General features: G+C 41.0%; 219 protein-coding genes, 1 tRNA gene, 5 pseudogenes, 1 riboswitch and 4 other annotated features (2 of these 230 cut by a window edge). Of the genes and pseudogenes, 52 read left to right on the top strand and 173 right to left on the bottom strand.

Going from position 1 to position 230,686, the window contains the following annotated elements:
* Positions 1 to 782 carry the beginning of a SpaA isopeptide-forming pilin-related protein gene (locus tag EFB00_RS08355; protein WP_122646378.1) on the bottom strand. Its footprint begins 2,671 nt before the window's first position, so 782 of the gene's 3,453 nt are visible here — the first part of the coding sequence; the start codon lies at positions 780 to 782; the stop codon falls past the left edge of the window.
* Positions 783 to 1,136: 354 nt separating this feature from the next.
* Here EFB00_RS08355 and EFB00_RS08350 point away from each other — a divergent pair, with 354 nt between their 5' ends.
* Positions 1,137 to 2,633, top strand: coding sequence for a helix-turn-helix domain-containing protein (locus tag EFB00_RS08350; RefSeq protein ID WP_122646377.1), 1,497 nt, complete (start codon positions 1,137 to 1,139; stop codon positions 2,631 to 2,633).
* Between the two features lie 609 nt (positions 2,634 to 3,242).
* On the opposite strand, the gene EFB00_RS08345 is transcribed toward EFB00_RS08350, so the two are convergent.
* The 3 genes from EFB00_RS08345 to EFB00_RS08335 form a co-directional block, all read right to left on the bottom strand.
* The gene (locus tag EFB00_RS08345) at positions 3,243 to 3,551 is read right to left on the bottom strand and encodes a hypothetical protein (protein ID WP_002314578.1); all 309 of its coding nucleotides are present in this window, start codon (positions 3,549 to 3,551) and stop codon (positions 3,243 to 3,245) included.
* Positions 3,552 to 4,311: 760 nt separating this feature from the next.
* Entirely contained in the window at positions 4,312 to 4,590 is a 279-nt protein-coding gene (locus EFB00_RS08340; protein WP_002314576.1) for a hypothetical protein, read from the bottom strand.
* Between the two features lie 75 nt (positions 4,591 to 4,665).
* Positions 4,666 to 4,911 (bottom strand): helix-turn-helix domain-containing protein, encoded by a 246-nt coding sequence (locus tag EFB00_RS08335; RefSeq protein WP_002313380.1) that lies wholly within the window; start codon positions 4,909 to 4,911, stop codon positions 4,666 to 4,668.
* A gap of 104 nt (positions 4,912 to 5,015) precedes the next feature.
* On the opposite strand from EFB00_RS08335, the gene EFB00_RS08330 reads away from it, so the two are divergent.
* Positions 5,016 to 5,789, top strand: a complete 774-nt coding sequence (locus EFB00_RS08330) for a hypothetical protein (protein ID WP_122646376.1) — start codon at positions 5,016 to 5,018, stop codon at positions 5,787 to 5,789.
* 52 nt (positions 5,790 to 5,841) lie between these two features.
* Here the strand turns inward: EFB00_RS08330 and EFB00_RS08325 are convergent, their stop codons facing one another.
* From EFB00_RS08325 to EFB00_RS08280, 6 genes and pseudogenes are all read right to left on the bottom strand, one after another.
* Entirely contained in the window at positions 5,842 to 6,156 is a 315-nt protein-coding gene (locus EFB00_RS08325; RefSeq protein ID WP_002313378.1) for a hypothetical protein, read from the bottom strand.
* Positions 6,157 to 7,749: 1,593 nt separating this feature from the next.
* Positions 7,750 to 7,938, bottom strand: a complete 189-nt coding sequence (locus tag EFB00_RS08300) for a hypothetical protein (protein WP_010733556.1) — start codon at positions 7,936 to 7,938, stop codon at positions 7,750 to 7,752.
* Between the two features lie 13 nt (positions 7,939 to 7,951).
* Positions 7,952 to 10,521 (bottom strand): annotated as a pseudogene (locus tag EFB00_RS08295) (pLS20_p028 family conjugation system transmembrane protein).
* Positions 10,508 to 10,726, bottom strand: a pseudogene (locus EFB00_RS13630) (hypothetical protein). Before EFB00_RS13630 ends, EFB00_RS08295 begins: the two co-directional pseudogenes overlap by 14 nt.
* Positions 10,723 to 11,520 carry a helix-turn-helix domain-containing protein gene (locus tag EFB00_RS08285; RefSeq protein WP_122646375.1) on the bottom strand — a complete coding sequence of 266 codons (798 nt, stop codon included), beginning with the start codon at positions 11,518 to 11,520 and terminating at the stop codon, positions 10,723 to 10,725. The pseudogene EFB00_RS13630 and the gene EFB00_RS08285 overlap by 4 nt, the downstream one beginning before the upstream one ends.
* A 156-nt stretch (positions 11,521 to 11,676) precedes the next feature.
* Complete coding sequence (locus tag EFB00_RS08280; protein ID WP_002313373.1) at positions 11,677 to 11,979, bottom strand: helix-turn-helix domain-containing protein; 303 nt, start codon at positions 11,977 to 11,979, stop codon at positions 11,677 to 11,679.
* 195 nt (positions 11,980 to 12,174) lie between these two features.
* Here EFB00_RS08280 and EFB00_RS08275 point away from each other — a divergent pair, with 195 nt between their 5' ends.
* Complete coding sequence (locus EFB00_RS08275; RefSeq protein WP_101699692.1) at positions 12,175 to 12,972, top strand: helix-turn-helix domain-containing protein; 798 nt, start codon at positions 12,175 to 12,177, stop codon at positions 12,970 to 12,972.
* A 50-nt stretch (positions 12,973 to 13,022) separates the two neighbouring features.
* Positions 13,023 to 14,165 (top strand): tyrosine-type recombinase/integrase, encoded by a 1,143-nt coding sequence (locus EFB00_RS08270; protein ID WP_122646374.1) that lies wholly within the window; start codon positions 13,023 to 13,025, stop codon positions 14,163 to 14,165.
* Between the two features lie 97 nt (positions 14,166 to 14,262).
* Here the strand turns inward: EFB00_RS08270 and sufB are convergent, their stop codons facing one another.
* The 12 genes from sufB to EFB00_RS08210 form a co-directional block, all read right to left on the bottom strand.
* Positions 14,263 to 15,654 (bottom strand): Fe-S cluster assembly protein SufB, encoded by a 1,392-nt coding sequence (sufB, locus tag EFB00_RS08265; RefSeq protein WP_122646373.1) that lies wholly within the window; start codon positions 15,652 to 15,654, stop codon positions 14,263 to 14,265.
* Positions 15,655 to 15,658: 4 nt separating this feature from the next.
* Positions 15,659 to 16,132 carry a Fe-S cluster assembly sulfur transfer protein SufU gene (sufU, locus tag EFB00_RS08260; protein WP_122646372.1) on the bottom strand — a complete coding sequence of 158 codons (474 nt, stop codon included), beginning with the start codon at positions 16,130 to 16,132 and terminating at the stop codon, positions 15,659 to 15,661.
* Positions 16,119 to 17,354 carry a cysteine desulfurase gene (locus EFB00_RS08255; protein ID WP_122646371.1) on the bottom strand — a complete coding sequence of 412 codons (1,236 nt, stop codon included), beginning with the start codon at positions 17,352 to 17,354 and terminating at the stop codon, positions 16,119 to 16,121. The genes sufU and EFB00_RS08255 overlap by 14 nt, the downstream gene beginning before the upstream one ends.
* A complete protein-coding gene (sufD, locus tag EFB00_RS08250; protein WP_122646370.1) occupies positions 17,351 to 18,631 on the bottom strand; it encodes a Fe-S cluster assembly protein SufD in 1,281 nt (426 codons plus the stop codon). The genes EFB00_RS08255 and sufD overlap by 4 nt, the downstream gene beginning before the upstream one ends.
* A gap of 15 nt (positions 18,632 to 18,646) precedes the next feature.
* Positions 18,647 to 19,417, bottom strand: a complete 771-nt coding sequence (sufC, locus tag EFB00_RS08245) for a Fe-S cluster assembly ATPase SufC (RefSeq protein ID WP_122646369.1) — start codon at positions 19,415 to 19,417, stop codon at positions 18,647 to 18,649.
* Between the two features lie 218 nt (positions 19,418 to 19,635).
* Positions 19,636 to 20,478 carry a MetQ/NlpA family ABC transporter substrate-binding protein gene (locus EFB00_RS08240; RefSeq protein WP_122646368.1) on the bottom strand — a complete coding sequence of 281 codons (843 nt, stop codon included), beginning with the start codon at positions 20,476 to 20,478 and terminating at the stop codon, positions 19,636 to 19,638.
* Between the two features lie 21 nt (positions 20,479 to 20,499).
* Entirely contained in the window at positions 20,500 to 21,186 is a 687-nt protein-coding gene (locus EFB00_RS08235; protein WP_122646367.1) for a methionine ABC transporter permease, read from the bottom strand.
* The gene (locus EFB00_RS08230; RefSeq protein ID WP_122646366.1) at positions 21,179 to 22,213 is read right to left on the bottom strand and encodes a methionine ABC transporter ATP-binding protein; all 1,035 of its coding nucleotides are present in this window, start codon (positions 22,211 to 22,213) and stop codon (positions 21,179 to 21,181) included. Before EFB00_RS08230 ends, EFB00_RS08235 begins: the two co-directional genes overlap by 8 nt.
* Positions 22,214 to 22,277: 64 nt before the next feature.
* Positions 22,278 to 22,529 (bottom strand) — a binding site (T-box leader).
* A 60-nt stretch (positions 22,530 to 22,589) separates the two neighbouring features.
* A complete protein-coding gene (locus tag EFB00_RS08225; protein ID WP_122646365.1) occupies positions 22,590 to 22,928 on the bottom strand; it encodes a glycine cleavage system H family protein in 339 nt (112 codons plus the stop codon).
* Positions 22,925 to 23,287, bottom strand: a complete 363-nt coding sequence (locus EFB00_RS08220; protein WP_122646364.1) for an arsenate reductase family protein — start codon at positions 23,285 to 23,287, stop codon at positions 22,925 to 22,927. The genes EFB00_RS08225 and EFB00_RS08220 overlap by 4 nt, the downstream gene beginning before the upstream one ends.
* 4 nt (positions 23,288 to 23,291) lie before the next feature.
* Positions 23,292 to 24,473 (bottom strand): FtsW/RodA/SpoVE family cell cycle protein, encoded by a 1,182-nt coding sequence (locus EFB00_RS08215; protein ID WP_122646363.1) that lies wholly within the window; start codon positions 24,471 to 24,473, stop codon positions 23,292 to 23,294.
* A gap of 176 nt (positions 24,474 to 24,649) precedes the next feature.
* Positions 24,650 to 24,722: transfer RNA gene (locus tag EFB00_RS08210), tRNA-Thr, on the bottom strand.
* Between the two features lie 136 nt (positions 24,723 to 24,858).
* Here EFB00_RS08210 and EFB00_RS08205 point away from each other — a divergent pair.
* On the top strand, positions 24,859 to 25,095 hold the full coding sequence (locus tag EFB00_RS08205) for a hypothetical protein (protein ID WP_122646362.1): 237 nt from the start codon (positions 24,859 to 24,861) through the stop codon (positions 25,093 to 25,095).
* Between the two features lie 131 nt (positions 25,096 to 25,226).
* On the opposite strand, the gene upp is transcribed toward EFB00_RS08205, so the two are convergent.
* The 3 genes from upp to EFB00_RS08190 all read right to left on the bottom strand — a co-directional run bounded on the left by upp (position 25,227) and on the right by EFB00_RS08190 (position 28,368).
* Positions 25,227 to 25,856, bottom strand: a complete 630-nt coding sequence (gene upp, locus EFB00_RS08200) for a uracil phosphoribosyltransferase (RefSeq protein WP_122646361.1) — start codon at positions 25,854 to 25,856, stop codon at positions 25,227 to 25,229.
* A 143-nt stretch (positions 25,857 to 25,999) separates the two neighbouring features.
* The gene (gene glyA / locus EFB00_RS08195) at positions 26,000 to 27,238 is read right to left on the bottom strand and encodes a serine hydroxymethyltransferase (RefSeq protein ID WP_122646360.1); all 1,239 of its coding nucleotides are present in this window, start codon (positions 27,236 to 27,238) and stop codon (positions 26,000 to 26,002) included.
* A gap of 116 nt (positions 27,239 to 27,354) precedes the next feature.
* On the bottom strand, positions 27,355 to 28,368 hold the full coding sequence (locus EFB00_RS08190) for a lipoate--protein ligase (RefSeq protein WP_122646359.1): 1,014 nt from the start codon (positions 28,366 to 28,368) through the stop codon (positions 27,355 to 27,357).
* 224 nt (positions 28,369 to 28,592) lie between these two features.
* Here EFB00_RS08190 and EFB00_RS08185 point away from each other — a divergent pair, with 224 nt between their 5' ends.
* On the top strand, positions 28,593 to 28,988 hold the full coding sequence (locus EFB00_RS08185) for a GNAT family N-acetyltransferase (protein ID WP_122646358.1): 396 nt from the start codon (positions 28,593 to 28,595) through the stop codon (positions 28,986 to 28,988).
* A 294-nt stretch (positions 28,989 to 29,282) separates the two neighbouring features.
* A complete protein-coding gene (locus EFB00_RS08180) occupies positions 29,283 to 30,011 on the top strand; it encodes a DUF554 domain-containing protein (RefSeq protein WP_122646357.1) in 729 nt (242 codons plus the stop codon).
* Between the two features lie 48 nt (positions 30,012 to 30,059).
* On the opposite strand, the gene EFB00_RS08175 is transcribed toward EFB00_RS08180, so the two are convergent.
* The 11 genes from EFB00_RS08175 to pepA form a co-directional block, all read right to left on the bottom strand.
* Positions 30,060 to 31,715 (bottom strand): peptide ABC transporter substrate-binding protein, encoded by a 1,656-nt coding sequence (locus EFB00_RS08175; RefSeq protein WP_164709450.1) that lies wholly within the window; start codon positions 31,713 to 31,715, stop codon positions 30,060 to 30,062.
* Position 31,716: 1 nt separating this feature from the next.
* Entirely contained in the window at positions 31,717 to 32,319 is a 603-nt protein-coding gene (locus EFB00_RS08170) for an NAD(P)H-dependent oxidoreductase (RefSeq protein ID WP_122646355.1), read from the bottom strand.
* 146 nt (positions 32,320 to 32,465) lie between these two features.
* Positions 32,466 to 33,464: an L-glyceraldehyde 3-phosphate reductase gene (gene mgrA, locus EFB00_RS08165; protein WP_122646354.1), complete on the bottom strand. Its 999-nt coding sequence runs from the start codon at positions 33,462 to 33,464 to the stop codon at positions 32,466 to 32,468.
* A 75-nt stretch (positions 33,465 to 33,539) separates the two neighbouring features.
* A complete protein-coding gene (locus EFB00_RS08160; protein ID WP_122646353.1) occupies positions 33,540 to 34,865 on the bottom strand; it encodes a DUF438 domain-containing protein in 1,326 nt (441 codons plus the stop codon).
* Positions 34,865 to 35,095, bottom strand: coding sequence for a DUF1858 domain-containing protein (locus EFB00_RS08155; RefSeq protein ID WP_122646352.1), 231 nt, complete (start codon positions 35,093 to 35,095; stop codon positions 34,865 to 34,867). The genes EFB00_RS08160 and EFB00_RS08155 overlap by 1 nt, the downstream gene beginning before the upstream one ends.
* A 149-nt stretch (positions 35,096 to 35,244) precedes the next feature.
* Positions 35,245 to 36,198: an oxygen-dependent tRNA uridine(34) hydroxylase TrhO gene (trhO, locus tag EFB00_RS08150; RefSeq protein WP_122646351.1), complete on the bottom strand. Its 954-nt coding sequence runs from the start codon at positions 36,196 to 36,198 to the stop codon at positions 35,245 to 35,247.
* Between the two features lie 165 nt (positions 36,199 to 36,363).
* Positions 36,364 to 38,082, bottom strand: coding sequence for a putative basic amino acid antiporter YfcC (gene yfcC, locus EFB00_RS08145; protein WP_122646350.1), 1,719 nt, complete (start codon positions 38,080 to 38,082; stop codon positions 36,364 to 36,366).
* 105 nt (positions 38,083 to 38,187) lie between these two features.
* A complete protein-coding gene (locus EFB00_RS08140; protein WP_122646349.1) occupies positions 38,188 to 39,648 on the bottom strand; it encodes an APC family permease in 1,461 nt (486 codons plus the stop codon).
* Positions 39,649 to 40,046: 398 nt separating this feature from the next.
* Complete coding sequence (locus EFB00_RS08135) at positions 40,047 to 40,988, bottom strand: NADP-dependent oxidoreductase (RefSeq protein WP_122646348.1); 942 nt, start codon at positions 40,986 to 40,988, stop codon at positions 40,047 to 40,049.
* Positions 40,989 to 41,257: 269 nt separating this feature from the next.
* Entirely contained in the window at positions 41,258 to 41,506 is a 249-nt protein-coding gene (locus tag EFB00_RS08130; RefSeq protein ID WP_122646347.1) for a GlsB/YeaQ/YmgE family stress response membrane protein, read from the bottom strand.
* A gap of 176 nt (positions 41,507 to 41,682) precedes the next feature.
* Positions 41,683 to 42,759: a glutamyl aminopeptidase gene (gene pepA / locus EFB00_RS08125; RefSeq protein WP_122646346.1), complete on the bottom strand. Its 1,077-nt coding sequence runs from the start codon at positions 42,757 to 42,759 to the stop codon at positions 41,683 to 41,685.
* Positions 42,760 to 42,962: 203 nt separating this feature from the next.
* On the opposite strand from pepA, the gene EFB00_RS08120 reads away from it, so the two are divergent.
* Entirely contained in the window at positions 42,963 to 43,304 is a 342-nt protein-coding gene (locus EFB00_RS08120) for a hypothetical protein (RefSeq protein WP_122646345.1), read from the top strand.
* Between the two features lie 119 nt (positions 43,305 to 43,423).
* Positions 43,424 to 43,765: an iron-sulfur cluster biosynthesis family protein gene (locus EFB00_RS08115; protein ID WP_122646344.1), complete on the top strand. Its 342-nt coding sequence runs from the start codon at positions 43,424 to 43,426 to the stop codon at positions 43,763 to 43,765.
* Positions 43,766 to 43,871: 106 nt separating this feature from the next.
* On the opposite strand, the pseudogene EFB00_RS08110 reads toward EFB00_RS08115, so the two are convergent.
* The 10 genes and pseudogenes from EFB00_RS08110 to EFB00_RS08065 form a co-directional block, all read right to left on the bottom strand.
* Positions 43,872 to 45,811 (bottom strand): annotated as a pseudogene (locus EFB00_RS08110) (glycoside hydrolase family 127 protein).
* Between the two features lie 218 nt (positions 45,812 to 46,029).
* Positions 46,030 to 47,214, bottom strand: coding sequence for an arabinan endo-1,5-alpha-L-arabinosidase (locus tag EFB00_RS08105; RefSeq protein ID WP_122646343.1), 1,185 nt, complete (start codon positions 47,212 to 47,214; stop codon positions 46,030 to 46,032).
* 170 nt (positions 47,215 to 47,384) lie between these two features.
* Entirely contained in the window at positions 47,385 to 47,657 is a 273-nt protein-coding gene (locus EFB00_RS08100; RefSeq protein WP_122646342.1) for a DUF6171 family protein, read from the bottom strand.
* A 2-nt stretch (positions 47,658 to 47,659) separates the two neighbouring features.
* Entirely contained in the window at positions 47,660 to 49,105 is a 1,446-nt protein-coding gene (locus EFB00_RS08095; protein WP_122646341.1) for an alpha-N-arabinofuranosidase, read from the bottom strand.
* A 14-nt stretch (positions 49,106 to 49,119) separates the two neighbouring features.
* The gene (locus EFB00_RS08090) at positions 49,120 to 50,688 is read right to left on the bottom strand and encodes a glycoside hydrolase family 43 protein (protein ID WP_241153420.1); all 1,569 of its coding nucleotides are present in this window, start codon (positions 50,686 to 50,688) and stop codon (positions 49,120 to 49,122) included.
* Positions 50,689 to 50,769: 81 nt separating this feature from the next.
* Entirely contained in the window at positions 50,770 to 51,741 is a 972-nt protein-coding gene (locus EFB00_RS08085) for a glycoside hydrolase family 43 protein (protein ID WP_122646339.1), read from the bottom strand.
* Between the two features lie 15 nt (positions 51,742 to 51,756).
* Positions 51,757 to 52,173 (bottom strand): hypothetical protein, encoded by a 417-nt coding sequence (locus EFB00_RS08080; RefSeq protein ID WP_122647073.1) that lies wholly within the window; start codon positions 52,171 to 52,173, stop codon positions 51,757 to 51,759.
* 8 nt (positions 52,174 to 52,181) lie between these two features.
* Positions 52,182 to 53,033, bottom strand: coding sequence for a carbohydrate ABC transporter permease (locus EFB00_RS08075; RefSeq protein ID WP_122647072.1), 852 nt, complete (start codon positions 53,031 to 53,033; stop codon positions 52,182 to 52,184).
* Positions 53,034 to 53,123: 90 nt separating this feature from the next.
* Complete coding sequence (locus EFB00_RS08070; RefSeq protein ID WP_122646338.1) at positions 53,124 to 54,014, bottom strand: carbohydrate ABC transporter permease; 891 nt, start codon at positions 54,012 to 54,014, stop codon at positions 53,124 to 53,126.
* 47 nt (positions 54,015 to 54,061) lie between these two features.
* Positions 54,062 to 55,312 carry an extracellular solute-binding protein gene (locus EFB00_RS08065; RefSeq protein ID WP_122646337.1) on the bottom strand — a complete coding sequence of 417 codons (1,251 nt, stop codon included), beginning with the start codon at positions 55,310 to 55,312 and terminating at the stop codon, positions 54,062 to 54,064.
* A gap of 338 nt (positions 55,313 to 55,650) precedes the next feature.
* Between EFB00_RS08065 and EFB00_RS08060 the strand changes: the two genes are divergently transcribed.
* Positions 55,651 to 56,541: an ArsR/SmtB family transcription factor gene (locus tag EFB00_RS08060; protein WP_122646336.1), complete on the top strand. Its 891-nt coding sequence runs from the start codon at positions 55,651 to 55,653 to the stop codon at positions 56,539 to 56,541.
* 192 nt (positions 56,542 to 56,733) lie between these two features.
* Here the strand turns inward: EFB00_RS08060 and pepV are convergent, their stop codons facing one another.
* Positions 56,734 to 58,152, bottom strand: coding sequence for a dipeptidase PepV (gene pepV, locus EFB00_RS08055; protein WP_122646335.1), 1,419 nt, complete (start codon positions 58,150 to 58,152; stop codon positions 56,734 to 56,736).
* Positions 58,153 to 58,294: 142 nt separating this feature from the next.
* Between pepV and EFB00_RS08050 the strand changes: the two genes are divergently transcribed.
* Positions 58,295 to 59,125 carry an NAD(P)H-hydrate dehydratase gene (locus tag EFB00_RS08050; protein WP_122647071.1) on the top strand — a complete coding sequence of 277 codons (831 nt, stop codon included), beginning with the start codon at positions 58,295 to 58,297 and terminating at the stop codon, positions 59,123 to 59,125.
* A gap of 103 nt (positions 59,126 to 59,228) precedes the next feature.
* Here the strand turns inward: EFB00_RS08050 and EFB00_RS08045 are convergent, their stop codons facing one another.
* From EFB00_RS08045 to EFB00_RS13735, 5 genes are all read right to left on the bottom strand, one after another.
* Complete coding sequence (locus EFB00_RS08045; protein WP_122646334.1) at positions 59,229 to 61,100, bottom strand: acyltransferase family protein; 1,872 nt, start codon at positions 61,098 to 61,100, stop codon at positions 59,229 to 59,231.
* Positions 61,101 to 61,301: 201 nt separating this feature from the next.
* A complete protein-coding gene (locus EFB00_RS08040; protein ID WP_122646333.1) occupies positions 61,302 to 62,177 on the bottom strand; it encodes a YitT family protein in 876 nt (291 codons plus the stop codon).
* Between the two features lie 100 nt (positions 62,178 to 62,277).
* Positions 62,278 to 64,050, bottom strand: a complete 1,773-nt coding sequence (gene aspS, locus EFB00_RS08035) for an aspartate--tRNA ligase (RefSeq protein WP_122646332.1) — start codon at positions 64,048 to 64,050, stop codon at positions 62,278 to 62,280.
* A 12-nt stretch (positions 64,051 to 64,062) separates the two neighbouring features.
* A complete protein-coding gene (gene hisS / locus EFB00_RS08030; RefSeq protein WP_122646331.1) occupies positions 64,063 to 65,358 on the bottom strand; it encodes a histidine--tRNA ligase in 1,296 nt (431 codons plus the stop codon).
* 11 nt (positions 65,359 to 65,369) lie between these two features.
* Positions 65,370 to 65,495: a hypothetical protein gene (locus tag EFB00_RS13735; protein WP_277424025.1), complete on the bottom strand. Its 126-nt coding sequence runs from the start codon at positions 65,493 to 65,495 to the stop codon at positions 65,370 to 65,372.
* Positions 65,474 to 65,682 (bottom strand) — a binding site (T-box leader). Its footprint overlaps the gene before it by 22 nt.
* Positions 65,683 to 65,832: 150 nt before the next feature.
* Between EFB00_RS13735 and EFB00_RS08025 the strand changes: the two genes are divergently transcribed.
* From EFB00_RS08025 to EFB00_RS13445, 3 genes are all read left to right on the top strand, one after another.
* Positions 65,833 to 66,768, top strand: coding sequence for an aldo/keto reductase (locus EFB00_RS08025; RefSeq protein WP_122646330.1), 936 nt, complete (start codon positions 65,833 to 65,835; stop codon positions 66,766 to 66,768).
* 71 nt (positions 66,769 to 66,839) lie between these two features.
* Positions 66,840 to 67,274 (top strand): acyl-CoA thioesterase, encoded by a 435-nt coding sequence (locus EFB00_RS08020; protein ID WP_122646329.1) that lies wholly within the window; start codon positions 66,840 to 66,842, stop codon positions 67,272 to 67,274.
* A gap of 84 nt (positions 67,275 to 67,358) precedes the next feature.
* Positions 67,359 to 67,529, top strand: a complete 171-nt coding sequence (locus EFB00_RS13445; RefSeq protein WP_164709449.1) for a hypothetical protein — start codon at positions 67,359 to 67,361, stop codon at positions 67,527 to 67,529.
* Positions 67,530 to 67,618: 89 nt separating this feature from the next.
* Here EFB00_RS13445 and EFB00_RS08015 read toward each other — a convergent pair whose 3' ends face one another.
* Complete coding sequence (locus EFB00_RS08015) at positions 67,619 to 68,227, bottom strand: TetR/AcrR family transcriptional regulator (protein ID WP_122646328.1); 609 nt, start codon at positions 68,225 to 68,227, stop codon at positions 67,619 to 67,621.
* 301 nt (positions 68,228 to 68,528) lie between these two features.
* On the opposite strand from EFB00_RS08015, the gene EFB00_RS08010 reads away from it, so the two are divergent.
* Both EFB00_RS08010 and EFB00_RS08005 read left to right on the top strand, forming a co-directional pair.
* Positions 68,529 to 69,410 (top strand): ABC transporter ATP-binding protein, encoded by an 882-nt coding sequence (locus EFB00_RS08010; protein WP_122646327.1) that lies wholly within the window; start codon positions 68,529 to 68,531, stop codon positions 69,408 to 69,410.
* A gap of 22 nt (positions 69,411 to 69,432) precedes the next feature.
* Positions 69,433 to 71,046 carry an ABC transporter permease gene (locus tag EFB00_RS08005; RefSeq protein ID WP_122646326.1) on the top strand — a complete coding sequence of 538 codons (1,614 nt, stop codon included), beginning with the start codon at positions 69,433 to 69,435 and terminating at the stop codon, positions 71,044 to 71,046.
* A gap of 133 nt (positions 71,047 to 71,179) precedes the next feature.
* On the opposite strand, the gene EFB00_RS08000 is transcribed toward EFB00_RS08005, so the two are convergent.
* A complete protein-coding gene (locus EFB00_RS08000) occupies positions 71,180 to 71,737 on the bottom strand; it encodes a TMEM175 family protein (protein WP_122646325.1) in 558 nt (185 codons plus the stop codon).
* 162 nt (positions 71,738 to 71,899) lie between these two features.
* On the opposite strand from EFB00_RS08000, the gene EFB00_RS07995 reads away from it, so the two are divergent.
* The 4 genes from EFB00_RS07995 (at position 71,900) to EFB00_RS07980 (ending at position 75,630) form a co-directional block, all read left to right on the top strand.
* Complete coding sequence (locus EFB00_RS07995) at positions 71,900 to 72,601, top strand: phosphatase PAP2 family protein (RefSeq protein WP_122646324.1); 702 nt, start codon at positions 71,900 to 71,902, stop codon at positions 72,599 to 72,601.
* Positions 72,602 to 72,684: 83 nt separating this feature from the next.
* A complete protein-coding gene (locus EFB00_RS07990) occupies positions 72,685 to 72,999 on the top strand; it encodes a PadR family transcriptional regulator (protein ID WP_122646323.1) in 315 nt (104 codons plus the stop codon).
* A gap of 10 nt (positions 73,000 to 73,009) precedes the next feature.
* Positions 73,010 to 73,627 (top strand): hypothetical protein, encoded by a 618-nt coding sequence (locus EFB00_RS07985; protein WP_122646322.1) that lies wholly within the window; start codon positions 73,010 to 73,012, stop codon positions 73,625 to 73,627.
* Between the two features lie 539 nt (positions 73,628 to 74,166).
* The gene (locus EFB00_RS07980) at positions 74,167 to 75,630 is read left to right on the top strand and encodes a polysaccharide deacetylase family protein (RefSeq protein ID WP_122646321.1); all 1,464 of its coding nucleotides are present in this window, start codon (positions 74,167 to 74,169) and stop codon (positions 75,628 to 75,630) included.
* Between the two features lie 137 nt (positions 75,631 to 75,767).
* Here EFB00_RS07980 and EFB00_RS07975 read toward each other — a convergent pair whose 3' ends face one another.
* The 5 genes from EFB00_RS07975 to dhaM all read right to left on the bottom strand — a co-directional run bounded on the left by EFB00_RS07975 (position 75,768) and on the right by dhaM (position 81,975).
* Positions 75,768 to 77,690, bottom strand: coding sequence for a BglG family transcription antiterminator (locus tag EFB00_RS07975; protein WP_122646320.1), 1,923 nt, complete (start codon positions 77,688 to 77,690; stop codon positions 75,768 to 75,770).
* An 84-nt stretch (positions 77,691 to 77,774) separates the two neighbouring features.
* Positions 77,775 to 79,715, bottom strand: coding sequence for a PTS fructose transporter subunit IIABC (locus tag EFB00_RS07970; protein WP_122646319.1), 1,941 nt, complete (start codon positions 79,713 to 79,715; stop codon positions 77,775 to 77,777).
* A gap of 260 nt (positions 79,716 to 79,975) precedes the next feature.
* Positions 79,976 to 80,578: a dihydroxyacetone kinase subunit DhaL gene (dhaL, locus tag EFB00_RS07965; protein ID WP_122646318.1), complete on the bottom strand. Its 603-nt coding sequence runs from the start codon at positions 80,576 to 80,578 to the stop codon at positions 79,976 to 79,978.
* A gap of 15 nt (positions 80,579 to 80,593) precedes the next feature.
* Positions 80,594 to 81,577 (bottom strand): dihydroxyacetone kinase subunit DhaK, encoded by a 984-nt coding sequence (gene dhaK, locus EFB00_RS07960; protein ID WP_122646317.1) that lies wholly within the window; start codon positions 81,575 to 81,577, stop codon positions 80,594 to 80,596.
* The gene (gene dhaM / locus EFB00_RS07955) at positions 81,574 to 81,975 is read right to left on the bottom strand and encodes a dihydroxyacetone kinase phosphoryl donor subunit DhaM (protein WP_122646316.1); all 402 of its coding nucleotides are present in this window, start codon (positions 81,973 to 81,975) and stop codon (positions 81,574 to 81,576) included. The genes dhaK and dhaM overlap by 4 nt, the downstream gene beginning before the upstream one ends.
* Positions 81,976 to 82,624: 649 nt before the next feature.
* On the opposite strand from dhaM, the gene EFB00_RS07950 reads away from it, so the two are divergent.
* On the top strand, positions 82,625 to 83,104 hold the full coding sequence (locus EFB00_RS07950) for a CPBP family intramembrane glutamic endopeptidase (RefSeq protein ID WP_164709448.1): 480 nt from the start codon (positions 82,625 to 82,627) through the stop codon (positions 83,102 to 83,104).
* Positions 83,105 to 83,238: 134 nt separating this feature from the next.
* On the opposite strand, the gene EFB00_RS07945 is transcribed toward EFB00_RS07950, so the two are convergent.
* From EFB00_RS07945 to nox, 12 genes are all read right to left on the bottom strand, one after another.
* A complete protein-coding gene (locus tag EFB00_RS07945) occupies positions 83,239 to 84,435 on the bottom strand; it encodes a class C sortase (RefSeq protein ID WP_241153419.1) in 1,197 nt (398 codons plus the stop codon).
* Between the two features lie 79 nt (positions 84,436 to 84,514).
* A complete protein-coding gene (locus EFB00_RS07940) occupies positions 84,515 to 85,996 on the bottom strand; it encodes a pilin N-terminal domain-containing protein (RefSeq protein WP_122646314.1) in 1,482 nt (493 codons plus the stop codon).
* A gap of 12 nt (positions 85,997 to 86,008) precedes the next feature.
* Complete coding sequence (locus EFB00_RS07935) at positions 86,009 to 87,520, bottom strand: SpaH/EbpB family LPXTG-anchored major pilin (RefSeq protein ID WP_122646313.1); 1,512 nt, start codon at positions 87,518 to 87,520, stop codon at positions 86,009 to 86,011.
* Positions 87,521 to 90,871: a vWA domain-containing protein gene (locus tag EFB00_RS07930; RefSeq protein ID WP_122646312.1), complete on the bottom strand. Its 3,351-nt coding sequence runs from the start codon at positions 90,869 to 90,871 to the stop codon at positions 87,521 to 87,523.
* 597 nt (positions 90,872 to 91,468) lie between these two features.
* Complete coding sequence (locus EFB00_RS07925; protein ID WP_122646311.1) at positions 91,469 to 92,302, bottom strand: energy-coupling factor transporter transmembrane component T family protein; 834 nt, start codon at positions 92,300 to 92,302, stop codon at positions 91,469 to 91,471.
* Positions 92,292 to 94,001 (bottom strand): ABC transporter ATP-binding protein, encoded by a 1,710-nt coding sequence (locus EFB00_RS07920; RefSeq protein ID WP_164709447.1) that lies wholly within the window; start codon positions 93,999 to 94,001, stop codon positions 92,292 to 92,294. The genes EFB00_RS07925 and EFB00_RS07920 overlap by 11 nt, the downstream gene beginning before the upstream one ends.
* A gap of 13 nt (positions 94,002 to 94,014) precedes the next feature.
* Entirely contained in the window at positions 94,015 to 94,566 is a 552-nt protein-coding gene (locus EFB00_RS07915; RefSeq protein ID WP_122646310.1) for an ECF-type riboflavin transporter substrate-binding protein, read from the bottom strand.
* Positions 94,563 to 95,411 (bottom strand): SAM hydrolase/SAM-dependent halogenase family protein, encoded by an 849-nt coding sequence (locus EFB00_RS07910; protein ID WP_122646309.1) that lies wholly within the window; start codon positions 95,409 to 95,411, stop codon positions 94,563 to 94,565. The genes EFB00_RS07915 and EFB00_RS07910 overlap by 4 nt, the downstream gene beginning before the upstream one ends.
* A 47-nt stretch (positions 95,412 to 95,458) precedes the next feature.
* Positions 95,459 to 95,696: a binding site (T-box leader), on the bottom strand.
* A 209-nt stretch (positions 95,697 to 95,905) separates the two neighbouring features.
* Complete coding sequence (gene rplT, locus EFB00_RS07905) at positions 95,906 to 96,265, bottom strand: 50S ribosomal protein L20 (RefSeq protein ID WP_016623661.1); 360 nt, start codon at positions 96,263 to 96,265, stop codon at positions 95,906 to 95,908.
* A 73-nt stretch (positions 96,266 to 96,338) separates the two neighbouring features.
* Positions 96,339 to 96,539 carry a 50S ribosomal protein L35 gene (rpmI, locus tag EFB00_RS07900; RefSeq protein ID WP_122646308.1) on the bottom strand — a complete coding sequence of 67 codons (201 nt, stop codon included), beginning with the start codon at positions 96,537 to 96,539 and terminating at the stop codon, positions 96,339 to 96,341.
* A gap of 105 nt (positions 96,540 to 96,644) precedes the next feature.
* Positions 96,645 to 97,166 (bottom strand): translation initiation factor IF-3, encoded by a 522-nt coding sequence (gene infC, locus EFB00_RS07895; protein WP_122646307.1) that lies wholly within the window; start codon positions 97,164 to 97,166, stop codon positions 96,645 to 96,647.
* Positions 97,167 to 97,221: 55 nt separating this feature from the next.
* Positions 97,222 to 97,343: a sequence feature (ribosomal protein L20 leader region), on the bottom strand.
* Positions 97,344 to 97,467: 124 nt separating this feature from the next.
* The gene (gene nox / locus EFB00_RS07890; protein WP_122646306.1) at positions 97,468 to 98,799 is read right to left on the bottom strand and encodes a H2O-forming NADH oxidase; all 1,332 of its coding nucleotides are present in this window, start codon (positions 98,797 to 98,799) and stop codon (positions 97,468 to 97,470) included.
* Between the two features lie 265 nt (positions 98,800 to 99,064).
* Here nox and EFB00_RS07885 point away from each other — a divergent pair, with 265 nt between their 5' ends.
* The gene (locus EFB00_RS07885; RefSeq protein ID WP_122646305.1) at positions 99,065 to 99,694 is read left to right on the top strand and encodes a pentapeptide repeat-containing protein; all 630 of its coding nucleotides are present in this window, start codon (positions 99,065 to 99,067) and stop codon (positions 99,692 to 99,694) included.
* 135 nt (positions 99,695 to 99,829) lie between these two features.
* Here EFB00_RS07885 and EFB00_RS07880 read toward each other — a convergent pair whose 3' ends face one another.
* Positions 99,830 to 100,489, bottom strand: a complete 660-nt coding sequence (locus EFB00_RS07880; RefSeq protein ID WP_122646304.1) for a deoxynucleoside kinase — start codon at positions 100,487 to 100,489, stop codon at positions 99,830 to 99,832.
* 266 nt (positions 100,490 to 100,755) lie between these two features.
* Here EFB00_RS07880 and mvk point away from each other — a divergent pair, with 266 nt between their 5' ends.
* Genes mvk through fni form a run of 4 tightly spaced genes read left to right on the top strand, consistent with a single transcriptional unit; the run spans position 100,756 to position 104,791 of the window.
* Positions 100,756 to 101,691, top strand: a complete 936-nt coding sequence (mvk, locus tag EFB00_RS07875; RefSeq protein WP_122646303.1) for a mevalonate kinase — start codon at positions 100,756 to 100,758, stop codon at positions 101,689 to 101,691.
* The gene (mvaD, locus tag EFB00_RS07870) at positions 101,684 to 102,673 is read left to right on the top strand and encodes a diphosphomevalonate decarboxylase (protein ID WP_122646302.1); all 990 of its coding nucleotides are present in this window, start codon (positions 101,684 to 101,686) and stop codon (positions 102,671 to 102,673) included. The genes mvk and mvaD overlap by 8 nt, the downstream gene beginning before the upstream one ends.
* A complete protein-coding gene (locus EFB00_RS07865; RefSeq protein WP_122646301.1) occupies positions 102,670 to 103,764 on the top strand; it encodes a phosphomevalonate kinase in 1,095 nt (364 codons plus the stop codon). Before mvaD ends, EFB00_RS07865 begins: the two co-directional genes overlap by 4 nt.
* Positions 103,748 to 104,791 carry a type 2 isopentenyl-diphosphate Delta-isomerase gene (fni, locus tag EFB00_RS07860; RefSeq protein ID WP_122646300.1) on the top strand — a complete coding sequence of 348 codons (1,044 nt, stop codon included), beginning with the start codon at positions 103,748 to 103,750 and terminating at the stop codon, positions 104,789 to 104,791. The genes EFB00_RS07865 and fni overlap by 17 nt, the downstream gene beginning before the upstream one ends.
* Positions 104,792 to 104,849: 58 nt before the next feature.
* On the opposite strand, the pseudogene EFB00_RS07855 reads toward fni, so the two are convergent.
* From EFB00_RS07855 to queA, 7 genes and pseudogenes are all read right to left on the bottom strand, one after another.
* A pseudogene (locus EFB00_RS07855) lies at positions 104,850 to 105,074 on the bottom strand (SDR family oxidoreductase); the annotation flags it as partial.
* Between the two features lie 21 nt (positions 105,075 to 105,095).
* The gene (locus tag EFB00_RS07850) at positions 105,096 to 105,581 is read right to left on the bottom strand and encodes a hypothetical protein (RefSeq protein ID WP_122646299.1); all 486 of its coding nucleotides are present in this window, start codon (positions 105,579 to 105,581) and stop codon (positions 105,096 to 105,098) included.
* A 220-nt stretch (positions 105,582 to 105,801) separates the two neighbouring features.
* Positions 105,802 to 108,396, bottom strand: a complete 2,595-nt coding sequence (adhE, locus tag EFB00_RS07845) for a bifunctional acetaldehyde-CoA/alcohol dehydrogenase (RefSeq protein ID WP_122646298.1) — start codon at positions 108,394 to 108,396, stop codon at positions 105,802 to 105,804.
* A gap of 221 nt (positions 108,397 to 108,617) precedes the next feature.
* On the bottom strand, positions 108,618 to 108,890 hold the full coding sequence (locus EFB00_RS07840; protein WP_164709446.1) for a post-transcriptional regulator: 273 nt from the start codon (positions 108,888 to 108,890) through the stop codon (positions 108,618 to 108,620).
* A gap of 37 nt (positions 108,891 to 108,927) precedes the next feature.
* On the bottom strand, positions 108,928 to 109,281 hold the full coding sequence (gene yajC / locus EFB00_RS07835) for a preprotein translocase subunit YajC (protein WP_122646296.1): 354 nt from the start codon (positions 109,279 to 109,281) through the stop codon (positions 108,928 to 108,930).
* 81 nt (positions 109,282 to 109,362) lie between these two features.
* Positions 109,363 to 110,505 carry a tRNA guanosine(34) transglycosylase Tgt gene (tgt, locus tag EFB00_RS07830; RefSeq protein WP_122646295.1) on the bottom strand — a complete coding sequence of 381 codons (1,143 nt, stop codon included), beginning with the start codon at positions 110,503 to 110,505 and terminating at the stop codon, positions 109,363 to 109,365.
* A gap of 578 nt (positions 110,506 to 111,083) precedes the next feature.
* Positions 111,084 to 112,115 (bottom strand): tRNA preQ1(34) S-adenosylmethionine ribosyltransferase-isomerase QueA, encoded by a 1,032-nt coding sequence (gene queA / locus EFB00_RS07825; RefSeq protein WP_122646294.1) that lies wholly within the window; start codon positions 112,113 to 112,115, stop codon positions 111,084 to 111,086.
* A gap of 147 nt (positions 112,116 to 112,262) precedes the next feature.
* Here queA and EFB00_RS07820 point away from each other — a divergent pair, with 147 nt between their 5' ends.
* From EFB00_RS07820 to EFB00_RS07800, 5 genes are all read left to right on the top strand, one after another.
* Complete coding sequence (locus EFB00_RS07820) at positions 112,263 to 113,150, top strand: VOC family protein (RefSeq protein ID WP_122646293.1); 888 nt, start codon at positions 112,263 to 112,265, stop codon at positions 113,148 to 113,150.
* Positions 113,151 to 113,388: 238 nt separating this feature from the next.
* A complete protein-coding gene (locus tag EFB00_RS07815) occupies positions 113,389 to 114,558 on the top strand; it encodes a betaine/proline/choline family ABC transporter ATP-binding protein (RefSeq protein WP_164709445.1) in 1,170 nt (389 codons plus the stop codon).
* 5 nt (positions 114,559 to 114,563) lie between these two features.
* On the top strand, positions 114,564 to 115,202 hold the full coding sequence (locus EFB00_RS07810; protein WP_122646291.1) for an ABC transporter permease: 639 nt from the start codon (positions 114,564 to 114,566) through the stop codon (positions 115,200 to 115,202).
* On the top strand, positions 115,199 to 116,119 hold the full coding sequence (locus EFB00_RS07805) for an osmoprotectant ABC transporter substrate-binding protein (RefSeq protein WP_122646290.1): 921 nt from the start codon (positions 115,199 to 115,201) through the stop codon (positions 116,117 to 116,119). Before EFB00_RS07810 ends, EFB00_RS07805 begins: the two co-directional genes overlap by 4 nt.
* Before the next feature lie 4 nt (positions 116,120 to 116,123).
* Positions 116,124 to 116,789, top strand: a complete 666-nt coding sequence (locus tag EFB00_RS07800) for an ABC transporter permease (RefSeq protein WP_122646289.1) — start codon at positions 116,124 to 116,126, stop codon at positions 116,787 to 116,789.
* 104 nt (positions 116,790 to 116,893) lie between these two features.
* Here the strand turns inward: EFB00_RS07800 and EFB00_RS07795 are convergent, their stop codons facing one another.
* The 16 genes from EFB00_RS07795 to EFB00_RS07720 all read right to left on the bottom strand — a co-directional run bounded on the left by EFB00_RS07795 (position 116,894) and on the right by EFB00_RS07720 (position 135,550).
* Positions 116,894 to 117,280 carry an OsmC family protein gene (locus EFB00_RS07795; RefSeq protein ID WP_122646288.1) on the bottom strand — a complete coding sequence of 129 codons (387 nt, stop codon included), beginning with the start codon at positions 117,278 to 117,280 and terminating at the stop codon, positions 116,894 to 116,896.
* The gene (locus EFB00_RS07790) at positions 117,280 to 118,170 is read right to left on the bottom strand and encodes an ATP-binding cassette domain-containing protein (RefSeq protein WP_122646287.1); all 891 of its coding nucleotides are present in this window, start codon (positions 118,168 to 118,170) and stop codon (positions 117,280 to 117,282) included. The genes EFB00_RS07795 and EFB00_RS07790 overlap by 1 nt, the downstream gene beginning before the upstream one ends.
* The gene (locus EFB00_RS07785) at positions 118,163 to 119,050 is read right to left on the bottom strand and encodes an ABC transporter ATP-binding protein (protein WP_122646286.1); all 888 of its coding nucleotides are present in this window, start codon (positions 119,048 to 119,050) and stop codon (positions 118,163 to 118,165) included. Before EFB00_RS07785 ends, EFB00_RS07790 begins: the two co-directional genes overlap by 8 nt.
* Complete coding sequence (locus EFB00_RS07780) at positions 119,043 to 119,885, bottom strand: ABC transporter permease (RefSeq protein WP_206423496.1); 843 nt, start codon at positions 119,883 to 119,885, stop codon at positions 119,043 to 119,045. The genes EFB00_RS07785 and EFB00_RS07780 overlap by 8 nt, the downstream gene beginning before the upstream one ends.
* Positions 119,882 to 120,841, bottom strand: a complete 960-nt coding sequence (locus EFB00_RS07775; RefSeq protein WP_122646284.1) for an ABC transporter permease — start codon at positions 120,839 to 120,841, stop codon at positions 119,882 to 119,884. Before EFB00_RS07775 ends, EFB00_RS07780 begins: the two co-directional genes overlap by 4 nt.
* A 79-nt stretch (positions 120,842 to 120,920) precedes the next feature.
* On the bottom strand, positions 120,921 to 122,480 hold the full coding sequence (locus EFB00_RS07770) for an ABC transporter substrate-binding protein (protein ID WP_122646283.1): 1,560 nt from the start codon (positions 122,478 to 122,480) through the stop codon (positions 120,921 to 120,923).
* A gap of 257 nt (positions 122,481 to 122,737) precedes the next feature.
* The gene (locus EFB00_RS07765; RefSeq protein WP_122646282.1) at positions 122,738 to 124,561 is read right to left on the bottom strand and encodes an amino acid permease; all 1,824 of its coding nucleotides are present in this window, start codon (positions 124,559 to 124,561) and stop codon (positions 122,738 to 122,740) included.
* 163 nt (positions 124,562 to 124,724) lie between these two features.
* Entirely contained in the window at positions 124,725 to 125,549 is an 825-nt protein-coding gene (locus EFB00_RS07760; protein ID WP_122646281.1) for a Cof-type HAD-IIB family hydrolase, read from the bottom strand.
* 141 nt (positions 125,550 to 125,690) lie between these two features.
* A complete protein-coding gene (locus tag EFB00_RS07755) occupies positions 125,691 to 128,396 on the bottom strand; it encodes a YhgE/Pip domain-containing protein (RefSeq protein ID WP_122647068.1) in 2,706 nt (901 codons plus the stop codon).
* Positions 128,397 to 128,683: 287 nt separating this feature from the next.
* The gene (locus EFB00_RS07750; RefSeq protein WP_122646280.1) at positions 128,684 to 128,974 is read right to left on the bottom strand and encodes a hypothetical protein; all 291 of its coding nucleotides are present in this window, start codon (positions 128,972 to 128,974) and stop codon (positions 128,684 to 128,686) included.
* 61 nt (positions 128,975 to 129,035) lie between these two features.
* Positions 129,036 to 129,410 carry a type II toxin-antitoxin system PemK/MazF family toxin gene (locus EFB00_RS07745; RefSeq protein ID WP_122646279.1) on the bottom strand — a complete coding sequence of 125 codons (375 nt, stop codon included), beginning with the start codon at positions 129,408 to 129,410 and terminating at the stop codon, positions 129,036 to 129,038.
* Between the two features lie 27 nt (positions 129,411 to 129,437).
* On the bottom strand, positions 129,438 to 130,559 hold the full coding sequence (gene alr / locus EFB00_RS07740) for an alanine racemase (RefSeq protein WP_122646278.1): 1,122 nt from the start codon (positions 130,557 to 130,559) through the stop codon (positions 129,438 to 129,440).
* 15 nt (positions 130,560 to 130,574) lie between these two features.
* Positions 130,575 to 130,925 (bottom strand): holo-ACP synthase, encoded by a 351-nt coding sequence (gene acpS / locus EFB00_RS07735; protein ID WP_122646277.1) that lies wholly within the window; start codon positions 130,923 to 130,925, stop codon positions 130,575 to 130,577.
* Between the two features lie 118 nt (positions 130,926 to 131,043).
* Positions 131,044 to 132,543 (bottom strand): degradosome RNA helicase CshA, encoded by a 1,500-nt coding sequence (gene cshA, locus EFB00_RS07730; RefSeq protein ID WP_122646276.1) that lies wholly within the window; start codon positions 132,541 to 132,543, stop codon positions 131,044 to 131,046.
* Between the two features lie 276 nt (positions 132,544 to 132,819).
* Positions 132,820 to 134,172 carry a UDP-N-acetylmuramoyl-tripeptide--D-alanyl-D-alanine ligase gene (locus EFB00_RS07725; protein WP_122646275.1) on the bottom strand — a complete coding sequence of 451 codons (1,353 nt, stop codon included), beginning with the start codon at positions 134,170 to 134,172 and terminating at the stop codon, positions 132,820 to 132,822.
* 298 nt (positions 134,173 to 134,470) lie between these two features.
* Positions 134,471 to 135,550, bottom strand: a complete 1,080-nt coding sequence (locus EFB00_RS07720) for a D-alanine--D-alanine ligase (protein ID WP_122646274.1) — start codon at positions 135,548 to 135,550, stop codon at positions 134,471 to 134,473.
* Between the two features lie 186 nt (positions 135,551 to 135,736).
* Between EFB00_RS07720 and EFB00_RS07715 the strand changes: the two genes are divergently transcribed.
* Complete coding sequence (locus EFB00_RS07715; protein ID WP_122646273.1) at positions 135,737 to 137,476, top strand: ABC1 kinase family protein; 1,740 nt, start codon at positions 135,737 to 135,739, stop codon at positions 137,474 to 137,476.
* Between the two features lie 20 nt (positions 137,477 to 137,496).
* On the opposite strand, the gene EFB00_RS07710 is transcribed toward EFB00_RS07715, so the two are convergent.
* From EFB00_RS07710 to EFB00_RS07700, 3 genes are all read right to left on the bottom strand, one after another.
* Positions 137,497 to 137,955 carry a YaiI/YqxD family protein gene (locus tag EFB00_RS07710; RefSeq protein WP_122646272.1) on the bottom strand — a complete coding sequence of 153 codons (459 nt, stop codon included), beginning with the start codon at positions 137,953 to 137,955 and terminating at the stop codon, positions 137,497 to 137,499.
* Positions 137,956 to 138,053: 98 nt separating this feature from the next.
* Positions 138,054 to 138,716 carry an ABC transporter ATP-binding protein gene (locus EFB00_RS07705; RefSeq protein ID WP_122646271.1) on the bottom strand — a complete coding sequence of 221 codons (663 nt, stop codon included), beginning with the start codon at positions 138,714 to 138,716 and terminating at the stop codon, positions 138,054 to 138,056.
* Positions 138,717 to 138,727: 11 nt separating this feature from the next.
* Positions 138,728 to 140,212 carry an ABC transporter permease gene (locus EFB00_RS07700; RefSeq protein WP_122646270.1) on the bottom strand — a complete coding sequence of 495 codons (1,485 nt, stop codon included), beginning with the start codon at positions 140,210 to 140,212 and terminating at the stop codon, positions 138,728 to 138,730.
* A gap of 133 nt (positions 140,213 to 140,345) precedes the next feature.
* On the opposite strand from EFB00_RS07700, the gene EFB00_RS07695 reads away from it, so the two are divergent.
* Together EFB00_RS07695 and EFB00_RS07690 are read left to right on the top strand one after the other, a co-directional pair.
* On the top strand, positions 140,346 to 141,029 hold the full coding sequence (locus EFB00_RS07695; RefSeq protein ID WP_122646269.1) for a response regulator transcription factor: 684 nt from the start codon (positions 140,346 to 140,348) through the stop codon (positions 141,027 to 141,029).
* On the top strand, positions 141,026 to 142,342 hold the full coding sequence (locus EFB00_RS07690; RefSeq protein ID WP_122646268.1) for a sensor histidine kinase: 1,317 nt from the start codon (positions 141,026 to 141,028) through the stop codon (positions 142,340 to 142,342). The genes EFB00_RS07695 and EFB00_RS07690 overlap by 4 nt, the downstream gene beginning before the upstream one ends.
* Before the next feature lie 88 nt (positions 142,343 to 142,430).
* Here EFB00_RS07690 and EFB00_RS07685 read toward each other — a convergent pair whose 3' ends face one another.
* The 19 genes from EFB00_RS07685 to EFB00_RS07595 all read right to left on the bottom strand — a co-directional run bounded on the left by EFB00_RS07685 (position 142,431) and on the right by EFB00_RS07595 (position 159,354).
* Positions 142,431 to 143,441 (bottom strand): sugar kinase, encoded by a 1,011-nt coding sequence (locus EFB00_RS07685; protein ID WP_122646267.1) that lies wholly within the window; start codon positions 143,439 to 143,441, stop codon positions 142,431 to 142,433.
* Between the two features lie 12 nt (positions 143,442 to 143,453).
* Positions 143,454 to 144,194 (bottom strand): 2-dehydro-3-deoxy-phosphogluconate aldolase, encoded by a 741-nt coding sequence (gene dagF / locus EFB00_RS07680; RefSeq protein ID WP_122646266.1) that lies wholly within the window; start codon positions 144,192 to 144,194, stop codon positions 143,454 to 143,456.
* A 13-nt stretch (positions 144,195 to 144,207) separates the two neighbouring features.
* Positions 144,208 to 145,299, bottom strand: coding sequence for a DgaE family pyridoxal phosphate-dependent ammonia lyase (locus tag EFB00_RS07675; protein ID WP_122646265.1), 1,092 nt, complete (start codon positions 145,297 to 145,299; stop codon positions 144,208 to 144,210).
* Complete coding sequence (locus EFB00_RS07670) at positions 145,289 to 146,395, bottom strand: amidohydrolase/deacetylase family metallohydrolase (RefSeq protein WP_122647067.1); 1,107 nt, start codon at positions 146,393 to 146,395, stop codon at positions 145,289 to 145,291. Before EFB00_RS07670 ends, EFB00_RS07675 begins: the two co-directional genes overlap by 11 nt.
* 8 nt (positions 146,396 to 146,403) lie before the next feature.
* Positions 146,404 to 147,492 (bottom strand): DUF871 domain-containing protein, encoded by a 1,089-nt coding sequence (locus EFB00_RS07665; RefSeq protein WP_122646264.1) that lies wholly within the window; start codon positions 147,490 to 147,492, stop codon positions 146,404 to 146,406.
* Positions 147,489 to 147,752, bottom strand: coding sequence for a hypothetical protein (locus EFB00_RS07660; RefSeq protein WP_122646263.1), 264 nt, complete (start codon positions 147,750 to 147,752; stop codon positions 147,489 to 147,491). The genes EFB00_RS07665 and EFB00_RS07660 overlap by 4 nt, the downstream gene beginning before the upstream one ends.
* 47 nt (positions 147,753 to 147,799) lie before the next feature.
* On the bottom strand, positions 147,800 to 149,137 hold the full coding sequence (locus tag EFB00_RS07655) for a PTS sugar transporter subunit IIC (RefSeq protein WP_122646262.1): 1,338 nt from the start codon (positions 149,135 to 149,137) through the stop codon (positions 147,800 to 147,802).
* Between the two features lie 110 nt (positions 149,138 to 149,247).
* Entirely contained in the window at positions 149,248 to 149,949 is a 702-nt protein-coding gene (locus tag EFB00_RS07650; RefSeq protein WP_122647066.1) for a GntR family transcriptional regulator, read from the bottom strand.
* A gap of 465 nt (positions 149,950 to 150,414) precedes the next feature.
* A complete protein-coding gene (locus tag EFB00_RS07645; RefSeq protein WP_122646261.1) occupies positions 150,415 to 150,810 on the bottom strand; it encodes an OsmC family protein in 396 nt (131 codons plus the stop codon).
* An 80-nt stretch (positions 150,811 to 150,890) separates the two neighbouring features.
* A complete protein-coding gene (locus EFB00_RS07640) occupies positions 150,891 to 151,490 on the bottom strand; it encodes a TVP38/TMEM64 family protein (protein ID WP_122646260.1) in 600 nt (199 codons plus the stop codon).
* A 90-nt stretch (positions 151,491 to 151,580) separates the two neighbouring features.
* Positions 151,581 to 152,096: a GrdB-related putative oxidoreductase gene (locus EFB00_RS07635; RefSeq protein ID WP_122646259.1), complete on the bottom strand. Its 516-nt coding sequence runs from the start codon at positions 152,094 to 152,096 to the stop codon at positions 151,581 to 151,583.
* Between the two features lie 10 nt (positions 152,097 to 152,106).
* The gene (celB, locus tag EFB00_RS07630) at positions 152,107 to 153,462 is read right to left on the bottom strand and encodes a PTS cellobiose transporter subunit IIC (RefSeq protein ID WP_122646258.1); all 1,356 of its coding nucleotides are present in this window, start codon (positions 153,460 to 153,462) and stop codon (positions 152,107 to 152,109) included.
* Positions 153,463 to 153,479: 17 nt separating this feature from the next.
* Positions 153,480 to 153,806, bottom strand: coding sequence for a PTS sugar transporter subunit IIB (locus EFB00_RS07625; protein WP_122646257.1), 327 nt, complete (start codon positions 153,804 to 153,806; stop codon positions 153,480 to 153,482).
* Between the two features lie 21 nt (positions 153,807 to 153,827).
* Complete coding sequence (locus tag EFB00_RS07620) at positions 153,828 to 154,775, bottom strand: glycosylasparaginase (protein WP_122646256.1); 948 nt, start codon at positions 154,773 to 154,775, stop codon at positions 153,828 to 153,830.
* A gap of 114 nt (positions 154,776 to 154,889) precedes the next feature.
* Entirely contained in the window at positions 154,890 to 156,188 is a 1,299-nt protein-coding gene (locus tag EFB00_RS07615; RefSeq protein WP_122646255.1) for a Sapep family Mn(2+)-dependent dipeptidase, read from the bottom strand.
* A 12-nt stretch (positions 156,189 to 156,200) separates the two neighbouring features.
* Positions 156,201 to 156,920: a GntR family transcriptional regulator, LSA1692 subfamily gene (locus EFB00_RS07610; protein WP_122646254.1), complete on the bottom strand. Its 720-nt coding sequence runs from the start codon at positions 156,918 to 156,920 to the stop codon at positions 156,201 to 156,203.
* A gap of 317 nt (positions 156,921 to 157,237) precedes the next feature.
* Entirely contained in the window at positions 157,238 to 157,861 is a 624-nt protein-coding gene (gene udk, locus EFB00_RS07605) for a uridine kinase (RefSeq protein ID WP_122646253.1), read from the bottom strand.
* 81 nt (positions 157,862 to 157,942) lie between these two features.
* Positions 157,943 to 158,626 (bottom strand): YjjG family noncanonical pyrimidine nucleotidase, encoded by a 684-nt coding sequence (locus tag EFB00_RS07600; protein WP_122646252.1) that lies wholly within the window; start codon positions 158,624 to 158,626, stop codon positions 157,943 to 157,945.
* Between the two features lie 11 nt (positions 158,627 to 158,637).
* Positions 158,638 to 159,354 (bottom strand): 16S rRNA pseudouridine(516) synthase, encoded by a 717-nt coding sequence (locus EFB00_RS07595; protein WP_122646251.1) that lies wholly within the window; start codon positions 159,352 to 159,354, stop codon positions 158,638 to 158,640.
* Between the two features lie 292 nt (positions 159,355 to 159,646).
* Between EFB00_RS07595 and EFB00_RS07590 the strand changes: the two genes are divergently transcribed.
* Together EFB00_RS07590 and EFB00_RS07585 are read left to right on the top strand one after the other, a co-directional pair.
* On the top strand, positions 159,647 to 160,264 hold the full coding sequence (locus EFB00_RS07590) for a 50S ribosomal protein L25/general stress protein Ctc (protein WP_122646250.1): 618 nt from the start codon (positions 159,647 to 159,649) through the stop codon (positions 160,262 to 160,264).
* A gap of 191 nt (positions 160,265 to 160,455) precedes the next feature.
* Complete coding sequence (locus tag EFB00_RS07585) at positions 160,456 to 160,773, top strand: DUF960 domain-containing protein (protein ID WP_122646249.1); 318 nt, start codon at positions 160,456 to 160,458, stop codon at positions 160,771 to 160,773.
* A gap of 190 nt (positions 160,774 to 160,963) precedes the next feature.
* On the opposite strand, the gene EFB00_RS07580 is transcribed toward EFB00_RS07585, so the two are convergent.
* The 11 genes from EFB00_RS07580 to EFB00_RS07530 all read right to left on the bottom strand — a co-directional run bounded on the left by EFB00_RS07580 (position 160,964) and on the right by EFB00_RS07530 (position 173,710).
* Positions 160,964 to 162,013, bottom strand: a complete 1,050-nt coding sequence (locus EFB00_RS07580; RefSeq protein ID WP_122646248.1) for a helix-turn-helix domain-containing protein — start codon at positions 162,011 to 162,013, stop codon at positions 160,964 to 160,966.
* A 180-nt stretch (positions 162,014 to 162,193) separates the two neighbouring features.
* Entirely contained in the window at positions 162,194 to 163,327 is a 1,134-nt protein-coding gene (anmK, locus tag EFB00_RS07575; RefSeq protein ID WP_122646247.1) for an anhydro-N-acetylmuramic acid kinase AnmK, read from the bottom strand.
* Positions 163,324 to 164,199 (bottom strand): N-acetylglucosamine kinase, encoded by an 876-nt coding sequence (locus EFB00_RS07570; RefSeq protein WP_122646246.1) that lies wholly within the window; start codon positions 164,197 to 164,199, stop codon positions 163,324 to 163,326. Before EFB00_RS07570 ends, anmK begins: the two co-directional genes overlap by 4 nt.
* Before the next feature lie 90 nt (positions 164,200 to 164,289).
* Positions 164,290 to 164,556 (bottom strand): diacylglycerol kinase, encoded by a 267-nt coding sequence (locus EFB00_RS07565; RefSeq protein WP_122646245.1) that lies wholly within the window; start codon positions 164,554 to 164,556, stop codon positions 164,290 to 164,292.
* A 19-nt stretch (positions 164,557 to 164,575) separates the two neighbouring features.
* The gene (locus tag EFB00_RS07560) at positions 164,576 to 165,883 is read right to left on the bottom strand and encodes a PTS sugar transporter subunit IIC (RefSeq protein ID WP_122646244.1); all 1,308 of its coding nucleotides are present in this window, start codon (positions 165,881 to 165,883) and stop codon (positions 164,576 to 164,578) included.
* A 212-nt stretch (positions 165,884 to 166,095) separates the two neighbouring features.
* Positions 166,096 to 168,216 (bottom strand): polyribonucleotide nucleotidyltransferase, encoded by a 2,121-nt coding sequence (gene pnp / locus EFB00_RS07555; RefSeq protein WP_122646243.1) that lies wholly within the window; start codon positions 168,214 to 168,216, stop codon positions 166,096 to 166,098.
* A gap of 219 nt (positions 168,217 to 168,435) precedes the next feature.
* Positions 168,436 to 168,705, bottom strand: coding sequence for a 30S ribosomal protein S15 (gene rpsO / locus EFB00_RS07550; RefSeq protein WP_122646242.1), 270 nt, complete (start codon positions 168,703 to 168,705; stop codon positions 168,436 to 168,438).
* 161 nt (positions 168,706 to 168,866) lie between these two features.
* Entirely contained in the window at positions 168,867 to 169,718 is an 852-nt protein-coding gene (locus EFB00_RS07545) for a MurR/RpiR family transcriptional regulator (protein ID WP_122646241.1), read from the bottom strand.
* Positions 169,719 to 169,792: 74 nt separating this feature from the next.
* The gene (locus EFB00_RS07540) at positions 169,793 to 171,742 is read right to left on the bottom strand and encodes a glucose PTS transporter subunit IIA (protein WP_122646240.1); all 1,950 of its coding nucleotides are present in this window, start codon (positions 171,740 to 171,742) and stop codon (positions 169,793 to 169,795) included.
* 2 nt (positions 171,743 to 171,744) lie between these two features.
* Positions 171,745 to 172,650 (bottom strand): N-acetylmuramic acid 6-phosphate etherase, encoded by a 906-nt coding sequence (murQ, locus tag EFB00_RS07535; protein WP_122646239.1) that lies wholly within the window; start codon positions 172,648 to 172,650, stop codon positions 171,745 to 171,747.
* On the bottom strand, positions 172,628 to 173,710 hold the full coding sequence (locus EFB00_RS07530; RefSeq protein WP_122646238.1) for a DUF871 domain-containing protein: 1,083 nt from the start codon (positions 173,708 to 173,710) through the stop codon (positions 172,628 to 172,630). Before EFB00_RS07530 ends, murQ begins: the two co-directional genes overlap by 23 nt.
* A 220-nt stretch (positions 173,711 to 173,930) precedes the next feature.
* On the opposite strand from EFB00_RS07530, the gene def reads away from it, so the two are divergent.
* The gene (gene def / locus EFB00_RS07525; RefSeq protein WP_122646237.1) at positions 173,931 to 174,494 is read left to right on the top strand and encodes a peptide deformylase; all 564 of its coding nucleotides are present in this window, start codon (positions 173,931 to 173,933) and stop codon (positions 174,492 to 174,494) included.
* Between the two features lie 45 nt (positions 174,495 to 174,539).
* Here def and EFB00_RS07520 read toward each other — a convergent pair whose 3' ends face one another.
* The 5 genes from EFB00_RS07520 to EFB00_RS07500 all read right to left on the bottom strand — a co-directional run bounded on the left by EFB00_RS07520 (position 174,540) and on the right by EFB00_RS07500 (position 178,166).
* On the bottom strand, positions 174,540 to 175,043 hold the full coding sequence (locus EFB00_RS07520) for a cysteine hydrolase family protein (protein ID WP_206423468.1): 504 nt from the start codon (positions 175,041 to 175,043) through the stop codon (positions 174,540 to 174,542).
* 11 nt (positions 175,044 to 175,054) lie between these two features.
* Positions 175,055 to 175,573 carry a transcription repressor NadR gene (locus tag EFB00_RS07515; protein ID WP_122646235.1) on the bottom strand — a complete coding sequence of 173 codons (519 nt, stop codon included), beginning with the start codon at positions 175,571 to 175,573 and terminating at the stop codon, positions 175,055 to 175,057.
* A 1-nt stretch (position 175,574) separates the two neighbouring features.
* Positions 175,575 to 176,417 (bottom strand): chorismate mutase, encoded by an 843-nt coding sequence (locus EFB00_RS07510; protein WP_122646234.1) that lies wholly within the window; start codon positions 176,415 to 176,417, stop codon positions 175,575 to 175,577.
* Positions 176,418 to 176,431: 14 nt separating this feature from the next.
* The gene (locus EFB00_RS07505; protein ID WP_122646233.1) at positions 176,432 to 177,133 is read right to left on the bottom strand and encodes an NAD-dependent protein deacylase; all 702 of its coding nucleotides are present in this window, start codon (positions 177,131 to 177,133) and stop codon (positions 176,432 to 176,434) included.
* A gap of 121 nt (positions 177,134 to 177,254) precedes the next feature.
* Positions 177,255 to 178,166, bottom strand: coding sequence for an EamA family transporter (locus EFB00_RS07500; protein ID WP_122646232.1), 912 nt, complete (start codon positions 178,164 to 178,166; stop codon positions 177,255 to 177,257).
* A 161-nt stretch (positions 178,167 to 178,327) separates the two neighbouring features.
* On the opposite strand from EFB00_RS07500, the gene EFB00_RS07495 reads away from it, so the two are divergent.
* The 7 genes from EFB00_RS07495 (at position 178,328) to ypfJ (ending at position 186,997) form a co-directional block, all read left to right on the top strand.
* On the top strand, positions 178,328 to 178,624 hold the full coding sequence (locus EFB00_RS07495; RefSeq protein WP_122646231.1) for a hypothetical protein: 297 nt from the start codon (positions 178,328 to 178,330) through the stop codon (positions 178,622 to 178,624).
* Between the two features lie 239 nt (positions 178,625 to 178,863).
* Positions 178,864 to 179,034: riboswitch (Lysine riboswitch) on the top strand.
* A gap of 129 nt (positions 179,035 to 179,163) precedes the next feature.
* Positions 179,164 to 180,765 (top strand): ABC transporter permease subunit, encoded by a 1,602-nt coding sequence (locus tag EFB00_RS07490; protein ID WP_420889754.1) that lies wholly within the window; start codon positions 179,164 to 179,166, stop codon positions 180,763 to 180,765.
* A gap of 12 nt (positions 180,766 to 180,777) precedes the next feature.
* Complete coding sequence (locus tag EFB00_RS07485; RefSeq protein ID WP_122646229.1) at positions 180,778 to 181,512, top strand: amino acid ABC transporter ATP-binding protein; 735 nt, start codon at positions 180,778 to 180,780, stop codon at positions 181,510 to 181,512.
* A gap of 140 nt (positions 181,513 to 181,652) precedes the next feature.
* Entirely contained in the window at positions 181,653 to 182,999 is a 1,347-nt protein-coding gene (locus EFB00_RS07480; RefSeq protein ID WP_122646228.1) for an amino acid permease, read from the top strand.
* A gap of 138 nt (positions 183,000 to 183,137) precedes the next feature.
* Positions 183,138 to 184,484 (top strand): branched-chain amino acid transport system II carrier protein, encoded by a 1,347-nt coding sequence (brnQ, locus tag EFB00_RS07475; protein WP_122646227.1) that lies wholly within the window; start codon positions 183,138 to 183,140, stop codon positions 184,482 to 184,484.
* A 104-nt stretch (positions 184,485 to 184,588) separates the two neighbouring features.
* Positions 184,589 to 186,082, top strand: a complete 1,494-nt coding sequence (locus EFB00_RS07470) for a helix-turn-helix domain-containing protein (RefSeq protein WP_122646226.1) — start codon at positions 184,589 to 184,591, stop codon at positions 186,080 to 186,082.
* A 12-nt stretch (positions 186,083 to 186,094) separates the two neighbouring features.
* Entirely contained in the window at positions 186,095 to 186,997 is a 903-nt protein-coding gene (ypfJ, locus tag EFB00_RS07465) for a KPN_02809 family neutral zinc metallopeptidase (protein WP_122646225.1), read from the top strand.
* 323 nt (positions 186,998 to 187,320) lie between these two features.
* On the opposite strand, the gene EFB00_RS07460 is transcribed toward ypfJ, so the two are convergent.
* The 13 genes from EFB00_RS07460 to EFB00_RS07400 form a co-directional block, all read right to left on the bottom strand.
* Positions 187,321 to 188,346: a D-alanine--D-alanine ligase family protein gene (locus EFB00_RS07460; RefSeq protein ID WP_122646224.1), complete on the bottom strand. Its 1,026-nt coding sequence runs from the start codon at positions 188,344 to 188,346 to the stop codon at positions 187,321 to 187,323.
* A 200-nt stretch (positions 188,347 to 188,546) separates the two neighbouring features.
* Entirely contained in the window at positions 188,547 to 188,915 is a 369-nt protein-coding gene (locus tag EFB00_RS07455) for a hypothetical protein (protein WP_122646223.1), read from the bottom strand.
* 101 nt (positions 188,916 to 189,016) lie between these two features.
* The gene (locus EFB00_RS07450; protein ID WP_122646222.1) at positions 189,017 to 189,475 is read right to left on the bottom strand and encodes a low molecular weight protein-tyrosine-phosphatase; all 459 of its coding nucleotides are present in this window, start codon (positions 189,473 to 189,475) and stop codon (positions 189,017 to 189,019) included.
* A gap of 12 nt (positions 189,476 to 189,487) precedes the next feature.
* Entirely contained in the window at positions 189,488 to 190,054 is a 567-nt protein-coding gene (locus EFB00_RS07445) for a TetR/AcrR family transcriptional regulator (RefSeq protein ID WP_122646221.1), read from the bottom strand.
* 15 nt (positions 190,055 to 190,069) lie between these two features.
* Positions 190,070 to 191,077, bottom strand: coding sequence for a Holliday junction branch migration DNA helicase RuvB (gene ruvB, locus EFB00_RS07440; protein WP_122646220.1), 1,008 nt, complete (start codon positions 191,075 to 191,077; stop codon positions 190,070 to 190,072).
* A gap of 13 nt (positions 191,078 to 191,090) precedes the next feature.
* Positions 191,091 to 191,681: a Holliday junction branch migration protein RuvA gene (gene ruvA, locus EFB00_RS07435; protein ID WP_122646219.1), complete on the bottom strand. Its 591-nt coding sequence runs from the start codon at positions 191,679 to 191,681 to the stop codon at positions 191,091 to 191,093.
* 187 nt (positions 191,682 to 191,868) lie between these two features.
* Positions 191,869 to 192,654, bottom strand: a complete 786-nt coding sequence (locus EFB00_RS07430; protein WP_122646218.1) for an L-threonylcarbamoyladenylate synthase — start codon at positions 192,652 to 192,654, stop codon at positions 191,869 to 191,871.
* Positions 192,655 to 193,046: 392 nt separating this feature from the next.
* Complete coding sequence (gene msrB / locus EFB00_RS07425) at positions 193,047 to 193,484, bottom strand: peptide-methionine (R)-S-oxide reductase MsrB (RefSeq protein WP_122646217.1); 438 nt, start codon at positions 193,482 to 193,484, stop codon at positions 193,047 to 193,049.
* Between the two features lie 25 nt (positions 193,485 to 193,509).
* The gene (locus EFB00_RS07420; protein ID WP_122646216.1) at positions 193,510 to 194,076 is read right to left on the bottom strand and encodes a Maf family protein; all 567 of its coding nucleotides are present in this window, start codon (positions 194,074 to 194,076) and stop codon (positions 193,510 to 193,512) included.
* Complete coding sequence (gene mutL, locus EFB00_RS07415) at positions 194,076 to 196,109, bottom strand: DNA mismatch repair endonuclease MutL (RefSeq protein ID WP_122646215.1); 2,034 nt, start codon at positions 196,107 to 196,109, stop codon at positions 194,076 to 194,078. The genes EFB00_RS07420 and mutL overlap by 1 nt, the downstream gene beginning before the upstream one ends.
* 15 nt (positions 196,110 to 196,124) lie before the next feature.
* Complete coding sequence (mutS, locus tag EFB00_RS07410; RefSeq protein WP_122646214.1) at positions 196,125 to 198,680, bottom strand: DNA mismatch repair protein MutS; 2,556 nt, start codon at positions 198,678 to 198,680, stop codon at positions 196,125 to 196,127.
* Positions 198,664 to 199,083, bottom strand: a complete 420-nt coding sequence (locus EFB00_RS07405) for a YlbF/YmcA family competence regulator (protein WP_206423495.1) — start codon at positions 199,081 to 199,083, stop codon at positions 198,664 to 198,666. Before EFB00_RS07405 ends, mutS begins: the two co-directional genes overlap by 17 nt.
* On the bottom strand, positions 199,061 to 199,858 hold the full coding sequence (locus tag EFB00_RS07400) for a TIGR00282 family metallophosphoesterase (protein WP_122646212.1): 798 nt from the start codon (positions 199,856 to 199,858) through the stop codon (positions 199,061 to 199,063). Before EFB00_RS07400 ends, EFB00_RS07405 begins: the two co-directional genes overlap by 23 nt.
* A 153-nt stretch (positions 199,859 to 200,011) precedes the next feature.
* On the opposite strand from EFB00_RS07400, the gene lepB reads away from it, so the two are divergent.
* Together lepB and EFB00_RS13440 are read left to right on the top strand one after the other, a co-directional pair.
* The gene (gene lepB, locus EFB00_RS07395) at positions 200,012 to 200,530 is read left to right on the top strand and encodes a signal peptidase I (RefSeq protein WP_122646211.1); all 519 of its coding nucleotides are present in this window, start codon (positions 200,012 to 200,014) and stop codon (positions 200,528 to 200,530) included.
* 115 nt (positions 200,531 to 200,645) lie between these two features.
* Positions 200,646 to 200,804, top strand: a complete 159-nt coding sequence (locus EFB00_RS13440) for a hypothetical protein (RefSeq protein ID WP_164709444.1) — start codon at positions 200,646 to 200,648, stop codon at positions 200,802 to 200,804.
* A gap of 126 nt (positions 200,805 to 200,930) precedes the next feature.
* Here the strand turns inward: EFB00_RS13440 and mgsA are convergent, their stop codons facing one another.
* The 3 genes from mgsA to EFB00_RS07380 all read right to left on the bottom strand — a co-directional run bounded on the left by mgsA (position 200,931) and on the right by EFB00_RS07380 (position 202,950).
* Entirely contained in the window at positions 200,931 to 201,353 is a 423-nt protein-coding gene (gene mgsA, locus EFB00_RS07390) for a methylglyoxal synthase (RefSeq protein WP_122646210.1), read from the bottom strand.
* 158 nt (positions 201,354 to 201,511) lie between these two features.
* Positions 201,512 to 202,288 (bottom strand): Cof-type HAD-IIB family hydrolase, encoded by a 777-nt coding sequence (locus tag EFB00_RS07385; protein ID WP_122646209.1) that lies wholly within the window; start codon positions 202,286 to 202,288, stop codon positions 201,512 to 201,514.
* A 14-nt stretch (positions 202,289 to 202,302) separates the two neighbouring features.
* Positions 202,303 to 202,950 carry a DNA alkylation repair protein gene (locus EFB00_RS07380; protein WP_122646208.1) on the bottom strand — a complete coding sequence of 216 codons (648 nt, stop codon included), beginning with the start codon at positions 202,948 to 202,950 and terminating at the stop codon, positions 202,303 to 202,305.
* Between the two features lie 265 nt (positions 202,951 to 203,215).
* Between EFB00_RS07380 and rpsD the strand changes: the two genes are divergently transcribed.
* Together rpsD and EFB00_RS07370 are read left to right on the top strand one after the other, a co-directional pair.
* Positions 203,216 to 203,821, top strand: coding sequence for a 30S ribosomal protein S4 (gene rpsD / locus EFB00_RS07375; RefSeq protein ID WP_122647065.1), 606 nt, complete (start codon positions 203,216 to 203,218; stop codon positions 203,819 to 203,821).
* 157 nt (positions 203,822 to 203,978) lie between these two features.
* Positions 203,979 to 204,422 carry a DUF2798 domain-containing protein gene (locus EFB00_RS07370; protein WP_122646207.1) on the top strand — a complete coding sequence of 148 codons (444 nt, stop codon included), beginning with the start codon at positions 203,979 to 203,981 and terminating at the stop codon, positions 204,420 to 204,422.
* Between the two features lie 68 nt (positions 204,423 to 204,490).
* Here EFB00_RS07370 and EFB00_RS07365 read toward each other — a convergent pair whose 3' ends face one another.
* Entirely contained in the window at positions 204,491 to 204,871 is a 381-nt protein-coding gene (locus EFB00_RS07365; protein WP_122646206.1) for a hypothetical protein, read from the bottom strand.
* 180 nt (positions 204,872 to 205,051) lie between these two features.
* Here EFB00_RS07365 and EFB00_RS07360 point away from each other — a divergent pair, with 180 nt between their 5' ends.
* Positions 205,052 to 205,594, top strand: coding sequence for a biotin transporter BioY (locus EFB00_RS07360; protein ID WP_122646205.1), 543 nt, complete (start codon positions 205,052 to 205,054; stop codon positions 205,592 to 205,594).
* A gap of 69 nt (positions 205,595 to 205,663) precedes the next feature.
* Here the strand turns inward: EFB00_RS07360 and EFB00_RS07355 are convergent, their stop codons facing one another.
* The 6 genes and pseudogenes from EFB00_RS07355 to EFB00_RS07325 form a co-directional block, all read right to left on the bottom strand.
* Positions 205,664 to 205,936 carry an HU family DNA-binding protein gene (locus EFB00_RS07355; protein WP_122646204.1) on the bottom strand — a complete coding sequence of 91 codons (273 nt, stop codon included), beginning with the start codon at positions 205,934 to 205,936 and terminating at the stop codon, positions 205,664 to 205,666.
* Positions 205,937 to 206,031: 95 nt separating this feature from the next.
* Positions 206,032 to 206,643 carry a DUF1054 domain-containing protein gene (locus tag EFB00_RS07350; protein ID WP_122646203.1) on the bottom strand — a complete coding sequence of 204 codons (612 nt, stop codon included), beginning with the start codon at positions 206,641 to 206,643 and terminating at the stop codon, positions 206,032 to 206,034.
* A 110-nt stretch (positions 206,644 to 206,753) separates the two neighbouring features.
* Positions 206,754 to 207,266, bottom strand: a complete 513-nt coding sequence (locus EFB00_RS07345; RefSeq protein ID WP_122646202.1) for a QueT transporter family protein — start codon at positions 207,264 to 207,266, stop codon at positions 206,754 to 206,756.
* A 119-nt stretch (positions 207,267 to 207,385) separates the two neighbouring features.
* Positions 207,386 to 207,894 (bottom strand): annotated as a pseudogene (locus EFB00_RS13625) (nucleotidyltransferase family protein).
* Between the two features lie 57 nt (positions 207,895 to 207,951).
* Positions 207,952 to 208,701: a 3-oxoacyl-ACP reductase gene (locus EFB00_RS07330; protein ID WP_122646199.1), complete on the bottom strand. Its 750-nt coding sequence runs from the start codon at positions 208,699 to 208,701 to the stop codon at positions 207,952 to 207,954.
* Entirely contained in the window at positions 208,698 to 208,922 is a 225-nt protein-coding gene (locus tag EFB00_RS07325; RefSeq protein ID WP_122646198.1) for a DUF2829 domain-containing protein, read from the bottom strand. Before EFB00_RS07325 ends, EFB00_RS07330 begins: the two co-directional genes overlap by 4 nt.
* Positions 208,923 to 209,168: 246 nt before the next feature.
* On the opposite strand from EFB00_RS07325, the gene EFB00_RS07320 reads away from it, so the two are divergent.
* On the top strand, positions 209,169 to 209,900 hold the full coding sequence (locus tag EFB00_RS07320) for an MIP/aquaporin family protein (protein ID WP_122646197.1): 732 nt from the start codon (positions 209,169 to 209,171) through the stop codon (positions 209,898 to 209,900).
* Positions 209,901 to 209,944: 44 nt separating this feature from the next.
* On the opposite strand, the gene EFB00_RS07315 is transcribed toward EFB00_RS07320, so the two are convergent.
* From EFB00_RS07315 to EFB00_RS07300, 4 genes are read right to left on the bottom strand one after another with little or no spacing between them, the layout of a single operon-like run.
* Entirely contained in the window at positions 209,945 to 210,844 is a 900-nt protein-coding gene (locus EFB00_RS07315; protein ID WP_122646196.1) for a metallophosphoesterase, read from the bottom strand.
* The gene (locus EFB00_RS07310; RefSeq protein WP_122646195.1) at positions 210,832 to 211,224 is read right to left on the bottom strand and encodes an iron-sulfur cluster biosynthesis family protein; all 393 of its coding nucleotides are present in this window, start codon (positions 211,222 to 211,224) and stop codon (positions 210,832 to 210,834) included. The genes EFB00_RS07315 and EFB00_RS07310 overlap by 13 nt, the downstream gene beginning before the upstream one ends.
* A gap of 59 nt (positions 211,225 to 211,283) precedes the next feature.
* Positions 211,284 to 211,859, bottom strand: coding sequence for a GNAT family N-acetyltransferase (locus tag EFB00_RS07305; protein WP_122646194.1), 576 nt, complete (start codon positions 211,857 to 211,859; stop codon positions 211,284 to 211,286).
* A 13-nt stretch (positions 211,860 to 211,872) separates the two neighbouring features.
* Positions 211,873 to 213,429 carry an amidohydrolase gene (locus EFB00_RS07300; RefSeq protein WP_122646193.1) on the bottom strand — a complete coding sequence of 519 codons (1,557 nt, stop codon included), beginning with the start codon at positions 213,427 to 213,429 and terminating at the stop codon, positions 211,873 to 211,875.
* A gap of 134 nt (positions 213,430 to 213,563) precedes the next feature.
* Here EFB00_RS07300 and EFB00_RS07295 point away from each other — a divergent pair, with 134 nt between their 5' ends.
* Both EFB00_RS07295 and EFB00_RS07290 read left to right on the top strand, forming a co-directional pair.
* Positions 213,564 to 214,010 carry a YueI family protein gene (locus tag EFB00_RS07295; RefSeq protein ID WP_122646192.1) on the top strand — a complete coding sequence of 149 codons (447 nt, stop codon included), beginning with the start codon at positions 213,564 to 213,566 and terminating at the stop codon, positions 214,008 to 214,010.
* 17 nt (positions 214,011 to 214,027) lie between these two features.
* On the top strand, positions 214,028 to 214,435 hold the full coding sequence (locus tag EFB00_RS07290) for a hypothetical protein (RefSeq protein WP_122646191.1): 408 nt from the start codon (positions 214,028 to 214,030) through the stop codon (positions 214,433 to 214,435).
* A gap of 54 nt (positions 214,436 to 214,489) precedes the next feature.
* Here the strand turns inward: EFB00_RS07290 and gshAB are convergent, their stop codons facing one another.
* From gshAB to recG, 13 genes are all read right to left on the bottom strand, one after another.
* On the bottom strand, positions 214,490 to 216,745 hold the full coding sequence (gene gshAB / locus EFB00_RS07285) for a bifunctional glutamate--cysteine ligase GshA/glutathione synthetase GshB (RefSeq protein ID WP_122646190.1): 2,256 nt from the start codon (positions 216,743 to 216,745) through the stop codon (positions 214,490 to 214,492).
* Between the two features lie 260 nt (positions 216,746 to 217,005).
* On the bottom strand, positions 217,006 to 218,016 hold the full coding sequence (gene ftsY / locus EFB00_RS07280) for a signal recognition particle-docking protein FtsY (RefSeq protein WP_122646189.1): 1,011 nt from the start codon (positions 218,014 to 218,016) through the stop codon (positions 217,006 to 217,008).
* On the bottom strand, positions 218,016 to 218,837 hold the full coding sequence (locus tag EFB00_RS07275) for a Cof-type HAD-IIB family hydrolase (protein WP_122646188.1): 822 nt from the start codon (positions 218,835 to 218,837) through the stop codon (positions 218,016 to 218,018). The genes ftsY and EFB00_RS07275 overlap by 1 nt, the downstream gene beginning before the upstream one ends.
* Entirely contained in the window at positions 218,838 to 222,425 is a 3,588-nt protein-coding gene (gene smc / locus EFB00_RS07270; protein WP_122646187.1) for a chromosome segregation protein SMC, read from the bottom strand.
* Between the two features lie 21 nt (positions 222,426 to 222,446).
* The gene (gene rnc / locus EFB00_RS07265; RefSeq protein ID WP_122646186.1) at positions 222,447 to 223,136 is read right to left on the bottom strand and encodes a ribonuclease III; all 690 of its coding nucleotides are present in this window, start codon (positions 223,134 to 223,136) and stop codon (positions 222,447 to 222,449) included.
* Between the two features lie 188 nt (positions 223,137 to 223,324).
* Positions 223,325 to 225,103: an oligopeptide ABC transporter substrate-binding protein gene (locus EFB00_RS07260; protein ID WP_122646185.1), complete on the bottom strand. Its 1,779-nt coding sequence runs from the start codon at positions 225,101 to 225,103 to the stop codon at positions 223,325 to 223,327.
* A 22-nt stretch (positions 225,104 to 225,125) separates the two neighbouring features.
* A complete protein-coding gene (locus tag EFB00_RS07255) occupies positions 225,126 to 226,043 on the bottom strand; it encodes an ABC transporter permease (RefSeq protein WP_122646184.1) in 918 nt (305 codons plus the stop codon).
* Between the two features lie 15 nt (positions 226,044 to 226,058).
* A complete protein-coding gene (gene opp4B, locus EFB00_RS07250) occupies positions 226,059 to 227,015 on the bottom strand; it encodes an oligopeptide ABC transporter permease (protein ID WP_122646183.1) in 957 nt (318 codons plus the stop codon).
* 1 nt (position 227,016) lies between these two features.
* Positions 227,017 to 227,961 carry an ABC transporter ATP-binding protein gene (locus EFB00_RS07245; RefSeq protein WP_122646182.1) on the bottom strand — a complete coding sequence of 315 codons (945 nt, stop codon included), beginning with the start codon at positions 227,959 to 227,961 and terminating at the stop codon, positions 227,017 to 227,019.
* Positions 227,962 to 228,966: an ABC transporter ATP-binding protein gene (locus tag EFB00_RS07240; protein ID WP_122646181.1), complete on the bottom strand. Its 1,005-nt coding sequence runs from the start codon at positions 228,964 to 228,966 to the stop codon at positions 227,962 to 227,964.
* Positions 228,967 to 229,228: 262 nt separating this feature from the next.
* On the bottom strand, positions 229,229 to 229,471 hold the full coding sequence (gene acpP / locus EFB00_RS07235; protein WP_122647064.1) for an acyl carrier protein: 243 nt from the start codon (positions 229,469 to 229,471) through the stop codon (positions 229,229 to 229,231).
* 135 nt (positions 229,472 to 229,606) lie between these two features.
* Entirely contained in the window at positions 229,607 to 230,605 is a 999-nt protein-coding gene (gene plsX / locus EFB00_RS07230) for a phosphate acyltransferase PlsX (RefSeq protein ID WP_122647063.1), read from the bottom strand.
* A 53-nt stretch (positions 230,606 to 230,658) separates the two neighbouring features.
* Positions 230,659 to 230,686, bottom strand: partial view of an ATP-dependent DNA helicase RecG gene (recG, locus tag EFB00_RS07225; protein WP_122646180.1) — the final stretch only. It continues 2,003 nt past the right edge of the window; only the last 28 of its 2,031 coding nucleotides appear in the window; the start codon falls outside the window, past its right edge; it ends in the stop codon at positions 230,659 to 230,661.

Below are 230,686 nucleotides of genomic sequence, written 5' to 3'. Positions count from 1 at the left end.
GGATTGCCATCCCACCCATTCAGCCCGTCCCATTGCTGTTGTCCTTGGCGATTGCCCTGATGATTACGCACATATTGACTATTATCCGGTTGCCACATTGCCTTAGGGTATGTTCCTTGCTCATCTGTGGTATATTCTGGTTCAATCGTAGCTAACCCCTTAGGTTTCAACTGTGCATTAAATAATTGTGGTTGTTCAAACGGACGATATTCGTCTTTATCTAACGATGAATCATCCGATATCTCATGATTTTCATAAGAAGTTGATGTTTCAGACGTTTTTTCATTTGTTTGTGCAGTTTCCTGATTCTTATTATCTATAGAAAATGAAAAGGAAACAGGTTCGGATAAAAGTAACTGACCCGTTTTTTCTTCTATCTGAATATTGAGTTGAAATTCTTTGCTCGTACTCGGCAACTCAATGGTCCATTCTTTTTCTTCAATAGTTTGAGAAAAATAACCTGCTAGCCATTTTCGTTGTTGTTCATCTGTGTATTCTTGATATTCCTGAGAAACATAAGAGGAAAGCAGATTCGTTTCAGGTGCATCTTTTGAATGTAGCTGGAATAAAAATCGGGTTTCTTGCGTTTGCGCATTTAATCGATACAAGATCGTTAGCTGATGATCTATTTTCCTAATACTTACTTTGCCGTATTCATTATTTAATACTTCTATGGTTGATTCTTCATTGGCTGCCACAGTCTCCCCTTTTTGGAAATGGAAATAGGTGACGAAAAATAGAGAAAATAGACAGAAAACGATAAAATAATTTCGCTTCTTCATTTATGGATACCTCCTTAGAAAAAATTTAATATTCAATTAGATAATATAAAAAAAAGAAAAAATTCACTAATCTTTCTAGTTCTCTTCTCTTTTGGCTCTAACTATTCAATCAGAGTTATTTTAAAGGAAATTAAACTTGAGATAGATTAATAAATATATCTAATAATTAGTTATTGAAAATAGGTTATTTATTCTTTTCTCTCAAAAAATATACTCATTAAGTGGTAATTTTGAGATAAATTAAAAAAAAATATTTCTAAATCCTGTATAGTTTTTTTAGAAAATCGAGACAAGTATTTACAAGAAAAAATAAATACGGTATTAATAATAAAAACATAAAAAGAAGGTGAAGAATTGATTGAAAAAATTTTTTTAGATGACCATGCGAGAATGAAATTAAGCGTGTATGGAAAGGTGATGACCTTACGGCCGGGGGAATATAGTTTAGATCATGTACGAGAAAACTTAGATTTCTATTTCAGTGCGACTCGTTTCAAAAAAATCCTATGTGATATACAAGATGATTTAGAACAATTTACTGATATTAAACTGTTACATAATAAAAATAAGTTATCCATTCCTGAACAACTTGTTCAATATATCCAATACCAAAATTACCTATCAACAGAAAGTGTTCCTTATAAATTATTGATCAGTCTTCTGACCGAACAAGATGAAAATCTTGCAGCTTTTTGCAATCGCCAATTTATCAGCCGCTCAACGTGTTTTCGGCAAACAAAAAAATTGGCTGAATATTTGAAGGAATACAATATCAACTTGAATTTATCGAATCTTACCTTATCTGGTTCTGAAATGCTGATTCGCATCATCTTTTTCAATTTCTTTTGGTTTGTTTCATTAGGGGAAAGCCTGGATAGCATTCCTTACAGCCAAGAAGTTCGTGCATTGATTTATAAGCACGAAGGATCGCAACACAAGAATAAGTTTGATTTAGGAAAAAAACAAGCCAGCCTCCATTGCCTGATTTGTTTGCTGAGGATCGAAAATAATCATTTTACGGATATCTATAGATTATCAAGAGATTCCTTTATTCCAAGCGAAACAAACATTGACTTTTTTTACGACTTCTTCAAAATTGCGAATCTTCGTTTAGATATCTTAGAGGTAAACTCTTTGTTTTACTTATTCTATTACTGGCCGCTTCTTACCTCTAATCAAGACATTCGTGTGCCGATCGTTCATCATTCGTATGAACAACCGAGCAATGAGGTCAAAGATATCTTAGAGGAATTTCAGAAGCATTGTCAGACATTTATTGGTACACTCCAGTTTGAAAAAGAGCCAGCTTTGCTTTTGAATCTCTATCTATCAATTGGTAATTTTAGCATGTTCAAGCAAAAAATTCCTTTGACCACACTATTTATCTCTTCTTATATTAAAGATAAATACCCACTTTTACGTATCTTGACAATCAAAATCGAAGGTTTTTGGAAAAAAATCGCACAACGAAAAAACTATACATGGCTGAAATCATGCGTAAGTGAATTAGCCTTTCTACAAACCAGTTTACTTTATCCGTATTATTCAGAAATCGATGAAAACTATAAATTGAAAGTTGGGTTTGTTAACGTATCTGAACATCTGATTTCCGAAGAAATCTTGAATTTAGGAAAGAAAATCCCCTTTGTAGATATCGAGCTACTCACACTTCCCATCACTGAAGAATATGACTTTTTCATCTTTGGTTCACCTCTACTGATTCCTGCTGGTCTTGATTCTTCTAAGTATACAGTCCTTGATTTTTGTCATTACAGCGATTTTGAAACTGATCTGTATCAACGTCTTTTAGAAGTTCATCATCTCAAATTACAAAATTTGTTCTCTAATTAGCTGATTTATGTAAAAAAGTGGCTATGACATAAGTTCCTAAAAAGAGCTGAACCCTTATCTATCAAGGGTTCAGCCATCGTTTCTTTATTCAGATTTTTCTTCAGCTATGAAGTTAAGTTCATTGACGATAATTGAAGCTAGGTGCTTTTTGAATAGGATTAATCACTTTGCTAATAATAAATTTTAATGATTAGTTTTCAATCGTATTCAAGTTACGTGGTGTGCTTTTGGTAAAAAGCTACTTATCAATTAGTTTCAAAGGTTCTACATTAGCAAAATTATCAATTTTTGTAATTTAACTAGTAAAACGATATTCCCAAGCTTTTTCTTTACGCTTATTATTAACAGAATATCTAAGCATATACTTATATTTTTAGCGAAATTCTTTGTAAATCTCAATAAATTTCATCTGGATTGTCATAAGTAATAATCCCTAATGCTATGCTTATCTTTATCAATAAATTCAAATAAAGATTTTTTTACATTGATTAAAATATGGAGGCTCAAAAAAATGAACATTTTCTCTTTTGGATAATTAAATGAAATACCATCTGTATAAGATTCAACATCCATATTAGTTAATTGAATCTTTTAGTAAAGAAATATCCCTTATTTTTTTATTAAAGATTGCTTATTAAAGCAACAACCTACCTTGTACTTACTTTCTTGTTTTGTCCCCTCTATCTGTCCACCGCTAGTAATACCACTTACGTTCGTTATATTTAGGAAGAAGGTCGCAAACCCTTCCTCTAGAGAAAAAGGATGATTAAACTCTTTTTTACAAATTTCTTTCTGTCTTGGCCATTCTTCAATGTTTACAATGGTTTTGTTAATCAGATTGATAAATTTGTTGGGATAATTTAATATTGAATACCATAAAGAACGCATAGATTTATCTAAATTATTAATTGCAGTCATTTTCACATTCTTTTGAATTAATAGCTGAATGGGCCACCCCGGCTCCCTCTGCAAAATGCTCGATATCTCGATATAAATTTCATATTCTCCAATACTCTTGTCTATTGTTTTTTTCAAATTTATACAATTGACTTTTTCCTGCCAGATACCTCAAAAGGGAGTTGGTTGTTGGCAAAAAATACACCTCCTGAAATATTTATTTTTTGCAGTATTAAATCTTCATCAACTTTTTGTCCTTACATACATATCTGCATATATATCCAGCTTTAATCTGTCATCACTTGAATTTTACCAAAAGTATTCGTTAAATAGTTTATTTATAGTTTTTAATATCTCTTTGGATAAAAACTTTTTTAATCATCGTTGGAGAGTATTGGGTCATTATCACCTGAATACCCTAGTCTTAAAAAAATTGGGTTAAGACATAAAAAAATTCAATTTGTGCAGCTGGAAAAAGACCTGCGTCTACTTCATCAATTAGCAAGATTCCTCCTTCAATTTCTTAAACGATAACAAGACTCTTACAATTGTCCAACATTATCTTCACCTACAGATATTGATTGAAAGTTATATTCAGAAGTATGTGGTTGCTAAAGAGTTTACCGCCCCACTAATAGTATCAATTGCTGCGACAAATTATATCCAGTAAGCTCTAACTTCAAGCCTTTATTTTCTTCAACATATACATCAGTAGCAAAATCATAATCACGAGAAACAATTAGAGTTAAGCAATTTACATTAAGATAAATTATCATTGGATTCATTGCATTTCTAGCTCTCTTAACACTGGACTATTTTTGCTATAATCTTTTGATAAATTTAACTTTAGATTTTTCTTTTCTACTCCATCATATAGTTCAATACCAACATCCAGTGAACTAGGTAAATCATAGTTTTCTAAGAATCTAAAGTGTTCTGAAAATACAAATTCATATGCTTTATCCAACAACGTTTTGTATACTTTCAAATGATTTCGTTTAATTGGATTCTCAGTATAACCTGTTGAGAATATAGTATACCCTATCGTTACATATCCCATTCATTATTATACCAGTATTTCTTTGTGATACATAAGGGTGTAAAAATAGCTTCTTATACTAAAGACTACAAGTAGTTATTGAAGCAAGTCTTCATAAGACACCTGTAGAACATCCCTAATAGCTCTCAATTGATCCAACTTAATGTGTTGGCGGCCGCTTTCAATCTTAACCAATGTTTCCCTAGTTATAGCGATTTTTCTAAGCTGTAGGTCTCTAACTAGCTCGGTTTGACCGATTCCTTTTTCTACTCGGAATCGTCTAATATTGCTACCGATTACATTTTCTCTATCAATAATTTTTTCCTCTTTCAAGAATAGCACACCTTTTGGACTAAAATTAGTCCTTTTTCTTATTAATGTTAAAGATTTGGTATGCTACAATGGGACTAGTATTAGTCCATATTCAATTTTAAGGAGGAATTTCTTTGAAAAAATTTGCAATCATTCTAACCTGCGCTTTACTCATCGGAACTATAAGCGGGTGTACCACTTCTGACACAAATTCTACAAGTACGGAAACTAGTACAACAACCTCAGAAAAGAATTACCCTATACATTTTTTTCCGGTTCCAGATGGATTTGAAGCTTATTATCATGATAAAAAACTAGATGTCCCTTTATCAGAAACTGAACCTACTGAAAAGATTTTGCCAATTGAAATTGAAAGAAATCAAGAGGATATAAAACTCAAGGCCGATCTTCCCATACTGAACAGCACAGAAATTGATTGGCACGAGAACATTAAAGTAACTATTGAAAAAGGAGCATTAGCACAACTTTATACTGAAAAAGTTGAACAATTTTTTGAGGCTGGTGCCAATAAAGACTTTTTAAAAATAAGCGATTATTCGGATAACTTTTTTAATGAAACCCAAGATGAAATCATGAACTCAACTTTTATGGCTGAAGATATGTACAATATGACGTTAAAAAAAATTAAAGCTTACGACCATCCGTTAAATCTGACACTAAATAATGGATTGCTCTCTTTTGTATTAGCAGGTTACGTTGACTATGAATATTCACCAGCTTATTTGGAGAAACCTCTTCAACACGAGAACAATGATATTAATTTTAGATTTGTCTACAATTCAAAAAGGAAAACATGGTTAGTTGATCAACTAAGCACTATAAACACAAGCTTCCATGAATTACCTAAACCTGAAATTGAAGCTGATATGGTCATTAAAACATTCTAAAAAAGAAACGTTGAAGGAATAATCATTCTTTCAACGTTTCTTTTATTGTTTTTCAGTTTACAGTCTTACCTGAGCGAATAATCTGATTTCTAAACTCTCGAAAAACTTCTTGTGGTTGATAATAGTCTGTATCTATTTCAAATATTTCCGAAAACAATTCAAGGAACTTTTCTACTGAAATGATAATGTTACCATCTTCCTCTTGGCTGTTTTCTATTATTTCTGCTTCTAATTCAAATAAATCTAGTGACGAACTAAAATCATAAATCCTGTCATATTGAACAAAAAAATCAAGAAAAAGTTGCTCAAACTCTTCCTTATTTATCACTAGTGTTTCAAGCGGAACAACTTTATTTTCATCAGACATTCTCCCAATTTCCTCACTTTCATTTTCAATCGTTCATTGTTGCGGACGTATCAGATTTTCTCTATCATTTTTCAGTGCATAGATTACTTGTAATACACGACCATGCTTTGTAAACTTTTTTAGTTAGTCGAATATTTTTTAAATGTGCGTTTCATACTATACGCTTGATAGATTTTCTCCTATTTTTTAATCTTTTATCACAACTTTTATCGTTTTTTCTTCTGAAAAAAATCTTGCTTACATCGTTACATAGTTTCCAAAAAGATACATTACTAGTAGAAACAACAAGATTCCTTTATTTCCCGCTGAAATGGGAAGTATATTTTAAACATTTTTTCTCCTTCAACTTACACTATAAAGTATCTTAATCACGCGATATGCTGGCCACTAAATTCATTATATTTGATTCCTTTTTTAAGATAATGTAGCATCTTTTTATCCAATAACGCAATTGTTTTCAAGGATAAATTTCTTAAGATGGTACATTTCAAAATGGTATTTGACATATAAAACAAAAAAGAAAGAAAAGAGCATAAGGGAAAACTGATAGCACCTTCCTACAGGAAGGTGGCTAAGTTGGCTGTGCCAACTGGTTTTCTTTCAAAATCACTTCATATTTTTTTGATATCACAAAAAAATCCATTTTGGACCTATTTTCGGTCATAATATAGTACCTACTTTTGGTCATAGTTTCGTCCGTAATTTTGGTCATAGTGACTAAGGCTTTTACACACAAAAAAAGAGTGGCAAGATAAAGCTTGCCACTCTCTTTTCTATTCACAAAATTGGTTTAAATTTGTTTTCTTTAACACTTCATTTATATCATAGCAATTATAATGTTTACACTACATCATTCCTAATTTTAACGGTTGTTCCTCTTTATATTTTTTAAGTTCTACATTTTTTTGAGTTTAATTGCTTTTCTCTTTTCTTTATATTCCGCTCCAACTTTCTCTTTAATAGTGACAATAGAATTACATATTTTTGCTAAACTTCCTTAAAAAAAATGGATCTCGATTACTCAAATTTGCTTGCAGACTTCTCTAAGTGCTTTGTTTTTTTTCATAATTACTTGATTTCATTTCCATTTTCTTCTATTGAAAATTTATTATTTTTATTAGTCGTACGCATAGAACTGATTTCATTTTTTTATCTATTTGATTATCTAGCGTTTGAAATTCTAAATTTTGATTGGCTTCATCAATATCTTTTTATACTACTTTATTTTATTTACAATATTTATTTTCTTGTTTACTTTGGTCACAGTTTCATTCGTCACTTCGGTGATATTTTTTCAATTTACAAATAAAAAGAGTTGAACCTAGTGTATATCGGTTCAACTCTTTTGCAAGTTTCATGGGGCATACTATCACTTTTAATCTGACAGATGTAAACCTCTCTTTATTTTTTTGTTACTCCAATTTTAAACAATAGCTCCTTTATATGTTGTCAATATTGCTCTACATATTCTAACTCTTTTACCCATTCTTTCACTGAAGTGGAAGAGAATAACAGCTTAATCCCCAATAATTCTTTATCATAAATCCATGTCAAATACAATTTTCAAAAAACATTTAATTCATGGATTTTCTCTTAACTTTTTTCTAGATAACAATATTTCAGGTTGTTTTTTATCTCATGTTTTATCTTCAATTCTTCTTGAATCATCAGTTCAATATAATTAGTGACCGTGATTTTTTCATTTGTTGCGTTCTTTACTGATTCACATAATTCGTCAAGCTCTAAGAAATCATGCGTACTAATCTGCAGAATTAATTGCATGACAATCACCTCTTTATTTTTTTAATAGACTATCGAAAAGTGGATTAGGATCATTAAATGTATCTCTGAACAACTCGTTATCTTCATAAGTGAATCTTCGTCTTGGTTTTGATCCCTTATCATTTTCACGGATTTCACTATCAATAATCACTGTTTCATGATTTGAATCAAATTTTTTCGCTGACTTTCTTTCTTCAACGATATTGATTTTTTGTGTTTTTTCTTTCATTTCTCCACTATCTTTTTGAACGTTCTCCCGAACATCTACTGTTTTGAACCCTTGACTACTTGTAGAACTTTGTACATTTTCTCGGACATCTACTGTTTTTGGTTGACTTGTACTGCTACTTTGCAGATTTTCTCGAACATCAATTGTCTTAGTACCTTGACCATTTGAAGAACTTTGTAAATTCTCTCTTACATCAACATTCCGTCCGACATGACCATTCAATGAACCTTGAATATTTTCTCGAACATCTACTGATCGGCCACCTTGACTACTTGTAGAATTTTGTAGATTTTCTTTGACTAATTTTTCTAATCCTGTATTTGAATTTTTAGCTTCTTGGATTATTTCTTTGGTCAACGCTTCTTTTTCGTCCATATTAGCGCCTGTACGCCCTTCTACACGTTTCCTTAACATTTCCTCACGATTCATTGCTTCAGGCGTGTATTTCGCTTCCTGACGCTTCTGATTAATTAATTCTTCAGCAGACTTAGCTTGACCGTGCATAGCATTTTTACGTTCTTCAATATCTTGTTGGACTTTTTGCTGAATCGCACTTACAGGATTATTATTCGATTCAGCATTATTTTTCATTGCTTCACGCATACGTTCAGAACTAGACATAATTCTATCGGCATTTTCAACCTTAGCACCATCTTTTCTATCCGAAAGACGTGTTGGCATGGAATCAGCATATTTTCCAGTTTCATCTTCTTTGTTTTTAGCTAACATAGGTTTGCTATTTTTATTAATAGCGGACACGGTACCATCATCTAAACCTTCTTTGAACTTATTCTTGGTATCATTAGCCATATTACGCATACTCTTAAATGGTTTTGTTGCTCTTTCACTAGCCATTGTAGCTCCATCTGAAGCTAAAGCTGATATTCCACGTTCATGGGCATATCCCAAAAATCTTCCAGTTTTGCCAGCTTTTTTGATAAACTTTCGCCGAAATTCTTTTCAGGTTTTCGATCTTCTCCTTCCCTGCTGTATGATCCATTTCCGTTTCCACTTCCTTTCGCTCGATTAAATCCATTTGATCCTTTTCTAAACAGCATAGCGCCCATGCCAAATGCTGAAGCAAGCTGGCCATAGCCTTCTTTTAAACCAATATCCACGCCAAAGTAACGCATGACTGTTCCACTACCCTTTATTAGAACGAACACGGCACAGATATAAGCAATTGTTTTTATAAAAATATTTGTTGAGATACCTTGTCCTGAGTTCAGAAAATTGATAAACATAGCAAACATGGATAGTCCAAATCCTTGAAATCCAACAGTTAAGTAACATTGTAGAATATCTGATAGAACAACTTTTGAACGCTGTCCTGTCTCAATATCTGTTGCAAAAACAAGAACACCTAACACACGTTTAAATGCAAGTTCTAGTATTGCTGTAATAATGACAAACGCGCTAAACACGTATGCGATTGCCAACGCTGTCAACCCAATCGAAATTCCCCAAAGATTTGCTTGATAGCGATAATAGCCTGATTTCAAGCTATCAGAAAATGTTGATAAAAAGTTATCAGAAAACTTTGTGGCAACAAATTCATTATTAGAATTTTCAATTAATTCATAGCGAAGATTATCCGCAGCTGGATTTTCTTTTTCCAATTTATCAATCACTTTATCCGTCAACACTTGTGTGAGATCCGTCTGTTGAAAATTTTTTCGTGTTAACTTATTCCGATCCTCCGTTTTATCAATGCTTGAGTACTGATCTGTTTTATTAATATATGCCAAATCTGTTACTCCTTGTTTTATCAATGACCAAGCGACTCCGTCATCTGAATTTGTAATCGTAGTAGCATCATTGTAAAATATTTTGGAAAATTGAATACCGCTAGAAATCATCGTTGGCATTAAAAGAATTAATGCTACAGACATCACTATATTCATTGCAACAGATTTTAAATCTATTGTTCCTTTTCCAGTAATCATCTTGTAGCCAACAAACATCAATGAAAGGATCATTAATCCAACGACAATTGTATTCATGACTGATTGATAAACGTTATTTAGCCCTGTACTTTCAATAAAATTGAACAAATCTAGCACATCTGGAATCATATTTTGAATCGAATCAGTCACAGTAAACATACCTTTTACCACAGCCCATCCAAGCCAAAACCCAAACTGACTAAGGAAATCTCCATTGTGTTTTTTCAGGTAAGGTCTATAAAGAGAATTATTCAAAAACTCTGTTTGACTTTTTGTGTCATCAAACCAATTGAAAATGCTAGCTTCAACAATATTACTTGTAAAAACAACGCTAATCATTAAAACAAGTACACTGAGTGCTAACCAGTTTATTTTTCTACTAACGATTTTTTCTTTAATTGCTTTCATAGTTTTTCCCCTTCAGCCCATTTTCTAAGACTCTCAGAGAGCTGCTGATCTATTTTTTGATTAATTATGACATGAGTACACAATTGTCATTTTCAGCTCTTAAATCGAGAACTACTGTGTTGAAGCAGATACTCTCGATTAGTTCGAGAGTATCAGTGTTTTGATCAAGACACCAAATCTGATCTATTAGACGATTTTTAATCATGTTTTTTCTCCTTCTAACCAATTATGCATAGGGATTTTAGGTAACTCTTTAATTCCGAATGCTTTATTGAATTGATCTGTAGTCTCTATATTTTCTAAAAGCTGATTTTTATATCTAATTTGAAGTCCATTTAGAAAAAATTTTGCGTAATCGAATAGTCCTTCGTCTGTTTTCGCTTGAAAAACACATGCTTTATGTTGTGTTATAATGCATTGAGCGTTAAGATACTGAGTATTTTCATATAAAAATTCAATGATTTTTCTGATATCATCTATATATACATTAGCGTTTTTCAAATAGTGATACACTTGTAATAATTTTCGACCATCGTCATTATTTTCTTCATAAAGAACACTAACCTTAGTGTAAATTTCTTTTATATTAATATCCTCTTCTTCATTAATTGTATTATTAGATGTATTATTCTCTGTTAACTTTTCTTTGCTAGGGGTGTTAACTTTTGTTAGCGGGGTAGCTAACTTTTCTTTGTCAGGGGTGTTAACAATTCTTATAACTCTTTTATCTACCTCCTTCGAATTGTCTTTATATATAACTTCTCTCGAAATGTAGCCATTTGCTTCTAAAGATTTAAGCCATTTTTGAATAGATACCCTACTAACGCCGTATAAATCTTGAAAATACTGTGTTTTCGCCCAGCAAAATCCTTTTTCATTGCATAAAGCAGTGATTTCACCATACAAAAGCTTTGAACTTGTAATTAAGTCTCGGTCATATCTAACATTAGCGGGGATGATAGCATAGTAATTTCTTTGAATCTTTTGTTCATCACTCATATACTTTCTCCCTATCTTTAAAGTATGTTAAAATGTAGTCAAATAAAGTTTTCTTAGAACTTTATTCATTATCGAGTGTTCTCCTTCGTCTGCAAACTATCGGGAGCACTCTTTTTTATATATTTTTCAATTCTTTTCAATACTAAATTTGTTATTTCATCTTCTCTCAAAACTTTCACCTCTCTTCATTCGAGCAAACATAAACTCATTAACTGCCTTTTTCGAATAAAATTTTCTTGCCCCCAATTCAACCACAGGTAATCCCTCATTTCTTACAGCATTTTTTAAAAAGTTTTCGCTCACATTTAAGTATTCTGCCATTTCTTTTTGATTGAGATATTCCCTTGTCATACCAGCATTTTCTTGAGCCTTTTCAATAGCTTTTGTAGCAATTTGATAAAACTGCTTCAGAAACATTTCCTCCTGCTCTTCTGAGATCATTAATTTTATTGCTTCCACAAAAACCTCTCCTTTTTGATTGTTCTATAACTTCTCTACCTAAATAGTAATTTTTAGTAATGAGCAACAAAAAATAATTACTAAAAATTACTATTTTATAATATCTTATAGAAATTCCATTGTCAACATTTTTAATAAATTTTAGTAAACGATAGCAATATATGTTACAATAAATCAGAAAAAGGAGGCTTAGTTATGAAACCTAATCTATCATTAACTAGTGAACGTATTAGAAAAATTATCGAATCCAAAGGTCTGACATTAGAACGATTCGGTGATTTAATTGGAGACACACCAATAAGTTCCGTTAATAATTGGCTTAGAGGTGTGTCTTTACCCAATAAAAATAGGCTTTTAACAATTGCAAATATTGGAAACACTAGTGCAGACTGGATTAAATGGGGAACTTTGGAAGAATACATAGCTTCATACCTTATAGATTCAGGGTATGAGCTATATATTAAGGACTTCCCAGAGATACCTCACAAAGTCTTTAATGATATTCAAGAAAGATATAGTGATACGTTTTCGCTAGATAAAGACTATGAGTTATTGAATCCTATAATAAAAAATATATTTTCAAAATATTACTCAAAAGATTTTGAAATTTATCTAAATGAGATACTTGCTAATGATATCAATCCTCTTATCGAAGAGTATGCTAGTCAAAAACACTCTATCTCTAAAGAGCTATTTTTCAAAAGAGCCAACAGTAGACTTCAAGATAAGATAAGAAATGGGGATTTCAAATACGGTGAAAAAGAAATACTGATTGATTCTTCAAAACAGCTATTAAACGAAATGGACTTAGCCTATCAAGATATTTCACAGTATTCATCTGTCGAGGATTTCTTTTATAAAATTACTAAAAACCAATTTGAAACAGAAAAATTTATTTCTGATCTTAGCAAAAAATACAATTTCCCATATGAGAAAAATAGTATAATCGCAAAATTTCTAACTAATAATCACGATAAATTTAAAAGCAATTGATTCTTCAAATAACTTCTCTACCTGCAATCATGAAGTAAGGAGAGAATCAAATGGCCACATTTTTTAGTTATAAATTACAAAATGGCGAAAAATATTGGGGATTTGAAACTTATTTAGGAAAAGATCCCAAGACTGGAAAAGATATACGTACAAAGCGTAGAAGATTCAAATCAAAAGCTGAGGCACAAATAGCACTTAATAGACTACTTGTAGACTTTAAAGAAAAACAAGAGTTTAAAATCAATGTTACAACTTTTCAAGAGTTATATGAATTATGGATTGATAACTACAGAACGAGAGTAAAACCATCTTCCGTTGCCGTTGCTCAACGTTTTTGCAATAACCATATATTACCTGCTTTTGGGGAATTACGATTGGATAAAATAAGTGTTAGTTATTGTCAAAAACAGGTTAATGAATGGCACAAAACATTAAAACAATATGGTTTCTTGAGAAAAACAACTGCTCAAATATTTAAATTTGGAGTAGCAATGGAAGTCTGTAAAGATAATCCTATGTCTAAAACATTGCTTCCAAGAAAAATTGAAGAAGAACAACCCTTGAAGTTTTATACGAAAGATCAATTACAACTATTTTTACAGAATACTAAAGAAAATAATTCAGTTAAACTGTACACTTTTTTCCGTTTATTAGCTTATACAGGAATGCGTAAAAGCGAGACATTGGCGCTTCAATGGGAAGATATAGACTATTTCAATAAAACAATAACAATTGGTAAAACTATCGCTCAAGACGAGTTTAATCAAGTAGTTCTACAAGTACCTAAAACTAAAAATTCATCAAGAACGATTCAGCTTGATGATTTTACACTTAAACAACTGCGTATTTGGCAACAAGAACAAATGAAAATAATGATCTTATATGGCTATAACACGAATTCACCAAAGCAGTTTCTTTTCACTACAAACACAAACAAGCTGTACTACCCCCAAGTAGTAAACGATTGGTTAGACTGGATTTACAAAAAGACACCGATGGAGCCTCAAATTACTCCACATGGATTTAGGCATACCCACTGTAGCTTATTGTTTGAAAGTGGTGCTTCGATAAAAGAAGTACAAGAACGATTAGGTCACAAAGATATTAAAACTACCATGAATATCTATGCTCATGTCACACCACAATCTATTAAGAAAACAGGTGACCGATTTTCAAAATTTATGGGCGAATAATTCCAAACGTAGCCAAAAACGTAGCCAACTATTAAAATGCAAATAAAAAAATGCTCGAAACGCTTTAATATAAACGTTTCGAGCAATGAATTAGTTGTTATCCAACAGACCCTTCCATCTCATAACTGATCAATCGGTTCAGTTCTACCGCATATTCCATCGGCAGTTCTTTGGTGAATGGTTCAACAAATCCCATAACGATCATTTCAGTAGCTTCGGCTTCAGAAAGACCGCGGCTCATGAGATAAAACAGTTGTTCTTCGGAGATTTTTGAAACTTTCGCTTCGTGCTCCAATGAAACTTGGCTGTTGTGGATCTCGTTGAATGGAATGGTATCGGATTTTGATAATTCATCCATGATGATCGTATCGCACTCGATGTGAGAGATCGATCCGGTACTTTTCTTGCCAAAAGTGACTTGACCGCGGTAGTTTACTTCGCCGCCGTCTTTAGAAATCGATTTGGAAACGATCGAGCTGGAAGTGTTTGGCGCGTTGTGGATCATTTTAGCACCGGTATCTTGGATTTGGTTGGCTCCGGCAAATGCGATAGAAAGCATCGTTCCGCGAGCACCTTTTCCGTCCAGATAGACACTTGGATATTTCATGGTCGTTTTAGCTCCAAGGTTGCCGTCGATCCATTCGACTGTAGCACCTTCATAGGCTTTTGCCCGTTTTGTTACCAAGTTGTAGACATTGTCCGACCAGTTTTGGATCGTTGTATAGCGGCAATAAGCGTCCTTGCGTGTAAAGATCTCTACGATCGCCGCATGAAGATTATTGCTGGAATACGTTGGCGCGGTACAGCCTTCCACGTAATGGACGCTAGCACCTTCGTCTACAATGATCAATGTCCGTTCGAATTGTCCGGTGTTTTCCGCGTTGATCCGGAAATACGTCTGCATCGGCACATCAACTTTGACCCCTTTTGGTACATAGATGAAGGTCCCGCCAGACCAAACAGCAGAATTTAGTGCCGCCAATTTGTTGTCAGTCGGCGGAACCAATTTAGAGAAGTATTCTTTAAACAGTTCAGGATATTCTTTTAACGCAGAATCTGTGTCGGTAAAAACGATCCCTAATTTTGTGAATTCTTCTTTCATATTGTGATAAACAACTTCTGATTCATATTGGGCAGAAGCACCGGCTAAGTAAGCTCGTTCTGCTTCTGGGATACCGATTCTTTCAAACGTTTCTTTGATTTTATCTGGTACATCTTCCCAATCCCGCGCTGGTTTATCACTTGGTTTTTGATAATATTTGATGGCATCAAAATCGATGTCGGATAAATCCGGACCCCAGCTTTGCATCGGCATTTTGTTATAGACTGCCAATGATTTCAAGCGGAATTCCAGCATCCATTCAGGTTCGCCTTTGACCCGCGAGATTTCGCGAACTACGTCTTCTGTCAATCCTTTACCAGTACTATAGACTGGTTCGACATCATCATGAAAGCCAAATCTATATTCTTCTAATTCAGGAACTCCCATGTTTTCACTCCTCTGATTGATGGAGATGACCGGCTTCGGCTACTCCATTTGATTCGTTGATTGCTCGGCTCAATGCTTTCCAAGCAAGTGTCGCGCATTTGATTCGAGCTGGGAATTTCGCAACGCCGCTAAGCATCGCCGCGTCACCTAATTCCTCGTCCTTGTCGCTCTCGTTTCCTTGGACCAGCTTTGAAAATACGTCGACTAATTCTTGTGCTTCTTCAACACTTTTCCCTACGACGGCATCTGTCATCATGGATGCGCTGGCAGTACTGATGGAACAGCCGCTGCCGGAAAAAGCGATATCGTTGATCTTGCCATCTTTGACAGCCAACTCTAAATGGATCACGTCCCCGCAAGTCGGATTGTTCAATTCCACTGCTTGATCCGCTTGATTCAGTGTTCCATGATGGTGAGGATGGCTAGAATGATCTAAAATCACTTGTCGATACAAATTATCTAATTTAGAAAGCGCCATTTTGGAAAAACTCCTTTGTTGCGTGAATTGCTTCGATCAATCGATCTGCGTCAGCTTTTGTATTGTAAAAATAAAAGCTTGCTCTGGCTGTCGCAGGTACATCCAAATGTTTCAATAACGGTTGCGCGCAGTGATGGCCGGCTCTGACTGCCACGCCTTCCATATCCAAAGCAGTAGCTACATCATGAGGATGCAGTCCATCGATATTGAAGGCAAGGACTCCAGTATGCTTTTCGCAGGCTTGCGGTCCATACACGGTGACTCCTTCGATTGCTTGCAGTTTTGGCAAAACGTATGCGACAAGTTCTGTCTCGTACGCATGGATCTCATCCATCCCGATGGCTGAAAGATAATCGACTGCCGCACCCAATGCGATTCCGCCGGCGATATTCGGCGTGCCGGCTTCGAATTTCCACGGCAATTCCTTCCAGCTGCTGTCATACAGATCGACAAAATCGATCATCTCACCGCCGAATTCCACCGGTTCCATCGCATCCAGCCATTTACGTTTTCCATATAAAACACCAATACCGGTTGGGCCGCACATCTTGTGTCCGCTAAAAGCATAAAAATCGGCGTCCAATGCTTGGACATCCACAGGCATATGAGGAACTGCCTGCGCCCCATCGACTACCATGACTGCGCCATGTTGATGAGCTAATTCTGCTAATTTCCCAACAGGATTGATGCCTCCTAGGACATTAGAAACATGTCCAATGGAGACGATTTTTGTTTTGTCAGTTATTTTGCGCTGAGCATCTTCCATATCCAAAAATCCGTCTGGCGTGATTTCAATGTAAGCCAGCTTTGCTTTTTTGCGCTTTGCCAGTTGTTGCCACGGAATGATGTTGGAGTGATGCTCCATATAAGAAATGACGATCTCGTCGCCTTCTTCAACAAATTTTTCACCAAAGCTTCGCGCTACCCAGTTTAAACTGGTAGTGGTGCCGCGGGTGAACAACACTTCCGCGGTCTCTTTGGCATTGATGAAACGGCGGACCTTTTCCCGTGCGCCTTCATAAGCATGCGTTGCCCGTTCTGCTAAAGTGTGTACTCCCCGATGGACATTGGCATTTTCATGATGATAATAATTGGTCAATGTTTCTAGAACAGGCTCCGGTTTTTGAGTGGTGGCCGCATTATCCAAATATACAAGGGGTTCATCGTTCACCACCTGTTGCAAGATGGGAAAATCTTGACGCAGTTTTTGTGGATCGATCATGCGTTCAGCTTCCTTTCGATAACTTCCACCAATTCATTGCGTACTTCTTTGACAGGGATCGCTGTGATCACTGATCCTAGGAATCCGCGGATCACTAAACGTTCCGCATCTTCTTTACGCAAACCGCGACTCATCAAATAATACATTTCTTCTGGATCTAATCGTCCGACACTGGCTGCATGTCCGGCAGTCACTTCGTTTTCATCGATCAATAAGATTGGGTTGGCATCGCCGCGAGCTTGGTCAGAAAGCATCATGACCCGGCTTTCTTGTTGGGCATCCGCGCCTTTCGCGCCTTTTATGATGTGGCCGATCCCGTTGAAGGTCAGCGTCCCTCTTTCTCGGATCACTCCATGTTGAAGAATGTGTCCGATAGAATGAGGTGCTTTGTTCGTTACCCGGGTATCGATCCCTTGAGTTTGTCTGCCGGCAGAGATCGCTACGGCTTTTACTTCTGAATGGGCACCGTCGCCCACTAGATCAGAATCAAAATCCGCAATGACATCCCCGTCATTCATCACACCGATCGCCCAGTCTACCATCGCGTCTCGCAAGATATGACCACGACGATTGATATAGGCCGTTACATTTTCACCTAATTGATCGATTGCGGCATATTTGATCTTCGCACCGGCTTTGGCGATCACTTCGATCACGATATTGGCAGAAACTGCTTCTTCACTGCCTTGTGAAATAAAGCGTTCCAAGTAACTGAACTCGCTGTGTTCATCAGCCACGATCAATACGTGTTTGAAAAAGTGTGCGCGGCTGCTTGTTTGGTAAAACATCGCTTCGATAGGTTCTTCGATCACGACATTTTTAGGGACATATAAAAAAGCGCCGCTGTTCATAAATGCCGCATGAGCCGCTGTCAGTTTGTCTTCTGAAAACGGTACGGCTTTTGTCATATAATATTCCTTTACTAACTCCGGATGCTCTTGCATCGCGGTGAACAAATCAGTAAAGATGACTCCTTGATCTGCTAATTCTTGAGGCAGTTGTTCAAAGGAGGATTGTTCGTCGACTTGGACCAAAAGCGGGTTGTCTTTCATCTCATCAAATACCGGAACAGAACCGGAAAATTCTGGTTCGTTAAAAGCGTCCTCTTTGATATCCAGTAATGGCCAGCGTTGGAATTTCACTCGGTCGATCACTGGCAATGCCAATTCATCGACTTGTTCCAAAGCTTTTTGTCTAAGTTCCAACATCCATGACGGTTCTTCTTTTGTTGCGGAAAAAACGTTGACGTTATCAAGATAATTCGCTAAGTTTTTCATTTATCTTGACCTCCTCTACGCTTCTTCTTGGTATTCGATACCTAATTCGTTGCTGATGCCAGCGTAACCTTCTGCTTCCAGACGTTTAGCAAGGTCAGCGTTTCCTGTCAATACTACTCGTCCGTCCATCATGATGTGCACTACATCAGGTGTGATGTAGTTCAACAGACGTTGGTAGTGAGTGATGATCAATGCGCCGAAGTTTTCGCCCCGCATTTCATTGACCCCTTTGGCAACGACTTTCAATGCATCGATGTCCAAACCAGAATCGATTTCATCTAAAATAGCGAAAGAAGGTTCCAACATCAATAATTGCAGGATCTCGTTGCGTTTCTTTTCACCACCGGAAAAGCCTTCATTTAAGTAACGTTCCGCCATTTCTTCCGGCATGTTCAATAATGACATTTTTTTATCTAGTTTTTTCAAGAATTCCATGACTGACATTTTATTGTCTTCTTCGCGTTTGGCATTGATGGCTGCCCGCATGAATTCTGCATTGGTGATCCCAGGAATCTCGCTAGGATATTGCATCGCCAAGAACAAGCCTAACCGAGCTCGTTCGTCAACTTCCAAGTCTAAAATATTTTTGCCGTCAAACAGGACTTCCCCTTGTGTCACTTCATAATTAGGATTACCCATGATAGCTGCTGACAAAGTAGATTTCCCCGTTCCGTTTGGTCCCATGATGGCATGGATCTCACCGGTTTTTAAGGTTAAATTGACTCCTTTGAGTATTTCTTTATCTTCAATTGATACGTGTAGATTTTTGATTTCTAAGACAGACATTCCCTTACCTCCATTTATCTTTCATTCTCACTCATTTTAGACTAATTGAGAATGAAGTTCAATCATCCATCTGAAAGTTATTGAATTTTCTTATAATTTTATGGAATACCGCATTTCTTTATAAGAATATTTCTAAAAAGCGCAATGATTTAAAAATGATTTCTTAAATAATGACAAAAAGAGATCCTCCACTAAAGAAGACCTCTTTTTACTAAATATTATTTTGCGTCAGCATCGACGATTTTTACGGAACCTTCCCATTTTTCGTCAACAAATTTCTTCACTTCATCGCTGTGCAATGCTTCGATCAATTTCTTGATGGTTTCTTTGTTTTCGTCGCCTTTGCGAACCGCGATCACGTTTACGTATGGAGAATTGTCGTTTTCCACTAATAGTGCGTCTTTTTTCGGATTTAAGCCAATACCATATGCAAAGTTGGCATTGATAGCTACAAGATCCACATCTTCATTTTGATAAGTCGTAGCTAAAAGCTCTGGATTGATATCATGTTTGAACTTCAAGTTCTTTGGATTTTCTGCGATATCGTCAAATGTTGCTGTTTCAGGATCAACGCCATCTTTCAGTTTGATCAGATCAGCGTCTTGTAAGATCGTCAAGATGCGGCCCCAGTCAGATTCAGAGTTTGATGTGATGACTGTCGCGCCGTCTTTCAAATCACTGATATTTTTCAATGTTTTTGAATACAAGCCCATTGGTTCAATGTGGACTGCGCCGGCATTGACGAAGTCATAACCGTTGTCTTTGATTTCTTTATTCAAATAAGGAATGTGTTGGAAATAATTCGCGTCAATATCTTTGTTTTCCAAAGCTTTGTTTGGCAAGATATAGTCATCGAATTTTTTCACTTCTAATTTGATGCCTTCTTTTTCCAAAATCGGTGCGGCTTTTTCTAAAATCTCCGCATGAGGCGTTGGTGACGCTCCTACTGTCAATGTTGTTTCTTTGCTTGAAGAGCCGTCAGTACTATTATTACCGCCTCCGCATGCTGCCAATCCTACTGTCGCCAATGCGACTACTGCTAATCCCAAAAATTTCTTCATATCCTGTTTCCTCCCTTTTTTTTAACGCTTATCGGTTTTCTTCGTCAAGAAATCACCAATTCCTTGGACAATGAACACAATAATCAAAATAATAATCGTCGCTACCATTGTTACTGAATAGTTGCCACGTTGAAACCCTTCTTGCCAAGCTAACGCACCTAAACCACCGGCGCCGATCGCTCCCGCCATCGCGGTATAGCCGATCATAGAGATCGTTGTCACAGTGATACCTGAGATCAAGGCAGGCACACTTTCTGGAATCAATACTTTCCGGATTACTTGCCAATAATTGGCACCCATTGCTTCAGCCGCTTCTAACACACCAGGGCTGACTTCACGAAAAGCGATCTCCACTAATCGTGCGTAAAACGGTGCTGCGGATAATACCAGCGCCGGGATCGCCGCTTTGGCTCCCAGCATCGATCCTACAAGCAAGATCGTAAATGGAATGATCAAGACCATCAAGATCATGAACGGTGTGGAACGGAAAATATTACTGATGATCGACACGATATTGTAAAGGATCTGAGCGGAAGCCTGTTTTTTACGTCCTAACGAATAGAGCGCCAACCCCAGCAACAATCCGATGATCACTACAAGAAGTGTGGAAACAGCTGTCATAAACAACGTATCATACAATGCTTGTCTCATTGTGTTCCAATCGATCATATCCATATTAAAATACGTTTCGACAAATCCTTTATCCATGATGGATCACCTCCACGCTGACTTGTTGTTCAGTAAAGAAATGAATCGCTTGATCGATCGCTTGGTCATCGCCGGTGATCAGAACCGTCAACGAACCGAAAGAGCCTTCTTTGGCTTGCCGGACATTTCCGTAGACGACATTGATATCTACATCGAATTGACGGATCGCTTGCGAGATCACTGGTTCGTTGACATTGTCTTCTTTAAATGTCAATGTCACCAAACGGCCTTCCGGATTTTCTGCGATAAACTCTGACAAGACTTCTTCCGGATTTTCCCGTGGTTGGAAATCTTGTTGGACAAAACGTTTCGTCACTGCTTGTTGAGGATTGCGGAAGACATCTACCACCAATCCTTCTTCAACCACGTTTCCTGATTCCATCACCGCTACACGATTACAGATTTTGCGGATAACATTCATTTCATGAGTGATCAAGACGATCGTCAATCCTAATTTTTGATTGATGTCTTGCAATAGATCCAAGACTTCTTCAGTCGTTTGCGGGTCCAGAGCACTAGTGGCCTCATCACACAACAAGATCTTAGGATCATTCGCTAATGCCCGAGCGATCCCTACCCGTTGTTTCTGCCCACCGGAAAGTTGTGAAGGATAGGCACTGCCTCGTCCGTCCAGCCCCACCAGTTTCAACAATTCTTCTGCTTTTTGTTTGCGGGCGGCTTTAGCAACCCCCGCCAATTCCAAAGGCAGCTCGATATTTTCGAGAACGGTGCGGGACCATAAAAGATTGAAATGTTGAAAGATCATCCCGATCCCTTGTCGAAAATCACGTAATTCTTTGTTTTTCAATGCAGTGATCGATTGTCCATTCACAGTCACTTCACCGTCTGTCGGCAATTCCAGACCATTCAGCAAACGGACCAGCGTACTTTTGCCGGCACCTGAATAGCCGACAATGCCATAAATATCTCCCTGCTCAATCGACAAAGTGACATCATTGACTGCATCGATCCGGCCGTTTTTGCCTTCAAATGTTTTTTTGACATGTGTCAATTGAATCAACGCCATGGTTTTCTCCTCTTTTAACTTATTTTTTGGAAACAAAAAAACTTTCGTCCTTGTACACATCTATACAAAGGACGAAAGTTGTCGACTTTCGTGTTACCACCTTACTTCGCTATTGTCTCGCAACAATAACCTTGACCGGTACTTGGTTCAACCGCATACCGTTGTGCGTTAACGGGCACTCCCGTATCAAGCTCGTCTTTCGACTCACTTCATCTGCTCAAAGACCATCTTCCATTTCATTTCCGTTACCCGTTTCCAGCAATCCGGGCTCTCTGTAAACATCGGTGACATGTACTCTTCTTTTCAAAGCTTTCGATTATTGATGAAATTATAGCAACGTCTCTTTCAGGTGTCAATCGATTTATGCAAATAAATATTAAAGTTTGTCAAATTCGTCAGCATCGACGTCTTTAAATGACAGTATCCAAGCGTTCAATTCGTCTTCATCATTCAAGACATCGACATTGTCAGCGATTTTTTCATTAACGGAAGAAACCACACCTGACAAAGGACTAGAAAATTCATTTACCGCTTTTTCTGCTTCTACTTCTAAAAGTCCATCTCCTTGTTTCAAGGATTTGCCTTCTTTTGGTAAAGAAGCAAATGTGATCTTGCCAAGTTCACCTTGCGCTTCTTTTGTTAGACCGACACAATATTCGCTACCGTTGAACAACACCCATAAATTATCTTTTTTCTTCAAAACTGTTTTTTTCATAATTCGTTTATTGCTCCTTCAAAGTCATTTTCTTTAAATCCAATCGCTTGGATCTTTCCGTTTTTTTCTAAGATTGGCCGTTTGATCAGCATACCATCAGTTGCCAGCAATCTGCTCGCTTCTTGGAAAGTAAAATCAGCGACTTGATCCTTTAGTCCTAATTCACGATATCTCATTCCGCTGGTGTTAAAAAAGCGGCGGATCGGCAGATCACTTTCTGTCATCCAGTTTTCCAATGTTTCCGCAGCAGGCGGATGCTGGATCATATCCACCAACTCATAAGAAACTTCTCGTGCGTCCAGCCAAGCTTTCGCTTTCTTACAAGTACTGCATTTAGGATACCAATAAAAAGTCAGCAATTTGTCACTTCCCGTCTCGTTGCGCTTCCGCTTGATAACGCATCGACAAGATCAATCCGATACCGATCATATTCCCTAAGATCGATGATCCCCCTTGACTGATGAACGGCAAAGGAATCCCCGTCAACGGCAGCAAACCGATATTCGCACCGATATTTTCAAATACGTGGAACAAGATCATCATGATGATCCCGCTGGCGATATAGGCGTAGAATTCATTGTTTGTATCAAAACACACGCGGATCATCCGATAGATCAAAATGAAATAAAGCAAGATCACAAAAGCACCGCCGATAAAACCAAAATTTTCGCCGATAACGGTAAAGATCATATCTGATTCTCGAACAGGCACGTAGACATCACTGATATTGAATCCCTTACCGAACATTCCGCCTGAGCCGATCGCCAGCAAACCTTGCGCCGGCTGATAACTCATACCAGACGTATCATGGAACGGATTGAGCCATGAATCGATCCGAGCAAATTGATAAGATTTAAATCCGATATTATATAGTAATTGTCGGCCGGTTTCGGTCGTAACCAAATAGATGGTCCCGCCGCCGACAACTATGAACAACGCCACTACCGGGATGATGATTCGCCATGAGATCCCAGACATCAAGAAAACACCGCCAAGGATCGCTAGAAACACCAGCATCGTACCAAAGTCTTTTTGCAGCATCACCAAGACGAAGACTGGTAATGAGACAGCCGCCATTTTCGCGATCAAAAAGCCGTCAGTCGATAAATTCCGATTACGGTATTTGACATTGTGAGAGGTAACGACTAACGCCAACATCAAAATAAAGGCGATCTTCATCAACTCAGCTGGTTGAAAGGTAAATGAGCCGAATTTAAACCAGTTTTTGGACCCTGTGCTGGCAGCGAGGCCTTTATCGTAAAATTCTAATAGAGCCAGCATCACAGCGAGTCCGGCACCATAAATAAATGGCGTCAATTTCCAAATCCATTTGGACTTGAGATGCATGATAATAATAATTGCTAAACCGCCAATGACATACCAGACGCTTTGCATGACCATCCGCTGCAATACAGGCGGATGATTGGGATCATGGCTGAGAGCCACATATAAAGAAGCCAATCCCACTAAACATAATAGGAAGACCGGCAAAATCACACCGTAATCAATACGGTTGTCGGTCGAAACAGATCGTTTTTTTTCCATGGTTCCTCTCTTTTCTCTCAAAGATACACCTTATCATTATAGAGGTCTTCTGTAAGAAAAGAAAGCCATCCTTTTCTTCATTCATAAAAAATTTAAATTTAGCCGTCTCCCATTCCCAAAATGACAAAAAGCATCAGCCGACAGCATAAACTGTGTGACCGATGCTTTTTCAATGATGCCAACTATAGGGATCGAACCTACGACCTACGCGTTACGAGTGCGTTGCTCTACCAACTGAGCTAAGTTGGCGTAATACCAAAGAGAATTATAAGAAAAAAAAGCTGTTTTGTAAAGAGAAAACAGCCAGATTTTTCTGATTCGGCAAGATTTCAGCAAATTTTCACAATTTGTGCTATAATAGAGGTATATAAGGGAGGTTTTGTGAATGGCTACGTTTGGCAAGTTCGATACATCAATCACTCCTTCAGAAGAAGGACAGGTATTTCAAGTAGACACTCATGTGAAATTTACGATCTACGGCAAATCGCAGACCGGTACCGTTACAAAGCAGCTGAAAAATTCTGCAGTAATTGAATTAGATGAAACCCCTGATAATCAACAACTGATTACTCAAAGCAATGGTGTTTTGATCATCAATTACAAACATATGAAAAAAATTTAATTCCTGAGATCACAGTGTGAGACAATGCCAGTTCGACTAAGTCTTGCTGGATAGATCATGCTCCGATCCCATTTTTTTCTGTAAAAAAAGACGCTCAAGATTCTTCTTGAACGTCTTTTTTGTGTTTTTGATTATTTAGTACCAAATAAACGATCCCCTGCATCTCCCAGACCTGGAACGATGTAGCCATGTTCATTCAAATGATCGTCTAATGCTGCTGTGTAGATATCGATATCTGGATGTGCATCTTGCAGTGCTTTGACACCTTCTGGAGCCGCTACTAAACAAACGAATTTGATGTTTGAACCGCCGCGTTTTTTCAGCGCGTCGATAGCCATGATCGCTGAACCGCCTGTTGCCAACATTGGGTCGACAACGAATAATTGACGAGAATCAATATCTTCAGGCAATTTTGCGAAGTATTCATGTGGTTCCAATGTTTCTTCGTCACGATACAAGCCGATATGTCCCACTTTTGCTGCTGGAATCAACTCTAAGATCCCGTCTACCATGCCGATACCGGCACGCAAAATCGGTACGATGGCTACTTTTTTACCAGTCAGTGTTTTTTGTGTCGTTTCGATGATCGGTGTTTCGATCACGGTATCTTCTAACGGCATATCCCGTGAAACTTCATACGCCATCAACATAGCGATTTCGTTGACTACTTCTCGGAAAACTTTCGTACCGCAGTTTTTGTCGCGGATGATAGTTAATTTGTGTTGAATTAATGGATGGTCGATTACTTGAAATTTGCCCATTGATGATTCTCCTTTGGTTTTTATTTTATTCTAAAGCAAATAATGGCAAGAAACAACAATTCTCCTGAGAAATGCTGTAAATCCCCACAAAAAAGGTGAGAAACGCTGTAAGACAACGAGAAACTCACCTTTTATTTTTCTGCTTATTGATAAATCGGGTGTTTGTCAGTCAGACTTTTTACTTCTGCTTTGATCTGTTGTAATGCTGCGGCATCATCTTTTGCTTTCAATGCACGAATCACTAATTTCGCCACTTCCACAGAATCTTCTTCAGTGAAACCGCGGCTAGTGATAGCAGGTGTACCGATCCGGATTCCGCTGGTTTGGAATGGACTTAAAGATTCGAAAGGAATCGAATTTTTATTGACAGTAATATTTACACCGTCCAAGACAGCTTCTGCTTCTTTACCAGTCATTTCAAATCCTTTGACTTCGATCAGCAGCAAATGATTATCCGTAGCGCCGGAAACCAACCGGGCTTCTGGTGCTTGATTGAAAACTTTTGCCATTGCTTGCGCGTTATCGATCACTTGTTGTGAATAGTCTTTGAATTCAGGTGCCAATGCTTCTTTGAAAGCAACAGCTTTACCAGCAATCACATGCTCTAATGGTCCGCCTTGGATCCCTGGGAAAACAGCACTATTGATTTTTTTAGCCAATGCTTCATCATTGGTCAAGATCATGCCTCCGCGAGGTCCCCGCAATGTTTTGTGGGTGGTCGTGGTGGTGATGTCAGCGTAAGGTACTGGTGATGGATGCAGACCAGCTGCTACTAATCCAGCGATGTGCGCCATGTCTACCATCAATTTCGCACCGACTTCATCTGCGATCTCACGGAATTTAGCGAAGTCGATCGTCCGAGAATAGGCACTGGCACCGGCTACGATCAGTTTCGGCTGATGTTTGCGAGCCAAGATCCGCACTACATTGTAATCGATGACTTCAGTTGTCGGATCAACTCCATAGCTGACGAAATGATAGGTTTTTCCGCTGAAATTGACTGGTGAACCATGAGTCAAGTGTCCGCCGGCAGACAAATCCATTCCCATGATGGTATCGCCGGGTTCAACTAAGGCCATGTAAGCCGCTGTGTTGGCTTGCGAACCGGAATGAGGTTGAACATTCACAAATTTCGCACCAAATAATTCTTTTGCGCGATCGATCGCTAAGTTTTCTACCACATCAATATATTCACAACCGCCATAATAACGTTTGCCTGGATAACCTTCTGCGTATTTATTAGTCAAGACACTGCCTTGCGCAGCCAACACGCCTTCTGAAACGATATTTTCAGAAGCGACCAGTTCCAAATTATTTTGTTGTCGCGTAAATTCATTTTCAACGGCTTGCCATAATTCAGGATCAAACTCTTTATAGTCCATTAAAAACAACACCCCTTTTACCTTATTAGTTCGAATTGTACCATAAATTTATTTCTTGTGAAGAAGCAGAACGAAAATGGCGCAAGCTTTTCTAAGAACGTTCGTCTTTTTATCGATCAGTCTACTAAAAGATCCAGTAATTCTTCATTAGACAAATGGGTGAAATAATCATCGGCTTGGATCGTGTCCAACACTTTTTGGAGAGGCTGCCGCTGATAATCAATGCCCAGCAGTTTTTCCGCTAATTCCTGCGAATCTTTTTGTCCAAAATAATCCCCGTAAAAAGTCAGCGCATCGATCTTGCCTTTGACGACTTTCAAGCGGGCGTCGATGATCCCGACTGACGGATAGCGGCGGCGCCGTTGCAGCGTATAAGGCGGTGCTTCGCCATAGATCCATTCATCATTTGCATAAATCGTCGCCACTAAATCATCGATCGCTTCCTCCTCTTCTTTTTTCAACACCAACTGTTTTTCGGTGATTTGTTCCAGATCGTCTACGTCAAACAAACGTTTCAACAGCTCATCACGAAATTCTTCGGTTGTCAGGTTTTGGTATGCCGGTGCTAAATAAGGGCGCAAATTGGTCACATGGCTGCGGACGGATTTCGTTCCTTTGGATTCGATCTTGTCTTTTGCTACATGGAGTGCTTGCGGCAAAACGTCCAAGTCTACATCCAGCATCAGTGTTCCATGAGAGAAAAGTTTCCCTCTTTTCTTGTACATGGCGTTACCGGAAAATTTTTTACCGTCGATCATCAGATCGTTACGGCCGCTGACAGTCGCATCCGTCGCCCCCAACTCGTGGATTGCTTGCAAGATAGGTTGAGTGAAGGCTTTGAAATTCCCGAAATCCTCTCTTCCGGCTTTGGTCACGAAACTGAAGCTGACATTTCCCAGATCATCATAGACAGCCCCGCCTCCTGATAATCGGCGGGTCAGCGTGATATTATTTTCCCGCACAAACCGCTGATCGATCTCTTCCAGCGCATTCTGATTGCGTCCGATGATGATACAAGGCTCCTGAATATAAAACAAAACCAGAGGCTCATCAAAATCCTGATCCAATAAATATTGTTCTGTCGCTAAATTACGACGAATATCTCGTGAAGGCATCAAATAATATAGCATGCAAAAAGCTCCTTTCTCCTACTATTCAATCAGTCTGCCTTTTTATACTGTACTATTTTTAAAAAGCCAAATCTGTTTATATTATATATCAAAAACCAATCTAATACGTATATCAGCTGTTTTTGTTTTGTATCAACTACGCATTGAAAAGTACATTTATTTTTCAACGTCAGTTTTCATTAATTCAGCAAACATGCTATACTCAAAAATTAGGAGGTGAGAAAATGACCTATACTTTAGCATTAAATGGAGCAATAGCTGATTCCGAAGTGCCTGCATTAAGAAAAAGCATCGGCTGGGGCGGTCGTCAACAAGATTATCCGCAACTGTTCGAATTATGCAATTTCTACGCTGGTATTCGTGAAGATGTTACCGGTCAATTGGTTGCTTTTGGCTACGTGTGCGGGATGGGATTGGAACATGGATACATTGAAGATATCATTGTCCATCCTGAACATCAGAAAAAAGGATTAGGAAAGAAATTGATCCAAGCGCTCATCAAAGAAAGTCGTCGACAAAAGATCGGTATTTTGACATTGTCCACTGATGAAGATACCGCAGCATTTTATCAGGCATGCGGCTTTGATTTAGAGGTCTCCGGCGTCATGTTCTTAGACTGATCGCTATTGTTCAAAATTACGATCGATCTCGTGATTCTTTTTCACCGATCGATCTTTTCACTGATACATTTCTCGTCTTTTCTTTCATCTGCATACATACTAAAAACCCCCTTAGATTTGCTTCACAGTCGAAAGAGCCAATGGAAAGAATGAAGGGTTCCTTCGATCACTTATCTTTCTTTTCGGCAAGACCTTCAAATTTTCTATCAGCTGAAGAAATCCGAAGAAATCCAATGAACAAATCATTCATATTTCAAATTTATTCACAGTATAAAAGCAGAAAGGGGCAAAAATATGCCAACAGGTATCATTATCAATTCGCTGTCCATCCTATTAGGAGGAGCAGCCGGAGGTCTTTTAGGACATAAATTGACCGAAAAATTCAAAACGGAAATCACGATGGTCTTTGCTATCTGTTCAATGGGCATGGGCATTACCGCCATTGCTCCTATGAAATATATGCCGGCAGTGGTTTTTGCTTTAGTGTTGGGTACAGGGATCGGGTTAGCAGTCCATTTGGGGGATTACATCAATAAAGGCGCAATGCTGATGCAAAAACCCATCGCGAAACTTTTCCCTCACGAAAATCTCAAATTATCCCACGAAGAATTTATCAACACATTAGTCACGGTAATCATTCTATTTTGTGCTAGCGGTACTGGAATCTATGGCAGTTTGGATTCTGGAATGACCGGCGATAATACCATCCTGATCTCAAAATCGATCCTTGATTTCTTTACTGCCGCGATTTTTGCCTGCAATTTAGGCTATGTGGTATCTGTGATCGCCATTCCGCAATTCATTATTTTCTATATCCTTTTTCTGATCGCTAATTTCATTTTTCCGCTGACAACACCGGACATGATCAGTGATTTCAAAGCTTGCGGCGGTTTCTTGATGCTGGCTTCTGGGTTTCGCATGATCAATTTGAAAATGTTTCCTGTCGCCGACATGATCCCTGCGATGATTTTGATCATGCCTTTAAGCTGGGCTTGGGTCAATTGGATCCTTCCTTTGTTGTAACAAAAAAACATGAGCTGGCAAATCTGCAGCTCATGTTTTTTTATCATTTTATTTCAGCATGATCTTACCGTAAAAATTAGGCGGTCCAAACAAATGATGGATCATCCCGGTGATATTTTCCCGCAAAAGCGCGGTATTAGCGGACTGATAAATCGGGATCACTGCCGCGTCTTCCAATAAGACATGTTCGGCATCGATCAATGTCTGCCAACGTTTTTCAAGCTGTGTCGATTCCTGCTGCGCTTGTGTCAGCAATTTATCGTATGCCGGATTGCTGTAAACAGAAGGATTGTTGAAGGCCTCGGACTGATACGTATTCAAAAATGTCGTCGGATCTTGAAAATCTGGTCCTTGCCGAGTCAGCATGAGATCAAAATCATGAGTCTGTTTTTTATCCAGCAGATTTTTTTCCGGCAACAAAGTGATCTCGACAGTCAATCCTGGCAGATTTTCTTGCAATGTATATTGCAGGTACTCTGTGATCGCTTTGTTTTCATCTTGATCAGATGCCGCCAATTGTAGAGTCACTTCTTTTTTTCCTAATGATTCCAAGCCTTTTTTCCATAACGTTTTCGCCTGCTTGGTATCAAAACTTTGGATATTGCCGCTTTCCTTACGAAAGTCTTCTTTTGTTTCAGGGTTTTTGACAAATTCAGCAGGGATCAAACCGTAAGCGGCACGAGAATCATTGTCCAATAATTCATTAACGATATGTTCCCGATCGATCGCCAGACCGATTGCTTGTCGTATCTCTTTATTCGCAAAAATCGTTTCCTGATCATTGCGCTTTTGGTTCAATTCCAGTGTATGGACCCAAGAATCTAATTGAGTCGTGTAATTAGGATCGTTTTTATACTGCTTGGCAAACTCTCCTGACAAAACAGCGCGATCCAGCTGTCCGTCTTTGAAAAGATTCATCCCTAAGTTGGTATCTTTGACGACTTGGATGTTGACAGCTTCTACGTTGCTTTGCTCTTTGTTCCAATAGCGGTCATTTTTTTGATAGACCCATTTTTGGTTGCCGTGCTTCCATTCCGCTAAGCGATAAGGCCCGTTGTAAATCATGTGCTCGCTGTCCAGTGCATAGTTTTTTCCTTGTTTTTCCACGTATTTTTGATTTTGTGGGAACAGTGTCGGAAAAGTCATCACTGAGGTAAAGTAAGCCACAGGATGTTCTAATGTCACTTCCAATGTATAATCATCTTTGGCCTTTACCCCCAATGAATCAGGTTTTGCTTCGCCAGCTAAGATTTTATTGGCGTTTTTGATATCAGCAAGTAAAAAGGAACTAGGTGAACCGAATTCCGGCGTCACTACTCGTTGCCATGCATAAACGAAATCATGGGCAGTCACAGGATCACCATTGGACCACACCGCATTTTTCCGCAAAGGAACGGTGTAAGTCAATCCGTCTTCACTGATAGTCGGCAATTTTTCAGCCACACCAGGAATGATATTATCTTTTTCATCAAGATTGTAAAGTCCTTCAAATACTTGCGTGATAGCGATAAAACTGCCGCCGTCCAGAGCATTGCCGGAATCCATCGAAGAAATCTCATTGATCTCCATCATGTTGATGATTTTTTCTTGGTTGTCCGAATCCGCCTTGACCGTTTCTTTTTTGGTATTGGCAGAACAAGCAGCTAACGTCATCAGCAATAAAAATGAAGCTGCAATTAACGAAAATGTTCTTCTAATGGTCATTTTACAGCTCCTCGATCCTTCTTTGAGCATCCGCTAAATATTCTCCTAGCTCTTCCCGCGTTTTATAAGGAACGCGTCCGTAAAAGACATGATCTAAAACCTCTGTTCCGTTGCTGTTGAACATCCATTCCGAAGTAACGGTCTTGATGGCGCGATCGATAGGCGAATCCGTACCGTCTTCATTTTGAGGTTGTCCAGTTGGTGTGAAAAATAGTGCTTTCTTCCCAGAAAACCGTTTTTTCGGTTCATCTGATTCAAAACTGTAGGCAAATCCATGTTGAAATACGCGATCGACATAGCCCTTCATGATCGCCGGCATCCCATTCCACCAGCTTGGGAAAATATAGATCAATAGATCGCTTTCCTCGATATATTTCTGTTCGATTTTCACATCGTCCGGGAAAATCTCGTTTTCTCGGACAAAATGTCCATCTTCAATATGGATCGCATCTTCTCCAGCCAAAACCGGATTGAAATTCATTTGGTAAAGATCGCGAACCACCACTTCGTCACCCTTTTTTTCCAGTGTTTGTTGGATCCGTTCCAACAACGCATAAGAAAAGCTTTCTTTTCTAGGATGAGCATACACAATCAACGCCTTCACTACTGACTCCTTCTTTCATTAAAATATGATAATACCATGCCTATTATACAATATATTGAGTGGTTCTTCACAAACATTTTGGTGTTTTTTCAAAATAAAAAAAACAGGCGTTTCGCAGTCTTACACCACAGAAACACCTATCTTTATTACGCCTTCATTTCTTTCAGAACTTCTTCGATAGCGTTCAATTCATCTGCTGAAAAATCCAAGTTGTCCAAAGCCTTCACATTATCCTGAAGCTGGCTCAAACGTGAAGCCCCTACTAATACGCTGGTAACAGTTTTTTGCTGTAAGATCCAAGCAATCGCCATTTCCGCTAACGTTTGACCGCGGTTTTCCGCGATAGTGTTCAGTCTTTTGACTACTGAAATTGTTCCTTCCACTTTGTCTTCTGTCAAAAACGGACTGTCTGAGCGGTGGGCTCTGGAATCTTCCGGGATACCATGCAAGTAACGATCCGTCAACAAACCTTGCGCTAAAGGACTAAAAACGATCGCGCCGATCTGTTCTTCTTCCAACACCGTCGTCAATCCGTCTTCGATCCAACGATCAAACATGTTGTATCTTGGCTGATGGATGATAAACGGAGTGCCTTGATGTTTTAAAATCTGCGACATCTTTTTCGTTTGTTCCGCTGTATAGTTGGAAATCCCTACGTACAGAGCTTTTCCTTGACGAACCAACAGATCCAGCGCATGCGCTGTTTCTTCCATCGGTGTATCTGGATCTGGACGATGGTGATAAAAGATATCGACATAATCCAATCCTAAGCGTTGCAGGCTTTGATCACAGCTGGCGATCAGATTTTTCTTTGAGCCCCACTCGCCATAGGGTCCCGGCCACATATAGTAACCGGCTTTGGATGAAATGATCATTTCATCACGATAGTGTTTCATGTCTTGCCGCAGGATCTTTCCAAAATTCTCTTCTGCTGAACCGGCAGGCGGACCATAATTATTCGCCAGATCAAAGTGGGTGATCCCCATATCAAAGGCTCCGAAAATCGTTTCCCGCTGTTTTGCCAACGGATCGGTATCGCCAAAATTGTGCCACAAGCCCAGAGAGATCGCCGGCAACTTCAGTCCTGAATTTCCTACACGATTATAGATCATTTTTTCATAACGTTCTGGTTTTGCTGAATACATAATTGCAACCCCTTTCTTACTATTAAGGGTAAGCTTTTAAAGAAGTCCTGTCAATCTTAAAAATAATCAACTTATTTATTGATCCAGCAACCGGCTTTGACCTTCCAATTTTTGAATGTCGGTGATATCTTGCGTCACTTCCAAACAGCCTAGATAATCTCCCGCTTCATCATGGAGTGCAAAATAACGGATATAGATCTTTTTGCCCCGCATATCGATCCAAAAATCAGCATGGTCGCGAGCGCCGGAACGAAAATCGTCTAAGATCTTTTGAACGATATGCATGCTTTTCGGTGGATGACAGTTGACGACTTCACGACCAATTACAGAAGTCGTCCGTGGAAAGACGCGGCTTTTTCCTTCTGAATAAAAACGGACACGGTCATCTTGATCGACATACGTCAGATCTACCGGCAGCACTTGGAAGATCGCCGCAAGTTGTTGGAATTTCAAAACACCGGTTGGTAAAACCACCGTATCAGCAGAAGATTGATTTTCCCAATCATAGTGAGTTTCTAATGGTTCAGCTTTTACCGTGTTTTCTGCCAGACCAGCCGCGATGCCGTCTGTCGTTTCTTTTGCTTGTTTGATCGCCAATTGTCGCGCCGGTTCCCGTTCGCTTTCTTTTTCCAATGCTTCTGCACTGGCTTTCCATGGCAACGGTTCAGGGATAAAAGCAAAACCGATATCAAAACTATCCGCAGCGATCTTCTCCCAATCTTTCAGAGAAAAGACATCTAGTGTCATTGGGATCATGATCTCCTCTTCTTTGAAGATCATTTCTTCGATCTCATTTTTGACTGCTTCCCATTTTTCCGACAGGGGATTATAAGCTGTCTTTTCCGAATGGATCATCTGGATCAATTCTTTGACCATATCCCGAATATCATCATCTACACCCCACATTACTTTAGGCGGTGCAGTAATCCCGTATTTTTCCATATAGGAGAAGATCAGGGTTTCTTTGCGGGCGTAATGCTTGTCGATCTGCAATAGATCTGTCAGCGCCGCTAAAAGACGTTCTTTTTGTTCCCAGTCGCCTTTTTTGATTTTCGCTAGGACACCATCGATCTCGTCAGTTAACAAGGACTGCAGAACTTGGTTTTCCAATTTCAATGTATGGACAGGATGTCCCGGCTGTTCGTGCTCATAATTGGAACGGTGGATCTCATTGATAGAACCTTTGAAAACGGCCGCGTGGATATTGCACAATCGTTGGATCTCACTAGGATTCAATCCTCCTTGGATCAATGCTTTTTCTGCCGCGGTGATCTCAGTGACATCCACGCCATCAAATTCTTCATTAAATAATCGTTTGGCTTCTTCAAAAGAACCGCCTTCGTGCAATAAAGATAAGATCTCTACGATCCGTGTTTGTCGTTGTTTTGCTGTATCGTCCATTAGTTTGCTCCTTTTATTTCAAATCCACGGGCTTCAAATGCCGCGATGACGGTGGAAAGAGGTATTTTTTTCATCTGGGCACCTTTAGGGATCGTCATATAACGTCCCGCTGTTTGCAGCATGCCCGGTTTTGCGATGGCTTCAAAGCCCAATGAGTACATGATTTCTTTGATTTCTGGATAAGTGGTGACTAACTCATATAATGTTTTGGATAAATCGATGGTTTTCATTTACGGCTCCTTTCAGGAAATGAGAATGCTTCTCAACTAGAGGTATTATAGTACGAAATGGGAAAGAATTCACTAAGTTTTAGAAATTTCATCAGAGCCCACAAAAAAAGTTTCAGGGATAGGATCTATCCGCTGAAACTTTCTCTCTTTTATGCGTATGAAGCCGGTGCAATGGCTCTTAGACGTCGATTCCGTTCCTCTTCTGTAAGGCTGTGAGTCAACGCATACCGATTTTTCTCATGACAGGCACATTCATAAGAACAAGCCCCCAGATATTTTTCTTCATTGGCCTCTGATACTAGGATCTGACGATTGCATTCCGGGTTGCTGCAATTGATGTAGCGCTCGCAAGGCGTGCCGTCAAACCATTCCTTCCCTACGATCTGTTTGTCTACTTGATTGATCTCCACACTGATCCGTTCGTCGAACACATACATTTTGCCATCCCAAAGCTCTCCTTGTGTCCGAGGATCTTTTCCGTAAGCCGCGATGCCGCCATGCAGTTGCGCGACATCCTCGAATCCTTCTCTTAACAGCCAGCCGGAAAATTTCTCACAGCGGATACCGCCCGTACAGTAAGTGACGATTTTCTTGTCCATGAACTGTTCTTTATTTTCTCGGATCCATGCAGGCAATTCTCGGAAATTACGGATCTCTGGACGGATCGCACCACGAAAATGTCCCAGATCATATTCATAATCATTTCTGGCATCGATGACTACGGTATCTTCTGCCAATAATGCTTCTTTGAATTCTGCTGGTTCAAGATAGTTCCCTGTTAATTGCCGAGGATCGATATCTTCTTCCAGGTGCAGTGCCACCAATTCTTTTCGCGGACGAACGAATAATTTTTTAAAGGCATGTCCTTCGCTGTCGTCCATTTTAAAGTACGTATCGGCAAAACGCGGATCTGCCTTCATCTGTTCCATATATTGATCAGTCGCGGCGATCGTACCGGATAATGTGCCATTGATCCCTTCTTCCGCCACTAAAATGCGGCCTTTGATCCCTAATGTTTCGCAAAATTTTCGATGTTCTTCAGCAAATGCCGCTGGATCAGCAATATGGGTATAGTTATAAAACAGCAGTACACGATAATTCATTTCTTGTCCTCCTCTATTTTTCAGTAATTAAGTATATAAGAGCAACCAAGAAAGCGCATGATTTCTGCTTGTTCGAAATCATACAAGAGAAAAAAGCACGACTCAAGCCGTTGCCAGTCAAAGTTCCTTCAACCAGCAGACTCAGGTCATGCTTTCTTTTATTGATTATTGTAAGCCGATCATAATGGCGATCATGATAAAAATCGTACCCAGCACGAAGAAGAAACCTTGCATCTTGATTTGGAATTTCGCCCATTTGATCCATTCGATACGTGCTACACCTAAAACACCAATCAAACTTGCGGAAACCGGCGTAAAGGCGTCCACAAAGCCCGCACCTAATTGATAAGCCAAGACAGCGATTTGACGCGGTACTTGGATCAAATCTGCTAATGGTGCCATGATCGGCATCGTTAATGCTGCTTGTCCTGAATTAGATGTCACTACCAGATTGAACAGGCTTTGGAAGATATACATCACCCAAGCACCGATCATTGAAGGAACACCTGATAACAGTCCGCTGATACTGTGTAAGATCGTGTTCAGCGCAGACGCGACATTAGGTTCTGATCCACCCAATACCAAAAGGATCCCTTTTGCCATCCCTACAACGATAGCTGTTCCGGCTAGATCAGCCGCGCCGTTTTGGAAACTTTTCGCAATATCGTTCCAGCCCATGTCCAGTTTAAATAAAACAGCGGTGATCCCGGCTGCTAATCCCATGACAAAGAATTGTGATGCGATTTCTGGAATGTAATAGCCTTTTTGGGTCACGCCCCAAATGATCCAGATCAATACCGCCAACATTTCTACTAAGATCAACTTATGACCAAGTAAGAATGGTTTGTTTTCATTGGCGGTTTTTTCTAAATGATTACGGAAATATTCATCTGATTCATATACTTCTGAGCGCAGTGGATTTTTTCGGATTCGTTCTGCGTAGATCATCAAATAACCGGCTGATAAAGCTGTTATGGTCACCCACATGATCAATCGGAACGTTGCACCGGAAAGAACCGGGATACCAGCGATCCCTTGCGCTACTGCCACACTAAATGGACTCATCCAAGAAGTCGCGTTTCCGACTTGCGAGGCCACATAAGTCACTGTGACCGCAACGATGGAATCATATCCCAACGCGATCACAAAAGGCACCATCACCATTGAAAAAGGAATCACTTCTTCTGCCATACCAAATGTCGCGCCCCCTAAAGAAAACGCGAAAAACAACAGCGGGATAGCAAATTTTTCTAGACCGCGGGTTTTAGAAATAAAGGCATAAATAGCAGCGTCGATGGCGCCAGTTCGCATGATGATCCCAAATGCTCCCCCAACGACTAGAATCAGCGCGGCGATCCCGACAGCTGAGCCGTATTTGTCACCGGAAACCAATCCTTCAAAAACAAAGTTAAGGAAGCCGAAGCCGCCAAAATCATCCGTCCCCCAAACTTTGGCAGTTTTGTGGAGCTTGTGAGATTTATCGTAGATTTTATCCCCGTATAAGTCGTACAGCGTATCATCTTTCAGGGAGATCGCGTCAAGTTTTTCTTGATCGAGATTCTTCTCGCCTTCCTTCAGCACTGTTTGTACATCTTTTTCCGTTACATTCAACTTAGCTAATTCTTGAGGATCTTGAGCGATCTCTTCTAATTTGTCATAGACGAACGCTTTGTCCATTGGATAATCATAACGAAATGTCGACTGTTTCAAAACGGTCCGTGTCGATGTTTCGCCATTTGCATCTTTGTATTGGACATCCGTTGTGCTGAATTTTCCGGCAGGCACGGCAAAAGTCAATAGCCAAGCCGCCACCACAACGATAAAAATGATGACGTACGTATGAGGCGTCTTCATTTTCGTCAGATCTCGTTTCTGTTTTACCATTTTTCCATCCCTTTCTTATCGTTCTTTTCAATCTCTTTTTGTAACAGCTGTTTCCTCAAATTTTTAGAAAAACAGCAGCGGCAGGAAAACGCCGCTGCTGTTTTGTTATACCTTACCTAATTGGTTGACAGGAACCGATTTATTTTTGTCACGGCGTGCGATAGCTGGCAAGATCATTCCTAATAGGATCAACACGATCGGTGTCAAGATATTAGAAATCATTTGGAACCACCAAGCTTTTGGATCAGCAGCATAATCTATTTTAGGAACCATCCCTAAAATACAAGCAAAGGCAGTGAAAGCAAAGCACCAAGCTCCCGCAAGAAAACCAAGTTTTGGATTTTTCAAGAATTTATACTCAGATTGGAAATTCTTCCAAGCTTTGTTCAACATCATGTAGGCAAAGAATACCCACAAGTAACGCAACGGCATTACAACAGAATTAAGGTTAGTCATCCATTTGACCAACTCGTCCATATTGCCGATACCTAAGATCGGCAATAAGATGATCGCACCAACTAAGATACCTGTCAATAGATACCCATTGCGCAATGTCCCTTTTGCTGTGCGTTTCCGCAGCCATTCCGGCACAAACATCGGATCAGCATCCGCCAATAAGATCCGTAACGGTGCATCGATCGAAAATGCCAATGCGGAAATTTGTCCTACTGTATTCGTCAACGCATAGATGATCATCAACGTATTGCCGATGCCATAGTAATTACCCAACTGTTGAAAGGCACTGTATGCGCCATTAGTCATCAAGTCTTCTGGAATATTATTGCTGGCAAACAGCATACCCATCGCAATAGAACCTAAGATCGCGCTGACGCCGACCATAGCTGCCAAAAAGATCATCCCACGAGGAAATTCTTTTGCAGGATTTTTTGTTTGATTGACATAAGGGGAGATTTTTTCAGCTCCACCTACAGCAAATACTAACATTGAGATCGTTGTAAAATAAGAAAAATTGAATTTAGGAATATACGTACTCAAACTTCCCATGTCAGGTGTTGCTAATTTCATACCAGAGTTTACTGCTGGCGCACCGACTGCCAACAAGATAAATAAAATCGACATAACGAACATTGCGGTCCCGGCTAATCCACCTATCACCTTCAATGTTGATAGTCCTTTGGTAGAAAGATATAAAAATAATAAGAAAATCAACAAACTAATAATTGCCACTAATTTGATCGGCATGGCAGAAACCATCGTTCCGTCACCTTTGACTGCCCAACCGAGTGCGATCAAGATCGTTTGCGGTTTTTGCGCCAAATACGGAATGTGAACGACCCAATATGTCCATGCGGCATAATAGGCCAACCGTTTCGTGGAAGTATTTTCCACCCAAGAGCTGACGCCCCCCTTGCTTTCTTTGAATGTCGAGCCTAATTGTCCCACGATCAACGCGTAAGGGATAAAGTATAGTGCTAAAATCAGTAACCAGGAAGTAACAACCGAAATTCCTTGTTGCGCGTAGTTATTAACGACATTTCCCAGTCCCCAGACCATACTAAAAGCAATCAGCCCTACCGATGACCAGCGAAGTTGCTTTTGATTCATATGATTCCTCCTTAAATGTTTAAATAATTATAATTATTAAATTACACTCCCCACATCTTATTCTGAATTTAAACAACGTGCAATATCTTGCTATTTATTTTTAGGATAAATTCATTATGAAACCATTCAAATCTCATGTTTTTCCTAATAAAATCTAGTATAAAGTTTTCTTCCTAAAAATATTATTTGTTATTTTTAACTTGTATCGGATGCCAGATAAGAAAAAATAAAAAAGATCGACACACAAGTCCAGCAGACTAATAAATACTCGAACGACGGGCGTTTTACCATACCATGTACTAACGGATTATGACTATATGGTATTGGTAAAATTTTGTTCCGTTCGGATAATTTTGATCAGTCTTGACTTATGTTCCGATCTCTTCTTTCATTTGCCGCTAATCGTTCAATAAAACGATTTTTCCTTTTGCATGATGTGTTTCGCTTAGTTCATGCGCTTTACGGACGCCTTCTGCAGTCAGCGGGAAGGATTCCCCAACGATACTGCAGACTTTGCCTTGCGCCAATAAATCAGCGACTTCTTGCAATTGCTTGCCGTCAGGCTTCAGCCAGATGCTTTTGGCTTCGATACCTTTATCTTTTCCTAATGTTTCGTCTGCCAGACCAACGATCGAGATCAAGCGTCCATGTTCTTTCAACACATCGAAGCTTTTCACTTGCACTTCGCCGCCCATCGTATCGATCACTAGATCAATATCTGTTAAAATCTCAGAAAAATCATCTGTTCGGTAATCGATGACTTCATCTGCACCCAATTCTTTTAAAAGGGCATGATTTTTTTGACTGGCAGTGGTGATCACATAAGCCCCCGCATTTTTTGCGAATTGGATCGCAAATAGTCCGACTCCGCCTGCACCGGCATGGATCAAGACTTTTTCGCCTTCTTTTAATTTTCCGTGCATAAACAGAGCTTGATAAGCTGTCAAACCAGCTAATGGTACGGCGGCCGCTTCAGCAAATGAGATTTCTTCTGGTTTTTTCGCCAAAAGGTCTTCATCTACGATCGTATATTCCGCATAGGTACCAAACCGAGTCGTTTCTGGACGAGCAAAAACAAGGTCTCCTACTTGCCAATCTGTTACTTGATCGCCGATTGCTGTGATCTCCCCGGCTACATCCCAGCCTAAAATGATCGGGAATTGCCACGGAAACATTTTTGCCAGATAGCCTTCTCGTAATTTCCAATCGATGGGATTGACGGAAGACGCTTTGACTTTTACCAGCACCTGTTTTTCTTTTAATTCCGGTAATTCTACCGTTGCATCTGTTAATTGATCAACGTGCCCATAGTGGTTGATGACAACTGCTTTTGTTTCCATTCTCATTCCTCCAATTTCTACCTGAACAATTATACAGACAAAAAAATGATTTTGGAACTATTCTGCTTTGCAAATAGTGCATACAAAAAAAAGAGGCTGTACCGTAAATACTCTAAGCTATCCTTCTACCCGAACTATATCGCTCCTGTTTTGCAGCAATCCTTCGTCAAAAAAGTATAACGAAAGATCCATATAGTTCGGATATTTTGAATAACTTTGAATTTACGTTACAGTCTCTTTGTTGTTACAGCAATAATCATTTTTCAGTCCTAACCTTTTGAACGGCCTAAGAAAAATGCCACAATTGCTACAACGATCACAGCGCCGATGATTGACGGTATAATAGCCATTCCAGCAACCTGAGGACCCCATGTGCCCAACAATGCTTGGCCTACTGCAGATCCAACTAAACCAGCAACAATATTTGCAATCCAGCCCATTGATCCGCCCTTATTTGTAATAGCTCCTGCAATCAATCCAATAATAGCACCTACAATCAATACCCATAACCAATGCATAAGTGTTCCCTCCTTTTTATTTCTCTGTTACACCTATTATGTTACGCTTGTTTTCCATTTACAGCAAAAATTATGCTTAAAAACAAAAAAACTTTTTATTTAATGAACAAAAAAAGAATACCGCAAAGTCCCTCAACATAGGAGCTTCACGGTATTCTTTTTAAACAGAACTGAGTTTATCCCCGGACGATCGTATCGACTGTGGATTTATCCAATCCTTTTAATGTTTGGATCAGCATTTCTCGAGCAGCATCGAAATCTGCAATGCTGAACATTGTTTGATGAGTATGGATGTAGCGGCCGACTACACCAATAACTGTACTTGGGATCCCTTCGTTAGACAGGTGTGCGGCTCCGGCATCTGTTCCGCCTTTAGAAACAAAGTATTGATAAGGAATATTGTTGCTTTCCGCTGTATCCAAAAGATATTCCCGCAAACGAGGCAGCATGATCAAACCTGGATCGTAGATGCGCATCAATGTCCCTTCTCCTAAATGACCGTATGTGCCATTTTTTGTGGTGATGTCATCTGCTGCTGAACAATCCACGGCAAAAAACAGATCTGGTTTGAATTTTGTGGTAGAAACTTTAGAGCCCCGCAAGCCGACTTCTTCTTGAACATTGGCACCGGCAATCAGTGTATGTCCCAATTTTTCTTCTTTCAATGCTTCCAGAGCTTCTAACACAACGGTACAACCATAGCGATTGTCCCAAGCTTTAGAAATGATATTTTTCCCATTAGCGGTTTTTACGGTTTCAGTTTGAGGAACGATCGTATCACCAGGTTTTACCCCGAAACTTTCTGCTTCTTCTCTTGATTCGAAGCCAGCATCAAATAACACATCAGTTACTTCCAATGATTTTTGACCAGCTGTTCCTCGTAACAAATGCGGCGGGATCGATGCAGAAATACATGGATAGTTTTTACCGCCGGCTGTTTTTAACGTAAAGCGTTGTGCGGAAACAACGTATGGATTCCAACCGCCTAATGGTACTACTTTGAATAACCCGCGATCAGTGATCTGTGTCAGCATAAATCCGACTTCGTCCATGTGGGCAGCTACCATTACCCGCGGTGCATCAGCATCCTCGTGATGACGAATGCCAAAAAGACCGCCCAAACCGTCTTGTTGGACTTCATCTACTAACGGAGTGATTTTTTCCCGCATATATTCTCTGACATCATGTTCAAAACCGCTTGTTCCTTGCAGTTCTGTCAATTCTTTGATTCGTTGAAACGTTCTTTCTTCCATTAATAGCTCGCCTGAAAGAAAATCAGGCAATTCCTCCCTTATTAAAATTACTTAATCGTATAAAAAACACCTTCATTATAACGTAAAAAAAGAAAAACAAGAGCCTTCCTCTCAACATTTTTTATTTTTATGGTAAAATATTAATGAATCGATCAGTCAACATCATCACTGATTTGCCGGTTTCGACATAAGGAGGAACACCTATGAATAATGACAATCAATTAAACTATTTTAAAGGCGGCTTAGCATTAGGAATGGGCATGGGTCTATTAGGTGGCGCGGCTTCTGCCTTATGGTTCAAGAAAAAACAACTGCTCTCACCAGACGATGTGCTGTTAAACGTCAAAGAAGCATTTTTACGAGAAGGACCGATAGAAGGTTCATGGATTAATTTTGAAAAACAGCCATTACGCAAGTTTGCCGTCCATTCTCAAGGGTATACAGGCGGGATCACTCGTTTAGAAGACGGACAATTGGTGACTTATGAATTTCTAGCAGACGCCAAGACTGGAACTGTTTTAGATATTCAACGAAGCAAAAACTGATTGCGCGAACAACTTGAATCTAAATAAACGATAGAAAGCCGTCTCTGGTATTTCTGTCGTTTTTTATTACAAAAATCTTTTTAAGAACCACCGTTGTTTTATCAAAAAGGAGAATCACTATGAATTTAACCATTACAGATGCGGCACAAATATTCTTAATATCTAAATTGAGCAAGGCAAAAACATTTCTTTTGACACTGAACGACGGATCAAATCAATTTTCCACAGCAGAAGGTTGCTGTATGATTGGCGATCGTTTCCAGATTGTTGTTGTAGAGGACAAATTAGCGCCTTTCACCATTCCATTAGAAAGCAATGTCTTTACCGTTTATACCTCGGAATACGACAAGATGTTTCTCGGCAATCAGATCACCTTAGATTTTAACCAGAGTTCCCATCTGCTGGTTTTGAAAAACGAGAATGGGATTTTGGATATCAATGTAGCAGTAAGAAACAACTGAACTTGGTCTGTATTTTATCCAGGTATCAAATTTTTCTTCATTCACCTGATATTTTCTATCCCTAGTTTTCGCTAAAGTTTTTTAATGATTTTCTTCTTAACTGACTCTAGCTGATACTTAACCGTGGTAACCACAGACGCATCTCGCCTTCATCCCGATTTCCCCAAAGGTGGTAAGGGATCAGTTGCCACTTGCGAGGAGTAACTTTCTCACTGATTGGCCCATACAACTGGCTAGTTTGCCAATGTTCCGTCTGATACCCGTTAATTGTTAGTGTTATGGTGCGTTTTAACAGTGAAGCATTTTCTTCATAAATAGTAGACAGTTCATCGGGAGCAATCCGGCAGCGCCAAAGCTGGGATCCATTATCAGCCTCTTCTAAACAGTAAATAAAAGGACCTCGCTGAATAGCGACTTGATTGACATCTTGTGACACTAACGGATTTGCATAAATTATTTGTACTGGTTGTTCAAATGTCAATATTGCATTAAAGGAATCAGTCTTTTCAAAGATAATCACTTCCTCTTCTTCCTGCCATTTGTTTGAGCTACTGATTGTTAAATCTTTGAGCCAGCTGGGTTTCCGAACAATAACTTTTTGCGGGAATCCGTTATATCTGAGTTCAAGATGTCCAGCAAAAGGAAAATCACCGATTTGTTGAATTTCAAACGACTCATTTTGCTTTAATTTACTTGCTGTAAAGAGATTGACATACAGCGCGTTCGTATCTTGCGTATAAATGAAGCGTTGCATCGATTCAATGAGACGAGCAAAATTAGGTGGACAGCAAGCGCACCCTAACCAATCTGGGCGTTTTGTCTTTACGTGTCCCTTATCGGGGTTATGCCTACAGCTTTCGGGACTTACTTCAAGTGGATTGACATAGAAAAAGTGCTTGCCGTCAATAGCCGCTCCAGATAAAACACCATTATAAAGTGCTCTCTCAAGGCTTTCCAAATACTTATGCTCTTTAGTTAGTTTAAACATATCAAAGGAGAAGTTGACCAATGCAATCGCGGCACATGTTTCACAGTACATCGTGTCGTTTGGTAAATCATAGGCTCCAACAAAGGCTTCCCCATGGACAGTCGAACCGACTCCGCCAGTTACGTACATCTTTTTACAAACGATATCTGTCCAAATTTCTTTACAAGCTTCCAATAATGTACTGTTTCGTGTATACTGAGCAACCTTTGCCATTCCGCTAGCCATATACAGCATACGTACAGCATGACCTTTAGCATGTCGTTGATTTTTTGGTTGATCATACGCTTGCAGATAATCCAAATCGATAAGCGGATTTTCTTCTGATAATCCTCGTGCTAGATTATCCTCAACCTCTTTTTGATAAAAGGCGGGGTCTTTTCCGCGAACTTCTAAAAAGAAGTCCGCCAGCTCCAAATATTCCATCTTTTGTGTATGCTCGTATAATCGTACAAGAGCAAGTTCGATTTCTTGATGTCCATCAGCTCCCTGAATCTGATTTGGCTCTGAGCCGAAATATTTCATGATGTTCGCAATGTTTTTTGAGCAACTTCCAATAAGGTTTTCTTACCAGTAGCTTGATCATATGCGATCGCGGCTTCTATCAAATGACCAGCACAATACAGTTCATGACTAAAATATAATTGACGATACTTCAGATTTGGACGGGTCAATTGAAAAAATGTATTTAAATAACCGTCTTCTTCTTGAGCTGAAGCAATCAAAGCAATTACTTCATCCATTTTTTCTTCTAATTTCCGGTCTGCATAGTTTGATAAACTATAGGATGCGGATTCTAACCATTTATAGACATCACTGTCTTGAAAAAACCAACCAAAATGCATCCCCTCTTCTTGTTTAGCAGCGATTCGGAAATTTGCCAAAGCGTGGCTTTTTCCCATGGGAAGGGTTGGATCATTGCGCTCTGCTTGGACATCGATATCGATCGCATCATTTAAAACTTGATATTGGTAAGGAATTGTTTTTTCTCGAACAATCCGCTGATACTCTAGCCAAAAATCATCTTGGAGTTCTATACTTTTTAAATCAAATTCTTTCATACTATCTTCCCTTCTAATAAACTTTATTTTTTCGAATCATTATGATCTAAAAAAATCTCAAAACAGACAGCATACTGATTAAAAACAAGCTATATAGCGATGCTATTGTTGATATTTACGATATCTCTTCTTTTGAGAGACTACTTGTGAGGTATCTTTTACCTGTAAAACTTTGATTGAATATATGCATCCCAATCGCCGACACCCGTCTATTCATCTTAAGAAAGTTTCTTACCGATAAATGCGCAGCCTTTGTGATCGATTCCTGATAGATACATATGGCTTTCTCCTCTTTGCTCCTCATAATAAGCGGTTAATTCTCGATTTCCCCAGTGATAGCTTTTGCCTTTTTGTACAACTTCTGAAATCGTCACGATCTCAGAGGTGATCGGATGAGAATAGGAATTAAATTGAATAATTTCCCATTTTCCTATCAAATCATCTTTTTCAGGTATCCATGCTTCGGATTTTTCATAAGAGGTCGCTGAAACCACTGGCCAGCCGCTTTCCAACCAATATAATTTTCTGATTTCTAAAAAGAAGTCTGCGCTAAAAGGCTTGCGGCGCGCATGATAAATCATAAACAGCTCTTGGTCTGAGCGTTTGAAAATTGAATTATGCCCCGGCGCATACAATATCGGTTCTCCCATAAAACGATAACTCCCCAACAGCTTAGTGCCGACTTTTTCTGGCTTAACTTCCTGTTCCGTTAACGATACGCCGTTCCAATCCAGATAAGGTCCAGTGATTTCCTTTGCTCTGGCAACGCGAATATTATACGTATCATGCAAGGAGTCAAATGAGACAAATAGATAATAGTAATCTGTTTCAGGATGATAATAGACAAACGGCCCTTCGATTGCAGTGTCAACTGTAGCTGGTCGTTGAGCAATTTTCTTACCGTATCCTTCTTCAACTAATTTGCCAGTGTCTTTATCAATCTGCGTAATATAGATTCCACCAAAAAAGGAGCCGTAAACCAGCCACTGTTTGTCAAAACGATCAAATGCTATATTTGCATCGATCGCATTATGATCTGCTAATTCAGCATTTGTCTTAATAAGTTCTCCTTGATCCGTCCATGGTCCTAAAGGATGCTTTGCTGTGGCAAGTCCGATAAGAGAAGTTGTGCTGCCGAATGTAGACGCGGAATAGTACATTCGGTATTCTCCCTGATACTCAACCACTTCTGGTGCCCAAAGGCCTTCAGCTCGACTCCAATGAATTGCTGTTTGCGGCATTTGAGACAAGGCTTGTTTTTCAAATTTCCAATGTTTCAAATCATCAGAAGTACGTATAGGGATCCCAGCTGTTTTAGGGTTTTGAGTATCAGTAGAGTACAAATAATAGATCCCATCTTTTTCTATAATAGTGGGATCGTGAACACCATTTTTCCAGTCCATAAGCTCTCCTTTGTGTTAGATAATTTTTTTATTTGCGTAATTTCCTTTAAACTCTCATCTATAGCTCTAATAATTTTTTGGGAAAACCACTGATGATGTTTCTGAGTGAGCTGTCTTCTTTCCAACCACTATCATTTTTAAAAACTGTCGCCTAAAAGTAAACAGAGCAGTCAGTTACTGATCTGCCCTGTTTTTCCCAGTATTTTTTCCCACATTCCTGCAGGACAGTATTTTTTTGATAGATGCGCACGAAATTTGTAAAAGCAGCCGCATTTTGTACAAGTATGATTTAACCGAAATGGGCAGTTTTCACAAATGGCGATTCGTTTTTGAACGACATCAGAAGCAGCAAGATCGACTTCAATAGATAACTGCTCTTCAATCAATAAATCTACATTGACTGACGATGCTGTTTCTTTGATGTCGCACCCTTTGCAAGACATCTTTAGACCTCTATAGAAATTGTCAAAACACTCATTGCTGGTACATTAACTGTTAATCCATTATTGTTTGTTTGGTAATCATCAAAAGTCTGAATCGAGATATCTTCTGGATGATCAAAATCATTATGAGCATTCATCTTATCTCCAACAATATAACGTGCCTCTTTCACATGTTTAATTGCTGTCTCAAAACCGAAATTGATTTTCTCCGAACCTGAAACTGCGAAGTTGCAGATCGACAAATGAATTGTATCCTTTTGTTTCGAGATCGTGTAAGTGATTGTATCTCCGACTTCCCCATGACTTTCAACTCGTTGGGCATCCTGATGAACTTTATACAGATCAAAAACATGATAACTTGGCGTTTTAATCATTTTTTCTCCATCTGTCAAAATCATTGCCTGTAAGACATTGACCGTTTGAGCGATGTTTGCCATATGGACCCGTTCCGCATGTTTGTGGAATATATTTAGGGTGATAGCTGCTACCATGGCATCCCGAATTGTGTTTTGTTGATATAAGAAACCAGGATTGGTCCCTGGTTCAGCAGTAAACCAAGTTCCCCATTCATCGACGATAATCCCCACACGTTTTTCTGGATCGTATTGATCCATGATGGCGCTATGGCGAGTGATCAATTCATCCATATAAGCTGCTTTTTCACATGTCACAAACCATTCAGCCTCGTCAAATTCTAAAGCACTTCCTTTTTTTTCCCAACCTTGTGGATGAACATAATAGTGGAGACTCAGACCGTCCATCAACCAGTGAGCGTTCTTCATCAATGTTTCTGTCCAGTGATAATCATCGACATTTGCCCCACCAGCGACTTTATAAATCTTTTGGTCTCCATATTGACGTACATAAGTTTGGTAACGTCGATAAAGATCTGCGTAATATTCAGGACGCATATTCCCCCCACAACCCCAGTTTTCATTACCGACACCAAAAAATTTCATATTCCAAGATTCATCTTGTCCATTTTCACGACGCCAATCAGCCATTGGGGAGATACCATTCATAGTGATGTATTCGACCCATTCAGACATCTCTTGGACCGTGCCGCTCCCAACATTCCCATTCACATAGGCATCGCATTCTAATTGTTTGATTAGTTCAAAAAACTCATGGGTTCCGAAATGGTTGTTTTCCGTCACGCCGCCCCAATGAGTGTTAACAATAGTTTTGCGCTTTTCTTTAGGTCCAATTCCATCTTTCCAATGGTATTCATCCGCAAAGCATCCTCCTGGCCAACGCAGCACAGGTATTTTTATGTTCTTCAAGGCTTCTACGACATCTGTTCGCATTCCGTTTTTGTTTGGGATCGTAGAATCCTCTCCCACGTAAAGCCCTTCATAAATACATCTGCCTAGATGTTCAGAGAAGTGTCCATAGATATATTTGCTGATAGTAACGTCTGATTTTGTATTTAATACTTTGATTGTCATTTTTTCTTACACTCCTAATCCTGTTTATTTCCCCAAATAGACTCGTTATTATTGCCTATCGTTGAAAAAGTAAGAGATGTTCGTTCTCCAGTCGCATCAATTTGTTGTTCTAATAAAGTTCCTTTAAAAATGTTTTCCCCGATGGTCAGAGTAATAGCACCTTTTGAATGAGACCACTTTCCTGAGAGATCTCCTTTGATTTCTCCATTTTCCAGTAATTCAATAACTTGTGATTTTATCATTGTTTTTCCGTTATCAGTTCCATGGTTGATTATTTCATACCTGCCAGCAATTTGAGAATCTTTCATATTTTCTGCGATTTCTTCATTATCCCGGTATTCAAACGGAGCAGGTACTGGCCATCCGTCTTCGTTCATGTACATTGAATGAACACGAACCTCGTGTACTTCTGACCCATTATTGAAGCGAGTATGAAAAACCAGATACCAATCCCCATTTTCATCAATAATTACGGAATTATGGCCTGCCGCTCTGAAGCCGGTCCTCTGATGTGCAAATTGGTAGTTGCCCATTAATTTAATGCCATACTTGATATTTTGTTCCCCTTTTTCAATAATAGGAGAATTGCCTTTGGCATCTAAATATGGTCCTTCTGGAGATTCAGATCTAAAAAGCCGCATATTATAGCCGCCTTTTGCCGAAAGCCCTCCATAAGTCACAAAAAGATAATAATAATCTGTATCTTCATCATAAACAATATACGCGCCTTCTCCAGATTGATGATAACCGCCCGATAGTTTCGTACCGAAATAGCGATCGATCGTCCTTCCGTCACTTGTTAAGCCGTCTTCTCCTGGATAAATTGGTTGACCGTTCTTAGGATCGAGTTCTAGAATGTAAATACCTCCAGACCATGATCCGTAAGTCATCCATAATCTACCATCTTCATCGTAGAAAAGAGCCGGATCAATAGCATTTGGTGCATAATCCGTATTGTAGGTCAGCCCATCTTCGATTACCCATTTCTCGCTAAACCCATTGATACTCTTGTCATCTATCAATCTTTTTAAATTCGTGTTGCCATAGTTTGTATTTCGTTCACTACCATCAGTTGAATCTTTTTCAGTGAATCCTGAATAAACTATCGTTGAATCGTAGGTATAAGGTCCTTCGATCGTTTTGGCTACAGCAAACCCAATCGCAGATCTTCGCCATGTTGAGCTAGCAGAATAATAAAGCATGTAGGCGCCCTTCGAACCGTCGCTCCATTCATAGGAATCATTCCAGATTACGTCTGGCGCCCAGATATTAAATCCGCCAGCCGAATCAGCATCATCATATCCGGCCCATTTAAAAGTTTCTGCAAGATTTTCTTTTGTTTTTCCAAACAAAAGGTTGTCATCCATATTCTCATACTCATTAACGAAGGGTACCTCCCAAGCTAAGAAATCTTCCGTTTTCGCTTGTGCGATATGAGAACCAAAAAGATAAAAAATTTCATTTCCTTGGTCATCTTTAATTGAAGTAACTGACGGGTCATGGATCGATACTCTTGCTTGATTTGTAGTTGTCCACTCATTTTGCGGAAGCGCACTCACATCTCTGCTTAATTGACAACCCATGAATAAGAAACTGCTTAATAAAATGGGGAGTGTCCGTATGATCGATTTTATTTTATTTAGAGTCATCTCTATCCTTTCATTTTATACGCCGCTTAATACGCCGCTGACAGTTCCAGGTTCTCCAAAAACCGGCATACCGTTTTCATCCCAAGAAAATATCTGAATATAAGCATGTCTATTGGGATTTTCAAGAGGATCACCAGTTTTGTTTTTCTCTGGACGAGCATGGTAAACAAGAACATCTCGAATGTTTTCTTCGTCAATTGTAAAAGAATTGTGTCCAGGTCCATAAAGAGAGTTTCTTTCCGAACTTGAAAAGACCGGTTCTTTTTCTTTGTGCCATGAATATCCGTTTAACAGATCACTTTCCTCATTAGCCCATAGTAGTCCCATTGCATAATTTTCATCAGTCGCACTGGCAGAATAAGTAATGAACACTTTTCCATTTCTCAAAATAACAGCGGGTGCTTCATTGACCATGAAACCTCTCTTTTCCCAATCATAAGTCGGCATACTTAAAAGGATTTGTTTTCCTTTTAGAGTCCAAGGGTTCTGCATCTCTGATAAATAAAGATTTGAATTTCCAGGAATATTAGGATCTAGTTGCGCCCAAACATAATACAACTTATTCCGATGCTCAAAAACGGTAGCGTCTAAACTGAAGCTTTCAAATTGAGTTTTGATCTGACCTTTTTCTTGCCACGTTCCTTCAAAAGGATCCTCATTGCTGTTTTCGATTACATACATTCGATGATGATGTTGTTCATCTCTTACCTTTGCATCATCGGAGGCTGCAAAATAGATATACCACTTTCCATGTATAAAATGGAGTTCAGGGGCCCAGATCAACTGACTCATCGGACCTTGTTCATGAGCAGTCCAAACAACTTTTGATTCCCCATTCTCTAAATCACTTAGTTTTTTTGCTCTACGGATCTCAATTTCCTGATAACCAGGTTTGGATCCCGTAAAATAATAGTAGCCATCGGAATGCTTGTAGATCCATGGATCCGCTCGCTCAAGTACAATAGGTTTCACGTAATTTTCTGCCATATGTCTCTCACCTTCTTAAGAATAACTGTTTTTTGCTTTCAACATTTTTAATGCTTTATTTCTTGAATTATAGATAACGAAAGTAACTAAATATAAAATGATCCCAATGACATCATAAATCAATAGATGAATGACCACACAAGCTAAAAGCCAATATATTATCCTCTTCTCGATCTTGTTATTCTTCATACTTGCCGCATTGATCCAACTTATGATACCGATCAGGATCGTAGCTAAAGCAACGATCATTACTACTTTTGAGATCATTCCTACTAAACTAGAATTCAAATAATCATACCGACCAACTTGTTGAAAAGCAGTTATTCCCTGCTCTTCAAACCACGGATAATAGGCAAACATTGTGATCAATCCAATGCAGATATCCCAACTGGCACTAAACCGTAATAGATTTCTTTCTAGTTTTCTTTGCATAGTCATCCCTACCCTTTGATACCTGCATTTAGATTCATTGATTCAATAAAGTATTTTTGAGCGAATAAAAACAACAACACTGTGGGAATAATAGCAATCAATGCAGACCCCATTAATTGACCGATCATTCGGTAATTCCCATAGATATCTTGTAACAATAAAAGTCCCGCTGTAATCGGCATTTTTCTAACATCCGTATAAACAATAACCGGCCATAAAAAGTCATTCCATGATCCTGTAAATGAAAAAAGGCCGACAACAATAAGAACCGGTTTTATTAAGGGCACAATAATCTCTGAAAAAATCGTAAATTCATTGGCACCGTCCATACGAGCAGACTCATCAAACTCCAGCGGTATCCCTTTCATAAATTGTCTTACGAGAAAAATATTCCCCATACCGGCTAAACCTGGAATGATCATGGCAAGTGAAGAGTTTACCCAACCAAACGTTTCAATAATTTTATATGATGGGATCAGATTAACAACGCCAGGAAACATCGAGATTCCCATTAAGATATAGAAAAGGCGATCTCTATATCTAAACCGCATTCGGCCATATCCGTAAGCCGTGACTGCTACGACGATCACAACTAGAATCGAATGGCTGACCGCAATAAAGAGTGAATTAGAAAGCCATTGCAGGATGGGGGCTGTCGATGTATTTGTCAGGATCGCTACATAGTTATCTAAAATCCAATTCACAGGCAATAAGCGAAATCCTGATGAAACAATCTCTGTCTGAGAACGAAAAGAAGTCGCAAAACTAAAAATCAGCGGAATGACCCAAATAACACATAAGATGATCAGAAATGCATAAGCAACTAATGCGCTCGAAATATTTTGTTTTTTTATATTCATTCCCTTTACGCTTGAAATATTTTGTTTTTCAATATTCATTTCCTCTATACTCGAAATATCTTGCTTTTTTATATTCATTCCCTTTCCTCCTCAAGTATTGCTTCTATCAAGTAAGAAATACTGGAACACTGATACGCACATAATGATTATTCCTAAAATGACAGCCATTGCAGATGCCATTCCGGCAATCGACTCACCTTGGCTAAATGCCAATGAACGGATATACATCATCAAAACGGTTGTACTCTGATTCGGTCCACCGCCAGTCATCATTAATGGTTGCGCAAAAACATTGAACGCACCTGCGGTTGTCATCACAACTGTGTACAATAAGGGAAAACGTATGGATGGCAACGTTACATTGAAAAACTTCTGCACAGGTCCTGCTCCGTCAATCTCAGCAGCCTCGTAAAGATCTTCATTTACACCGGATAGAGCTGAACGGTAAATAATCATATTTCCACCAATCGCTCCCCAGATGCTGACAACAAAAATCAAAATCCATGCATATGGTTGTCTAGAAGCCCATGAAAAATCAAAACCGAAGAGATTATTAACTGCACCTAATCGTGAGTGAAAAATAAGTGTCCAGATTAATGAACCAGCGGAAACTGAAATCAAACCTGGAATATATAGAATTGCTTGAAAGAAACCTTTGAATTGTACTTTTTTATGTTGCAGAGCTGCAGCGATCAGCAACGGGATAATTATTTGCAACGGTACCATGATCAATACAAAGATAAAAGTATTTTTCAGGCCGTTCCAAAATTGCGTGTAGAATGTTGACGAACTATCAAACAGCAATGTTCTGTAATTATTGAAACCTACCCAAACAGGATCTGAAATCAAGTTCCATTGTGTGAAGGATGCATAAATCCCGTAAATGGTTGGAATGCATACAAAGATAATAAAAAGGAGCATGTGTGGTCCGATAAACGCCATAGAAGTCCAATTGATTTTTTTATTTTTCATTTCTGTCATTCCCTTCGAAAATCAGAAAGGGGATGAATCCATCCCCCCTTCGTTCTTTACTTCGCAACTTCCGCAATTTTGTCTTCCACATACTGTTGCATTGTTGCCAGCCCTTCATCTATATCTAATTCTCCATATGCGATATCTGTACAATATACATCTAATGCTTCTAATACATATGAGAAATAAATATAATCGAAGATGTACAGGGTTTCTTCTTCTTCAGGTGTTGATGTAAAGAATGATTGTGGATATTCTTTATAGTCGTCACTTTCAAGAATATCATTACTTGCTACTATCTGACCGGCTTTCGCCCATTCGATTGAATTTGTCCGAACGAATTCCAAGAATTTCGCAATAACTTCTTCTTTTTCTTCTGTCCTTGCTTCACTCTTCAACATACCAAACATGTGAGATGCAGCTCTGTTTGTTGCAATTTCATCCGAAGTAGAATAAATATTCGTAACACCCCAATTCAAACCTTCAACGGCATCATGAGCAGTGGATGTCCAAGTACCATCTGTTGAAAATAAAACATTTCCACCTTGGAACATTAGGTATCCATCTTCTCCGTATGGTGTCATCAGCCCTGCGTCTGTTAACGCTTTTATTTTTTCCAAAGCTTCTTTCATTTCAGGTGTATTCACTGTTGGATTTCCGGAATTATCAGAGATATCCCCACCCAAGTTGCGGATTTGGGCCAAAATCACCCAAGATAACAGCGCATTATTTACTACATAGTCTCCCTCTTCCATTTTTCCAGCTAATGACATCATCTCATCAAATGTCACGATATCATCGTCTAACCATGAAGTAACTCCGTATTTTTCTAAAAGATCTGTATTGTAGTACATAGCACTTGCATGGATATCTAATGGAATAGTGTATTGAGTCCCTTCAACTTGTCCTGCATTCCAAGCAGTATCTAAATAATTGCTTTCTTGTAGATTCGGTTGGTAGGACATCAGTTGTTCCGCTGAGTCTAAAATATCAGAATTAACAAACTCCTCGACTTTATAGGAATGCATCAATGTCAAATCGGGAATCCCGCTTTTTGAACTGACAACTGTACTTAGTTTTGTGTACATATCTGACGTAATAACATGATTTATCGTATATTCTGAATCTGACTGTTCATTAAACTCTTTTACGATTTGATCCATATAAGCACCATCGTCACCAGTCAATGGAGACCAGAAATCAATTGTAAATTTTTCTTTTTGGGCAGCTTGATAGCGATTAAACCCAACTAATGCAACAGCAACCAAAACAAGTAGAGCACCAATGAACATTAATTTTTTTTTCATATTTTTCCCTCTTTCACTTTTTATTCGTTAAAAATAATTGGGCCGCTTTCTTCAGACACCCTTCCTAAACATACTTTCGGAAATTTTTATCCAAAGAATCGATTCATACTAATATTAGTTTAAAATACAAGCTTGCAAACTATTTAAACTTACAACTAAATAATAACTTCAAATGAAATCGTTGTCAACAATATTTTTGTTAAAATAGTTAATGTATATTTATTTTAAGTTAACAAATATATTAATTATAATTCGCAGAGTTAATTACATTTACATAAATTAGCAAATATGTTAATATTCAAATAAATCATAAATCGTATTTGCATGGAGGTAAAAATATGCAATTAGAAATTACTCAGGAAGCATTACCGGTCTATGAAGCATTAGCCAGTAATGTCCGAATAAAAATTATCCAATTATTATCGAAAAATAAAATGAACGTCAAGGAAATTGCTCATGAATTAGGACTGAGTAGTGCCATCGTTACAATGCATATCAAGAAATTAGAAGAAGCTAAAATCATCAAAACTGAACGTATCGGTCAACAGAAAATCTCCAGTTTACGAGTTGATCACATTGATATCAATTTTCCGGAAAAAATTTTCAATGCATTCGACACTCGAGAAACCTCAATTCCAATTGGTCATTACACAAATTACTCCGTGGAACCTACTTGTGGTCTGGCTACTCTTTCTGGATTCATTGGACCTGTTGATGAACCTAAATTTTTTATGGATCCAAATCGAATGAATGCTCGAATTTTGTGGTTCACGAAAGGATTTGTTGAATACCAATCTCCAAATTTCCTATCATTGGAAGAAAAGCTGGAAATGATGGAAATTTCGATGGAGATTTCTTCTGAGTTCCCATTTTCAAATAATAATTGGCCTTCTGATATTACCTTCAGTTTAAATGGGATTGAACTTGGTACTTGGACTAGCCCTGGAGATTTTGCTGATATTCGTGGTAAATATACACCAGATTGGTATCCAGATAATTTAAACCAATATGGTTTATTAAAAACGATTCGAATCATGGAGCATGGTACTTATATGGAAGGAGAGCCTTTATCACCCATCACTATTAAAGATATACCTGCTTATGAAGATACTTGGCACTTGAAAATCGAGGTCAAAGATACAGCAAAATACGTTGGCGGTTGTACCCTCTTTGGAAAAGGTTTTGGTAATTACGACCAAGATATCAAGATCAAAATGTTTTATAGCTAAAAAGTTTGCCCTTCACTATTTTGAAAGATGAGAACGGGTTCTTGGACGTCAATGCAGGGTGGTAGGCAACTGATATAGCGAGAAGATGAACTGACGTTAACTAATTGTGAAAATAAAAAAATCCGAATGCTGGAAAGCTCGTCAACAGGAGCATTCCAACATTCGGGTATTTTTTACTTTGATTGTTTTAGATTACTTCGCCAAACGATAGATGGCATCAGCATAAATAGCTGCTGCGCGCAACAGATCGTCTAATGTCATGAATTCATTTGCTTGGTGCATCGTATCCGTATAGCCTGGGAACATCGCGCCGTATGCGACACCGCGTTCCAACAGACGTCCGTATGTGCCGCCGCCGATGATTTGTTCGTGTCCTTTTTCACCGGTATGATCTTCATAAACTTGTAGAAGAGTCGCTACCAATGGATCATTTTCAGGTACATAGTGGGGCGCCATATTGCGTTCACCACGAACGATCGAAGCATTTTCTTTGGAAACGACGTTGTTCAATTCGTTTTCAAGATCATCTGCTGTCACACCTTTTGGATAACGGAAGTTCAATGCGATGTAGTTTTCAGATTCCGCTTGATCTGCAGCAAACGCGAACAACCCAGCGTTCATCGTCAATTTGCCCATTTTTGCATCTTCATGAGCGACACCGGATTTTTCACCGTAGAAGTCTTCATGGATATAAGTTGCCGCAGTGTGCAGGAAGTTTTTCCCGCCGCCGGCAAACGCATATTGATCTAAGAACAGAGCCAAGAAAGTACCGGCATTGATCCCTGCTTGTGGGCTTGCGCCGTGCGCGCTTTTACCAACTAATTCGATTGCAACAGTATTGCCGTCCGCTTTGACAGTTCCGCTGACAGGATTAGCTGTCGTGAATTCTGCGAATGCTTTTTCCAATTCGGCAGCCGCTTCTGCTGATGGTACAGTAACTTGAGCTTTTGCCGCACCAGGTACCATATTTTCCCGCAAACCGGCAGCAAATTCGTTTAATGTATATTCGCCGGAATTATCACCGGAAAAATGCAGTTTCAATGTCACATTTCCTTTTTCACCGTTGATGATCGGAAATTCTGCATCCGGTGAGAAACCGAAATCAGGTTTTTCTTCATGTTCAAAGTAGTAGTTCATGTCGCCCCAGCCGGACTCTTCGTCACTACCTACAACAAAACGGATTTTCTTTGTTAATGGCAGTTCCAATTCTTTGATGATCTTCAATGCATAATAAGCAGCCATACTTGGCCCTTTGTCATCGGAAGAACCGCGAGCAAAGATCTTGCCGTCTTTCAATACTGGTTCATAAGGATCTGTATCCCAGCCATCTCCAGCAGGCACCACATCCATATGACCAAAGATCCCTAATGTTTCATCACCTTCGCCATATTCGATATGTCCAGCATAGTTATCGACATTTTTCACGGTAAAGCCGTCTCGTTCGCCGTATCCTAACATATGCAGCAGCGCGTCACGAGGTCCTGGACCAAATGGAGCGTCCGCTGTTTTTTTTGAGTCGTCTCGTTCACTGTTGATTCTTAATAGATCAAATAAATCTTTCAACAAGTCGTCTTTCCGAGCTTCGACTTCTTTTTGCCAATCGATTGTCATGATACATTCCTCCTAAATCTACTCTCGTGTCCAATGATACCATTTCTTTAGTAGAAATGAAAAACAAAGAGTCAATTTTCTAAAAATTTCCTGTTTTGCAAATGTTCGTTATAATAGAAGAAAAGACTTGGCGGTGAAAACAATGAAAGAATTCACAAAAGAACTTTTAGCGAAGGTGATCCATCCGCGACCAGCGGAATCCCACAAAGGCGACTATGGAAAAGTGGTTTTGATCGGCGGTAATCAGCAATATGGTGGAGCCATCATGATGAGCGCAGAAGCCTGTGTTTATGGCGGTGCAGGATTGACGACAGTTGCTACGCATCCAAAAAATCACGCTTCTTTACACGCACGTCTGCCGGAGGTCATGGTTTTGGATTGGCAAGAGGAGCAGACACTTGCAAAAGTAATCGAAAGTGCCGATGTGATCTTGATCGGACCGGGTTTAGGAGAAGACGAACACGCCAAAAGACTGCTGCACTTTGTATTGCAAACACAAAAAGAACAATGGTTAGTGATCGATGGCTCAGCTATTACCTTGTTTTCTGAAGGAGATTATTCCCTTCCAAAGCCGGAAAAAACGATTTTCACTCCCCATCAGATGGAATGGCAGCGTCTGAGCGGTATCCCTGTCGAGAAACAAGAAGCTGCCGCCAATCAACGAGCCCAGCAAAAAATCGGCGCGACGATCGTATTGAAAAGTCATCGGACTGAAATCTACACCGCTGATAAAATCTATAAAAATCCTGCCGGCGATCCAGCAATGGCAACAGGGGGAATGGGCGACACATTGGCAGGGATCATCACAGCTTTTTTAGGTCAATTTACCCAAGATATACAAACGATCAGCGCCGCAGTCTACCTTCATAGTCTGATTGGCGACCAATTGGCGCAAGACCATTACGTCGTGTTGCCAACAGCTATCAGTCACTTGCTGCCTATTTGGATGAAAAAGATTGCTGAAAACAGCTAAATTATCAAAACTCCTAGAATCCACATTGATATGATACAAAAATAACCGAACTATATCCCTCGATTTTTAAGGACATATAGTTCGGTTACTTATTTTCTCAGATTTATTTCAATATTGTTTGGGAGACCAGTTGGCAGTAGTAGACCATGCCATCGGTATTTGGATGGACGCGATCCTCATAGAACCAGTCTTCGTGATTATTACTTAGACTGTACCAGTCGATCAATGTGATATTTTTATATTTTTCCGCCATTTTCGTCAGCATCGTATTCACATCATTTTGCCAACGTTGTGTCGGTACTCGCACATTTACCCAGTAAACGTTCCGATCGCCTAATTCCTTCATAAAAGCATCAAACTGTGCTTCCGTGAAAGATCCGTTGGTACCTAGACCTACCAATACATTCTTTTTCAATAATCCATCTTCATCTAATTTTTTCACAAGATCGGCGCTGGCATAAAGCTGACGACCGATATCTGCATCAACGATGATATTTGGGAATATCTCTTTCAAATCTGAAGTCGCATCCAACATCACGGAATCACCAAATGCAGTCAGCTCCATTTTTTGCGCTTTTTTCACTTGGGCTTCTGTCAAACCGTATTTGTCGATCAACGATTTTTGTGATTCATCCAAGGACTGACTAGTCTGTGCTGATGAATTGTCTTGTGATTGTGCGGCTTTTCTGGATTTTTCTGCTACGGCTTTGTTGGCAGCGATATTTTCCTGTAGGCGTTTTTGATTGGCATCTACATGATTAGTAGGCGCGATCGCCAATCCCACGATTGAGATAACGATCACCGCAAGACTAGGCAACAACCATATTTTTTGACGGCTGATGATCGGCGTTTCAAACCAACCTTTGACTGTCCGCCAACTTTTTCCATAATCGAAACGCCGCAAAGGATTCTCAATATAACGATAAGATAATTCGCTGATAATAAGGATCAGTGCCAATTCAATCAATGTATGCAGCCAGACATTGTCGGCAATACTATTGATTTTTGATTCGTAAAAGATCATAACTGGAAACTGGTAGAGATAGATACCGTAACTCCGTTTGCCGATATAGCTGAAAATCGGATTTGTCAGCCATTTGTTCAAACTGGCGCCTGGATGAGCCACCACTGCTACTAAGATCACACAGAGCAAACTGATCAAAAACATCCCGCCGTAATAAATAAATGTATAATGAGCATCTAAAAAGAAAAATGCTGCGGCTAAAAGCAAGAAACTAATGATCCCCGCTCCGTTCAATACCTGCTTTGCTTTACGGGGGATCTGCTCTTTCAAATGGGTGCTAGGCCAGATGAATGCCAACGCCGAACCCAGCCAAATAGAAAACAAGCGGGTATCTGTCCCATAATACACACGCGTCGGATCAGCTCCAGGCACGTATTTGATAGCCATCCAGACAGCCGACGCACAGGCCAGTGCAAAGACCGTATAAAATACATGCTGTCTTTTTTTGCAGATCTTCATCAATACTACGAACAACAATGGCCAGATCAGATAATTCTGTCCTTCGACAGCCAATGACCAGATATGTGTAAACGGCGACTCGTTTGCAAAGCGGTCAAAATATGACATTCCATTATTGATCTGCCACCAGTTGTTTACATAGAGCAAACTGCTGGAAAAAATTCCTTTTAGATTATTCAATAAATTACGCTGAAACAGCGTGATATAAGCAGATCCGGTGATCATTAAAAAGACCAGTCCCGGATAAAGACGTTTCATCCGCCGGACATAAAATTGCCAGATCGCTATCTTGCCATTTTGATCCCATTCCTGCCTCAGCAGATCTGTGATCAAATATCCTGAAACTGCGAAAAACACAGGTACACCTAAATAGCCTCCCCGCATTCTCGTTGGTAATAAATGATAAAAAATAACTCCGATTACAGCCAACGTGCGAATTCCATCGAACCCTGTGATGTAACGGCTCTTTTTAAGTCGTTTTTTTTGTTGCATCCTCATTCCAACTTTTCTTTTTTTTCGTTATTCTACCCATTAATAAACTACAAATAACACCATCTTATCATGCCATATTCTCCAAAAAAATGGCATTTTTTATCTATACAAAATAAAATATTTTCAAAAAAATTAAAGATTTGTTCGCGCACTTGCGAAAAAAATATTAGAGAAAGTCCTGTAATATTTCTTGATGATATTTTACAGCTCTTCCTCGTAAAACCGCCCTAAGATCTGAACATTCTCAGCGATACTGACAAACGCCTTAGGATCAGCTTCTTTCATCGCACTGCGCAATAATGGTAACTCAAATCGAGTCACTACTGTCAAAAGAACTGTCTGCTTATCATGATGATAAGCACCTTCTGCTTCATTGATGATCGTGATCCCCCGCCGCATGCGATGTTGGATCGTGTGGATCACCCGATCAGGATAACGAGTAATGATCGTCACCTGCATCTTCTTTTGCTTCGTGTAAACAGCATCCGTCACTTTGCCGCTGACAAAAATCGCTAACGCGCTATACAACGCATATTGCCAACCAAACAAGATCCCTGCTGCCAACATGATAAATAAATTGAAAATGATCGAGATCGAGCCGATCGTCTTGCCGGTTTTTTTGCGGATCGCGATACTTAGAAAATCTAAGCCGCCAGAAGACAACCCGCTTTTCAGCGCATAGCCGATCCCAGCCCCCATGACCGCTCCACCAAAAATCGCACAAATTATCGGATCATCAGAAAGAACTTCTTCCGGCATGATCTGCATAAAAATCGATGTCAAAACAACAGTGATCCCGGTAAAAATCGTAAATTTATGTCCGATTTTAAACCAGCCTAGAAAAAACAGTGGTATATTCAACAACGATAATGCCAGAGATACCGGAACATGCACACCGATCAGATCTTTAGATAACGTGGTCAAGATCTGAGCGACCCCTGTGATCCCGCTAGAATAAATATGTCCTGGCTGATAAAAAAAATTCACAGAAATAGAAGCTAATAGCGCATAAACGATCGAATAAGAGAATTTTGTTGCAAAATCTGGATGGGGCAAGTGTTTCAAAAATTTAGTCATGGAAAATAGGGCCTCGTTTCGAATATTCTTCTCTCATTATACGAAAATTTTCTGTAAAAAGAAGAGGACAACTCTTAAAAGTTGTCCTTTTCATGAAAATTTATTCTTCTTCGATCGAAGTCACGTCGATGTTCAGTTCAAAAAGCTGTAATGGCGATACGATACTTGGGGCAGCTGACATTGGATCGGCAGCTTTCCCGTTTTTCGGAAAGGCGATCACTTCACGGATATTGTCTTCACCAGCTAACAACATCGCAAAACGATCAAGTCCTAAAGCGATCCCGCCATGTGGAGGGAAGCCGTAATCCAACGCTTCCAATAAGAAGCCGAATTGTTCTTCCATCGCTTCTTTTGAAAAGCCTAGTGTCTCAAACATTTTTTCTTGAACTTCTCGAGTGTGGATCCGCAATGATCCGCCTCCTAGTTCGTATCCGTTCAAGACGATATCGTAAGCTTCCGCATAAACTTTTGCCGGATCACTGCTTAACAATGGAATGTCGCTTTCTTTCGGCATTGTAAATGGATGGTGAGCGGAGACATAGCGTTGCGCTTCTGCGTCGTATTCGAATTGCGGCCAGTCAGTTACCCATAAGAAATTGAATTTAGTTGTATCGATTAACTCTAATTCTTTTCCTAAACGTGTCCGCACTGCTCCTAAAGCTGCTGAGACCACATCAAATTTATCCGCGCCAAACATCAGCAAGTCGCCGACTTCAGCATCTGTTGCTTGAATGATCGCATCTTGTTTATCCGCTAAGAATTTAGCAATCGGTCCTTTCAAGCCATCTTCTTCCACTTTAAGCCAAGCCAAGCCTTTCGCGCCGAATTGACCGACATATTGTCCTAATTGATCCATATCTTTCCGTGAATAGCGGCTTGCTGCACCTTTCGCATTCAGTGCTTTGACGACCCCGCCGTTTTCCAATGCCATTTGAAAAACTTTGAAATCCACGTCTTTGACTGTTTCGCTAAGATCGATCAGTTCCATTGCAAACCGAGTATCCGGTTTGTCGCTTCCGTAACGGGCCATCGCTTCGTCGTAAGTCATACGAGGAAATGGTAGTGTAACATCGATCCCTTTGACATCTTTCATTACTTTCGCGATCAAGCCTTCTGTGTACTCTTGGATCTCTTCTGCTGAAAGGAATGTCGTTTCGATATCTACCTGTGTAAATTCAGGTTGGCGGTCCCCCCGCAAGTCTTCATCCCGGAAACAGCGGACGATTTGATAATAGCGGTCCATACCGGCATTCATCAATAACTGTTTGAAAATCTGCGGTGATTGAGGCAATGCGTAAAAATGACCTGGATGGACCCGGGAAGGAACCAGATAATCCCGCGCGCCTTCTGGAGTCGATTTTGCTAAATAAGGTGTTTCGATATCCAAAAAGTCATTTTCATCCAAATAATGACGGATCGCTTGGGTTGTTTTGTTGCGCAAAATCAAGTTTTTCGTCATCTTAGGACGGCGCAAGTCCAAATAACGGTATTTTAGACGTACTTCGTCACTGATATTTTGTTCATCTTCAATCAAAAACGGCGGTGTTTTTGCTTTGTTTAAAATTTTGATCTCTGAAGCCATCACTTCAAATTTGCCCGTCGCCATTTTAGGATTGATTGCTTCAGGACTGCGGTGAACAACTTCACCAGTCACTTCGATCACAAATTCGCTGCGGCACTTGTCTGCGATCTCCCATGCTTCTTTTGATTTTTCAGGATTGAATACAACTTGAACGATCCCTTCACGGTCGCGCAGATCGATAAAAATCACGCCTCCTAAATCTCTTCTTTTTTGTACCCAACCTTTTAATGTAACAGTTTGACTGACTTGTTCGTCAGAAACCAATCCGCAATAAATCGTGCGTTTTGCCATTTTATTTCTCTCCTATTCTTCCAACATGCTCATTTCATCATAGACTCCTGAAAAATCTTCATAGATTTTCGTCAGCGGGAAACTTTTTTCTTTACGGCTAGCCATTGACTTGACGTTGATGATTCCTTGTTCCAATTCATCTTCACCCAACGTCAAAACTAATTTCGCGCCGGCTTTGTCCGCTGTTTTGAATTGTGCTTTTGCTTTTCTTTGCATCACATCACGGTCGGCAGAAAAACCAAAATTGCGGATCGCTTGGACTACTTTCAACGCTTCGATATTCGTTGATTCACCGATGCTGACTACGTAAGCATCCAACTCGTTCATTGCAGGAATAACCACTTCTTCTGCAGCCAGAGTCAACAATACCCGTTCGATCCCTAATGCGAAACCGAAACCTGGAGTAGCCGGTCCTCCCAATTCTTCTACCAATTGATCATAACGACCGCCGGCACAGATCGTAGCTTGCGCGCCCATCCCCGGTGCATCGCTCATGATCTCAAAGATCGTGTGGGTGTAATAATCCAATCCCCGCACCATATTCGCGTCTACTTCATAAGGAATTTCCAGTGCATCCAACATTTTAATCACTTCGTCAAAATGTTTTTTTGCCGGTTCGCTGAGATAATCTAAAATCGAAGGCGCATCCGCCACGAATTTTTGATCTCGTTTATCTTTGCTGTCTAAGACCCGCAAAGGATTTTCGTGAAGGCGGCGTTTGGAGTCTTCACTCAGCTCTGCTTCATGAGGTACAAGATAATCGATCAACGCTTGACGGTATGCTTGACGAGTCTCTTTATCTCCCAATGAATTGATCACTAAACGGATTTGTTGGATCCCAAGTTGTTTGAAGAAATCCAACGCCATCGCCATCGTTTCAACGTCTGTGGCTGGATTGACACTGCCGAACGCTTCTACACCGATTTGATGGAATTGACGCAACCGGCCTTTTTGTGGCCGCTCATAGCGAAACATTGGTCCCATATAAAATGTTTTGTATGGTTTTGCATATTCCGGACCGTATAATTTATTTTCTACAAAGGATCTTACGATAGGCGCTGTTCCTTCTGGACGCAGTGTTACATGGCGATCACCTTTATCAAAAAAGTCATACATTTCCTTTGAGACGATATCTGTCGTATCACCGACACTGCGGGCAATCACTTCATAATGCTCAAAGATCGGTGTGCGGATCTCACTGTATTGATAATCATGGAACAATAAACGGGCCGTTTCTTCCACAAATTGCCATTTTTCTGATTCGCCAGGCAAGATATCATTGGTTCCTTTCGGACGTTGATAACTCATTTCGTTTCCTCCTAATTTTTTCTTTTTAGTATATCTAAGCAGTACTGTTCGACACCTGCACGATAGCTGTTAAAACCATCAGCTTCTGCAACAAAAAAAAATCGCCCTTGTTTTATACAAGGGCGAATGATTGACATACGCGGTACCACCTAAGTTCGAAAACATCACTGTTTTCCTCTATGCAAGTAACGTTTGCAAACGAAGCGGCTTTTCACTCGCTCATCTCCAGAGTGTCTTTCGGGTACAAGTCTTGAACTATTTTCAGCCATGATAGTTCTCTCTAGAAAGTTCCTTGTAACTTACTCGCTCTTTCATCGATTTTCATATTACCAATAAACTACTAAAATATATGGAAAATGTCAAGCTGTTTTCTATAAACTCCAGTGCAAGATAGTTTTTCTTTTTCTTGATCTGTTCTAGACTATAAATAGAAAGAAAATAGAAAGAATAAGAAAAAATAGGAGGGATTTTTTTATGGCAGATGTACGAATCGGAAAATCGCGGGTATACGCGTCAACTTTAGGATTAGGAGCAAACGCGGTGGGCGGGCACAATCTTTTCCCCGGACTTGATGATGAGACCGGCAAAGAAATCGTCCGCATGGCATTACGCAGCGGCATTACATTATTAGATACGGCTTACGCTTATGGCAATGGGCGTTCAGAAGAATTGATCGGCGAAGTGTTGCAAGAAGATGAATTTGATCGTTCACGCGTGATCATTGCGACAAAAGCCGCCCATGATCCTGAAAATCCAGGGACTAAAAACAATTCGCCGGAATTTCTGGAAAAATCGGTAGAAGACGCATTGCGCCGTCTGCAAACGGAATACATCGATATTTTCTATATCCATTTTCCTGACGAAGCAACGCCAAAAAACGAAGCGGTCGCCGCTTTGCATCGTTTGAAAGAAGCCGGCAAGATCCGAGCTATTGGAATCTCCAATTTTGATCTGGCACAAGTCAAAGAAGCCAACCAAGACGGTTACGTGGATGTCGTGGAGGATCAATTCAGTCTGATCCATCGTGAAGCGGAAACAGAACTATTACCGTATCTACGAGAAAATCGCATTAGTTTTGTCCCTTATTTTCCATTGGCTTCGGGTTTGCTGACAGGCAAATATTCTAAAGAAATGACCTTTGACGAAAACGATCTTCGCAGCAAAAAAGCTGATTTCAAGGGTGTACGGTTCCAAACAATCATTCAAAAAGTCGATCAAATGAAAGAAATAGCACAGCGTTATGATGCAACAGTTGCCCAATTGGTTTTGGCTTGGTATTTAAAAAATCCTGATATCACCGCAGTCATCCCTGGAGCGAAAAAACCAGAACAAGTCCAAGCCAATGCACAAGCTATCGACATCCGCCTTTCAAATGAGGACTACGATATCATTGATAAATTGTTCAGCTAAACGGATAAGAAAGCAAGACTAGAGGGTTTTGCTTTCTTATTGTATACTTGGGACAAAAAGGAGCAAAATACGTGGAACTTTATCATGGCTATCAACGCCAACCTCATTATTATGAAACCGATCAAATGGGGATCATCCATCATTCAAATTATATCCGCTGGTTTGAAGAAGCCCGGGTCGCATTACTGGAATTTCTGAATCTGCCCTATCACCAACTAGAAAACGCAGGGCTCATCGTTCCTGTATTAGCAGTCAGTTGTGAATATAAACAAATGATCCGATACGGCGACACTGTCCGTATCGATATCTTTGTAGACAATTATACCGGGACACGCCTTGACTTTCGTTACGAGATCCATGACAGTTCGTCCAATGAACTGCTGACAGTCGGAACCAGCCAGCATTGTTTTTTGAAAAAAGATAGCGGCCGCTTGGTTCGTCTGCAAAAAACGCAGCCGGCGTTTCATCAGATCTTTCAGGACTATTACTTGTTGAAGATTGAGTAATTTTCTGAATATTCAGCCAAATAACTTGCAATCCTCCCTCTTTTTTTATAGTATGAATTAATCTATGAAAAAGGAGGAGATCGCATGTACGCTGTCAAAGTATTACATGGTTACATCGCTAAAGATGGACACCGGACCCGTGACAAGTCGCCGGAAAAGCTGATGGTTTTTACTGATAGAAAACAATCAGAACAATTCGCGCGACGGATCGGCGGCCGGATCAAGCGAATCGAATCAGCAGAAAAACGATGTTGAGTAGACTGATTCTAATCCCGCAGCAATATCAAAAAGGATAAAACATGCTCTTATTGTCCAGTAAAGAGTCTGTTTTATCCTTTTTGTATTTACTGATCTTCTTTTTTATCTGGAGCGATTCCTTTGATGATCATCTCAGTCCATTCTTCTGTGTAGGGCATCAATCTTTCATAGATATGAGGTTTCGAGATTCCTTCAACGATTGCTTCAAAGTACAGCATCAAAAATTCATCGGAATATTTCAATGCTACCTTGCCTTCTTTACGGCCTCGGTGGAATATATCCAGCATTATAGTGAAACTTTCTTTACTGTAGACTTCCATCAACGTGGCCAGCTCATCATTTTTTTTATGAGTAACATACGCCATCATATCCAAATAAAACTGTTTGTTCACCTTCTCCATAAAACGGATCTTGTTTTTACTCATGGCAATGATCGTTTCTTCAAAAGGCCGCTCTTCTGCCATGATCTTTTTAGCAGAATCTCCCATTTCATTCAAAAATCTCTTGAATACTTCACCGATCAGGTTTTCTTTGCTGCCGAAATATTTAAAAATCGTTGCTTTAGAGACATTGGACTGCTTTACAATTTCTTCGATGGTGACCTTTTCCACCCCAGTATCTGAATTCATCAATGTAAATGCTGCGTCAAGTACCTGCTGTTTCTTTTCTTCCGCTCTTTTTTCAAAACCATTCATTTTTTCTCCAACTTTCTAATACATACGAATAAAAAGAATATAGATATAAAAATAGTTTATAACTTTTATTTACTTATTATATATAAAATATTATAAACTATCAACCGAAAATTAGTTTTAAATTCTTGATGTATTTCGTTGACTTAAAAATAGAAAAAGAATATTATATACCTGTAAATGAACTTTGGTTTAAAACAAAGAAAACAGAAGACTATTTCATACTTTTTTATGTAATGTATTCTCTTTCTTTGAATAAACTGGAAAGCACGTTATAAGTCTAGATACAAAGGAGTTATAAATCATGACAAAAATTGTAAATGTACAAAGACTGCAAAAAAAATTCGGCAAATCTCCTGCATTGACGAATGTTTCTTTTACAGTAGAAGCTGGTGAGGTTGTTGGTTTCATCGGTCCCAACGGCGCAGGAAAATCAACTACGATCCGGACACTGCTGGGGATCATCAAAAGCGATTCCGGCAATGCAGAGATTTTTGGCAAAGATGTCTGGAAAGACAGTCTTGAGATCCACAAAAGAATTTCTTACGTTCCCGGTGATGTGGCATTGTGGGGCAGTTTGACCGGCGGCGAGATCATCGATCTGTTCATTAAACTTCATGGCGGCGGCGATAAAACCAAGCGGGATTATTTGATCAAACGGTTTGAACTGGATCCTAAGAAAAAAGCCAAAAGTTATTCAAAAGGGAACCGGCAAAAAGTCGGTTTGATCGCGGCATTGTCCGTTGATTCGGATCTTTATATTTTTGACGAACCTACTTCCGGACTCGATCCTTTGATGGAAGCTGTTTTCCAAGATGAAGTGGAAAAAATCAAAAATGCCGGCAAAGCGATCTTATTGTCTTCCCACATTTTAAGTGAAGTCGAACGATTGGCAGATAAAGTCGTCATTATCCGAAAAGGAAAAGTTGTGGAAACCGGAACACTTGACGAATTGCGCCATTTGACACGCTCGACGATCACTTTGGAAACGGTCGGCGATGTTTCTACACTGGCTGATCTTCCAGGAGTTTATGACTTCGTTCAAAAAGACAATCAAGCAAAATTTTCTGCGGATAACCAACAGATCAATGCGATTTTGAGTGCCGCTACCAAATTGGATATCACAAAATTTGAGTCAGTGCCGCCAACGCTTGAAGACCTGTTCATGCGACACTATGAAGCGTAAGCGTTGAAATGGAGGAACTATGATGAATGAAAAGTTTGCGCGTTGGAATGTGCTTTTTGCACAATATCTAAAACGCGATTGGAAGAAGATTATTTTTTGGATTTTAGGAGTTGGCTTGTTCTCTGGCGCCTTCATCCCCGCTTTTGAAGAGATCGCTAAAGGCCAAGGAGCAGCAGGAATGTTTGAAACAATGCAAAATCCCGCAATGATATCGATGGTAGGCCCTACTCCTATTACTAACGGTGCTGATTATACAGTAGGAGCGATGTACGCTCATGAGATGCTGCTTTTTTGCGGATTGTTCGCAATGATCCTATCCATTCTCCACGTCGTCGGTCATACCCGTAAAGAAGAAGATCTGGGACTGACAGAATTGATTCGTTCGTTTCGGGTTGGCCGTCAAGCAAATTCATTGGCGGTCTTAATAGAAACCATCTTGATCAATTTGGCATCAGCTGTTGTGATCGCAGGTCTTATGATTGGTTTCAACGTTGCTACTGTTACGGTGGAAGGCTCGATTTTATTCGCCAGTTCGGTTGCTTTGGCGGGAATACTCGGTGCCGTGATCGCTTTAGTAATGGCGCAGATCATGCCGATCTCTTCCGGTGCTACCGGTTCGTCTTTAGCGATCATCGGATTGCTGTATATCATCCGTGCCGGTACAGATATTTCAAATCTGGATCTATCACGGATCAATCCTTTAAGTTGGGTCTATCTGACCTATCCTTTTACCACCAATGATTGGCTGCCGATCGTATATGGTGTGATTTTTAGTTTCGTATTAACGATCGCAGCGTTTGTCCTTGAAGAAAGCCGAGATATGGGTGGCGGTTATCTGCCGGAACGCAACGGTCGAGCTACTGCGAAAAAATCATTGCTTTCTGTTCCTGGCCTGTTTCTCAGAATCAACCGCGGCGTTGCTGTCAGCTGGATGATTGCATTTGTGGTGATGGGTGCCGCTTATGGTTCGATCTATGGGGATATGCAGTCATTTCTTGAAAGCAATGACCTTGTAAAACACATGTTCACTGCTTCCGGCGTCTCCATCGAAGCATCATTCACCAGCACGATCATGATAGTGATGATCGGATTGTCAGCGATTTTGCCTATCGCGATCGTCAACAAGCTGTTTGCAGAAGAAGTACGTTTGCATCTAAGCCAACTATACGCAACGAAAGTGACTCGGGGAAAACTTTATTGGACCACCATCACGTTAGCAATTGTTGCAGGACTATTAAGTGTTCTTCTAAGTGCCGGAAGTTTGGGTGCTTCCGCTCTTTCAGTCATGAGCAATGATTCCGCGATGAATCTGCAAGACTTTTTGGCAGCAGGTTATAATCTCTTCCCAATTGTTTTATTCTTTATTGGGTTAGCTGCCGTAGCATTAGGTTGGGTACCTAAATTAGGAAAATTGGTTTACGCGTATCTGGCTTACTCTTTCATGTTGAATTATTTCGGCGGTATCTTGGATCTGCCTGACTGGTTTGCTAAAACAGCGATCCAAAGCTGGCCTCCTCATATGCCGATGGAAAAATTTGATTTGCCGACCTTTATCACGATCACTATCATTAGTATTGTGCTGATCATCTTCGGTTATATTGGGTACAAACGCCGAGATATGGTCGAAGGTGCGTAAAAAATATTTGTAAAAATCAATATAAAAACTCTGAACATCGGCTTCTTTCAGCGAATGTTCAGAGTTTTTGCTTTTTCCAGCTTGTGCTTGTTTTTACTATCAGCTTTTCTCCACTTTTTCTAAAAAAAAGCGATCAGTTTCTAACGAACATTTTTTCCGGTATCACCCAAAATAATGCCACGATCCCGCGACCGATCATGGCAATCGGCGGAAATAATGGGACCATCAGCAAAAGGAGTACATTAATGATAATAGAAATACGATGGCGTGGATCTCTTGGGGGAGCCTCATTTGTTTCCGGTTCATTTTTGTCTATCGCATAGCCGATCATGGCAAACGAGACCGTCCACATCGCAAACACGATGGCATAGATAAATTCCGGCCAAAACGCTGAAAAGTCACGACTGACCCAGCTTGTCGCAAACGGACACAACGAAAGCCAAAAGATCCAGAAAAAATTCGTCCAAATGATCTTGGAATTCACTCGTTTCAATTTACTAAATAAATAATGATGAGCATTCCAAATGATCACGATATAAATAAAACTTACCACATAAGCCAAGAAAGTTTCCTTCAGCTCCAATAAAGCCTGTAAATTAGTAGTGTTTGGCGTCTTCAATTCCAAGATCAGCAGAGTGAGAATAATTGCCGTCACACCATCAGTAATGGTTTCTAAACGTGTTTTTGTCATTTTTATCCTCCCTTTTATTTACTGGCATTATCAAACAAAAAATTGACGTTGGCAACTATTTGTATCTTAAGAGAAAATTACCTTGTATTATTCAGTACATTACTTTATATTATTTAGTAGTTAAGTACTTAATATTATAAAGTAAAATGCGAGGTCGTTATAATGAGAAAAAACAATTCTTTTATTCCTTTCAAATCAACTTACCCTATCTATGCTTTAGGTTCGTTGATTGTTTTATCTGCTACTTGCTTGATGGTGCATATTCATTTTCTACCACTGCTCCGCACAGAACAAAAGATCACAGTGTTTTTCCAGCAACTGATCGGAACTCCGGCAATGAACTATAACCACGGTTTATTGAATGACGTGATGACTTTTTTTGCGACTTACGGTGATGCGACACCGATAGTTATCTTAACTGTTTTATTTTCATTGGTGCTTTTTCTTAAAAAGTATAATTTTTTAGCATTTTGGTTTTTAGGTGTTGTCGCTACTGGTGGAGTCATTGGTACACTGATGAAATTTGCATTTCATAGGACCCGTCCCATGGGGCACTTGCCGATCGATGACGGCTTTTCTTTTCCCAGCGGGCACGCAGTAGGCAGCACATTGTTCTTTTCAGTAATATGTCTCGTTTTTCTGCCTAAAATCCAACAGACAGCAGCCAGAAATCTGCTGATGGTTTTAACTGTCGCCATCTGGATCGGGATCTTAGCATCCAGAATCTATTTCAGCGCCCACCATCTTGCGGATCTTCTTGGCGGCGTAGCCTTTGGTCTTTTCTGGGTACTTTCAGCAATGTGCATGTACGCTTTGAGTGCCTCTTGGTTCCAAAAATATGTTTTCAAAAAAAGCCGTCTCTGATCGGCTAATTTTTATTAGCAATCCGCCGGGTTCTCTTGTAATATGAATGGAGGAGATCCACTAATCAAGGCAGGAGTATATCTATGAACAAAGAGATGTTAAAGGGGACCATCGATCTATTGATTTTGTCTGTTTTAAAGGAACAGGACAGCTACGGCTATCATATTTCAAAGATCATTACCGAAAAATCTGATCATAATTTTGAGATCCAGGAAGCAACACTGTATTTGGCACTGAAAAGATTAGAAAAACAGGAATATGTCGAAAGCTATTGGGGAAAAGAAACTCATGGCGGAAAACGAAAATATTATCATATCACCCAGCAAGGAAGCCTCCAATTGCAGGAAATGAAAAAAGACTTCCAGCTTTTAAGTGCTGTTGTCCAAAAATTTTTATGAGGTGCAAGAAATGAATCGACTCTCTATCAAACAAATAAGCTATAAAACCACACTACTGCTTTCCATGCTTTTGTTTTTCACGTCATATTTATTAGATATCTTAATGGTGCCTTCAGAAACAGAAACGATTTTTGTGTTGGGCTATACGGCGGCTATTTTAGCAGCGGCACTGTGGGCTATCCTGAATTATATCGATCATTTGCGGATCAATCCTTTATATAAAAATTATTCTTCCACAAAAGATTTTGTAAAGGATCTGACACTGCCAAAAGATGAGAAGATCGAAATACAGCAAATGATGGACGATTATGTCCAAGATCAGATCGATCAAGGAGCAGATCAGCAACAAGCCATCCAGCAGATCGTCCAACAATTCAAATCCAGCGAACTGCCGGAAAACCATTCGCTTTTTTATCTGCATAATCATAAATATCTTGTTCTCTTAGGCGCAATGATGCTTTTGTTCAGTATTGTGGTTTGGGGATTGAAAACGATTTTTCCTGTATTAGAGTCAGCGGCAGCTGTCGTATTAGAAATCATGTTTGCTTGTTACGGTGTCGGCTTCTGGCTTTCTTTTGCCATGTATCATCTATTGAATAAGATTTTGATCCGCAAAGAAAATCGCTGATTAAAGTTCTTCCGAGATAACGTATCGATAACGAATAAACAATAAGATTAGTAAAAACTATCTGAACAGTAATGGATCATAAAATGGATCCGGCTACTGTTCAGATAGTTTTTATTGTTTTTTATAATCAAATTATAAGAAAGAATATATTGTCCCTTCATGAAAATCAACACAATAAAAATAACGTTTTATATTAAATATACTAAAAGAAAAACTGTGTATAGAGTGTCATATTCGTACCAATCAGATTATTGAATATAACAATTACAGCTTTATATCATATATTTCTCTCATTTTATTGACTATTACTAAATTACGATATTTTTTCAAATTTAAAACATTGATTAATAAGATATGATTGAAGTGATATTTTTGATTATTTTTGTTAAGGTGGATACTGTTAAACATATCATCCAGATAACGGTCGTTATCAATTTCCATAATACCTAAACGAGGTATACAGCAAAATAAATGATAGAAAGTTATAAAAAGGAAACATATGACAATATTTACTGCATTAACGGAGGTTAGTTGGTTTCATGAATAATGAACAATATACAACGCGTACTCAACGCCATAATGAACAACAAGGTAAGCAAAAAAATCAAAAAAATTTATTTCTCTTATTTAGAGTTCTGTTTGTACTTTTGGTAATCAGCGGCGGCTACTTGATTTTTTCAATAAAACATCAAGAGACTTTAGCTAAAGAACGTTTTTCAGCTGATACTAAAAAACTATTGTCTAAGATCCAAGAAGACCACGAACAAAAAGGATTAACCGAAAAAAAATCTGTTACCGGAAATGATAACTTGAAAGTCGTCGTCTACACCCCTCAAAAAAATCAAGTGCCCATCAAAGATATAAATAACCTGCTCCATAACGTTACTGAGAAAAACAAAAAACAGGTGAAGAAAGATGAAATGGCGGTACTTGTCAGTCAAGTCAGCACACAAAGCTTAACAGCTGAATTAGACACGTATCAAGTCATCTCTGATCACTATAAATGGAATACAGAAAAACAAACATTCGTAAAGAAAAAAAGAATGAAAGCAGCGCCTATCTATATCTCCCACGAAACTGGCAAACCAGTAACAGTCAAAGACATCATTTCCTCTGAGGCGGAATTATTGGGCGTCCAACAGGTGATCCAACAAAAGATTTTACATGAAGCAAAAGACAAAGAAGCCATGATCGACAAAGTCCTAACAATGCCAAGGATCAGTTTTGATAGTAAGATATCTTACTCGCCAGAGCATTTGACGATCGAACTTCCTAAAAACGATACCGGTGTTTCAAAAATCGCATTGGATTATCAAGATATCACAGCAGATATCAATACTGCACTGGTAGATCCTGCCGCTTTAAAAGATGCCCCCTCGCCATTAGCGAAAGGGAAAAAATATATAGCGCTGACTTTTGACGATGGACCTAATCCAGCTACTACACCGCAAGTATTAGATATTCTAAAAGAAAAAAATGTGAAGGCGACTTTCTTTATGTTGGGTAAAAATGCAGCCGCCAATCCAAAGATCGTTCAGCGTGTCCATACGGAAGGACATGAGATAGCGAACCATTCTTTTACCCATCCGCAATTGACCACTTTATCTGCTACTGATGTGCAATCTGAGATCACCAAAACAGATAAAGCGATTTTCAAAGCGGCAGGTATCTTACCGCAAAATGTTCGTCCGCCTTATGGTGCCGTTGATTCAAAAGTTGCGGCTACGATCGGCAAACCGGTCATTCAATGGGATGTCGATTCTGAAGACTGGAAATCAAAAAATGCGGCACTCATGACGAATAAAGTCTTATCTGAAACATATGAAGGTTCTATCATCTTGATGCATGATATCCATCCGGAAACTGTGGCGGCTTTACCGGGGATCATCGATGGTCTACAAAAAGAAGGTTTTGAATTAGTAACAGTCGATGCTTTATTGTCCAGCAAACAAAAACCCCTTCATCAATATTTCGGTATGACAGACGAGCGAGTGATCCAGTAATTTAATATCAAGTATTCACTCAAATTAATCTTTACTGTAAAAAAAATCCTTTTGATACACGATAAACGGATAATATCCGAGTGTATCAAAAGGATTTTTTTTATGAATTTCGGCAACCAATAGCTTCCACAGATTTCCTATTCATACTTCGATAAAATCGTCATGATTTCCAATGGGTTGTTCGTTTGAAGCACGCGATCCATCTGCTCCGTATGTTTTTCAAGATAATGGATGACGGAAAACAGCTTTTTGAATTCTGGATCCTTCAAATCAGCTTTTTTGATGGCTAATAAAAGGACCAAACGAATCTGTTCCCCATGCCATTCAAGGGGTTGCTTCATCGTCGCGATAGCAATGGTTGAATTTTTTACATAGAAAGGATTCCCATGCGGAAGCGCAACAAAGGGGGCAACACGCGTACTGGAATGTCCTTCTCTTTCAAGTACAGAAGACACGAATTCAGGCTCAACATACTGATTCTCTACCAAGACACCGCCCATGAAGGTCAGGACCTCTTTAGGATCTGACAATGTTGACTGGGGAAATATCAAAAACGGATTAGTAAAACTGGATAGATCAAATGTTTTGGTCCGTTTTGCAGGAACATGCTCCAACATATACTTCGTGATGCTGGCTAAATCATTTTCCGTGATCATCGGTGAAATCTCGATCACTGGAATCTGATCATGGTGGAAAGGAACCGTCGATAAAATAAAATCCACTTCAGATTTGTTCAACAGTTCCACCCCTTGATGGTATTCCACAAGATCCATGATCTCCAATTCCGGCAACTCCCGCTGCAAACGGGCTTCCAAAAACGTCGCCATCGCCTTGGAGTATTCACTGATCAAAATCGTTTGATAACTTCTGGTTTTTTTATGCTGTTGCCGCTCCAACGCCGCTTGAAAATGGATCGTCAAGTAAGCGATCTCATCTTGGGGTACATAGAAATCCTCTTTTTCAAAATAATCCTCCAAAACCATTTGGATGACTAAAAATAATTGCGGATAAGTGCTGAAAACATTTTTCGTCAATGGATTGGAGATAGTCAGTCCATAATTCAAACGGAAATACGTAGAAGACAAATGAGAAATCAGATTCTGTTTCAGCAATCCATCATCCGCCAAAGAATGATCCAGTAATTGCTCTACTTGATGGATCAGATGCTCCGCTAACTTTTCAGCATCTTCTTGGAAGCGCATCTTTGTTTGCGAATCCGTAAACAGATTTGCGATCCGCAACGCTAAATAATTGATCTCATCCGGTGAAAATTCGATCGGATAAACAGTAGATAATCTTGCTAATACCTGACTGCTTAACTTTTGTGCTTGAGTATTGTCTACTGCTTTATTTTCGTCTTTGCTCAGCGTTACTTTTTGTCCTTGCTTCATCCGCTCCAACATAAAATAAATATGGATGTCCACGCTGGAAAGCCCCGTCGGCATCTTCATATGATTTTCGGTGAACACATCTCGCAGTGTGTGCTGGATTACTTTAAGCGTGTCTTTAGCAAAAAACTCTTTTAATGAGGTACTTTGCGGATCTTGTTTTTCCATGTTCCGTAATGTCTTCACCAATAACTGCCGCTTTTTCCCCTCTTCACCGGTAATAAAGGTTCCCAGTCTGGTTTTGGAGACGATCTGCAGTCCATTTTGTTGAAAAAATTCCTGTAATGCTTTTAATTCTTTGCGGATCACACTCCGACTCACATACAGCTTTTCGGATAATTCATCAAGACTGATCCCATCTTTTGCACTCAGCAAATGGAAAATAATCAGATCCCGCATCTGTTCTTTGTCCGGCTCAGAATTTCCAGCTTCTGTTGACAGTGATTTTAATTGTTCCTTTTCATGAGGGAGCCCTTTTAAGAAAATCCCTGTCCCTTTTTTTCGTTCAATAGTCAAAGGCAGATTGCTGTTTTTGATGTACTCTTCGATGACGTTGAGGTCATTGTGGATCGTGCGTTCTGAAACTTGCAGGTAATCAGCTAATTCTTTTGTCGTTTGGTAAGTATCAGACTCGGCTATTTTATAAATCAAAGACTTTTGACGTTGGTTCATCCCAGAAAAACTCCTTCCTGAATCAAAAAAATCGGCTACGATAACACTTATTATGTATCATCGTAGCCAATTTTTCATTCTAAATTACATTTCGCTTAATAATTGATTAATAGCCGCTTTATCAGGAGCTTTCAGCAATGCTTTGCGGAAGTCGTCGTCCATCAATTTGCGGGACAAACGTTGCAAGATCTTCAAATGCATATCCCCTTCACTGTCTTGCGGAACAGCGATCATGAAGATCAGTTGTGCTGGTTCGCCGTCTAGTGATTGCCAATCAACACCTGCTTGACTGCGGGCAAAAGCCAGTGTCGGTTTTTTCACATAAGAAGATTTTCCATGAGGAATCGCGATCCCCATCCCGATGCCTGTTGTACTTTCCGCTTCACGAGAATAGATGGCTTGTTTGAAGCCAGCAAAATCAGTGATGTTGCCAGTATTTGCCAAACGGTGCGCTAAATCATTGATGATCTCATCTTTTGTTTCTGCTGTTGTATCTAATACGATAGTGTCATTTTGGATGATGTCTGTAATAGAATCAAAAGCTTCTTTTTTGACTGGTGTTTCTACTTCCTCTACTTCTTGCAATGAAACATTGCCGGCACTTGTCGCTAAAACTGGTTCAGCGGCATTTTGCAAAGTTGGTTTCAAGAATTTCAACATCAATACTGTCACAATGATCCCGGCGATCACCGCTACAAAGAACATCGCTACATGATCAACCGCGCCTAATACTGCTACGATTGGACCACCATGCGCCACATGATCAGTCACCCCAGATAACATCGCTGTCACACTACCGGTCATCGCGCCGACAACGATACTTGGGATCACCCGCAATGGATCGGTTGAAGCAAATGGAATCGCGCCTTCTGTGATCCCGAACAAGCCCATCGCAAGAGAGGCTTTACCGGCTTCCCGTTCTGCTTTTGTGAATTTTGTTTTTAAGATCAATGAAGCAGCACCTAATGCCAATGGTGGAATACAAATCGCAACTGCGATCGGACCCATGATAGAATAGTTGCCTTCAGCGATCATTCCTGAACCAAATAAGAACGCTACCTTGTTGAAAGGTCCTCCCATATCAAAGGCGATCATCGCACCCAGTACCATCGCAAGAACTACTTCACTGCCGCCTTGCATACCTGCCAAAAATTGTGTCAATGAATTGAAAAGCAACGCTACTGGTTCACCGATCACATAGATAAAGAACAAACCTACTGCTAAAGATCCTAAGATTGGAATAACGATGATTGGCATAATAGATTGCAATGCTTTAGGAACAGGGATTTTTTTGATTCCCAATGCAATGAATCCTGCCAAGAAACCAGTGATGATCCCACCTAGAAAACCAGCGTTGGCGTCACTGCCGTACAACGCACCGTTAGCTGCCAACATCCCACCGACAAATCCTGGAACCAATCCCGGACGGTCTGCGATACTTTGAGCGATGAATGCTGATAAGATCGGTACCATCAAGCCCATTGCGATACTGCCGATGCTGTTCATGGTCGCCCAGATCGTACCTTCCGGAATCTGGATCCCTTCTGGTGTCGCTGTTCCGCCAAGTGTCAATGAGATGGCGATCAATAATCCGCCGGTCACAACGAAAGGTACCATGTAAGATACACCGTTCATCAGACTTTTATAGATTTTCTTTCCCCAGCCGTCTTCTTTTGCTTGGTCTTCTGTTGCGCTGATGCTGCCGCCTTCAAAAACCGGCGCTTGATTGTTAAGCACTTTTTGGACTAATTCTTTTGAATGATGGATCCCGTCTTGCACACCGACATTGATCAACTGCTTCCCGCCAAAACGAGATTTGTCGATATTAGTGTCTGCCGCAATGATCACACCTACCGCATCTTTGATTTCTTGAGCGGTCAGTTCGTTTTCGATCCCGATCGATCCATGTGTTTCTACTTTTACTTCTACGCCTAATTCTTTTCCGGCTTTTTCTAAGTTCTCTGCAGCCATATATGTATGAGCGATTCCTACCGGACAAGAAGTGATTGCTACGATTTTTTTCATATGTTCTCCGCCTTTCTTTTTTCTACACCCATAGTATATAAAAGCGTTCTCTTTTCATTAAGTCCAAATTAGTTCCGGAATAACGGAAATAATGAAATTAATCACAAAGTGTAGTTGAAAAACGGCTCAGTCTAAAAACGCGACTCCTAATTACGATAAAAAAGCGATTTGATAATGGTCGGGAAATTTTTTACATCTTCCTATCATTATCAAATCGCAATATTATGATAAACTATTGATTTTTTGCAAACGATACAGCATTAATTTTTAAATGTTTCTACCAAAGTCGTAAACAAGATCGCACTGGATGCCGCTCCCGGATCAATATGACCGATCGACCGTCCACCTAGATAAGATGCTCGTCCTTTTTTCGCCTGCAGATCCTTGGTTGCTTCTTTTGCTTGCTGGATCGATCCTTCATCCAGTTTTTCTTCTTCCAACGCTTTGACTGCTGGTATCCAGACGTCCACCATAGTCTTATCACCGGCAACCGCTTTACCGCGTGCCTGGATTCCTTGTAATCCTTGGGCAAAAATTTCTCCCAGTTTTTTTTCATCGGTGATTTCATCCAGATCCTTGGTTGCTTTAGTCATGTTCATGAATGCCGAACCGTATAACGGACCGGACGCACCGCCGACTTTTGAGATCAGTATCATGGATAATTGTTTAAAAGTATCGCTGATCGTTGCGGGACGTTCTTTTTCGACAGCTTGTCGATATTCATTCATACCGCGAGCCATATTGTTGCCGTGATCCCCGTCGCCGATCGGTGTATCCAAATCACTCAGATATTCTTTGTTTTTCAGGATCTCTTCAGCGAAGCGATCCAACCATGCTTGAATCTCAGTTACTGTTAGTTTCATTTTGATTATCCTCTCTTACCACGAAATCGTTGTTACATCGCTCTTCAATGATTCCAGCCGCCCTTCATCTGCCAAATCGATGAATGTAGCGGATAAGCCTTGCATATCGATAGACGTCATGTAATTGCCGACTTTGTGGAATACTACTTCGATATTTTTTTCTGCTAAAAGATCTAAAATATCATTCATAAAGACGAATTGTTCCATTAACGGTGTACCGCCCATGCCATTCACCAAGACGCCGATCGTTTTTAATGAATCCGGATATTGCGCCAGGAGCTTGCCCACCATTTCTTTCGCCAATAATTTGGAAGGCTGCAGTTTTTCCCGACGATAGCCGGGTTCACCATGGATCCCTACGCCAAATTCGATTTCATCTTCCGGCAATTCAAAGCCAGGTTTGCCAACTTCCGGCACAGTCGCGGCTTTCAGCGCCACACCGATCGTCTTGATATCTTTTACTAAAGCTTCACCTAATTCCTTCAACTCTGACAAAGAGGCGCCTTTGCGGGCTTCTGCCCCTAGGATCTTATGCACCAAAACAGTACCGGCAACCCCGCGTTTTCCTGCGGTATACGTACTGTCTTCTACCGCGATATCATCATCCACCACTACGATCTCTACCGGGATGTCTTCCATCTCAGACATATCTTTTGCCATCTCAAAATTCAAAATATCGCCGGTATAATTTTTCACGATCAATAATACACCTTTTCCTTGATCCACCTCTTTGATAGCCGTTTGGATCTGATCCGGCGTGGGTGAAGTAAAGACGTCGCCTAATACTGCGGCACTCAGCATACCGTCGCCGACAAAACCGGCATGAGAAGGTTCATGACCGCTGCCGCCGCCAGATACGAGTGCGACTTGAGCTTCCTTGCTGTTTTTAGCAATGACTCGCGAATCAGCCACCCGATGAACAAGTTCGGGATAGCTTCTCACGATCCCTTTCAGCATTTCTTCAACAACGTTGCCAGGTTCATTGATAATTTTTTTCATCGATTATCCCATCCTTTTCTGCCAGCATTTTTGGCTTCTTGTAAAATTTGATCTAAATCATCGCTCACCCCGGCTGTGATCGCCGCCGCAAAAGCACCTTCCACTAAAGGCGCATCTACCAGATGGTAACGGGCCTGTTGCGCTTCATCCAGCATATCAAAAGCCAGCTCGGCATTTAAAACCGCGCTCCCCAGATCCGCAAAAACCAAACATTCGGCATCCGGCGAATCATTGAACGCTTCGATGATCTTCATAGAGTCTGATCCCAACTCACCTTCCGCAGTACCTCCTAATGAAAAAATCTGGACTGATTCTGATTTTTGCATCTGTTCAATCATTTCTTTGATACCGTCAGTGATTTTGATACTGTGTGAAACTAATAGAATGCTTTTCTTCATTATTTCCACTCCTCATGATCTTTACTAGAGACGTCCTTTCCCAACTAGGGAAAGCGATTACAAATATAAAAACTCTAAAAATCATTTTACTAATATTATAAATCTTTCGTGACAGACAAAATTTTTCCGCGATCGATGTGTTTTTTTATATGCTACAATTTTATAGTAAATCAATTGGAGGATAAAATCAAAGAATAGCGATAACAGAAACGGTTCTATCTCTGATCAAACCTGTTTTCTTGTTTTTCTCTGCCTATATCACGTCGAAAAACATTCAAACTAGGTTGTAAAAATAAACCCGAAAATAATCGCCCATGATGTAACAATAGATTTTTAATCCGCTTTCGACCGCTCTTGTTTTGCGATATAATCATTCAAAGCAGCTTTTTCACAACAGTAGTTTGCAGTAATAATGCAGCTGTTTTCTCCCTCAATTATTTTTGAACCCTGCTATTTTTCTATATAAACAATTTAATGCTGAAGTTTTGAAATTGGTGACCAAGCATACATAATCGTTCTTTATTGGGGAGGAATCATTATTTCTATCAAACGTTTTTTTATCTTATCTATCTGGCTGATCTTTTGGGGAATCGCACGTTTTGGTGTGATTCGTCCGCAATTTTATTTCCTATTCCGCAACGAGCAGATAGTGTTGAATGTTATCTTCATTCTTGTCATCTCGCTTCTATTCAGAAAAGAGCTCATCCATCAGTTTAAAAAGATCACCTTTTTTTCGGCTGCTGGTTATGCGGCTAGCACTGCGGTTTTTATTTTTATTTCTGTTTTATTGATGCCATCTCAAAGGTTTACTAATTACCCAATAAGTTTCTTCTTTATACTGACCGCCTTTTTTATTGCGCCGATCCATGAAGAACTGAGCTTTCGCTTTCTATTCATTGATCCAAAGTGGGTCTTGGGAGGAAAGATCTTTGTCTGTTGCATTTCTTCACTGCTTTTTTCCTATTCTCATATTCAGGGAGTTCAGGGAAGTATTTTTGCTCTTGCACAGTTATTTCTGCTGGGAATATATCTAGCGGCAATTTATATCAAATCAGAAAATATCTTTTACTGTATTTTTACCCATACGACTTATAATCTGCTGGTTTATTTGTTAGGGGTGATTTTTTAGAGGATTGGTTGTAAAAAAGGGAATGTGTCGTACGTTAATTAGCTTGGTCCTGTTAAAAAAAGCGCGTGAAATGAACGATTTTTCGTCATTTACGCGCTTTTTTTCAGAGACCTGTGGTACTTTTAAAAGTTCAACTAATTTTTGTTTTTCTGAATCAGAAGATAATTCGTTTTTAAACGTTTCAATTGATAGTTTGACGTGCGTTTCAATTTGAGTGTGAACCGCTTGTCTTTTGCTCTTCGAATACTGCTTCTCAGCACAACGTCCTCGCTCACCAATCGATAGTTCCCGCCTCTTAAATCTGGAAAATAGACCTTTCCTTCACTGTCCGAAACACATTGGAGCGGCACCTTATCCCGTGTCACAGCTTTTTTTCCATTTGCCGTACGCAAGTAAAAAAGTTTATCAGCTATCGGCTGTCCTTGTGGATCTTTTAGAACAAAATCCATTGGGTATCTTCTTTGTTTGATGATCAAAAATCGGAAATACTTGATCAAGCCAAGGATCACCAACATGATCGCCAAAATTGTACCAATCAGCCATAAAAGGTTTTTCAACTTCTTTTGTCCGTCGACATGGTGGATCTGCTTTTGCGCGGCTTTTTCAGTATAAGGTATACGATGTCCTGTCACCAATAAACGATGTGAATTGATCATATACGGTGTACACGTCAGTAATGTCACTAAGTCTTTTCCTGGCTGTATCCGCAACGGTTCGGTATTTGTCGGTTCAATGACTTGTTTATCGCTTACTTGATAAGCCAAAATTTTGCCATTGATCTCAATAAAAAACTCATCCCCATTTTCTAATTCAGGCAGGTCAGTAAATAACTTTGCTTCCGGCAGTCCACGATGCCCGGATAGAACCGCATGCGTACTTTCTCCGCCTGTCGGATAGGAACTCCCTTCCAGCAAAGATGTTCCCTTTTGTAAAAAGATATCGGTAGTCTGATCAAAAATCGGCAGATCAACAGAAATTTTCGGGATCACAAGTGTACCGATAATATGTTTTTCAAAAAAAGTATCGCTTTTAAGAGAATCTACTTGAGAGGCATCCACCGCTTCATTGAAAGCGGATATCCCCGGCAGACTGTCTTTTTTCGCCAGCTCTTGATTTTTTTTGTTCATTTCCGCTTGTCTTTTTTTCTGCTGCTGCTCATTTTCTTTCGCGGCTTCTTTTTGATAGTTGGCGATCAACCGCTGCGCCAAGTAATCGTTCAGCGAATCTTGTAAGAAAGGATACGCTAAAACACCGATTCCCAGCATCAAGACTAGTATCATGATCAAGTCAAAAAATCTGATTCTTTTTTTGCCGCGCCTTGGTTTTTTCATTTTTTTTATCTCCTTTTTATGTAAAAACAAAGGAAGCAAATGCTGCTCCCTTTGCTTTAACTAAATCTTACGAACTAAATCAAGCTTCTGTTTCTTGACGACGTTTCATAAAGTAGAACGCTCCACCAACGATCAATGCCGCACCGACCGCAACGAATGCCACGATTCCAGCACCACCAGTTGAAGGCAAGATTCCTTTTGGTTGGTTTTCGATCACATCATCCTTTTCAGCTGCAGCTGATTTATCCGTCACTGTAAATTCGAAATCAGAATCCGGTAAAACATAACCGGTTGGTGCTACTGTTTCATGTAAATAGTAAGTACCATATTTTAATCCGGTAATATCAAATTCACCGGTTGAGCCAGAAGTTAATGTAACGATATCCCAACCATCTGTATCCGTTAGTTCTGATTTCCAGGCATATTTGTATTCATCACCTGTAGTGGCTTTTTTCTCATAAAGATAATCTTTACTTCCTGATTCTTTTGCAATGTTGAATTCGGCACCAGTAAGACCTTTAGCTGTATTCAAGTCTTGTTTTACAAAATGATAGTCACCATAGTTTTGGATATTTTCAACAGTGATTGTATTTGCTACAAGGGTATTTTCTCGGTTATTCACATTTTTAGGGTTCCCTAGGTCTGCTTCGTCAGTATCATTATATAACCCTTCTGCTGTTGCCAGTTTCCCATCTTTGACTGTGAATGCTGTTTCTTTTTGACTAGCAGATAGTTGATAGCCTTTTGGTGCTTCTGTTTCAATCAATGTATAATCACCATCTAACAAACCTGAAACAGTAAGTTCACCATTCTTATCAGTCGTAAACGTTTTAGCATCTTTCTCGGATCCATAAGTTGCTACACCAGTGTTACCATTATTGCCAGTTACAAATTGATCATCTTTTTTTATCTTGAAGCTAGCTATAAGACCATCGGCGCCTTCAAAGTTGCCGACTTTTTTAATTGTGATACTGCTTTTTTTAATGACGTTTTTTGGATATAGGTGGATGTCTGTGTTTATTTCTGTTTGTGAGTTTACTTTATATACTGGTAAAGCTAATACCATATTTGAAGCACCTTCAACACCCGGTTCTGATTTTTCTACAAAAAGATAAACAGCATCTTTGTTACCACTCTTCGCATCAAGTTCAAAGGTTACTTGTCCATTTTCAGTAGGTTTCCCCTCTGTATTTAGATTAACAAACTCGGATACACCAAATTCTTCCACATAATCAGTTACAGCAGTGGCTGCAGCAGCTGCTGCAGTATCACCATTAGTTGGATTGAAATCTGCCCAATATTTATCAGTCACATCGTATACATCAAACACGATGCCATTTAAAGGATCACCTTCAAAATCCATCACTTCCCCAGTATTAGGAGTAGTTTCAGGTTTTGTTTCATATTTATATTTGTGCAGTGTTACGTTAACCGTTTCACCTGTATCCGTATTTGCTTCTTCTGCTGATGCTGTCACGCTTCCTAAGCCGACAAAGAACGGCAAAAGCATTACCAACGTACCTAATATTGCCCAAAGTTTCCCTCGTGTTTTACTTTTCATTTTCATTTCCTCCTATTTTTTGTCTAAATGACGATTCTTTTTGAACAAGAAGAATATTCCTACCGCAAGGATAAGAAGAATCCCCAGAACTCGTAATGAACTTGAAACTGCTTCACTGGTTTTCGGCAAACGTTTGCCGGATTTTTTCGGTTTATCAGGAGTATTGCTTTTCTTTGGCGGATTCGCTTTTTGTTCATTAATGACTTTCAGCGGCACGCCAGCTTCTCCCAGATTCCCTTCAACGACTTCAAAAGGAACTGATGACTTGCTCAACACATAACCTTTAGGTGCTTTGACTTCTTGCAATTGGTAGGTGCCAAACGCAAGTCCGTCGATCATAAACTCGCCTTGTTCATTTGATGTCAGTACATACAGCTGATCTTTTTGGCTTGCGAGATCACCTGTGACAGCCACCCATTCATTGACGCCGTCTTTCCGCTGCAAATATTTTCCATCCGCGTTTTTCACGACAAATTCTGCACCAGCTAAGACCTTTCCTGAGTCTTTGCGATCTACTTTGACAAACCGTTTCCCGCCGGTTTTGACTCTTGTTTTATAGTGGACCTCTTGATGCGTTCCTGGAATGACATACGCTTCATTGACGACACTCTCACCAACAACTTCTCCTCTTAAAACCATTTCATAGGTGACTTGAAGCTTTTGTCCCAGATGCGCCTGCAGTGTTGCCGGCGCTAAATGCAACGCAAATCCGTGTTCAGCAGGCTCAAGTTCAAAGCCTGTCGATAAAACAGTACCATTTACAGTGATCTTCACACTGCTTTTATCTAACCAAAGGGCATCTTCCGCTTCATCATTGATAGTGTAATCTTCATAATTCCATCCATCTGCCGGTATTTGGGTGTTGATTTGGAAAGAAATATGATCCCCAAGTTCGAAGTCTTCATGGTCTTCCTTTATCACCTTTTCAAAAGGCGGATTTTCATAGAGTACTTCTTCGTTTTTCGGATAAAGTGCCAATGTATCAAGTTGGTTTTCCTCTTCATCATATATCGGCAAAACCACTACCAGCGGCGCGGCTTTTTCTTTGACATATTCTGACGGAGCAGCGGTTTCAACGAAGCGATAAACAGCATCCCGACCCTGCTTGTCTTTTTTAGGCAAAGTGAAGACTGCTGCGCCGTCTTCTTCATTCAACGTTTGGGTCACTTGTTCAGCAACGTAAGTCCCGCTTTTTGAAGCAGCCAACGATTTTTGAGCTTGTTCTGCTGTTTTTCCATCTTTTCGCAATTGATAATAGTCGTCGGAAATATCATAGACTTCGAAGGTCACACCATTCAGTCCTCGATAGTCTTTCAACATTTCTTGGCTTTCAGCAAACGGATTGGTTTTCCCATCATTTGGTGTTTCATCGGGAACCTGACCATTTTTAAAGAGCAGTTTGTGCAACGTGATCGTGACTTCATCAGACGTTTCAGCCTTCGCTTCCACAGCTTTGAAGCTGAACAGCAGCGGCAATACCAACATCAGCGCAGCCAGATAGAAAAATAGATTTCTCTTTTTCATCTAAGCCACCTCCTTACGTCGGTTGGACACATAATAGATCGTAAATCCTGCCGTCAAAATCATCCCAAGTCCCGCAAGGATAAATTGCATCCGACCAGATCCTCCGGTAGCAGGAAGCGGTGTTTTAGCTTGGTTTTCGATTTTAAAGCGCACTGTTAGAGGATTTCCATCTCCATCATCTACTTGTTCAAATGTCTCGCCTTTATCACCTGTCGCAGTCCAGATATGTTTTGTATGATCGTAGGTAATTGTTAATTTTGTTTCTAGTGGTCTGTACCCTTCTTTAGGGGAAGTTTCTTCTAACGTGTAAGTTTTAGACCAATCTAAACCTTCAAAAGATACTAAACCATCAGCATCCGTTGTTTTAGGTGTTTCAGGTGTTTCGGATAATGAAAACCCAACTCCAGCAAGCGGCTTTTTAGTATTAGAGTCGACTTTTACAACGCTGATTTCTGCTGGTTTACGGGAGTTTTCAATCTTTCCTCCCTTAGCTGAATAAGACAGGAGATGATTCGTATCGTCCTTTTGCAAGTCATTTCCAGCCAATTTTGCACCATCGGCTGTTATTACTAATTTTTTCTCTTCAGTGGACTGAGCATAGTCGTCAGGAGCTTGGATCTCTGTCACAGTATAAGTTTGACCAATGTGAAGTTTTTCCCCTTTAAAAAGAAATTCTCCATCATTAAGAAGTTCTCCATCATTATTTGAAGTCGATGTAATAGCTTTTTCTAAATCTCCTCCACTGATTTCAAATTTTGCTCCAGATAAAGGTCTTCCTTCTGCATCTGTTTTTTGCAGTTTCAAATCATATCCTATACGCTCGTTACGGAATAGATTATTTCCATCTTGCAAAATCAATCCACTATCGCTTGTCTCATAAGAAACATCGTTATCTTTAATAGAAAACTTATAATTATTGTCTACCGTCAGTTCCGCTGTAACTTTTTGGTAGTCTTCTGGTGCTTTCGTTTCTACTAATTCATAATCTCCCGGATCAAGAAGTCCATGGTAGCTATCCCCAACAAACTTCCCATTTATTACAAATTTTGATGTGTCGGAACTGTCAGATTTGACCGGAAATTCTTTGCCTGAGCCATCCACTAGTTTAAATTCTGCACCTGCCAGTGGTTTTCCCGCCATATCGACTTTTTGAAACTTGAATTTATGAGCTCTCACAGACGGTACAGCAAAGTATTTTTTCGAACCATCTCCATCTGTTAGATATGTGTCTTTATTTGCAGGATAAAACTGACCATTTTGATATTCTTCCTTCAATTGCACTTGATAGGTTACCCGCAATCCTTCTCGGTTTCCCTTCTCGTCTCCACCCAGAGTAATATTAGAAAGATTAACAGAATTATTGTTGGTGTCCGCTTCTACATTTGCTGGAGATCTATCAAGAACTGAGATAGTTTTTTCAGGTGAAACATTTATTTTGCTTATTTTTACTGAATCACTTTTTAATGTCACTTGATCACTCATAGGATCTGTCAGCGTAGCATTTGAGATGGAACTAGAAAAACTTGTTTGAATAGCATTTAGCGCCTTTACTAAAGAGTTTGCATCAGTTGATTCAGCATAACCATCAGTACCCACAGTTTCCATGAATCCGTTATGTCCAGCAAAAAAAGAAATAGAAAAATTCATGAATTTTGAAAATCTTCCATCGTTTTGGAGATTATTGACATATTCAGTCGTATGTTCTGTAGAAGCAGCTATACTTCCTGAAGTACCATCTCCAGCATAAAAACTACTATTTTTCCCATTACTAAAATTATTTTTGCCAAAAGTGAGGGAAAGATTCTCATGATAACTGGTTTGAGTAGGATAGAAAGTTACATCTCCATCACTTAAAAAAATCATTACTTTTTTTGCATCTGATCTAGCGCCAAACGTAGCGTCATACAATACACGATAAGCACTCTCTATCCCCAAGAATGAAGGGGTGCCGGAATCTCCAGGCGGGGTCGTCGTGTATATTGATGAATTTAATAATGTGTTGCTGTCTTTGGTGTATGCATTACCATCAAAATTACTTATATCTGTAAAAAGCGCAGTATTACCTTTGCTACCAAAAGACGTCAAAGCCATTTGAATATCTGCTCCGCTTCCTAACAAATTAGGAATAAAACTATCGAGAGCAGTATGGAGTTCGTTCCATCTTGTTTCCCAACTCCACCAATTAATCTGATTATTCATCGACGATGACTTATCCAAAACAAAAACAACGTCATATTTGATTTTTTCATCTTTTTTGATCACATCACCGATCATGTCCAGCTGTACATCAAATGTAGCTGGGTCATTGGTAGGTGATACGGTTTTTTTCAATAAAACATCACCATAATCATGGTAACCATTGACAAGATTGCCTGTCCCATTATTCAAATACGCAGTAGATGGTTCTTGTGTACTCGAATCAAATAGATAGTTTTTCACATTGTTCATTTCAGAGGAAGTTGTTCCCGAAATGTATTTTTGTCCAAATTCTGAACTGTCTTTAAAAGGAGAGTCTGATAGACCCATTCCATCGGAAATTTCTCCTAAGGCAGTCGTTGGTGCTGCCATCTGTGGTGCTTGAGAGATGGTTGCTGCCTCTTGTTCAAAAGTGCTATCCGTCTCATTTTGTTTTTCAGTTTGTTGTTCAGCTCCAGCTTCTGCCTGAATTTGTTTTTCAGTTTCTTGTGCAGGCTCAGCTTCCGCCGCCTGACTTGGTTCAACGGTTTCACTGGCTGCTGTTGTTTCGAAAGCCAGCGGATGTGGCCCACTTTCTGTATCAGATAGCAATTTTGTCATTGTTGCAGGTATTGCTGTATTTGTGGTATTTTTGGTATTTGTTTTTTTTGCCTGTTTTAAAGACTTTGATGAGGCAGCTTGCGTCTCTGAAGCAAGTTCTTCCACCTGTAAAGAGATGTTTACTAATTTTGCCTCCTCAATAGTCGTAGAAAATTGTATCTGCTTCTCAGTACTCTCAGTTGAAAATTCTTTTTCAACTAACCACCCTTGAGCCTCACCCATTACTGGATCAAATTGCGCTTCTTGGTTTAGGTCAGTAACGGTAAGTGGTCTTTCTCCTATTGTTACCTTAAACAATATTTTTCGACCTTGTTCACTGGCCGCTTTAACCAAATCGAGCGTCCACTGAACATTTTCCCCTTGTATCTCGTGACGTGCCGTCGCCTTAAGAACCTTCTCTTTTTCCAGTATCAGCTGTTCGTCATTTGTCGTAGCTGTTACTACTCGAGGAAAACTTGTTGCTAAGAACTGTAGATAAGGCAACACTAATCCAATTAAGACAAAGAGGATCAAAAAACGTTTTCTTTGACTTCTTCGTCTTCTTTCTTTTCTCACGTACCAACACTCCTTCCTTTACCCTTTTTTCAGCGGTCAATCACCCGCTGTATTCACAATTGCAATATATTTTATAAAAAATCCCCCAACACAACGAATATATATGCAATCATTTATAAAATATACAAGTGAAATAAAAGCGCTGTTATTTCACTTGTATATCCCACATTATAGCCCTTTTAACGCAACAAATAAAGTACCTTTTCGAAATAGCGAATTGAATATTATATTATTTTATACCTTAAAAACTCTTTGTTTATAAATATTTATTCATTTTAAAATATTATTTTTTTATATAATGACTATAAAACGGATGCTATAGAGAGGTTTTTCTAAATCAATTTTGTTATTCCCCCCTTTTGCTAACACGACAGCATCGTTTTTTTATAATAACTGTATTCGTTTAATGTTTTTTCTATATGATTGAACTTTTATCTATCTCTAAGACGATTAGCAAATCATCGATTCCTTACAGGTTCTTGTCAGTACTATTTTTTCAACCTTTCCTTCGTCAAGTTATGCTTCGTTTCATCATTTTGCCAAATCACTAAAAAAAGCATACATCCGTCTCGGTAAACAGATGTATGCCTATTGAAATTATTGAAAAGGATTATAGAAACGTCCTTGATTGAGAAACAGCAGGGAGCATCCGATAACTGTGATTGCCACTACGATCAAAATCGCCATTTTATCTTGGATACTCAATGGTCTGCTCATATACCAGCTGCGTTTGCTTTTCTTACCAAAACGTCGTAATTCCATTGCTGAAGAGATCGTATCGATTCGTTCAAGGCTGGAAAAAATCAACGGCAGCGCAATAGCTAAATTGCCGCTGATCCGTTTCAACAGCGGTGCTTTTTTTGAGATTTCATTTCCTCTAGCTTGTTGCGCTTTAGATATCGTTCGGAAATCTTCTTGGATATCAGGAATATAACGCAAAGCTAAGGCAAACGCATAAGCGATCTTATAGGAAAGACCGATACGGTTCAAGCTGGCCGCCAATTCGCTGGGATTCGTAGTCATTAGAAAAATCAAGCCAGGCGGGATCGTGACAAAATACTTGATCAACAAATTCAACTCATAAAACAGCTGCTCTTGAGTCAACGTGAAACGTCCCCAGCCTTCAATGATCACATGACGAGTCCCATAGATCTCCACCCCGTATTCCGGAGCAAACACATAAACCGCCAACAGATTCAATATGGAAAAAACCGCGATAAACTTCACGACAAAAGCGATCTCGCGATAGCGGATTTTTGCCAGACGAAAAATAATGAATGAAAAAAACGCCAAACTTAGCAGAAAACGCGTATCATAAGACACCATACCAATAACAGAGATCAGAAGAAAACAGATAAGCTTAGCCAATCCGCTAAGTTCATGGATGGGTGTTTCTTTTTGGCTATAACCCAACAAGCGATTATTCTCCATTTGTCTTCTCCTGCCTTTCCTTTTTAATGAAGGAATCTACAAAGGCGGCCGCATCTGGCACATGATTATTACGAGCTAAGTTAAAGAGACTGGTAGCCCGCAAACTTGCGGCTTTTGTCAACTCTTGCGAGGAAAGGGCTTCTGCCGGCGACAAATCAGCAATCAAGCGACCCTCTTTTAAAATCAATGTTCGCGTAGTATATTCCAACATCAAATGCATGTCATGAGTGATCATCAAAATCGTGATTCCATGCCGATTCAGTTCTTGTAGAAAATCCATCATTTCACTGTAATGGCGATAATCCTGACCGGCAGTCGGTTCATCTAAAATCAGCATCTCCGGCTCTAAGACAAGGATTGATGCGATAGCGACGCGACGCTTCTGCCCATGGCTTAAAGCAGAAAGAGGCCAGTTCCGAAAAGGATATAATCCGCAGATTTTCAAAGTACGATCGATTTTTTCAGCGATCTCTTCTTCTGAAAACTGACGATTGCGCAACCCCAAAGCAATTTCATCATACAACTGATTTTTCGACAGCATCTGGTTGCTGTTTTGTAAAACATACCCAATCTTTTCCGCCCGTTTCTTGATAGAGTCTCCCAGGATACTTTGACCTTTCCACAAAATATCTCCGGAATCCGGCGCATAAAAACCGGTAATCAAATTCGATAAAGTCGTTTTCCCAGCGCCATTATGTCCTACTAAACTAATCATCTCGCCTTTATATAAAGTAAGGTCACATTGATCGATGATCGATCGATTATAATGATAGCCGAAAGTTAGTTGCTTCAATTCTAATAGCGGTTCTTTTGCAGCTGTTTTTTGAACTGCCGGCTGCTTCTCAAAGGTGTTTATCAATGCGGAGTTGAATTCAGGAGATACTAAAGTTGAAACATCCGTCAGATCCGCCAAGTCAGACAAAGATACTCCGGCTTTTTTTAGAGCAGTCAGATAAAGCGGCTCACGGATCCCGTATTTCTTCAACAAGCCTTTCCGCAGCAAATCATCTGGAGGCAAGTCCGCGACGATCCGGCCCTCGTCCATCAAAATGATCCGATCTACAGGCGCCTGTAAGACTTCTTCTAATCGGTGCTCGATAATGATTGTTGTAAACGCAGTGCTTTGGTAAAGACGATCAATCAATTGGACGGAATCATAGCCCGCTTGGGGATCCAGATTCGCCAAAGGTTCATCGAACAACAGAATCGGTGTCTCATCGATCAAAACACCCGCAATTGTCACTCGCTGTTTCTGTCCTCCTGATAATTCTTGAGGTCGCTTTTCCAACTGATTCGCGATATCCGTCTGTTCTGCCCAATACTTGACTGCCTGACGCATCGTGGTTTGATCTGCCGCTTCATTTTCTAAAGAAAAAGCAATATCTTCTTTGACCGTCAGTCCGACGAATTGACTATCCGTATCTTGCAAGACCGTTCCTACTTCTAAGGACAAGTCATAGATCGATGCTTCACCGAATTGTTTGCCATTGATGACTAACGTGCCTTCAAAGCTTCCTTGGTCATTTTGCGGAATGATCCCGTTAAGACATTTCCCCAATGTTGACTTTCCCGAACCACTAGCTCCTATGATCAGGATTTTTTCCCCTTCGTAGATCGACAAATCAATATGTTTCAATGTCGGTTCAGCTTGAGCATCATATTGAAAACTAAAATTTTTGAATTCGATTATTTTCTTCATTTTTCCACATTCTTTAATCAGATTCTTTGATCAAGCTGCCCTTTTTTGTTTTCGTTTGAGCATATGCTTTCAACAAGATGATCCCAATTACCCCTGTCACGACTGCATTAGTCAGTCCCGCAACGATCCCCTGAGTAAATACTTTGCTAGGAGCTTCCGCATAAATCAAGATATCACCTACTGGCGCGATCACGACCCACGCTACTAGATTAGCGATTGTTTCTCCCACTAAGAATTTTATAATTTCTTTTTTGCCAAAAATTCCCGCATTGATAGGAATCTGTTTTGCTAACAAGCCGAAAAATACACCAATGAACCCAGATGCGATGATCCAAGACCACCAAGCACCGTATGTCGTCAAATCACCTACAGCGTGACCGATAAAGCCTGCCAGTCCAGCAACAATCGGGCCATAGATCACTCCTAATAAAGCTAAAAACGGATAAGCAGTGGCGATATCCGTGTTAGGGACACCAGTGGGTATTGTGACAAAACGTTTCAAAATGAAAAAGACGGCGGCTCCGATCCCAATGGCAACGATGTGTTTTACAGTAAATTCTCTCATGCTACTCTCTCCTTTTTAATAATGATTTTCCAACTGGTTCCTGTGCCGATCTTATATGTATCAGCAAAAGAACCTAAATTGATTCCTAATCCAACATTTAATAAAGAATTGATATACAAGACGGATTCTTTTTCCCCTACTTGGGCAAACGAACGTCCAAATATTACTCTGTCTTCATAGCGCAAGACCTCATTTTCATAGATTCTGACTAAGAAACGATCCCCATACGCCACTCCCCACTTTTTGAAAAATTCTAGTGGAATATTTGTCCATAGAGAACCAAAGCGGATATCTAAAATATCAATGGAACCAGTGATTTTATCTTCCGCTTGTTTCGGCGGAACCAAAGGAAAGCGGACTAAATCCTTCACTTCCAATTCTGAACCCAACTCTTCAAAACTTACCTTGCCGCTTGCCAACCGCGCACCATTGAACATATAGACATCCCGACCATGAAAAGTATGGCTTTCACTAGAGCCAGGTAAACGTTGAGTCGTTTCATCGATCTGACGGACCGCTTCGATTCCTGTATAAGCCGCTAAATAAGTCAATGTGCCATTATCTGGCGTGATAATATATTGCCCGCCTGATAATTTTGCCACTACGCTGCGGCGTTCCGTACCGACACCCGGATCCACTACCGATACAAAAACCGTTCCTGCCGGCCAATACATTGTGCTTTGAAACAATCGATAGCTGGCATCATGGATATTGTACGGCTCTATCTCGTGTGTCAAATTTGTGATAGTCAAATCCGGCTCTACTTGATAAGCCACACCATACATCGCATTGACTGCTCCATCTTGTAAGCCAAAATCAGTTTGTACTACTAAAAAGCCTGCCATTCTTCTTCCTCCTCTTATCCATAAAAAAATGCCCTTAGCAAAAAATTGCTAAGGGCATTGAGAATGCGTGACCACCTTTGTTCGTAAGATCCTCACGAACCTTACCTCTGCCAGTACCCAAATATTTGGAGACTGCTGCTTGTTAACGGGGCGTCCGTATTTCCCTCACGATTCAGGAAATCCGCTCAAAAGCCATTTTCAAATCAACGATCATCATCCCTTTTCACCAGACAGGACTCTCTTGGCATGATCCATTCATTCTACTTTCTTTATCATCGCGTTTCATTGATTTTCATAAAATTTATCAGAAAATTCTCAACTTGTCAACAAGTAATTTATAATAAATTCAGAATTATTTGTTTATTTTAAATGTAGAACTCAAAGCAACTTAGGTTGGAATTTTTTTAACAAGCACATACTTAAAAATATACTACTGTTTTTAGGTTAAGATACAAAAAAAGCGCTGATCAAGTTCAGCGCTTTTACATTGATATTTATTTAGCCAAAGCGTCTTTTGCTTGGTCAGCCAATGCAGTAAATGCTGCTGCATCGTTGACAGCAAGGTCAGCTAACATTTTACGGTTGATGTCGATTTCAGCTAATTTCAAGCCGTGCATCAATTTTGAGTAGCTTAAGCCATTCATACGAGCTGCTGCGTTGATACGAGCAATCCACAATTTGCGGAAGTCGCGTTTTTTCTGACGACGATCGCGGTATGCGTAGTTGTATGAATTCATTACTTGTTCTTTTGCTGTTTTAAATAAAGTGTGTTTTGAACCGTAGTAACCTTTCGCTAATTTAAGCACTTTTTTACGACGTTTGCGAGTTACTGTTCCACCTTTAACACGTGCCATGTTTAATTCCTCCTAATAAATCTCTTTGATTTGAATTTTTCTTTTGATAAAGCAATCGGCGCGGCAATCAGCCTTATTTCATGCGGGCTAATTGTTGGCGGATACGTTTGTAATCGCCCTTAGAAACCATTGATGCTTTACGCAATTGACGGCGTTGTTTTTTAGTTTTTCCGTGGAAACGGTGGCTTGTAAACGCACGAGATCGTTTCAATCCGCCTTTACCAGTGCGTTTTACGCGTTTTGCTAATCCGCGGTGAGTTTTTTGTTTTGGCATAACTAATTTCCTCCTACATTTCATTTCGCGTAGAGTCCGCCTAAAATCCAAAGCTGGACTTACATCCTCAAATTCTGCATCTAACTTTTGACTGACCGGCTGTTCTTATTTTTCGCCTTTAGGAGCTAAAACTAAGAACATGCTGCGTCCGTCCATTTTCGCTTTTTGTTCAACTGTCGCAATATCGGCAGTTTCTTCCGCTAAACGATCAAGGACTTTCTGACCAATATCTTTATGGGTAATGGCACGACCTTTGAAACGGATCGAAGCTTTCACTTTGTCACCTTTTTCCAAGAATTTACGTGCATTACGCAGTTTTGTATTGAAATCATTGATGTCGATTGTTGGACTTAAGCGAACTTCTTTGATGTTGATCACTTTTTGTTTCTTACGAGCTTCACGTTCTTTTTTCTGTTGTTCAAAACGATACTTCCCGTAATCCATGATTCGCGCAACTGGTGGTTTAGCACCTGGAGCAACCAGCACTACATCCAAATTTGCTTGTTCAGCAATTTTTAATGCTTCTGCTTTTGTTTTAACTCCTAATTGTTCGCCATTTTGATCGATCAAACGCAACTCACGTGCACGAATGCCGTCGTTTACCATCATATCCTTTGCTATGGTCATTCACCTCCAAGTTTTTTGAGAGAAAGAAAAGCCTGCATGATTCCACGAAGGAAATTTTGCAATAAAAAAACGAGTTCTTTTCAGAACCCGCACGTACTCCACCTAAAAAAGATGAATCACTATTCTGCCCAGTAATTTTCTCACTTAGGCGAGAAGCGGGTGCTTCTGCTTTCATTTCTCAACTTTCATAGTATACGATAAAAATATCTGACTGTCAAACAAAATATTCCAATCATACCATTGTTTCTTAACTGCAAAAAAACGCTGGAGAAACCTCCAGCGTCAAACAGCGTCTCAACGATTATTCCGCTGACAATGCTGCCATTGTAATATAGTTGTATGGTTGGTTGAAATGCGGCAAGAAGAAGATATCCAGTAATTTCAATTTATCGATAGTCACTTGTTCTTCGATAGCTAATGAGAACATGTGGATCACCATTGAAATGTCTTCTGTTGATGACAATTGCGCACCCACGATTCGACGTGAATCTTCTTCATATACGATTCGGATTTTCACTTTGGCGTTTTCTTTCATAAATCCTGGACGTTGCAGATCTTCGTAATCAGTATATTTGACTTTCATACCATTTTTCTCAGCAGCTTCTACAGACAGACCAGTCGAAACCATATTGAAACCAAAGATTGAGATACCGTTCGATCCTTGAACACCTTCTGATTCAACATCCGCACCGCCGATGTTATATCCTGCTACTAATCCAGAACGGACTGCATTTGTTGCTAAAGCGATATAAGTCGTTTTTTGCAATGCGTTTGAATAGATCGTTGCACAGTCTCCTACTGCATAAACGTCAGGATCACTGGTTTGTTGATGACGATCGACTAAGTATGCGCCGTTTGCAAAAAGTTCCAAATGATCTTTGCCTAATTGATTGTTCGGCAAGAAACCGATGGCGTTGATCACTAGATCCACTGGGTATTCGCCCTTATCAGTGACTACTGCTTCAACTTTATCTGTTCCTTTGTATTCTTTCGCTACTTCACCAAGATGCAGTTCGATACCGTTGTCTGCCAGGTTTTTATCCATATCGTCAGTGAACCATTTATCATAGTAGCTTGGTAATGAACGTTTTGCCATATCAAACAGCAAGACATTTTTGCCGCGGCGTTTTGCGGCTTCCGCAATTTCAACACCGATATAACCGGCACCGATCACGGCAACATTTTTTACATTTTCAGCAGCTAATTCTTTGTCCACAGATTGTCCATCTTGGAATCGTTTTAAGAAATGGATGTTGTTCAACTCACGACCAGGTACTTTAGGTGAGATTGGTACTGAACCAGTAGCTAAAACTAATTTGTCATAAGTTTCAGTAAATTTTTCACCGTCTTTACTTGCGCAGTGGATTTCTTTTTTGTCAAAATCGATATCTTCCACAACGGTTTCCATGTAAATTTTAGCGCCTTTTCCTTCGAAATCTTCTTTTTTGGTATAAAACAAGCCTTCATAAGAATCGATTTGACGGCCTACCCATAATGCAGTACCGCAACCTAAATAACTTAGATTCGTATTGCGATCGATCATAACCACTTCTTGATCGTCAAAATTATCCAATAATGTATTCGCTGCGGCGATCCCAGCGTGATTTGCGCCTACAATAACTGTTTTTGTCATAAAAAAACTCCTCCTAAACTTGATTGCGGTTTCATTTTATTGCACAAACACTCACAAATCCAACTTTATGCTTGTGAAATTAGGTTTTATTAAGAATATAAAACGCTGACATAAAAACACTTGTCGCCATCCGTTTTCATATTTTTTCAAAATCTACTAAAAAATAATTTCACATAGTCAACTTGGCTTTTCCTGTGAAAAAGTGACGATTCTCAGAGTATTTGCTATCATTGATATCAGAAAGCATGATCGGAGGAAAAATTCCTTGAAAAAAATCGAGCCCATCAAACCTGTGCTTAGTCCAGCAGAAGATTCAGATTTTTATTTGGAAGATGAGCAGCTCTTTGAAAATATCTACGCAAAAAATCTCGATTACAGCTATTTAACCTGTAAAAATTTGATCATTCGAGATGCTCAATTGGAACGGGTCACAATGCATAAAACACGCTTAGAGCGGTTCGAATGCAGCAATGTCCTCTTCAAAAATTGTGATTTTTCGAATCTAGAGTGGCTTGGTGCCAGCTTTCATCAAGTCTGGTTTGATCAATGTAAACTGATCGGAACAAATTTTGCGGAAAGTTATTTGCGAGACTGTACTTTTTCTAACTGCGTAGCTACCTTTGCGTCTTTCAGCAATACCAACTTAAAAGCTGTCAAATTCACCGACAACCAATTAGCGGACAGTGAATTTTATGAGGTCGTCTGGAAACAGCTTTTTGTAGAGAATAATGAATTGACCGGCAGCAACTGGTTCCGTACGCCTTTAAACAAGCTTGATCTGACTACAAACACCTTCACCAAAATCGCCCTTTCCCAAGAAAATCTGAAAGGTCTGATCGTCAATCAAGAACAGGCATTGACGATTGCTGCAGGTTTAGGTCTGGTGATCGAGTAATCAGTTTGATATTTTGGAACTTTTATTACAAAAAAAGGCAAAAGGATTTTGAGTTGTCCCAAAAATCAGACCGAAAAATCTAATTTTTTGAGATCAATCCATTTTCCTTTTACCTATTTAGTAAAGCTATTGATATCAAATAGCAGTCTGTAAACTGCGAGTTTCCGCGATCTTGTCATCGATCATTTTCAGCACTTCTTCTGCTGCTTGCGGGTCTTCAACAAAATTGTATTTGTCGCCGTCGATTTGGATTTTTGGACTTTCATTATAATCTTCAAACCATTGATCGTAGCGACGGTTCAATTCTTTATAGTAGTCATATAAAGATGGATCAAATTCTAATTGTTCATATTCACGTCCGCGTTTTTGGATTCGCGCCAACATCGTTTCAAAAGAAACACGGATATGCACTAACAAATCGGGATGTTTTTTATGGGCAGCGTAGGGAAGCTCCTCCAGCATATTTGACAATAATTCATCATACACACGGACTTCGGTTTCTGTTGCCCGGCCCAGATCCGCGTTTAAATGAAATAATAATGAATCTTCATAGATCGAACGATCCAATACATTGTTCTCATTGCTCAATGCTCGTTTGATCAAATCAAACCGTTTATTCAAAAAATATATTTGCAGCAAAAAGGCATATTTATTGGGATCTGCATAAAACAAAGGCAATACTTCATTATCATCTACTGATTCATAAAAAGCTTCACTTTTTAAATGATCAGATAACATTGCTGTTAAACTGGATTTTCCCGCACCTATCGTACCCGCTAAAACTATCACGCTCATAGCCCTCCAACTCACTTCATCACTAAATATTGTATTTTTTCGTTACTTATTAAGTATACACCTCAATATATAGTACCTGTCCAAAAAACACAAGTTAAAAATACAGAAGTTTTTTGAAAAAATATTAAGAAATAACGGAAAACAAGGCAATTTTCCGGTAATCTCTTAACGGATCAAAAAATATTTAGTAGAATAGATAGGCAAGAGCTGTTTTTTTGTAAAAAACAGCAGTGAATATTCTGTCTGTTAAGAAACGGGGTAAACCAATGAAGACAACTGGCGAGGGGATTGCCAATGGGAAAATCATTCTAATGGGCGAGCATTCCGTCATTTATGGAGAGCCGGCGATCGCCTTCCCTTTTAAAGCAACAAGTATCCGAGCGACCATCAAAAAAAGTCGTGAAGATGCCTTATTTTCTGTTTACTACAATGGAGAGTTGGCAAACGCGCCGAGCTCATTGAATAATATCAAACAATTGATCCAAACACTAAAGGAAGCATTTGGTACACCTGAGCTTGCTTTGACTTTGGAAAGTACGATCCCGGCTGAACGCGGGATGGGATCAAGTGCGGCGGTTGCAGTTGCGACGACACGCGCCTTTTTTGACTGGCTTGAACTTCCACTGGATGAATCTACTCTGTTGACCTATGTCAATCAATCAGAAAAAATCGCCCATGGCAATCCCAGCGGTATCGATGCTGCGGCTACCAGCGGCGATCAGCCTATCTATTTTCGTAAAGGCGAGCCGTTCCAAAATTTCAATTTGAATATCGATGCTTATCTGATCGTAGCCGACACTGGCGTAAAGGGGAAAACACGTGATACTGTTCGAGAAGTCGCACGTGCTTTTGAACAAAATCCCAAGGAAACAAAAAAATATATTGAAGAATTGGGACATTTAGCCCAAGAAGCAAAACTTGCCATCAGCCAAAATCAGCCAATGATATTGGGTCGTGTCATGAATCAGGCTCAAGAAGCTTTACAAACATTGCAAGTCAGTGATCAAACATTGGATCATTTGATTGCCACTGCCCGATCTTCAGGTGCTTTAGGAGCCAAATTGACTGGCGGCGGACGTGGCGGTTGTATGATCGCTTTGGCAGCTGACTATCAGCAAGCCCGATTGATTTCAGAAAAATTAAGCGAACAAGGCGCAAAAGCGACTTGGATCCAAGAATTAGGAGTTTGCCAATATGTATGAAGGAAAAGCCCGTGCCTATACCAACATCGCACTGATCAAGTATTGGGGCAAAAAAGACGAAGAATTGATCTTACCAATGAACAACAGTTTATCATTGACATTAGACGGATTTTACACAGAAACTAGTGTCATTTTTGCTGAAGAGTTTTCTCAAGATGAATTTTTTCTTGATGGAATCAAACAAAATGCGGCGGCAACACAAAAAGTCAGCCGCTTTTTATCATTGGTCCGTCAACAGGCAGACTGCTCTCTTTATGCAAAAGTGACTAGTAAAAATTTCGTGCCCACAGCAGCCGGCTTGGCTTCTTCCGCAAGCGGTCTAGCAGCATTGGCTGGCGCTTGCAACGAAGCACTTCAGATGAATCTGTCGGAAAAAGACTTATCCCGCTTGGCGCGCCGCGGCTCAGGATCAGCTTGCCGCAGTATCTTTGGCGGTTTTGTGGAATGGGAAAAAGGAATTTCTGACGCGACGTCTTTCGCCCAACCGATTGCCAGCGATCATTGGGAAGATGAACTAGCTATGATCTTTATTTTGATCAATGACCAGCAAAAAGATATTTCCAGCCGTGATGGCATGAAACGCACAGTAGCTACTTCCAGTTTTTATCCCGGCTGGCTTGACAGTGTCGATGAAGATCTGCAAAAAATCAAAGAAGCGATCCAGAAAAAAGATTTCCAAGGACTAGGTGAGATCGCTGAAGGGAACGCTTTGAAAATGCACGGCACGACATTGGCTGCCGTCCCTCCTTTTACCTATTGGTCGCCGCAAAGTCTGACCGCCATGAATATGGTACGTTCGATCAGAAATGATGGATTGCCTTGTTATTTCACCATGGATGCTGGACCAAATGTCAAAGTTCTTTGTGAACGGAAAAATGCGGCAGCGATCGTTGAACAATTACAGACCGTCTTTGACAGTGGGCAGTTGGTCACAGCTTATGCTGGACCCGGAATTCAAACCTTCAAAGGAGCAGACAAATGATAGAAGTCTCAACCCCCGGAAAATTGTATATTGCCGGTGAATACGCAGTAGTGGAGCCAGGACATCCCGCGATCATTGTCGCTGTCGATCAATTTATTACTGTCACCATTGAACCGGCCAAAAAAACCGGAACGATCCAATCCGTTCAATACAGCGAACTGCCGATACGTTGGACACGGAGAAATGGCGAACTAGTATTAGACATTCGCGAAAATCCCTTCCACTATATTTTGGCGGCAATCAGTTTGACAGAAAAATATGCCCGAGAAAATAATATTCCCTTATCTTTTTACGATTTGAAAGTTACTAGCGAACTGGACAGTTCTAACGGACGCAAATACGGACTAGGTTCCAGCGGTGCAGTAACTGTCGCTACTGTCAAAGCACTGAACGCTTTTTACGGATTAAATCTCGATCAGATGTCGATCTTCAAAATCGCTGCTTTAGCCCATTTGGAGGTCCAAGGCAATGGTTCCTGCGGGGATATCGCCGCGAGTTGTTACGGCGGTTGGATCGCTTTTTCCACCTTTGATCATGCGTGGGTTCGCAAACAACGAAAGCAGTCTGATTTGACCTCTTTATTAAATAGTGCTTGGCCGGATTTGTCGATCAAACCACTGGCTGTTCCGGAAAATCTGCGTCTATTGATTGGTTGGACCGGCAGTCCGGCTTCGACTTCTGATCTTGTGGATCAAGTCCATGAATCAAAAGACGAAAAACAAAAACTTTATGAACAATTTTTAAGCGAAAGCAAAAAATGTGTCACGGAAATGATCCGCGGATTTGAAATACAAGATGTAGATCTGATCAAACAAATGATCCATCGCAACCGTTGCTTGTTGAATCAGCTTTCTTCTATCAGCGGTGTCACGATCGAAACCCCGGCTTTGAAAAAGTTGTGCGATTTGGCAGAAACATATGGCGGGACCGCTAAATCATCTGGAGCTGGCGGCGGCGATTGCGGTATCGTGATCACCGATCAAAAGTCCGGGATCCTTCCTTTAATGAGTGCTTGGGAAAAAGCTGCTATCACACCATTGCCTCTGCATGTCTACTATCAGGAAAGGAGCGCCCATGAATCGAAAGGATGAACATGTTTCACTAGCGAAGGCATTTCATAAACCTCGCAGTAATGATTTTGATGCAGTACGGATCATCCATCATTCATTGCCGGCAGTTTCCGTTGATGATGTAGATCTCAAGGCACAGCTTTTAAATCATTCAATGTCCAGTCCATTTTATATAAACGCGATGACTGGCGGCAGTGAAAAAACCAAAGAGATCAATCGCCAACTAGCGATCGTTGCTCGAGAAACAGATCTTCTGATAGCGACAGGTTCTATCAGCGCCGCTTTAAAAGATCCTGCTTTATTGGACAGCTATACCGTGATTCGTGAAGAATATCCGCAAGGCAAGATCCTGATCAATCTCGGTGCCGGTGTCGACTTAGAAAAAGCACAGCAAGCATTGAAACTTTTTCCAGCAGACGGTTTGCAGCTGCATCTCAACGCTCCTCAAGAACTGGTCATGCCAGAAGGCGATCGTGATTTCTCCCACTGGCTGCAAAACATCGAAAAATTGACAACTGAGTTGGAGATCCCTATTTTAGTCAAAGAAGTCGGCTTCGGGATGTCTCGGGAAACCATCCGGCAATTATTATCAGTCGGCGTTAAAACCATTGATATCAGCGGTGTTGGCGGAACGAGCTTTACACAGATTGAAAACGCCCGTCGATCAAAACGGGAGTTGGCTTATTTAACCGATTGGGGACAATCGACAGTGATTTCTTTATTAGAAGCTAATGAAGTGGACGAAACCTTCACCACTGTCGCATCCGGCGGCATTCGCAATGCTTTTGATATTTTCAAAGCACTTTGTCTAGGAGCTGATGCAGTAGGGATCGCTGGCACGATTTTAAATGAGCTTTTGACTCACGGAACGGAACACACCATTTCTTTGATCAATCAATGGAAAGAAGAGTTGCGGTTGTTGATTGCTATGACTGGTAAAACAACTGTCACTGAATTGCGGACAGTACCGCTGATTTTCAGTGGTGATGTCAAAAATTGGTGTGAAAGCCGCGGGATCGATCAACAACATTACGCATTCCGAAACTAATCAAAAAGAGACGCTCTACTTTAGTAGAAACGTCTCTTTTTTACTTGCTCTGTTTATTTTAAGGTTGTTTACCGATATACGCTAAGATCCCGCCGTCTACATACAAGATGTGACCGTTGACAAAATCTGATGCTGGTGATGATAGGAAGACGGCAGGACCTGCCAAGTCTACTGGTTCACCCCAACGTGCTGCCGGCGTCCGTCCCACGATGAATTGGTCAAATGGATGACGTTCACCGTTTTCTTGTTTTTCACGTAATGGCGCTGTTTGCGGTGTTGCGATGTTACGGTCTTTCATATGATTTCATGATTTACCAAATAATCTCTTTAAAAAATTTTGTTTAGGTTTCTGTACAGGGATATTTTGTTCCGATAGATAATTACGCTGAAATGTCCGGTTATCTTGGCTTAGATAGTTGTTCATTTCCACCAGTCCTTTCAAGCTGGATAGGATTCTTCTAAGCCCTCCGCTCGATTGTCCTAGAAGCGCTGGCTGCATATCTTCTTCCAATGTTTCTTCCAATAAGCGAATCACTTCCACTAGATACTTCCTTTGTTCCGATAGAACATGTTCGATGGCAGTTACTTTGATGTCGTCTACTTGTTCTGTACTTTCTTCTGAAACTAGATCCGTAATAACTGACAAACCTTGATTGTAATCCGTCAAATCAAATAAAAACATTTGCAGCTGCTCATTATGTACTTCTGTTTGTTGAATAAGCCGCTCTAACTGCTGTTGTCTGATAGCCAAGTTCTGGATATTTTGAGTGATAATTTCAACAGTTGCCACTTGTATCCCTCCTCCATATTCAAAAAAACAGGATCGCAACATAGATCAAGCTAGCAGCTATCCGAACTAGATGTATTGTTCCTGCTGTTCAATACATAGTATAAACTATGAGAGACTGTCATCACAGATCAGCACCGATTTTGCTGATACAGTTTATCTAGTTCGGATATTTGAATTAGCGTTGACTTATGTCACGATCCTATTAAGATCGTTCCATCAATTAACCAGCGTAAGCGTCAATGATGATTTGTTTTAATTCTGAGATCAATGGTTCTTTAGGGTTAGCAGTTGTACATTGATCTTCGTAAGCAAGCTCAGCCATACGATCAACTGTTGAATCAAGAGTTTTCTTCGTTACACCTTGCGCTTGCAAGTTCATTTCGATTCCGATCGATTTTCCTAGTTCATATACAGCAGTTGCTAAAGCGTCTACCAACTCAGCTGTCGTTTCTCCTTTAAGGCCTAAGAATCTCGCGATATCAGCGTAATCTGTATCAGCACGGAAGTAATCATATTTAGGGAACATTGCATGTTTTTGCGGATCTTTCGCATTGTAACGAATAATATGCGGTAACAAGATCGCATTTGTACGTCCGTGAGGAATACCATATTCTCCACCAATCTTATGAGCGATTGAGTGACTGATTCCTAGGAAAGCATTCGCAAAGGCCATACCTGCCATTGTTGAAGCGTTATGCATTTTTTCGCGTGCTTCCATATCTGGTGTTTTCACAGATTTTTCTAAATAGTCAAAGACTAATTTGATCGCTTGTAAGCTCAATCCGCGAGTATAATCAGATGCCATTACTGAAACATAAGACTCGATCGCGTGTGTCAATACGTCCATCCCTGTATCAGCAGTTACTGAAGCTGGTACTGACATTACGAATTGAGGATCGACGATCGCTACATCAGGAGTCAATGCATAGTCAGCCAACGGATATTTCACGTGAGTATCGCTGTCAGTGATAACTGCAAATGGCGTTACTTCTGAACCTGTACCTGATGTCGTTGGGATACATACGAATTGGGTCTTCACAGCTTTGTCAATCTTATATGTCCGTTTGCGGATATCTAAGAATTTTTGTTTTGCGCCGAAGAATGAAGTGTCTGGGTGTTCATAGAACATCCACATTCCTTTAGCCGCGTCCATTGCAGATCCACCACCAAGAGCGATGATCGTATCTGGTTGGAAATCTACCATCATCTTAGTACCAGCGTAAACAGTATTTGTTGATGGGTTTGGTTCAACATCAGAAAAGACTTCGATTTTCACGTTGTTTTTGCGGCGAGCAAGAACTTCGCGGACGGTATCGCAGTAACCGAATTGGACCATTCCTGGGTCGCAGACGATCATTACTCGTTCAACGTTTTCCATTTTTTCAAGATACAATAATGAATTTTTTTCAAAGTAGACTTTTGGTGGCAATTTGAACCATTGCATGTTATTTCTCCGTTTCGCGACAGTTTTTACGTTGATCAGATTGACTGCTGATACGTTGCGTGATACAGAATTTTTCCCGTATGAACCGCAGCCTAATGTCAATGATGGGATCATTTCGTTGTAGATATTTCCGATCCCGCCTTCTGCAGATGGTGTGTTTACTAAGATACGGCAAGCTTTCATGCGCAGGCCATATTTTACTTGCAAGTTTTCATCTTCTGTGTGGATCACGGCAGTATGTCCAAGTCCGCCTAAGTTCAACATTGCTTCGCAAAGTTCGAATGCATGATCTGTATTTTCTGCTTTCATCATTGCTAGAACTGGTGAAAGTTTTTCCCGTGATAGTGGATAATCAGGTCCTACACCTTCTAATTCAGCAATCAGCATTTTTGTTCCAGCAGGTACTTTGATGCCAGCTAGTTTTGCGATCTCGATAGCAGAATGTCCAACGATTGCTGGGTTAACAGCATATTTACCTTCATTCATCACTGCATCTTCAAGTTTGCCCAATTCATTTGGTTTTACAAAGTAGACTTGGTGTGATTCGAATTCAGCTTTGACTGCTGCATATACTTCTTTATCAACGATCACTGCTTGTTCTGAAGCACAGATCATTCCGTTGTCAAAAGTTTTTGATACGATCAAGTCGTTGACTGCACGTTTGATTTTTGCTGTTTTTTCGATATACGCAGGAACGTTACCAGGTCCTACACCTAAAGCTGGTTTTCCAGTTGAATAAGCAGATTTCACCATGCCGGCACCACCTGTCGCTAATACGATCGCGATCCCTGGGTGGTTCATCAATGATTGTGTCGCTTCGATAGATGGATGTTCGATCCATTGCACACAGTTTTCTGGGGCACCAGCTGCGATCGCTGCGTCACGGACGATACGTGCCGCTTCAGCGGAACATTTTTGTGCGCTTGGGTGGAATGCGAAAACGATCGGGTTACGTGTTTTCAACGCGATCATCGCTTTGAAGATCGTTGTTGATGTTGGGTTTGTTGTAGGTGTTACCCCGCAGACAACACCGACTGGTTCAGCGATCTCGATCAAACCTTTTTGTTTATCTTCATTAATAACACCGACTGTTTTGTCGTGTTTGATATTGTTCCAAATATATTCTGAAGCATACATGTTTTTGATTGCTTTATCTTCATAGATCCCGCGGCCAGTTTCTTCAACTGCCATTTTCGCAAGAAGCATGTGTTTGTCTAATGCTGCCATTGCCATTTCATGCACAATGTGGTCGACTTTCTCTTGATCAAAATCTTCCATTTCTTTTAAAGCTACGTTACCTTTCGCAGCAAGCTCGTCGATCATCTGTTGTACATCAATTGTTTTCGTTTCTTTATCCAATGTCTTAGCCATTGTCTTCCTCCTAATTTGTGGATAAATTTATTTGTTAAGTATTTCACATACATGATAATACACCATCTTTTTTGATTTGTAAACAATTTTTGTGATGTTTTTCACAACTTTTTTTGCGACGATTTTGCTCATACATTTTATGCTGAAGAGATTTAATTGTTTTAACAACAAAGAAAGCATTTACACTCTTTTTACTGAGTGCAAATGCTTTCTAAAATTTTTTAAAATAAATCGGAAAAATCATCTAGTTCCGCAAATGATTGTTGTTTGGTTTGGATCTGCAGCTGCTGATAATCAAAAAAATCATTCGGCGTGATCTTAGACAATGTCTGTTTCTGCTGTTTGAGTGTCTCAGCGTTTTTTCTCCGCCAAAGGTAGTTCTGACAATAAGCCATTAATTCAGCCTTTGTGACTGTTTGATAACCAGCCTTTTTGAACTGCTTTAACTTTTGATAAAAAGCGTGATATAAGTAGATTTTCTCAGTTATTTTCATCATTTCTCCGGAAAAAGAAAAATCCCTGAAAAAGGGATTATTCTTTTGGTTCTTCATTTGTGTCTGCAGTAGTTGGTCCAACTTCAGGTGCGTCAACATCTTCAGTGTTAGTAACTGGTGTGGTTGGTTGTCCAGGAACGATCGTCCGGATCGCTTGACGGTCAAAGACCAAAAAGATCCCTTCGCAATCAAGAGTAACTGTTTTTTCAGCTTCGTCGATCTCAGAAATCACACCGTGCAATCCACCGATAGTTACTGCTTTATCACCAGGTTTCATTGCATTCAATGTGTTTTGACGTTCTTGTTGTTGTTTTTTTGATGCTCGTGACATCATCCACCATGCACCCAACAACACGATAAACATTATAATTGTAAAGAATGGAGAGCTCATTTTTTCACCTCGTTTTAATTTCTTTCATAAGAATTACTTTATCAGAATCTTTTCGATTTAACTAGGGCTTTGAACAAAATATTAAAAGTTTTTGGCATTTTCTTTGTTAAATCCATAAGCCTCGAAAAATTCTTGACGGAATTCCAATAGATTATCGTCCATGATCGCTTGGCGCACTTGTTTCATCAAATTCAGCAAGAAATGCAGATTATGGTATGAAGTCAATCGCATACCAAACGTTTCATCGCATTTGATCAAATGACGGACGTATGCCCGTGTGTAATTGCGGCAAGTGTAGCAATCGCAGTTTTCATCGATTGGACGGAAGTCGCGGGCATACTGCGCATTTTTCACTACTAAACGTCCGCGGGAAGTCATACAGGTACCATTACGAGCGATGCGTGTTGGCAATACGCAGTCGAACATATCGACGCCGCGGATCACGCCATCGATCAGGGAATCAGCCGCACCCACGCCCATTAAGTAACGAGGTTTGTCTTCTGGAATCAGAGGCGTCGTGAACTCTAATACGCGATTCATTTCTGATTTCGGCTCTCCAACAGATAGACCACCGATAGAGTAACCTGGAAAATCCATGCTGACCAAATCTTTTGCACTTTGACGACGCAGATCTTCAAAACCAGCCCCTTGGATGATCCCGAACAAACCTTGTCGATCAGGATTGGCATGAGCTTTCAGCCCGCGTTCAGCCCATCGTGAGGTCCGTTCTACAGATTGTTTGACATAATCATAACTTTCGTCAAATGGCGGACATTCATCAAAACTCATCATGATATCTGAGCCTAATTTATTTTGGATATTGATAGCTTTCTCTGGTGAAAGAAACATTGGTGAACCATTCAAGTGATTTTTGAAATGGACGCCTTCTTCAACGATGTTCCGCATATCTGCTAATGAAAAGACTTGGAAACCGCCTGAATCAGTCAAAATTGGTTGATCCCAATTCATAAATTTATGCAGACCGCCTGCTTCTTCGACAATATCTTCTCCGGGGCGCAGCCATAAATGATAGGTATTGCTCAAGATGACGCCGGCTCCCATTGCTTTCAGTTCTTCCGGTGCCATCGTTTTAACAGTTGCAAGTGTTCCTACCGGCATAAACATAGGGGTCGGAAAAGTACCATGTGGTGTGATCAATTCCCCTAAACGAGCGCCAGTGTGTTTTTCTTTTTTGATTAAACGATAACGAATGGCGTGTGACATTTATTTTCCTGCTTTCTTTCCTTAAATTAATGAGCTTTATACATAATAAAGGCTAACCGGCTTTTTTGCAAACCTTTATTTTTCATTGTTCTAACCTCTTTTATTTCTTACTCTTCGATACATATAATACGATCCTTTAAAATAAAAGTCGTATCATTTGTAAGCGCTTCTATTAAATGCTATACTGTAAGTGCAAGGAAGGAAGAACTCTGTTGCAAAGGAAATCTCGAAGCATCGTATTAAGGGTACAATAAGCAAGTAAATGTGTTAGATGTACAGAATTCACCTAGATTTATATGTGCGAAGTAATAAAGAAACACCGATGAAAATAGTGAATGCGTATTAAAGAGGTTGAGAAACAATCAACAAGAGAAGTAGTACAGATACGTAAAAAACAACTAAATAAGCTTCAATAGAAGCACATGATTTTAGAGTAGAAAATGTAGTGAAGACAAAGTTTTTTGTTTATGCTAGAGAATTGCTTTGCATGTATAGATTGCAAACCTTTCCAACAGATTCCTTCCATGATATAAAGGCGAGGCCCTCGAGAGCCTCGCCTTCTTTATGCTGTTTTAAGACTATTTGACAAACATGGCATCACCGAAACTAAAGAAACGGTAACGTTCTTCGATGGCATGTTGATAGGCTGATAATGTTAATTCTCTGCCAGCAAAAGCACTAACCAGCATCACCAGCGTGGATTTAGGCAAGTGGAAATTCGTAGAAAAGGCTTGGACTACTTTGAATTCATAGCCTGGCGTGATAAAGATATCTGTCCAACCACTGTCGGCTTTGATTTCTCCATCAAATTTGGTGCCGATAGTTTCTAAGGTACGAATAGAAGTCGTTCCTACCGCTACGATTCGGCCGCCGTTTACTCGGACTTTATTAAGTGTTTCAGCCGCCTCTTCTGTCAATCGATAAAATTCACTGTGCATGTGGTGCTCTTCGATATTATCAACGCTGACTGGACGGAATGTTCCCAATCCGACATGGAGCGTCAAATAAACCAGTTCCACACCTTTCGCTTGGATCTCCGCTAATAATTCTTTGGTAAAATGCAATCCCGCTGTCGGAGCTGCTGCTGAACCATTTTCTTTCGCATATACCGTTTGATAACGTTCAGGATCATCTAAGCGTTCTTTGATGTAAGGAGGCAACGGCATTTCTCCAAGCGATTCAAGGATCTCTAAGAAAATTCCGTCGTACTTAAATGTGATGATCCGACCGCCATGTTCCAATTCTTCTTCTACGACAGCTTTTAGACGTCCGTCGCCAAAAACGATCTCAGTGCCGACTTTTGCACGTTTCGCAGGTTTAATCAATGTTTCCCAAGTATCACCATGAGTATTTGTCAGCAGCAAAACTTCTAGATGAGCACCAGTTTCAGGTTTTTCTCCATACAGCCGCGCCGGTAAGACCCGTGTGTTGTTCATGACTAGTGCATCGCCAGGATGCAATTCATCCAAAATATCATGAAATTGTTTATCTTCCATCTCTCCGTTTTCACGGTTCAAAACAAGCAAACGAGAACTAGCACGATCTTTCAACGGGGTTTGAGCAATCAATTCTTCAGGTAAATCAAAATCAAAATCTTCCGTAGTCAACATTTTTTTCACTCTTTCTAGTTTGTTATCTTTGCTATTCTAACACTTTTTTGAAATATTTTCGACCAAGCCGCAAAACAACTTGCTTGCTTCTGATATCGTTTCCTTTTATACTTACGATAAGTAAGTTAATTGTTAGGAGGAATCACTATGTCACCGCTTCATCACATTTCATTATTAACCAAAAACAGCCGCGATAATGTCGCTTTTTATACTCAGATCTTGGGTATGCGTTTTGTAAAAAATACTGTCAATCAAGACAATCATCGGATGCTTCATTATTATTACGGCGATTACCAAGGAACACCGGGAACAGTAGTAACTTTCTTCATCGTTCCCCACTTAGGTCATCGCTATGACAATGATCATTATTTAGCAACGATCGGTTTGAAGATCCCTCGCAACAGTATAGATTATTGGGAAAACCGACTGCAAGATCATCAAATCGCTGTCATTCGCAAAGGAAAAGAATTGTATTTCAGAGATCATGACGATATCCAATTGATCTTAGAAGAAGTCGATCAACTGCCGCTAGAAGAAGATCATCAAGTTCACAATGAAATTCCTGGTGACAAACAGATTTTAGGTCTGCGTTCTACGGAGATCCACGTCAAAGAACCGGAAAAAACCAGTGAATTTTTCGAAAAATTATTAGGTTGGCAAACAAACCAGCAAAAGATCCAATTCAACGAAACGGACTTCATCAAAATTTTACCGACCGATACCCAAGAAGCAACTCATATGGGGCGCGGCGGGATCGATCATGTGGCTTTTGCCGTAGAAAATGATGACGCGTTGGATCGTCTCTACCATCGTGCACAAGAACAAGGCTGGCTGATTGAAAAAATCGTGTCTCGCGGTTACTTTAAGAGTCTTTATATCCGCGAACCAGGCGGCAATCGCATGGAATTTGCTACATTGGCTCCCGGATTCACTATTGATGAACCGTTGGAAACATTAGGTGAAAGTTTCGCATTACCACCATTTCTGGCTGACCAACGTGCAGAGATCGAAGCAAATATCTATCCTGAAAATTGATCAACAACTCAAAACACCGATTAGGATTCTGTCTATAAGACAAGAAACTATTCGGTGTTTTTCTGTATCTGCTCATCACCTTATAAAAAACGATTTTTTTATTTAAAAACAGGTATCTATTTTTGTATTTTAAGATTAAAAATAACGCTTACAATCACAAAACTTGATAGAATGCGAAATATCAAGCATACTAGTAAGGAGCACGTCCTATGTAAATAAAAAAATAGAGGTGGAAAAGTTGATCGAATTTCAACACATAACAAAAATTTATAAAGGCGGAAAAGTCGCTGTCGAAGATGTCAATCTTTCCTTTGAAAAGGGAGAATTTATTTGTTTCATCGGCACAAGCGGCAGCGGTAAAACGACCTGCATGCGTATGATCAATCGGATGAATGAACCAACCAAAGGCAAGATCCTGATCAACGGCAAAGACATCCAAGAAATCAATCCAGTCGAACTGCGCCGAAAAATCGGCTACGTCATCCAAAGTATCGGCTTGATGCCCCACATGACCATCCGCGAAAATATCACGTTGGTCCAAAAATTATTAAAAGTCAGCGAAGAAGAACGCAATACCACCGCTGAAAAAATGATCGATTTAGTGGAACTGCCACGAGAAATGCTAGATCGCTATCCAAGTGAATTATCTGGCGGACAACAACAGCGGATCGGTGTAGTCCGCGCATTAGCGGCAAATCAAGACATCATTTTGATGGATGAACCCTTTGGCGCACTTGACCCGATCACTAGAGATTCCCTGCAAGACCTAGTCAAAGATTTGCAAGAACGTCTCGGTAAAACCATTGTCTTCGTTACTCATGATATGGACGAAGCTTTGAAATTAGCCAATCGGATCGTGATCATGAGCGAAGGTAAAGTGATCCAATTCGATACACCGGAAAACATTTTACGGCACCCGGCCAACGAATTTGTAGAAGAGCTGATCGGTGAAGATCGTTTGCTGCAAGCCAAACCGAATATAACAACAGTTGGCGAAGTCATGCTAAACAAAGCCATCACCATCACCCCCGAAAAATCTCTGCAAGAAGCGATTCGTCTGATGCGGGAAAAACGCGTCGATACATTACTTGTTACTGATGCTTCTTCCATTCTTAAAGGATTTATCGATGTTGAGACTATCGATCGCAAACGCGGCAAAGTCTCCAGTGTTGGCGATATCCTGAACAGAGATGTTTTTTACGTGAAAAAAACGGCCTTGTTGCGAGATACATTGCAGCGAATTTTGAAACGGGGATTGAAATATGTTCCTGTTGTTGATGATCAGAATCGTGTTGTGGGGATTTTGACACGGGCTTCATTGGTAGATATCGTTTATGATGTGATCTGGGGCGAAGATACCACCAGTCCGTCAACTACTGCTGAAGCACCTGTGAAAGAGGAGGCCTGATTTTTATGGCAGACTTCTTTTCAACATACGGTCCGCAGATCCTAGCTCGCGGAGCAGAACACATTTATATCTCAGCTTTTTCTTTAGGATTGGGGATTTTGTTTGCTGTTCCGTTAGGTATTTGGCTGACGCGCTTGCCGCGAGCTGCCAACATCTCGATCAATGTCACCAGTGCGTTGCAGACTGTGCCTTCTTTGGCTCTTTTAGCATTGATGATTCCCTTTTTCGGGGTGGGAAAAACACCTGCAATCATTGCATTATTCATTTATTCCTTATTGCCTATTCTACGGAATACTTATATCGGCATGAAAAATGTCGACAATAATTATCGCGATGTCGCCAAAGGTATGGGTATGACAAATATGCAGTCGATCATCAGCGTGGAACTGCCTATCGCTACACCGACGATCATGGCGGGGATTCGTTTGGCGGCTGTTTATGTGATTGCTTGGGCGACACTCGCTTCTTATATCGGTGCCGGTGGATTAGGAGATATGATTTTCAGCGGGTTGAACAACTATCAGCCCGATCTGATTTTTGCAGGAACGATCCCGGTAACGATTTTGGCATTATTGGCGGACTTTCTATTGGGACTTTTAGAAAATCGCCTGACTCCTGCCGCGTTAAGGGGGGATGACGAATGAAACGAAAATTAAAACAACTTTTGCTGATTTTAGGCAGTATTCTGTTACTTGCCGGCTGTTCTTTGCCGGGGCTGTCTTCGAACGCGGATGAAGATACGATTGCTATCACTGGAGGTATCACATCTGAAGCACAGATCTTAGCAAGTCTAGTAGCGGGAATGATCGAACATTACACAGACAAAAATACTACCATTATCAACAACCTAGCTACTACGACTATCAATAATCAAGCCATGAAAAACGGCGACGCGCAGATTTCAGCGGCCCGCTATACTGGAACTGACTTGACGACGACATTAGGATTGGAACCTGTCAAAGAGCCGCAAAAAGCTTTTGATATTGTAAAACGGGAATTTGCCAAACGTTATCAACAAACTTGGTTTCCTTCGTATGGATTTGACAATACCTATGTCTTCCTTGTACGAAAAGATACGGCAGAAAAGTATAATTTAAAGACTGTCAGCGATTTGAAGAACGTTGCTGATGAACTGGTGGCCGGCGTCGATACCTCCTGGATCACTCGTGAAGGTGACGGATATGAAGGCTTTAAAAAAGATTACGGCTTTTCTTTTAAATCAATTTTACCGATGCAGATCGGTCTTGTTTATGACGCGGTTTCTGCCGGAAAAATGGATATCGTCTTAGGTTACTCAACAGATGGCCGGATCGGCAGTTATGACCTTGTGATGTTGGAAGATGATAAGCATTTCTTCCCACCTTACGATGCAGCACCGATCGTTGACGATCAATTGTTAAAAGATGTTCCGGAATTAAAAGGCGCGTTAGAAAAATTAGCTGATAAGATCGATACGGAACAAATGCAAAAACTCAATTATCAAGCCGATAATGATTTGGTCGAGCCAAGCGTTGTTGCACAAAAATTTTTAGAAGAACATCATTATTTTGAAGAGGAGTGAGCAGATGAACTTACAAAATATGAATTTGCTGGAACAATTCATTTATTATTTTAAAGAAAACGGCGCGTATGTATTGAGCCAATTTGTCCGCCACTTCTTATTGTCGATTTATGGTGTTTTATTTGCAGCCATCGTTGCCGTGCCGATCGGGATCTTGATTTCTCGGAAGCGTAAATTAGCGAACTGGGTCATACGGTTTGCAAACATCATCCAAACTGTCCCTTCGTTAGCGATGATCTCCATTTTGATGATTGGTTTAGGACTGGGCGTTAATGTCGTGATCCTAACAGTCTTTCTTTATTCATTGCTGCCGATCATTAAAAACACTTATACCGGTATGACACAAGTGGATAAAAACGCGTTAGATGTTGGGAAAGGAATGGGCATGACGGCATTTCAACGATTGTATATGATCGAACTGCCTCTTTCAGTATCAGTTATCATGGCAGGGATCCGCAATGCGCTGGTAGTGGCGATCGGGATCACAGCGATCGGCGCGTTCGTCGGTGCTGGCGGATTAGGTGATATCATCATCCGCGGTACTAACGCTACAAATGGTGCTTCTATTATTCTTGCCGGCGCACTGCCGACAGCATTGATGGCGATCATCACTGACTGGGGGCTGGGGATCATTGAACGTAAGTTGGATCCGACCAGCAAACAGTCGTAAAATAATTATTGTATGTATGCAAAAACCACGAAAGTCCAGTTGGATTTTCGTGGTTTTTTTAATCTTTTTTACGTTCCCAGTATAAATAAAGAACTTTTATCTTATCAAACAAATAAAACTGTTTCGGTAATGGTGATGTCTGGATCCAATGATTGGATGACTGGACAATAACGTGAAACCAGTCGTAACCCTCTTTCGGCTCGTCCTCTGAATTCTTCTTCGATCGTCACTTTGAATTGGATCGTCAATTCTTTTAGAGGTTGCCCTTGCTTTTCTTCATTGCGGCTGTAACTGATGTCGACGCCATGAAAAACATAAGGAACTTTGGAATTTTTCAAGATATCTTGATATACATATGCGCCGCAAGCTCCTGCTGCGGCGGCTAAGCTTTGCACTGGGGAATAGCCGTATTGTCTCAGTAATACCCAGTTCTCCTCTTCTCTGGGAAGCTCCATCCCGTGTTCTCCTTGGACCAAATGCAATTCTTCCATTATAAACTCTCCTTTGCGTAAAAATGCCCCTCTGAAACTTGTGTCCATTGCGTTTCTGTTTCTGCTAATTGATAGTCCTCGACTATCTCGGTAAATTTATTTCGTGCCTTCTTAGGATCTGGTTCAGGGATCGCCTGTAGCAATTTCTTAGTGTACGGATGCCGCGGATCGGCAAATAATTCTTCCGTTGGTCCTACCTCTAAAATTTTTCCTTGGTACATCACAACGATCCGATCAGAAATATAACGGACCATTGACAAATCATGAGAGATGAACAAATAAGTCAGTGCGAATTTTTTCTGCAGTTCCACCAACAAATTAATGATTTGAGCCTGAATCGATACATCTAAAGCCGAGATGGGCTCATCACACAAAATAAATTCCGGATTGGTCGCTACTGCACGGGCGATCCCGATTCGCTGTCGTTGCCCTCCACTAAAAGCGAAAGGAAATTTGTCCACCGCTTCGCCATTGATCCCTACCATAGCCAAGATCTCTAGGGCTCTTTGTCGCGCTTCATCCGTTGGAACATGTAGTCTCAATGGTTCCATCACTAATTGTAACGCTGTTAGATTAGGATTCAATGATGAATACGGGTCTTGATAAATGATCTGCATTGCTTTTTGTGCTTCTTGCCTTTGTTTTTTACCAGCTTTCGTCAGATTGACTCCTTTAAAATAGATATCGCCGCTGGTCAATGATTCTAGTTGGAGTATGCTGCGACCAAGCGTTGTCTTACCGCTGCCGGATTCTCCCACTAAACCGACTGTTTCCCCTTGGTAAATCGTTAGATTGGCTTGCTTTATAGCATGAATGGGCAAAGCCTTATTAGAAATGCCTTTCTCCAGAAAAATTTTCTCTGCCTTCTCCACCCGAATAAGTTCATTCATCTTTTTCAGCTCCTAACCAAACATGATGGGTCTCTGATATTTCATGTTTCACTAAATCATCCGAGATCTGCAGATTCTCCGATTGCAGACTATATAAGCTCTCGCCTTTTCGGCTGATAGTTGAGGCCTTCAACAGCTTTTTCGTGTACTCGTGCCGCGGATCATAAAAAATTTCTTCTGTAGTCCCTTCTTCAACTATCTTTCCTTGATACATCACCTTTATGAATTCACTCATTCCGGCTACTACACCGAAATCATGAGTCACAAGTACAACAGACAAATTCGTTTCACTCTGCAATTTACGGATCAAATACAAAATCTGTGCTTGAATCGTCACATCCAGTGCAGTCGTTGGTTCATCAGCAATCAGTAGATGCGGCTTTGCTAAGAGAGCCATAGCGATCATCACCCGCTGACGCATACCGCCGGACAACTCGTGAGGATACTGCTTCAATCGTTTTTCCGGATACAAAATACCGACTTTTTCCAATTCTGCGATGGCTAGGGCTTTTGCCTGCGTTCCTTTGATTTTCTGAAAACGACCGATAACTTCCAACAAATGATAGCCGATCGTCCGTAGAGGATTCAAAGCAGTCATCGGATCTTGAAAGATCATGGCGATGGGCAGCTGTTGTTTTCCGAATTTGATCGCTGCTCCATCGAATTCGAAGGTATCTGCCTGAACTTTTAAATAATCCGGCAATAAATTCATCGCCGCTTTCATCGAGATGCTTTTACCGCTGCCGGATTCTCCTACGATTCCAACAATCTTTCCTTTCGGGATATCCAGATCGATATGACGGATCAGTGTCTTTTTCGAATCGTGCTTTTTCTCGTAGTCAACGGTCAAATTTGTTAATTTAAGGATCGATTCAGTCATTTTTTTCATCCTCTCGCAACAATATTACTCGTAAAAAATCTCCCAGCTGATTAAAGGAAAAAACTGTCAATGCCACAAAGATACCCGGCAAAATCGCCATATATGGCGCTCTTTGTAATGAACTTTGAGCGTTTTGCAGTAGACTCCCCCAAGAAGCGTTAGGCTGTTGGATTCCCAGTCCCAAAAAGCTCAATGCCGATTCTGTCATAATCGCACTGGAAATACTCATTGTAGCAGCCACGATCATCGTCGGCAGGATTTGGGGCAGGACATGCCGCAAAATGAGCTTAAGCTGGCTTTCACCGATAAACTGCGCATATTCCACATATTCTCTTTCTTTGGCAGCCATTGTTTCTGCTCGCAACAAACGCGCAATACTCATCCAAGAAAATCCGCCGATAACGATTACTAGAGTTGAAAGTCCCGGTTTCAAAAAGACGCTCAAAACGATCACTAGAACCATCCAAGGAATCGCTGATAAAACATCAACGATCCTCATTAAGATATCGTCAAGCCAACCGCCGACAAAACCAGCGGCAATCCCAATGATCGTACCGATAAACACCGATGTGATCATTGCTAATATACCTACTAACAATGAAATTCTGCCACCATAAATCACACGAATAAAATAATCTCGTCCCACTTCATCCGTTCCAAAAATATGCCGCAGGCTAGGTGTTTGTGAGGCTGCACCGACATCGGTCAACTTGGGGTCAATCGGAATCAACGGAGCAGCTAAAGAAAGTATCACCAATAAAAGTAGAAAAACAAGTGTAAAGTAATAAATAGGATGGTTACTCAATGTTTCCTTTACTCGCTTAAACATGCTTATTTTCCTCCCTTCTGACGAATCCGCGGATCAACTACCGAATATAAAATATCTGATAACAGATTTCCTAAGATAACTAACGTTGCTGATAAAAGCATAACCGCCATGATGATTGGATAGTCCAATCCTTTGGTAGCAGCCATCAGATATGGGCCTATCCCCGGCCAATCGAAAATCGTTTCTGTAATGATCGCGCCAGTCACAAGCATTGGAAGAGCTAATCCAATTTGGGTCACAATAGGAATCAGGATATTACGACTAATATGTCTCGTAAATATCTCCCATTTGCTTGCCTGAAACGCCTTTTGAACTGTCACATAGTCTTGCGAAAGCTGCTGCATCGTCGAAGAACGGATATAGCGGGTCAATTCAGGAAAAAAAGCGGTCGTTAAGGTAAGATAAGGCAGCCAGAAATGAGCAAAAAAATCCGATAGCGAATCTTCTTTCCCGACAGTATGCATTCCCAAAATCGGAAACAAATTTAATTTATAACCAAAAAGGTAGATTACGATCATAGCAAACCAGAACGTTGGTATCGCGATACCAAAGGAAGCTACACCGTCAATGAAATGATCTAAAAATTTCCCTTTGTTCGCCCCAGCAAGCAAACCAAGAATGATCGCTAAAACCAATGCGGTCAAATAAGCTGGCAGCACCAAACGAATCGTATTAGGGATCCGGGTGGCTAGTTCAGCTCCGATACTTTGCTGATTGACCAACGAATAGCCGAAATCACCATGTAGGATCTGGGTCAGCCAATGCCAATATTGAACCAGAAAGGGCTGATCCAAACCGTAACGTTCTCTTAAAATTTCAATGGTTTCTTGAGACATATTCGGCGTAGTGATGGAATCAATCACATCATAAGGTGCCAAATGGATCAATGAAAAAACGAGAAATGAGATCACAAATAATAGCGGGATAGCAACAAAAAGTCTTTTGACTATGTATCGTATCAAAAATAACTCCTCCTCTTTTATAATCAATAAAACCAGGCTGGATTCCTGTGTGGTTTCCAGCACTGGCAGCAAAAATCACTTATTTTAATGTTAATTTACTCATATCCTCAAAGGTGTAGATTGGAATCAAGCCAGCTTCTTTTACATTTTGAACGCGACTGTTCACCGCCAAGACCTTTTTATTATCCACGATCGGATAGATCACTGCATCATCAGCGATTTGTTGTTGTAGTTTTTCATAGATTGCTTTGCGTTTCGTGTCATCCATCTCAACAGCTCCTTGTTTAAAGAGTTCGTCAGTCTTTGCACTCTTATATTGGAAATAGTTGGCAGAACCCGTCGAAGCAAACAGATAGGAATAAAGATCGGGATCATTCCCCATGATATAGCCGTTCATGAACAAGTCATATTTCTTAGAACCCGGTTTTTTCAACTCTGCCCCATACGCTGCACTGTCGCCACCAGCCAGTTCAACAGTAATACCGACTTTTTCAAGTTGTTGCTGGATTAGTGTCGCTTGGACTGTCTGAGCTGGATCTGAGGAAGAGAAGGCTAGATTAATCTTCAAATCGCTGACACCAGCTTCTTTCAACAATGCCTTCGATTTGTCGGCATCTGTTTGATAATCGTTCACGTCCGTCGTAGCATAAGGATTATTCGGCGGTAAAATCGAGTGAACGTTTTGATAATATTTAGTATCCAGATAAGCCGCTTTATTCAAATCATCACGATTCAACGCATATTGGATTGCTTGACGTACTTTGACATCTTTTAATTTGTCAGAATGTGTATTGAAACCTAAATACCCTACTCGATTTTCACTGTATTCATAAATGTCCATCTTATCTGTATCAAGATCTTCGATGTCATTCGGCAGCACAAAGGAAGCATCCACTTCACCTTTTTGCAATGCTACTTTAGTTGTGTCAGCGCTGGTAATAATCCGTAATGTGACGTTTTTGATTTTCGGTGTATCACCATAGTAATTATCATTTGCTACAAATTGTAAGTATTGACCGGTTTTATATTCTTTTAGCTGATAAGGCCCTGTTCCAACTGGTTTGGCAATCAGTGATTTTGCTGAAAAATCTTTTTCATCTTTAAAAACGTGCTCAGGAATGATATAGGTTTCTGTCGCAATATTATTCAAAGCTGCTGCACTGACAGAAGGCAAATCGAATTTCACTGTAGTATCATCAATTTTTTCTACAGTGATTGGCTTACCGTCCACCCATAGAGCATCTGCATTTCCATTTTCCTTCTTGACTTTTTGATCATAAGTAAAGACGACATCATCGGCGGTAAAAGCTTCGCCATCTGACCATTTGATGTCTTTTTTTAATTTCACAGTGATGGATTTGCCATCTTCAGCTGGTTGGATAGATTCAGCTAGCTCTAATTTTTGGCTACCATCGCCTTCGATACGGGCAAGTGGTGAATAGATCATGTTTGTTACCGTTAGTCCCCATCGATCACTGACATTTATCGGATTCATTGAGGAAGGATCCCCATTGATTGCGTAAGTGAATGTATCGCTTGATTCTTTTGAAGTATCTGCTTCAGAAGCTTTGCCGCTTCCGCAAGCCACTAATACCAGTCCTGTTATGGCAAGTAGAACTCCGTTAATTAATTTTTTCATTTTACCAACACTCCTTCATCATTGCCTATATTTATTTGATAGACAATTTGAAGTATAAACTAAATATTTCATCATCTTCAATCGAATCTCTCTAACTTCTTCAATAAGTATCGCGATAGCTTTAAGTTATCATAAAGAAAAATAACTATAATTTTCTGGTTATCTTTTAAAAAATATTGGATAAAAAAAGACACACAGACGAGTTATCTGTGTGTCTAATTCTTGCGGCCCATGTAATCTTACGCCACAAGGCTATTTTATTTTTTCAAATGATAACTATAGGTGCCGACAACGATATTTTGTCGCCAAGAAAGCCGGAACCGCAAACGCAGACTGGTTTGATTATGAAGAATATTCTGCCAGCGTCTTCGCGGTACAAATTGCGGGATAATGACGGTCGTCGTATAGTTGTGTTTCGCCGCATTTTTACTTACTAAATCCACATACCGAATGATTGGATTTTCAATTGATCGATAGGAAGAATGGACAACAGAAAAACGCACATCAGGGAATCTTTCTTTAAATTCCTGTTCGATCTCCTTTTCCTTAGCAACATCTTCATCTAACGACACGTGCATCGCCACCACATAATCACCGATAGATTGCGCATAATTCAGTGCACCGATGTTGACCCGTGTGACATTGCCCACTAACACAATAACAGTATTGCCATCGTAGGTATGCAGCGCAACATCATCTTCTAAACGCAACTGTTCCGCTACTTTTTTATAATGATCATGGATTTTGTAGAAAATGAACAGCAGGATCGGCATGATAATAAAGAACGGCCAAATATCCCCTAAACGGTAAATAAACAAAATCACAATAATAGCATAAGAGATAAATGCTCCTACAATATTCGCGATTGATTTTGTCAACCATCCTTTGCCTTCTTTACGCCATTTGATGACCATCCCAGTTTGAGAAAGCGCAAAAGGAATAAACACCCCAATGGAGTAAAGCGGGATCAAACGTTCCGTAGATCCTTGGAAAATAAAGAGCAGTACGATCGAACCTGTCGCCAATGTAATGATCCCGTTGGAGTAGCCTAGACGGTCTCCCCGATCTTGATACATATGCGGCATAAATTTGTCTTTTGCCAAATTATAGGCTAAGACTGGAAACGCGGAAAATCCGGTGTTGGCCGCTACCGCTAAAATCAATGCCGTTGTAAATTGCAATGCATAAAACATAAATCCGTGCCCAAAGACCGCTTTCCCGATTTGGGCCAAGACAGTCACTTCCGTTTTTGGCACGATACCATACCAGTAGTTGATAAACGTGATCCCAACAAAGAAGAAACCTAAGATCGTAGACATCATTACCAATGTCCCCGCAGCATTTTTTGCTCGTGGTTTCTTAAAGAACGGCACAGCGTTACTGATTGCTTCGACCCCAGTCAATGAAGAAGAACCTGAAGAAAAGGCTCGAAGAATTAATGCGATCGAGATCCCAGGAACCGCAGCCCCCGGTAATGCCGTGGCATTCAACGGTTGAGCACCAGTTACGATATTAAATAAACCAACAACGATCAAAATCGTGATCACCGCGATAAACGTGTAGACCGGAACCATCAAAAAGCTGGCAGATTCCCGCAGCCCGCGCAGGTTCATCATCATGATCAATAATACGATGATCACTGATATAGCGACTTGATGGTGATACAGCGCTGGAACCGCTGAAGTGATCGCTTCTGCCCCCGCAGAAACCGACACAGCCACTGTCAACATATAATCGATCAACAGCGAACCACCGGCAACCAACCCGGCGTTCTTTCCAAGATTCTCGCTACTGACGACATACGCCCCACCACCATGAGGATACGCATGAATAACCTGTCTATAAGATAAAGTTAATGAAATCAATAAAATAATAACAAATGCCGCAATTGGTAATGAATACCAAATTGCTGCTGCAGACAAAGCGACTAAGACAACGACAATTTGTTCAGTACCGTAAGCGATCGAGGACAACGCATCAGAAGACAACAACGCCAATGCCGCAAAACGGCTTAATTTTTGTTCGTCATTTTCTGCTGATTTTAGCGGACGTCCCACCAGCAAACGTTTCAAGTATTCCACTTTTTTCCCTCCAATTTTTTTCTTTAGAGAAGCACTGTTTTTCTCACAGCCAAGACTGTATGCTACGCTCAGAAACTGAAAATGTCAATGAAAATCCCAAGAAAATATCGTATATTTTCAAACTCTTCTTATAGTCTGAAATACCCATTGTTATATTCTTTATTTATTGTTTAGCGAGTATATATTTATCGATGGCGACTGCCGCACCAAAGTGATCGTTGTCCAGTGTCACAGCATCCGCAAACTCTTTGACTTCTGCTGGAGCATTTCCCATAGCGATACCTAATCCAGCGGCTTTTAACATCGGCAGATCATTGAAATTATCTCCAATGGTCATCACCTCTGTAAGCGGTAATTGATAGTAGCTAGCCAATTCTTTTACTGCTTGTTCTTTCGATACTGCTTTATGGGTAAATTCCAAATAGTTTTCTTTAGATAAATAAAATGCAGAGTGAGCTAAAGGATGATCACGCAACTCTGACATCAAACAAGCAATATCAGCTTTTTTACCAATAAATAAAATCTTATGGATCGCGATATTTTCATCCAGCAAGGCTTCTAAAGAACATAGTTGCGGTACGATCTGTGTGATACGCATTTCCTCTCTGACCCATATATCTTTATGAAAAACATACCACTCTGTTCCAGCATAGAGATTGATAGAAATTTCCGGAAACCTGTTTTTTGTCCATTGAAGAATCATTTTCGCTTCTTGCGGGTTCAACGGATGACTGATGATCTCTTGGTAGGTATCTTGTTGTCTGGTTACCACATAAGCACCGTTGTAGCTGACGATGGGGCTAGTTAACCTCAATGCTTGGGTAATCTCTAGCATTCCTTTAGGCGAACGTGCTGAAGCCAGTACGAAAGGGATCTTTTTTTGTTCCAACTGCATGATGCTCTGTGCGACTTTTTGAGGAAGTTGATGATCGCTGGTTAAAATCGTACCGTCAATATCACTGATCACCAAATTGATGGACTTTGCCATATTTTTGCTCCTTTTCATTTTTTTATACCTTTTCATTCTACTATTTCTATCAGACCATGGATACTCGCGTGCTTTTAGATTACTTTTGTAAATCTGGACAAATACTAAAAAAACCGCCATCTTGCGATGACGATTTTTTTCTTAATGGAAGAAATGACTTTCTTTAGAAACATTTTCTAATTTTTTCGTCATTTCCGACAAATGCGGATAAACAAATATTCCCAACAGACCGAAAACAATAAACAATCCGATCATAATCAAAATATCGGTAGTCGCATTTGGCCAGTAAACGCCCCCTGCCGCTTCCCGCAACAGATTCACCGCATGAGTAAATGGCAGGAATGGATTGACCATTTGGAAGAATTTTCCGGAAACCTGGATCGGATAGTTCCCGCCCCCGCCGGAAATCGACAAGACTAAAATAATGATCCCGATCCCTTTACCGATATTGCCGAATAAAGCTACCAATACATAGACGATCATCATGAATGCCAATCCGACGATCAGTGCAAACAGCACTGCATAAAATGGTTCACGAACATCGACACCCAATAAGAATTGGTTCCCAAGCGTTACGATCAAAGCTTGGAAGATCGCCATCGTCAAAAATGTCAGCATACGAGCAGCAAATGTTTCCCGTTTGCTGTATTTTTTCTTGTCAGCCCCGTCCAAATGATAAGCAGTCGTTGCGATACTTGACAGCAACAACGCTCCTACCCATAAACAAAGTGCAGTATAAAACGGTGTGCTGGCAGAACCGTTATTGGCGATTGGGTAAAGCTGATTGGTTTGCAGTTCGACAGGTTTTGTAAAGAAGTCGCTTTCTGTTTGAGCATCCAACTTCAACAATTTGATGACCTCACCTAAGTCCGCTTCGCTCTCGCCTTTGCGGATCGCCGAAGCGGCTTTATGGACGCCGCTTTTCAGCATTGGCCAATCATTATTGATCAAACCAACAGCGGCATCTAATGCTTTTTCAACTTCCGGCAGTTTTTCATCCACCATCGTCATTGTTGTTGTGATTTCTTTTTTGATACCAGGCCAATCGTTTTTCAAAAAGTCAGCGGCTAATCCCAGTTTTTGTTCCAGAACAGGCAATTCATTTTTGTAAAGATCAGCGCCTTTGTTGATACCATTGACGATTTCATCCATGTGTCCATTTAACATCGTATTGGCGTCATGGACTTCTTGACGGATCGCCGGCATTTCTTTTTGGTATTTTTCTAAAAGCTTGATAGCGTTGGCGACTGTTTTTTCTGTGGAACTTAGCAATGATTCAAAATCGATTTGTTTAGCTTTTTGCAGTGCATTTTGTGCAGTTGACAACGTCGTCAATAGCTTGGACAAAATTCCATTGACTGTTTCACTAATCTTGTTCACGTCGATTCCATTAATAAAAGAAGCGATCTGATCGGCAGCTGTTTGAATCTCTTTCAGATAATTTTTGATGTTATCTGTATTGCCTTCAGCAACCAGTTGTTTCAAATGTGTCAAACGATTGGAAAGATCTCCTAGAAGGTCACTGGCATGCTTCAGTTGATCGATCACTGTTTGCAGGTTTTGATTGCCGCTGGAATTTTGCAGTTGTTCCATAAATGAAACCAGATCAGCAAGTGCTGTTTTTTGACGATCGATATTGTTGATGAAATCATCGATCACTTGATTGATATGGGCTTTTTCCTCGTCTGATAACTGATTATCTGTCACTGCCTGGTTGATTACGCTGGTAATCGAAGAAGTCGTAGTAGCAACTTGACTGATGGCATCCAATGTGACAGAAACGCTGGACGTGATACTTGGCAACGCCGCTTGCAGCTGAGTTGCACCATCTTTGGTGGCACTTGCCAGATCATTCGCCTGATCCCCTAATTTTCTGACGTCCGGCAAAATCGTTTGTACTTGATGGATCACTTGCAAGCCTTGTTTTGCTTCATTGATACCTTCTGTCATTGTTTGTTCAATATTATCAAAATCACTATCCACCATCGCCAACTGTTTCCCGGCATTTTGGATCTCAGGAATCTTTTCTTGCAAAGTCAAAATCACACTGGCTTGTTTTTTCAGTTCCGGCATTTTGTCGTTTAACGCCGTCACTTTTGCCCCCATTTCATCGACTTTCGGAATATAGTCGGTAAATTCTTGTGCTTTAGCGATTTTTTCTTTGATTTCCGGCATCTTTTCTTGCAACTCAACGACTTTCTTCGTATAGCCGTCGATGGTATCTAGATTTTCATCTGTTTCTAAAATCATATTTTTGACTTTATTGATACTGACAAGGTTGGAATCAATATCATAGCCTATCTCATTGAAAACTTTCAATAAAGTCGAACTTGCGGTTTTGATAAAATTCTCTGAAATCTGTTCTTGCAAACTGGAAGCACCTTTATCGGTGATCTTCGGTGCAATAGCATTAATCTTTTCATTGATATAATACTGGATCTGCGGCTTTTTAATCTCTCCTGAGGTAAAACTCAACAAGTCTTTGGAGAAGCTTTTAGGCAGATAGACACCAGCATAATACTTGCCGGATTTGACACCTTCTGTCAGTTCTTTTTTAGAATCAACGAATTGCCAGCCTAGTTGCTTATTATCGTGAAGCTCGTCTAAGACCTGATCGCCGATCGCGACTTTTTTTCCTTGAAAGGTCTCAGGCTGGTCCGCACTGTAAACAGCGATCGGCAACTCTCCGGTATTTGAATAAGGATCCCACAATGCCTTGATATTGAACCAGGCATAAAGTGAAGGCAGGATCATCAACGCGACGATCAAAAATGTCGCCATCGGATTTTTAAAGATTCGTTTCCAATCTAATTTGTATAAATGTAAAGTATTTTTGATATGGTTCATACTTGTCATCCCTTTATTTTTTTCAGCTGTCATACTTTATCATGAAATCCCAGTCATTCCAATTCTCTACTGTTGGTTGACGACAGATTTTTGACACATTCGCAAATCTGTCATATATGCAATCCTTTTCACAGATGACAAAGCAGATTTTCCTTAACTTTATTTTAACTTTAGCATGATAGACGGTATCCGCCTATTCTTTTGCATAAGAAAAAGCCTTTTGTCTATCCACAAAAGGGCATTTGCATTTTCGATCGGATGGGATCTTTTATGGCTCATCTCATGTTTCACTTTTCAAAAGCGATGAACTGCTGATCGCGATAGATCAAAAGACCGCGTTCAGGTTGCTGATGCTGCAGATAGAGCTGATAAGGGATCTCTAAGCGGATCTCTTCTTCCGCAATTTGAAAAACGCCGTAATAGCGGGAAAAGTTTTCCGTTTCCGCTACACTGATTTTTTCGGCAAAAAGACAATAGACTCGCCGCTCACTGTTGCCCAGTCTTTTTAATTGCCGTATTTTTCTGATGATGAAATAGATCAAAAGGACGATTGTCAGGAATACTACAAAATATCCCACGTACTCACCTGCTTTCCTCAATAATTTTCTTATAAAAAAAGCCGAACACAAAGTTCAGCTTTTAGCATGTACGCCGATCAGCGATCAGGTAATCTTCTTCGATCCCTACACTGATTCGCAAAGCGCGGTCGACTTCTTCCATTATTTCAGAATCCAAATGGCAGACTTTGTCTTTCAATCGACTTTTATCTATCGTGCGAATTTGCTCCATCAAAATCACAGAATCTTTTCCGATCCCTTTTTCCATCGCTTTGATCCCGATATGTGTCGGGAGCTTCGGTTTTGCCATTTTTGCTGTGATAGCCGCAATAATGACGGTCGGGCTGAAGTGATTTCCGCGATCATTTTGGATTATAAGAACCGGGCGAACGCCCCCTTGTTCCGAACCAACAACTGGAGATAAATCCGCGAAATATACATCTCCGCGTTTTACCATAGTATTATTCATCCTTATTTATTATTTTCATTTCACGTATTTTCGAGGAACACGTTGCGAAATCGTACAAGCGACTTCGTAATGGATCGTCTCCAAATGATCTGCAATATCTTGCATCGTGATCGTTTTTTGCTGATTAGAGCCGATAAGGGTGACTTTCGTTCCTGTTTTGACAGCTTGCGGCAGGCGGATCATAAATTGATCCATGCAAACACGTCCAACGATCTCACAGAACTCTCCTTCTACTAATACTGAGAAGCCCTGCATTTTTCGCAGCCAACCGTCCGCATAACCAATGGGGACCGTTCCGATCCATTCAGCTTTCGGTGTGATATAGGTCTCACCATAGCCGATGCCTTCTCCTTTTTCTAAACGTTTGACTTGAATCAGCTCTGAGGTCAATTCAAGGGCTGGCTTCAATGGATAACTTTCCTTCAGTTCATGTCCTGACGGATTGAGTCCATACATCGCCACACCAAAACGGATCATATTGCCAATGGGTTCATCATGCCATAACGCAGTCGCGCTGTTGCTGACATGGACATAACGAGGCAGATGCGGCAAAACCTTCAATGCATCTTTGAATCGCTGATTTTGCATCTGAAAATAGCGATCATCTGCTTGGTCAGCTGTTGAAAAATGGGTGAAGATCCCTTCCCAATCCATCTGCGGGTTTTGTTGGATGGCTTCGACTGCTTGAAGCACCTCAATAGAGTTCAAAAACCCGATCCTTCCCATACCGGTATCAACTTTGATATGGATCTTCAATGGATTTTTTACTGGAAATTCAGCTAATCGTTCTTCGGCTTCTTCCAACCATTCCAATGTTCCCACTGGAAAAGCTAAATCATAATCGCTGACTAATGCAAGATAGTTGACCTCTACGATTCCTAAAATCAGGATCGGTTCTGTAAATCCTGCTTCCCGCAATTCGATCCCTTCATCAATAGTAGCTACGCAAAAACCAGTTGCGCCGCCTTTTTTTGCTGCTTTCGCTGTTTCGATAGCACCATGTCCGTAACCATTCGCTTTTACCACGGCGAACAGTTCGCGATTTTTCGGCAAACGATGTACTTCATTTGCTACGTTTTCAGTAATCGCATCTGTATGTATAATAGCTTGCGTTGATCGATGGTATGAAACAACCATAGAAAAACCTTCTTTCTATTCTTCCAAAATGATTTGAGCAAAAGCTATCGTGTCTGTATGAGTAATAGTGACAAAAACTTTGCCTGTAAATGGCGACCGAGTAACCATCGGCGCACCAGATCGATCTGTTAAGATCTCTAAGTCTTGAAAACCGAGTTTACCGATCCCCGTTCCCCACGCTTTTGAAAAAGCCTCCTTGCATGCGTAACGGCCGCCTAAAAATTCTATTTGACGTTTTACCGTCAAGTCTTGAAAAATTGCCAATTCAGCTTTCGTCAAGATCCGCGGGATAAACTTTGGTTTTTGCTCAATGATGTTTTTTATTCTTACAAGTTCTACGGCATCAATCCCGATTCCTTTGATCATTGTTTTGTGTCTCCCTTTTAAACTACTCCCATTCTACCAAAATTCCTTTTAAAAACCATTAAAATACTTCCGGAAAATAAAAAAAGTAAGCAAACCCGCGGATTTGCTTACTTTTTTACTAATCTTGGTTGTTTCGAATCACAAAGCCGCGTTTTTTATCATTGCTGCGGCGGTTATTTTTACGATAACCTTCTTTGTTGTAGCTGCCTTTGTTTTGTCTGCGGGAGTTGTTGCCTTCTCCACGACTGCGGTTACTGCGGCGGCTGCTGTTGTTTTTGTTGAAGCCTTTTTTGTTTTGAGGCAATGGGCGTTCTGGTGTGATTTTAACCGGAACTGCATCTGCAGGATCTTTAGCGACCGTCTTCAACAGCAACGCTGCTAGGTCTTGGGCAGAGTAACGTTCCAATAATTCATCTGCGGCTTGCAAGTATTTGTCCAAACCATTTTCGTCCATTTTGGCTTCGATTTGGTCCATTGCTGCACCTAATTGGCCTTTGAAGGCTTCTTTTTCGGTTGGCGGACGAAGGGGTGTCATCCGTTTTTTCGTCAAGTTTTCGATGACGTGCAGATAGCTCATTTCGTTTGGTGTTACAAAAGTAACTGACATTCCGCCTTTACCGGCACGGCCTGTACGACCGATACGGTGAACATAGCTTTCAGGGTCTTGAGGAATATCATAGTTGTACACGTGAGTAACACCGGAGATGTCTAATCCGCGGGCTGCTACGTCAGTGGCTACCAAGATATCCAATTGACCGTTTTTGAATGCTCGTAAAACGCTCATCCGTTTTTGTTGGGAAAGATCGCCATGGATTCCTTCTGCTTTATAGCCGCGTGCTTCTAAACCACGGGCTAATTCGTCTACGCGGCGTTTCGTACGACCGAAAACAATCGTCAATTCTGGTGTTTGGACATCGAATAAACGCGTCATTACATCGAATTTTTCGTATTCTTTTGCCCGAACATAATATTGATCGATCAAGTCAGCTGTCATTTCTTTTGCTTTGATCTTAACATGTTCCGGTTCTTTCATGAATTTTACACCGATATTTTTGATTGCTGGAGGCATAGTTGCTGAAAACAGCAATGTTTGGCGTTGGGCAGGGACTTGAGAAATAATTTTTTCGATATCTTCTAAAAAGCCCATATTCAGCATTTCGTCCGCTTCATCTAGGACCAATGTTTCAACAGTTGCCAATTTCAATGTGTGACGGTTGATATGATCCAGCATCCGACCCGGTGTACCAACAACGATATGAGGACGGTCTTTCAATCCTCGGATTTGACGGCCGATATCGGCTCCGCCGTAAACTGCTTGGACACGGATTTTTTTGTCTCTACCAAGACGGAACAGTTCTTCTTGGGTTTGGATCGCTAATTCACGTGTCGGTGCGATTACTAAGCCTTGTAATTGTTGGTTTTTAGGATCGATCTTTTCTAACATCGGCAATCCAAAGGCCGCTGTTTTACCAGTACCTGTCTGTGCTTGACCGATTACGTCTCTGCCTGCTAAAGCAAGAGGAATTGTCGCTTCTTGGATAGGTGTTGCTTCTTCAAAGCCGGCACGCTCCACGGATGTCAACAATTCTGGTGATAATTCTAGTTCTTTAAATTTCAAATGGATCCTCCTATTAGGTTGGATCTTTTTGCCAACCTATTTCTTTTTTTGAAGCGTTGATCTTTTTCCATGTTCTCCGGAGATGGTCCCTACACATCCAGTGAACATTTCAACACCGAAAAATCCGCTTCACGAAGGCATTAGAAAAGCCAAACGATTCCCGTTCGGCCTTTTATTATCATAAAAGTATTACTTTTTAACTATTCCAATTTGTACTTCATCTTTCGGTATTCATCTATACTAACACAGGTTGAAACTTTCAGCAAGTTTTCAAAACTATTCCATATTTTCCAATTCTTCCACGACTTCTAAAAGTCCCATCCCGTTACTGCCTTTTAATACGATGGTATCATTTGAGCGGATTTCTTTTTTCAAAGTCTGAATCAATTCTTGTTTATCATTCTTCTCAAAATGGAACGCTGTGATCGTCGTTTCTTCGTCTTTCAACGCATGGAGCAATGCTTTCATTTCTTCTCCATAAAGGAAGACAAGATCATACGCATCGACCACGTGTTCTGCCATTTGCGCGTGCAGTTGAGCAGAATCTGATCCCAATTCCAGCATATCTGCTAAAACCGCGATTTTCCGCCCTGATGTTTCGATCTTGGCAACTGTATCCAATACCAGACCCATCGCCGTTGGATTCGCGTTATAAACATCACTTAACAGATCCGCACCGTTGCCGGCTTTCAGCCATTCTGTCCGATTTTTAGTCAATTGGACTTCTGCCAATCCTTTTTTGATCTCTTCATTGCTTAGACCAAAATAGCGGCCAAATCCATAAGCGATCAACGCGTTTTTCACGTTATATGTGCCTAAGACAGGGATTTCGAAAACAGTATCATTGATTTTAAAGGAGGTATGTTCACGATCTTCAGAAATGATTTGTGCAGTCAGATCGCCTTTTTCCATTCCAAATGTTTGGATTTCTTGACTAAGATCTTTCGTTAGCGGATCTAACAGCGGTTCGTCTGAAGGAATCAATAAAAGACCATCTTTTTTCAAGCCTTCAACAATTTCCATCTTCGCTTTAGCGATCCCTTCCCGTGAACCGAGATTTTCAATATGGGCTTCGCCGATCAATGTGATGGCTGCCGCATCCGGTTGGGCCAATGTCGTCAATTCACGGATCTCGTTGAAACGATCCATCCCCATTTCTAAAATCAGCATCTCGCAATCTTCAGGAGTTTGGAAGACTGTGTAAGGCAGTCCGATATCATTATTGTAATTTCCTTGCGTTTTATAGGTTTTGAATTTTTGGGATAGGACTGATTCAGTCATATCTTTTGTAGTGGTTTTGCCGTTACTGCCGGTGATCCCGATAACTTTAGGTTTGATTTTTTTTAGATAATAGCCGGCTAGTTTTTGTGTTGCTGCTAGGGTGCTTTTTACCGGCAAGGGGATGATTCCTTCTGGCGCTGGCGTATCACGGCTCCACAGGGTAGCGATAGCACCATTGTCTAATGCATCCTGAACAAAATCATGACCGTCTCGCTGACCGGAAAACGGGATAAACAAATCTCCCGATTGGATCTTCCGACTGTCAAATTCAACGCCGTGGATCTCGCGGGAGTCATCGATATTGGGGATTTCTAATACTTGAGCGATTTCTTTAATTGTCAATTTCATACTCTATACTCCTTTAGTTGATTTGATGACTACAAATAACATTTTATCGTAAAAATTGCTTTATTTTTACAAAATGATTTTCCTGTTACTTCTATCATACAAAACTTTTACGCTGTTGCAAAAAATAAAGGAACCATGTCATAAGTTTTTTTCAAACTAACAGATACCCAGCTATAGATCCAGCGTTTTTACAGATCAACCAATTGTTGATCGTACTGTCGCAGAATTTCTAGTTTGGGTAGTTAGATTAGCTTTGACTTATGTCATGTTCCTTTTATGTCATTGCTCACAGAGCTGTTTACTCGGAGACATCCACCAAGAAACTGCGGCGTTGTCCATAACGATTCAATCCAAGTTGGATCAATTCTTCGATCAAGTCTCCGTATTTAAGACCCATTTTTTCCCATAGAGAAGGATACATACTGAATTGTGTAAATCCAGGCATCGTGTTCAATTCATTCAAGAATAATTCATTTTTATTAGTCAGGAAGAAGTCGCAGCGACTAAGCCCAGTCCCACCTAAGATAATATAAGCTTTCTTCGCGAAATCCTGCGCTTTTTGCTGAACATCTTCAGGGATCTCGGCTGGGATCTGCATTTCGATCTTATTATCGATATATTTTGAATTATAGTCATAAAATGCGACATCTTTGACGATTTCTCCGGGAACGGTCGTGCGTACATCTTCGTTTCCTAAGATCGCGACTTCGATCTCGCGAGCATCGATCCCTTGTTCAACGATCGCGCGTGTATCGTATTTATAAGCTTCTTGTAACGCGTTTTGCAGCTCTTCGCGATTCTCTGCTTTTGAGATGCCGACACTTGAACCCATATTCGCCGGTTTGATGAACATTGGGTATAGAAGTGTTCCTTCACATTGTTCAAAGATTTGTTTTGGATTTTCTTTCCATTGGTTTTTCAAGACAGGTACAAACGGTACTTGCGGGATACCGGCTGCCTGTAAGATATATTTGGTCATGATCTTGTCCATAGCAGAAGCGCTGGTCAAAACACCAGTACCGATATAAGGAACATCGATCGTTTCCAAAAAGCCTTGGATCGTCCCATCTTCTCCGTTTGGTCCGTGCAATAATGGGAAAACGATCGTATCCCCGTCATTTTCGATACCCGGCTGGATGAGTTTGCCGGTGAAGTCTCCCTCTGTTTCGCCATCTTCGGCCCATGTTAGATGGAGTACATCCTCAGATTGTGGTTTTTCTCGCAACAACGGACCTTGCACCCAACGACCGTCCTTTGCGATAAAAATCAATTGTACTTGATAATAGTTATAGTAGATCGCATTCAAAACGGAATATGCTGATAAAATCGACACATCATGTTCTGCACTGCGGCCCCCATATAATAAAACGATTTTCAAACGTCTTTCCTCCTGTAATTCAGAGTTATTTCTCATTTGATTCCTCCACATTTTAGCATAAAAAAAACAAAGCGAACAACTAAATTGAAAAAAGCGCTTTAAATTTTTCAGTTTAAATAGTCGGGATTTGTAAAATTTCAGCTTTGTCAGTACTATTAATTAAAAAGGTATGTTAGGAGGAAAGGGATGACTTCTCAAAACCAACCGTTTCCGTCAAAAAGTCAGCGTCTAAAAGAAATCCTGCGAGTCTTCACGAAATATCGTGTGGTGCAAAATCTCAGTCAGCAAAAAAATCCACAGGAAGTCCGCCACGCTTTTGAAGAATTGGGACCTACGTTTATAAAGATCGGACAAATGCTGTCAGTGCGCCCTGATCTGCTGAGCCCGGCATATTTGCAGACCTTTCAATCTTTACAAGACAATATCCGCAGTGACGATTTTACAGAAGTAAAAAAATTACTGGAACACGAATGGTCATTACCGTTAGAAGATATTTTTTCTTCTTTTGAACCAGTCCCCTTTGCTTCGGCTTCCATCGGACAAGCGCATCGTGCCGTGCTGAAAAGCGGACAGACTGTTGTCGTCAAAGTTCAGCATCCCGGGATCATCACAGCCATCAATACAGACTTAGCATTGTTTGAAAAAGCCCTGCCGTTGATCCGGGTGATTCCTGAAAGCAACGTGATAGATATCAAAAGCGTATTAAAAGAGGTCCGCCGCTCACTAGACGATGAGACGGATTTCATGAAAGAAAAACAGCAGGCAGAAGAGTTTTATCAAAAAAACAACGGGTGGAAACAAGTCCAAGTCCCAAAAGTCTATCCGGAGTACTGTACCCAAAAAGTGATCGTTTTGGAATGGATGGCCGGACAAAGTATCCGTTACTTTTTAAAGACCGATCCTGAAAAAGCTGCTTATTCGAACGTCACCAATCAAGAATTGAAAAATGAAGTGGGCCGTCTGCTAGTAGAAAGTTATATGAAACAGATTTTTGAGGACGGATTTTTCCATGCGGATCCTCACCCCGGCAATTTATTTATTCATCTTTTAGATGAAACAGAAAACTCACAAGCATTTATCAACAAAAAGCGGGTAGGCGTTTTAGGCGGGGTGGATTATACCCTGAAATGGCAAGATGTGCCAGAACTGCCGCCCTATCGGCTGATTTATTTGGATTTTGGCATGATGGGACATCTCAATGACTACCTGCGTTCCCGTTTAGCGGATGCGCTGATCGCTTTATACACGCAAGATTCACAGGAAGTAGGGAAAGCTGTTTTACGGTTATGTAAGCAAGAAGGGCCATTCAACGAAGATAATTTTTATCAAGAGTTGGATCATTTTTTGCAAAATTACGCTGATTTGCCCATCAAAGAGCTGGATCTGCAAGAAGTACTGGGACGCGTGATCTGGATCTGTCATACCAATAATCTGCAATTAAATCAAGAAATCACTTTGCTGATCAAAGCCTTCAGCACATTAGAAGGTTTGGTGGAAGAACTCGATCCCAACCTTTCCTTGATGGAAGTGATTCAACCATTCGCCCAAAAATATTTTTTACGCCGTATCGATTTGCAGGAAACCACCGGCCGCTATCTGTTAGATTTTTTAAAAGCCGGCAAAGCATTGCCTAAACTGCCTCATCGGCTTTTATCCGCGTTAGATACCTTCACTCGCGGCAATAGTCGGGTGCAATTGACAGTAAGCGATCAGCCTCAATTATTGGCATATGTAGAAAAAATGGTGACTCGCTTAGTGATCGGCTGGCTGCTGGCCTCAGTGATCATCGGCTCCTCGCTGCTGTTGATCAATACTGCCCGCCAGCCAGAATGGGTGACCCATTTAGGAATCGCTGGACTGATTTTTGTAGCAGTCGTATTGCTCCTGCACCTCCTCCGTTCCATCTATCTGTATTTTCGCAAATGAAAAAGCAGTAGTTTCAGATACTATTTTCTGAGACTACTGCTTTTTTGTAAAACTTCCCGCAAAATTTGTTTGAAATGTTGACGATCTTCTGCTGTGAAGGGCTTTGGTCCTTTCGTACGAGAACCGGATTTACGCATCTGTGCCCCCAGATAGCGTTGCATCAGCAATTCATCGATAGTTTCTATCAGATATTCTTTCCCATTATGATGGAAGGCACGGGCTTTTTTTCCTAACACCAACGATGCCAGACCATAATCTTGGGTGATGACGATATCTTCTTTCTGAATCTCTTTGACAATACGATAATCCGCACGATCCGCTCCCTTATCCACATAAATAAATTGGACAAATGCCGGATATTCTTTTCGAGTATAATGATCCACGCTCGTCACAATGACAACTGGTAAATGGAATTCTTTCCCTAATGAAATGACTTCTTCTTTGACCGGCGAACCATCGCCATCGATCACTAAACGCATCTTCACCCCTCCTGTTCTTTTTCAGTATGACGGAAGAACAGGATTTTTTCAATTTTTTCATAGGATAAAAATCCATCGTTTCTAGGAAGTGTGTTTTTCTATAAAAGGATCTCGCTGAATTCTTGATTTTTCAATTCATAGACTACATCGCAAACTTTGCCGACTGCCGGCTCATGAGTAACTAAAATGACACAGCGGTTTTCCTGATGAGCGATTTCTTGAAAAAGTTTCACGATTTCTTGCGAAGTGGCTTCATCAAGATTTCCGGTAGGCTCATCGGCGACGATCAGCTCATGCTCACAGCACAACGCCCGCACGATAGCTACCCGCTGCTGCTGACCGCCGGAAAGAAATGTCACTTTTTTATGCGCCATTTCTGATGTGATCCCCACCTTTGCCAAATTCTCTAAAGCATAAGCTTTTTTGTCTGGCTGTTTTGAACCGGCGATCTCCATCGCCGTCACTACATTGTCCACTGCCGATAAGTACGGCAGCAGATTATAGGCTTGAAAAACGATGGATACGTCTTGTCGCCGATAATTTTGCAATCCGATCTGTTTCAAGGAACGCTCTTGGAACGTGATGGTTCCAGCTTTAGGTGTATCAAGACCGGCGATCAGCGAAAGAAAGGTTGTTTTGCCTGAACCGCTGGAACCTAAGATCCCATACATTTTCCCCGCTTCAAATGTCAATGAAACATCTTCAAAAAGTGGTCGATCAGTTTCGTACCAATAGCCTAGTTTTTCCGTTGTTAATGTCATGAAAATCCCTCCTAAGAAATCAATATTTTTTTCGGATTCAGCCGTAAGATGCCAGCTGATGAAAGTAAGATTGAAAACATGCTGATGCCTAGACCGATACCGGCAAGACTGACGATCTCCATTGGTTTAACGGAAATGTTCAAGTCCTTCACTTCTTGACTGGCAGTCAAATTCGCCATCTTGCCAACCCTGCCTTGACCCCGTTCACCTTGAGCACCTGGCATTCCTTGGCCTCCTGGTCCATTTTGTCCCTCTGCTGTTTGAGCAGACGTACTTTGTTGAGACAATAGCTGATTGCCCACTGCATTGCCCACCAGATTGCCGCTGACCCCAGCGATCCCTAACGCGATGATCATGCAGACGACGATTTCTACGAAAAATTGTCCGATAACTTTTGCTCTTGCTTCACCTAATGAAAGCAACACGCCGATCTCATATTTTCGTTCGCGGATCGACATCATAACGATCAATGTCAAGATGATCACACCGGCCGCCGCTACCAGCAGCACGATATTTTTCGCAAAACTTGCGACATTGTTCAATGGCTGCAGCATTTGCTGATACATTTGATCATTGGTTTGCAGACTGAATGTTTCTTTATCGATCAGTTTTTCAGCTTTTGCAACAAAGTCCTCCATATCTTTCGGATCTTCTAATGTATATACAGCTGAATCGATCGTATCGGCAGAATCGTCGCCATTCAAACTGTTAGCAAAGGTATAAGAAGCGATGATCGTATTGGCAGGGTTCATAAAATTAAATCGCATTCCCATGCTGTCGCCAGTCTCGCTGGTTTCATAAATCCCTTTGATCGTCACTTCGACATCTTCGTCATCGCTGTTTTTGATTTTGAAAGTATCACCTACTGCTAATTCATTTGCTTCAGCCAACGCTTTTTCGATCAATACATTGGCAGATCCTTCATCTTCTGTTGTAATGGCTGTCCCGTCGATCAGTTTTGCCGTACCAGAAGAAAAATCACTGTAATCTTCACTATTGGACACACCTTTGATTTGGAAATCCCCTTGGCTTTGCATTTGCATCTTGCCGCCAGGTCCGCCCATTCCTTCTGTTTCCTCTGATTCAGAGCTGGTATCTTCGCTGGAGATTGGTTCTGCACCAGTACTTTGATCCGCCGAAGCGCTGGTTTCAAAAGAATACGACTTTACGCCAGCTAATGCGGCGATTTTTTCAGCATCCGTTAAATTGACCGGTGTCAGAGAAAAACTGCCGGGATCCGGTCGAGTTTCTTCAGAGCTGCTTGTTTGCTCAGAATCACTTTCTGTCTTTTTATTGAACATCGCTTGTCGATTCGCGGAAAGTGTCACCGTTGCGCCTACACTTTTCTTGGCATTTTCGACAGATGTCTCTGCCGCGCTGCGGATCGTCAAACCCGCTAAGACAAAAACTAAAATAGCGGCAAAAACTGCGATCAACAGCAAACTGCGACCTTTTTTTGCCCAAAGGCTTTGCATTGCCCGTTTAAAAAAATTCATGATGGTCCCTCCTCATTTGCTGAAAGCTTAAACAGCCAGCCTTAAGCAAACCTTAAAACAGGTGATAATTTTCGACTGCATCTTTAAGCTTTGTTTATGGTATAAATGGTATGATAAGCGAGAGGTGAAGACCATGATCAAATTTTTAGTTGTAGAGGACGAACAGATCCTCTCAGACAATATCAAAGAAATCATTTCCGACTTGGGCGAGGTGGTTCAGGTCTATGATGGTGCAGAAGGGTTATTTGAAGCAGAAAGCGGTATTTATGATTTGATACTTTTAGATTTGATGCTGCCGGAGAAAAACGGCTATCAACTACTGGCAGAATTACGACAGAAGAAAATCATGACACCGGTTTTGATTTTAACTGCCAAAGACAGTTTAGAAGATAAGATCGAGGGCTTTGAAAAAGGTGCCGATGACTATTTGACGAAACCTTTTTATCGAGAAGAATTGATTTTGCGGGTCAAAGCGCTTTTGAAACGTTCCTTGGGCTTATACGATGAAAATTCCGTGAACTTTGGAACGATTTCCTGCAACCTTGCCAATAATCAAGTTCTCTATCAAGGAGAGAGTTTGCCGATCCAAGGAAAAGAATTTGAATTGCTGCTGTATTTTATCCAAAACAAAGGCGTCATTCTGACAAAAGAACAGATTTTCGATCGTATCTGGGGTTTTGATTCCGAAACTACTATCACAGTCGTTGAAGTCTATATGAGCCATCTGCGGAAACATTTGAAACCCAGCGGCATGGATCAGGCTTTCAAAACATTGCGAAATGTCGGCTACATTTTGCAAGAACAGGAGCAGGTATGAATCAAGAACTGTCAAAAAAACAGCGCTGGTATTTTTTCGGGATCAATGTCAGTGCCTTTGCGATCGTGTTTCTATTATTAGGTTTTATCATTTTGCAACTATTGAACCAGTCGGCGTATCGACAGACCGATCTTTCTTTGACGGAAATGACACAGGATCAGCACCTTTTACAAATGGAAATCGCTCGTTTCCAGCAAAATGATCCCTTTTTAAAACAGCCTGATACTAACTCACCCTCTGCTAAACAGCTTGGCAATCGTTTCAATACCCAGATCGTTTTGTGGTCACAAGACGGCGAGATATTGAATAAAGATGCATTAGGCGGACGTTTCAATGAGCTGCAGACTCTTACACTTGATACAAATAATCTGCAAAAAATCACCCCGGTAGCGATCAAAGGCGATCAGGATAACACCGCAATCAATTTTCGATCCATCACTATCAAAGCCAATGTTGCTGACAGTCAGATCGCTTATATCCAGATTTTAGCGAATACCGACCAGATCGCCTCTTCTATGGCTACCTTCCGTTCGATTTTGGTGATCTGTATGGTGATTTTCTGGCTGCTGTCCATCGCACTGAGCTACTATATTTCAAAAATGAATATGCGGCCGATCTGGGCAGCTTGGCAAAAACAACAGGAATTTGTGGAAAATGCGTCTCATGAACTGCGTACCCCGTTGACGATCATCCAAAACAGCTTGCAGCGGCTTTTTACGCGACCGGACCGCACGATTTTAGAAGAATCGGAAACGATCGCCCAGGCGTTGAATGAAACCCGCCGACTAACGGGTCTTACCAGTGATCTGCTGACCATCGCCCGCAGTGATTCCAATCAGCTGATCATCGAAAAAAACGAGATCACACCAAATGACTTCATCCAGCAATTGGTCAAACCGTTCCAGGAAATCGCAGAAATGGAAGAGAAACAATTTGTTTTGGAAAATCTGGCGGATCGAACTGTTTCAGCTGACGAAAAAAAATTGCATCAGGTCTTGGTCATCCTTTTAGATAACGCACTGAAATATACCGACAAAAAAGATACGATCTTACTGCACTCTGAGATCATCAACGATGCTTGGCTGATCGAAGTCAAAAACACCGGGCCTTCCATCAGCGACAGCGATAAGAAGCAGATCTTCGAGCGATTCTATCGCGAAGACCGCTCTCGTTCCAAAGAGACTGGCGGTTACGGTTTAGGTCTGGCAATCGCCAAACAGATCGTAACAGAACATAAAGGCAAGATCACCGTTCATGACTGGCAGCCGCGAGGAGTCGTCTTCCAGATTCGTCTGCCAAAAGCTGTGGTTTAAAAAACGTCATCAAGCCAAAAAACGCTCCGACAAACTCTGTCTTTATCAGGCAGAATTTGTCGGAGCATTTTTATTTGTTGATTCTTTTTCAGCGAATCAAATCCGTATGAGGATCTGTCAACAATCGCTCTACTTGTTGACGGGTGGTCAGCGGTACATCCCCTTGGATAGTGTGGGCCAATAGAGAATTCGCCAGCGCAAAGTTTGCAGTTCGTTCGATCGACCAGTTTTCCGCATACCCCAGCAAGACTCCTGCTGCATACGCATCACCGGCACCGATTCGATCCAACACCGTCAAAGGCTGAGGGTCTGTTTGAAAAGCCGCATCAGAGGCCACCAAATAGCCGCTGATCTGTTTCTGTTCGTTTACCAGACGAGTAGTCCCAGCGAACCATTCGATGCCGTACTCTTTCATAAATGCTTGGATGACACTGACCTCATCTTGCGGTGTCTTTAGCATTTGACGATCCGCTCTTTGCAGCAGATCCGTCAGATCACGAATCGAACCGAAGACGATGGAACAGTAAGGCAGAATCGCTTCATAGCGAGTTTTCATCTGTTCTTTTTTGCCTTCTTCCTGATTCAAGCTGGGACGGAAATTGAAATCAAAGCAGACTTTTTTCCCTTGCTCATGAACTGTTTTTGCCAGCTGAAGTGCTGCTTCAGCCGTTTTTTCCGTCAAACTGAGTGAGATCCCGCAAATGTGGATCAGATCCGTTGCTGCAGCAAAAGCCGCAAAGTCATAATCTGCCGCCTTCGACAGACCAAAAGAGCTGTTGACGCGGTTTTGATAAGTCACTTGCGTCGGACGCGGACCAAATCCCATCTCTGCAAAATATGATCCCATGTGCTGATGCTGCCGTACCACAAACTGCGTATCAATCCCGAGACTCTTTAAATTGGCTTGAGCGGCGTCTCCTAAACGATTATCCGGCAACGCTGTCAAAAGAGCGCTGGATAAGCCAAAACAAGCAAGATTTGCTACTAAGTTGACCCCTGTTCCGGTAAAATCCATTCGCAAATGATGGGTTTGTTCCAATAATAAATGTTCTGGCGTCGTTAGTCGCAGCATAACTTCGCCAAATGCCCCAATCTTCATAAGCTCTCCTTTTTATTTCAAGGTATTTTTCATCATATCCAGTAACGCTTTGACGTCTTCGACTTTCGTGTCTCCTGTCTCTTTATCGATGATCGAGCTGTATACATGAGGAATGATTTTTTTCACGCCGGCATCTACAGCGATTTGTACGATTTCTTCAAAGTTGGATAAATCGATCCCGCCAGTTGGTTCCAAATAAAAATCATATTTCCCGCAAGCCTCAGCTACTGCTTGGTATTCTTCTTTATGAGCCAAGCCTTTCATTGGGAAATATTTGATAGAGCTGCCTCCCATGTCTTTTAACAATTTGATCGCTGTTTCGATAGGCACTACGGCTTCTGGTGCATCAGAGCTCAACGGTCCTGTAGCGATATTGACATAGCCGACTTTGCCTGTTGGTGAGACCAACCCGTTGATGATGGTTTCGTTTTGTCCTAATAATGCTCGGGAAGTTCCTACACCGGTAAAGACTTGATTCACATGTTGCGGTTGCAAGACACCTGAGATCCGGGAAACCATTTGGCTTTGATTAGGATCACCTGCTCCTAACCCTACCGATAATGCGTTATTGGTTGCCTCCTGATATTTTTTCATGTCTTCGATCGCTGCTTCGTCGCTGTCATAGTTTTTGGACAATACCCCCAATACGACATGTCCTTCTGCCGCTTCGTAACATGCTTTCGCATTTTCTACAGAATTTGCTAAAACATTCAAGCAAATCCGATCTTCTAAATAATTAGGTGTCAATGTCATTTTTTCTACTCCTCTACATGATTTCTTGTAATCGTTTCGTGATTTTTTCCATTTCTTCCTGATTGACAGAACGGATATCGAATTCGATGATTCCGTTGTTTGCTTGATATTCCCGTGTATAGATCGCTGGATCTTCAGCCTTCAACTCGTTAATGACTTCCTTTGCTGTTTTGGTTCCTGTCACTTTGACACTGGCACGGTAGATATCCCGGCCTGCTCCATCTTGGACGATAGCGGCAGTGATTCCTGAGATCTCATTTAAAGCCGTCACAAAAGGTGCCAAACGTGCTTTCATAGAGTCGCCGTCTTCACTCCCATGATGCAAATAGTCCTCCACCGCTTGTGTAAATCCAAGGATGTTATCTTTGCCGATCTTCATCGCCCGACCGATCCCTTTGCTTTGAAGACGGACCCATTCGACGTATTCTTTTTTCCCGATGACCAGACCAGCACTTGGCCCTTCGATCGCTTTGGCACCGGAATAAATCACCAGATCCGCTCCGGCTTCGATGTAACGGAACAGATCTTCTTCCGCTGCCGCATCTACGATCAACGGTAATTGATGTTTCTTGGCAACTTCTGCGGCTTCCGCTACCGTCAGCATGCTTTTTTGAACAGTGTGATGGCTCTTGATATATAAAATAGCCGCGGTCTGTTCCGTGATCACTTGTTCAAGATGCTCTGGCCCGCACATATTGGCGTAGCCGGCTTCCACCACTTGCCCGCCTCCAAGGTTCACCATGACCTCAACGGGAGTTCCATAATCGACATTGTGTCCTTTAGGCAAAACGATTTCTCGTTTTTGAAATCTTGATGCGTAAGGATGGTACAAATGATACAGATCTCCTTGTCCGATCAATGCCGCCACAGACTGAGCGATCCCAGCTGATGCAGAAGAAACGATCTGCGTATCTTCTACATGGAGCAGTTCAGCTAAATAAGCACCGGTTTTGATCGCCAATTCGCTCATTTCAAAAAAATGTTCACCGCCAAAACGTTGCGCTGCCAACACATTTTCCGAAACTTTTGAAACGCCTAAGATCGTCATTCGTCCGGAAGCATTGATGACTTCCTTCAAGCCGAATTTTTCATAACTAATTGTCATAAATGACGCCTCCAATAATCGTTTTGATCGGTTTGATTTGTTGATGAGTCACACGGGTAAAGCCATTCGAATCTGTCAGTTCTTTATCCTCATCCACCAATTCGAAGATGGTGATATCAGCATCAAATCCTGGTTGAAGCTGCCCCTTTGTCGTTAAATGAAAGTTTTCAGCAGGTGTTGCGGTAACTTTTGTGAGAATCTCTTCCCAAGAGTAGCCAACTACATGCAATTTTTCCATCGTAGTGGCCAGATCGAATACAGGTCCATTGTTGCGATTGCGCACGTAGATATCTGTACTGATGGAACGGGCTTTCATTCCTTCTTTTAAGGCTGTTTCTGCTACGTGAAAATTGAAGCTGTCGGTTCCATGACCGATATCGAAGACTACCCCTTTGCGATAAGCGTCCCAAGCAACCTCTTTGATCTTATCTGTTTCGTGATCCAAAATGCCGTTTTCTTTACCATTGAAACAATGAGTCAAGACATCTCCTGCCTCCATTTTTGCCAGTACTTCAGACAATTCTGGTGGTGCAGAGCCGATATGCACCATCAGTGGCAGGTGTTCGTTGTCCGATTGGATCTTTTTCGCCAGTTCTAACGGTGTGATCCCATTTTCCCCAACAACAGATTTGCTCATCCGAGCTTTGATCCCTACGATGAAATCTGGATAATCTCTTAGTGCTTGTGCTACTTTTTCTTCCTTGATTTTCGTCAAATCAGCCAGTTCATCTTGCTCCACGATCCCCCATTTAGAGATATTCAATAGCGCAAAGACATTGGTCTTCTTATCCCGAGTGATGTGATAAAAATCACCGATATTTTCCGCCCCTGTCGTTCCGGCATCGATCACTGTGGTCACACCTTTAGACACACCGATCTTATCTGGATAATCATAATACAGGTTCATCTTTTCATAGCAATGGACGTGATCGTCGATCCAGCCGGCGGAGAGGTACTGCGTGTCAGAAAGCGTAACTTCCTCTTTTGCTTCTTCAGAGATTTTTGAAGAAATCTGCTGGATTTTTCCATCTAAAATACCGATTTCCACAGGTTCCTGATTCAATTCTTTAGCATTACGTATAATTAAGTCTAACATATTCATTCCTACTTCTCTGTAAATTTAAATTTTGTCCATGGGTGGATAAAAGGTAGCAAAATCAATTCATTTTTTGTAATTTGTCCGACCTTGTTTTTCCGAGGATCACGATGAGGAACAAGTACGATTTGCAGTTCATTTTTGTATTTGCCGAACTGATCGTTTCCGATTACCACATCTCCTACTTGAAATTCCTTCTCATTATCATGTGGGGCATTTTCTTGATTTTTATATTTTTTACGGACCTCTGTTGAACGAATCACCTGATCCGTAATATCACCTCTGCGAAAATGTTGTTCATTCAAAACGATGGCTTTTTCGACAGAGTTTGCTTCTTCAACAAATTCAATGGTAAATTCGGTTTGATAACGATCTATCGTTCCTAATGCTTTCAATTCTTCTTCAGAAGCATAAGCGTTTCCAATAATTACGTCGTCAATCAAATTTGTAGCAAATAAATGTTTTGCCGCAGCTTCCACTGGCAAATGTCGGTGCATTTCCAAAGTTGGCAACCCATCGTTGATATCCCAAGGACCGATTTTTCCAGATTGGGAAGTAATAAACGCTGCTGTTCGTATTCCTTGCTTTTTAAAACGCTGACTGCATTTTTCAAAAAATCCATATGGCAGTGCTGTTCCTTCTTGCGGATAAAAGTTATGACACCCGTAAAGAAATGGCGTATTGGCTTGATAAGTCAAAATATTATCCAAATAAGCAACATCGTTACTCATGTTTAATTCTACCGCCAAGCCATAAGGGTTATAGGTCAGCATGGCTTCTTTATTGCCATCAAAGCCAAGATCCAAACGAATCCCGTCTGCTCCCAGTTCATGAAAGAAAGTTAGATCATCATAAGAAATCCCCAACTCTGAAAAAATATTTGGTGCCACATCTAAAATCGTCTTATAACCAAGATCCTTAGCGAAAAAAATCAGTTCCTTAAACTTTTTTTTCACTGCTTCTTTGCCATCTGTTACTTCCAGCATACTCATGAAGATTCGGCTGAAACCATATTTTTTTGCTAGGGACAAATAGGCTTTGTCTTTCTCCATATCACTGTGGTCTGGGTACACAGAAACACCTAGATTTCTTTTCATACACTTTTCCCTCGTTCCATCTTTTCGAATTTTGATCGGAATTTATAGGCAATGATCGAACTTGATAAAACCGTAGCTGTCATTGCACAAAATGCGCCGATCCACAATACTGTTCCAAGAACGATCGATAGGATGATCACACCGATCGAACCAACAAGCACGTACCGCAATTTACTATTATCAATGAACTGCGGCAATCCTTTTTTCTCTAAATAAATGTGGCTTCCAAAAAAGAGAAGCAGTAAATAAACGAATGTCATAGTATCACCAAAGAGGATAGTACAACGACTATCCTCCCTCCTTTTACTTAGTTTTGAACGACAGAGATTTTCTCTGAAGCAGCTGCTGCTTCTGCTTCACGCTCAGCAGCTTCGCGAGCAAGTTGTTGTTTTTCAAATACTTTGAAGAATGGATAGTAGATTCCCAAAGTGATCAAGAAATTGACAATGACAAGAATACCTGCAGCTACACTCCAATTTGTACTCATCCATGCTGCGATCGGTGCCGGCATTGCAAAACCAAGTCTTGCCGCCATCATTGGCACGACGCCGGAAATCGTCAAGAAATAAGAAAGTGTCGTTGTAATCAACGGTGCAACGATAAATGGGATACCTAAAACAGGATTCATAACGATCGGTGCCCCAAAAATGACTGGTTCATTGATATTGAACAATCCTGGCAAAATAGATAGCCGACCTAAACTCTTTAAATATTTCGATTTTGAAAACATGAACAAGACGACTAATGCAAGTGTTGTACCAGCGCCGCCGATCCAAACAAACCATTGTAAAAATTGTTCAGTGAAGATATTAGGTAGATTATGCGCGCTAGTTCCGGCTTGAAAAGCATCCATATTTTCCGCAATGGAAATATCCCAGAATGGACGAATCACAGGTCCCATGATCGCAGGTCCGTGAATCCCTAATACCCAGAAGAAACAAATCAAAAATACAGTTAACAGACCACCGAATAAACTATTGCCGGCCAAAACATCCTTCAACGGCATCAACAGATTACTCAAAAAGCCATTGATATCAAATCCCAGAAGATGACGGATCGCCCAGAAGAAAATCAAAATCACAGCACCGGGAATCAATGCTAGAAATGAGTTGCTTACTTCAGGCGGCACACCATCAGGCATTTTTATTGTTATTTTTTTCTCAATAAAAAAGCGATAAATCTCAACAGATATAATGGCAGTCACAATAGAACCAAATAAAGATCCCGATCCTAAATTTGCAATATTCATGTAACATCCTGCATCAATAACATTATCAACATTTTCTAATACTCTTAAAGGTGGTGCAGCTGTAACTAAAAATGACATAAGTGCTAAAATACCTGCAGTTAATGAGTCCAATCTGTAACTTTTTGCTAAAGATGAAGCAATACCGAATGTCGCGTATAATGCCAAAATACCTACTGTATAACGAAATGGAATATCTAATACTTCGCGATAAGGTTCGATTACTGCTGCTACTGATTCAATTGGAAAGTTTAGTAAAATGGTGAAGAATGACCCCACGATCGTCAAAGGCATTGTCGCAATGATCCCTTTTCTGATTGCTGTCATGTGTCGCTGTGTTCCGATTTTATTTGCAACAGGCATGATCTTCTGCTCAATGACCCCTACAAATTTGTCCATATTTCCGCCTCCGCTTATAATATTATAATGTTTACACCTGCATAGTAACATAATAACATTATAATGTAAACGCTTTTCGAAAAAGTGTGGTCATCTTTTTCATAGAATGATCACACTTCATATTCAATATGGTAAGGATGTTGGGCAGTGTTATAAATCGCTTCAGAGTACTCCACGACTTTCCCGCTTCTGTCAATCGACTTGCGTATGCGCTGCATCGCGATCGTTTCTTTCGTTTGCAATAAATCTTGCTGCGCTGTATCCAAATGAACAGCAGCAAAATCATCTGAGAACGATTGGATCTCAAATCCCTTTTGATGAATAATTCGATATAAAGACTCTTTATCAAACACTATTTCGTCAACGTCTGAAAATTCAGCAGGCAAATAATGATCAAAAAGAATATAAGGTTGGTTTTCTAAAAGGTACATCCGCTGAAAGTGGATACATTCTTTTCCAAACAATCCAAATAATAGAGAATTTCTGTCAGGCATCATTTTATCAAGAGCCAGTAACTTTTTTTGTACGGTAAGATGGGACTTTTCTAATATTTGTGTAAAACTCGCCGCTTTAGATAATTTATTGTATGGTCGATCACTTAAAACGGTTGTACCTTTTCCGCTCTTCTTTTCAACATACTCGTCTGCAGCCAATAACTCGATTGCTTTACGCACAGTGATCTTGCTAACGTCAAAAATCTGCTCTAATTCTGTTTCAGTCGGCAACATCGTTCCCACAGGGTATTTTCCAGAAAATATATCTGCTTTTAATTTTTCTGCTACTTCTAAATAGAGGACACGATTTCTTTTCATACTGTCACCTTTCTCATCATTCATTATGGACAGAATACCATTTACAAAATCAGTTTGCAAAAACAAATCAATGATCTTAAAATGAATTTTTTTATCTAAATGGATACTTTCTGTCTCGTGAAACATAAAAATCAAAATTTTTTGAAATAAAAAAAGCAACGGAATATATTCCGTTGCTTCAGTCCAATACCATCTCTGGCAGAACAGCCCTTCTCCACAAAAGTCTGTTCCGACACCCTGCAAATCCGGCAGGTGAGCAAGCTCATGTGCCGTTGGTTGAAAGGACTAGAACAAGTCTAGCCTTTTCGGCTCATCGCATGACACTTACTCTACCATATTTCCGAATGATATGCCAATAAATTTTTCTTTGCGAAGCAGATGTTCCAACCAGCATCTTCTCTTTAATCATTAAAGCCAGTCAGTATGTAAAGATGGATATTGTGTAATAAGCAGTAGCAAGTCAGTTTAGATAACGGTCAGTTTTTCATCGATCTTGATCGCTGATTTTACGGATTGGATAATCGTGCAGTTTTTAATCGTTTGGTTCAATGCACGACCTAGAACTTCGATATCCGCAGATGGATTTTTGATTTTAAAATGAACACTGACTTCAGTGACGATATTTGGTTTTTTATCTTCCATCAACCAGTCAACGTCAACATGGATATCATCATAAGTGATTTGTCGATTGTCTAAAATCGTCCGCAATACACCATAACTGCATCCTGAAATCGCAGTCGCTAGTAATTCGCTTGGTGCAATATCAACATCCCCGTGCCCGATACGTACATGATTGCCTTTATGAGTTGTACTGTACATTCCTTCTTTATCTGCGTCTAAATCTAAATGTCTTTCGATCATAATACTCCCCCTTGCCTTTTCTTTTAAGTATAGCCAACAATGATTTTTTGGCAAAAAATCTGTCTGAAACTATACAACGATCACAAAAATGCTTCGACTTTGTTAAACAAATACAGCATCAACAATCCGTAGATCGCAATCGACCATGGTTTGAAAAACAAGAGGATCTTCAAATAATCTTTAAATGAAATCGTCGTTAATCCTGCAGCCAAACAAATTAGGTCATCAGGGGCAAACGGAATAAGGAGCGTGATGATCAAGAAACGCTTGATGGTTTTTTGATTATTTTCCACTATGCTTTGAAATTGCTGAAATTTCTTAGGAGATAGGAATAGTTTGGCTAGCCCGACCCCATATTTTCGAATCAGTAAAAAACCGATGATGGCACCGATAACTAACCCAATGTAGCTATATAGGATACCTAGGAAGGGACCAAACAGCACTAATCCAGCGACTGTTGAGATTCCTCCCGGCAAAATCGGCACGATAACTTGGATCACTTGCAAAAGAATAAAAACCAATACTGCGCAACTACCAAACTGGCGAATAAAGACTTGCAGTGAATGCGTGGAGCTAAAGATTCCTATATACTTGCCATAAATCGCCAGACCAAAGAAAAACAGCAAGCCGACGATCGGTAAAAACTGCAAGATTTGATTTTTTCTAGAACGTTCTTTCATTGTACACCAGCCTTAAAAAGATAGTTCTAGTATACATTGAGATGACAAAAATAAAAACTGTTCATTTGGAAATGAACAGTTTTCAAAATTTTAAAACACATATTTTTTAAATTCATCGATACTTTGATTGTGTGCTTTTTTAGCTGTAATCAAAGCCATGTGCTTAAAAGAATCATTCAAACCGATCCCGCCTTTTTTAGGCATCTCGACTATGCAAATTTGATCACGAAATTGTGCCACTGCCGGATTTTCAATAGACATGGCGGCTACAGCAGGTACATCATACTTTTGAAAAGCAGCGGCTAATCTTGCTGCCATCTCACCAAATTTTGGATAATGCATCGCAGGACCACATAAAACAGCATCTATTCCATTTTTCTTTACGAAACCGATAAACTTTTTATTTACCTCTTGGGAATTTTCCAAATAGTATTGATCACCACAATATAATGTGGCAACTATTTCTGCATCATGCTCTTTAAATAGAGGATTTAATATCTGACCAGGACCTATAATGGCATTCTTCCCACCAGGCGGCATAGTTGAATTTTCGTCACTTCCAAATCCCGCTTGAACATGATTCAAAATCAGCACAATTTTTTTCATTATATTTCCTCTATAATTCATCAAAGTTGAAGTCATCAAAATTAATTTCTTCTTCAACTTTTTCCGAAGCTTCTTTCTCTTCTTTGATATATTGATCATCCATAACCTTTATAAATGGATAGTAAATCAGCATCCCTAAAGGAATCAGAATTGCCTGAAGTACTGCTGCTTGCCAACCACTAACTAATAATCCCGAAATAATCGGCGGTGTAGTCCATGGCAACTGAATTCCATTGGTGTAATTCACTAACCCCCAACTCATGGCAAAATAAGAAATAATAATATTGATCGTTGGAACTAAAACAAATGGAACAAGTATAATCGGATTTAAGACAATAGGCAATCCAAAAATAATTGGTTCATTGATGCCGAAGATACCAGGAACTAATGAAAGCTGAGATAATTTTTTGATCCGTTGACTTTTACAAAAAATGACCATAACGATAATCAATGATAACGTGGAACCGCCTCCACCAAACGTGGCAAACATATCTTGGAATTGTCCAGTGATAATATTTGGAATATCATTTCCTGATTTAAAAGCATCTAAATTTTCTACTGAAAGTGCCCGTAAAACTGGATTAAATACCGCTCCTACAACACTTGAACCATTAATACCAAAAAACCAGAAAAAATGTAAGAAGAGATATGCAATGATCATCGCTCCCAAAGTATTACCGAGACTCAGCAAAGGTGTTTGTAAGAACTTAAATAAAATCTCTTGTAAATTATTCAGCGGAGTCAAGTGTGCTAACCAGTTCAATACGCACATCAAGCAAACAACGATAAAGCTTGGAATCAGTGCTTCAAAAGATTTGACTACAGTCGGTGGAACCCCCTCCGGCATCTTTATCGTCCAACCTTTACGTAAAATAGCAACAAATAAACGAGTCGAAATCAACGCTACGACCATCCCTAAAAATAAACCGCTAGATCCCATCCATCGTAAAGGCAAGCTGCTAACTTCATAAATTTCTTGGCTTCCTTCAGGGGTGAACAGTGTTGTATAAGGTGTCACAATAAAGAATGATACAAGAGAAATAATTGCTGCTTGCATAGCATCAACGTGAAACTGTTTTCCTAAGCTGTAAGCAATACCCGCCACAGCTAAAATTGTCATTACATCAAAACTAGCACTTGCCGGAACAGACAACATACTCGCCCAGTTGTCTCCTAGAATAGCACTCATCCAATCATTCCACTGGGGAATCGGAAAATTTGTAATGACTAAGAAAAGAGAACCTACAATTAACAAAGGTGTCGATAGTAAAAAACCATCTCTAATTGCTACAAGATACTTGTTCTCACCAATCACTTTCGCTAATGGTGTCAAAACTCTTTCTAACCAATTAAGAAATACTTGCATCAGAGTTCCTCCTTAACTTACTTTTTATTTTTAATTAATTTCAGCGCCTCTTTCAATGCTTTTTCTCCATCCATCATTCCATAAATCTCTGGAGAAATCGTTCCAACTGGAATTCCTTGTGGTTCAAACTGTTTCTTTACTTTATCTAATAGAAAACGTACTTGCGGTCCCAACAAAATAGCAATAGGCTTTTCTTGTGCCACTATATCCTCTGCTCTGATGGCAGGGTAAGCAGTTATTTCTAATGGCATATTATGCTCTTTGACTACTCCCATCATCTTATTGACCATCATGCTGGTCGACATACCTGCTTCACAAAATAAATAAATCTTTTTCGTACTCATTTTCTTCCTCCTATTCTTTTTTTAAATCGGTGCTTTGATCCGTTTTTCATACGCATCCAGCCATTCTTGAGTGATTGGTTCGATTACCGTTGTTTGATTTTCTCCTGGATGAGCAATGAAAATCGTTGGTTCCGTTTCCTTTGTTGCGACACTGAATGTAAATTCGACATTCGTGGCAACGCCCCATTGCCCTTCCTTATTCATTGCGATCAAAGAAAAAGCGCCTGCTTTGCCATAGCGTTTTTTCAGCTTTTCGCTGAAACCATAGACGGCCTGATCGCATGCATCTTGTGGAGAATACCCTGATCCCATCAGGCGAACGATCTCATATGAAAGACAGCCTTTCATCAAATCTTCGCCTAATCCTGTAGCAGCCGCTCCGCCGATTTCGCTGTCTACGTAAAATCCCGATCCGGAAAGTGGTGAGTCACCGACACGGCCGCTTTTTTTCATAAATAAGCCAGAGCTGGAAGTCCCAGCCGCCATACTAGATAGCTCATCTAATGCCACAACACCTACTGTATCGTGACCATCGTAAGGATCAAGCTGATGTTTCGCCACTTCTTCCACACGTTTTTCCCAGATTTTTTTGGCACGTTCTGTCAACATTTCCTTTTGTTCAAAACCTTCTGCTTGCGCATAACGTGTTGCGCCTGCGCCGACTCGGAAACTGTTGAATTTTTCTTTGCTCAGTTTTCGAGCAACCGAAATGGGATTCTTGATGTCGACGATTCCCGCCACTGCACCGATTGCAAAAGTGTCGCCGTCCATAAATGCGGCATCCATTTCAAGAACACCCTCTTCATTAGGCAGACCACCATATCCAACTGATTTGTAATATGGGTAATCTTCTACACATTTGATTGCTGTTTCAACAGCATCTCCTGCAGATCGTTCCTTTACTAATAATTCTTTGGCGGCAAGTATTCCTTCATGAGCCATGCGCCAAGTTGCAATGATTCCCCACATATAATTTTTTCCTCCTTATTCGCATATAGCGCTTTCAGTAGTATTGTACATAGTATATACTATAATGTCTATACTAAAAAACAGCATTCCTGAAAAAAATTCAGGAACGCTGTTTTAACTAAGCAATGCGATGATACTTTCAAGATAAATTTCCATGTTCATTTTTAAGTCAGATACCGACATCCATTCATTTTTATTGTGGGCGATCCCTTTTTGTCCTGGAAAAGAAGGACCAAACGCAACAATATTCGGCAATTTTCGGGCATAGGTAGCGCCGGTCGTTGTGACCGGTGTTCCGTCGTTTCCTGTGATTTTTTGATAAACGGCACTTAATGACTTGATTTCCGGACGCTCCTTGTCCAGATTTATCCCCGGGATACTGCGGACGACTTCTATCTGTGAATGCTCAGGAATAGCAGCCTTTATTCCCGCTACGATATCTTCTTCTTGAAACGAGACTGGATAACGGAAAGCAATCTCTAATTGTAAATGGTCCTTCTGTTTTGAAAACACAACCGGTGTCAAAATCAATCTGCCGGAATCTTTGTCCTGTAACGCCAGATCGATCCCTTCACCAAAATGCTTTCCATGAAAGCTTGTAAACAGCCAGTCAAAATAACTTCGCACACTGCTGGACAAACGAAGATCGTCTTTTATTTTTTTTGCCAACAGAGTAATGGCATTTTCTCCCATTTCCGGTGCATTGCTAGGAGCACGTTTTCCAGTCACCCTTATAGGAGAGCTTTGGATCAAAACGGATAAATTATCAGGCACATGATCGCGTGCCTGATCGCCCCTGATTTCTCCCATGCTAGCCAGCTCTTCTGGTTCAAAGGTTGTTATGATATTGATATTTACAATTCCGCGTTCGCCATAAACGACCGGATATTTGCAATCAGGTGTAAAGCCAAATATAGGCGGCTCTTCTGCCTGTAAATAGTGAGAAACATCTGACATACCGCTTTCTTCATCGGTTCCAAAAATGATTCGAATCGTTTTTGACGGCTGAAAACCACTGTCTTTTAATAATTTCAGACTATATAAACAGCTCATAATAGGTCCTTTATTATCTAGAATGCCGCGACCATATAATATTCCATCAGACTCGGTCAAATCAAAAGGCGGATAATCCCATCCTTCTCCAGCCGGAACCACATCTAAATGTCCTAAGATTCCGATATAATCAGGATCCGTTCCCCATTGAATATAGCCAATTGCATCATTAATGACTTTTGTGCTAAATCCATAGCTTTCCCCTAATTCCATCACCAAAGTCAATACTTGTCTGGGATTAATTCCATAAGGAGCTTTTTCTGCCGACTTGCCTTTGACGCTCGGAACGCGCATCACCTTTTGCAGATCAGCTAAAAAAGCGGTCCAGTTTTCATCGATCATTGTTTTTACATTATCCATTTTTCACACCTCTTAATGTTTGCGCTGTAATGTATGTTTAAATGTGTATTTGTCCGCTCGATAGAAAGAAGTATCATATAAAATCGGTTTTGCAGAAGGGGAATACGTCAGGGAATGAACCAATAGTAATGGCTGACCCACTTCTACATCCAACAACCTGCTCAAATCCTCTGTCACCAAGATAGCTTCGACTTCTTGATGAGAATAGCCGATTTCGATATTTTTTTCGATCTCGGAAAATAAAGATTGTTCTTCCAGCTGTTCGATAGACGACTCTGACACGTAACGTTGCAGGACATAAATGTCTTCTACAGTCATCGGCTCGTCTTCTAAAAAACGCTGGCGAACCAAATGGATCATCTTTTCATCTGCATACTTTCCAAAGGCTTGTTTGACCTTGTCCGGCATCTGATCTGCTATGGTGCATTCGATGATCTTAGTTTTCGAACGTTTGCCTTGTCTTTTAGCAGCTTCGGTAAACCCATATAATCCTCCCAAACCACTGGCGATTTTAGGTTGTTTCATAACATAGGTTCCTTTTCCTTTTTCTTTCACTAAGATGTTCTGACTGATCAGGGAATCGATTGCTTTACGTATCGTCAAACGGCTGACTCCAAATTCTTCAGCAAGATCATATTCAGATGGTAGTTTCTGGCTAGTCACGTATACTCCTTCATTAATCCGTTTATGCAATTCATTGGCAATATCTAAAAAAATCGTTTTGTTCTTCATATTTCTATTACGCTCCTGCCTTCCAAAAAATTCATGTGAACGACGATAGATCTTTAAATTAAAAATCTGTTTTCACAATTACCCACACTAGTTTTACTAAGATCATTGTTCATTCTTTTAACACTGGTATCGTCAATAACTATATCTATTAAAATCCACTCGATAAACATATATTTCCAAAATTTCTTTTGAAACTTTAAAGCCGTATTTTAGAATGCGTTTACAGTATATACAATAAAGTATATACTGTAAACCGCGATAAAAAAAGACCAAAGAATTAATAATTTAATCCTTTGATCCTTCATAGACAATGAGAGCTATTTAAGATAAGTCGCGACTTTTGTAGTGATTAAATCGATCGCTACATGATTTTCGCCGCCTTCTGGCACGATGATGTCAGCGTAACGTTTTGTCGGTTCGATAAATTGATGATACATCGGTTTTACGACTGACAGATATTGTTCAATAACTGAATCCAATGTTCGTCCGCGTTCTTCCATGTCTCGTTTGATTCGGCGGATGATTCGGATATCATCATCCGTATCCACATAGATTTTTATATCCATCAAGTCACGTAAACGCTCATCTTCTAGAATCAAGATGCCTTCTAAAATAATGACTTCTTTAGGTTCTTGGATCACTGTCGCAGTGCTCCGAGTATGGGCAACATAGTCATAGACTGGCTTTTCGATCGCTTCATAATGCAGCAGTTTTTCCAAATGCTCGATCAATAGATCGGTATCAAAAGCAAAAGGATGGTCATAGTTAGTATTTAGCCGTTCTTCAAATGCTAAATGGCTTTGATCTTTATAATAAGAATCCTGTTCAAGCATCATAATGGAGTGATCCGGAAAATTATTGAATATCGCTCGACTCACACTGGTTTTACCACTACCAGAACCACCAGTCACACCTATTATAATCGGCTTGTTTTTCGTCATTAAAGAAAACCTCTTTCAATTTATTTGCACTAGGTATTATTATAGCGAAATTTTCAGAAAATGCTACGCTTAATCCTGTTTCTAGTTGGCTAAAATCGTATAAATCTCATCCAAACTGCTGATGCGATAAGTAGGCGCGATAGTTGTTTTCACGTTTTCGTCGGAATTGAGCCAAATCGTATCGATCCCGGCTTGTTTGCCGCCTGCAATATCTGAAGACAGTGAATCACCGATGATTACAGTTTCTTCTTTTTTAAAATCAGGGATCCGGTCAAACACATAATCAAAATACTCTTTCATTGGTTTTTGATATCCAGTATCTTCTGAAACAAAGACATTTTTAAAATAAGGCAGTAATTTCGATGCTGTCAAACGTTGGTATTGTGTATCAGAAACTCCATTTGTCACAACATATAATTCTGCTTTATCAGACAGATCCGCAATGATCTCGCGGCTATTGCCTAATAGCTGATGCCCTTGATTTAGAAATTGGCGGTATTGCTTTTCCAACAGCATACCGTCAACTGATTTTCCAAATTGTTGGAACAATAAAGCAAAGCGCTGGTTGACTACTTCATCGCGGGATCTTTTTCCCTGTTCATATTCTTCCCATAACATTCGGTTCAATGCTTGATAGCTGGTTTTGATTTCCGGAGTCAACGGGATGCCTTCTGTTTGAAATAAGCTTCCTAATGCTTGGTTTTCTGCTGCTTGAAAATCAAGCAGTGTATCATCGACGTCAAATAACAGATTTTTGTATTTCATAATTACTCCTTCTAACAAAAATAGATTTTTAATGATTCCAGTTCATCAACGGTTAATTCCCGATATCTGCCAATAGTAAGATCAGCCGGCAGCATTAATGGCCCGATTCCATAGCGTTTTAAAAAAACGACTTTTTTCCCGCAAGCTAAAAACATCTTTTTCACCTGATGGAACTTTCCTTCTTGGATCATCAGCCGCACTCGGCTTTCTTCTGCAGTTGCGGATAGAATCTCCAATTGTGCCGGCTGGCAAATTTCCCCGCCATGAAAGACGATCCCTTTTTGAAATGCCGCTATATCTTCTGTAGTCACTTCGCCATTGACTACAGCCTCGTAGCATTTTGTCACTTTTTTTACTGGATGAAGCAGTTCATACGCCAGCTGACCGTTTGTTGTTAGAAAAACCAGACCTTCTGTGTCACGGTCCAGACGACCTACGGATGCTAGTTTTTCTTTTCGATCATTTGTCGAGAGCAGATCCAAGACCGTTTGATGCTGGTGATCATGATTGGCGGTCACGACACCTTGCGGCTTGTTCAGTAAATAATAGGCTTCTGAGGTACTCAGCGTTCTGCCGTTTACTTCGATATGATGCAGGCGGCTGTCCACATTTCTTGCTTCGCTCCGCTCGATCTTGCCGTCTACTTTTACTTTTCCTCTCACAAATAAACGCTTCATCTCTTTGCGGCTGGTTGTCAGTTCTTTTTCAATCAATTTATCTAAACGCATCAGATTTTCCTTTCTGAGCTATTATAACGAAAACCATGTTTTAAAAACAAGTCAACGGCGAAATCCTTGACTTAATTTAAAAAACGTCCTATGGTTAAAGAGTAAAGTAAATAAAGTTCTTCTACACAGCGTTATGACCTGGTGGAGAAAAGTTGAACCAAAACTTTCTTGGGTAGCTGTATTTCGGCTGCCCTTTTGCGTGTTCTCACGTACCACTTAATGTGCAGACTAACGAGATTTGCTTTTAAAAATGAATGTCGTCAGACAGGAAAATTTTAGGAGGAATTAAGTTATGGCAGTATCATTAGAAGTAAGTAAGAGAGAAACCCGTCCCCGTTCGTTGCGTAATCAATTACGCCATGAAGGAAAAATCCCCGCAATCGTGAACGGTTATCAAGTGGAAAGTACGCCGATTTCTGTGAACGCACGGGAGTTAGACAAAATCCTGCGGGAACATGGAGCAAACGCAGTAATCAAAATGAACTTAGATGGCAAGACAGTCAATACTTTGGTAAAACAAACACAATCTGATACATTTACCAAACATTTGACTCACGTTGAATTCTTATCAGTAAATATGTCTGAAGAAACTGAAGTAGAAGCCGAAGTAACACTTGTCGGCGAAGCAGCAGGTGTCAAAGCCGGCGGTGTCTTGAACCAAACACTTTATACCGTTGTTGTTTCCGCAACACCTGACAAATTGCCTGAACGTATCGAAGTAGATGTTACAAATCTTGAAATCGGTGATTCACTGACTGTTTCTGATCTGCCAAGTGCAGAAGACTATACTATCGTGACCGATCCTGAAGAACAAGTCGTTTCATTGACTGAAGCACAAGAAGTGGAAGAAGACCTTACGACTGAAGCAGGGGAACCTGAAGTGATCGGCGATACAGCTAGCGAAGAGTAAGCAAATCGATCTCGCTAAACAAAATTTCCAGCAGTACGGGACGTTGATTAATTTTTAATTAACGTCTCGTTTTCTTTATCCGACTTGTTGCATTTTCACGTTCACTTTCGTAAAATAAGTGTTCATATGAGCAACATTTTTTCATTTCTTCTATAATAGAAGTATGATAACGATACAAGGAGGTCAGGATTATGTTTGAAGTCTTTGATAGCAATCGCAGTAGATACGCTTCTGTCGGCGTCGTTTCAAGTATGCCCGGAGAATTGATCGATAGCATTTGGTTCATTATTGATTTGGATTTAAAAGGAGTCATTCCTTTGAATAATTTGATTGCGTTTGACTTGATCAATAAAAACGGAACAGTTACGATGCATTTTTCTCAAGAGGACAGCGATGTAGAAATGGATATCGATCTGCCGTTTCCTTATTCGTCTGACCTGCCAAAAGAGATCTTCGCATACGATGATGGTGCAAGACAAACCATTCTTTTGCCAAGTGAAACAAAATAAACAATCGCTAATAACTAGTAACTAATAAAAATAAAAAAACGGGATATGACAAACGTCAATCTATTCGATGTATCTATACTCTATACATCAGCTACCGCAAAGCACCAGCTTTTAGGTTAGCCGCTGCGTAACAGCGCAAAATGTATAGCGTTCAGATACGGTTGATAGACGCATGTCATCATCCCTTTTTTTATTGGTAACTATTGGCTGTTTCAGCAACAGCCGCGTTTTTTTGATTCCCATATCTATATCGCAAGATTTTTTCATAGGCGGAAGGAATCTCAGGATGTTTCTCCAATATCTTCTGGTATTGCGGCAGGTTCTTTTCAAAAAAGGCGACCAGTTGCCGACACTCTCCTGAAAGCTCCTCATCAGCAAATACGCGATCTGCGCAAGGACCTTGAAATAAGTAGCACACCAAATGCAGTCGGTTGATATCATGAATGATATTTTGTCGCACGATTCTGGAAGTATAGCGACGATCAAGAGGATAGATCCTCTGATCGACTAGAAGGGCTTTACTGATCCCTACCGGCCACAGCTCTTCCAGTCCTAATATTTGCCGCCACAAGAAAGAAAAGCCCCGATCATCCACCCGAAATTCCGGCAGGCCGTTGAATCGTTCCACAAAGGCTCGATCAAACCAATCAGAATCAATAAAATAGCCTTGGCTCCGTCTTTGGCAGTTGATGATTTCTAAAATTTGAAAATACGTTTCCGGTGCGACTGGTGCTTTGGGCGGTTCCTGCAGCAGGCGGATATGAAATCGAAAAAAACGCTGTTGAGCTTCTTTTCCGCAAATCACGGGAACCTTGTTAAAACTTCCTGAAAGCTCGTAAGATTCAAGAAGAACAGAAAGCTCTCTAAATTTTCGGCGAATCGTTTGAGGACTGCTGTATATCGTCTTTTCGATTTCTTTCAATCCCCATGACGGATTTTCCAAAAGCTTGCTCAACATAGTCATTTTACTGCTTCGCTCAAGGAGAAACGCGAACAAATAGCGGGAATCAAAATGCTCTGTTGTTAGCAAACTCACTTGATTTTTTCGTAAAACAAAATCAATCCCCAAGGACAAATGATACCCTTCAAAGCCCCATTCATTGATCGTATCTCTGATATAGCGAACTGGCCGCTCGCATGCTGCAGCTAAATCATCTAATGTGCATTGTTTTGAAACAGCTAATATCTGATAGATATTGAATAAAATTTTGTCTTCTTTTTCTAACAAACATTCGTACATTCATTTCACCTCATAGAAAAATTACCACAATAACGTTTGTCGTTTTTTCCAAAAAACAGGATTTAGATTTATACTTTTTGGAAATTTTCACCAAAAGATTAGAAAAAATTTTGATTCTTTTGCGTAGTAGATATAAAAAAAGCTTGCCCAAATTTCGGCAAGCTTTCTAATTTGTTTCTATTATTGATAAGGTGTGATCCTACCCAAAATGACAGCTCTATCCGCGCCTGTCGCACTGGGTACATTAGAAGGCATTTTTGCCAACGTATGTTGTGCTAAAACCGTCATGGCGACTGCTTCTTTAGCGTCGGAGGAAATCCCAAAATCTTCTTGAGTACGAACTTCAAAATAATCAGGAAGCAATGCTTTTAGCATATTGATCAACGTTTTATTGTGAGCGCCGCCACCGCCAATGATCAGCTCTGTTGTATTTGAAGTAAGCTGCACGGCATGATAGGCGATGCTTTTTGCTGTAAAGAAAGTAGCACTGGCAATCAAATCATCTGCTTGAAATTCATTGTCAGCTAAAATCTCATCTATGAATTTTTTACCAAATAATTCACGACCGGTGGATTTGGGATAAGGTTGTGAAAAATAAGGAAGTGACAGCCATTTGTCCACCAAATCATTCTTCACTGTTCCTCTGGCAGCATACATCCCATCTCTATCAAAGGACTCATTATAAAAGTGAGTGACTAAACTATCGATAACCATATTTCCAGGCCCTGTGTCAAAAGCGAACAAATCATCTAATTTTGCTTTTTTGGGAATAAAAGTTAAATTGCCGATCCCGCCAATATTTTGTAAAATCCGATCTTTTTCGTCAGACCGATAAAGCAGATATTCTGAATAAGGAACAATTGGTGCTCCTTGCCCGCCAACTGCCATATCCGCTTCTCGAAAATTGGAGACAACTGTCGTCTTCAGTGCGTTTGCCATGATACTTGCATCCCCCAACTGTAACGTCGATGGCTGAAACGCGCCTTCTTTAAACGGTTGGTGAAAAATCGTTTGTCCGTGACTAGCTACAAATGCCAACTGTTCAGAGACGATATTATTTGCACGGCATAATTTTTTTACCGCATTTACATACTGATAAGCTAGCGCAAAGTTCAACGCAGAGACTTTTTGAAGAGAAAGATCTTTTTCTTCGATCACTTCTTTGATCTGTTTTAGTAAGTCATCTGGATAATCATAAGTTTCAAATGATAGCAACTTCAATCTCATCGATTGTTCTGTACCTTCTATATCAACTAAAGCAACATCGATCCCATCTAAAGATGTCCCGCTCATGAGTCCGATTGCTAAACTCATTGTCTTTCCCTCCAATAATACCAAGCGCCCTGAGTGATTTTGTTATTCTTTGTGTTTACTTGCTTGAAAGAACTTCCCAGTGTTTTTTCAACTTGCTCTGCAATCCGTTGATTGTTTTCAAGAACTGAACCGGAAAATGCTACCGGCAGCACTTCAGTTATCTCTGCCTTTTGTATCAAAGTTTTTACCAACTCGGCAAGTGACAAACCGGCTTGATTAAGGATGTTTATGGAAATTTCATCTTCTCGCTCTGCTACAAAACGTGCCGCTTTTGCCGCTTCAGATTTATCTAATTGATAAAACGAGCGAATCGTTGCCATCGGAGTTTCTTGACCTGTCCACTCAATAAATTCTTTGACGAATGGACTGAATTCTTTTTCATGATCTAGTTCATAAGAAACTTGCTGATAAGCTTTTTTTCCTAACCAGTACCCGCTTCCTTCATCTCCCAACAGATGTCCCCAACCACCTGCTCGGTAAAAATCACCTTTGTATTTTGCCAATGCTATGGAACCAGTCCCTGCTACAAGTAAAATACCATCTTCTCCTTGAAGCTTAGCGTATAATGAAAGTTTCGCGTCGTTGATCAAAAATAGCGGTATATGCAGATCTGAGAATAATTCTTGAAGTTCTCCATGCATTCCTGAAGTATCCAATCCGGCAATACCTAATACGATTCCTTGACATTGTCCATTCATACTTTGAATCAGTTGCTCCACGCCGCTTCTCATCGTTTTTAAGCTGTTTTTCGTATTGACTAAAAGATTGGCTGCGCCGAGAGTGATCTCTGACAAAAATCTGCCTTCTATATCATAGGCAGAATATACTGACTTTGTTCCGCCACAGTCTCCACCGATTACATATTTCATCATGACCGAATCCCTTCTTTTCTTCCATTGTAAAAATGATCTATTGATAGAGTCGTTATGTGTCTACTATTAGACATTCTTATCTTTTTTGTGCTATATATGACTGTTTTTTTGTATCCATTTATGTTGTTCAGTCATAAAGTTAATGGCAAAGACACCACAAAAGACAAATAGAATCAACAGCACTGTATGGTTCATCTTTGGCCAAATAAAGTAGGGCAAAAGTACTACCAGAAAAGAAGCCCATCCCCAAATCCAGCGATTGATCTTAATCTGGCGGATCTCAAGCCAGTGCAGCAACCATTGACTGACCACAAAAAGAATCAAGAAGCCGATAAAAATAAATAACCAGTAAAGCATTTCTCTCACCTCATATCGATCAATTTGTTACAGCCAAATCTTCATTAGTACCGTTGACTTTTTCATCAGATAACATTTTTTTATCATACGCTCTGACAAATGGGTAATAAATAATCGTAGCAATAGTCAGATTGATAATAATCAAAATAACCATACGCCAATCATTACCAGCAGATATGAATCCACCGATCGGAGCTGGCAATGTCCAAGCAGGAATCGTAGTGAACCCGTTCACCATGCCAAGTTTTACCGCAAAGTAAGAAATTGTAGATAAGACTAACGGTACCAAATTAAACGGAATAAACATATAAGGATTCAACATCATTGGTGCACCGAAAATCATTGGTTCATTGATATTAAAGATTCCAGGAATAATTGAAAAGCGGCCAACTTCTTTTAAGAATTTTGATTTACAGAAAAATAAGAAAAGAAATGATACAGCAAGAGTTGCACCTGCCCCACCGATTGTTACTGTCCATTGATAAAATTGTTCTGGTGCAATATATGGAAGTTTGTCTGCAGCCGTTCCTGCCGCTAGTGCTTTTCCGTTTTCATCCAACATAATAAGCCAAATAGGTCGAACGACAGAACCGACAATACTCATTCCGTGAATCCCGAAACTCCATAGTAAATGGATAAAGAACATTGGCAACAGTACACCTAATAAATTATTTCCTAGAATATTAGTCAATGGATGGAATAATTTCAATAATGCGCCGTTTACATCGAAGCCCGCCACATCCCGAATCAACCAGACGATCGTTAAAATGACCGTTCCAGGTATCAACGCTTCAAAACTTCGGGCAACAGCAGGTGGTACTTGTTCAGGCATTTTGATCGTTATATTGTGAGTCTTAAAAAAGCGATAGGTTTCTACCGCAAAAATCATTGCTAAAATTCCGGCAAACATCCCTGAAGCACCCAAAGAACCCATCGGTAATACGAACCCAAGCGGTGCATCCTTCGGTGTTGTAACATTGACTGGTACTTGCAACATGAAAAATGCTCCTAAAGATAATATTCCTCCAGTAACACTGTCCAGTTTATAAGATTTGGCCAGATCAGAACCCATTACAAATGTTGCATAGATTGCCATCAGACCCATCGTCATTCGATACGGCATGACAATCGTTTCAGAATAAGGTGCTAATGCTTCTTTCCAAGAATCAATAGGAAGATTGATAAAGACCATGAAAAATGTACCAATCAGGATCAGAGACAATGTAGATACAACCCCATTACGAATTGCAAGCAAATGTCGCTGAGTTCCGATTTTAGCCATTGGCGGAACCAATTTTTCTTCAACCCATTTCATCAGTTTGTCCATTTGAAATCTCTCCTTTATAAAATATGTTAAGCGCTTTATGTAACCGCCTTCCAAATCATTTTAACACTAAGAAATATAATTTCAATAAAAACTAAAAATAATTAAAACGTTTTTTCAAAAATACATCTTATTTTAATTAAAAAAAATCGATGTTTTCATCTTGATAGACGAAAACATCGATTCTTTCTTTTACTGGATATATAATCTAGAAATTACTTAGTTTCACTTTTTTTATCTTCATCATTCAACAACACTTTACGTGAAAGGTTGACGCGTCCTTGTTTGTCGATCTCAGTAACTTTGACTAAGATTTCGTCGCCTTCTTTAACGACGTCTTCAACTTTGTTCACGCGTTCTTTCGCTAGTTGTGAAATATGGACTAAGCCGTCTTTGCCTTTGATCAAGTTGACGAATGCACCGAATTTTTCGATCCGAACAACTTTACCTAAGTAAACTTCGCCGACTTTGATTTCTTTAGTCAAGTCTTCGATGATCTTGATGGCTTTTTTGATCATTTCCGCATCAGAAGAAGCGATCGATACTTTACCGTCTTGATCGATATCGATTTTAACGCCGGTTTCTTCAATGATACCATTAATCGTATCGCCGCCTTTACCGATCACATCTTTGATCTTGGCAGGTTCGATTTGGATCATTTCGATCTTAGGTGCATAAGGACTCAACTCTTCACGTGGTTCAGCGATCGTTGAAGTCAATTGCGCTAAGATTTCCATTCGAGCTTTTTTCGCTTGTGCTAGAGCTTCTTTCAAGATTTGTTCAGTGATACCTTGGATTTTGATATCCATTTGCAAAGCAGTGATACCGTCTTTTGTACCGGCTACTTTGAAGTCCATATCTCCCAAGTGATCTTCCAAACCTTGAATATCAGTCAAGATCGTGTAGTTTTCTCCGTCAGATACCAAGCCCATCGCGATACCAGCAACTGGTGCTTTGATCGGTACACCAGCGTCCATCAACGCAAGTGTTCCGGCACAGATACTTGCTTGTGAAGAAGAACCGTTAGATTCCAATACTTCCGCTACCAAACGGATCGTATAAGGGAAATCTGCTTCAGAAGGAATGATTTGTGCTAAAGCTCGTTCACCTAAGGCACCATGTCCGATTTCACGACGACCTGGTGAACCGGCGCGGCCTGTTGATCCAACTGAAAATTGAGGGAAATTATAGTGGTGGATAAAACGTTTAGATTCTTCCACGCCTAATCCATCAATAATTTGATGTTCGCCTAAAGGTGCTAATGTACAAGCAGACAATGCTTGTGTTTGTCCCCGAGTGAACAGACCTGAACCGTGAACTCGCGGTAAAAGACCCACTTCAGAAGCTAACGGACGGATTTCGTCTACTTTACGACCGTCAGGACGGATCTTGTCGATCGTGATCAATTCGCGAACTACATCTTTTTCAAGATCTTCAGCGATTTGTTTGACTTCTTTTGTCAATTGTTCTTCGTTTTCGTCACCGACAAATTTTTCTGCATAGACTTCTTTGACAGTTTCTTTGACTTTTTCGATCTCGTCTTCACGAGCCAATTTTTCTTCTGTCAAAACGGCTGTTTTCATGATTGGATAATAAGTACCATAGATTTCTTGTTTCAATGCTTCGTCTACTTGCAGCAATGTCACAGTCATTTTTTCTTTACCGACAGCTGCGACAACTTCTTCTTGGAAAGCGACTAATTCTTTGATAGCGTCAAAACCAAAAAGCAATGCTCCCAGCATTTCTTCTTCGGAAGCTTCAGCTGCTCCGGATTCAACCATGTTGATGGCTTTTTTCGTTCCGGCAACCGTCAAATCGATATCAGAAGTTTCATTTTGTTCAACAGTTGGGTTTAAGATGTATTCGCCGTTGACACGTCCTACTTCAACACCGGCGATCGGTCCGTCAAAAGGAATATCTGAAATAGACAATGCTAATGATGAACCTAACATTGCTGCCATAGCTGGTGAGCAATCTTGTTCTACACTCATCACGATGTTGGTTACTTGGACTTCGTTACGGAAGCCTTCAGCAAACATTGGACGGATCGGACGGTCGATCAAGCGGGCAGTCAATGTTGCTTCCGTGCTTGGACGGCCTTCGCGTTTGATGAAACCTCCAGGGATCTTACCAACAGAGTACATTTTTTCTTCGTAATTGATCGTTAGAGGGAAAAAGTCTGTGTCTTTTGCTTCTTTTGAAGCCACAGCGGCACTTAATACCACGGTATCTCCGTAGCGTACTAAGACTGCACCATTAGCTTGTTTGGCTAATTGACCGACTTCCACTTCTAATGGGCGTCCGCCCCAAGTTGTTTTAAATACTTGTTTTGTCATAAATGCTCCTTCCCTGTGAACAGCGGGCTGCTACTAAACAAATGAAAACAGCGGAGCTTCCGCTTCTTTCATTTGGTTAGTAGTGAGCCGTACCACGATTCACAGAATTGTTTTTAGTTTATTGTATATGGATCGCGATCCACCACTATCGCATCCATAAAAAAGGAATTCGTAGCAAAAAAGTGAGATTCATTGTGAATCTCACTTTTCGTATTTTGATTAGCGACGCAATCCTAAAGATTGGATCAATTCGCGGTAACGTTGAACATCAGTCTTACGTAAGTAAGCTAACAAGTTACGACGATGACCAACTTTTTTCATAAGTCCACGATATGAATGGTGGTCTTTTTTGTGAACGCGTGCGTGTTCGTTCAAGTGGTTGATTTCTTCAGTCAACACAGCGATTTGTACTTCTGGAGAACCAGTATCTCCTTCATGACGTGCGTATTGTTTGATGATTTCGTTTTTACGTTCTTGTGAAATTGCCATGTTTTTCACCTCTTTCTGCTTTTTCTTCCTGTAACTGAGTAAAACGTTGGTGATTCGTTAAACCAAGTGACAGGTGGTGCGTTATGCACAGATATACTTTACTTGATTTATAGCCAAAAAGCAAGTTTTTTATTGCTGCTTCCTTTATTGTTAACGGCTTATTATAAGTATTTATCACGAAACTCTTGGATGACTTCTCTTGAACGAGAGATCTTGTCGGCATTTTCTTTGTTGCGGCTGATAAATAGATAAAATAGAATATCTACCGCTAAAAAATGAGCGATGATCGAGTTGGTCGCAGCACTTCGCTGACTAGATTCCTTTGGACGAGAAACTTGGATCGCCACGTCCGCGATTTTTGCTAATGGATTGCCGCCGAATCGCGTCAAAGATATGACCGGTATCTTCAATTTCTTGGCATGTTCCGCGTATCGAACAATTTCTGGGGTTTGTCCAGAATTGGAGACCAGCCATAAAACCGAAGAATCTTGATTGTTGATCAAATGAGGCAGCAGCTGATTATAATCGTTCTCGATTCGGATGGTTTTGCCGATCCTTCCCCATTTTTGCAGAATGTCTTCTGCAACGAGCTTTGAAGCACCGATCCCTGCTAAGAAAATCTTTTCTTTTTCTTCCAAAAGAGAGATCGCAGAAAGCAATACTTCCTCATTAAGGATATCAGCGGTCTCTTGGATCGTGACCTGCGCATTATGGCTCAATTTCGTTTTAAGAATTTCCACAGATTCGCTGGGATCAACGTCTGAATATCCTGCTGCTGGAGCAGGCTGATGGATCTCCGTAGAAAGCTGAATCTTAAAATCTGTTAGACTTTGATAACCGACTTTTTTGACAAATCGCACGACAGTCGGCGCACTGATCTTTGTCGCGACAGCTAACTGTTCTGCCGTCATAGAGGGAACTTTTTCAGGATATTTTTTTATATAGCGGAATAATTTCTTTTCTGAGGCTGAAAGCTCATTTTGGATACTCTCGATACGTGCGATTACGCTCATTTTCTCACCATCTTTTGTTTGATTTCTCGGTAATTATATCATAAAAATAAGAGGGGTTTCCCCCTCTTATTTTATTATGCAGTTGTGACTTTCATTACCGGCATCGCAGAACCGACTGTTCCGGTTTTTTCCAACACATCTTCAGAAACAGCATCCATGTTTGTTATGATCACCAGCATATCAGTTTCTTTTCCAGCTTGTTTGATAGCGTTCAAATCAACTTCCGCAACAACTGTCGAAGGTGTCACCTTTTGTCCTTCAGTAACTTTGATGTCAAATGGTTTTCCTTCCAATTCGACCGTATTGACACCCATATGGAGCAATATCTCTAATCCACTTGCAGTTTGCAATCCGATCGCATGTTTTGTTGGGAAAATCGATGTAACGACCCCTTCTACTGGAGAATAAATCGTGCCATTTTCAGGAATAACTAAGAATCCGTCACCCATCAGTTTTTGTGAAAAAACGCTGTCAGATGATTCAGTAATAGGTTTTACTGTTCCTTCCGCAACCGCAAACAATTCTGTGGTTCCGGCAACTGTGACTGCTGTATTTGTTGTAACTTCTGATGCAGTTGTTGCAGACTCTTCAACTGCTGCTTGCTTATCTTTTGGAATACCGAAGAAATACGTAGCGACAAATCCGCCAGCATAACCGCCTAATAGACCTAAAACATATCCCCACCAGCGACCGCCGGCAATCAATGGAATCAAGGCTGCACCTGAAGGTCCGATCGCGATTGCACCGATATTACCAATAGCACCGATGATCGCGCCGCCGATACCACCGCCGATACAAGCTGTGATGAATGGTTTCCCTAATGGCAATGTCACACCGTAGATCAATGGTTCGCCGATCCCTAAGACCCCAACAGGCAACGCCCCTTTGATCATTTCGCTTAGTTCTTTATCTTTCCGCAAACGAATCCATAAAGCAAGTGCCGCTCCGACTTGTCCGGCACCGGCCATCGCTAAAATAGGCAATAATTGTGTACTACCTGTTGCATCGATCATTTGTACATGGATCGGTGTCAAGATTTGATGGAGCCCAAACATTACCAATGGCAAGAAAGTCGCACCTAACACAAATCCTGAGAAGGCTCCGCCGACTTCAACGACCCAATTGATCGCACCGACAAGGCTGTCTGAAATAAACCCTGCTAAAGGCATGATCAAAAAGATTTCCGCCAGACCGATAACCAAAAGACAAAGTGTTGGTGTCACGATGATATCGACCGATTCAGGAATGACATTATGAAGCCATTTTTCCAATTGTGCCAACAGCCAAACTGCGAAGATAACGCCCAAGATACCACCTTGTTGCGCCAATAACGGCTGACCAGTGAACAAGTTGGTCAGCGGTGTTTCTGGATTCATCCCAGTCAAAGTGACAACTGCACCGATGACTCCGCCAAGTGTTGGTGTAGCACCAAACACTTGCGCAGCGCTCACACCGGTATAGATCACCAGATAAGTGAACAGACCGTTTTTTAAGATATTTAATACATCGATATATTGTTGCCAAGTTGCAGCATCCAAGTTTCCGGCAGTCACTAAGTTTGATAAAACTGAAGCGATCCCGGCAACTAATCCAGCACCGACGAAGGCAGGGATCATCGGTACAAAAATATTAGATATATCTTTTAAAATTGCTTTGATCGGTGATTTCTTTTGGCGTGCTTTTTGAGCTGCTTTTACTTCAGCTGCTTTAGCATTTACTGCGTCCTTACCGCTCGTATGAACAGCGATAGTCTCTCCTAATTGAACACCGGCTTGATCCGCCATCTCTTTTGCGACTTTGTTCACCTTGCCAGGGCCGATGATCACTTGAAGCTGCTCATCGTCCACGACACCAAGAACACCTGGGATCTTCTTCAATGTTTCATCATTGACCAATGAGCGGTCTCTGACGGTCATTCTGACACGAGTCATACAATGAGTGACACTTTCTACATTGTTCATACCGCCGGCGCCTTTATAGATCTCTTTTGCCAATTCTTCTAACGATAATTCTTCTTTTGCCATTTTTATTCCCCTCCCATGGTTTTTTTAACAAAACCGCGTGCATCTGCTAATTTCGCTGTTGCTTCGACTTTATTGCTGTCAGTTAAAATCATGACGATCGCTAATTTGACGTTTTGATTTGCCTCTTCAAAATATTTTGCTGCTGTTTCATAATCAGTTTCTGTTGCTTGCATGATGATTCGCTTAGAGCGTTCGATCAATTTTTCATTAGTAGGTTTCACGTCTACCATTAAATTATTGTAAACCTTACCAATACCAATCATTGAAATAGTTGAGATCATATTTAAAATCAGCTTTTGTGCAGTTCCTGATTTTAAGCGAGTTGATCCAGTCAAAAACTCCGGACCGCAGTCAACTTCAATTGGAAATTGTGCATGTTTAGAAATCTCTGCTTGTTTATTGCAAGAGATCGTTGCTGTTGTTGCACCGATTTTTGCAGCATAGTCTAAACCACCGATCACATAAGGTGTACGCCCGCTTGCCGCGATCCCAACTACCAGATCTTTGTCAGAAAGGCTTAAATTCTTAAGATCTTCAGCGCCTAATTCTTTAGAATCCTCAGCACCTTCAACGGCTAATGTCATAGCCTTTTCGCCGCCTGCAATCAATCCGATGACCATTCCAGGATCGACACCAAATGTTGGAACACATTCTGCCGCATCTAAGACCCCTAGCCGTCCGCTAGTTCCGGCGCCCATATAGATCAAGCGTCCTCCTTTGTTGAAAGATTGGATCGTTTGTTCGATTACTGCTTCGATACTTGATAGTTCCTTTTCAACAGCTGATGCAACTTTTTGATCTTCCAAATTCATTTTTTGACATGCCTCAACAACTGTCATTTCATCTAATCCGAAAGTTTCCTCATTTCTACGTTCTGTTGTTAAATTATCTAAATTGATTTTTTCCATCTTCATCATCTCTTTCTAAATAAAATTTCATACCAGCGCTGATTTGTTGGATCAAAGGCAAATCTTTGGAAATAACTCTTCCCGCCACATTCACCTTTTCATCTGCAAGCAAATCCTTCTTACAGATTTGGATTTCTCCCATATAGCGTTGATAGTTTTCGTTATCGACAGTTACGCTGCCATAAACTCTTGTATTGGTCTTTTGTGGTTTGATCAATGGGATCTCTTGAAAACGCGCATTTGCACTGCGCACGACATCTCTTGCTTCATCTCGACGATTTTCATGACTGCCTAATACGTATTCATAATAATCTGATCCGATATCTGCTAGATGTAAAAGGATCGTATTATCGTTTTGAAATTTTTCAAATTGTTCCTTCGTTTGAGGAGTAAGTCCCCCATCGCCGATATAGACTAAATCAACAGCTTTTGTTGCCAACAATGCCAGCGTGCTGGCCAGCGGATGCTGCCCGCGATGCTCTTCCAATGTCGGCAGACCAGAAAATAATGGCCCTCGAAAATTACTGTCTCCTGGAACAAAAGCTTGTACTGTAAATCCTGCCTTTTTCAGCCAGCAGTTTTTTTCATTGAACCACTCTGATTCCAACCCGGTCTCTGGACGCGGATAATAATTATGCCATGCCTCCAGATTTGAAAAATCTGCTCCGCTTGTCTGCAGTTCGTCAATATCTTTTTGTGAGATAGTGCTTGCATTTAACGCTACCTTCAATTGATGAGAAAGCTGGGCGATCTGCTGATTACTGATTGCATAATCCATCCGTAAACCGGTTACACCCAATTGCAGCAGTTCATCAATTTTTGTAAAAGAAAAGCCAGCTCTTGTCAGTGCTTCTCCAGAAATATCTACCATCAAGTCCAGATGATTTTTTTTCGCTTGCTCTCCTAAAACAGTCAAACGTTGACGGTAACACGCTGCATCATCTTCAGGAATATGCATTGAAGTAAATATACCCTTGAAGCCAGATTGTGCCATCTCATTAATATAATTGACCGTCTCTTGTGTCATTTCTTCATTCATAAACACAGAAAAACCAAACATGTTCTCCTACATCCTTTCGCTTGTCGCAACCGATTACAATGAAAGTATACGACATCCTTTTTCTAAAAGCAATGTTTTTTCTTATTTTTTTAATTTTATATGAAATATCATTTCATAAACTTTAAAATATCCAAAGAATCAAACAGTATTTTTACAGGGAGAAGCCTTTTGTGTTAAACTATTTAATAATCTACAAATCAACTCTAGAGGTGGAAGATACATGATAACAATGGATGATATTATCCGCGAAGGTAATCCAACTTTACGCGAAGTCGCGAAAGAAGTTTCCTTACCTCCAACTGAAGAAGAAGTAAAATTAGGTCGAGAAATGCTGGAATTCTTGAAAAACAGCCAAGATCCAGTCAAAGCTGAAGAATTACAATTACGCGGGGGCGTAGGACTTGCTGCACCGCAATTAGATATTTCCAAACGGATCGCAGCTGTCCATGTGCCTGACAGTGATCCTGAAAAGACAGAGCCTGTGTTCAGCGCTGTAATGTACAATCCTAAAATCGTGAGCCATTCTGTTCAAGATGCTTGCCTAGCAGAAGGGGAAGGATGTCTTTCTGTTGATCGGGAAGTACCCGGTTATGTCGTTCGCCATGCCCGTGTCACTGTTTCTTATTACGACGAAAACGGCGAAAAGCATAAAGTTCGTTTGAAAAATTATGAAGCGATCGTCGTTCAGCATGAGATCGACCATTTGAACGGTGTAATGTTCTATGATTACATCAACGAAAAAAATCCTTTCTCATTAGAAAAAGGCGTTTTAGTTATCGAATAATAAAAAACCGCTGGATCTTCGCGATCCAGCGTTTTTTTTATTTTTTTATTCAGTTTCTGAAATGATGTCAGCAAAGCGATCCTGCCAGATCCCTTGAAAGAAACGATTGGTCTGCTCCGCTGTCATAAATGAATTATCATAGGTCAGCCAACCGTCAGCGATCAATTGGATTTGATATCCCCGATCGTAGGCTGCCTTGATCGTGGCATCCATGCAATACTCGGTTTGCGCGCCAACGATCTCCAAACTTTGCACAGACAATGAATCCAATATCCCTTGCAAATCGGTATGATAAAACGAGTCCGCATGCGTTTTGCCGACAAATAAATCAGTTGGTCGCGTATCTAATTCTGACAAGAGCTGCCACTGTCTGCTTTCAGGAACCAGTTCTTCGTCTTCATGTTGGATAAAAATAATTGGCTGACTACTTTGACGATATTTATCGATTCGGTAATTGGTGAGTGCTATGATTTCTTTGACTTGCGTATCTTCTGGATCTGGACAAACCCCGTTTTGCAGATCGATGATCAGTAATGCGTCTTTTATCATGGTCATACCCCTCAATTTTCTTGATATAGAATTCCTTTTTCAGCTAGCGCTTGTTTGATTCTTTCAAGATCTTCCTCTTTTTGATAACGGATCGTATGCAGATGGATGCCTTTTGTCAAATCAGACAATAAACTGGCACCGGCTTTTTGATAGCGGCTCAGGAAATCATCAATATCTTTTTCATTTTTGATATAAAGTCCGCCTACTAACTCGCCGTACAATTCATGTTCCACGATCACATCGATTACTTCGCCACCGTAAGCTAAGATCGTTTCAAATTCTTCCCGAATCTGAGAAGCATCATGTTGGACTGCGATCTTGCTTACTTTTCCGTCGATTTCTTCTTTTTCCAGACGATACCCTCGCGCAGTTGCCACGATACCGATCCCTGCCGCCCGCATCAAAGCGATGTCTCCGACAATGATTTGACGGCTGACTCCAAATCGCTGAGCAAACTTGCTTGCGCTGATAGGTTTTTCCGCTTTTTTCAATTGGTTTAAAATCTCTTCACGCCGCACTGTTCCCTCCAAATCAATCCACTCCTTTGATTTTTTTTGCCTGATACATCCGCGAGTGCTTCATGACATCTTTAAAAGTTTCTTGGATCGTTTCTCGGTAATCGGGATTTTTTACCGCTTCCCCTATATTTTCGATAACTTTCTCTTCTCGCTTGGTATCTAAGACTTGCGTTGCTCCTTGCTTTTTGATTGCCGCGATTTCCGCTACCGCATCCATCCTTGCTTCTAATAAATGTGCGATCTGCTGATCCAGCCCATCGATTTTTTTCCGTTGTGCTGCTAAAGGATCGGCTTCGGTCCGTTCGATCTCGATATTTTTTATGATCCGTGCCGGATTGCCTCCGACCACTACGTTATCACCAAAAGATTTTGTCACAACACTGCCGGCTGCCACCACTACATTATCTCCTAATGTCACTCCTGGAAGAAGTATGACACCGCCGCCAAGCCAGACATTATTCCCTAGTGTGATCGGTTTGCCGCTTTCCAGACCGCTATTTCTCTTGACTGGATTTAACGGATGCAGGGCTGTCAAAAGCTGTGTGTTGGGACCGATCATGCAGTTGTCTCCGATCGTGATAGGACAGACATCTAAAAAAGTGCAATTGAAATTCGCGTAGAAATTCTTCCCAACAGAGATGTTATAGCCATAATCAAAATGGAGCTGCGGCTCTATGTAGACCTTGCCGGCTGTCTGACCGAATGTCTCTTTGATCAATTGACTGCGGATCGCATCATCCAACTCCTGATTGATCAAGCGCATTTGCAATCGTGACTGTTTGCGCTCGGCTACTAATTCGGGATCTTCAGAAAAATATAATTCTCCTGCGATCATTTTTTCTTTTTCGGTTTTCATTGAAAGTCCTCCAGTTAAATAAGTTGAAATACTGCTTCACCAGCACTTTGCACCATAGAAAAAGGTGCATCCATATAGATCTCGGTTTGATTGATGGCCAAGATCTGAGCATTTGCTTGTCGATAATAGATCAGATCACAAAACGGATGTACTTGAAATGACGTACCGACGATCACCAAAAGTTCTGCCGCTGCAACTGCCTCTACCGCCTGTTGCAGCGTTTCATCAGAAAATCCTTCGCCATAGAGAACGATGTCCGGGCGCAGCTGTCCGCCGCAGCCAGTATGTCGATCACTGACCAAGTATTCTTGCCAGTCCGCTGTTTGACCGCATTTTCGACAATAACAATGATACAGCGTCCCATGAAAATCAACTAACTGACGGCTGCCGGCTTTACGGTGCAGTCCATCGATATTTTGAGAAACTGTCCAGACTGATTTTGATCGTTCCAATGCGGCGATTTTTTCATGAATGATATTCGGCTGTGCGTTAGGATGATACAAATGCTTGACGAATCGATAAAATTTATCCGGTTCATTGATCAGACACTCATCACTTAGCAAGTATTCCGGTTGTTCCACTCCATGATAAACGCCTTGAAGCGAACGATAATCAGGGATTCCTGAAGCGGTCGATACACCGGCTCCTGTTAGAAAAGTTATGCGATCAGCTTGTTGGATCATTCTTGCTGCTTGTGCTTTTTCGATCTTTTCCAATGATCTCACCTCGTCTTTTAGTATACCTTTTCTTTGAAAAAGATACAGAAAAACAGCAAGAACAAAAATTTTTTTTGCACTTGCTGTTGTCAGTTGGTTAACACTTGAACGCTATATTTCTTTACGCGTCATAAAAACCTAAGATCATGATACCGATCATAATAGCGGCAATCACCAAATAATGTTTGAAGGTCAGTTTTTCTTTCAAAAAGATCCGTCCTAAAATCACAGATACGATGGCGTAAGCGGAGATCAATGGTGCTACGATGATCGCTTCTCTTGAGGAAATAGCCCCAACATAGAAAAATTGTCCGATCGTTTCGAACAACGCAGCGAATCCTTTGTCCCGTTCTCGAAAAACAATCACATTTTCTTTCTTTACGATTTCTAAATAGGCCCATAAAATCAATGCTACGATCAGAAAGGTCAATTCATAACTCATATTTGCTTGGTCTTCTGGCATGATATTTTTATATTCCAAATAATAGCTGTCTAAAAATGTGCCCAAGCCGTCAATGACCATATATAAGATCGGGAAGATGATCGCAACCGCTCCAAAGCGATACTTCCGATCGATCTCGATTCCCTCAGCGGCAAGTTCCGCGTTCTCTTCTTTTTTTTCAAGGATCGATAGGAATAAAATACCTATCAAGATCAACAGAATCGCTACCAGCTGCACACCGTTGATGGCATTGCCCATGATCAAAAATCCCAGAAGCGCTGTTACCGCACCGGAGGAATTGCTGATAGGAGAAGAAATCGAAACTTCGATATACCGCAGACCAAAATATCCGATGGCCATTGATAAAATATACATCCCTGAAACCGGCAGATAAAGCAAAAGATTTTTCCAGTCATAACTGATTCCTTGGTAAATAACATAATAGAATAAGACATGCAGACCCATCACCAACCCTACCATGATCGTTGTTTTCATGGCACTATGGCGATCGGCTTCATTATTGCCTTTTTTATAGAAAAGATCGGCGGCACCCCATGCTAAAATCGTAATGATTGCCGATGCAAACCACATATCAAACACTCCTTCTTCAATTGTTTACTTATACAAACTAGCTTAAAGACATGAAATCGTCAATCGATTTCTTTCTTTTTGTTCAGTTTCTTTCAAGCTCTTCATGACACCTTTGAGAAAACGTGGTAAAATAGCTCTGAATAAAAGTGAGGTGAATCTATATGGTACCGTTTATTATTTATTGGGCAATCATCCTTGTTTGTATCGCCTGGTTTGCATTAAGTCTTTTCTTCTCGATTTTTTATTTAGCACGTAAAGAAAACGGCAATCTTTGGGCATTTGCTTTATTCAATGTATTGGCAGCGATCGTTTTAACCATCTCATTAGCCGTTTATCGTACATGGGGCTGGGGGATCACACAATATTCAAGTCTGATCTATCTGGTTTTAGGATTATTGATCGGTTTGACTGTTCTGCAAGCGATCTTAGGCCGTGAACCGAAAGCAAAAGTCGCTTAAAATATTAAAAGCTGGCTGAATAACCGGAATCCTTCTGGCTGTTCAGTCGTTTTTTTACATACCTTTATTGTATAATTATTTAATACAAAGTATAAACTTTATCTTATAAGGATTTTAAATGGCGTAATTACGCACTGTTATAACTTTTTTTGCGTTTTTATGCGCAAATTGATTGACAAACAATAACAGTTCGGGTAGTCTTTATATGTACGAAACAACTAAATACGAGATGCCTCATTCACTGAGGTAGAGGTCGCGAGGTTCATTAACACTGTGGAGCAAAGCAATGCGTTGAAGCAGGACTAGGGAACATCGCCGAAATGAATAAATTTTGCTTGATTTGTTTGTTGGGACACAAGTTAACAGCTTGTGGACTGTCTTAGCATAAGCTAAGATGCGCTATGTTTTGTGAGAGGCTTGTCGACTAATCAAAAACAGTCAACAGCCGTTCCTTTTCATAGGGTACGGCTGTCTTTTTTTATCGACGTTGCCAGCCCTATTGCCTTATCTCGTTCAATTAAATGACAAAGGAGAAAGTTATGAAAAAAACGGTTTCGGTAACAGTATTATTAGCATTTTTGATTTCAATCTTTAGTTTAGGAGGCGCTCTGACAGCATCGGCAGATGAAAAAACACCCGCTGATGAGTTTCGGGTCGGATTAGAAGCGGGCTATGCTCCTTTTAACTGGTCCCAACAAACAGATGCAAACGGTGCAGTCAAGATTTCAGGTCAGCAGGCTTATGCCGGCGGATATGATGTTCAGATCGCCAAAAAAGTCGCTGACGGTCTCGGGAAAAAATTAGTCGTCCAGCAAATCAAATGGGACGGTTTGGCGCCAGCCTTAAAAGCCGGCAAGATCGACGCGATCATCGCCGGGATGTCGCCAACTGCCGAACGGAGAAAAGAGATCGATTTTACCGATCCTTACTATGAATCTCAACTAGTCATTGTGACTCGTAAAGACAGCGATTATGCAAATGCCAAAAGCTTAAAAGATTTCGCTGGTGCGTCGATCACTGCGCAGCTGAACACATTCCACTATAATGTTATCGATCAGATCCCTGATGTCAAAAAAGAACAGGCGATGGATAACTTTTCAGCAATGCGGACCGCCTTATCTTCTGGTGTGATCGACGGCTATGTCAGCGAACGTCCAGAAGGCGTGACCGCTGAAAGTGTCGACAAAAACATGAAAATGATCGAATTTGAAGATGGTCAAGGTTTTGAAACCAATCCTGAAGATGTACAAGTGGCCGTTGGGATGCGTAAAGGCGATCCTGATGTCCAAAAAGTCAATGGGATCCTAGCTGGTATCTCTTCAGCTGATCGGGTCGATTTGATGGATCAAGCGATTCTTGATCAGCCGGCAGCAACTTCTGATGAAGAAGAAGATACTGGCCTGATTGGTGATTTCAAAAAAATCATCGAACAATACGGTATGATGTTCTTGCGGGGTGCCGTCTTAACATTAGGTGTCGCATTGTTTGGTACGATCGCCGGAACGATCATCGGTTTACTGATCGGTGTTTTCCGTACGATCCCTAAATCTGAAAATAAAATCACAGCATTTTTCCAAAGACTGGCAAATTGGCTGCTTTCGCTTTATATCGAAGTTTTCCGCGGCACACCATTGATGGTACAAGCGATGGTTATTTTCTACGGTGTGGCAATGGTCTTTGGGCTTAATTTGAACAAAACAGTTGCGGCGCTTTTAATCCTGTCTATCAATACTGGAGCATACATGTCTGAGATCGTTCGCGGTGGGATCTTCGCTGTTGATGAAGGACAGTTTGAAGCCGCTCAAGCCATCGGGATGACTCATGGACAAACAATGAGTAAAGTCGTCCTGCCGCAAGTATTACGCAACATCTTGCCTGCTACCGGGAATGAATTTGTTATCAATATCAAAGATACTTCCGTATTGAGTGTTATCGGCGTAGCCGACTTGTTTTTCCAAGGAAATTCGGCCTCTGGCGCAAACTTCCAATTTTTCCAAGTCTTTACGATCATCGGGCTCATCTACCTTGTGATGACCTTCGTGATCACCCGGATTTTACGCCTTGTAGAAAAACGAATCGATGGACCAGCTTCTTATGTGCAGTTAGATGAAGCCGAAGAAATCGTGCCAGAAGAAAAATAAGGAGGCAGACACATGTCAAACACAATCATCGAAATCAATCACCTGAAAAAAAGCTTTGGTGAAAATGAAGTTTTAAAAGATATCAATGTTAAAGTCAATCAAGGAGAAGTCGTTACTATCATCGGTTCCTCCGGTTCTGGTAAATCGACACTGCTTCGCTGTATCAACCTTCTGGAAAAACCAACCAGCGGCGAGATCGTCTATAAAGGAAAAAATGTTCTAGATGCGGATTACAGCTTATCAAAATACCGTACCAACCTAGGAATGGTTTTCCAATCTTTCAACTTGTTCAACAATATGAACGTTTTGGAAAACTGCATGACCGGTCAAACAACGGTCTTGAAAAGAAACAAAGCGGAAGCGAAAAAGATTGCTCTAGAAAATCTTGAAAAAGTCGGTATGTCACGTTTCGTGGATGCCCGACCTTCTCAGCTTTCCGGCGGACAAAAGCAACGTGTCGCTATCGCCCGCGCCCTATCGATGGAACCAGATGTTATGCTGTTTGATGAACCGACTTCTGCCCTTGACCCAGAAATGGTGGGAGAAGTTCTAAAAACGATGGACGACTTGGCACACACTGGTTTGACGATGATCATCGTAACCCATGAAATGAGTTTCGCTAAAGAAGTTTCCGATCGCGTTATCTTCATGGATAAAGGTGTGATCGCAGAAGAAGGCACACCAGAAGATATCTTTGTGAATCCTAAAGAAGAACGGACCAAAGAATTTTTACATCGTGTGTTATAATCAATTGTTATCAAGCTGGCTTGTCGGTATCGATAAGCCAGTTTTTTCGTCTAAAAACTAAAAATATTTATTGACAATTGTAATTTTCTGAAAATTTCGCTAAAATAGGCGGGTATGATAAAAGTTAGGATGAATAATTTATGGAAAAACAAGAATTAGAACGTGGTTTAAAAAATCGGCATGTTCAGCTGATCTCGATTGGCGGAGCGATCGGAACAGGCCTCTTCCTGGGGTCCGGCAAATCGATCCATTTGGCGGGGCCATCAATATTATTAGCTTACATGATCACTGGCGGTATTTGTTTCTTGATCATGCGGGCGTTAGGAGAATTATTATTATCAAATGTCGACAATCATTCCTTTTTGGATTTTGTCGCTGAGTACCTAGGAAAAAAATGGGCATTCATCACCGGTTGGACCTACTGGTTTTGCTGGATCTCCATCGCAATGGCTGATTTGACCGCTATCGGATTATATACTCAGTATTGGCTGCCCAATCTCCCCCAATGGCTGCCGGAGATCATCGCGTTAGTCCTGTTGTTGTCGTTGAATCTGATCGCAGTTTCTTTATTTGGTGAATTGGAGTTCTGGTTTGCATTGATCAAAGTCGTGGCAATCGTGGCACTGATCGCAGTAGGAGCCTATATGGTAGTGACTCGCTATCAAACATCGATGGGACCAGTAAAGATCTCAAATATCTGGAGCCATGGCGGCTGGTTTCCTAAAGGAACAAACGGCTTTTTACTTTCTTTCCAAATGGTTACTTTTGCATTTGTCGGGATCGAATTAGTGGGTCTGGTCGCCGGTGAAACGGAAAATCCTAAAAAAGTGCTGCCGGAAGCTATCAATAATATTCCTATCCGGATCATTCTTTTTTATATCGGTTCCCTGCTTGCTATCATGGCGATCTATCCATGGGACAGTTTAGTCACCAGTGAGAGTCCTTTTGTCGAAGTTTTTTCCGAAATCGGGATCACCGCCGCAGCCACTGTCATTAATGTCGTGGTTTTAAGTGCGGCCGCTTCTGCCTGCAATAGCGCCATCTACAGTACCGGACGAATGTTGTTATCACTAGCGCAAGAAGGCAGTGCGCCTGCTTCATTTACCAAACTGACTTCACATAAAGTCCCTGGAAAAGCTTTATTCACTTCTGCGCTGGTCATCTTTGTGGCCGTTGTCTTGAATTACTTTATGCCAGACCAAGTATTTACGATAGTCACTAGTATCGCAACAACGTGTTTCCTTTTTGTTTGGGGCGTTTTAGTCTTCACCCACATGAAATACCGCCGCAGTATGCGGGGAAAGAAACAGCATCCATTTAAGATGCCGTTATATCCATTAAGCAATTACTTGATATTTGCGTTTTTACTTTTCATTGCCGGCATTTTATTATTCTCACCTGAAACACGTCTTTCAGCTTTAGTGACACCATTATGGTTCGTTTTGCTGTGGATCATCTATTATTTTAAATTTGAAAAGAATCACTAGCAGTACTTGTTGTGATAGAAGCATCTAATGAATTTTGGTTCTGTGGATTTTCAATTTACCGGCCTGTTAGAAATATCATGACACAACTTATTTTCTTTTGTTATTTTAGGAAAAATACTTTACTATGGAGTACAGAATATGGAGAAAAAACTGAGATTAAAAGATTATTTATTTATCGGTTCGATGCTGTTCGGTTTGTTTTTTGGAGCGGGTAATCTGATCTTCCCTGTGCATATGGGGCAAGAAGCCGGACAGGCGATCACATTAGCCAATCTTGGCTTTTTGATCACTGGTATCGGACTGCCTTTTTTAGGGGTGATCGCCATCGGTATGTCCCAAAGCAGCGGTGTCTATGATCTGGCAACACGGGTCAACAAGCGCTATGGGATGATCTTTACGATCCTTCTTTATCTAGTAATCGGTCCTTTTTTCGCTTTGCCCCGCTTAGCGACGACTTCCTTTGAGATTGGGGTCGCCCCATTTCTTGCTGCGGAATCACAGCCGATCATGCTGGCTGTGTTCAGTATTTTGTTTTTTGGTGTCGCATGGTGGTTTTCCCGCAAACCCACCAAGATCCTTGATTACGTAGGAAAATTCATGAATCCCTTGTTTTTACTGTTATTAGGATTTTTGCTGTTACTGGCTTTTCTTCAACCAATGGGGGAAATCACAACAGCCCCTGTCGTAGAAAGCTATCAAGCACATCCATTTTTCACCGGCATCACTCAAGGCTATAATACGTTAGATGCCTTAGCTTCACTGGCATTTGGGATCATTATTGTTACCACGATCAAAAATATGGGCGTTGTAAAACCGGCAACCATCGCAATCGATACCGTAAAATCCGGTTCTATCAGTATTTTATTGATGGGGATCATTTATACACTGCTTTCTTTCATGGGAACTATGAGCTTAGGAAAATTCCCCATCAGCGAAAACGGCGGAATTGCTCTTGCGCAAATCGCTTCGTTTTATTTAGGAAAAACCGGCAGTTTGTTGTTGGCTTTTATTGTGATCATCGCTTGTTTAAAAACAGCGATCGGTTTGATCACAGCTTTTGCTGAAACCTTTGTCGAGCTTTTACCTAGCAGAAGCTACGCTTTATTTGTTGGGATCGCCAGTCTTCTACCTGGTATTTTCGCAAATGTCGGTTTGACTAAGATCATTGAATTTTCGACGCCGGTCTTGATGTTTGTTTACCCATTGGCTATCACGCTGATCTTATTGGCACTGCTCAGCCCATTGTTCAAACACGAAGGAATCGTCTACCGTCTGACCACTTATTTTACATTCATCGCCTCCATCTTGGATGGATTGAACGCTGCCCCGGCTGCTGTCAGAAATTTGAGTTTGGTTGACTCACTGCTTTCTATCGCTGAAAAATATCTGCCGTTTTTCACTATCGGTATGGGCTGGATCGTTCCAGCTGCTGTCGGCTTTGTGGTTGGGCTGATTTGGAGCGTATTTAGTAAAAAGGCGAAATAAATCAGGCTTTTGCACGCAAAAGTCCTTTATAGTCCTGTCAACTGACAGTTATCAAAAAAAAAGATACAATATTATTAAGGAGTAAGGTATAGGAAGGTGTTTTTATGTTATATGAAGAGTTAATAATGGATTCGTCTACTTTAATGAAGTATCGGTTGTTTAAAAATCTTATGGCAGTTGGTCGCCCCAGTTATCCGATATCACAATTAGCTAGCGAAATGGATTTGAATTATCAACAAACGGTCATTGACCTGACGGAAATCGACACAGAATTATCTGAGATCGATCCTAACCATCAGTCGATTTTCATCGGAGCCGGAAAACTAAACTGTCTCAATCTGTCCTGCAGCTTAGATAATTATCGGTACTATCTCTTGAAACACTCGATCCCATTCCAATTTGTTTTATATTTTCTAAATGAAGAAAACCCGACGATCGATGATTTCTGTACACGCTATGAGTCCAGCCGTTCGACTGTTGCCCGTAAAATCGACAAGTTAAAAAGACATTTGAAGACTTTCCATATCCGTTTCACTTATACTGAAGCTGGGATCGTCGGCGATGAACGGATGGTTCGTTTAGCGTTGTTCAATATGATCTGGTTAGGTGCACGAGGATTGGATTGGCCCTTTGCTGTTTCTGAAGAAAAAGCAGAAGCATTGGTGACCGAGTTCTCAGAATATTTTCCATTGAGTCGAACTTATTTGGGTCGCTTAGAGTTGCGGTATTTTGCGGCGATCTTCCTCTCACGAATCAGCAAACAGCAATTCGTCAAATATGATTCTGCATACAATTTCTTGATGCAAAAAAATCCTTATTACGATTTCAATCGTTTGAACAAGCATTTTGACGGTCAATTGACAACACGACAAAACAAAGCCGAAACAAGTTTCATCTACTTTTTAGCTCATTTCGTACCTTTCTATACTCGTGAAGATGATCCTTCATTGCAACAGACGATCACAGATTTCTCCAGCCGAGAAAACCCTGTCTATCCGATGGTGGAATCATTTATCGCTTTTGCTAAGGAAACCTATTTCCAAGACAATCCGGAAGTCTTGGATCAGCCGATCGTCTGGGGGAATCTGCTGAATATCAGTTTTGCTTTTTATGTATTTAAACAGCCCTTCCCGATCATCCAGCGTCTGGTAGTCGCACCTCGGAAAAAAGATGCTTTTGTCCACGAAATGGAAGAAAAGATCTTTGAATTCTTTGATACGTATAAAGAAACACCTGATTATGCCTATATCAATGACCAGACACAGTTATTGATCACTAAAGCCTTTAAAGATGTGCTGCTGCCTCTTTACGATCGTGCGAAAACATCGCAAAAAGTCACTGTCGGTATCGCTCTAGAACACAACTATCTGTTAGTCAAGAATCTCTATCAATTTTTGGAAGACCTTCACTTTGTGGATGTATCACCTTATGATGAACAACATAAAGGAGAGTATGATCTTGTGATCAGTTCTTCGCTGCTATTGAAAAATACGTATCCGGATCTCAACGTTTTCTTATGGGATTACTCTGGAGAGGACGAACAATCTATTGTACTTTACAAGACACTTCGCAATCTATATACCGCAATAAATCAATAAGGATGTGATGATATGCGTTGGAAAGGCGAGCGCCAAAGTTCAAATGTAGAAGATCGCCGCGGTTCTGGTTCCTCTTCGATCCCTGGAGGGCTGCTTGGCGGCGGTGGTATCGGTATGATTATTTTTGTTATCATCTCGTTGCTTTTTTCTGGCGGCAACGTCGATCTCGGTTCTATTCTAGGAGGCCAAGGAGCTGGCGGTGGCGGCTATGATACGACAGTCGTCCAACAACAGCAAACGGCTCCAGCCGATGACGAAGCCTCGGAATTTGCTTCTGTCGTTTTTGCCCATTTAGAAGACTATTGGAATGAAACCTTTGACACTTACAATCTTGACTACACGAACCCGACACTTGTCTTATATACCGGCAGCGTCCGTTCAGCTTGCGGACAAGCCAGTTCCGCTATCGGGCCATTCTATTGTCCAGGTGATCAAAAAGTCTATCTGGATCTGAGCTTTGCGGATGAATTATCTAATAACTTCGGGGCTACGGGAGATTTTGCGATGGCCTATGTGATCGCTCACGAAGTAGGACACCACGTCCAATATGAACTGGGGATCGCCGAGCAAATGGAAAAAATCCGCCAGCAAGTATCAGAAAAAGAATACAATAAGTACAGCGTCCGTCAAGAATTACAGGCCGATTATTTTGCCGGTTGTTTTGCCAAATATCTCGCCGGTGAGACCTATAAAGGTCAACCGATCCTAGAAGCTGGCGACATCAATGAAGCTGTCTTTGCAGCCAACCAGATCGGTGATGACACCTTGCAAAAACAAGCGCAAGGCTATGTCGTACCTGATAGTTTTACTCATGGTACTTCAGCTCAGCGAGTCGCTTGGTTTGAACGAGGCTATCAATACGGCGACTTGGAACATGGCGATACGTTTGCCGCATCTGATTTAGATCTTAACTGATCGATCAATAAAAGATTTGCAATTCTTAACAACTTTCCAAGGTTTTAGTCACAAATTATTCACATTTACTGCTTATTATATAAGCATACCAACAAACAACCCTAACTAACACTTTTTCATTTTTAACTCCTTCCCGCCAGCTACCCACTGGCGGGTATTTTTTTTCGTTTATTTTGCGATGTTTACTTTTTTGAAATAGAAACGTCACGTTTTTTTCACATTTTCCAGTTATAGTTTACTCATCCCAATAAATAACCCTAACAAAACACTTTTTCATTTTTTTACTCCCTTTTCCCGCCAGCCTGACGCTGGCGGGTATTTTTTTATTTATTGGTAAATCTCTCGTAAGAAAGCTGAACGATTTTTTCACACAATTCATTATAAGAGATACCGGCAGCTTCTGCTTCTTGCGGCAGCAGGCTGGCAGGAGTCATTCCTGGCAATGAATTAGCCTCGATCACATATAATTCGCCTGCATCATTCATCATAAAGTCGACACGGGAATAAACAGACAACCCCAACATTTGATGGACATGCCAGGCTGTTTTCTGCATCTTTTCTGTCAATGATTGGGGTAATTTTGCCGGTGTGACTTCCTCTGTCAAACCTTGCTGGTATTTGTTTTTATAATCATAGAAACCTTCTTTAGGGATCAATTCAATGATCGGCAATACATTATTCCCTAAGATCCCCACAGAAAATTCTCGACCCGTAATTTTTTCTTCTACTAAAACAGTATCTCCATATTGATGCGCTTTTTCCAATGAATGTTCCAACTGCTTCTGATCTTCCACGATTTCCACACCGATACTAGAGCCATTGTCATTGGGTTTGATGACAGCCGGTAATTGGATCTCTTCGATGTTCGTTTCGCGAGTCACTACCTGCCATTTTGCCGTCTTGATCCCATGATAAACCATCAATTCTTTTGAAATTTTTTTATCCATCGCCAGCAAACTGCTTTTATAGCCGGAACCCGTATAGTTGATGCCGTAAATATCGAATAAAGCCTGTAATTGTCCATTTTCACCGATCCCGCCATGCAATGCCAAAAATACCATATCGCATGATTTACAGATATCGATCACATTGGGTCCAACTAGATCAGTGGAATCTTTTTTTAATTTTTCAAGATCCGGGGCTTCTTCTGCAATCACATGACGATAAGTTTCAACCTGATAACGCTCGTATGCAGTTTGAAAATGTTGGCAATCTGCTATCCCATCGTAAATATCCATCAATAACACTCGATGACCGTTTGCCATCAGCGCATTGGCGATCTGACTGCCGGAAGACAACGACACTTCCCGTTCATCACTTAATCCGCCAGCTAATACGACTATATCCATTTCTTTTCCTCTTTTCTGATTCGCTCATTCAATGATTGACCAAGAGCTATGAAATCGAACTGCTTAACTCCTTGATCAACTAAACAATAGTATACTCCTTCTTCTCAGTCAAAGGAGGTACAAAGGGGATAGCTAGATGGAAACAAAAAACTCCCATGAGTTCACTGGAAACTCACAGGAGCGTTCTTAATGTAGTATTTTTAACGGGAAATGACTTCTTGTCGTCCATTAGGAGCAAGGATCGTCAGTTTCCGAACAGCCGCTAAAGGTACCATCCGAATCTGCTGCGGATCATTTTGCAACTTGATCATCAGCTGTTTTTTATCTTTATTTTTTGAAATGAACCAGCCGGAAATCGTCTCGAATTTTCGTTCTGATTTGTTGTTTGTTACTTGTAGTACGACTAGACTATGTTGACGAGCGGCTTTTTTAGCAGCAGCTTGCATTTCAACCGAAATTTTTTCTTGTAAACGATCATCTGCATTATCACTTAAAAATGTGTCCAACAATGTGTTTGAGGTAAGCGCAACCAGTTGCCGAATCTTTTTGATCTTCGATTTTTTTTCCATTGCAAACTCCTTTCTGCTGCAAGTAAACAAGCGTCTATGACTCTATTTTAATGAAATCGACAGCAGAACTCAAGCATCGTCGATTATTAATGGCTCTTTTTTTACTTAGCATCTTTTTCAAATAAATCCAGCCATTTGTCCAAACCTTCTGTCAGCATCTCATATGTTTCTTGAAAATCCCCTGTATACCAAGGATCAGGTATTGCTGTCTGCTCTTTTCCAGGAACAATGTTCATATATAAAAAGATTTTTTCTTTTGTTTCTTTTGGAGCGATTGCTTTTAGATCCTGCAGATTGTTTTGATCCATACCGATGATATAATCAAAGCGGTAAAAATCATCTTCAGTGATCTGTCGTGCCCGCATCATGGAGAAATCCACTCCTGCTTTTCGTAGAACTTCTTGTGTTCCCGGATATGGCGGATTGCCTACTTCCCATCTGCTGGTAGCTGCCGAGTCCACTGTCAGCGGAATATCTCTTTCAGCGGCGCGTTTTCGTAATAGCCCTTCTGCCATTGGTGAACGACAGATATTTCCTAAACAAACGAATAAAATTTTCATGTAACCAGCCTCCTACTCTTCGCTTTGGTACAAACGAATGGAAAAGAATTCGACATCTTTTGCTAATTGAAACAGCTGTGTAGCGATCTCTAGCGGTGTTTCCTGATAGCCTTCTGTGATCCAATTCAGCAGTACGCCACTGCAGCCGTAAGCGAAAAATCGACCGTAAAAGTCTTTATCTTTGTCTGTCAGTACACCTTCCACGTCCACCTGTTCGAATAATTTCCGAAAAAGTTTCGCTACGATCAGTGAAAATTCCTTCACCAAAATATCACGACTATTTGCGACTGTTGTTGTATAAAAGTCGCCTTTTTCTTTCATCCGTTTCAACATCTTCAACGCCTGCTCTTCCCAATTACCGATCGAAAGTTCTGACGAAGTCAAATATTTCAGGGAATCATGAAGGTAGAGCCAACGCAGCAATTCATCTTTATCAGAAAAGTGATAGTAAAACGTTTGTCGGTTGATCTCAGCTTTTCTGGAAATATCTTGGACGCTGATTTTTGCGTAAGGTTTTTCTTCAGTCAATGCGATCAACGCTTTTGCGATCGCTCTTTTTGTCTGATTTCCTTCTGCCATAAGTTTAGCTCCCTCTTATTCTGATAATTGGTAGGAGTACCCGAAATGCTCATAAGCAAGGGCCGTGGCGATTCGTCCTCGCGGTGTGCGTTTCAAAAAGCCTTTTTGGATCAAGTAAGGTTCATACATATCTTCAACGGTCTCTGTTTCTTCACCGATATTGACGGATAATGTACTCAGCCCCACCGGCCCGCCGCCGTAGATTTCGATCATGGTTTTTATCAATTTCTGATCCACATAATCCAATCCTGCTTTATCTACTTGTAACAAGCCCAATGCTTTGTCTGCGATCAATTGATCGATCACACCATCGGCTTGGACTTGGGCAAAGTCCCGTACCCGTTTCAACAGGCGATTGGCGATCCGCGGGGTGCCGCGGGAACGACGGGCGATCTCCACAGCACCGGTAGTCACGATCTCTGTTTGAAAAATATCCGCAGAACGCAACACGATCTCCTTTAGATCTTTCTCTTGATAGTATTCCATATGGCTGATGATCCCGAATCGATCTCGCAAAGGCGCCGACAGCATGCCGGCTCTTGTGGTTGCTCCCACCAAGGTAAAAGGCGGTAACGGGAAATGGACCGGATGGGCAGTGGTTCCTTGTCCTACCATGATATCCACATAAAAATCTTCCATGGCCGAGTAAAGCATTTCTTCTGCTACCCGCGGCAACCGATGGATCTCATCGATAAAGAGTAGATCTCCCGGTTCTAATTCATTTAAAATCGCGATCAGATCTCCCGGACGTTCAATGGCAGGCCCGCTGGTTGTTCGGATGTTGACACCCATTTCATTGGCGATCACCATCGCCATCGTGGTTTTTCCTAATCCTGGAGGCCCATAAAGCAGCACGTGATCCAGTGATTCTTCGCGATTTTTTGCCGCTTCGATATAGATCCGCAGCTCTTTTTTGACCTTGTCTTGCCCGATATATTGCGAAAGAAATTGAGGACGCAGCGATTTTTCAATGATTGCTTCTGTATCTGTCGTTTCCGGCGAAACGATCCGTTCATCTGTCATTGATTATGCCTCCTTACTTCTTCATCATTAGTTTCAATGCTTCTCGCAAATATTCATCTGTGGATTTGCTTTGATCTTCTGTCAGTTGTTTGCTGATACGTTTGATCTCTTTGTCGCTGTATCCTAATGCTGATAATGCCGCTAGCGCTTCTTCCTTAGCTTGATTTACTGCAACTGTTGGTGAAAGCGGCAGATCACTGGCAAGTTCCCCCAACTTCCCTTTCAGATCAAGGATCATCTGCTGTGCGGTTTTTTTACCGACACCGGGAAACTTAGTCAAGTACGTCACATCACTATTTTCGATTGCTGCGATCATACCATCGTGTTCTTCATTAGCCATGATAGCCAATGCACTTTTTGGACCGATCCCTGATACACTGATCAAACGCAAGAACAGCTGCTTTTCTTCTAATTTACCAAAACCGTAAAGCAGGTGCGCGTCTTCTCGGATCACTTGATGGACATAGATTTTTACTGCCTGATTGATTTTTCCGCTGTAACGGTAAGGATTTCCTAATGCGATCTGATAGCCGATCCCTTGCGTTTCCAATACCAAATAAGCTGGATTGATAGCGGTAACGGTACCGATGATATATTCGTACATGTTCTGTCCCTTTCTGTACATATGTTCCCCTTATTGTATCATAAGTTCCCGCGACAAAAAAGAGACTGTTTCCTATTAAAATAGAAAGCACCTCTTTCTTTGCGTGCAGCCATATTAAACTATTACAAAATAATTGCGCATACTTCTTTATTCATAACAGAAGATTGAAGAAAATAACAAAGATTGTTTAGTAATACTCTCCATGACGATAATCCCATGAATTGAAATGTTCAGATAAAATCCCTTGAATCTTATCGACAGCCAAACCTTTTCGGATCAAGACAGGTGCTGGAGTGACCGAGCGGGCTGTTCCTTGTTCAGGGATCAGTTTTCCCTCTTTATCTACAAAAGAAACCATGACACCTTGTTCATAGCGTGTTTCAATGGTCTTGTCCGGTTGGATCGAAGCGACATAATCGTTTCCTTCAATGATCAAATCTGCTTCATTCGCGATTCTTTCACCGATTCCTTCAACTAAACCTCGATTTCCCTTACCGGACGGATTTGCTGAGCTGGCAAAAAGCAATTTTTTCTCTTGTTCCCATAATTCTTTAGAGATCTGTTCTCCTGGAACACCAAATTTGATAACAAAGCAGCTTGTTCCGCGAGCATCTGTCATTAGTTCATCAGAACCATCTTGCGGGATATAGGCTTTCCCAGTTTCTTTCCAAGGAAGGATCGCTCCAAAGAGGATATCTTTTTCCCAACATTCTTGGTAGACGGCAGCAATTTCGCTGGTTACTTCTGCCAATTCATGCAATTGTTCAAGAGAACTGCACAAAACAACTCCCGGCTTGTTTCGTTTGCGATTTTTTGCGGAAAACTTTCTTTCCAGCCCTTCTTTATCGGAAACAGCAACGATATAACCGACTTTTGTTGGACAAACGATGAGTTTTCCTTTTTGTTTTAATAGAGCAATCGCCTCTTGATTTGGCTGCCCGTTCCATTTAACTTCTTTACTCAATTTATTCATCCTTTCCCTAAAACAACAATTGATTTTAAAATATTCTGAAAATTCTGATTTAAGATGGTTATTAGGATAATAAAGGACTGCGAAAAAATAGTCAAGAACATTTAGGCATTCTACCAAATAAAATAACTTAATTTATATTAATGATTATTAAAAAAACCACAACAATTCTAAAATGATATCTGAAATATAAGTAAGCAATATTCCTCTTAATGATCAACTGTATTCTCTAAGTTGATTAGCTTTCTGGCAGTTTATTACGCAATCCGCACACGCTTTTAAGAGACTGCGAAAAACAGCACACAGGCTGATTTCTCGATTTTTATGCTGCCTTGAAAAAACATGAGCATTTTAATATGCAAAAAAGACGGGTCAAAGGACCCGTCTTCTGATTGTTATTCAACATATTGTTTATATTCGCTGTATCCTTGTTCGTCCATCTCTTCGTATGGGATAAATCGCAAAGCGGCTGAATTGATGCAATAACGCAGACCGCCTTTGTCTTGCGGCCCGTCTGTGAAGACATGGCCAAGATGGGCATCAGTCTCTTTGCTTCTGACTTCAACGCGGTGCATTCCATGAGAAAAGTCCGCTTTTTCTTTGATCTCTTTTCGAGCGATTGGCTGGGTGAAAGACGGCCAGCCACAGCCGGCGTCGTATTTCGCAGTCGAAGAAAACAGCGGCTCGCCGCTGATGACATCTACATAAATACCTTTTTCGTAAAAATCATCATATTCGCCTGTAAAGGGCCGTTCTGTCGCGTTTTCTTGGGTCACGGCATATTCCATCGGGGACAAACGTTTTTTCAATTCTTCTTTGGTATATTCAGCCAATTTTCCCACTCCTTTTGAGACTTATTTAGTTTGAGACTGGGGTGAATTTTTTCAGCATTTGATAGACGACTCCTGTTGGGAACCCGACGATACTGTAATAATCACCATCGATCTTTTTCACAAAAACACCAGCTTTACCCTGTATTCCATAGGCACCGGCTTTATCGCTGTATTCGCCTGTCTTTAAATATTTTTTAATTTCCTCGTCTGTCAAATCAAAAAAGAGGACTTTTGCTGGAACGATCGCGCTTTCGATTTGCTTGTCTTTGCGCAAGACTACTCCGGTGTAAACGTGGTGCATGCGGCCGCTCAATCTTTTCAACATAGCAAATGCCTCTGCGGAATTTTTCGGTTTCCCCAGTATCTTGCCATCCGCTACCACAATCGTATCACAAGCGATCACTAAATCCTCTGGATGATGCTCAGAGACAACTGCCGCTTTGGTTTTTGCCATCCGTTGCACGTATTCTTGCGGCTGGTCTTTTTCATGGATCGTCTCGTCGATATCGGCGGGCTCTATGCTGAAATCCTCCACGATCTGCCCCAACAGCTCTTTGCGTCGGGGGGATTGTGAAGCTAAAATGATTGCCATTACATCGTCTCCTTTGTTTTGTGTGGATCTTGGATTCGTTTAAACATTTTTTCCATGTCGCTGTTGGTGAAATGGATCAGCACTGGCCGACCATGCGGGCAGTTGAACGGATTTTCACATTCTGCCAAATCCTGCAGCAAGACCCTTGCCTGCATCTCATTCAAATAATGATTGGCTTTGATGGACCGTTTACAGCTCATCATGATCGCTGTTGCTTCACGGAATTTCTTGACACTGACTGTGCCGGTGGTCAGCAGCATATCGATCATTTCCCGAATGATCGATTCTTCCTGACCTTTTGGATACCACACTGGATGTGCCCGCACAATAAAGCTGTTGGCGCCGAACTCTTCCAAATAGATCCCGACATTTTCCAGCAGCTCTTTCTGCTCTTTTAATTTCAGCGCGTCACTATTTGGATAATCCAAAACAAACGGCACCAGCAATTCTTGCAGATCATTGGTAACATCGCCGATCTTTTCCCGGAAATATTCATATTTGATTCGCTCTTGAGCGGCATGCTGATCAATGATGTAGAGCCCTTCATTGCTTTGGGCAAAGAGATAGGTCCCATGCATCTGACCAAAATACTCCAAATGAGGAAAACGTTCCGCTGGTTTTGTTTCCGTTTCTTCCAAAGCTTTCACCAATAATTTTTCACAATCTTTATTGGCAAGATCAAATTCCGGATGGAGTTTCGCTTCCGTTTCTTCAAAATATGTTTCAGTATTAGCAGCGGCTGTTTCTTCCGATTCTGCTGACTGTTCGCTGCTTTCATAAGAGACATCTGTTGACGAAACCGGTTCAGATCCTGCTTCTTGTGAAAAACTATTTTGTGTTTTTTCACCTTCATCCACAGCATTGTCCACAGGGTTTTCCACAGTTTGTTGATAACTCTCCGAGACAAAGAATTTTCCGCTGACAGCATCATAGGAAAGACCTGTCGAATTTTTTGCATCCGGCAGATCGATCGCCAACTGTTCCGCTTTTTCTTCTTTGACTTTGGTTTTGAATCCTAGATTATCCGCAGCATTTGGGATCAGGTTCTCTTCTTTCAGCGCGTCATTGATCGCTTTACTGAGAAGTGCCGTCAGTTCTTTTTCTTTGGAAAGTCTGACCTCCTGTTTGGTAGGATGCACATTGACATCCACCAACAACGGATCCATTTCGATCTCGATCACCGCGATAGGGAAACGGCCGATCATCAGTTTCGATCCGTAGCCGTTAACGATTGCTTTATTTAAAGCAAAATTTTTGATATAGCGGCCATTGATGATCGTAGACAAATAATTACGGCTGGCGCGCGTGACTTCCGGTAAAGAAACATACCCGTTGATCTTGAAATCCAGATCGTCTGCTTGGATTTTCAGCATCTTTTTAGCTGTGCTGATGCCGTAGATCCCGGCAATTGTTTGTTTCAGATCACCATTTCCGGCAGTCGAAAGCATTTTGTTGCCGTCATGAACCAGACGAAAAGCAACGGTCGGATGGCTCAGTGCTAGGCGATTGACGATATCCCCAATATTCGCCAATTCTGTTTGCAGCGATTTGACATATTTCAAACGAGCCGGCGTATTGAAAAAGAGGTTTTCCACTGTGATCTTAGTACCTTGACGCAGCGCAGAGGGCGTATGTTCCATCACACTGCCGCCTTTTAATTTTAAGAAAGTCCCTTGTTCCGCTCCTTGCAGTGCGGTTTCCACTGTGACCTCGGAAACAGAGGCGATACTAGGCAGCGCCTCCCCTCGAAACCCCAGTGTACGAATCCGGAAAAGATCGTCTCTATTGTGGATCTTGCTGGTAGCATGGCGTTTAAACGCATTTTCCACATCGTCTTCTGCGATACCTTCACCGTTATCGGTTACTTGGATCTTCCGCAATCCGGCTTCTTCAATCAGGATATCGATCTGGGTACTGCCGGCATCCAGCGCATTTTCCACTAATTCTTTCACAACAGAAGCAGGCCGTTCCACAACTTCTCCGGCAGCGATCTGATTGGCAAGACGTTCCGATAATTCTTGGATTTTCCCCATAAACGGCCCTTCTTTCTAAATTCGTTTTTGCAGCTCGTACAGCGTATTTAATGCTTCCATTGGTGTCATTTCCAATAGATTCAGTTTTTTGACAGTATCGATCACACTTAATTCGTTGGTGGAAACTTCATTGAACAAAGAGATCTGTTCCGGTTCTTCGGTTACTGTTGGCTGATTGCCGGTGGAAGTTTTCGGCGTTGATTCTTCCAGCCCTTTTAAGATCGTTGCCGCCCGTTCTAATAATTGGATCGGCAGACCTGCGATTTTCGCTACGTGGATCCCGTAACTTTTATCTGCAGGTCCTTCCATCATTTTATGCAGAAAGACAACTTCTCCGTCTTTTTCCACAGCGCCCACATGATTGTTGCGCAAGTGGGGCAGTTCTTCATCTAAGACAGTCAGCTCATGATAGTGAGTGGAGAAAAGGGTCTTGGCTTTGACCTCTTTATGGATATATTCAATGATGGCTTGTGCCAGCGCCATTCCGTCATAAGTCGCGGTTCCCCGTCCCAGTTCATCGAATAAAATCAGGCTGTTAGGCGTGGCGTGCCGCAATGCTTGGTTGGCTTCCATCATTTCCACCATAAATGTACTTTGTCCGGCGATCAGATCATCGCTGGCACCGATCCGGGTGAATATCCGGTCAAAGATCGGCAGTTGTGCTGATTCTGCCGGTACAAAGCTGCCCATTTGCGCCATGATGACGGTCAGCGCCAACTGTCGCATATACGTGCTTTTCCCTGACATATTCGGTCCAGTGATCAATAAAATCAGTGTTTCTTGATCCATCTTGATGGAGTTTGGGATATATTCTTGATGGCCCAATACTTTTTCCACAACCGGATGTCGACCTTCCACGATGTTCAATTCTTGGGCAAAAGTCGGTTGAACATATTGATAGCGTTCAGCGATTTGGGCAAAACTTTGCAGCACGTCTACCGCGCTCAATGATTTTGCCAATCGTTGCAGCCGTTCGATAGCTTCTTTGATTGTTTCCCGGACGTTCAAGAACAAGCGATACTCCAGATCGACGGATTTTTCTTCTGCTTCCAAGATCTGGGTTTCCAGTTCTTTCAGCTCCGGTGTGATGAAACGTTCGGCATTGGCCAGTGTTTGTTTACGCTCATAGCGTCCTTCAGCTAGATTTCCTAAATTGGCTTTAGTGATCTCGATATAATAGCCGAATACTCGATTGAAGCCGACTTTCAAATTTTTGATACCGGTCTCTGTCCGTTCTTTCGCCTCTAATTCCGCCAACCAGCGTTTGCCGTTTTTCATAGCTAAACGATAGTTGTCCAATGTTTCGTCAAAGCCGTCTTTGATGACGTTGCCTTCTGTGATCTGCAATGGCGCTTCTTCGTTGATGGCTTGTTCGATCAGCTCTACCAGATCCTCCATCGGCTCTAAAGACACCAAAAGTTCGTTCCATTCTCCTTGGTTGATCCCTAACAGCAACTCGCGGATCAATGGTACTTGTTGAAGAGAAGTCTTCAGTTGGATCAGGTCGCGGCCATTCACATTTCCAAAGGCGACCCGTCCTGCCAACCGCTCCAAGTCATAGACTTTCGTCAGGTTCTCCTGCAAGTCCATCCGTTCAAAGTAGCTGTTCAATAAGGAAGCGACCATCGCCTGTCGGGCAAGGATCGCTTGTTTCTGGATCAACGGCCGATCCAGCCATTGTTTCAATAAACGTCCGCCCATCGCGGTCTTTGTTTCATCCAACAGCCATAACAGCGTACCGTGTTTTTTGCCGGTACGGATCGACTGGCTCAATTCCAGATTGAATTTGGAATAATAGTCCATCTTCAAATAGTGATCCGGCTGATATTCGACAGCCTTTTGCAAATGCGCCAGACTGCGTTTTTGCGTGATAGAAAGGTAACACAATAGTTTGCCGGCGACTTCTTTTTCAACAGGATTCGATAGATCACTGGTCAGAAATTGAAATTCGGCGTTTTCTTCCAAGGTTTCTTGTTGAGAAAAAACCAGATTCAAACGTTCTTTCAGCGTTTTTTTCAATGTTTCGCTGATCTCACTGCCAAAGACGATCTCTTTGGTTTGCAGCGCCGATGCTTCATTGATGATTGCTTCTTCATCTTTCAACACTGTAGCTTTTAATTCGCCGGTGCTGAGATCAACGTAGGCAAATCCGTATTCGTTGCCGGTAAATGTCAATGCTGTCAGAAAATTATTGTCTTTAGCAGCAAGACCTTTGCTTTCCATTACCGTTCCCGGTGTCACTAATTGGACGACTTCCCGTTTCACCATGCCTTTAGCGGTCTTAGGATCTTCCACCTGTTCGCAGATAGCGACTTTATAGCCTTGTTCGATCAATGTATCGATATAACCTTGTGCCGCATGATAAGGCACACCGCACATAGGAATAGGATCGTCCGCATTGCGGTTGCGGCTGGTCAGAGTCAGTTCTAAGATCTGTGCCGCTTTAATGGCATCTTCATAGAACATTTCATAGAAATCCCCTAAACGATAGAATAAAAACGCGTCTTTGTATTGCGCTTTGATTTTAAGATATTGCTCCATCATAGGAGTATTTTTAGTCTTTTGAGGCATTAGAACCTTCCTCCTCGATTGCTTCATTGATTTGCTTTTGGATCGAATCTGTCACAAAGTGCAATAGATCGTTTGCTTCCAATAATTTTTCCCGATAAGCGATCACTAATGGATGCTCGTCATATTCTGCTGTCGCTTGCTCGATCTCAGCGATGGCTTGTTTTTCCGCTTCCGGTTTGCCATAATGAGCAAAATTGACCGCGTCTTTTTGCGCCTGCTTGATCTTTTCTTCCAGTTTCTGCAGGTTTTGATTGTTCTTCACTTTTGTTTCGATTTCTTTAAATGCTTGGATACTCTCATGTTCGGCAAGCAAAGCGGTCAGTTTCTCCAGTTCCGCTTTTACTTGGGGTTCTTGATTCAATGCATTCATTGGTTTCATCCTATTCATCAAATGGTCGATCATCACTGATTTGGATCGGCTGGATCAATGTTGCATGTCCAGTCTTTTCATTGATTTCCACGATACAGCCAGATAAAATCGTACGTCCGCTTTCGACTACCTCGAATCGTTGCGGCAATGCTGTTATAAATTTTTCGATGATCGGTTCCCGCTTCATGCCTAAAATACCATCATAAGGACCGGTCATACCAGCATCTGTCAGATAGGCAGTTCCTTTCGGCAAGATCCGAGCATCATTTGTTTGGACATGGGTATGGGTACCGACAACTGCCGACACTCGCCCGTCCAGATACCAGCCCATCGCTTGTTTTTCACTTGTAGTCTCGCCATGGAAATCAACGAAGATCAATGGTGTACGTGCTTGGGCGATCGCTAATAACTCGTCGATTTTTTTGAAAGGATCGTCGATATCCACCATAAAAGTCCGAGCTTGCAAATTGATGACCGCTAGCTCTAATTGATTGACTTTAACGAAGACCATGCCCATTCCCGGAGTTCCTTCTGGAAAATTCGCCGGCCGGATCATTTTCTTGGCATCTCCGATAAACTCAAAAATATCCCGATTGTCCCACGTGTGGTTTCCAAGAGTAACTACATCAACACCATCTTGTAAAAATTTTTTATAGATTTTTCCTGTGATCCCGCGTCCTGAGGCGGCATTCTCCCCATTACATATCGTGACTTGCGGACGGAACTTCTTTTTTAATTTTGGAACATATTCTTCTAATGTTTTACGGCCAAGCGCACCGACTACATCACCAATAAACATTACCCGCACAATTTTTCCTCTTCTCTTTTAACATCTTTACCTATTATAGTTGTTTTCAGCTGAAAAAAAAAGGTACCCGTCATAGAGGGCAAAAGTGTTTTTTCTATTAAATTTTATCAGATTTCGTTAGAATAAAATTAGAAAACAGAAAGGGGTTTTCAGATGAAGTTTTTAAAAAAGATCCTGTTGCTGGTTTTGTTCGCAGCGGTCGTTTTAGCGATCCGTCAATATATCATCACGCCGATCCTTGTTCAAGGTAAATCGATGTTACCGACACTTGTCAACAATGAACGATTGTTAATGACTAAAAATGTAGATCATATCCAGCGATTTGATATCGTCGTGTTCGATGCCCCCAACGAAGACCGCAATTACATCAAACGTGTCATCGGTCTGCCAGGCGAAACGATCGAGATGGTGGACGATGAGCTTTATATCGACGGCAAAAAATATGAAGAAAACTACCTTCAACCGGAATTAAGCAAGCAAGTTACGACCAACCGCAAAACATTTACCGAAAATTTTGTAGCAGAAGTTCCAGAAGACAGTTATTTCTTATTAGGAGACAATCGTACCAATTCCACAGATAGCCGCTATATCGGTCCCATCGAAAAAGAAGAATTAGAAGGTGTAGCCAGAATCGTCATTTGGCCGCTAGACCGTTTCGGCCAGCTTGAGTAGCGGTTTTATTACATTTGTTCGTATATTTACTCACAAGCATATGAGTATTTTCCCTTTGGATAAGATGATAGAATCATTTTGTAAGTAGTTACAATCTATTCAGGAGGGATTCTTTATGAAAAAAAGCAACGAAGAAATCTTAGCGCGCCGAATCGATGAGTCCAAGAAGAAAAAAGAAGAGATCGTAAAAACAGCTGTGGCAGAACACAAGGAAGCCATGCCAAAGAAAAATACAATTCATTTTAAGCTAGAAAGAAATTCGAAGATCAAATAAATATTTCCGACTATTGTTAAGGGACCATGAGATAAACCTGCGTTGTCCAAAAAGCGCAGCCTGCCAATCTCATGATCCCTTATTTTTTTATCTTTTTGAAAAGCCGATCAATTTCTTGTAATACTTTTAAAATGACAAAGGTTTCTGCTCGATTTCATGAACGATCTTACGAAAATCGGCAAACCCAGCATCTAATCCTCTTAAGAGCATTTCCGCTGTACCGATATTAGTCGCTAGTGGGATCTCATAAACATCAGAAAGTCGGATCAATGCGGTGACGTCCGGTTCGTGGGGTTGTGCCGCCAATGGATCTCGCAAAAAAATCACCATATCCAACGCATCTTCCGAGATCATTGCACCGATCTGCTGGTCTCCGCCTAACGGTCCTGATTTAAAACGATGGATCGGCAGATCGGTCGCCTCAGCGATCCGCTTGCCAGTCGTACCCGTGGCGAATAATTCATGTTTTGCTAACACCTCGCGATAAGCGGTAGCTAATTTGACGATCATTTCTTTTTTGCGATCATGAGCGATCAATGCGATTTTCATACGTTTCCCTCCTAAGCCAGTTCTTTACTTTAGAGTAGCATAAATAAACAAAAAAGCGAGATTGAGAAAGTCGAAAAATAAAAAAATCCCGCTATTGCCTGACACACTGACAAAACGTCGCGGTGTTCGACAATAACGGAAAATTTCTCTTCGCTTTTTTATATCAGATCCAGTTTTTTCAATGCGTTCCAGATTCCGTCTTTCACGTTGCTGTCTGTAACATAGTTTGCTTCTGCTTGGACTTCAGGTGCGGCGTTGCCCATCGCGATCCCCAAACCTGATTCCCGAAGCATCTCCCGGTCGTTTTGACCATCCCCAAACGCTATGACATCCGAGCGGGAAATCCCCAAACGATCTGCGACATTCAGGATCGTAGCAGCTTTTGAGCCATCTTTCGGCACGACATCGACACAATTTTCATGCCAGCGGACAAAACGCAATTTACTGTATTTTTTATCAAAAAAGCCTTCGTATTGATTATTGTAAAAAGCCAATGCTTGATACACATCTTGATCTTCCACGAAAAATTGATCCAATTCCGGCAAAACGGCACCAAATGATTTCATCGCCTCATCCATGATATCCACATGGATGGAACTGGAACGTTTTGCTTCATCCATACTGATGAATGCTGTATCGATCGCTAGTTGTTGGGCTTCGTCAACAAAATTTTCCAATTCTTCCCGATCCAATAAATTTTTATAGATTTGCTGATGATCTAAGAAAGCGGCAGCGCCATTACATAAAATATAATTGGTAAAACCAAGATCGCGAATCACTTCTTTCGCATGAAACCGACTTCTACCTGTGGCAATTGTTACTAAATGTCCTGCTTCTCGTAATTTTTCCAGGGCTTCCAACGTACTGTCTAGGGGTTGCTTGTTGTCATCAAGGAGTGTTCCGTCAATGTCAAAAGCAAAAAGTTTTCGTTTCATAAAGTTGTGTCGTCTCACTTTCTTATTATATACTTACTGGCTTCTCGAGTCGCTAAAGCACTGAGCCGTCCTTGATCAACGATTTGTCGGACCCAATCAGGATTTATCTTGCTGTAATCCCGCAGTGCCCACCCAATGGCTTTTTGAATAAAGAACTCCTCTGTATTCATATCATATTCAATGGCTTTTTTCAATAAGGATCGGTTAATCGCTTCTTTAAATTGCAATTGCAGCGTGATGGCGATCCGCCGCAGCCAAAAATCCGGCTGCTTGTCAAAAAGCCCAAATACCTCCGTTAAATAGTCCGGATGAAGCTTGACCCACGTTCCGTAAACCTTCCGCCAACTGTCGATACTATCCCACCATTCTTTTTGGGAAACCAACGGCAGCAGCGTTTGCAGATCTTCAAAAGTAAGACGGCGGACATTCTCCTGCGCCAAGTCGATGGCGAGATACTGATATTCCCGCTCAGTCTGCTGGTAATAAAAAGCGATCTGATCCAACAATTCCGCCACTGGCCACGTGCGGCTTTCCTTCAACAACTCTTTTTGCAGACCGCCGCGGATCGATTTTGGCACGCCGGCAAAAACAAAATGATTTTTCATATATCTTTCCATCGATGGCGCGTTCTCGGGATTTTTCGGGAAAATCAATGGTTCCATACTATATCCTCCATTGTTTAAGTTTTTCTGCTTTTGTCAGGGTTATCCTCCAGGTTCCTTGACATTTGCTGATAAAATACAGTATACTACCTTTTGTGTAAAATAATGCAGCAGAAAAATAATAGTTCGTCACCAGTTCATTGCCTTGAAGGTTCAATTGCGTAACCGCGGCTGCAAAGGTGAAGATTGAAGAATGAACTGCACGGAATATGAATTTTTCATCGGATTATTTTACTCCAAAACAATTTTATTGGAGGAATTTTTAATGTCTCGTTATACTGGACCATCATGGAAAGTATCACGTCGTCTAGGAATTTCTTTATCAGGTACTGGTAAAGAATTAGCACGTCGCCCTTATGCACCAGGTCAACACGGACCAAACAGCCGTGGCAAACAATCTGAATACGGATTGCAAATGACTGAAAAACAAAAATTACGTCATATGTATGGAATGAACGAACGTCAATTCCATAACTTGTTCGTGAAAGCAAGCAAAATCAAAGAAGGTAAACACGGTGTTAACTTCATGATCTTACTTGAACAACGCTTAGATAACGTTGTTTACCGTTTAGGTCTTGCAACAACTCGTCGTCAAGCACGCCAATTAGTTAACCACGGTCACATCATGGTTGACGGCAAACGTGTTGATATCCCATCATACCACGTTGAAGTTGGTCAAGTTATTTCTGTTCGTGAAAAATCACAAACAATCTCAACAATCAAAGACGCTGTTGAAGCAACAGTTGGTCGTCCAGCTTTCGTTAGCTTTGATGACGAAAAACTAGAAGGTTCATTGACTCGTTTACCAGAACGTGACGAAATGTACCCAGAAATCGATGAAGCTCTTGTCGTTGAATTCTACAACAGATAATCAGCTTTCTGAAAACGCGCAACCTGCATGCAGGCTGCGCGTTTTTTTATTTGCTGTGGAATTTTTGAAAAATTCGATTGATAGTTTACAAAAAACTTACGAGAAACAAAAAAATATGTTAGGATGATTTTCGCAACTAAAAAAAGGAGGAATTTATTTGCCTACAAATAAAAAAGAAGGAATCATTTTTACAACATTGATGTGTTTTTTGATGGTTTTAGGGATGAGTACATATAATTTATGGCTGCATCACAGCCTGACTCTCAAAGAATTATTGATCGGTTTTATTCCTGGATTTATCGTAGCGTTTGTTTTGGATGTTTTTATTGTCGGTGTGCTGGCGAAAAAGATCGCTTTCGCTCTGCCGATCGATCCTCAAAAGAAACTGCCGATGATCCTGACGATCTCGACATTGATGATCTTAGGAATGGTGACTTGCATGTCGCTGTTTGGCATCCTTATGCAAAACGGCTTATCTGACGCCATGCTTTCACAATATTTGACCGCTTGGAAAATGAACGTGATCGCGGCATTGCCATTGCAATTATTGATCGTGGGACCTGTTTCCCGCAGTGTATTGGTGAAAATCCAAAACGCGTAGCTGACTGCGCTTGGCCTTGGACGAATGGTCGTTTAAGGTCATGCCGCTTGACGGCACCTTGTTTTATCTCAAGATCGATAAAAGAAAAAAATTTTTTTAAAATCATTTTTACATAAAACAGCGAAACAGATGACCTCTGAAACAAAGAAAATCGTTTGGCTCAGCGATGTACTCCATATCTCAGGATAGCGCAGCCAATGAAAGGTGATCTCTGTCGTCCAATAAGAAAGCAGAACATAGACCACGCCCAAAATCACCCGTGTGGATAGGGCTTTTTTGATAATGATATTGCCGACAAACATCAGCACTAAAAGGAGCAAAAATCCCATCTGCAACGGATAAAGCCTCTCACTAAAAGTCGACGGATAGACGGTTTCAACGGAGGGATCGAACATAAAAACAGCACTGATTCCCATATTTGCAACTAGCAACAGACGATAAAGCAACATCAAAATAACCACCCCTCTCCTCTGAAACTCTGTAATAAAAGTATATCAAGAAATTTTCATTTCAAAAAATAATAACTTTGGTCTTTTTTGCGAAAAAATATCTTTACTTTGCGTTAACCTAATAATAAAATTGAGTTAACGAAAGAAATGGCACGAGTATTGGATCAAAGGAGAAGAACTATGAATTTTACTTTACGAGAACAATTATCAGCAGCCTTTTTTGCAGCGATCATCGCAGTCCTGTCGCCGCTAACGATTCCTTTTGGATTGATTCCGCTGACTTTACAGACATTTGCGGTAGGTTTGACAGTGACTGTCTTAGGAGCAAGGATCGGCACTGCTTCTATCCTCCTGTATTTATTATTAGGCTTGATCGGTCTGCCGGTCTTTGCAGGCGGCAGTGCAGGAGTCGGCGTTTTGTTTGGTCCCACCGGCGGATTTTTGATCGGCTTCATTTTTAATGGCTTGATCACCGGCTGGATCGTTGAAAAAGCCCCCACTTATTTTTGGGGGATCATCGGAAATATTTTAGGAGCGATGGCAACGCTGCTCTTCGGTATGATCTGGCTGAAAATCGGCGGCGGCATGTCTTGGCTTTCCGCATTCAATGCCGGGATCCTGCCGTTTCTCTTGCCGGGTATCATCAAAGCTTTAGCAGCCGGTGTGATCGGTATCTTGCTGCGCCATCGACTGTCTTCTTACCTTATAGGGTTAAGCAGATAAAAAATCAACGACCCCCAAAAACAGTTTCGTTCTGTCTTTGGGGGTCGATTCATTAGGATTCAGACGTTTCTAATTGACTGATTCTTTTAATTGTTTCCCTGGTTTGAATGCTGGATTTTTTGAAGCCGGGATCGTGATCTCTTCACCTGTTTGCGGGTTGCGTCCTTTACGGGAAGCACGATTGCGCACTTCAAAAGTACCAAAGCCCATGATTTGGACACTATCTCCATTTTTTAAAGAAGTTGATACCGTATCAAAGATGGCTCCTACTGCTGCGCTTGCGTCTTTTCTAGTTAATCCGGATTGTTCCGCTACTTTTGAGATTAAATCTGCTTTGTTCATGTAACTTACCTCCTGATTTAAAATAGCTTTTTAGAAGCGCTTCCGCAGCTTCTGACTTTTATTTTAGCAAAAAGCGCCGGTCACTACAATCAAAATCAACTGTCAGACCTCATCAACAGCTGATAAATAGGCAATAATTCCAGATAAGTCGCCATCATATACGCTTCTGCGGCTTTCGGATCATGCCATAACGGACTTTCTTTCGAGATGACCCGACCGATTTGGAATTCTCCTTTTTTCACATTTTCCAATCGTGTCAGCAGTTTTTTCAATGACGTCATTTCTAATGGGAAAATGTCATTACTCAAATGATTGCCATTGATCACAGTATCTTGCGGCAATTTTTCGAATAGCGCTATATGATCAACCATTTTTTGAGCAAACGCTGTCTTTTGCGGCGGCTGGTCGATCAACGACAGCCACATAAAAACATAATCCTCACAAATCCCCAGTTGAAAATGCGGCTCCATTTTATAGCCGCGCTTATTTTGACTGAGAGCCGACAACGTGCTTTCAGGCGGATAGACACTGCGCCGGCGATGCTGAGCGATATGCAGGTACAGATCAGCAGCGATCTCTTTTTCCAAGTAAGGCTTGAAACGGTCGTTCAGTGTTCGGAACACCGGCTGGATCTCTTGCCGGATTGCATTCATCCGCGGTTCTAGACCCGCGATCTCAAAAACGGCAAAACTTTTTTCAGTAAACACAACTTCACTTCCTTCTTGTTGCCTATTGTAGCTTTTTTTGTTCTTATGGACAACTTGGATGCAAAAAAAGCCCATCCCTCAATCACAATGCGCTTTTCTTTTTATTTTTCTTATTTTGTCAAATCGGTACGTTTGCCAACAAAATAAATAATAAATCCGCCAACGGTCATAGAGACCAATTCTCCCAGTCCAATGACCAGCCAGTTATAGAAAAATGGTGCCTGATATAAAATCGTCAGCTGACCGGCTACGGTGAACATCAATACAGCAAAAACCAGCGCAGTCACGATCATCTTGTTTTTCATATGCTTGATCCGCTTAGTGCACCACTGATTGAAGAGTAAAACAAAAAACGTACAGATACTCCCTACCACAACATCGATCAAGCCATTGGGCGAAGCCAGATTGGCGATTGCGACTCCTAATGTGACTGCCCAAATATATCGTTTGTTATAAAGTGTCAAATAATTGAACATCTCTGACAAACGGATCTGTACAGCACCGAAGCTGATGACTGCCAAGAAAACAGTGATCACTACATATAAACTGGTGACCAATGCCATTTTGGCGGTTTCTGTCGTGGTCCAGCGAGAAACTGAACGTGTTTTTTCATGGTTATTCATTTTTATGATCTCCTTTGCAAGTCAATGACTTGGTAATAACTGCGGCCAAAGGATTGAAGTGCCGCAGTGTGTTTCCACTAGTATTTATCATAATCAAAAAAACGTCTTTGACAAGCACCCTAGAGGAAAATTTTCAGTGCCGGCCACTTTTCTTGCCAATTTTTCTGCTGGATTCGGCACCGATAAATCGCCATGGAGCGTTCGTCCTTTGCAAAAAACGGCGTTGGCGAAACGGTCATGGACAACAATTCCTGAAGTCCATAAGGTGCCAGCCATTCCAGTTTTCCCTGATTCAGCCGGACAGCGACTGCGGTACATTTTTCTGGAAAATGAGCAATTGCTTCATAACAACCGTTAAAAGGTGTCTCATCAGCAAAATTATGGCTGTGCATATACACTTGATTTTTACTTCTCAATGATACATTGGAGCTGTTTGTACTAACCGTTCCTGAATAATAGAATTTGCTTCATAAGGATACGCAGGGTCGTAAAAAATCACATCGAGATCCTGCTCTGTCAGTGAAAAAGATTGTCCTGAAAGAGACGACCAGACATAATTCCGCACACTGCCCGCACAAAGCCAGCTGTCTTTCAAATCCAGACATTCTATAAAAGACAGTACTTCCATAAAATCTGAGCGGTCCTCGATCCATTTGTTCAACTGTTCTTCCATTGCTTCCTCCACTTATTTCAGCAACCAGCCGCCATCGATAGGAACGATATTTCCTTGCATGTAGCTAGCTTTTTCACTGGCCAAAAAAAGAGTCAATTCCGCAACTTCTTCCGGCTGTGCCCAACGTTTGACCGGTGTTTCTTGCGCGACCCATTCCGCCATCTTGCCGTCACCGGCAAAATCGGCGGCATTCATCGGCGTTTCGATTGCCCCTGGTGCGATAGCCGTCACGTGGATCCCTTGAGCGCTATAATCCAATGCCAGCTGTTTTGTAAAGCCTGCGATAGCGTGTTTGGCGGCGGTATACGCGATCCCGCCACCACCGGCGACAAAACTGGCGATGGAAGCCATATTGATGATGACTCCCTTTTTTCGCGCCACCATCTCCGGCAAAACAGCTTTCGTCAAATAAAACATGCTGTCGAGATTTGTGGCGAAGATCTCCCGCCACAATGTTTCATCCGTTTCTAATAGCGGACGATACGCATCCAAGATCCCGGCGGTATTCAATAAAATATCGATCTTTCCAAAATACTGGCGACAGTTCTCCACTGCTTTTTGACAAAATGCAGCAGATGTGAGATCTCCCGTTAAAAATCCATAGTTTTTGGGAAAACGTGTCGCCAGCTGATCAACAGCAGGATTCTTATCTACAGCAAACACGTTGGCGCCTGCCATCAAGAAAGCTTCTGCTTGAGCGTACCCGATCCCGGAAGCTGCCCCTGTCACTAAGACGACTTTTCCCTCGAATTCCGCTCTCATGCTTCTACGATCTTCCAATCCTCTGCCAAGATATCACAAACAGTTGGTGCGAAGCTGGAAAAACCTTCGTCAGAGGTCTTGATCAGCAGATACGGCATCACTGGATGGTTTTCATAGCTATCTCCTGAAACTAGGGTCACATACAACTCAAACCCGCTCCAGCCTTCCCGGATCACTTTCGCGCCTTGTTTTAATTGAGGCAATACTTCTTCAAATGTCATGTTGCTTCCTCGCTTTATTTTTATTTTTAACGATAATTTTATGCTTTGTTTTCAGATCGTTTCTCGATTTTTACTATACCGAAAAAAAATCTAAAAAACAATTTTTACTTTTTTAGAACGAAACACTTGAAAATTTTCAGTAATTTTGGTTACATAGTAATGTTTGGTGTTTTACGAGCAGGATTTATTTTTCTTATTGATTTATTTGCTCTGCATCACTGACAAAAAAAACTAGGAGGAAGTATTTTGGATTATTCATTAATGACTCGTCTGGCAGCAGAATTTGCCGGAACTGCTCTGTTAATAGTGTTAGGTAATGGTGCAGTGGCAAACGTAGATTTGAAAGGAACGAAAGGTTATGGCAGCGACTGGATGCTGATTGGTGTCGGCTACGGTTTTGGTGTCATGATCCCAGCGATGATGTTCGGTTCTATCAGTGGAAATCACATCAACCCTGCGTTCTCAATCGGTTTGGCAGTTTCAGGTATGTTCCCTTGGTCAGAAGTTTTGCCATATATCGTTGCTCAATTATTAGGAGCAATTGTGGGACAATTGATCGTTGTCGCTTGTTATAAACCTTACTATGATCAAACAGAAAATACCGCACACGTTTTAGGTACTTTCTCAACGATCAACAGTGTTGGTTCTAAATTAAATGGTTTTGTCAATGAATTTTTCGGATCATTCGTTTTATTCTTCGGCGCTCTTGGTATCACAAAAGCACCATTTTTCCAAGATAATCTAGGAACAGCCCACTTGGCGTTAGGTTTCTTAGTTTGGACATTGGTCGCTTCCCTTGGCGGACCAACTGGACCTGGGTTGAACCCAGCTCGTGACTTTGGTCCTCGTCTTGTGCACGCGTTGTTGCCATTGAAACATAAAGGCGATTCACAATGGAGCTATGCTTGGGTACCAGTCTTGGCACCGATCTTGGCAGGTATTCTTGCGGTATTCACTTATAAAGCATTATTCTTATAAGATAAATAAAAAAGTCTTGGCGGAGCGTTTCTGCCAAGACTTTTTTAATACTCGATATACGTGATCGCTTGCTGGAATTCTTCCGGCAAGTGTTTTTCTTTGTATTCATCAAACAACGGTCGATTCCGATGGATGATCCCGCGGAATTTCAGCGGATTCAAAACCTCAGTCAGCTGATATTCCTGCATGAAACGTCGCGTCATCTGCCATTCGTAAAAATAGCCGAATGGGCGACAGCTGTATTGGACACCATTGATGCTTTTATCCGTAAAACGGCGATGGGTATGTCCAAAGATCACCTGCCGTACATTAGGAAAATGATCGATCAGATCACCTACCGCTTCTGAACCTAAAAAAGCGTTCAATTCGTTCCAGCGCTCATACGCTGGATTTGTTTGATAGACGATGAATTCTCGTCGCGGTACGAAATGAGTGACAAGAATCACTTCTTTTTCTTGCTGCGTCAGCTTAGTCAAACAGCTGTGCAGCTGCTGCAGCAGTCCTTGATTGATGTCAGGATCGCTGGCACTTCGCTGGATCATGCGATCATACCAGTACAAATTTTTCATACGCCGGATCTTTTTCTGATCCAATATCGTAGAATAACCGTAATCATACCAGCCATTGACTCCCAACAGCACCAGATCTTTGGACAAAGGAGCGGTCCGAAAATTCAAGAACCGCTGATCATCGAAAGTTTCGATGGTCGCTTCCGTCAGATCCGCCATTTCATGATTGCCCCAATTAAACGTCGTCGGCCAGCCGTATCGTTGGAAAAAATCAAAGACCGCCAGTGCCGGTTCGATTTTATTGGCTGTATCGCCGGCAAAATGGATGCGAGAAACGTTATTGTCCTGAAGGATCTGCGCTAACTTTTCCAGATCTTCTGTCACCAGCTGGTTGATATCGACATGCAGATCGCTGACGACGGCTAATCTCCCCATTTTCCGCCACCTGCCATTTGCCGGTCATAGCGAATGATCGGCACATTATCTGCCAAAACACCGCTTTTTCCTTTCAGTTGGATATTGTTGTAGGTCGGATTGTAGGCGAGAATCGTTTCTGCTTCCAAGTATTTTTCGGAACTTTTCTTCAAACGGATCCCACCGATCGCTGTTTCGATAGTATCGTCATAAACTGCTAAACCTTCTTCCGGATAATCCTGTGCCACTAATAAAAGACGAAAACTCAAGTCTAGCCGGCAAGTGATCCCGGTAGCCGCAAAGGGACCATCCCCGTCCTCAAAATCCAAAAAGATCCGATCCCCCGTCTGACGTTTTGCTGCGATTTTTTCTTTTACTTCTTGTGTGATTTGCAATTCCATAAATACACCCCCTCATTCAAAGACTACGAGAACTGCGGTATTTCAGCAACTGTTTTGTTTCACTGCTTTTTTTTGCTTTGCAGCCACTCTTTTCTTGATAAGCCATGGAGAGCTTCATCAATGATCGCTCCTTTTGAGACCTTGGCAGCGGTCAGGACCGCTTCTTGCCGTAAACCGATCTTTTCCATCACTCGACCAGATTGGTGATTGCGGACATCATGCAAACCAAAAATGCGGATCAGCCCCATTTTTTCAAAACCCAATTCTAATAATGCAGATGCGGCTTCCGGCATGTAGCCTTGTCCCCAGTAATCTTTATTCAAGACATACCCGATCTCTCCCGTACATTCATTTGGCTTCACCCGCAGATCGATAGCACCGATCAGCTTTCCGGAACGTTTTTCTTCGATACCGTACTTGCCTAACGGAGCCGCCATAAAGTAAGCGGCGATCCCATTTTTCGTCTCTTGCAACGAGCGATGAGTAGGGAAAACAAAGCGGGTCGTTTCCGGATCGCCGGCATATTCAAACATATCTTCAGCGTCCGCTAATGTGATGGGTCGTAATATTAAGCGGGGCGTTTCGATCCGCTGGTTTTCGGCAAAAACTAATAATTCATTAGGAATACTTTCCATAATAATGTTCCTTTCAAACTGATTTTCCTTGCAGATACATTTTTTCTACTTGGATGGATGGCCGTTGTTCAGGCGACAAGGTAAAGATATCTTGGTCCAGTACCAAAAAATCCGCCGGCTGGCCCACTGCAAGCACCCCGATCGTTTCTCCCGGTACGACAGCTGCAGCGTGACTGGTGTACAATCTCAACGCAGTCTCTAAGGAGATCGCTTCAGCACTGTTAAGATCCTCCTCATTTGCCCCTTTGCGGGTGACTGCCGCCGTCAAACTGGTAAAGACATCATCCGGTGCCATCCAAGCCGTAGCCGGTGCATCAGAAGAAAGCGCAGTAGGAACACCGCTTTCTATCATACTTTTCAAAGGATAGACAGTCTTTAAGCGTTGCTCTTCCAAATTTTGGGAGTAAGAAGCGTATTCGGCGTATAAAAAGATGATCTGCGTCACAAAAGCAAAGTTCATTTTGGCTTTAGCAAAATCTGCCAATAATTCTTCATCCAACAACGTCGCATGTTCGATACGCACGGATGGGATCTCTAACCAAGGATCTTTATCACCCAGTGTATCCAAAATCAATTGGATGGATGCGTCCCCCATCGCGTGGATCGCGATTTGACAGTGGTTGGCTTTGGCAAATTCATACGCTGATTCAAGATCTGAACGATCATTGATGGTAAAACCTGTCGATTGGGAATTTTTAAAGGGCCGCTTCATGTGGGCAGTCTGATTAGAGATGGTTCCGTCCATAAATAATTTGATACCAGCGACTTCCACTTGGGGATGACTGGATTTAGGCAATTGTTTGTCCCCTGCTTGTCGCAGTTCATCCCACGAGTAGTACAAATATACTTTTTGCGGCAGACCTTGACGACAGGCTTCACTGTAAATATCCGCAAAATCAAAAGGATGGAGCAGACTGATCATATCCGAGATTACACCGATTCCTCGTTTACGGTAATGTTCTCCTAAACGTAATGTGTTGGCGACGATTTCTTCAAAGGTTCCCTGTGATTTAACATTTTTTATCAGCTGGCTTGCACCGTTTTCGATCATCACGCCGTTCGGCTCACCATCTGGGAAACGTCCGATTTTTCCGCCGACAGGATCAGGCGTGTCCTTCGTGATCCCAGCTAGGCGCAGTGCGGCGGAATTGACTGCACAAGAATGACAATCCGAACGCAGCACATAGACGGGCTGTGTTGCAGATACCTGATCCAGATCATGGATCGTCGGTGTCCGTCCTTCCGCTAATTTCGATTCATCATACCCCCAGCCTTCGATCCAGCCATTAAGAGCAGGTTTCGATTGTTTCAGCGCATCGATCATTTCTGCGATACTGTTCACATTTGGAGGTGTACAAGGAACACCTGCCAGCGTTTCGCTGATCCAAAGAGGATGAGTATGGATATCCCAAAAACTTGGCAATACTGTTTTTCCTTGCAGATCGATGATATCGTCAGCTTTTTCTTCAGGGCTGTCTCCTAACCAAACGATTTTCCCATCCCGAACAGCCATCGCAGAAGAAAATGTCTCTCCTTGCCAGATCTTTCCATTGATAAATAATTGTTCCACAAGATCTCCTCCCAACTTTTTTCTTTTATTATACTGCAATCAGCTGGAAATACACCTGATATCCATCGACTCCTCATTTTAAGTTTCCCGCTAAAGCATGCTATAATAAAGTATCACTACAAGGGGGGAGAAACATGGCAGAAGATCAAATCCAAAAACACTTAGATAAGGGTCGTTACGGGACTCCTTTAGTCAAACCTGAAGAACAGCACAAATATATGGGGACTTTCCGGGAACGCTGCTACCTCAGCATGACGATCGCTGAAATGAAGAAAATTGAGAATCAAGAAAAACTGATTCATGAATTAGAAAAACACCAAGATGCTTCGATCCTCTTGAATGGTCAGATCCCTTCTGATCTGCAAGGCACCTACATCCGTTTAGCAACTAAGCATCAAGCAAAATTTACGGTGGTCAACGACGTGGAAGATCGCCCGGATGCATTTGGACTGCTTGTAACAGCCAAAGAAGCTGTCAATGAACCGGTGATCGATGTGGAAGAAAAATATCCTGAGAACAAAACAGCAGAAGAGCCGGAAGATCGCCCAGAAGAAGGATTTTGGAAGAAATTATTCCACTAAAAGTAGGAGGAAAGATCATGCCCAATTATCCAGTATTAAAAGACGAGCTGCTGCAAGCACTTGATATCCACATTGATATTTTAAAAGATGCCTCAACCATCGATACCGACCATTTAGACGGTATTATATTCATGATGCGCAGTTTTGGCTTTATGCTGGACCGCGTCCCGAAAGTTCTGCGGGAAGAAAATTTGGAAGAGATGCATTATTTGATGTTCCAATATTACAGTCTCTTGTCGGAGTTGAAGTACAATCTGACATTGAATTTTCCTTATGCTAAGATCAATCAAAAAAGCCTGCTGGAGATCGTGGACGCTTTTCCGACAACCTATGAAAAAGAAATGAAACAATGGTGGGAAGATCTGACTGGATTGAAAGTGGAAGAAACCAAGCAAACCATCGAGATCAAAGAATTTGAATTTTAAACAAAAAGCTTTTGCAGAAAGACTGCCTATCGACAGTCTTCCGCAAAAGCTCTTTTATTTTGTGATCTCTGGAAAAAGGAATCGCAAAACATCCATCGTCAAACGACGGCTTTTCCCTGCATAAGGATATACGTGCATATGCATCGCCGGATTGAAGTTTGCTTCAATGATCCCGTAGGCCTTATCGCTGGAAGCAGGTTGTGATTTATCCGGGATCACCAGATCAATCCCGCTGATCTTCGCCCCCAGCGCATGAACAGCAGAAACAGCCAGTTGTTTATAATCCGCGGAAAATTCATCCGTTACATCGATGGAGTCTCCGCCAGTCGAAACGTTGGAATTTTCCCGTAAATAAACGATGGTATCTTTTTTAGGGACCGAATCAACAGTATATCCCTGCTCTTTCAACATCAGCTGTTCTAACTCGCCTAATTGGATCAATTCCAACGGTGCACGGTGATGAGTTCCCCGCAACGGATCTTGATTTTTTTCTGCGACTAATTGTGTGATGGTCCGCTTCCCGTCTCCCACTACATTAGCTGGCACTCGCAGCATGATTCCGCGAACTTTGCCGTCTAAAACAAAGAAACGGTATTCCGTACCCGGCAGAAATTCTTCCACCAAGATAGCTGTATCTTCCGCAAAGGCGATCTCAACAGCTTTTTGATAGTCTTCTTGGCTTGCGCCATTTTTAAAGATCGAGATCCCCAGACCATAATTCGTTGTCTTAGGTTTTACTACGATCCCTTGATCAATGTAACGGGGATATGCTGCCAGCGCTTGCGTTTTATTACGGAATTCGTCTCCTTCCGGCACACGAAAACCGGCTTGCGCCAAGACTTTTTTAGTCACCGTTTTATTGGCCATCATCAATGGGACTACATAAGGATCTTTACCAGTCATATTGGCATTTTTGACATATTCCACATGATCAGAATACTGCAATTTCAAAAATTGATCCTCTTCATCCAAAACTTCGACCGTGATACCCTTTTGAATGGCATCAAACATCAAGATCTGGGTCGATAATTCCATCTCGCGAAAACCTGCCAACTGATACGGGTGCTTCCAAGCAGCTTCATGATAGCTTTGCGCTAATTTTACAGCAACTTGGGCTTGAGAAGTTTTTTGACTGGCTTGATAGAGTTTAGCGGCAAAAGTTTTAGCAGGATCTTCCAGTGCTTTTTCGACAAAATCAAAGAAGTCCTCCGATAGCGGCAATCGCAATTCTGCTGCCATCTCTTTTATTTCTGCCAATAATTCCGTACCTTCTTGATGATAAGCGGTAGCGTCAGTCGGATGTTCCAAAGCTACCAAGTTGTTCTTTTCATTGCCTTCTGCTACCCATTCATCAGCGGTGTTCCCTTCTTCTTTCCAAAGCATAAACAAAAGAAAGACATGGAGAAATTCCACTTGCTGCTGATCGATTCCGTAAGGAGCGAACGGGTTCAGATCGATATTGCGCAATTCGATGTAACGGATCCCTGTCTGTTTTAGATCAGCGACTTTTTTCCCGCCCCGTAAACGTACCGGCGCATAAAATTCCTTTTCTTCTGAAAGTTTGCCTTCTTCGATCATCTGGCCGATATTTTTCAAGTAAATCTCTAGGCTTTCATAGGAAACTTTCACATCATCATGATTTGTATAACCATATTTACTGCTGCGGATACTGCGGACTGGTTCATTAGGTCCATCTTTCAGAAAATAGCGTGCTTCACTGACTGGCGAAGCGCCATACAGATAGGTGATCAGCCAACGGTACCGTAAATAATTGCGGGTCACCCGCAAATAAACTTCTGTTTTAAAATCTTCACAGTTTTTGATCTCAGTTTGTTTTTCAAACAAGCTTATGATCAATTTTTTCGAGAATTCAAAGTTGAAATGGATGCCGCTGACCATTTGCTTGCGGCGGCCGTATTCTTTCGCCAGATAGCGTCGGTATAATACATCTTCAAAGGCATCCAGCTTTGCCAAGATGATCTCTTCTTCTTTTTCCGGTAATGCTGGCGGCATACTCAACGGCCACAGCATGTCCTCCATCGACCGGAAGGCAACATCATGGATCGCTGCCAACCAACACATCAATTCTGTGGGAGAATCTGCTACAGGTGTGATCAGTTCCATCTGTGTTTCAGAAAAATCCGTTTGAATGTACGGATGATAGGATCGGTTGCCAAGGGTTTGCGGATGATCGCTTTTGACTAATTCGCCTGTCGCATCTACCCGCTGACTTTCCTTTTCTACACCGAAACGGGCATGCATAAGATAAGGTTGAACGGTTGCTGCTTTTAATAGAGTTTGAAAATTCATAATTCTGCATCCTTTGTCTGTTTCGTCATTACTGTTTTAGAGAACAAACAGCATGGATAGGCGTATTTTGGGACTTCGCCAAGATGACCTTATTCTAACATAAATTCTGTTGAAAAAAATCTTTGAAACCTGTACTTCGAAAATATTCCCTTGCAAATCCAAATCTCAGAATCTGTATAAAAGAAAAGACCCGCAAAAGTCAGTTAACTTTCCTGACTTTTGCGAGTCGTATCAATCGATATCGTGTATTCATGATTGCATCAATCGTTTTCTGATTTCAGCAGTCCTTTGAACAGACCTACGACAAAATCATTCGGATCAAACATTTCCAGATCATCGATCCCTTCGCCTAATCCTACTAGTTTTACCGGCAGATGCAGCTCGTTGCGGATCGCTAAAACGATCCCGCCTTTTGCAGTCCCGTCTAACTTAGTTAAGACAAGACCGGTGACATTGGTTGTTTCTTTGAATTGCTTCGCTTGGACCATGGCATTTTGTCCGGTTGTAGCATCTAAGACCAATAATACCTCATGGGGCGCTTCTGGGACTTCCCGTTGGATGACCCGTTTGATTTTTTCTAATTCATTCATCAGATTGACTTTGTTTTGCAACCGACCAGCAGTATCTACCAGTAAAATGTCAGCTTGCTGTTCTTTTGCTTTTTTCAACGCGTCAAAAACGACTGCCGCCGGATCACTGCCGGCTTTGCCGCGAACGACTTCAACATCCGCCCGCTCACCCCAGACCACTAACTGATCAATGGCGCCGGCCCGGAAGGTATCGGCTGCTGCCAACAGGACTTTCTTGCCTTCTTGTTTGTACTGATGAGCCAATTTCCCGATGCTGGTAGTCTTTCCGACACCATTGACTCCGACAAAGAGCATGACTGTCAATCCTTCAGGCTGGATGTTCAGCTCATTGACTTCATTGATCCCTTCTGCTTCATAAAGATCCACTAACTTTTCAATAATCGCGTTTTGTACTTCCGCTGGTTTTTTCGCATTGCGCAATTTGACTTCTTGCCGCAACGCTTCACTGATCTTGATAGCTGTATCAAAGCCCACGTCAGCGCCGATCAACGTTTCTTCCAACTCTTCGAAAAAGTCTTCATCAACTGTTCTGAAGTTGGCAAATAGTTCATTCATCCGTTCGCCGAATGTTTTGCGGGTCTTTTCCAAGCCTTTGTCATACTTTTCCTGTACTTCAACAGTTTCGGTCTCTTGCGCTGTTTCGCCGGTAAAAGCCTTTTTGATCTTATCAAAAAATCCCATTATATCCCTCCTTGATTCAATACGTAGTTTTCGATCACTTGTGCGACACCGTCTGCTTCGTTGGACAATGTCACGATATCCGCCGCAGATTTAACCAAGTCGATGGCATTTTCCATCGCCACCCCGATCCCGGCATATTCGATCATAGGCAGATCGTTTTCTTCATCTCCGATCCCCATGACTTCTTCTTGTTTGATTCCCAGATCTTTTGCTAACAAAGAAATGCCATAAGCTTTTGTGATCCCTTTTGGCATAAATTCCAACAAGTTATTGCGAGTCTTGATGACTTCGTAATTTTCCCGGAAAACTGCCGGAATCTTTTTGATCTGTTCATCTAAAAATTCCTGATCGTAAGCGATGACTGCTTTGTTGTACAGGAGATCTTCCGTCAATTCCTCGATCATAAATGGCCGACAATCCAGTAATGGATTCAACGAACCATAAATAGACAGGTGATTGTTGGAAGTAGGCAAATTCAGCACGATCTCATCCGATAAAACATCCAGTGACAGATCCAGCTCTTTTGCCAGACCAATCAGATTATGGACATCCGCTAATTGCAATGCCGCTTTTTCCATCACTTCGCCGGTATCGTTTTTTTGAACCAAGCCGCCGTTAAAAGTGATGCTGTAATCCCCCGCATCTTTAAGATCCAATTCCTCTAAATACGGACGGATCGCCCGCAATGGACGACCTGTGCAGATGACGATCTTGATGCCGGCAGCTTTGGCTTTTTTCAAAACAGTTTTGTTTCTTTCAGAGATTTTTTTCTCATTGTTCAATAATGTGCCGTCTAAATCTATGGCAATCAATTTAATCAACTAACTCACTCCTTTTTGTTGGATCTTACCGCCTTCGTTGACTTCTTCCAGTCGTACAGAAACGATACGGGAAACGCCGGATTCCTGCATGGTCACCCCATAGAGGACATTGGCGGCTTCCATCGTTCCTTTGCGGTGAGTCACAACGATAAATTGTGTATCATTTTGGAAATCATTCAAATAGCGGCCAAAACGATTGACGTTGGCTTCATCCAACGCTGCTTCCACTTCATCCAGCACACAAAATGGTACTGGTCGAACTTGAATGATAGAAAACAGCAATGCGATCGCCGTCAATGCTCGTTCGCCGCCGGAAAGCAGACTCAGATTCTGCAATTTTTTTCCGGGGGGTTGAGCTTCGATCTCGATTCCTGTATTTAATAGATCGGTGGGATCCGTCAGAAACAATTCTGCCCGGCCGCCGCCAAACATATTAGGAAATACTTCTTTGAACTTTTTGCGGATCGCTTCAAAAACTTCAGAAAACCGCATTTTGACTTCTTCGTCCATCTCAGACATCGTATCAAACAGCTGTGTTTTCGCTGCCAATAGATCATCCCGCTGACCTGTCAAAAAGTCGTACCGCTCTGAGACTTGCTGGTACTGTTCGATGGCGTTCAAATTCACCGGACCTAAACCTTCGATAGTTTTCTTGTAGTTTTGGATCTCTTGTTTGATGACCGCTTTTTCCTGCTCCGGATCGACCGGATAGCTGGCTGACGCCGCTTCAAAGGTCAAACTGTATTCTTCCTGCAGATAATGCAATAAGTTATCCAGAAGGACATCCGCACGATTTTTTTCCACTTCGGTTTGCGTTTTTTGGGAAAGCATGCGTTTTTGCTGTTGATAGTAACTGCTGATCTGTTCATCAGCTTCATTGATTTTCATTTGGAGAGCTTGACGTTCTTGGCGTTTTTCCGCCAGCTCCCGCTGGATCTCTTCACGTTTTTCAGCTAGAGAATCAACTTGCTTTTGCAATGATTCTTCCGTGACTTCGTGCGTAGAAAAGTCCATCGACAAAGCGCTTAGCTGTCTTTCGAGAGTCTCTTTCTTGGCGGTATTTTCTGCCATTGCGGCTTCGTTAGCTACTAATTGCTGCCGCAGATGTGCCGCCTGTTCTTTTGTTACCGCCAATTCAGCTTGCAGCTGTGCCAATTTCTGGCTGGTTTCAAGACGTTTTTCTTCGATCACATCTTCTTGAGCGCTGATCTGCTGGATCTCGCGGTTGATTGCTTCCCGCTCTGCCTCTACTTCTTTTTGCTTTTGCAGATAATCTGTTTTTTGTTCTTCATATTCCGCCAAGAATAGTTGGATCTCGCGATTTTCAAAGGCAAAAACCTTTTGTTCTTTTTCTAAACGAGCCAATTCATTTCGCAGATTCTGAGCTTGATTTTCCAATTCCTGCTCTTTCAAACGGGCTGCTTCACCTTTGCTTCGCAACTGCTCCAACGCCGCTTGGTTTTCATTAGCGCTTTTTTCAAAGCGCTGCACTTGTTTTTCCGTTGTTTGGAGACGTTGCTCTAAGATTACCGCTTGTTCTTTCAGCGTCTGCAACTCATTGGATTGAGCAAACAGGCTGCCTTGTCCTTTTTTCGTCGCTCCGCCGGTCATCGAACCGCCGGGATTCATCACATCGCCGTCTAATGAGACTACTCGATAGCGATAGTGGACCGCCTTTGCCAGTGCATTGGCGCTGGCCAAGTCTTCAGCAATCAGCACACTTCCCAACAGGTTTTCAAAAATAGCTCGCAGCTCTTCTGAATACTGGACCAGCTGACTAGCAACACCAAGATAGCCGGACACACCGGCAGCTTGATTTTCTACTGCCGCTGATATTTTTCGGGATTGGATGGTAGTCAACGGCAAGAATGTTGCTCGTCCACCCCGCTGTTCTTTCAAGAAAGTAATGCCGTTGCGGGCATCTTTTTCTGATTCTACAACGATGTGCTGTGCGGCGCCTCCCAAAGCTGTTTCGACAGCCAGCGTATAAGCGCTGGGTACTTCAATCAACTCAGCGACAGCCCCTACGATTCCGGAAAGCTGTTCTTTATGTTGCAAAACAAAGCGTACACCTTGATAAAAACCAGTGTAATTGTCTTGGATCTCCTGCAGACTCTTTTGTTTGGCGCGGGTTTGCTGGAGCTGATTCATCAACTGGTACATCTTTTTCTGCTCATCAGTAAACTGTTGCTGGTTTTGTTTCGTGGTTTCTTGCAACTGCAAATAACTGCTGCGCTGTTCTTTCAATACCTGTTTGGCTGTCTGTAATGCTGCTGCGTTTTCTTGCTGTTGTTGAGTTACACGGGTGATTTCTGTTTCCAGATTTTCTTGGTTTTTGATTGCTTGTTGATTTTTAGCGGTCTCTTGCAGATATTGTCGTTCCAGATGCTTCAGTTCATTGCCGATATTGGCGTGCTCCTGCATCTTTTCGACATATTGTCCCCGCAATTCTTCTACGACTTCTTTTGTTGATTTCTGATATTTTGTGAATTCCGCCTGCATTACCATGATCTGTTCATCTAGTTGCTGGATCTCACGGTTTTTCTGAGAAAGCAGATGGATCAAATCGTTTTTATCCTGCGCTAATTGTTGAGACCGTTCTTGATTTTCAGTCAGTGCGGTTTGATATTCTTGAGAGCTTTGCTGAGTATGCTTGGAACGCTCTTGTAAGACTTCCCGCTGCCCTTCTGCCTGTTTCAGTGCTTCTGTCAGGCGCAGCAGCTGTTGATTGGCATCTTCCAGCCAATCGTCCAGCTGCGCTCTTTGCTGACGGTGGCGTTGGAGCTGTGTCTCGCCGCTTTTTAATACCCTAGTCAACTCTGACAACTGTTGAACCATCAGTTCCAATTCTCTAGCCGCGCGTTCCCAGTTGTCTTTGTTTGCTTTGATTTCTGAAACTGTGTATGCCACATCGACTTTGGTCAGTGATTCCTTGACCCGCAAGAATTCTTTAGCAGTCCGACTTTGCTCTTCCAGCGGAACCATCTGTTCTTCTAATTCATAAATGATATCTTGGACACGGCTCAGATTGTCCTCTGTTTCAAAAAGTTTTTGTTCCGCCTTTTTCTTCCGCTGTTTGTATTTCAGCACACCAGCGGCTTCTTCAAAGATCCCGCGCCGGTCTTCCGGTTTGCTGCTGAAGATCGCTTCTACTTTTCCTTGAGAGATGATGGAAAAGGATTCTTTCCCTAATCCGGAATCCATAAACAGATCCTGGATATCCTTCAAACGACAATGTTGTTTATTGATAAAAAAGTCGCTTTCACCGGTACGCCGCAAGCGCCGCGTCACACTGATCTCTGTATAATCCATCGGCAGATAATGATCGCTATTATCTAAAATCACAGTAACTTCCGCGATATTCAGAGGTTTGCGGGAGTCAGAACCGGCAAAAATAATATCCGGCATCTTTCCTCCTCGCAGACTTTTGGCAGACTGTTCTCCCAACACCCAGCGAATCGCTTCTGTGATATTGCTTTTTCCGCTGCCATTCGGTCCGACAACTGCTGTTACACTGTTTTCAAAATCGATAGCCGTTCGATCAGCGAAGGATTTGAACCCAGCGATTTCAATTCGCTTTAAATGCACGAAAGTTTCCTGCTCCCTTCATTACTTTTCAAGATGAGCCAATGCTTTTGCGGCAGCATCTTGTTCTGCTAATTTCTTTGATTTTCCCTGACCTTGTCCGATCAGTTTTCCGTCACAATACACTTCCGTACCAAAAATACGTTCATGGGCAGGACCTTCTTCAAAAATCAGCCGATAATCGATCACGACATCCCCTGACTTTTGAAGAACTTCTTGCAATCGGGTTTTATAATCCATCTCATGTGAAAAAGCACCCGCTTGTACTTTAGGAAAAACGACATGGGTCAAGAATTTCTCCACAGCTTCCAATCCTTGATCCAGATACAACGCACCTAAAAAGGCTTCAAATAGATCACAAAGAAGCGATGGCCGTGTCCGCCCGCCGGATCGTTCTTCTCCTTTACCTAACTTGATGGATCGGTCAAAATGACATTCTTGAGCAAACTGCGCCAGACTTTCCTCCCGTACGATAGCTGCTCGCAATTTCGTCAATTTTCCTTCTGGTAAAGGCAGCTCCCGATAAAGATATTGGGAGACTAACAGTTCCAATACAGCGTCACCTAAAAATTCTAAACGCTCGTTATCTGACAAGTGCAGATGACGATGCTCATTCACATAAGATGAATGGGTAAAAGCCTGTTCCAATAAATTGACATCGTGAAAAACGATGCCGAATTTTTCTTTTAATTCTGTTGTCAACTGATTATCCATGAATCACAGTCCTTTGATTTTTATTCGACACGCTCTTATTATACTGGTTTTTTACTGTTTAGGAAATGTTTCAAAGAAGAAAACGCGGGACTAAAGGAAATCTTTCCTTTCGCTGTTAGTTTTCTCTCATTGAATCAAAAAAAGAGCCGCACCTCTTACAAGGAGCGGCTCTTACTAATTAACAATGATTAACGATCTTCTGAAGATACGCCAACAGTTGCCCACACATTGTGGTCAATGTCGTATGCCCAATCCCAGCCAGTTACACGTTCTGAAATTGGTAAGACTTCGTTACGATAAAGAGTTGGGATAACAAAAGCTTCTTCATAGGCATATTCTTGCCATTTATCAAAGGCTTCTTTCCGTTTGTCTTCATCAAATGAAGCTTTAGAATCGATTTCTTGCAACAGTTTTGTATTTTCATCAGACTCGAAACGAGTGTAGTTGAATGCGGAGTTTGGTCCGTATAATCCAGTTGGTGAAGGATCAGAACCTGTTCCCCATGCGCCTTGGTAAACGTCGATTTCAGGATCATCATTTTCCAATTTGTCATAGAATGCTTGGAAGTCGATTAGACGGCCAGTTGTGTATTGTACATCCAAACCGATTTTTTTCCATTGTTGTACATAGTAGTCAGCTAATGGTTGTGCTGTTTCACCACCGGACATTGAAGCAAAGTTGATGGTCAATTTGTTGCCGTCTTTGTCTTCTCTCAAACCATCGTCGTCGGTATCTTTATAACCAGCGTCATCTAACAATTTGTTTGCTTTATCAAGATCTTGGGTATATCCCTTCATCTTGCTATTATGCAATGTACCGAATACAGGCGGAATCAATGTCGTCGCATTGCTGCGCAGACCATTGTAGAATTTGTTTCCTACAGCGTCATTATCTACCGCATACCCCATTGCTTGGCGCAATGATTTGTCGGCCATTTTTGAATTAGGATCGTATTCTACTTTTCCTTCGTCACTATTCCATTTACCTAATTTGAACCCTAGGTAAGTGTAAGATTGTTCTGGACGACCTAACATTTCATAGCCTTCGACATCTTTGTAAGATGCGTATGAGTCAGTCGGCATTGATAATGCCAAGTCATATTGTTTTGCTTTCAAAGCTTCTGTGATCGATGCAGATGGAACGGCTTTAAAGACGATCTTAGAAAGTTTTGGTTTTCCTCCATAGTAGTATTCATTTGGCGCGTATTCAACGGATTCGCCTTTAACGATATTCTTCATGTAGTAAGGACCAAATGAGATTGGGTTTTTACGTACAGCATCACTTGATTCCATATCTTTGACTTCGATTCCTTCAAAGGCATGTTTTGGTAATGCATTACCCCAAACACCACCGCCGAGTTGCATCATACCAGGATGAACTTCTTTGTATTGGATCTTAACAGTTCGATCATTTTCTTTTGTGATCCCAGAGATGGTGTCAGATTTGCCTGCGTGGTAGTCTTCCATCCCAACGATATTCGTGAAGTTGTTGTCGTAACGGATACCAGTGTAATCTTTGTGCCCGATCACTTCATAAGAGAAGATCACGTCATCAGCTGTTACATCTTTGCCGTCTGACCATTTCAAATTGTCACGTAATGTGATCGTTGCTGTGTTGTTATCTTCATCTAATTTTAGATTCGCTGCTCCGCCATCTACGATCTTAAAGTCAGAATCGCTCAAGAACAGTGATTCAACACTTGGTAACATGAATTGTGCATCGTAGTTATCTTGATAAAACTCTTGTTGGAACAATCCTTGGAATTGTGTATCCATCACGACTGCGACATCCAATGTTCCGCCATCGATCGCATCTTTATCATTTGAAACTTTTAAAGGCATTTTACTAGCGTCTTCTGTTTCAGTCGCTTTATTACCAGAGGAATCAGTTCCTCCATTCCCGCCGCCGCATGCTGCTAATAACGTTACAGATGCCAAAGCGACTACACCAAAAATCTTTTTCTTCATCCTATATCCTCCTCTAAAATGATTAACCTAGTCGTTGACGAGCATCGGCTGAACGCTTGAATGCTTGACCAACATAATTAATACACAACATCAATACCAAAATCAGTAAGGATGCTGGCAACCAGATCCATTGTTTATTTACCAGTACGTCCCCGTTGCTGGCAAAGCCAATCAATGTTCCTAAACTTGGTACATTGGCAGGCAACCCGAAACCTAAGAAGGTCAGAGTCGTTTCGATCCCAATATTTGCTGCAAAGTTCATAGTCAAGTTGGTAATGATCAATGAACTTAAGTTGGGCATGATTTCCCGGAACATGATTTTAAAATCACCAGTTCCCAGTGTCTTTGAAGCTGAAACATAGTCACGACGGCCTTCAGATAAGGTCTTGCTTCGGAACAGCCGCGCTTTTCCTACCCAATAAAAGGCACTCATGATCCAAATAAAGGACCACACATTGTATCGTGGAATAATAGAAACAAATACGATAATGATCAGCATGATCGGCAAGATCATAACGAAATCAACGATACGCATCAAAATGTTGTCGATCATCCCGCCATAATAGCCGGAAATGATCCCCAAGCCTACCCCAACGATCGAAGTAATGATCGTAATAGTAAAACCGATCAAAATCGAATTACGGGCACCGATGATCAATTGTCCCCAAACATCGCGGCCACCCTCATCTGCTCCTAAGAGAAACTTGACGCCATCCATAGAAACTGCGCCTGGTTGCGCGTATTTATCTAAAATGCTGACGTACATCACTTTGTCTTGATCGATCACAAGAGACGCGATAAAAACAAAGAGCAATACTGCAACAAGTATAATCAGTGAAAAGATCGCTAATTTGTCTTTCAGAAACTCACGAACGATCATTTGAAATCCCATAGGCGGGATGCTTTCTTGCTTTAATACTTCATCTTTTTTTTCAGCCATTTGCTTATCCCTCCCCTATTGAATTCTGATCCGTGGATCAACGATACTCATGATGATATCTGATAGCAGTGTCCCGATCAATGTCGCGATACCCAAAATCAGTACAAGGGAAGTGATCACGGCGTAATCCCGCTGAATGATGCTGTCAATAAACAATTTCCCGACACCTGGATAAGCAAAGATCTGCTCGATGACCACCGAACCGGCAATCAAAGAAGTGATCTCGTAACCCATTTGAGACGCGATCGGTAAAGATGCGTTACGGAAAATGTGGCGTGAAAATACTTTGTTGGTCGGTACCCCTTTTGAACGAGCGGTACGAACAAAATCCAATGATTTCGAATCGATCACTTCACTGCGCAGATACTGGATCGTAACGGCAGTCGCTAGAAAGGCTTGGGTGATCCCTGGAAGGATCAAGTGATAGACCCGACTCCAAAACTCTCCCATCCCAGATACTCCTGTTTCTACAGAGCCGCTGGTTGGGAACCAGCCTAAACGGTAACCGAAAACAAACAGCATGATCAAAGCGAAAATGAACAATGGTACAGCAAAACTGAAGAAGTTGTAAACAACAACCACTTTATCCAACCAAGAGTTTTGGTAACGACCTGCCAACATTCCTAAAGGCACAGCGATCAAATATGTAATGATTACTGTCAGTAAGGACAACCACAGCGTATTGCTGATCCGTCCCGCCAATAAATTCGCAACCGGTAATTTATAAATAAAGCTGCGGCCGAAATCGCCATGCAGCGCATTGCCGATCCAGCGGAAATATTGAGTATACCATGGGTCATTCAAACCAGCTGCTTCCCGCAATTGTGCGATAACGGCTGGATCTTGGTTTGGATTGATCAATCCGGTAAAAGGATCCCCAGGCATCATTTTTGCTAAAATGAAAATCAAAATACTTAAAATAATTACTTGAGGGATCATCAATAGCAAACGGCGCAAAATTGTTTTCCACATATTAGTTGGCCCCCCCATCTTTTAATGCGACTTGGTGTGTGTCGGTTATTTTGCGTAAATCATAGACACGACCAGTGTTGTCGTAATATTCATTCTGACGGCGAATGTACTCTTCTTCGACCCGACGACGTTCTTCTTTGTGGGCCTCACGATTCGGTACATCAATCTGCGGAATCGCAGAAAGCAGGCGCTTGGTATAAATGTGGCGTGGATCATTGTAAATATCTTCCCGGGTGCCGATTTCAACGAAACGTCCTTTGTACATGATGGCAATATTGTCACACATGTGTTTTACGACCCCTAAATCATGGGAAATAAATAAATAGCTTAATCCGTATTCTTGTTGGATCCGTTTCATGAAGTTCAATACTTGGGCTTGAACGGATAAGTCCAAAGCTGAGACTGGTTCATCCGCCACGATCAATTTAGGATTGGTCGCTACTGCTCGAGCTACCCCTAAACGCTGACGCTGACCGCCTGAGAATTCGTGAGGATACTTATACAAAGCATCTCCCGGCATCCCAACGATATCTAACAATTCTCTGACCCGTTTTTTCTCTTCCTGATCGCTTAAACGTTCAAAGTTGCGCAACGGTTCAGCAATGATGTCGATCACCCGTTTTTTAGGATTTAAACTGGACATAGAATCTTGAAAGATCATTTGAACATCTTTGTTATAATTCATTTTTTTACGATTGGCGCGTTTGGTAACGTCTTGACCATTAAAGACGATTTCGCCGCTGGTCACTTTTTCCAATCCTACGATTGCTTTTCCGGTAGTAGATTTTCCCGATCCGGATTCACCAACAAGTCCGTAAGTTTTCCCTTTTTCAATCACAAAATCGACACCGTCAACGGCGTAAACATAGTCTGTGACCCGATTGAAAAAACCGCTGCGAATTGGATAGTGGATTTTCAGATCTTTGATTGTGATTAATTCTGACATTTACACTTCTCCTTCGTCTCTAAAATGGAAATGTTGATAGCACGTACAACGCACAAGATGGTCTGGCGCTACTTCATGAAGAACTGGATTTTCTTCATGGTCGCTTTCCGGGATCCAAGGAATACGCGGTGCAAACCGGCAGCCAGTCCGCGGCATATTTTTTAATGAAGGAACGATACCTTCGATAACATGCAGCTCGTCATTTTCCGAGTCATCTTGCGGGATCGAATTAAGCAATGAACGTGTATAGGGATGTTTAGGATTAGCAAACAGCTCTTCTGCTGATGCAACTTCAACAAATTGTCCCGCGTACATCACTGCCACGCGATCCGCCATTTCTGCCACGACACCTAAGTCATGGGTGATCAAGATGATTCCAGTCTGTGTTTCAGCCTGAAGATCTTTTAATAGATCAAGGATCTGTGCTTGGATCGTCACGTCCAAAGCTGTCGTTGGTTCATCAGCGATCACGATCGGCGGCTTACATGCAATAGCGATAGCGATGATCACCCGTTGCCGCATCCCGCCGGATAATTCATGAGGATATTGACGGCCGACCCGAGCAGGATTTGGAATCCCTACTTGCTCTAACAGTTCGAGCGCCCGTGATTGACGTTGCTCCGGTGTCATATCGGTATGATAAGACAAGCCTTCTTTGATCTGGTCTTCGATCCGCATCAATGGATTCAGTGCCGACAATGGATCTTGGAAGATCATGCCGATATCGTTCCCGCGGATTTTATTGTAAAGCGTTTCATTTAAGTTCGACAAGTTTAAATCTTTGTATAGGATCTCACCTGTGATTTTAGTGTTGTTTGGATCATGCAACCCCATGATCGTAGTAGCTAGTGTACTTTTTCCGCAACCAGATTCTCCCACGATCGCTAAAATCTCATTGCGCTCCAATGTGAATGAAACGCCGTCTACTGCGTCATAATATTCGTCTTTGATACGAAAGCCTGTATGCAGGTTTTGAACTTCTAGCAATTGATTATCTCCTGACAATCGAATACCCCTCTCTGCCTCGGATGAAGTTTTTCACTGAAAATTTATTCGAAAAGCTTTCCGTTTATTTGCCCATTGGTTTCTTAATCCCATGTAATATATTTTTAATAATTATATAGAAAGCTCAGTCAAAAAGCAAGTGCATTCTTAAAAAAAGCAGAATTTTCAGAATAATTTCCGTACATTTTCACTCGTTGTTTACGTGTTATTTATGAGTAAAAAAAAACGCGCCTAATCAGAGCGTTCTAATTAGGCGAAAAGGTTAAGCTAAATGGCTTGCAATATAGTCAACTGCTCCGCCAACAGTTTCGATCTGTTCAGCATCTTCATCTGAAATCTCAGTGCCGAACTCGTCTTCTAATTCTAATACAAATTCCATCACGCTGATAGAATCCGCGTTCAAGTCATCTTTAATACTCATTTCATCGGTAACTTTATCCGCGTCGACATCAAAATGATTAGCGATCACGGTGGCTATTTTCTTAAATACTTCTTCACGTGTCAATTGCATTCACCTCCACGCTTTTGACCAAAGTTGAAAAGTTAGCTAACATAAATTCTACGTCTTTCTGTAGTATTTGTCTAGACTTTTTTTCACTAATATTACAAAAATTTCATTAAAGTTTCGAATAAAAATACACTATTCTTCTGTTTTTTCATAATGATCGACTAATTGCCCAACGACATTGGTTTCCAGCATCGTATGGATTTGATGGATCGTGTGGGCGACCGCATCAGGTCCTGTAGCTCCATGGGTCTTGATCACTGGCGCTTTCAAGCCAAATAAAACAGCTCCGCCATGTTTGGAGTAGTCTAATTCGTTTTTCAATCCCCGCAATGAGTCTTTCAGCAATGCTGCACCGAATTTTCCTTTGATACCGGCAGTCATGATGGAATCTTTCAGAAGAGCCATCAAGTTCAATGCCGTGCCTTCGATAGATTTCAAAACAGCGTTGCCGGTAAAACCATCTGTCACTACAACATCCGCCGCACCGGTCAATAATTCCCGAGCTTCTACATTGCCGATAAAATGGATACTTGGTTCGTTTTTCAAAAGTTCAAAAGCTTTTTTCGTCAGTTCGCTGCCTTTTGTTTCTTCTGTGCCGTTGTTCAGCAAACCCACCCGCGGTTTTTCCACTCCGCGAACATTTTTGGCATAAAACGAGCCTAAAATTCCGTATTGCAGCAAATGTTCTGCTTTATTTTCCGCATTAGCACCCAGATCCAGCATATCAAATCCGCTGTCTTTGCCCATCACCGGCAATGTCGACATCAATCCAGGACGTTCGATCCCTTTGATCCGGCCAACGATAAACAGCCCTGCGGCTAACAGTGCGCCGGTATTCCCTGCCGAAAAGACGGCATCCGCTTCTCCGTTTTTCACAGCTTGTGCCGCCAAAACCATTGAAGCAGTTTTCTTTTTACGAATAGCTCTGACGGGTTCGTCGTCACTATTGATTTTTTCATCAGTATGGATAATTTTCACATTGGTGTCATCGGTAACGTATTTTTTGATTTCGCTTTCTTTTCCATAAAGCTGGAATTCGATATCCGAAAAATCTTTTTTCGCCAGCATGACACCTTCTACGATCGCTTTCGGCGCGTTGTCGCCGCCCATTGCGTCTACTGCAATTCTCATCATATTGTGTGGTACACTCCTTTCGTTGTCCTTTCCCAGTATAGCATAATTTTTCAATCAAAAAATTGATTTTCAGCGGCT

This window comes from Enterococcus mediterraneensis, assembly GCF_900604485.1.
Classification (GTDB): domain Bacteria; phylum Bacillota; class Bacilli; order Lactobacillales; family Enterococcaceae; genus Enterococcus_C; species Enterococcus_C mediterraneensis.
Note: the sequence above shows the minus strand (reverse complement) of the source record. Positions and strands in the feature narration are given on the sequence as shown.

Coding starts and splice junctions, on each gene's coding strand:
- EFB00_RS07790 (WP_122646287.1), bottom strand. CDS start 118,170: ATGAATGAACTTATTCGGGTGGAGAAGGCAGAGAAAATTTTTCTGGAG.
- EFB00_RS08275 (WP_101699692.1), top strand. CDS start 12,175: ATGAAACCTAATCTATCATTAACTAGTGAACGTATTAGAAAAATTATC.
- EFB00_RS07800 (WP_122646289.1), top strand. CDS start 116,124: ATGAACTTACAAAATATGAATTTGCTGGAACAATTCATTTATTATTTT.
- EFB00_RS08175 (WP_164709450.1), bottom strand. CDS start 31,715: ATGACCATTAGAAGAACATTTTCGTTAATTGCAGCTTCATTTTTATTG.
- yajC (WP_122646296.1), bottom strand. CDS start 109,281: ATGAGCTCTCCATTCTTTACAATTATAATGTTTATCGTGTTGTTGGGT.
- EFB00_RS08230 (WP_122646366.1), bottom strand. CDS start 22,213: ATGGCGTTGATTCAATTGACACATGTCAAAAAAACATTTGAAGGCAAA.
- EFB00_RS07345 (WP_122646202.1), bottom strand. CDS start 207,266: ATGAATAACCATGAAAAAACACGTTCAGTTTCTCGCTGGACCACGACA.
- EFB00_RS07480 (WP_122646228.1), top strand. CDS start 181,653: ATGGAAAAACAAGAATTAGAACGTGGTTTAAAAAATCGGCATGTTCAG.
- EFB00_RS13440 (WP_164709444.1), top strand. CDS start 200,646: ATGAAAAAAAGCAACGAAGAAATCTTAGCGCGCCGAATCGATGAGTCC.
- EFB00_RS07995 (WP_122646324.1), top strand. CDS start 71,900: ATGAGAAAAAACAATTCTTTTATTCCTTTCAAATCAACTTACCCTATC.
- EFB00_RS07745 (WP_122646279.1), bottom strand. CDS start 129,410: ATGGTAAAACGCGGAGATGTATATTTCGCGGATTTATCTCCAGTTGTT.
- EFB00_RS07470 (WP_122646226.1), top strand. CDS start 184,589: ATGTTATATGAAGAGTTAATAATGGATTCGTCTACTTTAATGAAGTAT.
- EFB00_RS07290 (WP_122646191.1), top strand. CDS start 214,028: ATGCCCAATTATCCAGTATTAAAAGACGAGCTGCTGCAAGCACTTGAT.
- yfcC (WP_122646350.1), bottom strand. CDS start 38,082: ATGGTAAAACAGAAACGAGATCTGACGAAAATGAAGACGCCTCATACG.
- EFB00_RS07565 (WP_122646245.1), bottom strand. CDS start 164,556: ATGCTTTACTGGTTATTTATTTTTATCGGCTTCTTGATTCTTTTTGTG.
- EFB00_RS07540 (WP_122646240.1), bottom strand. CDS start 171,742: ATGGCAAAAGAAGAATTATCGTTAGAAGAATTGGCAAAAGAGATCTAT.
- EFB00_RS08025 (WP_122646330.1), top strand. CDS start 65,833: ATGGCAGATGTACGAATCGGAAAATCGCGGGTATACGCGTCAACTTTA.
- EFB00_RS08135 (WP_122646348.1), bottom strand. CDS start 40,988: ATGGAAACAAAAGCAGTTGTCATCAACCACTATGGGCACGTTGATCAA.
- EFB00_RS07910 (WP_122646309.1), bottom strand. CDS start 95,411: ATGGCAGGCTTTTTAGTAGTACAAACTGATTTTGGCTTACAAGATGGA.
- tgt (WP_122646295.1), bottom strand. CDS start 110,505: ATGTCACACGCCATTCGTTATCGTTTAATCAAAAAAGAAAAACACACT.
- EFB00_RS07795 (WP_122646288.1), bottom strand. CDS start 117,280: ATGGAAGAATTGCATTTGGTCCAAGGAGAACACGGGATGGAGCTTCCC.
- mutL (WP_122646215.1), bottom strand. CDS start 196,109: ATGGGGAAAATCCAAGAATTATCGGAACGTCTTGCCAATCAGATCGCT.
- EFB00_RS13735 (WP_277424025.1), bottom strand. CDS start 65,495: ATGTCAATCATTCGCCCTTGTATAAAACAAGGGCGATTTTTTTTTGTT.
- sufB (WP_122646373.1), bottom strand. CDS start 15,654: ATGGGAGTTCCTGAATTAGAAGAATATAGATTTGGCTTTCATGATGAT.
- celB (WP_122646258.1), bottom strand. CDS start 153,462: ATGCAAGTATTTCTTAATTGGTTAGAAAGAGTTTTGACACCATTAGCG.
- EFB00_RS07460 (WP_122646224.1), bottom strand. CDS start 188,346: ATGGATATAGTCGTATTAGCTGGCGGATTAAGTGATGAACGGGAAGTG.
- aspS (WP_122646332.1), bottom strand. CDS start 64,050: ATGGCAAAACGCACGATTTATTGCGGATTGGTTTCTGACGAACAAGTC.
- EFB00_RS07675 (WP_122646265.1), bottom strand. CDS start 145,299: ATGACAATTAGTTATGAAAAATTCGGCTTGAAGGAAGTCATCAATGCT.
- EFB00_RS07645 (WP_122646261.1), bottom strand. CDS start 150,810: ATGATCGAAAGACATTTAGATTTAGACGCAGATAAAGAAGGAATGTAC.
- EFB00_RS08345 (WP_002314578.1), bottom strand. CDS start 3,551: ATGACTGCAATTAATAATTTAGATAAATCTATGCGTTCTTTATGGTAT.
- EFB00_RS07820 (WP_122646293.1), top strand. CDS start 112,263: ATGTCACCGCTTCATCACATTTCATTATTAACCAAAAACAGCCGCGAT.
- EFB00_RS08015 (WP_122646328.1), bottom strand. CDS start 68,227: ATGAATGGTTTTGAAAAAAGAGCGGAAGAAAAGAAACAGCAGGTACTT.
- trhO (WP_122646351.1), bottom strand. CDS start 36,198: ATGAATTATCGTGTACTGCTGTTTTATAACTATACCCATATTGCTGAT.
- adhE (WP_122646298.1), bottom strand. CDS start 108,396: ATGGCTAAGACATTGGATAAAGAAACGAAAACAATTGATGTACAACAG.
- pnp (WP_122646243.1), bottom strand. CDS start 168,216: ATGACAAAACAAGTATTTAAAACAACTTGGGGCGGACGCCCATTAGAA.
- dhaK (WP_122646317.1), bottom strand. CDS start 81,577: ATGAAAAAAATTATCAATGAACCTGGCAACGTTGTTGAAGAAATGCTG.
- sufU (WP_122646372.1), bottom strand. CDS start 16,132: ATGGCGCTTTCTAAATTAGATAATTTGTATCGACAAGTGATTTTAGAT.
- EFB00_RS08085 (WP_122646339.1), bottom strand. CDS start 51,741: ATGGCAGAAAATTACGTGAAACCTATTGTACTTGAGCGAGCGGATCCA.
- EFB00_RS08060 (WP_122646336.1), top strand. CDS start 55,651: ATGCAATTAGAAATTACTCAGGAAGCATTACCGGTCTATGAAGCATTA.
- EFB00_RS13445 (WP_164709449.1), top strand. CDS start 67,359: ATGTACGCTGTCAAAGTATTACATGGTTACATCGCTAAAGATGGACAC.
- EFB00_RS08045 (WP_122646334.1), bottom strand. CDS start 61,100: ATGCAACAAAAAAAACGACTTAAAAAGAGCCGTTACATCACAGGGTTC.
- EFB00_RS07635 (WP_122646259.1), bottom strand. CDS start 152,096: ATGAAAAAAATTGTGCTGATTTTGAATCATGTTCAAGCGGGATTTGGA.
- EFB00_RS07700 (WP_122646270.1), bottom strand. CDS start 140,212: ATGAATTTTTTTAAACGGGCAATGCAAAGCCTTTGGGCAAAAAAAGGT.
- EFB00_RS07610 (WP_122646254.1), bottom strand. CDS start 156,920: ATGAAGAACAAAACGATTTTTTTAGATATTGCCAATGAATTGCATAAA.
- EFB00_RS07450 (WP_122646222.1), bottom strand. CDS start 189,475: ATGAAAATTTTATTCGTTTGTTTAGGAAATATCTGTCGTTCACCAATG.
- EFB00_RS07970 (WP_122646319.1), bottom strand. CDS start 79,715: ATGAAAAAAATCGTAGCAATCACTTCTTGTCCGGTAGGAATCGCTCAT.
- EFB00_RS08140 (WP_122646349.1), bottom strand. CDS start 39,648: ATGAATCAAAAGCAACTTCGCTGGTCATCGGTAGGGCTGATTGCTTTT.
- fni (WP_122646300.1), top strand. CDS start 103,748: ATGAATCGAAAGGATGAACATGTTTCACTAGCGAAGGCATTTCATAAA.
- EFB00_RS08105 (WP_122646343.1), bottom strand. CDS start 47,214: ATGGACTGGAAAAATGGTGTTCACGATCCCACTATTATAGAAAAAGAT.
- mvaD (WP_122646302.1), top strand. CDS start 101,684: ATGTATGAAGGAAAAGCCCGTGCCTATACCAACATCGCACTGATCAAG.
- alr (WP_122646278.1), bottom strand. CDS start 130,559: ATGGTTGTTTCATACCATCGATCAACGCAAGCTATTATACATACAGAT.
- EFB00_RS08340 (WP_002314576.1), bottom strand. CDS start 4,590: ATGGGATATGTAACGATAGGGTATACTATATTCTCAACAGGTTATACT.
- EFB00_RS07385 (WP_122646209.1), bottom strand. CDS start 202,288: ATGAAACGAAAACTTTTTGCTTTTGACATTGACGGAACACTCCTTGAT.
- EFB00_RS07695 (WP_122646269.1), top strand. CDS start 140,346: ATGATCAAATTTTTAGTTGTAGAGGACGAACAGATCCTCTCAGACAAT.
- EFB00_RS07665 (WP_122646264.1), bottom strand. CDS start 147,492: ATGAAAAGAAATCTAGGTGTTTCTGTGTACCCAGACCACAGTGATATG.
- EFB00_RS07570 (WP_122646246.1), bottom strand. CDS start 164,199: ATGATGAAATATGTAATCGGTGGAGACTGTGGCGGAACAAAGTCAGTA.
- EFB00_RS07810 (WP_122646291.1), top strand. CDS start 114,564: ATGGCAGACTTCTTTTCAACATACGGTCCGCAGATCCTAGCTCGCGGA.
- EFB00_RS07945 (WP_241153419.1), bottom strand. CDS start 84,435: ATGAAAAAACCAAGGCGCGGCAAAAAAAGAATCAGATTTTTTGACTTG.
- udk (WP_122646253.1), bottom strand. CDS start 157,861: ATGACGAAAAACAAGCCGATTATAATAGGTGTGACTGGTGGTTCTGGT.
- EFB00_RS08155 (WP_122646352.1), bottom strand. CDS start 35,095: ATGAAAACCATCGATTTATCCAAAACATTATATGAGTTAGTCACCACT.
- EFB00_RS08285 (WP_122646375.1), bottom strand. CDS start 11,520: ATGAGTGATGAACAAAAGATTCAAAGAAATTACTATGCTATCATCCCC.
- EFB00_RS07360 (WP_122646205.1), top strand. CDS start 205,052: ATGAATTTTACTTTACGAGAACAATTATCAGCAGCCTTTTTTGCAGCG.
- dhaL (WP_122646318.1), bottom strand. CDS start 80,578: ATGAAACTAACAGTAACTGAGATTCAAGCATGGTTGGATCGCTTCGCT.
- EFB00_RS08180 (WP_122646357.1), top strand. CDS start 29,283: ATGCCAACAGGTATCATTATCAATTCGCTGTCCATCCTATTAGGAGGA.
- ruvA (WP_122646219.1), bottom strand. CDS start 191,681: ATGTACGAATATATCATCGGTACCGTTACCGCTATCAATCCAGCTTAT.
- EFB00_RS07245 (WP_122646182.1), bottom strand. CDS start 227,961: ATGTCAGAATTAATCACAATCAAAGATCTGAAAATCCACTATCCAATT.
- brnQ (WP_122646227.1), top strand. CDS start 183,138: ATGGAGAAAAAACTGAGATTAAAAGATTATTTATTTATCGGTTCGATG.
- EFB00_RS08240 (WP_122646368.1), bottom strand. CDS start 20,478: ATGAAGAAATTTTTGGGATTAGCAGTAGTCGCATTGGCGACAGTAGGA.
- EFB00_RS07295 (WP_122646192.1), top strand. CDS start 213,564: ATGGCAGAAGATCAAATCCAAAAACACTTAGATAAGGGTCGTTACGGG.
- pepV (WP_122646335.1), bottom strand. CDS start 58,152: ATGACAATCGATTGGCAAAAAGAAGTCGAAGCTCGGAAAGACGACTTG.
- nox (WP_122646306.1), bottom strand. CDS start 98,799: ATGACAAAAACAGTTATTGTAGGCGCAAATCACGCTGGGATCGCCGCA.
- hisS (WP_122646331.1), bottom strand. CDS start 65,358: ATGAGTTATCAACGTCCGAAAGGAACCAATGATATCTTGCCTGGCGAA.
- EFB00_RS07925 (WP_122646311.1), bottom strand. CDS start 92,302: ATGGAGAATAATCGCTTGTTGGGTTATAGCCAAAAAGAAACACCCATC.
- EFB00_RS08080 (WP_122647073.1), bottom strand. CDS start 52,173: ATGCAAAGAAAACTAGAAAGAAATCTATTACGGTTTAGTGCCAGTTGG.
- EFB00_RS08100 (WP_122646342.1), bottom strand. CDS start 47,657: ATGTCTTGCAAAGGGTGCGACATCAAAGAAACAGCATCGTCAGTCAAT.
- EFB00_RS08130 (WP_122646347.1), bottom strand. CDS start 41,506: ATGCATTGGTTATGGGTATTGATTGTAGGTGCTATTATTGGATTGATT.
- EFB00_RS07840 (WP_164709446.1), bottom strand. CDS start 108,890: ATGAAAATAACTGAGAAAATCTACTTATATCACGCTTTTTATCAAAAG.
- EFB00_RS08160 (WP_122646353.1), bottom strand. CDS start 34,865: ATGGACGATACAGCAAAACAACGACAAACACGGATCGTAGAGATCTTA.
- EFB00_RS07985 (WP_122646322.1), top strand. CDS start 73,010: ATGAATCGACTCTCTATCAAACAAATAAGCTATAAAACCACACTACTG.
- EFB00_RS08010 (WP_122646327.1), top strand. CDS start 68,529: ATGACAAAAATTGTAAATGTACAAAGACTGCAAAAAAAATTCGGCAAA.
- rnc (WP_122646186.1), bottom strand. CDS start 223,136: ATGGATAATCAGTTGACAACAGAATTAAAAGAAAAATTCGGCATCGTT.
- EFB00_RS07530 (WP_122646238.1), bottom strand. CDS start 173,710: ATGTTTGGTTTTTCTGTGTTTATGAATGAAGAAATGACACAAGAGACG.
- EFB00_RS07625 (WP_122646257.1), bottom strand. CDS start 153,806: ATGAGTACGAAAAAGATTTATTTATTTTGTGAAGCAGGTATGTCGACC.
- EFB00_RS07725 (WP_122646275.1), bottom strand. CDS start 134,172: ATGAAATTGACAATTAAAGAAATCGCTCAAGTATTAGAAATCCCCAAT.
- EFB00_RS07805 (WP_122646290.1), top strand. CDS start 115,199: ATGAAACGAAAATTAAAACAACTTTTGCTGATTTTAGGCAGTATTCTG.
- EFB00_RS07880 (WP_122646304.1), bottom strand. CDS start 100,489: ATGAGCGTGATAGTTTTAGCGGGTACGATAGGTGCGGGAAAATCCAGT.
- EFB00_RS07445 (WP_122646221.1), bottom strand. CDS start 190,054: ATGGCAGAAGGAAATCAGACAAAAAGAGCGATCGCAAAAGCGTTGATC.
- EFB00_RS07545 (WP_122646241.1), bottom strand. CDS start 169,718: ATGAGCGTAATCGCACGTATCGAGAGTATCCAAAATGAGCTTTCAGCC.
- EFB00_RS07595 (WP_122646251.1), bottom strand. CDS start 159,354: ATGCGTTTAGATAAATTGATTGAAAAAGAACTGACAACCAGCCGCAAA.
- rpsO (WP_122646242.1), bottom strand. CDS start 168,705: ATGGCAATTTCACAAGAACGTAAAAACGAAATCATCAAACAATACGCA.
- ruvB (WP_122646220.1), bottom strand. CDS start 191,077: ATGACAGATGAACGGATCGTTTCGCCGGAAACGACAGATACAGAAGCA.
- anmK (WP_122646247.1), bottom strand. CDS start 163,327: ATGAGTTTAGCAATCGGACTCATGAGCGGGACATCTTTAGATGGGATC.
- EFB00_RS08050 (WP_122647071.1), top strand. CDS start 58,295: ATGAAAGAATTCACAAAAGAACTTTTAGCGAAGGTGATCCATCCGCGA.
- EFB00_RS08115 (WP_122646344.1), top strand. CDS start 43,424: ATGAATTTAACCATTACAGATGCGGCACAAATATTCTTAATATCTAAA.
- EFB00_RS07660 (WP_122646263.1), bottom strand. CDS start 147,752: ATGACATTCGTTTATTTACTGCTTCTCTTTTTTGGAAGCCACATTTAT.
- upp (WP_122646361.1), bottom strand. CDS start 25,856: ATGGGCAAATTTCAAGTAATCGACCATCCATTAATTCAACACAAATTA.
- ftsY (WP_122646189.1), bottom strand. CDS start 218,016: ATGGGATTTTTTGATAAGATCAAAAAGGCTTTTACCGGCGAAACAGCG.
- EFB00_RS08070 (WP_122646338.1), bottom strand. CDS start 54,014: ATGACAGAAATGAAAAATAAAAAAATCAATTGGACTTCTATGGCGTTT.
- EFB00_RS07365 (WP_122646206.1), bottom strand. CDS start 204,871: ATGTTGCTTTATCGTCTGTTGCTAGTTGCAAATATGGGAATCAGTGCT.
- EFB00_RS07430 (WP_122646218.1), bottom strand. CDS start 192,654: ATGAATAAATTGAGTAAAGAAGTTAAATGGAACGGGCAGCCAAATCAA.
- gshAB (WP_122646190.1), bottom strand. CDS start 216,745: ATGAATTTTCAAACTCTATTAAAAGCAGCAACCGTTCAACCTTATCTT.
- EFB00_RS07330 (WP_122646199.1), bottom strand. CDS start 208,701: ATGAGAGCGGAATTCGAGGGAAAAGTCGTCTTAGTGACAGGGGCAGCT.
- EFB00_RS08255 (WP_122646371.1), bottom strand. CDS start 17,354: ATGATCGATCCACAAAAACTGCGTCAAGATTTTCCCATCTTGCAACAG.
- EFB00_RS07620 (WP_122646256.1), bottom strand. CDS start 154,775: ATGTGGGGAATCATTGCAACTTGGCGCATGGCTCATGAAGGAATACTT.
- EFB00_RS08190 (WP_122646359.1), bottom strand. CDS start 28,368: ATGCTATATTATTTGATGCCTTCACGAGATATTCGTCGTAATTTAGCG.
- EFB00_RS07485 (WP_122646229.1), top strand. CDS start 180,778: ATGTCAAACACAATCATCGAAATCAATCACCTGAAAAAAAGCTTTGGT.
- EFB00_RS08000 (WP_122646325.1), bottom strand. CDS start 71,737: ATGACAAAAACACGTTTAGAAACCATTACTGATGGTGTGACGGCAATT.
- EFB00_RS08075 (WP_122647072.1), bottom strand. CDS start 53,033: ATGAATATAAAAAAACAAAATATTTCGAGCGCATTAGTTGCTTATGCA.
- EFB00_RS08325 (WP_002313378.1), bottom strand. CDS start 6,156: ATGTCTGATGAAAATAAAGTTGTTCCGCTTGAAACACTAGTGATAAAT.
- EFB00_RS08270 (WP_122646374.1), top strand. CDS start 13,023: ATGGCCACATTTTTTAGTTATAAATTACAAAATGGCGAAAAATATTGG.
- mutS (WP_122646214.1), bottom strand. CDS start 198,680: ATGCCTCAAAAGACTAAAAATACTCCTATGATGGAGCAATATCTTAAA.
- infC (WP_122646307.1), bottom strand. CDS start 97,166: ATGACCATAGCAAAGGATATGATGGTAAACGACGGCATTCGTGCACGT.
- mvk (WP_122646303.1), top strand. CDS start 100,756: ATGAAGACAACTGGCGAGGGGATTGCCAATGGGAAAATCATTCTAATG.
- EFB00_RS07705 (WP_122646271.1), bottom strand. CDS start 138,716: ATGACATTAACAACGGAAAAACTAGGCTATTGGTACGAAACTGATCGA.
- EFB00_RS07640 (WP_122646260.1), bottom strand. CDS start 151,490: ATGAAAGAACGTTCTAGAAAAAATCAAATCTTGCAGTTTTTACCGATC.
- EFB00_RS07690 (WP_122646268.1), top strand. CDS start 141,026: ATGAATCAAGAACTGTCAAAAAAACAGCGCTGGTATTTTTTCGGGATC.
- EFB00_RS07590 (WP_122646250.1), top strand. CDS start 159,647: ATGGCAGTATCATTAGAAGTAAGTAAGAGAGAAACCCGTCCCCGTTCG.
- EFB00_RS07600 (WP_122646252.1), bottom strand. CDS start 158,626: ATGAAATACAAAAATCTGTTATTTGACGTCGATGATACACTGCTTGAT.
- EFB00_RS07915 (WP_122646310.1), bottom strand. CDS start 94,566: ATGAGAGAATTTACTGTAAAACACATCGTTGCCATTGGGATCGGAGCC.
- EFB00_RS07755 (WP_122647068.1), bottom strand. CDS start 128,396: ATGAACCATATCAAAAATACTTTACATTTATACAAATTAGATTGGAAA.
- EFB00_RS08205 (WP_122646362.1), top strand. CDS start 24,859: ATGGCTACGTTTGGCAAGTTCGATACATCAATCACTCCTTCAGAAGAA.
- rpsD (WP_122647065.1), top strand. CDS start 203,216: ATGTCTCGTTATACTGGACCATCATGGAAAGTATCACGTCGTCTAGGA.
- EFB00_RS08095 (WP_122646341.1), bottom strand. CDS start 49,105: ATGACAATCAAAGTATTAAATACAAAATCAGACGTTACTATCAGCAAA.
- EFB00_RS07990 (WP_122646323.1), top strand. CDS start 72,685: ATGAACAAAGAGATGTTAAAGGGGACCATCGATCTATTGATTTTGTCT.
- EFB00_RS07510 (WP_122646234.1), bottom strand. CDS start 176,417: ATGAAAACCGAAAAAGAAAAAATGATCGCAGGAGAATTATATTTTTCT.
- acpS (WP_122646277.1), bottom strand. CDS start 130,925: ATGATCAAAGGAATCGGGATTGATGCCGTAGAACTTGTAAGAATAAAA.
- rpmI (WP_122646308.1), bottom strand. CDS start 96,539: ATGCCAAAACAAAAAACTCACCGCGGATTAGCAAAACGCGTAAAACGC.
- queA (WP_122646294.1), bottom strand. CDS start 112,115: ATGTTGACTACGGAAGATTTTGATTTTGATTTACCTGAAGAATTGATT.
- EFB00_RS08065 (WP_122646337.1), bottom strand. CDS start 55,312: ATGAAAAAAAAATTAATGTTCATTGGTGCTCTACTTGTTTTGGTTGCT.
- EFB00_RS07305 (WP_122646194.1), bottom strand. CDS start 211,859: ATGGAAAGTATTCCTAATGAATTATTAGTTTTTGCCGAAAACCAGCGG.
- EFB00_RS07585 (WP_122646249.1), top strand. CDS start 160,456: ATGTTTGAAGTCTTTGATAGCAATCGCAGTAGATACGCTTCTGTCGGC.
- EFB00_RS07770 (WP_122646283.1), bottom strand. CDS start 122,480: ATGAAAAAATTAATTAACGGAGTTCTACTTGCCATAACAGGACTGGTA.
- dagF (WP_122646266.1), bottom strand. CDS start 144,194: ATGACATTGACACCTAATTATTTAGAAGATCGGATTTGCTTGAATGTT.
- glyA (WP_122646360.1), bottom strand. CDS start 27,238: ATGGACTATAAAGAGTTTGATCCTGAATTATGGCAAGCCGTTGAAAAT.
- EFB00_RS07355 (WP_122646204.1), bottom strand. CDS start 205,936: ATGAACAAAGCAGATTTAATCTCAAAAGTAGCGGAACAATCCGGATTA.
- EFB00_RS07260 (WP_122646185.1), bottom strand. CDS start 225,103: ATGAAGAAAAAGATTTTTGGTGTAGTCGCTTTGGCATCTGTAACGTTA.
- EFB00_RS08120 (WP_122646345.1), top strand. CDS start 42,963: ATGAATAATGACAATCAATTAAACTATTTTAAAGGCGGCTTAGCATTA.
- EFB00_RS07685 (WP_122646267.1), bottom strand. CDS start 143,441: ATGAAGATTGGGGCATTTGGCGAAGTTATGCTGCGACTAACGACGCCA.
- EFB00_RS08215 (WP_122646363.1), bottom strand. CDS start 24,473: ATGGAAAAAAAACGATCTGTTTCGACCGACAACCGTATTGATTACGGT.
- rplT (WP_016623661.1), bottom strand. CDS start 96,265: ATGGCACGTGTTAAAGGTGGAACAGTAACTCGCAAACGTCGTAAAAAA.
- EFB00_RS07310 (WP_122646195.1), bottom strand. CDS start 211,224: ATGGAATTGCAAATCACACAAGAAGTAAAAGAAAAAATCGCAGCAAAA.
- EFB00_RS07580 (WP_122646248.1), bottom strand. CDS start 162,013: ATGTACGAATGTTTGTTAGAAAAAGAAGACAAAATTTTATTCAATATC.
- EFB00_RS07405 (WP_206423495.1), bottom strand. CDS start 199,083: ATGATCGACCATTTGATGAATAGGATGAAACCAATGAATGCATTGAAT.
- EFB00_RS08225 (WP_122646365.1), bottom strand. CDS start 22,928: ATGAAAAAAACAGTTTTGAAGAAAAAAGATAATTTATGGGTGTTGTTC.
- sufC (WP_122646369.1), bottom strand. CDS start 19,417: ATGTCTGTCTTAGAAATCAAAAATCTACACGTATCAATTGAAGATAAA.
- EFB00_RS07975 (WP_122646320.1), bottom strand. CDS start 77,690: ATGAACCAACGTCAAAAGTCTTTGATTTATAAAATAGCCGAGTCTGAT.
- def (WP_122646237.1), top strand. CDS start 173,931: ATGATAACAATGGATGATATTATCCGCGAAGGTAATCCAACTTTACGC.
- EFB00_RS07980 (WP_122646321.1), top strand. CDS start 74,167: ATGAATAATGAACAATATACAACGCGTACTCAACGCCATAATGAACAA.
- ypfJ (WP_122646225.1), top strand. CDS start 186,095: ATGCGTTGGAAAGGCGAGCGCCAAAGTTCAAATGTAGAAGATCGCCGC.
- murQ (WP_122646239.1), bottom strand. CDS start 172,650: ATGGAAAAAATCAATTTAGATAATTTAACAACAGAACGTAGAAATGAG.
- EFB00_RS07760 (WP_122646281.1), bottom strand. CDS start 125,549: ATGGCAAAGTCCATCAATTTGGTGATCAGTGATATTGACGGTACGATT.
- opp4B (WP_122646183.1), bottom strand. CDS start 227,015: ATGTGGAAAACAATTTTGCGCCGTTTGCTATTGATGATCCCTCAAGTA.
- EFB00_RS08300 (WP_010733556.1), bottom strand. CDS start 7,938: ATGCAATTAATTCTGCAGATTAGTACGCATGATTTCTTAGAGCTTGAC.
- EFB00_RS08185 (WP_122646358.1), top strand. CDS start 28,593: ATGACCTATACTTTAGCATTAAATGGAGCAATAGCTGATTCCGAAGTG.
- EFB00_RS07670 (WP_122647067.1), bottom strand. CDS start 146,395: ATGTTAGACTTAATTATACGTAATGCTAAAGAATTGAATCAGGAACCT.
- EFB00_RS07655 (WP_122646262.1), bottom strand. CDS start 149,137: ATGGACAAATTTGTAGGGGTCATTGAGCAGAAGATCATGCCTGTTGCA.
- EFB00_RS07710 (WP_122646272.1), bottom strand. CDS start 137,955: ATGCGTTTAGTGATCGATGGCGATGGTTCGCCGGTCAAAGAAGAAGTC.
- EFB00_RS08235 (WP_122646367.1), bottom strand. CDS start 21,186: ATGGATAAAGGATTTGTCGAAACGTATTTTAATATGGATATGATCGAT.
- pepA (WP_122646346.1), bottom strand. CDS start 42,759: ATGGAAGAAAGAACGTTTCAACGAATCAAAGAATTGACAGAACTGCAA.
- EFB00_RS07920 (WP_164709447.1), bottom strand. CDS start 94,001: ATGAAGAAAATAATCGAATTCAAAAATTTTAGTTTTCAATATGATGCT.
- EFB00_RS07455 (WP_122646223.1), bottom strand. CDS start 188,915: ATGGAAAAAAAATCGAAGATCAAAAAGATTCGGCAACTGGTTGCGCTT.
- EFB00_RS07520 (WP_206423468.1), bottom strand. CDS start 175,043: ATGATAAAAGACGCATTACTGATCATCGATCTGCAAAACGGGGTTTGT.
- EFB00_RS07255 (WP_122646184.1), bottom strand. CDS start 226,043: ATGGCTGAAAAAAAAGATGAAGTATTAAAGCAAGAAAGCATCCCGCCT.
- EFB00_RS08040 (WP_122646333.1), bottom strand. CDS start 62,177: ATGACTAAATTTTTGAAACACTTGCCCCATCCAGATTTTGCAACAAAA.
- EFB00_RS07325 (WP_122646198.1), bottom strand. CDS start 208,922: ATGACATTTGAAGAAGTATTGCCTCAATTAAAACAAGGCGCGAAAGTG.
- EFB00_RS07560 (WP_122646244.1), bottom strand. CDS start 165,883: ATGGACAAACTGATGAAATGGGTTGAAGAAAAATTGGTTCCGCCAATG.
- dhaM (WP_122646316.1), bottom strand. CDS start 81,975: ATGAAGAAAAGCATTCTATTAGTTTCACACAGTATCAAAATCACTGAC.
- EFB00_RS07940 (WP_122646314.1), bottom strand. CDS start 85,996: ATGAAAAGTAAAACACGAGGGAAACTTTGGGCAATATTAGGTACGTTG.
- EFB00_RS07500 (WP_122646232.1), bottom strand. CDS start 178,166: ATGTGGTTTGCATCGGCAATCATTACGATTTTAGCATGGGGTGCCGCC.
- EFB00_RS07315 (WP_122646196.1), bottom strand. CDS start 210,844: ATGGGGAGATTAGCCGTCGTCAGCGATCTGCATGTCGATATCAACCAG.
- mgsA (WP_122646210.1), bottom strand. CDS start 201,353: ATGAAAATCGCATTGATCGCTCATGATCGCAAAAAAGAAATGATCGTC.
- lepB (WP_122646211.1), top strand. CDS start 200,012: ATGAAGTTTTTAAAAAAGATCCTGTTGCTGGTTTTGTTCGCAGCGGTC.
- EFB00_RS08005 (WP_122646326.1), top strand. CDS start 69,433: ATGAATGAAAAGTTTGCGCGTTGGAATGTGCTTTTTGCACAATATCTA.
- mgrA (WP_122646354.1), bottom strand. CDS start 33,464: ATGTATTCAGCAAAACCAGAACGTTATGAAAAAATGATCTATAATCGT.
- plsX (WP_122647063.1), bottom strand. CDS start 230,605: ATGAGAATTGCAGTAGACGCAATGGGCGGCGACAACGCGCCGAAAGCG.
- EFB00_RS08090 (WP_241153420.1), bottom strand. CDS start 50,688: ATGGGTTGTCAATTAAGCAGAGATGTGAGTGCGCTTCCGCAAAATGAG.
- EFB00_RS07490 (WP_420889754.1), top strand. CDS start 179,164: ATGAAAAAAACGGTTTCGGTAACAGTATTATTAGCATTTTTGATTTCA.
- EFB00_RS07495 (WP_122646231.1), top strand. CDS start 178,328: ATGGTACCGTTTATTATTTATTGGGCAATCATCCTTGTTTGTATCGCC.
- EFB00_RS07865 (WP_122646301.1), top strand. CDS start 102,670: ATGATAGAAGTCTCAACCCCCGGAAAATTGTATATTGCCGGTGAATAC.
- EFB00_RS07935 (WP_122646313.1), bottom strand. CDS start 87,520: ATGAAAAAGAGAAATCTATTTTTCTATCTGGCTGCGCTGATGTTGGTA.
- EFB00_RS07615 (WP_122646255.1), bottom strand. CDS start 156,188: ATGGATAATGTAAAAACAATGATCGATGAAAACTGGACCGCTTTTTTA.
- EFB00_RS07650 (WP_122647066.1), bottom strand. CDS start 149,949: ATGAAAAGAAATCGTGTCCTCTATTTAGAAGTAGCAGAAAAATTAAAA.
- EFB00_RS07380 (WP_122646208.1), bottom strand. CDS start 202,950: ATGGAACCATTGATTTTCCCGAAAAATCCCGAGAACGCGCCATCGATG.
- EFB00_RS07420 (WP_122646216.1), bottom strand. CDS start 194,076: ATGGCAATCATTTTAGCTTCACAATCCCCCCGACGCAAAGAGCTGTTG.
- EFB00_RS07785 (WP_122646286.1), bottom strand. CDS start 119,050: ATGACTGAATCGATCCTTAAATTAACAAATTTGACCGTTGACTACGAG.
- EFB00_RS07715 (WP_122646273.1), top strand. CDS start 135,737: ATGACTTCTCAAAACCAACCGTTTCCGTCAAAAAGTCAGCGTCTAAAA.
- sufD (WP_122646370.1), bottom strand. CDS start 18,631: ATGAAAAACTTAGCGAATTATCTTGATAACGTCAACGTTTTTTCCGCA.